Consider the following 226460-nt stretch of genomic DNA (forward strand, 5'->3'; position numbering starts at 1 on the left):
AACGCGAAGATGATCTTCGGCAACTGAACGTGCAGCTCGCCCAGCAGCGGCAGCGACAGGCGCCAGCCTTCGTCGACCAGCGCATATGCCCAGCCTTGCGCGCCGAAGATCAAGACATAGATCAGGCCGGCCACCACGGGCGATACCGCGAACGGCAGATCGATCAGCGTCACCAGCCATCGCTTGCCGCGGAACTCATGCTTGCTGACGGCCCACGCCGCCGCCACACCGAATACGAGGTTGAGCGGCACCACGATCGAGGTCACCAGCAGCGTCAACTTCACGGCCGCCAGGGCGTCGGCTTCGCTCACGGCGGCGAGGAACGCCGCGGCACCGCCGCGCAGCGCCTCCACGAAGACCAGAATCAGCGGCAGCACGAGGAACGACAGCAGGAAACCCAGCGCGCCGAGCACGAGCAGCACCTGCACCCAGATGGGTTCGCTGGTCGCGCTGCGTGGGCGCGGCGAAGCGGTGGCACGAGGCTCCACGGATACGGACTCCGGCGGCAAGGCGATGACGGCCGAGATGGTGTCGCCCATGTTAGCCCCCCGCCCGCTTGCCGGTACGCTGCAGGCGCGCCTGCAACGTATTGATCACCAGCAGAAGCGCGAAGGACAGCAGCAGCATCGCCGCCGCGATGGCGGTGGCGCCTTCATAGTCGAATTCCTCCAGCTTGATCGTGATCAGCAGCGGTGCGATCTCGGACACGCCCGGCAGGTTGCCGGCGATGAAGATGACCGAACCGTACTCGCCCACGCCACGCGCGAACGCGAGCGCGAATCCCGCCAGCACTGCCGGCCACAACGTCGGCAGCACCACGCGCCGCACGGTCTGCCAGCGGCTGGCGCCGAGCGTCGCGGCAGCCTCCTCCAGCTCCAGCTCCACCTCCGCCAACACGGGTTGCACCACGCGCACCACGAACGGCAACCCGATGAAGATCAGCGCCACCGTGATGCCCAGCGGCGTGTAGGCCACCTTGACGCCCGCGGCCTCCAGCCATTGGCCGATCCAGCCCGTCGGGCCATAGAGCGCGGTCAGCGCGATGCCAGCGACGGCTGTCGGCAGTGCGAACGGCAGATCGATCATGGCGTCGAACAGGCGCTTGCCCGGGAACCGGTAGCGCACGAACACCCACGCGACCAGCGTGCCCATCACCGCGTTGAACGCAGCCGCCGCGAGCGCCGTGCCGAAGCTGATGCGCAATGCGGCCAACACACGCGGCTCGGTCCAGACCGCCCACAGTCCCGCCAGTCCCAGGCCGCTCGCCTTGGCGAACACGCCTACCAGCGGAATCAACACGATCAGCCCCAGCCACAACAACGTGTAGCCGAGGCTGAGGCCGAAGCCGGGAATGACGCGTCGCGTGCGCGTCCTTCCCGGCAATGCGGGCGCCACTACCGCCACGCCTATTTCGCCTGGATCTGGTCGAACACGCCGCCGTCGGCGAAATGCGTGGCCTGTGCCTTAGCCCAGGAACCGAACACGCCGTCGATGGTGACCAGTTCAAGCTTCGGGAAGCGCGCCACGTCTTCCGGCGCCGCGTACTGCGGATAGCGTGGGCGGTAGTAGTGCTTGGCCGCGAGCCGCTGGCCGGTCGGCGAATACAGGTACTTCAGGTAGGCTTGCGCGACGTCGCGCGTGCCGTGCTTGTCCACGTTGCGGTCCACCAACGCCACCGGCGGCTCGGCCAGGATCGAGAGCGAAGGCACGACGATGTCGAACTTGTCGGGCCCCAGCTCTTCGATCGACAGGAAGGCTTCGTTCTCCCAGGCCAGCAGCACATCGCCGATCCCACGCTGCACGAACGTGGTGGTGGCGCCGCGCGCGCCGGTGTCGAGTACGGGCACATTGCGGAACAGCGCGCGCACGAAGTTGCGCGTCTTGGCCTCGTCGCCCTTGAAGATCTTCAGCCCGTAAGCCCACGCGGCGAGGTAGTTCCAGCGCGCGCCACCGGATGTCTTCGGGTTGGGCGTGATCACCGATACGCCGGGCTTCAGCAGGTCGTGCCAGTCGCGGATCTTCTTCGGATTGCCCTTGCGTACCAGGAACACGATGGTCGAGGTATACGGCGCGCTGTTCTCGGGCAGGCGCGACTGCCAGTTCGCGGGAAACAGCTTGGCGCGTTGCGAAATGGAATCCACGTCGTACGCCAATGCGAGCGTGACCACGTCGGCCTCCAGGCCATCGATCACCGAACGCGCCTGCTTGCCCGAACCGCCGTGCGAGGTCTCGATGCTGACCTTCTGCTGTTTGGTCTTCTGCCACTCGGCGGCGAAGGCGGTGTTGAACTCGCGGTAGAACTCGCGCGTGGGATCGTAGGAAACGTTGAGCAGCTCGACGTCCTTGGCACTGGCGGCGACCGCGAGCGTGAGGCCGAATGCCAGCAGTGCGCTGCGGGCGTGGCGGCGGAGGAAGGAATGCGTCATGGCGTCATCTCCGGGCATCAGAATGCGACCTGCAGTCGCGAGAACACGGCCTTCTCGTCCTCACGGTCGGCGCCAGCGGCGGCTCCGCCTTCGAACTGCGTGTCGAGATAGTTGAGGACCAGCTTCAGGTTGCTGGTGAGGTACCAGTTGACGCCCAGCGTCCAGGACTTCGCTTGGCGCGCCGACACGGCGGGATCGGCGAACACCGGGAACGCGCGATCATCGATTTCCAGAACGCCGTAGCGGCCGACCAACTCCCAGGCACCCCACCCGCCCTTGCCGGGACTGAAGGGATGCGACGGCTTCACCACGCCGCGATAGCTCGCGTCCTCGCCGGTGAGCACATAGCTGGCCGTGGCTTGCCAGGCCGTGTTCTCCAGTTCGGCCGCCGTCGCGCCGACCTGCAGTTCCTGCTTGGAGGCGATGTACTCGGCCAGCAGGCCGAAGCGGTTGCGGTAGAAGTAGCCCTGCGGCGACCAGCGCGTCCGGCGTCCGTCCGCGGCGACGGCGCTGCGATAGTTGAAGAACTGCACCTGCCCCGGCGTGCGATAGCGCGGCAGAATGTTGTTGCCGGTACCCACCGTGTCGCCGACGCTGCCACCGATACCGAAGCCCAGCCCCGACCAGAAGCCGGCGCCGTCTTTGAAAGGTTCGAAGAACAGTCGCCCGGCATACTCGAATTCATCATCGGGGTTGGTCGTCACCGCATCGCGGCCATCGACCGTGCCGTTGAACACGCCGATCGCGTAGCTGACCTTGCTACCCGCCAGTTCGCCCTGCAGCTGCACGCCGATGTCGCGGTTCGGCGCGAGTTCGCTGGGCAGCGCGCGCTCGATGTCGGACAGCGCCGACGACGACTGCAGTCGCTCGAGGCCGACCGGCGAAGTGAACTTGCCCAGACGCACGCTGGCCGCCGGCGAGAACTTCAGGTCGGCATACGCATCGACGATGCTCGCGCTGTCGCCGGCGAATTCCGGGGTGAAGCGGAAGCCGATCCACTTGCCCAGCGTGCCTTCGATGGTCGGTCGCGCCGTGCGCAGCAGGAAGGTGTCGTAGGTGCCCGACGGCACGCCACTGCTGAAGAAGCGTCCATCGCCCTGCAGCAGGCCACGGATCTTGATCTCGTAGTCGCCGTTGGCCGACTTCAGCGAGGCGCCCTTGTCGTTGACGGCGACCACGGGAGCCTCCTTCGCCTTGGTGGCCGCTTCCTCCTGCTGCAGCTCCAGCCGGCGCTCCAGCACCCGCAGGCGCTGGTCCAGATCGCCCAGCGTGGAAGGCGCACCCTCACCCTGCTCGTCCGCAACCGCAGGCGGTGCTTCGCCCACGCGGCGCTCCAGAGCTTCCAGGCGTTGCAGCAGTTGTTCCACGGTGGGCTGGCTCTGTGCGGACACGGGCAAGGCGAGGCAACAGGCCAGCGCGGCCAGGAGGGTGCTGCCCTTGCCTGCATGCTTGCCTGAGCCCGAGTGTGTCCGCATGACCGCTTTTCCCCGCGTGAAGGCCGCGAATGGCCGGAAACGCGATGCTGCGTGTGCACATGCCGGCAGGGAAATGACGAAAGGCCGTCCGCTTATGCCGTAACCGCATGACGTGGCTGGGGCGATCAGGAGGCGCGGGTAGAATGTCGGCCTGCCCATTCCGCACCCGCCCTATGTCCAACCCGCTGACCGCCCACTACGCCGCCACCCTGGACGACATCCGCGCCCAGGGCCTGTTCAAGGCCGAACGCATCATCACCGGACCGCAGTCCGCCGAGATCACCCTGGAAGACGGGCGCACGGTGCTGAATTTCTGCGCCAACAACTACCTGGGCCTGGCCGATCACCCCGACATCATCCAGGCCGCGAAGGATGCGCTGGACACGCACGGGTTCGGCATGGCGTCGGTGCGGTTCATCTGCGGCACACAGGACCTGCACAAGCAGTTGGAGAAGACGATCGCCGACTTCTTCGGCACCGAGGACACCATCCTCTACGCCGCCTGCTTCGATGCCAACGGCGGGTTGTTCGAGCCGCTGCTGGGCGAGGACGACGCGATCATCTCCGACGCACTGAACCACGCTTCGATCATCGACGGCGTGCGCCTGTGCAAGGCCAAGCGCTTCCGCTACGCCAACTGCGACATGGCGGACCTCGAGGCGCAGTTGCAGGCCGCCGACGCGGCTGGTTGCAAGACCAAGCTGATCACCACCGACGGCGTGTTTTCGATGGACGGCTTCATCGCACCACTGGACGAGATCACGGCGCTCGCGAAGAAATACGGCGCGCTGGTCCATATCGACGAATGCCACGCCACCGGTTTCCTCGGCGCGACGGGTCGCGGCTCGGCGGAAGTGAAAGGGGTAATGGACCGTATCGACATCTTCACCGGCACCCTGGGCAAAGCGATGGGCGGCGCGCTGGGCGGCTTCACCACGGCGCGCAAAGAGGTGATCGAGCTGTTGCGCCAGCGCTCGCGTCCCTATCTGTTCTCCAATTCACTGCCGCCGCACGTCGTCTCGGCCGGTATCAAGGCGTTCGAGATGCTGTCCTCGGCCGGAGAGCTGCGTGAGCAGTTGCGCGAGAACACCGCCTACTTCCGCGAGCGCATGACGGCCGCCGGCTTCGACATCAAGCCTGGCGTGCACCCGATCAGTCCGGTGATGCTGTACGACGCGCCGCTCGCGCAGCGTTTCGCTGCAAGGCTGCTGGAAGAAGGGATCTACGCGATCGGCTTTTTCTTCCCGGTCGTCCCGAAGGGCCAGGCGCGCATCCGCACGCAGATGAGCGCGGCGCACACGCGCGAGCACCTGGATCGCGCCATCGACGCGTTCATCCGCATCGGCCGCGAACTGGGCGTGGTGCCGGCGTAACCGGCACCACGTTCCCACCACGCTCAGCGGGCGCGCTTGGTCGAGGCGGTCGAGCTCTTCGGCTTGGCCGGCGCGCCCTTCGCCACGCGGATGCCGCGCGCCTTCATCCAGGCGTCGAACTCTTCGGCCGTCATGCTGCGGCCGTTCTGCTGCATGTCGAAGCGATGGCCGTGCGGCCCCGGTGCGACGGTCACCACGTCCTCCTTGGATGCCCCCTTACTGGCGCTGCGCGGCGTGTGGCTGGCGCACCCCGCCAGCACGCCGATGGCAAGCAGCAGGGCGCAGCGCGCCGACAGGCGCGCGGTTAGGTTCAACATGTCTTTTCCCCATTGGTCAGGCGAGAGCGAGTGTAGGCAGGCGCTACGCGCGGAACCCGGACGGTGGTCGCGCAATCAGCGTCCGCCCGTCGGCGCGAGCGCATCACGCTCACCGGCATCCAGGGGACGCCATGCGCCTTTCGCTAGCGTCCCCAGCGCCAGCGGACCGATAGCCACCCGCACCAGCCGCAGCACGCCGATGTCGAATGCTTCAAGGAGCCGGCGTATCTGCCGGTTGCGGCCTTCGTCGAGCACGATCTCCAGCCACGCGTTGCGCTCGCCCGCCCGTAGCAGCCGCGCATGGCGCGCGGAAAGACGCTCACCTTCGACGTGCGCGCCGGCCTGCAGAGCCTCGAACAAGGCGGGGTCAGGCACGCAATCGACCTGTACGTGGTAGGTCTTGTCCGGGCCATGCGCAGGATCGGTGATGCGCGCCGCCCACTCCGGATCGTTGGTAAACAGCAGCAACCCTTCGCTCGCCTTGTCCAGTCGCCCCACGGGCGCGAGCCACGGCAAATCCGCGCCTTCGAAGCAGCGATACACCGTGTCGCGGCCCTGTTCGTCGCGGGCGGTGGTGACCAGGCCGCGCGGCTTGTTGAGCATCAGGTAGTGACGCGGCGTCGAAGCTGGTGCCTGGCCATCCACACGCACTACGTGACGGCCAGCGACGATGGGGAATTCGGGATCACGGACGACGCGCCCATCTACGGAAACGCGCCCTTCCATGATCCAACGCGCCGCGTCGCTGCGCGAGCACACGCCCTGCTTGGATAACACGCGCGCCAGTCCATGGCGGACGCCCTGAGCGCGCTCCGCACGCGTATGAACGCGCGCGCGCGGATCACGAGGAGGTCGTGGCACGGAATCGCGTGGAGACATGAAGAAACGGCCGGGAGACCGGCCGTGGGGATCAGTTTTTCTTGGCCGGTTCGGCCGGCGCCGGCGCGGCTGCCGGCGTACCCGGCGCCTTGACCACGCGCACGCCACGCGACTTCATCCAGGCATCGAATTCATCGGCCGTCATGCGCTTGCCGTTCTGGCTCATGTCGAAGCGCCACGGCGTGTTGTCGTGCGCAGTCTTCGGCTGGTAGGCCGCAGGACTGTTGGCGACGGCCGCCGCTGGCGCGCCGGTCGGCGCCGGCAGCGCCTTGGCGACGTTGCGGCAACCTTCGATGCGTAGGCGCAGCAGGACACGGTCGACCGACTGGGCTTCATCGAACGCATGCGATGCCAATACACCCGAGGGAGCGCCGAGCTGGGTGGCGGTGGCGGCGAACTCCGGGGCGACGGGCGCGATGACCGTGGCAGGCGTCTTCAGCGGGGCCGGTGCGAGGCCATTCGCGCAATCCGGGGCGGCGTATGCGGCGGGGGCGACAGCGATGCACAGCAGACTGGCGAGAACATGACGGCGCATCGGGCGACTCCTGAGTCTTTTCTACGTGCCGCGAGTGTAGGCAGCGCATCCGGGCATGGCAAGAAAATGCACGGAAGCATGCGCGACGATGCGAAAAGACGGCGCTGGGTCACGCAAGCCGCGCGAACGACGCCGAAAAAAGAAGCCCGGCACTAAGCCGGGCTTCGGTACTGCGGGAAGAGCGTCCGATCAGTTCTGGACGTTCAGTTCCGTACGACGGTTACGCTCGCTCTTGCAGCCCGGCAGGGTCTGCGCGGTCGGCTCCAGCGGACGGCTCTCGCCGTAACCCACCGGGCCCACCAGACGCGAGGCGTCGACGCCGTTGCTGGTCAGGTAGTCGTACACGGTCTGCGAACGACGCTGCGACAGCGACTGGTTGTAAGCGTCCTTGCCGCACAGGTCGGTGTGGCCGGCCACTTCGACGCGCAGGTCGGGGTAGCGCTTCAGGATCTCGGCGGCTTCGCTCAGGATCGCGATCGCGTCCGGACGCAGCGTCGACTTGTCGAAGTCGAAGTTCACGCCCTTCAGGTCGATCGAGACCTGCACCGGGCAGCCGTCCGGACCGATGGTCTGGCCAGCCTGCGAACCGGGGCACTTGTCGTCGCAGTTGTTGACGCCGTCGCCGTCGTCATCCAGGTCCGCACAGGTGGTGGTCGGAGCCGGGGCCGGGGCCGGGGCGGCTTCCGCCTTCGGGCCCAGCGGAATCACGACGCCGACCGAAGCCAGCACGTCGCCGAACCAGCTCTCTTCCTGCTGGTGGATGCCGCCTTCGGCGGTGTAGCTCTGATCGTCGAAGTCGGCGCGGTAGGCCACTTCGGCACGCACGGCAATGCGCTTGTCGAAGGTGGTCTGCAGGCCCACGCCCAGCTTGGCGGCCAGGTTGTTGTCACGACGCTGCGCCGGCGAGTTCGGGGCGTTGATCACGTACTCTTCTTCCGAGCGCTGCATGCCCAGACCCGTCACGATGTACGGGTTCCAGCCGCGACCGTCCTGGATGAAGTGGCGACGCAGGTCCAGCGAAACGCCGTACTGGCTCCAGTTCAAATCGCTGTTGAAGTTGAAGTTCGGGTTCTGGTAGTTCAGCTCACCGTCGAGCGACCAGTTCGGGCTGATGAACTTGCCCAGGCCCAGGGTCAGGAACTGGGTGTCTTCGGTACGACGATCGGTATCCTGCTGGTTCCAGCCAGCGGAACCGGTCAGGTACCAACGATCATCGAATTCCTGCGCCATCGCGGTGTTTGCGAGGCTCAGGCCGCCCAGCAGCGCGGCGCAGAGAATCTTCTTGTTCATTTGCAGCTCCTTGGAAAGTTCAGTTGTAGAGAAACCGAAAGACTTTGTTCGTTGGTTCCGGCGATTCTTTTTGTTATTCGAGGCGACAGACTCCCGTCGCCTTGCTGAACAGATTATGCGTGGGTACGTGAAGACTGTGTTAACGGTACCATAACAAGTTGGGCAAGGTTAACACTCTTCCCGAGAACTGGCACCTGGATGGGCCGTCCACCGCCGCCCGTCGGCTCGACACAGCTTCAAGCGCTGCCGCAGCAACACATTGATGCAGCAGGGCGACTTGGTCATCACCGCCCCAGCCACGATGCTGTTGCGATGGACATCTCAACCGCGCCCAGTCTCCCCAGTCTCTTCCTGTCGCATGGTTCGCCGATGCTGGCCGTCGAGGACTCTCCGACCGGCCGTTTCCTGGACCAGCTCGGCGGACGACTGCCGCGCCCTCTGGCGATCGTCGTGGCGTCAGCCCATTTCATCCACGCAAGCCCCACGGTCACCGCCACGCCCGCGCCGGACACGATCCACGATTTCGGCGGCTTCCCCGAGGCGCTGTATCGGATCCGATACCCGGCCGCAGGTGCACCGGCGCTTGCGGATGAGGTCGCCGCGCACTTGCGGGATGCAGGCTTTCAGGCACAGGTGGATGGCCACCATGGGCTGGACCATGGCGTTTGGGTGCCGTTGCGGCGGATGTATCCCGATGCCGACATTCCGGTCGTCGCGCTGTCGGTGAATCCGGCGCAGACGGCCGAATGGCACCACCGCATGGGCTTGGCGCTCGCGCCTCTGCGTAGCCAGGGCGTCCTGGTGGTCGGCTCCGGCGGGTTCTCGCACAACCTGCGTGCGCTCGACTGGCAGCATGGGCATGCCGCGCCTTACGACTGGGTCGCCCACTTCACCGATGCGTTGCGCGAGCGGCTTCTGGCCGGAGACGTCGCGGGCGCGCTCGACTGGACGGCACTGCCCGAGGCCCATCGCAACCATCCGACGACCGAACACCTCTTCCCGCTTTATGTAGCGCTAGGCGCCGGTGGCATTGGCGCCAAGGGGCGCTTGCTCCATCGCGACGTGGAAATGGGCGGCCTGGCGCTGGATGCGTTCGCCTTCGACACCGCCTGACCCGCCCTAAAGATCGCGCTCCCATGGCGGGTGGTCACCGAACTGCTCGATCAGGAAGTCGGTGAAGGCCCGCACGCGCGGCGGTACGAGGCGACGCTGTGGCATCACCGCACTGATCGCGGTCGTGGCCAGCGGGTAGTCCGGCAACACCACCTCCAGCCGGCCGGCGCGCAGGTCGTCGGCGACGTGCCACAACGAATGGATGACGATGCCCTCACCCGCCAGCGAGGCATCGCGCAGGACTTCACCGAAGTTACTTTCGAAGCGTCCCTGCACGCGCACGGCGACCTCACCCCCCGTCGGTGTGCTCAGCCGCCACACGTCCTGGCGGCCACCGCTGCCGAACAGCAGCAGGCAGTCATGCCGGGCCAAGTCTTCGGGCGTGCGCGGTCGCTCGCGTCGGCGCAGGTAATCGGGCGAGGCGCAAAGCACGCGACGGTTGGGCGCTATCCGTCGCGCCACCAAGCGCGAGTCGTCGAGTGCGCCGATGCGGATCGCGAGGTCGAAGCCCTCGCTGACCAGATCCACCACGTTATCGCTGAGATGGATGCTGAGCCGCAGCTTCGGGTGCCGTGCGAGGAACGCCGGCAACAGCGGCGAGACGTACTGGCGCCCGAACGAAGCAGAGGTCGTGACCCGCAGCGTGCCGGCGACTTCGCGCGCGGCCTCGCGCAGGCCGGTGCCCAGCGTTTCGAGTTCCTCCACCAGCACCCGCCCCTGCTCGGCCAGCGCGGCGCCCTCCGGCGTCGGGTGCAGGCGGCGGGTGGTCCGGTGCAGCAGCCGCACCCCCAACTCCTTCTCCAGCCGCTTCAGGCGCTGGCTGGCCACCGCCACGGACAGGTCCAGGCTGTGGGCGGCCGCGGTAATCGACCCGAGATCGAGCACGCGGAGGAACAGGGCCAGGTCACCGATACGATCCATTATCAGTATTCCATTGATAGTGATTCGACATATTCACCGTTTCCCATCAGGAAGGGAAGGCGCAAGCTGCGCGCCTTGTTCCTTCCGGGCTCCCACCATGCCTTCCGCTCCCACGTCCTCCCGGCTTCCGCTGGGCCTATATGCGCTCACCGCCGGCGCCTTCGGCATCGGCACCACCGAATTCGTCATCATGGGCCTGCTGATGCAGGTCGCCGCCGACCTGCAGGTCTCCATCGCCGCCGCGGGCCTGCTGATCTCCGGCTACGCGCTGGGCGTGTTCGTCGGTGCGCCCCTGCTGACGGCCGCCACCAACCGCATGCCGCGCAAGGCGGTGCTGGTCGCGCTGATGATCGTGTTCACGCTCGGCAACCTGGCCTGCGCGCTCGCGCCGAACTACGAACTGTTGATGGCCGCGCGCGTGATCACCTCGTTGGCGCACGGCACCTTCTTCGGTGTAGGCGCGGTGGTCGCTACCGGCCTGGTCAGTGAAGACCGCAAGGCCTCGGCGATTTCCATCATGTTCACCGGTCTCACCGTCGCCACGTTGCTCGGCGTGCCGGCCGGCGCCTGGCTGGGCCTGGAATACGGCTGGCGCGCCACCTTCTGGGCCGTAACCGCCATCGGCGTGTTCGCCACCGTCATCATCGCCACGCTGGTGCCGGCCGATCGCAGCGCGTCCGCGCCTCTGTCGTTCCGCGACGAACTGCGCGTGGTCGGCCGCCCGCAGGTACTGCTGGGCCTGTTGATGACGGTCCTGGGCTTTGGCGGCATGTTCACCGTCTACACCTACATCCAGCCGCTGCTGACGCAGGTAACCGGCTTCGCTGATGCGGCCGTGTCGCCGATCCTGCTCGTGTTCGGCGTCGGCATGATCATCGGCAACCTGCTGGGCGGGCGCTTCGCCGATCGCCGTCTCGCCACCGCGCTGCTCGGCACGCTCGCGGCGCTCGCATTGGTGATGGGTGTGATGAGCTTCGCCCTGCACAGCCGCTGGGCGATGATCCTGTTCACCGGCCTGTTGGGCGCTGCGGCGTTCGCGACGGTGTCGCCGCTGCAGCTGTGGGTGCTGCAGAAGGCCAGCGATGCGCAGAGCCTGGCGTCCAGTCTGAACATCGGCGCCTTCAACCTCGGCAACGCGCTCGGCGCGTGGCTGGGCGGCGTGGTGATCTCGCAAGGGCTTGGCCTTTCCGCATTGCCGTGGGTCGCCGCACTGGTCCCCGCCTCCGCATTCGCCGTCGCGTTGTGGGCGCTCGCGCTGGAGCGCCGCCAGCGCTTCGCGCTCGCCGCCGATTGCGCCTGATCCTCCCTTCGTCGCATCGCCTCTTTGTTCCGCGCGCCGCATCATCGCGGTACGTGTCCCGACTCCCCACGAGGAACCGCCATGAAAGCCATCGCACTCACCCGCTACCTACCCATCGACGATCCGCAATCGCTGCTGGACGTCGAACTCGATACCCCCTCCGCCTCCGGCCACGACATCCTCGTGCGCGTGCAGGCCGTGTCGGTGAACCCGGTCGACACCAAGGTGCGCTCGCCCAAGCCGCAGATCGAAGCGCAACCCAAGGTGCTGGGCTACGACGCCGCGGGCGTGGTCGAAGCGGTTGGCGAAGCCGTGACCCGCTTCAAGCCTGGCGACGCGGTCTACTATGCCGGCGATATCACGCGCCCCGGCAGCAACGCGCAGTTCCAACTCGTCGACGAACGCATCGTCGGCCGCAAACCCGCATCGCTCGACTTCGCCCAGGCGGCCGCACTGCCGCTGACCACGATCACCGCGTGGGAACTGCTGTTCGACCGCATGCCGTACGCCATCGACGGTGGCGGTGAAGGCAAGTCGCTGCTCGTCATCGCCGGTGCCGGCGGCGTGGGGTCGATCGCGATCCAGTTGGCGAAGCGCGCCGGCTTCACCGTCATCGCGACGGCATCGCGCCAGGATACTATCGACTGGTGCAAGGCGCTGGGCGCCGACCACGTGATCAATCACCGCGAAACGTTGGGCCCGCAGCTGAAGGCGTTGGGCTTCGACACGATCGACGCCGCACTGAACCTGGCCGACACCGACCGCTACTGGACCGAGCTGGGCGAACTGCTGGCGCCGCTCGGCCATGTCGGACTGATCGTCGAACCCAAGGGCGAACTGCGCATCGGCGACCCCTACAAGGCCAAGAGCATCGGCATCCATTGGGAGATGATGTTCGCCCGTCCGCGCTTCCGTACCGCCGACATGGGCGAACAGGGCGCCCTGCTGGACCGCGTCGCCGACCTGATCGACGCCGGCCAGTTGCGCGGCACGCTGACCGATACGCTGTCGCCGATCAATGCGGAAAACCTGCGCGAAGCGCATCGCCGGCTGGAGTCCGGCACGACGATCGGCAAACTGGTGCTCGCCGGCTGGTAGTCGCCGACGAGACGCGGCGGCCTCAGGCCGCCGCTGCATCTCCGCTGCGGTCGCGCTTCAACACCGCCACCGGCTCCGCCCACGTGCTGCCGGCGCGACGCTTGCTGGTCGCCAGCACCAGGTCGGACGGCTCGAACACGTTCACGTTGTGCGTGATCGGCGTGGTCAGGATGTACTGCGCATCGGTCGAGCGCAGGAAGCGACCTACCTTCTCGATGTTGGCCACGTCCAGGTGCGCGAACGGTTCGTCGATGAAGACGAAGCCGCCCGGCTGCTCCTCGTCGCGCAGCAGCGCGACCAGCAACAGCAGCGACTTCATCACCTGCTGGCCGCCCGACGCTTCGCCGTCGTCCAGGCCGATCCAGCCCTTGCGATCGAAATCGAAGCGCACCGTCAGGCCGGCCTGCGCCAGCGCCGTGTCTTCGTTCACCAGTTCGGGCAGTTCCGCATCCACGCCGATGCCGGCCAGTTCGCCGAGCGAGGCCAGGTTGCGCTTGTAGCGACGCACGGTGGCACGCAGCACGTTGATGTAGGCGCCGCGTGCTTCTTCGGTCAGGCGGCGCGCACGATGCAAGTGGGTTTCACGCTTGCCGATGGCGGCTTCCAGTCCTGCGTGGTCGGCCGCGAACTTGTCGCGCAACGCGACGCACCCCTCGTCCTCGACATAACCGCCGCGCGCGATGCGCTCGTCGATGCGTTCGAGTTCACGCCGCACCGCACTGGCGCTTTCGTACTCCTCGCGCGCCGAACGTAGTGCCGCTGCGCTGCGCCACGCGACGGGCATCTGCGCACGGCGCTTGCGGAAGTCGACGATCCGCTGCGCGAGCGCCAGGCGTTCCTGGCCAATCTGCTGGCCACGCTCGTGCAGCTCGCCCGAGAGCGCCCTGATCTCGCCGGCGCGACTCGCTGCGGCGATGCCTTCGGCCTTGTCCTGCGCCTCCAGCGCGTCGAGCTGCTGGCGGGCGTCGGCCAACATCGCAGCGGCCCGTGCCGCAGCGTCCGCCAGCGCCGGGAGGCGTTCCGAGGCGTCGGCGAACTCCGCCGCACGCGTCACCAGCTCCTGGCCAGCGTCCAGGCCCAGCAGGCGCGACTGCGCGGCGTCCAATTGCTTGCGCAAGGTCGCCAAGGCGTCTTCGCGCTGCTGCGCCCGGTCCTGCAGCATCGCCTGCTCGGAGCGCAACGACACCAGGTTCGCCTGGCGGGCACCCGCGCCGAAATGATGCGCGCCACCGCCGACGTGGCGACCGCCACGCTGTTCGCGCAGGTAACCCTTGGCCGTGATCCAATCCTGGCCCTTCGGCAGCCGATGGCCCGCTTCCACGTCGGCCACGCGCTGGATGCGATCGAGGTGGCGCGGCAGCCAGGCGGGCGGATCGTCGGAGAACCGCACCACCTCCAGCAGCGAACCCTTGGTGGCTTTCTCCACCGGCGCGCGGTCGGCGACGACGAAATGACGGTACTGCAGTTGCTCGCCGAGGCGCCAGGCCTCACGCGCATCCTTCGGGTGCTCCAGCAGCACCAGGTGGCGATACGGCGCGAGCACGGCTTCCACCGCTGTCGCCCAGTCAGGATCGACGACATCGACCAGTTCGGTCAGCACCCGATGGCCGATGTTCTGGCGATCCAGTGCAGCGCGGAAATCGCGCTCGAACGACTCCACCACGCGACCGCCGCCGCTGAGAGCAGCAACCTGCGCCGTAATCTCGCCGGTACGCTGGCGATCGCGCTCAGCCTCGAGCTTCAGCTCGGCCTGGCGCCTGCGGCCGTCTTCCAGTTCCCGGCTCAGCACATCCACATCGGCAACGCCGCGCTCGGCCTGCAGCTTCGCAAGTTCGTCGTGACGGCGCACCAGCGAGTCGGCGTCGCGTGCATGGTCGCGCGCCTGCGTGAAGGCAGCCTCCGCCTGCTTGAGCTGCGCACGTGTATCGATCAAGTCCGTACCAGCGCGGTCGCGTTGCAGCTGCGCAGCCACTTCCTGCGCCAGCAGGTTCGCATGCGCACGCTGGCGCTCACGCAGCGCGCGACGCAGGCCGGTCAGGCGCGGGCGCGCACCTTCGATGGTGGCGCGCTGGTCCGCAAGTTCCACCTTCGGTGCGATCTCGGTCTGCAACCGGTTGCGTTGCGAGCGCAACGACAGGCCATCCTCGAACGAACGTACATCGGCGCGCGACGACTCCAGCCTGACATGCAGCTCGGCCAGGCCCTGCTGGAGCTGCGTGATCTCCTTCTCGACGTCGAACTGCTCGTTGCGGGCGCGCTGGTAGTCGTCCAGCACCGCCTTGTCTTCGAACACGTCGAACACCAGTTGCAGCAGTTCGCGCGGCGACAGCTGGCACAGCTTGTCGGTGGCGCCCTGCTCCAGCGTCAGTACGCGGCAGATCGCGCGGCTCAGGCCCGCGCCCGCCAGGCGCACGCGGTAGTCGCGCACGCCCAGCCAGTCGCCGCCCTGGTCGAGCGTTTCCACCGGCACGTCGCCGGCGACGATCTGGTAGTCGCGCGACCAATCGCCGCCGCGCTTGCGGATCCGGCACGCGATGGTCACCTGCTCGTCCATGTGCGGGAAGAACGCGCGCTTGCCTCGCCGGTCGACCGGATTGCTGACCACCGCGCGCAGCCAGGCGTACGGCTTGCCGTTGTGGCGCAGGTAGGTCTTGTAGTCGCGGGCCATGTCGCGGTCGTCGATGGCCAGCAGCGTGCGCAGCGCATCGAGCAACGTGGTCTTGCCCGAGCCGTTGGGGCCCACGACGGTGATGATCGAGGCATCCAGCGGCAACGTGTAGCGCTGCCAGTAGTCCCAGTGGACGACTTCGAGGCTGCGGAACTCAAACATCGGCCTGCTCCTCGTTCGCTTCGTCCATGCTGTCGTCCACCGGCATCTCGGGCGCGTTCGCCTGCGAGGCGCGCGCTTCTTCGATCACGTGCGCGAGCGCGCCATCCATCACGCGGCTGGCGATCCGCTCGTAGTCGAACGCCAGGTCGAGCAGCGGGCCTTCCTGGATCCGCTCGCGACGCCGCACGATGAAGCCGTGCCGCTGCAAGGTGCCCAGGCTCATCTGCACGCGCCCCTTGCCGCCCAGGCGGTCGGCGAAGTCCGCCAGCAGCGTGCGTTCGTTGAGCGGCTCGACCATGTCGCTACCCACCGGCACCGGCTTCAGTTCGGCGAACATCTGTTCCTGTTCGTGCTGGCGCTCGCCTTCCTGGCGCGCGATCTGTCGCTGGCGCTTGGGCAGCACCAGCAGGGCCCACAGCACCACCAGCAACGCGATGGCGTCGCGCCCCAGCGAGAGGTTGCTGGCCGCCCACGCGTCGCCGTGGCCGAACACCTCGCTCTCCTGCTGGCGCGCGATGCCGACCGCGACATGCGCGGCGTAAGGATGTTCAAGCAGGCGCAGGCCGGCGGCGGCGAGGCGGCGGTCCAGGTCGTCACGCAGGTCGGCGTCGACGAGCACCTGGCGCACGGCGCGGTCCTCGCGCGGCAGCCAGCGCTCGGCCAGCAACCGGGCGATCAGGGAAGCGATGGGGTCATTCATGCGGTACGGGCTTTCTTCTTGCGGGAAGGCGCAGGTTCGGCCTGCGCCTGGGGTGCCTGCGGCAGCAGGCGGCCGCGGCTCATGTAGGCCACACCGGCGCGCTGCACGGATTCGAATTCGGCATCGACATGCCACTGCATCGGTAGCTGCGCGAGCGATGCCGCCACGCCGTTGCGATTTTCCGCACCGGCGTCGCCGATCAGGCCCAGCAGCGACAACCGGTATGCGCTGACGGCGAAACCGTCCTGCGGCACCCAGTCCGACAGCGGCGCTTCGGCGTCGAGCGCGGCGAGTTGGTCGAACCACTGCTCGGCATGGCCGTAGTCGTTCTGCACGACCGGCGCCTGGGTGTCCACGGGCGCGGCCTGCGCCGGCGGCAACGAGGCGTCGTCCTGTGCCGCGCGCTCGCGTTCGACCAGTTCGTATTCGGCCACGTCCAGCGCGATCGGTCCCAGTGCGAACGCCGGTTGCGGCATCCGCGCGAGCACATCGTCCGCCAGGTCCGCGAGTGCGGCGACATCGAGCGCGCGCAGGTAGCGGTTCACATCGGACGACGACAGGCCGCTGGCGCCGAGGTGTACGCGGTGGCGGTCGAGCTGGTTGAGTGCACGCTGGAACACCGATGCCTGCCGCAGCAACGCGCTTTGCGCGCGACCGATCTGCTGGGCGACGCGGTGGGTGGCGGTGTCGAGCTCGCCGTCGGCGGCGATATCGCGGATCAGCGCCGTGCCCTTCTCCACCCACTGCCAGACCGACTGCAAGGTATCGGCGGCGCGCTGGATGCGGTGCTCGGAACCGCTGAGTACGGCCTGGTCGAAGTCCTCGCGCAATTCATTGAGACGCGACAGCAGGTGTTGCAGATCGTCGGCACCGACACGCCCCATCGCCTGGCCCGCGGCGAGCTGCGCGGTGACATAGGCCAGCTCGTCGCCTTCGCGGTTGAACTGCAGCAACAGGCCGATCGAGGCCAGCGCCTGGCGGCCCACCGGGCTGATGCGGTAGCGCTGGCTGGCGGCCTCCCACAGCAGCAGGCCGTTCTCGCGCAAGCGGCCGAGCACGGTGTCGAACTTGACCGGGTCCAGGTAGGCGAATTGGTCGCGCAGTTCCTGCGGCGACCAGTCAGGCGCCTGCCCGCGCTCGCCGATGGTGCGCAGGACCAGCAGGCGCACCATGACGCTCTCCTCGCCGCCGTGGAAGAGCGTCGAGAAGGCCCGCAGCAGGTCGCGGGCGTTGAGCAGGGGGTGGAGGTCCGGCAGGTCCGCGGCGGCAATGCCGGCGCGCAGGTAGTCGTGCAGGGGCGGTGAGGCGATATCCATGAAGGGCCGGGAACCTGGGTGGCCCATGGTCCCCGAGCCGCCGGCGCCGGACAACTCTTGCAAGCCGGCCGGGTCTGTGCCCTGCTTCGCGCCGCGGATGCCGCTTGCGTCGGACGCCCCGGCGCGGCATCGTTCGCCCTTTCCATACGCACGCGTATCCATCGCCCGCATGACGTCGACCGCCACCGCCAACGACTCCACGCCCTACCCCCACCTGTTCACCCCGCTGGACCTGGGGTTCACCACGGTCCGCAACCGGGTGCTGATGGGCTCGATGCACACGGGCCTGGAGGACCGGGCGAAGGATTTCCCGCGCCTGGCGGCGTATTTCGCCGAGCGCGCGGCGGGCGGCGTGGGCCTGATCGTCACCGGTGGCTTCTCCCCCAACCTGGTGGGCTGGCTGAAGCCGTTCGGCGGCAAGCTGTCATGGCCCTGGGAGGCGCGCCCGCACAAGTTCGTGACCAAGGCGGTCCACGAGCATGGGGCGAAGATCTGCGCCCAGTTGCTCCACGCCGGCCGCTACGGCTACCACCCACTGACCGTCGCGCCGTCGAAGCTCAAGGCCCCGATCAATCCATTTACTCCGCGCGCGCTGTCGGCCCGCGGAATCGAACGCCAGATCAGCGCGTATGCCAATGCGGCGAAGCTGGCGCGCGACGCCGGCTACGACGGCGTCGAGATCATGGGTTCGGAGGGCTATTTCATCAACGAATTCACCGCGCCGCGCACCAACAAGCGCGACGACGCCTGGGGCGGAACCCCGGAGAAGCGCATGCGTTTCGCGGTGGAGATCGTGCGGCGCGTGCGCGAGGCGGTGGGCCCGGACTTCATCATCATCTACCGGCTGTCGCTGCTGGACCTGGTCGAAGACGGCAACCAGTGGGACGAGATCGTCCAGCAGGCCAAGGCCGTGGAAGCCGCCGGCGCGACGATCATCAACTCCGGCATCGGTTGGCACGAAGCGCGCGTGCCCACGATCGTCACCTCGGTCCCGCGCGCGGCGTTCGTGGACGTGACCGCCAAGCTCAAGCCGCACGTGCGCGTGCCGCTGGTGGCGACCAACCGGATCAACATGCCCGAGGTCGCCGAAGGCATCCTCGCCGCCGGCAAGGCCGACATGGTGTCGCTAGCGCGCCCGCTGCTGGCCGACCCGCAGTGGACGGCCAAGGCGCGCGCCGGCACGCCGCAGGCCATCAACACCTGCATCGCCTGCAATCAGGCCTGCCTGGATCACGTGTTCGAGAACAAGCTCGCCAGCTGCCTGGTCAATCCGCGCGCCTGCCACGAGACCGACCTCACCTATAAGAAGACGTTCGCGCCGAAGACCATCGCGGTGGTCGGCGCCGGCCCTGCCGGACTGGCCTGCGCGACGGTCGCCGCCGAGCGCGGCCACCGCGTCACCCTGTTCGACGCGGCCGACGAGATCGGCGGGCAGTTCAACTACGCCAAACGGATCCCGGGCAAGGAGGAGTTCCACGAAACGCTGCGCTACTTCCGCCACCGGCTGGAAGAGACCCGTGTAGAGGTGAAACTGTCGACGGTGGCGACGGTGGCCGACCTGGCCGGCTTCGACGAGGTCGTGCTGGCGACGGGTATCACCCCGCGCCGGGTCGCCTTCCCGGGCGTCGACCACGCCAAGGTCGTCAGCTACGTGGACGTGCTGTCAGGCCGGGTGAAGGTGGGCGCGCGTGCCGCGCTGATCGGCGCCGGCGGCATCGGCTTCGATGTCGCCGAATACCTGACCCACGAAGGTCATTCGCCCTCGCTGGACCCGGCCCGCTGGATGGCCGAATGGGGCGTGGACCCGACCTTCGAGGCCCGCGGCAGCCTGGCGCGCCCGCGGCCGGAGCCCCCGGCGCGCGAGGTCTGGCTGCTGCAGCGCAGCCCGGGCAAGCCGGGCGCCCGCCTGGGCAAGACCAGCGGCTGGGTCCACCGGGCCACGCTGAAGGCCAAGCAGGTGAAGATGCTGGGCGGCGTGGAATACGTGGGCGTGGACGACGCCGGCCTGCGCATCAAGGTGGACGCCACCGAACAGCTGCTTCCGGTCGACCACGTGGTGGTCTGCGCCGGCCAGGAGCCGCGACGCGAGCTGCAGGCCGCCCTGGTGGCCGCCGGTCGGACACCGCACCTGATCGGCGGCGCCGACGTCGCCGCCGAACTGGACGCCAAGCGCGCCATCGACCAGGGCAGCCGGCTGGCGGCACGCCTCTAATCGCGTCGAGAAGCGCCGGGAGCAGGGTCGGAAACCCGGTTTCCGCTCCCTCGGCCTGCGACGCACCTCACAATTTCCAGCCAGACCCGAGGGGGCCGAGTCAAGCCGGCCCGTTCAGGCCAAGTTGGGCCGCCCCCCCCTACCTTGCGCCCACTTTCCGGCCCGCCGCCCAGTTCAGGCGGGCTGAGCCCGGCGCTCGGATCCCTTCTTGATCCGGCCTTGCCGGTCCCCCGGGCAGCCCGTGTGACGGCTGCCTCCCCATAACGCCCTGCCGCGTCCCATCGATGTCCTTCCCTGCGTAACGGGAGAGGCAGGGGCGCGGGAAAGACGGAGCAAGGAGTTCCCATGAAACTGGCCTGGATCCTATGGCTGTCGCAGATGTTGCCGCAGCCGGCCGCCGATTCGCTTTGCCTCAGCACCACCGTTTACCTGGAAGCCCGCGACCAGACCCTCCGCGGCCAGCAGGCCGTCGCCGAAGTGGCCCTGCGCCGCCGCGACAGCGGCCTGTGGGGCGACTCCGTCTGCTCCGTGGTGACCGCCCGCAAGCAGTTCGCCCCGACCATCGTCGGCCCCAACACCCGCCTCAAGAACGCGGATGCCTGGGCCAAGTCGGTCAGCGTCGCCCTGAACGCCGAACGCAACTGGGCCCTGCCGCCCGGCCAGCGCAAGGAGATCGTGCCCGGTGCCAGCCACTTCATGGCGCACCAGATCGCCAGCCCGAGCTGGCGCAATGCCTATCACGTGGCGACGATCGGCGACCACACGTTCCTGCGCGTGCAGAAGCTCAAGCCGCGCTCGTAAGACAGCAAGCCGTCGTGGCGCGACGATCCGTTGCACCGCGCATCACGCTGGAAACATTCGAGGCCCGCGATAATCGCGGGCCTTTCTTTTTGCCAGGGGACACCATGAAGCTCTACACCAAGCCCGGCGCGTGCTCGACCGCCGACCACATCGCACTGCAGTGGACGGGCCAGCCGTTCGACGTACAGGTGATGACGGCCGCCGAGATGAAGGAGCCGGCGTACCTGGCGATCAATCCCACCGGCGCGGTGCCGGCGATCGTCGATGGCGATTTCGTGCTGACCCAGAACGCCGCGATCATGGGCTACATCGCCGACACGTATCCGCAGGCGCACCTAGCGGGCGACGGTTCGCCGCAGCAGCGCGCGCTGGCGGCGAAGTGGTTGTCCTTCGTGAACTCCGACGTGCACCCGGCGTTCCATCCGCTGTTCGGACCGGCCCGCTTCATCGGCGACGACACGCAGTTCGATGCGGTGAAGGACGCGGCGCGCAAGCGCCTGCGCGGGTTGTTCGAGCAGGCGGACAGGCAGTTGCAGGGCCGCGATTGGCTGGCCGGCTTCCGCAGCTTCGCTGATCCCTATTTCTACATCACGCTGCGCTGGGCCGACCGCACGGGCGTGGATCTGTCGGGCTTGCAGAATGTCGCCACGTTCAAGCAGCGCATGGAGGCCGATGGCGGCGTGCAGGCCGCGTTGAACGCCGAAGGCCTGGCCTGATCCTGCGTGGCGCGCGTCAGCCCAACGACGCGCGCACGTCCTCCAGCCACCGCGTGGCGAAGGTATGGTCGCGCGCCTTCGTCATCGCGGTGGCGACATCGGGAAGCAGCGCTTCCAGATCATCGGCGTTCGCGCAACGCTCGACCTTGAGCTGCAGGAAGTAGCCCTTCAGGCCGATGTGCGAACGGATGTCGTCGGTGATGCGCGCATACAGCAGGTTGTAACGTTCGGCGGAGGTCATCACCACCGCGGGTATGCCGTCGTTCGATTTCGTTGCGGCCACGGCAGCCAGCATCGAGGCGGCGCCGGAGCGGCGTTCGATCAGTCCGTCCGTCGCCAGTTGGCCGAGCGCATCGTCGGGCGCATGCAGGCCGCTCATCATCGCCTGCAGCTCGTCGTCGCTGCGCTGGCCATCGACCAGCAGCAGGATCGAACGCAGCCCCGCCGGCAGCTTGCGCGTGCGTTGCTGGATCTCGTTGCGCCCGGCCTCGGTCTTGCACCATCTGGTCTGCATGGCATCCCCCCCCCACGACGCGCGGCGGGACCCTCCCGCGGCTACGACGTTCCCCTGTCCGCCAGTAGTACCCCGGCGCGTCCATGTGCGGCTGCCACGCGGGTCACACAAACGACACGGGGCCGCCCGACCTTCGTCGAAACGGCCCCGCGGGACGGCGGCGCTGGCGTCAGCGCTGGTCGATCGGCACGAAGGCCAGATCTTCCGGGCCGGTGTAGTTCGCGCTCGGGCGGATGATCTTGCCGTCGATGCGCTGCTCGATCACGTGCGCGCTCCAGCCGCTGGTGCGGGCGATCACGAACAGCGGGGTGAACATCGCCGTCGGCACGCCCATCATGTGGTAGCTGACCGCGCTGAACCAGTCGAGGTTCGGGAACATCTTCTTGATGTCCCACATCACCGATTCCAGGCGCTCGGCGATGTCGTACATCTTCATGCTCGACTGCTCGGCGGAAAGATCCTTCGCCACGTTCTTGATGACGTCGTTGCGCGGGTCGCCGGTGGTGTACACCGGATGGCCGAAGCCGATCACGACTTCCTTGCGCTCCACGCGCGCCTTGATGTCGGCTTCCGCTTCGTCGGGCGTCTCATAGCGCTTCTGCACTTCGAAGGCCACTTCATTCGCGCCGCCGTGCTTCGGGCCGCGCAGCGCACCGATGCCGCCGGCGATGGCCGAATGCATGTCGCTGCCGGTGCCGGCGATGACGCGGCAGGTGAAGGTGGAGGCGTTGAACTCGTGCTCGGCGTACAGGATCAGCGAGGTGTGCATCGCGCGCACCCAGGACTCGCGCGGCTTCTCGCCGTGCAGCAGGTGCAGGAAGTGGCCACCGATGGAGTCGTCGTCGGTCTCCACGTCGATCGCGCGACCGTTGTGGCTCCAGTGGTACCAGTACAGCAGCATCGACCCCAGCGAAGCCATCAGCTTGTCGGCGATGTCGCGCGCGCCGGGATGGTTATGGTCGTCCTTCTCCGGCGATACGCAGCCGAGGATCGACACGCCGGTACGCATCACGTCCATCGGGTGCGCGGATGGCGGCAGCTCTTCCAGCGCGGCCTTCACCGCGGCCGGGATGCCGCGCAGCGACTTCAGCTTGGCCTTGTAGGCGGCCAGCTCGGCGCGATTGGGCAGCTTGCCGTGCACCAGCAGGTAGGCGACTTCCTCGAACTCGCTGGTCGTCGCGATATCGAGGATGTCGTAACCGCGGTAATGCAGGTCGTTGCCGCTACGGCCGACGGTGCACAGCGCAGTGTTGCCGGCGGCGGTGCCGGACAGGGCGACGGATTTCTTCGGCTTGAAGCCGGGTACGGGTGTGGTTTCGCTCATGGTGGACTCCCTACGTCACTTCTTTGCGGAAAACAGGGTATCGAGCTTCTGCTCGAAGGCGTGGTAACCGATGCGGTCGTACAGTTCCTCGCGCGTCTGCATGCTGTCGACCACGTTCTTCTGGTGGCCGTCGCGGCGGATCGCTTCGTACACGTTCTCCGCGGCCTTGTTCATCGCGCGGAACGCCGACAGCGGATACAGCTGGATCGCCACGCCGACCGAGGCCAGTTCGTCGCGGGTGAACAGCGGCGTCTTGCCGAACTCGGTGATGTTGGCCAATACCGGCACCTTCACCGCATCGACGAAGCGCTGGTAGGTGGGCAGGTCGTAGGCGGCTTCGGCGAAGATGCCATCCGCGCCGGCCTCCACGCAGGCGATGGCGCGCTCGATGGCGGCGTCCACGCCTTCGACCTGGATGGCGTCGGTGCGCGCGATCAGGAAGAAGTCCGGATCGGTCTTCGCATCGGCGGCCGCCTTCACGCGATCGACCATCTCGCCGGCGGACACGATTTCCTTGCCCGGACGATGGCCGCAACGCTTGGCGCCCACCTGGTCCTCGATGTGGCATGCGGCGGCGCCGGCCTTGATCAGCGACTTCACCGTGCGCTCGATGTTGAACGCGCTGGGGCCGAAGCCTGTATCGATGTCGACCATCAGCGGCAGGTCGCAGACATCGGTGATGCGGCGCACGTCGATCAACACGTCTTCCAGCGTGTTGATGCCCAGGTCGGGCAGGCCCAGCGACCCTGCGGCGACGCCGCCGCCGGACAGGTAGATCGCCTTGTAGCCGGCGCGCTTGGCGAGCAGGGCGTGGTTGGCGTTGATCGCGCCGATCACCTGCAGGGGCGATTCGGCGGCGAGCGCGGCGCGGAACTGCGCGCCTGCGGACGGGGTGCTCATGCGACGTGACTCCTCATCGGTCAGCGAGCGGCCTCGGCCTGGGGCCGGTGCCGGAGGTGCGTGAAGGGTACGCCCCTCTTCGGGACGCAAATCTGGCACCATCCTCAGGGTTGATCAATCTTGATCGAACGAATCAATATTTCTCGATGGCCTCCGCGACCGACCTCCTGTCCGCCCGCGACACCTGCCGCCTGCTCGGCATCAGCCAGGCCACGCTGTACGCCTACGTCAGCCGTGGCCTGCTGGAATCCCGCCCGGGCAAGGACCACCGCAGCCGCCTCTACCTGCGCCAGGACGTGGAGCGCCTAGCCCAGCGCAAACAGGTGGGGCGCGGCGCGGCGCGCGGTGCCGCGCAGAGCCTGGACCGGGGCCTGCCCGTGCTGGAAACGCAGATCTCCCTGATCCGTCCGGACGGCCCTTACTACCGCGGTCGTTCGGCGATCGGCATGGTCCACGACGGCGCCTCGCTGGAAGACGTCGCGCGGCAACTCTGGGACTGCGGCGAGGAGGACCCGTTCGCCGCGCCTTCGTCGCCGCCGTGGCCGCCGGTCGTCGCGCCGCTCGCCTCCGATGCCTCGCTACCGCCGCTGGAGCGCGCGATGGCGGCGATCCCGTTGCTGGCGCTGGACGTGCGCCACTCCTTCAATTCGGCGCCCCGCGTGCGCCACGAGATCGCCGCGGGACTGCTGCGCCACAACGCGGCGCTGCTGGTCGCACAGCCGCCTTCCGGCGCGCCGGTGCATCGCGTGCTCGCGCAGGCCTGGCATCCGGGCGACGACGGATTCGCCGACCTCGTGCGTGCCGCGCTGGTCGTTTGCGCGGACCACGAATTGAATGTCTCCGCCTTCGCGGCGCGCGTGGTCGCCTCCACCGGCGCACACCTGCACGCCACCGTCTGCAGCGGCCTTGCCGCGCTATCCGGGCCGCGTCATGGTGGCGCGACGGCACGTGCGTATGCACTCATCGCCGATGCCCGCGAAGCCGGCCACGCGCGCCGCTTCATCAGCGAGCGCTGGCAGCGTGGCGATGATCTTCCTGGCTTCGGCCATGCGCTGTATCCGCAGGGCGATCCGCGCGGTGCCGAGCTGCTGGCGCGCGCACGCGAACGCCACGCAGGCGAGCGCGAAATGGCCGCACTGGAAACGCTGATCGCCGCCACCGAAGACATCAGCGGCCTGCGCCCCAACATCGACTTCATGCTTGCGGCGATCTGCCACCTCAATCGCCTGCCGGCGACGCCCGCGCTGGTGATGTTCGCCGCGGGCCGCCTCGCCGGCTGGCTGGCGCACGCGCTGGAACAGCAGGCGCAGGGCCGTCTGATCCGTCCTCGCGCCAGCTACACCGGCATCACGCCACCGGCGTGACGCTTGCGCGCGGGTTTGACATCGCGGACGCGTGCAGGGACCCTGCAGACGTCCGTCCACCGTATCGCTCGCAATGCGCCCTGCCCTCGTCCTGTGCCTGCTGCTGACGATGATGACCCCGACCACCATCGCCCGGAACGCTTCCAACCCGCACCCATCGACTGCGGTCTCCACGCCAGTGCCGCCTCCGCCCGTGTGGTTGGCGGCGCTCGATGCGCGCTACGACGGCGACCTGCGCGCGGCCGGGCTGGACGACCGCGTGTTCACGGCAGAGCACTGGTGGACCGTCGCCGCGCCGCTGCTGGAACGCTCGCGTGGCTTCCATGTGGAGGACATCGGCCGCAGCGTGGAAAACCGTCCGCTGCGCCACGTGCGCTGGGGCGAAGGCAAGACGCAGGTGCTGCTGTGGTCGCAGATGCATGGCGACGAGAGCACGGCTTCGATGGTGCTGGCGGATCTGTTCCGCTACCTCGGCGAACACCCGGACGATCCGCAGGTGAAGGCGTTGCGGGCGAGCACCACGCTGCACGTCCTGCCCATCCTCAATCCCGACGGTGCCGCGCGGTTCCAGCGCCGCAACGTGCAGGGCATCGACATCAACCGCGATGCACGCATGCTGGCGACGCCGGAAGCACGCACGCTGAAAGCGCTGTACGACCGGGTGAAACCGAAATACGGCTTCAACCTGCACGACCAGCGTGTCGGCTATCGCGCCGGCGATTCCGATCGCGGTACCGCCATCGCGTTGCTGTCGCCGCCCTACAACCACGCCGCCGACGTCAACGATGTGCGCACGCGCGCCATCGAAGTGGCCGGCGTGATCCGCACGGCATTGGAACCCTATCTGGCCGGCCACATTGCACGCTGGGACGAAACCTTCGACCCGCGCGCGTTCGGCGACCTCACCACGCAATGGGGCGCCAGCACGGTACTGATCGAAGCGGGCGGCATCGAGGGCGACGTGCAGAAGCAGCGCCTGCGCAAGCTCTACTTCCTCGGCCTGGTGGCCGCGCTGGACAGCATCGCGACCGGCAGCCACGCCGGCGTGCCGCATGGGCTCTACCGCGAACTGCCGGAAAACGGCGATGTGTGGCCCGATCTGCTGGTGCGTGGCGGCACGCTGTCGGTGCCGGGGCACCCGCCGACAAAGGCCGACCTGCTGGTCAACTTCCGCAACCCGTTGGCGGAAACCGACGGCGCGATCGCCGGCGTGGGCGACCTGGGCAACACGAGGGCACGGCGTCGCATCGACGCACAAGGACTGTTCATCGTGCCGCTGCCGGGGCATGCGGGCGAACGCACGCTGATCGAAGCCAACGACGACGGCGACAACGACGAGCCGCCCTCGCCGCTGCCGCTGACACCCGGCGCCAGCGCGCATTTCGTGCTCAGCCGCGATCCGCAGGGCCGCGACGTGGTGTGGACGCTGGATGGCAGCGTGGACCCGGCGACGCCGTCGCCGCCGAAGCCCTGATCAGCTGCCGACGTCCGGGCCGCGCTGCAGTGCGCGCTTCACTTCCTCCAGCGCATTGGGATCGTCCAGCGTCGACAGGTCGCCGGGATCGGCGCCCTGCGCCAGCGCCTGCAGCGAGCGCCGCAGCAGTTTGCCCGAGCGCGTTTTCGGCAACGCGTTGACGATGTAAACGCGCGCCGGCCGCGCGACCGCGCCCAGACTTTGCTCCACCGTGCGTCGCATGCCATCGGCGGCCTGCACGCGTTCGTGCGGTTCGTCGGTGGCTTGGCGCAGCGTCGCGAACACCACAGGCACCTGACCCTTCAGTTCGTCAGCCACCCCGATCACGGCGGCCTCCGCCACGGCAGGAAACCCGGAGACGGATTCCTCGATCTCGCGCGTGCCCAGGCGATGGCCGGCCACGTTGATGACGTCGTCGGTGCGGCCGAGGATGAAGGTGTAGCCGTCCTCGTCGCGGATCGCCCAGTCCAGCGAGCTGTACAGCAATTCCTTGAAGTGGCTGAAGTAGTTGGAGAGAAAGCGCGCGTCGTCGTTCCAGATCGTCGTCATGCACCCGGGCGGCAACGGCGGCTGCATGACCAGCACGCCCTTCTGACCGGGTCCGACCTCCGCGCCGGTGCTTTCGTCGATCACCTTCATCTTGTAGCCGAGGTTCGGGAACCCGGGCGAACCGAACCGCACGGGCTTCATGTCCAGGCCCGGCAGTAGCGTCAGCGCCGGCCAACCGGTCTCGGTCTGCCAGTAGTTGTCGATCACTGGCTTGCCGATCGCATCGGTGATCCAGTGCGCCGTCGGCTCGTCCAGCGGCTCGCCCGCGAGGAACAGGTATTTCAGCTCCGACAAGTCGTGGCGCTTGATGAAATCAATGTCGTGCTTTTTCAGCACGCGTACCGCCGTCGGCGAAGAGAACATCGTGCGCACGCCGTATTGTTCGCACAGCGCCCACCAGATGCCGGCATCGGGCGTGATCGGCAGGCCTTCGTAGAGCACCGAAGTCGCACCGACGATCAGCGGGCCGTACACGTTGTAGGAATGCCCCACCGCCCAACCGACATCGGACGTGGAAAACATCACCTGCCCCGGCCCCACGTCGAACACCGTGCGCATGGACAGCGCGAGCGCGACCGCATACCCGCCGACATCGCGCTGCACGCCCTTCGGCTTGCCGGTGGTGCCGGAGGTGTAGAGCAGGTAGCTGGGCTCGTTCGACTCCAGCCATTCGACCGGCACCTCGGCATCGCCGACGGCGGCGCGCAACGTCGCATAGTCCTCATCGCGACCGGCGACCTTCGGCTCCGCCGCATCCAGGCCGCGCGACACGATCAGCACCTTGGCCGGAGGCGTGCTCGCCTTCGCGCATGCCTCGTCGACCAGCGCCTTGTACGGAATGACTTTGCCGCCACGGCTGCCCGCATCGGCGGCGATCAACAGCTTCGGTTGCGCGTCGTCGATGCGCAGCGCCAGGTTGTGCGCAGCGAAGCCGCCGAACACCACCGAATGCACGGCACCGATGCGCGCGCAGGCCAGCATCGCGAACACGGCTTCGGCCATGTTTGGCATGTAGATGACCACGCGATCGCCACGGCCCACGTCCAGCCGCTTGAGCACGGCCGCGAAAGCGTTCACTTCGCGATGCAGCTCGCGATAGCTGATTTCGCGGGTGACATCGGTTTCGGTGGACACCGCCACCAGCGCCAGTTGGTCGCCGCGCTCGGCGACATGGCGATCCACCGCGTTGTAGCAGAGGTTGGTCTGGCCGCCGACGAACCAGCGACGAAACGGCGGCTGCGAGTACTCCAGCACCTGCCGCGGCGGCACGTGCCAATGGATGGCCTTCGCCTCGTCACCCCAGAAGGCCTCGGGCTGCTCGATCGAGCGCCGATAGACGTCTTCGTATGCCATGCGAACCTCCCAGATCCGACATCGGGACCAGCATAGACCCGCCCCGCCGCCGCAACCTTCCTACCTTGGTCGCATGGGACATTCCGTCGCACCCAAAAGAAAAACGCCGGGCATGGGCCCGGCGTTTCCTTGAAACCGTAGCAGTGGAGCGTCACTTCCGCGTGGCGGGCTCAGGCTTCACGTAGCGGTCGAACCAGGCCAGCATCTCGGCGATGAAATGCTCGTTCGATTCCTGCGCCGTGTACCAGTGAGGCTCGAACGGCAGCATCACCAGCCGTGTCGTGCCGCCCGTGCCGCGGATGGCCTGGAACAACCGCGGCGACTGCAGCGACTCGGTGCCCGGGTTGGCGTCGTCGCTGCCATGTACGATCAGCAGCGGTTCGTTGACCTTGTCGGCGTGGAAGAACGTCGAGGCCTGGTCGTACACCTTCGGTGCCGCCCAGAACGAGCGGCGCTCATTCTGGAAGCCGAACGGGGTCAGCGTCTTGTTGTAACCGCCGCTGGACGCCACGCCGGCGCGGAACATGTCCGAGTGCGCCAGCAGGTTGGCCGCCATCAGTGCACCGTGGCTGTGCCCGGTGACGCCGATGCGGTCGCGATCGACCACGCCGAGTTCGACGGCCTTGTCGACCGCGGCCTCTGCGTTCGCCACCAATTGCTCCAGATAAGTGTCGTAAGCCGTCTTCGGATCGCCCACGATCGGGAACGATGCGTTGTCGATGATGGCGTAGCCGGCGAGCAACAGCAGGCGATAGTTCGACAGGCGCGTGAAGGTCTGCTCCGAACCGCTCACCTGCCCGGCCTTCGAAGGATCGGCGTAGTCCATCGGATAGGCGTACAGGATCGCGGGGACGCGTTCGCCTTCCTTGTAGCCCGGCGGCGTGTACAGGGTGAAGGAAAGCTCCACGCCGTCCTTGCGCTTGTAAGTCACCAGGCGCTTCTTGATGTCGCGCACCTGCGGCGTGGGGTCCGGGAAGCGGGTCAGCGGCGCGATCTCCGAGCGCACCGTCGCTTCGGCCGGGTTGGCGGTCTCGATGGCATCACCGAGCGTGCGCCGCTGCAGGTTGGGTGGATCCTTCGGCGACTGATGCCACGTAAGCAGGCGCCGAGTGTCGTCCCCCTCGAATCCGACGAAGACCTCATACGCGGCTGCGTCGCTGCGGAACAGGCGGCGCGTGCTGCCGTCCTTGAGCAGGTAGCGATCGAGGAACGGCCGGTTGCCCTGTGGCGTGGCGCCCATGCCGCTCAGGAACAACGCGCCATCTTCCTCGCGCAACACCCATGCGCCGTTGGGGAGTCGGTCGTACTCCGGGTTGCCGGGGTCGGCGTACAGCTCATCGCTGGACAGGTCCCATAGCACGCGCGCCGGCGTGCCGCGCTTGTCCACATCGACGAGCGTCGTGGTCTGCCAGTTGCGGTTCGCATCGTACTCATGCGTCAGCGCGCGGCCGCCATCGCGGAACCACGCGACGCCGGCGTAGCGCTGCTTCAGGCGGGCGATCTCTTTCGGCTTGCCGGTGAATGGCGCCGCCAGCATCAGCAGGCGGTCGCGGGCCGGCACCTCGTTCTTCCAGTCGCCGCCGTCCAGCGCTTCGGCCCATACGAGGGTCGCCGGCTGGTTGGCGCGCCACGCGTGGCTGCGCGGACCGGTGGGAACGCCGCGCACGGGCACGCGATCGGCGACAGGCAGCTTCGCCAGCGGCGTCACACGACCATTGCTCACATCGAGGACACCCAGGTCCTTGGCGAAGCGCTGCCAGGTGGTCACGTAGGAGTACGGGCGCGCCAGCACTTCCACCAACACGTGGCGACCGTCCGGCGCCGCGTCGACGGCGCCGTACACGGCTTTGGCGCCCACCGGCGTCACTGTGCCACTGTCGGCATCGACCACCGCCAACTGCGACGTGGCGTAGTAGTCGAACAGGGTCTCGTCTTCGGGACCGGACAACGTGTCGCGCGCTTCATACGTACTGCTCTCGCCCTTCCCGGCGATGGCCTCCTTGATCTCCGGGCCCGGCGGCACGGCCGAACGCGCCGGCGCCGCACCGAGGTCGGCAGGCACCTGCTTCACCAGCAGCGCGGGCTTGTCGCCCAGCCACTGCACGGCCCCGCCGAGGATGGTGTTGAGCTTCACGCCCTCAACGCGACGCACCTGGCCGTCAGCAGCGCGGCCGACCCACAACTCCACGCCTGCGTCGGTGGTGTTGTCGAAGGAGAACCGGGTGCCGTCCGGCGACCACGACGGGTTGCCCGGGCAGGCGCCCGCAGGCAGCGCGACGGCAGTTTCCTTGCCACTGGCCAGCTCCAGCACGCTGAAGCTCTCCAGGCAGGTCCGGATGCCGTAGCCATTGGAACGATCGTGGCGGCTGTGGTTGCGCGGCTCCACACGGACGCCGGCGAGCTTGAGATAGGGTTCGGCGACACGGGCGATCGGCGGATACTGCGACTGCCTGATCAGGATCGCGCGCGTACCCGTGGGGTCCAGCGACGGCGACGGATTGAGCGGTGCACGGAACACCTGCAGCAGCGGCTCGGGAGGCTGCAGGTATCGCGCCTCCTGCGCCACTGCTAGCGTGGGCATCGCCAAGGCCAACCCCATGGCCCACAACATCTTTCCCTTCCGCATCCTGCACCCCCTGTGTGGAAAACCCGAAAGTAACACGACAAAAAAAGGGGTGGCTCGCGCCACCCCTTTCTTCATCGCCTGCGACATGCCCGCGATCAGAGCAGGTGGGCCACGCCGCTGCGCTCTTCTTCCAGCTCGGCCAGGGTCTTGTCGATGGCCTTCTGGCTGAAATCGTCGACCGGCAGGTCCTTGATCATCGTGTACTCGCCGTTCTCGGTGGTGACGGCGAAACCGAACATCACGCCTTCCGGGATGCCGTAGCTGCCGTCGGACGGAATGCCCATCGTCACCCACTTGCCATTGCTGCCCAGCACCCAGTCGCGCACGTGGTCGATGGCGGCGTTGGCGGCCGAAGCGGCCGACGACAGGCCGCGCGCTTCGATGATCGCGGCGCCGCGCTTGCCGACCTGCGGGATGAAGGTGTTCGCGTTCCAGTCGGCGTCGTTGATCTTGTCCTTCAGCGACTGGCCATTGACCGTGGCGAAGCGGTAGTCGGGGTACATGGTCGGGCTGTGGTTGCCCCACACGACCAGCTTGTCGATATCGCCCACGGCCACGCCGGCCTTGTTCGCGAGCTGCGACAGCGCGCGGTTGTGGTCCAGGCGCAGCATGGCGGTGAAGTTCTTCGACGGCAGGTCCGGCGCGGACTTCATCGCGATGTAGGCGTTGGTGTTGGCCGGGTTGCCGACCACCAGCACCTTGACGTTGCGGCTGGCGACCTTGTTCAGCGCGGCGCCCTGGGCGGTGAAGATCTTGGCGTTCTCCAGCAGCAGGTCCTTGCGCTCCATGCCGGGGCCGCGCGGACGCGCACCGACCAGCAGGGCCACGTCGACGTCCTTGAACGCGACTTCCGGATCATCGGTGCCGACGACGCCGGCCAGCAGCGGGAACGCGCAGTCTTCGAGCTCCATGATCACGCCCTTCAGCGCGGCCTGGGCCTTCTCCAGCGGCAGCTCCAGCAGCTGCAGGATGACCGGCTGGTCCTTGCCCAGCATTTCGCCGGAAGCGATGCGGAACAGCAGCGCGTAGCCGATCTGGCCAGCAGCGCCGGTGACGGCAACACGGACGGGGGTTTTCATGGTGCGGTTCCTCGGGGTTTCGTAGGGTGGGCGTCGGCCCACCGCGTGGGGAAAGAGTGGGCCTGCGCCCACGCAACGGTTACTTCAGTTCGGCAAAGAATTCCTGGAAGCGCTGCAGGCCCGGCGCGAGTTGCGGCGTCGGACAGGTGTAGCTGATGCGCAGCGCGCGCGGCTCGCCGAACGCCGAGCCCGGCACGCAGGCCACGCCCTTCGCTTCGAGCAGCGCATTGCAGAAGTCGACGTCGTTCTCGATCTTCACGCCCTCATGCGACTTGCCGAAGGCGCAGCTGATGTCGGGGAACACGTAGAACGCTCCCTGCGGACGCGGACACACCACGCCCGGGATGGCTTCCATCGCGGCCAGCACCTGGTCGCGCTTGGCCTGGAATTCGGCATTCTTCGCGACGGGCACGTCCTGCGGGCCGGTCAGCGCGGCGATGGCCGCGGCGGTGACGACTTCCGGCACGTTGGTGATGTGGTTGGAGTTCATCGTGGTCAGCGCCTTGGCGACCACCTCGGGACCGGCCATGAAGCCCACGCGCCAGCCCGGCATGCCATAGGTCTTGGACAGCGAATCGACGAAGACCGTGCGATCGCGCAGTTCCGGCCGCGCCTGCACGAAGTTCGTGTAGGCCAACCCGTCGAACAGCATGCGGTTGTAGATGTCGTCGGTGACGATCCAGGTCTCCGGATGCTTCACCAGCACGTCGGCCAGCGCGGCGACTTCCTCGCGCGTGTAGACCATGCCCGTCGGATTGGACGGGTTGTTGAACAGGAACACCTTGGGCGTGTGGATCGTCAGCGCTTCGTCGAGCTGCGCGGGCGTCAGCTTGTAGTCCTGGCTGGCCGGGCACGGCAGCGGCACCGCCTTCGCGTTGACGATGTCGGCGATGTCGGCGTAGGTCGTCCAGTACGGCGACGGATAGACGATGGTGTCGCCCTCGTCGAGCAGCGACTCGGCCAGGTTGTAGAGGATGTGCTTGGCGCCGATGCCGGTGGACACGTTGGCGCGCGTGTAGCCGGTCAGGCCCAGCGCTTCGATGTGCTGCAGGAACGCATCCAGCAGCGCGTCGGTGCCGCGGTTGCTGCCGTACTGGCCGGAGTCCTTCGCCAGCGCGTCGCGCGCGGCCTGGTAGACGTGGTCGCCGGGCAGGAAATTGGGAACGCCGATCGAAAAGCTGATGATGTCGCGGCCTTCGGCCTTCAGCTTCTTGGCCTTTTCGGCCACCGCCATGATCGCACTTGGCTTGGCGCGACCGATGCGCCGGGCAAGCAGGGGCATTGCACAACCTCGCGTGGAAACGGTTAGGGAGCGTCGCCGCCGTCTTTTTTTGCGGCGCAAAATGGTATCACGCCACCCCGCCGCGACCGACTAGCCCATGGTCTACCCCGGGCCGCACAGCAGGGCGCGGCTACTGGTAATCCACCACGTCGCCCAGGTCGTAGTTCTCGTCGAAATACGCTTGCCACTGCGCGTACGCCGCGCGCAGGCAGGCAGGGGTATCGCAAGCGTCCAACTGGCGGGTGGCGGCCTGGACCGTGCGGTCGCCGTCGGGATAGCGATCCGCCAGTTCCTTGAACTGCTTTCGCATCCCGGCATCCAGCGCGCCGAACTCCTCATGCCCGCAGACCAGGGTGGCGCGGACGCTGCCCGCCGGGGCATCGGTTTCGCATTCCGCTGCGGGATCCGGTGCCTGCGCCGCGGCCACGGCAGCGGCAAGCTCGCTGCGGTCGCGTTCGGTCAGCCGGCGCACGAAGCCCAGGTCGTCGGTCTGGCCGGCACCCCAGGTGATACGCAGGGTGAAGCCGTTTCCGCTCTGGTCCTGCAGCTTGCGCAACGTCACCGTCTCGCTGGGCCCGGTGTCGGAGGCCAGGTGCAGGGCCAGCGTGCCATTGTCGAGGTCGACGTCCTCCACCTTGCCATCCAGCCAGGCGCCGTCACGCACGACCTGCAGACCGGCGTCGGGCTGCCAGGCAATGGCGTACAGGGTCTCGGCGTCGTCGCCTTCGCTGTGATTCGTACTCCACAGGCCTTCCAGGCTCTGCTGGAAGTGCTCCGCCGACGCCTCCACGGCGGTCGTTGCGACGGGATCCGGCGGAGTGTCCGTGCCCTTGTTGCACGCGCCCAGCGCCAGGACAGCGGCCAGCAGCAGGGCCGCGCGCAGCGCGCGCCGGCAATGGTCCTTCATGATCGTGCTCCCCAAAAAGAAAGGGCCGGTACGCTGACCGGCCCTTTCATTCGATTACGCCGACAGGAAGCGGTTCCACTCGGCCACGCGCTCGGCCTTGGCGGCCAGCACGGCCTCGGCGTCGCCTTCGATGGTGACCTTGGTGATCAGGTCGCCCTGCTTCACCGCATCGACCACGTCCAGGCCTTCGGTGACCTTGCCGAATACCGTGTGCTTGCCGTCCAGCCACGGGGTGGGCACGTGGGTGATGAAGAACTGGCTGCCATTGGTGCTGGGGCCGGCATTGGCCATGGACAGCACGCCGCGCTCATGGCGCACGCCGTTGGTGGTTTCGTCCTCGAAGCGGTAGCCCGGGCCGCCGCGGCCGGAGCCTTCCGGGCAGCCGCCCTGGATCATGAAGTCCGGGATCACGCGGTGGAAGTTCAGGCCGTCGTAGAAACCGCGCTTGGCCAGGTTCACGAAATTGGCCACCGTCAGCGGGGCCTTGTCGGGGTACAGCTCGATCGTGATCGGGCCGCGCGAGGTGTCGAAAGTGGCGGTCAGCTGGCTCATCGGGTGGTTCTCCAGGGGTAGAAAGGGGGCGGGCCGCGGGGATCGCCAAGGAAGGCAGACGCCCGTTCAGGCGCCGTCTGAATCCCAGATCACGACGATCCGGGGCGATTTCAAGGGCGCTCCTTCCCGGTTGACGGCATCCATTCTGGCGTTATTCGGAAAATCAGGTGCTTAGCACCCGATAGCCCGCTATAATACGCCGCCTTCTTTCCTCCCCGTCCTCGCGCCCTGCCCCTTCGAAGGGGGTACCCGGGTGCGTTTTTCCGATCCCAGAATCCATGTCCATCGAAAACCTCCGCAATATCGCGATCGTCGCGCACGTCGACCATGGCAAGACCACCCTCGTCGACCAGCTGCTGAAGCAGTCCGGCACCCTCTCCGAGCGCACCGTGCTGGCTGAGCGCGTGATGGACAGCAACGATCAGGAAAAGGAACGTGGCATCACGATCCTGGCGAAGAACACCGCCATCACCTGGAATGGCAACCGCATCAACATCGTCGACACCCCCGGCCACGCCGACTTCGGCGGTGAAGTCGAGCGCGTGCTGTCGATGGTCGACACCGTCCTGATCCTGGTCGACGCGATGGACGGCCCCATGCCGCAGACGCGCTTCGTCACCCAGAAAGCGTTCGCGATGGGCTTCAAGCCGATCGTGGTGATCAATAAGGTCGACCGCCCCGGCTCGCGTCCGGAGTGGGTCGTGGAGCAGGTGTGGGACCTGTTCGACCGCCTGGGCGCCACGCCCGAGCAGATGGATTTCCCGATCGTCTACGCGTCGGCCCTGAACGGTTATGCCGGTCTGGAAGACAGCGTGCGCGGCGGCGACATGACCCCGCTGTACGAAGCGATCATGAAGCACGCGCCGAAGCCGGAAGTCGATCCGGAAGGCGCATTCCAGATGCGCATCAGCCAGCTGGACTACAACAACTTCGTCGGCGTGATCGGCATCGGCCGCATCCAGCGCGGCACGTTGAAGAAGAACATGCCGGTCGCCGTGATCGACCGTGAAGGCAAGAAGCGCCAGGGCAAGGTGCTGCAGGTGCTGGGCTTCCTGGGCCTGGAGCGCATCGAGCAGGACAGCGCCGAAGCCGGCGACATCGTCGCCATCTCCGGCATCCAGGACCTGACGATCTCCGACACCGTCTGCGCGCTGGACACCCCGGAAGCGCTGCCGGCGCTGACGGTCGATGAACCGACGATCTCGATGACCTTCCAGGTCAACAACTCGCCGTTCGCCGGCAACAAGGATCTGTCGGGCGGCAAGTTCCTGACCAGCCGCCAGCTGAAGGAGCGCCTGGAGCGCGAGACCGTGCACAACGTCGCGCTGAAGGTCGAGCAGCTGGAAGACGCCGACAAGTTCCTGGTCTCCGGCCGCGGCGAACTCCACCTGTCGGTGCTGATCGAGAACATGCGCCGCGAAGGCTATGAGCTGGCCGTGTCGCGCCCGGAAGTGATCATCAAGGAAATCGACGGCCAGCAGATGGAGCCGATCGAGCAGCTTGTCGTCGACGTGGAAGAGAACCACCAGGGCGGCGTGATGGAAAAGCTGGGCGTCCGCAAGGGCCAGCTGAAGAACATGGAGCCGGACGGCAAGGGCCGCGTGCGCCTGGACTACCAGATCCCGGCGCGTGGCCTGATCGGCTTCCAGAACGAGTTCAAGACGCTGACCCAGGGCTCGGGCCTGCTGTTCCACGTGTTCGACCACTACGGTCCGAAGGAACAGGGCGCCATCGCCAAGCGCCTCAACGGCGTGATGATCGCCAATGCGCCGGGCGCCACGCCGGCCTACTCGCTCGGCCCGCTGCAGGAGCGCGGCAAGCTGTTCGCCGCCGAGGGCGACAACGTGTACGAAGGCCAGCTGATCGGCATCCACTCCAAGGACAACGATCTGACCGTCAACGCGATCAAGACCAAGCCGCTGACCAACATGCGCGCCTCGGGCAAGGACGATGCGATCCAGCTGACCCCGGCGATCAAGTTCTCGCTGGAGCAGGCGCTGGACTTCATCGACGACGACGAGCTGGTGGAAATCACGCCGAAGGAAATCCGCCTGCGCAAGAAGTTCCTCACCGAGAGCGACCGCAAGCGCGCCTCCCGCGCGGCCTGATTGCCGCGCCGCGCCTTGGACGAGACCGCCTACAACCCGGACCCCAAGGCGCATCCCGGCCTGCACGCCATCGCCCTGTTCGAGGGCGCCAAGGGCGTGCTGGCCCTCGCCTTTGCCGGCGGACTGCTGGCGTTCGGCCCGGATCGCCTGCGCGAGAGCGTGCAGGCGATCGTCACCCGCTTCATCCCCGACGCCGGTCCCGGCGTGATGAGCCAGTGGCTGGACCGCATCAACCCCGAGTCGGTCCACGTGGCCGTGCTGATCATCGCCGTGTACGCCGGCATGCGCCTGCTGGAAGCCTGGGGCCTGTGGCGCGCCCGCGCGTGGGCCTCGTGGCTGGGCTGCATCGGCTCGGCGGCCTACCTCCCGCTGGATGTCTACGCGCTTTACCACCACCCCGGCTGGCATACGTGGGCGCTGCTCATCGTCAACCTGGTGATCGTGTGGGTGCTCTGGCGCGACATCCGCCGGCGCAAGCGGATTTGACGCGCAGGGCGACGGCTGCGTAGCCTGCGGCAACTTCGCGAAGGTGTCCGCATGCGTCGATCCCTGCTGCCGTTCGGCCTGATGCTCGCCCTGGCGGCCTGCCAGCCGGCGCCGCCGCAGGCGGCCGCTCCGCCGGCCCCCACCGACTTCATCTACGCCGAACTCGACATCGCCGACCTGCAGTCGCGCATGCAATCGGGCGAGTTGGACAGCCGCCGGCTGACGCAGGCTTACCTGGACCGCATCGCGGCCGTCGACAAGGCCGGCCCGCAACTCAACGCCGTCATCGAACTGAACCCCGATGCGCTCAAAGAAGCCGCGCTGCGCGACGTGGAGCGACGCGCCAACGCCGTGCGCGGGCCGCTGCACGGCATTCCGGTGCTGCTGAAGGACAACATCGACGCCGTCCCGATGGCGACCTCCGCCGGCTCGCTGGCGCTGAAGGACTTCCGCCCGGGTCAGGATGCCTTCCTGGTGCGCCGCCTGCGCGAAGCCGGCGCGGTGATCCTGGGCAAGGCCAACCTGAGCGAGTGGGCGAACTTCCGTTCGATGCATTCCACCTCGGGCTGGAGCGGTCGTGGCGGCCAGACCCGCAACCCGTACGCGCTGGACCGCAATCCCTGCGGCTCGAGCTCGGGCAGCGCCGTCGCCGTCTCGGCCAATCTGGCCGCGATCAGTGTCGGCACCGAAACCGATGGCAGCATCCTGTGCCCGGCGGCGGTCAACGGCGTGGTCGGCCTGAAGCCCACGGTAGGGCTGGTGAGCCGGCAAGGCATCCTGCCGATCTCCCACAGCCAGGACACGGCCGGACCCATCGCCCGCAGCGTGTCGGATGCGGCCCTGCTGCTGGGCGTGCTGGCGGGACGGGACCCGGGCGACGCCGCGACGATCAACGCCGCCTGGAACACCACTCTGGACTACAGCGCCCGCTTGAAGCCTGGCGCGCTCCAGGGCGCGCGCATCGGCGTGCTGCGGAGCAAGGCGGATATCCACCCCGACGCCGCCGCCGCGCTGGAGGAGGCGCTCCAGGTGCTGCGTGAGGCCGGCGCCGTCATCGTCGATGCGGAAATTCCCACCGACGGGCAATGGAGTACGGACGAACTCAACCTGATGCTCTACGAGTTCAAGCACGGCCTGGAGCGCTACCTGGCCGAACGCAAGGCGCCGCTGACGACGCTGACGCAGCTGATCGGCTACAACGAGCAGTACCGGCTGTCGGAGATGCCGTACTTCGGTCAGGACCTGTTCGAGCGCGCCAACGACAAGGGCGGCCTGGGCGAGGCGGACTACATCACCGCACGCAGCCGGGCGCGGCGGCTGGCAGGACCGGAAGGCATCGATGCGGCGCTCAAGGCGCAGCAACTGGATGCGCTGATCGCGCCCACCACCGGCCCGGCGTGGCTGACCGACCACAAGGCCGGCGACCATTTCCCCGGCGCCGGTTACGGCGCTGCGGCGGTCGCGGGCTACCCCAGCCTGACCGTTCCGATGGGCCACAGCGACGGCCTGCCGCTGGGCCTGACGTTCATGGGGCCCGCCTGGAGCGAGGCACGCCTGATCGCGCTGGGCTACGACTATGAACAGCGCACACGGGCGCGCAAGCCGCCCGAATACTGGCCCACCCTGCCCGCACGCGCCGAAGGGCGCTGACAGCGCCTCTCAAGGTGAGTCGTCCGGCGCAAGGGAACGCTTGCAGGCGCCACGGGTTCGTGGCGTCATAGCCGTAACCAGCAGGCGGGGAAGACACGCGTGGAGTCTGGCGCGGACCGGGGGGCGGAGCGGCGGGCGTTCGGTGGATCCGGATCCACGGCGCGTCGTAGAGAGCGCAACCTCAACTCGCTGGCTTGGGGCGTGCTGGTCGTGGCCTGCCTCCTCTCCCTGTGGACCGGCCTGATCACCTGGCGACAGGCGCGCGACCACGCGCGTGCGCAGTTCGACGCACGTGCGGATGCCGTGGCCACCGCGGTCGCCACCCACATGAATGCCTACGAAGACACCGTGCGCGCCGCCGCCGCAGTGCTGGAGGGGCGCCAGGATATCGACCAGGACAGCTTCTACGCCTTCGTCGAGAAACTGCAGGTGCCCACGCGCCAGTCCGGCGTGCACGGGCTCGGGTTCGCCCGCTACGTGCGTGCCGCCGAACGGGACGCCTATGTCGCCGCGCGCCGCGCGCACTACGGAGATGCGTTCGCGATCCATCCCGCAGGTGATCGCAGCGAATACGTGGTGATCGACCTGCTGTACCCCGACGCACCCGGCATGCGTCCGCTGCTGGGCAAGGACGTGATGGCGGAAACCGTGCGACGTGGCGCGATCGAATCCGCGCGCGATACAGGCGAACTCGCGGCCGCACCGCTGGTGGCGCTGGGCGACGCTTCCCGCGGCAGCACCGGCCTACCCGGCTTTCTACTGTATTCCCCTGTGTACGCCGACTCCGTGGCGGCACGCGAAAGCGTGGAGGCGCGGCGCTCGTCGCTACGCGGCTTCGCGACGGCCGGCTTCGGCTGGCAGCAGGTGATGGACGATGCCATCGGGCGTACCGACGGCGGCGAGTTCGACCTGCAACTCATCGCGCGCGATCACGGTGGCGAACCGATCTACCAGACCCGCGCGCTGCGCGACCGGCACGGCGAGGACTGGAAGCCTGCCTTCACCTCGCAGCGTGATCTGCGCCTGCTGGGCAGCCAATGGCAATTGGTGCTGCATTCCCCGCCGATTCGCGAAGCCCTGCCGGGACAGCTGCCTATCCTGATGCTTTCCCTGTGCGGCATCGGCCTAGGCGTACTCCTGTTCCTGCTGCTGCGCAGCCTGGCGCGTACGGAGCGCCGAAGTCGCGCCCTGCTGGATGCGGTCGCTGACCATCTCCCGGCGCTGATCGCCTACATCGACGCAGAGGGGCGTTACGGATTCGCGAACCGTGCCAGCCGCACGTGGTCCGGTGCGCGTGACGGCTGGAACGAACGGCACGTCGAGGACGTACACGCGGACGATCCGGCATTCCTTGCCTCGCTCAAGCGTGCGATGCACGATTGCACGGCCGAACATTGGATCGCCTGGGATGCGGAGATCGGCAAGCCCGCGCGCCCGGTGCACCTCTATCTCGTGCCCGATGTGGAGCGCAACCAGCGGATCGCCGGCTGGTACCTGATGGGCAACGACGTCAGCGAACAGCGTCAGGCCCATCGCGAACTGGCCATGGCGCGCGATCATCTCAAGCGCGTCACCGAGCGCCTGCCCGCCCTGATCGCGCAGTTCGACGCGAAGCACAGGCTCGTGTTCAACAACCGAGCTTGCGCAGAGCAGATCCGTTGGCATGCTCCGCTCCGCGTCGGCGCACACATGCGCGACCTGTTCGGCGAAGAAGCCTACACGCGCCGCCTGCCGCATATCGAGGCCGCACTCGCCGGGCGCGATGGCGATTTCGAAAGCAGCTTCAGCATGGTCGACGGCGTGCGTCGACTACACAGCTTCTACACGCCGGACGTCGACGAAGATGGCACGGTGTGCGGATTCTTCGTGATGGCGATCGATATCACCGAGAAGGCCCGCCTGGAACATGCGCTGCACACCGCGAACGAACTGGCCGAAGTGACACTGACCTCGATCAGCGAAGCCGTCATCACCGTGGATGTCGAAAGTCGTGTCACCTACATGAACCCCGCTGCTGAAGCGCTGAGTGGCTGGGGATTGGAGCAGGCGCTCGGCCAGCCGTTGGACCACATTGCGCCACTGGTCCGCGCGGAAGCCCCCGACGACGCAGATGCCGCCCACCCGCTCGCGCAGACCGGCGACCTGCAATTGGCGCGCCGCGATGGCTCCCGGATCCTCGTGGAGCGGTCGCTGTCGTCCATCCATGACCGCGACGAGCGTCTTGTCGGCAGCGTCATGGTCTTGCGCGACATTACCGAACCGCGCGCGCTCAGCTCGCGCATGACCTACCTGGCGCACCACGACGCGTTGACAGGTCTGCCGAACCGCCTGCAGCTCAACGAACGGCTGGGCCAGGCGATCACCCATGCCACCAACCACGGCAACGGCATCGCGGTGCTGTTCCTGGATTTGGATCTGTTCAAGCACGTCAACGATGCGCTCGGCCACCACACCGGCGACGAGCTACTGCAGCAGGTCGCGCGTCGCATCCAGCGCAACATCGGCAACCTCGGCACGATCTATCGTACGGGTGGCGACGAATTCGTCGTGTTGCTGCCGAACGTGGTGACGCGCGAGAACGTGCTGCAGGTCGCTGATCGCTTGCTGTCGCTCGGCGGCACGCCCTACACGGTCGCCTCGCATGAGCTGCATCAGGCTTTTAGCATCGGCATCAGCCTGTTCCCGGAAGACGGTTATGACGCCGCCACGCTGATGATGCGTGCCGATGCCGCGATGTACCTCGCCAAGCGCAACGGCCGCAACGCCACGCGTTTCTATACCCGCGAACTCGCCTCCAGCGTCGATGCGCGCATCGAGCTGGAGAACAGCCTGCGCCGCAGCCTGCGCAACGGGGACCTCTTCCTGCACTACCAGCCGCAGATCGACTGCCTTACCGGCCGCATCGTCGGCGTCGAAGGCCTCGCCCGCTGGCAGCGTGGCGATCGCCTGGTCATGCCGGGCGAGTTCCTGCCGATCGCGGAGGAGACGAACCTCATCGTCGACATCGACCAGTGGGCGATCCGCGCCGCCTGCCGGCAGAACCGCATCTGGCAACAGGCCGGTCTTCCGCCCATCCGGGTATCGGTGAATATCGCCGCGGCGAACTTCGATACCGACGACTTGGTCGACACGGTCGTTGGCGCACTGGAAGACAGCGGGCTCGCGGCCGAGTTCCTCGAACTTGAAGTGACCGAAACGACGCTGATGCGCGACGTGCAACGCACGGACCGTACGCTCCGCGCGCTGAAGGCGCTGGGCGTGCGCATCGCGATCGACGACTTCGGTACGGGCTTTTCCAGCCTGAGCTACCTGGGCAACTATGGCTTCAACGTACTGAAGATCGACCAGTCCTTCGTTCGCGATGTCTCGGAACCGAATCAGGCCGCGATCACGCGCGCGATCATCGGACTCGCGGACCAGTTGCAGTGCCGCACCATCGCGGAAGGCGTCGAGACTGCCGCGCAGGCGGCCTGGCTGGTCGCCAACGGCTGCGACGAACTGCAGGGAAATTACTTCAGTACGCCGGTTCCAGCGGCCGAGTTCGCGCGCATGTACGCGCGCGCCAAGACATGGAGTATCCCGCCGGCGCCGCATGCCGTGCCCACGCTCGGCGCGTGAACGAACGACTCAGCGCGTCGCCGGCGCAGCCACCTGGTTCTGCTTGCGCACGATGCACATCGCGATTTCCAGCGACTGCTCGTAGTTGAGGCGCGGATCGACCGTCGAGCGGTACGCGCGCTCCAGGTCAGCATCGGTCAGTTCGCGCGCACCGCCGGTGCACTCGGTGACGTCTTCACCGGTCAATTCCAGATGGACGCCGCCCAGCCGGGTGCCGGCTGCCGCATGCAGGTCGAAGGACTGCTCCACCTCGCTGCGCACGTTGTCGAAGCGCCGCGTCTTGAACCCGTTGCTCGTGCTTTCCGTGTTGCCGTGCATCGGATCGCAGACCCAGAGTACGCGACGGCCATCGCGACGCACCGCATCCAGCAGCGACGGCAGCTTCTCCGCGATCTGCGCGGCGCCCATCCGATGGATGAAGGTCAGGCGCCCCGCTTCGTCTTCCGGGTTCAACACGTCGATGAGACGCAGCAGCTGGTCCGGCGTGACCGACGGCCCCACCTTGATGGCGATGGGGTTGCGTACGCCACGCAGGTACTCCACATGCGCGCCATCCACCGCTGCCGTGCGCATGCCGATCCACGGGTAATGCGTACTGAGGTTGAACCAGCCCCACTGTCGCGGGACTTCGCGCGTCAGGGCTTCCTCATAAGGCAGCAGCAGCGCCTCGTGCGAGGTGTAGAAATCGATCCGGTTGAGGTTATGCACCTCGGAGCCCGACAGGGTCTCCATGAACCTCACTGCGTCACCGATCGAGGCGACCATGTGCTGGTACTCGTTCGCCAACGGCGAATAGCCTACCCAGTTGAGGTTCCAGTACTCGGGATGATGCAGGTCGGCGAAACCGCCGTCGATCAGCGCACGAACGAAGTTCATCGTCATCGCCGAGCGCGCATGCGCCTTGATCATGCGTCGCGGATCGGGCACGCGCGCTTCGGCCGTGAATTCGGGCGCGTTGACGACGTCGCCACGGTAGCTGGGCAGGGCTACGCCATCGCGCGTTTCCAGGTCGGCCGACCGTGGCTTCGCATACTGGCCGGCGAACCGACCCACCCGCACCACGGGTAGGCGCAGGCCGTGCACCAGCACCAGGCTCATCTGCAGCAGCACCTTGAGCCGGTTGGAGATGAGGCCGGATTCGCAATCGGAAAAGTTCTCCGCACAATCGCCGCCCTGCAGCAGGAAGCGCTTGCCTTCCTGCGCTTCGGCCAGCTGCTTCTTCAGTGCGAAGATCTCCCACGACGTCACCAACGGCGGCAACTGGCGCAGCTCGCCCAGCGCGGATTCCAACGCCCCGGCATCCGGGTAGGTCGGCATCTGCATCGCGGGACGCGCGCGCCAGCTGTCGGGCGCCCAGTTCGGGGGCAGGCTGACAGCGCGCAGCGGTCGCTCGGTAGGGTTCATGGCGGGACTCCTTGCGGCCCACCATCCTGACAGATTGGTGCGCCGCGTCAAATCAGCGGAAGGTCGAGATCTTGCGGGCGCGGGAACCGATCCACAGGGCCCAGATGGCGAGCAACACGAACCACACCAGGCTCCACATGGGCATGGTCAGGCCGAGGAAACTCCAGTCGACGGTGCTGCAGTCGCCCTTCGCGGACAGCACCTTCTGCACGACGCCCAGCCAGGTGTTCGTCTCGATCATGTAGTCCCAGCCTGGGCCACAGCTCGGCATCAGCGGCGGGAATACCTGCACCCAGACATGTCGTCCCGCGATGCCGATCCCTGTCGCTGCAGCGAGGAAGGCGAGCACGCCATACATCCTCCTGCCGCCGGAACGACGCGGCCCGTGCAGGGCGCCAAGCAGGAACATCACACCCGTCGCCGCGAAGGCCAGACGCTGGAAGATGCAGAACGGACACGGTTCCAGGTGCTGCACGAACTGCACATACAGCGCATACCCGAGCAGGCCCGCACAGATCGCAAAGCCGAGGAAGCACTGCGCGCGGAAACTCCAGCGGAGAGGATTCATCGTCACCGGTCGGATGGGGGTTGCCGCATTATCCACATGCGGACGCTCCCGCGTCACCTGCGACCGTTTGCCACGGCAGGCGAGACGGACCCCTGAAACGCAAAAACCCCGGCAAGGCCGGGGTCTTCGCGTGATGCAGGAGGCGGACCTTACTCGGTTGCCGCTTCCGGACGGTCCACCAGCTCGACGTACGCCATCGGGGCGTTGTCGCCGGCGCGGAAACCGCACTTCAGGATGCGCAGGTAGCCACCCGGACGCGACTGGTAGCGCGGGCCGAGGGTGGTGAACAGCGTACCGACGGCTTCCTTGTCGCGCAGGCGCGAGAAGGCGAGACGACGATTGGCGACGCCATCGATCTTGCCGAGGGTGATCAGCGGCTCTGCGACGCGACGCAGTTCCTTGGCCTTCGGCAGGGTGGTCTTGATCAGGCCGTGCTTGATGAGCGAGGCGGCCATGTTGCGGAACATCGCTTCGCGATGGGCGCTGGTGCGGCTGAACTTGCGGCCGGCTTTCTGGTGGCGCATGGGTTGGATTCCTAAAGAAGAGTGGGACGTTGGACTTCGCTGTCGCCATCCAGGCGGTGGAACAGTGGACTGCGGGTGGTCCGAACCGGCCATCCTTGACCGGAGCGTCGCGGGCCTTCAGGTCCGTCGACGAGGGTGTTGCAGCGAAGCTCCCGCGCGAGCGCGGGAGCTTCGTGTTGCTTCATCAGCCGAGCATGCCGTGCTGGGCGACACCGGCCGGCGGCCAGTTCTCCAGCTTCATACCCAGGGACAGGCCGCGCTGCGCCAGGACTTCCTTGATCTCGGTCAGCGACTTCTTGCCGAGGTTCGGGGTCTTGAGCAGTTCGACTTCCGTCTTCTGGATCAGGTCGCCGATGTAGTAGATGCTCTCGGCCTTCAGGCAGTTGGCCGAACGCACGGTCAGCTCCAGGTCGTCGATCGGGCGCAGCAGCACCGGATCCACGCCGCTGGCAGCCTGCTTCGGCGCGCCGCGGTCGCGGTGCGTGAAGTCACCGAACACCGACAGCTGGTCGCTGAGGATATCGGCGGCGGTGCGCACGGCTTCCTCGGCATCGATCGTGCCGTTGGTTTCGATGTCCAGGACCAGCTTGTCCAGGTCGGTACGCTGCTCGACGCGCGCGGCTTCCACCGCGTACGCGACGCGACGGACCGGCGAGAACGAAGCGTCCAGCACCAGGCGACCGATCGCACGGGTTTCTTCATCCGGACGACGACGGGCAGCGGCCGGCTGGTAGCCGAAACCACGCTCGATCTTCAAGCGCATGTTCAGCGCCGTGTCCTTGGTCAGGTTGCAGATGACCAGTTCCGGATTCAGGATCTCGACGTTGTGGTCGGTCTTGATATCGCCGGCGGTCACCACGCCCGGGCCCTGCTTGGCCAGGCTCAGGGTGGACGAATCGCCGGAGTGGATGCGGATGGCCACATCCTTCAGGTTCAACAGCACTTCCAGCACGTCTTCCTGCATGCCTTCGATGGTGCTGTATTCGTGCAGCACGCCATCGATCTCGACTTCGGTGATCGCGAAGCCGGGGATCGACGACAGCAGCACGCGGCGCAACGCATTGCCGAGCGTATGGCCGTAACCACGCTCCAGCGGTTCGATGACCACCTTCGCACGGTTGCCGGTCAGGCGCTCGATCTGCGGGCCGCGGGGGCGCAGCACTTGCTGAGTAATACCCGTCATGTTGCTTTGTCTCCTGCGGTCCCCCGGTCGCCCGGGGGTGCGTGAATGAATTACTTCGAGTACAACTCGACGATCAGCGCTTCGTTGATGTCGGCGGGCAGATCCGAACGCGCCGGAACCGCCTTGAACACGCCGCTGAACTTCTTCGCATCGACTTCGACCCACGACGGGTTCAGGTCGAGCTGCTCGGCGACCGTCAGCGACTCCTGCACGCGGAGCTGCTTCTGTGCCTTCTCCGACAGCGCAATCGCGTCACCGGCCTTGATCTGGTACGAAGGCAGGTTGACCGGCTTGCCGTTGACCAGCACGCCACGGTGCGAGACCAACTGGCGAGCGGCCGGACGGGTCACGGCGAAGCCCATGCGGTAGATGACGTTGTCGAGGCGGGTTTCCAGCAACTGCAGCAGGTTCTCGCCGGTGTTGCCCTTCTTGGTCGAGGCCTTCTTGTAGTAGTTGCGGAACTGGCGCTCCAGCAGACCGTAGATACGCTTGACCTTCTGCTTCTCGCGCAGCTGGGTGGCGTAGTCGGACAGCTTGCCCTTGCGGGCGGTGGCGCCGTGCTGGCCGGGCTTCTGCTCCAGCTTGCACTTCGAGTCCAGCGCACGGGCCGGGCTCTTGAGCGACAGGTCGGCGCCTTCGCGGCGCGCGAGCTTACAGGTAGGACCGATATAACGAGCCATTTCTTATCGCCCCCTTAGACGCGACGCTTTTTCGGCGGACGGCACCCGTTGTGCGGGATCGGCGTCACGTCGATGATGTTGGTGATCTTGTAGCCCACGTTGTTCAGCGAACGCACGGCCGACTCACGACCCGGACCCGGGCCCTTGATGCGGACTTCCAGCGACTTCACGCCGTAGTCCAGAGCTGCACGGCCGGCCTTTTCGGCAGCGACCTGCGCCGCGAACGGCGTGGACTTGCGGGAACCGCGGAAACCGGCACCACCCGAGGTCGCCCAGGAAAGCGCATTGCCCTGGCGGTCGGTGATGGTGACGATGGTGTTGTTGAAAGAAGCGTGGACGTGGGCGACGCCATCGGTGATGACGCGCTTGATCTTCTTCTTGACTTTGGCAGCAGCTGGCTTGGCCATGATGGTCGCCCCTTACTTCTTGATGGCTTTGCGCGGACCCTTGCGGGTACGGGCGTTGGTACGGGTGCGCTGGCCACGCAGCGGCAGGCCGCGACGGTGGCGCAGGCCGCGGTAGCATCCCAGGTCCATCAGGCGCTTGATGGCGATGCCGACTTCACGGCGCAGGTCGCCTTCGACCACGTACTTGCCGACTTCGGCGCGCAGGCGCTCGACTTCCGGCTCCGACAGGTCGCGGATCTTGGTGGTCGAGACGACGCCAGCGGCTTCGCAGACCTTCTTGGAACGGGTACGGCCAATGCCGTAGATGCTTTGCAAACCGACCCAGACATGCTTCTGGGCAGGCAGGTTGACACCTGCAATACGCGCCATGACGCGGTTCTCCAACTGTGAGTATTGGCCCGTGTACGGTCATCCCGGGCGGGATTCGCGCAGACAGGCGGAGTGAACTGGAAAGTGTAGCAAGATCCGGGGTTCCTTGGAAGTCCGTGCCGGCAAAGCCGGCCGCAGACCCGGCATGGGGAGTGTGCCCATGCTCCGGCGCCGGAACCGGCCTGGTGCGGGACGGGGGTTGCCCCTCGCCCTGCCCCGCCCGCGCTACTCTGGCGCAGGGACTGGCTGGTTCTCACCCCCGCGCCGGATCGCCGCGGAGGCCGCCCATCTAAGTCAGCCGGCCGCGAAGGGCCGGACTGGTGCGGGAAGACCCGCGATTATACGTCAGCCACGGGGGGCAAGACCGCCCCGCGAACCACCCTTCAAATTGGCCTTCTTCAGCAGGCTCTCGTACTGGTGGGACATCAGGTGCGCCTGGATCTGCGCAATGAAATCCATCACCACCACCACCACGATCAGCAACGAGGTGCCGCCGAAGTAGAACGAGGTGCCCAACTGCGTGCGCATCACTTCCGGCAGCAGGCAGACCGCGACCAGGTACAGCGAACCGATCGCTGTCAGTCGGGTCAGCACGCCGTCGACATAGTCGGCGGTGGCCTTGCCCGGACGGATACCCGGGATGAGCGCACCGGACTTCTTCAGGTTCTCCGCGGTTTCCTGGGAGTTGAATACCAGGGCCGTGTAGAAGAACGCGAAGCCGATGATCATCGCCGCGAACACGATCATGTGAAGCGGCTCGCCCGGGGCCAGCGCGTTGGAAATACGCTGCAACCACGTGGCGGCACCGGTGCCCTGGCCGGACCACATCGCCAGCGTGGCCGGGAAGGCCAGGATGCTGGAGGCGAAGATCGGCGGGATCACGCCGGCCATGTTGAGCTTCAGCGGCAGGAACGACGTCTGGTTCATGTACGCGTTGCGGCCACCCTGGCGGCGCGCGTAGTTCACCGTGATGCGCCGCTGTCCGCGCTCGACGAACACGACCAGGAACGTAAAGCCGAGCACCACCAACGCGATCACCAGCAGCGAGATGAAGCTCAGCGTGCCGTCGCGGAACGCGCCGACGGTCTGGATGACCGCGCCGGGCAGGCCCGCCACGATACCGGCAAAGATGATCAGCGAAACACCGTTGCCGATGCCGCGCTCGGTCACCTGCTCGCCCAGCCACATCAGGAAGATGGTCCCTGCGGTCAGCGCGACGACAGCGGTCAGCACGAAGCCCATGCCAGGCGCGTACACCACCGGCATGCCGCCCGGGGCGACCTGGTTCTGCAGCGCGGTGGCGATGCTGCCGCCCTGCACGACCGCCAGCAGCACGGCGCCGATGCGCGAGTACTGGGTGATCTTGCGGCGACCGGACTCGCCTTCCTTCTGCAGCGCCTTCAGGCTCGGGAAGATGTGCACGCCCAACTGCATCACGATCGACGCCGAGATGTAGGGCATGACGTTGAGCGCGAAGATGCTGAAACGGTGCAGGGCGCCGCCCGAGAACATGTTGAACATGTCCACGATGCCGCCGCCCTGCGCCTGCATCATCGCAAGCATGGCATCGGGATTGACGCCCGGCACCGGCACGAAACAGCCGATCCGGTAGACGATCAGCGCGCCCAGCACGAACAGCAGGCGCTGGCGGAGTTCGGTGAACTTGCCTGCGCCTGCCAGCGCACTGGCGGCATTACCCTGCGCCATGCGTCCGTTACTCCTGCACGCTGCCGCCGGCAGCCTCAATGGCGGCCTTGGCGCCGGCCGTGGCGGCCACGCCCTTCAGCACGAACTTCTTGGTGAGTTCGCCCTTCTTGACGATCTTGGCGCGCTTGGCGGTGCTGGGCACCAGCTTGGCGGCACGCAGCGCGGCGAAGTCGATCTCGCCGGCTTCCAGCTTGTCCAGCTGGTACGACAGCACTTCGGCGCAATCCAGCTTCAGCTTGGAGCGGAAGCCGACCTTCGGCAGGCGCTTGATCAGCGGCATCTGGCCGCCTTCGAACTTCGCCTTGATCTTGCCCTTGCCGGCGCGCGCGAACGAACCCTTGTGGCCACGACCAGCGGTCTTGCCCAGGCCGGAACCGATACCGCGACCGACGCGCGTGCGTTCGGTGCGGGCGCCCTCGGCGGGCTTCAGTGTGTTGAGACGCATGTTGATTACTCCTCGACCTTGACGAGGTAGTGGACCTTGGCGATCAGACCGCGCACCTGCGGGCTGTCCTTCAGTTCACGCACATCGTTGAGCTTGTTCAGGCCCAGCGCCTTCACCGACAGGCGGTGACGCGACTGGGAACCACGCAGGCCGCGCACCAGGCGCACCTTGACGGTCTTGTTGGACTCGTTAGCCATTGAGGAGTTCCTCCACCTTCTTGCCGCGCTTGGCCGCGATGCGGGTCGGCGACTGCATGTCGCTCAGGCCCTTCAGCGTGGCGCGGACCAGGTTGATCGGGTTACGCGAACCAACGGCCTTGGCCAGCACGTTCTTCACGCCGACCGCTTCCAGCACAGCGCGCATGGCGCCGCCGGCGATGACGCCCGTACCTTCCGAGGCGGGCTGCATGAACACGCGCGCCGCGCCGTGGCCGGCCTTGACCGGGTGCCACAAGGTGCCGTTGTTCAGATCGACGTTCAGCATGCCCTTCCGGGCATATTCCATCGACTTCTGGATGGCGACCGGCACTTCGCGCGCCTTGCCGTAGCCGAAACCGATCTTTCCGTTGCCGTCACCCACCACCGTCAGTGCGGTGAAGGTGAACTGGCGACCGCCCTTGACGGTCTTGCTGACGCGGTTGACCGCGACCAGCTTCTCGATCATGCCGTCGTCGACTTTCTCTTCGCGGTTGCGGTCGCGATCGCGACCCCGCGGCTGACGTTCTTCTGCCATTGCTTGAATTCCTTGGTTGATGAGGTATGTACGGCTTGGCCGCTTATGGTTGTGGTGTGGAGCGGTGGAGCCACGGTCGCCACAGAAGGGCGACCGCGCCCGGCGCTACCTGCGCCGGCAGGGCAAGGCATGGGGTCGCCCCCATGCCTTTCAAGCTTAGAACTGCAGGCCGCCTTCGCGGGCTGCGTCGGCCAGCGCCTTGATGCGACCGTGGTAGCGGTAGCCCGAGCGGTCGAACGCGACCTTCTCGATGCCCGCAGCCTTGGCGCGCTCGGCGATGATCGAACCGACGCGGGCGGCCGCGTCGCTGTTCTTGCCGTTCTTCAGGCCATCCTTCACGTCGGCCTGCAGCGTGTTCGCCGACGCGATCACCTTGGCGCCGTCGGCGGTGAACAGCTGGGCGTAGATGTGCTGACCGGTGCGCAGCACCGACAGGCGCGGCACGCCGAGCTCTCGGATGTGCGCGCGGGTCGACTTGGCGCGGCGCAGGCGGGCGGTGTTCTTGATGCTCATGATCTGGTTCCTCGAAGCCGAAAGCCCTGTTAGGCCTTCTTCGCTTCCTTGCGGATGATGGTTTCGTCGGAGTACTTCACGCCCTTGCCCTTGTAGGGTTCCGGCGGACGGAAACCGCGGATCTTGGCGGCGACTTCACCAACGCGCTGCTTGTCGGCGCCCTGGACCAGGATTTCGGTCTGGGTCGGGGTGACGATGGTGATGCCTTCCGGGGTCTTGAACAGCACCGGATGCGAGAAACCCAGCGACAGGTTCAGGTCCTTGCCCTGCATCGCGGCGCGGTAACCCACGCCGACCAGCTCGAGCTTGCGCTCGAAGCCTTCCGACACGCCCTTGACCATGTTGGCCAGGATCGCGCGGATGGTGCCGGTGAGGGCGTCGTCGGCCGGGGTCACCGGCGACAGGTTCGCCACACCATTGTCGATGTTGAGATCGACGCCGGCCGGCTTGGCGATGGACAGGGTGCCCTTCGGGCCCTTGACGTTGAGGGTCTCGCCCTGGACGGTCAGTTCGACGCCCTTCGGGAGATTGATCGGCTTCTTGGCTACGCGGGACATGTGTGGGCTCCTTCGCTTAGGCCACGAAGCACAGGACTTCGCCACCGACGCCGGCCGCACGGGCCTGCGCATCGGTCATGATGCCCTTCGAGGTGGAGATGATGGCGACGCCCAGGCCACCGAGGACCTTCGGCAGTTCAGCCTTGCCACGGTACTGGCGCAGGCCCGAACGGGACACGCGGCTCAGCTTCTCGATGACCGGCTTGCCTTCGAAATACTTCAGGACGATCTCGAGCTCGGCCTTGTTGTTCTCGGTCTTCGTCACGCGGACGTCGCCGATATAGCCTTCCGCCTTCAGGACGTTGGCGATCGAGGTCTTGATCTTGGAGGACGGCATCTTCACCGTCTGCTTGCCAACAGCGGCGGCATTGCGAATGCGCACCAGCATGTCGGCGATGGGATCAGTCATGCTCATTAGAGTCTGCCTTATGAGTAGCACCGATATCCGCTTTCGCGAAAATCTAGGTTGTGCCTGGACACCCCCAGGTAGGGTGGCGGGTCGACCGCCCTCCCCGGCCAAAGCCATGGGAGCCGAATATTGTACAGCAACAAGTCCGGCATGTGCCGGACTTGTCCTCCACCTCCGTGCGACCCCTTGAAGGTGTCGCCAGGAGCTGCTGTTACCAGCTGGCCTTGCGCAGGCCCGGCACGTCGCCGTTCATCGTCGCCTTGCGCAGCATGTTGCGGCCGAGGCCGAACTTGCGGTACACGCCACGCGAACGACCGGACAGCTCGCAGCGGTTGCGCTGGCGGCTCGGCGACGAGTCGCGCGGCAGCTTCTGCAGCTTGGTCACCGCGTCGATCTTGTCTTCGTACGACGCGTCCTGGCTGGAGATGATCTTCTTCAGCGCTTCACGCTTGGCGGCGTACTGCTTGGCCAGCTTTTCCCGCTTGATGTCGCGGTTGACCATCGAGGTCTTTGCCATGATGTCTTTTTCCTAGCGAATCAGTTGCGGAACGGGAACTTGAACGCTTCGAGCAGCGCCTTTGCTTCGGCGTCGTTCTTGGCGGTGGTCGTGATGGCGATATCCATGCCGCGGATCGCGTCGACGGCGTCGAAATCGATTTCCGGGAAGATGATCTGTTCCTTCACGCCCATGTTGTAGTTGCCGCGGCCGTCGAACGAACGGCCGGACACGCCACGGAAGTCGCGGACGCGCGGCAGCGAGATGCTGATCAGGCGATCCAGGAATTCGTACATCTTGGCGCGACGCAGGGTGACCTTGCAGCCGATCGGCCAACCATCGCGGATCTTGAACGAAGCCACCGACACGCGGGACTTGGTCGTGATCGGCTTCTGGCCGGTGATCTTGGCCAGGTCGGCCACGGCGTTTTCCAGGATCTTCTTGTTGGTCGCCGCTTCACCCACACCCATGTTGATGGTGATCTTGGTGATCTTCGGCACTTCCATCGGATTGGTGTAGCCGAACTTCTTCATCAGAGCCGGCGCCACTTCTTCCTTGTAGATTTTTTCGAGACGGGTGGTCATGTCCTCATTCCTCAGGCGTCGAGCGCCTCACCGCTGGAGCGGAACACACGCAGTTTGCGTCCATCCTCCAGCACCTTGAAACCGATACGCTCGCCCTTGCCCGTCGCCGGGTTGAACAGCGCGACATTGGAGATGTGGATCGAGCGCTCGCTCTCCACCACGCCACCCGCGACACCGGCTTGCGGGTTCGGCTTGGTGTGGCGCTTGACGACATTGACGTTGGAGACGACCACGCGGTCGCCATCAACGCGCACCACGTCGCCCTTCTTGCCCTTGTCCTTGCCGGTGATAACGACGACCTGGTCGCCCTTCTTGATACGGTTAGCCATTTCTATGTCCTCCGCTCAGAGCACTTCAGGCGCGAGCGAAACGATCTTCATGAACTTCTCGGAACGCAGCTCGCGGGTCACGGGCCCGAAGATGCGGGTACCGATCGGCTCCTGCTTGTTGTTGAGCAGCACGGCAGCGTTGCCATCGAAGCGGATCAGCGAACCGTCGGGACGGCGAACGCCCTTGCGGGTACGCACGACCACGGCGTCGTAGACTTCGCCCTTCTTGACCTTGCCGCGCGGGATGGCGTCCTTGACGGTCACCTTGATGATGTCGCCGATGCCGGCGTAACGGCGCTTCGAGCCGCCCAGCACCTTGATGCACATCAGTTCCTTGGCGCCGGAGTTGTCGGCCGCGTCAAGGTAGCTCTGCATCTGGATCATGATTCAGATCTCCTTTTATTCAGCCGCGCGGGTGATGATTTCCACCACACGCCAGTTCTTGGTCTTGGACATCGGGGCGATCTCGGTCACGCGCACCACGTCGCCTTCCTTACAGCTGTTGTCCGCGTCGTGCGCGTGCAGCTTCGTGGAACGCTTGATGTACTTGCCGTACAGGGCGTGCTTGACCTGACGCTCCACCAGGACGGTGACCGTCTTGTCCATCTTGTTGCTGACGACGCGGCCTTCGATGGTGCGTTGCGCTTTGTCTTTGTTATCGCTCATCTTGGTCGCTCCTTACTTCTGGCTGCCCAGCAGGGTCTTGACGCGAGCGATCTCGCGGCGGACCCGACGGGTTTCATGCGTCTTCGGCAGCTGGCCGGTCACCTTCTGCATGCGCAGGGAGAATTGCTCCTTGCGCAGCTCGGTCAGGTGGGCCTTCAGCTCGTCAGCCGATTTCTCGCGGAGTTGCTTGAGTTCCATTAGCGCACCGTCCGGGTCACGAAAGTGGTGGTGACCGACAGCTTGGCAGCGGCCAGGCGGAACGCCTCGCGCGCGATGTCCTCACTGACGCCTTCGATTTCATAGATCATGCGGCCCGGCTGGATCTGGGCGACCCAGTATTCGACGTTGCCCTTACCCGAACCCATTCGGACTTCGATGGGCTTCTTGGTGATCGGCTTGTCGGGGAACACACGGATCCACATCTTGCCGCCGCGCTTGACGTAGCGGCTGATCGAGCGGCGGGCCGCTTCGATCTGGCGCGCGGTCAGCTGACCGTGCGCCGTGGCCTTCAGGCCGTACTCGCCGAAACTGACGAGGTTACCGTTCCAGCTCAGGCCTTCGTTCCGGCCCTTGTGCATCTTGCGGTATTTGGTTCGCTTGGGTTGCAACATGATTGATTACCTCGCGTCGCGGTCACGAGCCGGGCGCGACGGACGTTCGCTGCGCTCGGGGCGCGCGTCGTCCTGCTTCTCCTGACCCACCTGGCTGAAATCGAAGATTTCGCCCTTGTAGACCCACACCTTGATGCCGATGATGCCGTAGGTGGTCTTCGCCTCGGCAAAACCGTAATCGATGTCGGCACGCAGCGTGTGCAGCGGCACGCGGCCTTCGCGGTACCACTCCGAACGGGCGATTTCCGCACCGTTGAGGCGGCCAGCCACGTTGACCTTGATGCCCAGGGCGCCGAGGCGCATCGCATTGCCCACGGCGCGCTTCATCGCGCGACGGAACATGATGCGGCGCTCCAGCTGCTGCGCGATCGACTCGGCCACCAGCTGGGCGTCCAGCTCGGGCTTGCGCACTTCGGTGACGTTGATGTGCGCCGGGACGCCCATCAGGTCGCTCACTTCCTTGCGCAGCTTCTCGATGTCCTCACCGCGCTTGCCGATCACCACGCCCGGACGGGCGGTGTGGATGGTCACGCGCGCTGTCTTGGCCGGACGCTCGATCAGGATCTTGGAGATACCGGCCTGGGCCAGCTTCTTGCGAAGCATCTCGCGCACCTTGAGGTCCGCGGCCAGGTAGTCGGCGTAGTCGCGCTTGTTGGCGAACCACTTGGAATTCCAGTCCTTGGCGATGCCCAGGCGGATGCCGGTCGGATGAACTTTGTGACCCATACTTATTTGCCCTCGCCCACGACCACAGTGATGTGGCTGGTGCGCTTAAGAATGCGGGTACCACGACCCTTGGCACGGGCCATGAAACGCTTCAGCACCGGACCTTCGTCGACCATGATGGTCTTGACCTTCAGCTCGTCGACGTCGGCGCCCTGGTTGTTCTCGGCGTTGGCGATGGCGGACTCCACGACCTTCTTGATCAGGTGGGCAGCCTTCTTGTCCGAGAACTTCAGCAGGTTGACGGCGCGTTCGGCCGGCAGGCCGCGCACCTGGTCAGCGACCAGGCGGGCTTTCTGGGGGGAGATGCGCGCGGTGCGCAGGATGGCTTTCGCTTCCATGGTCATCTCTCCTTACTTCTTGCCGCCGGCTTTCTTGTCGCCACCGTGACCCTTGAAGGTACGGGTGACGGCAAACTCGCCGAGCTTGTGGCCGACCATGTTCTCGTTAACCAGCACGGGAACGTGGTTCTTGCCATTGTGGATGGCGATCGTGAAGCCCACCATTTCCGGCAGGATCATCGAACGGCGCGACCAGGTCTTGATCGGCTTCTTGCTGCCGCCCGCGGCCTCCACCTTCTTGACGAGGTGGTGATCGACGAACGGGCCCTTCTTGAGTGAACGTGCCATGGTCGATTAGCCCCTACGATCGCGGACGATGAATTGCTGCGTGCGCTTGTTCTTGCGCGTCTTGTAACCCTTGGTCGGCACACCCCACGGGGTGACCGGATGCGGGTTGCCCTGGCCGGCCTTCGCCTCACCACCACCGTGCGGGTGGTCGACGGGGTTCATGGCCGCACCGCGGACGGTCGGCTTGACACCGCGCCAGCGCTTGGCGCCAGCCTTGCCGAGCTTCTCCAGGCTGTGCTCGTCGTTGCCGACTTCGCCCACCGTGGCGCGGCACTCGACCTGCACCTTGCGCATTTCGCCGGAGCGAAGACGCAGCGTGGCGAAACCCTGCTCGCGAGCGACCAGCTGCACGGCGGCGCCAGCGGCGCGGGCGATCTGCGCGCCCTTGCCGGGCTTCAGTTCGATGCCGTGGACGGTCGTACCGACCGGGATGTTGCGCAGCGGCAGCGTGTTGCCGGCCTTGATCGGCGCATCGCTACCGGCGATGACCTGGTCACCGGCCTTCAGGCCCTTGGGGGCGATGATGTAACGACGCTCACCATCGACGTAGCACAGCAGCGCGATGTGCGCGGTGCGGTTGGGATCGTATTCGATCCGCTCCACGCGCGCCGGAATGCCTTCCTTGTCGCGCTTGAAGTCGATGATGCGGTAATGCTGCTTGTGACCACCGCCGATGTGGCGGGTGGTGATGCGACCGTGATGGTTGCGACCGCCGGTCTTGCTCTGCTTTTCCAGCAGCGCAGCATGCGGAGCACCCTTGTGCAGGTCGGGCGTCACCACGCGGACCGCCGAACGGCGACCGGGGGAGGTGGGCTTGAATTTCATCAATGGCATGTGGGTCTACCTCAGGCCTTGGCCGACACGTCGATGGCCTGACCATCGGCCAGACGCACGTACGCCTTGCGCCAGTCGCCGCGGCGGCCGGCGCGGTTACGGAAGGACTTGTTCTTGCCCTTCACGTTGACCACGTTGACCGTCTCGACCTTGACGTCGAACAGCTGCTCGACCGCGGCCTTGACATCGGCCTTGGTGGCATCGTTCGAGACTTCGAAGACGTATTGGTTGGAGAGTTCCTGCAGGCGCACGGTCTTTTCGGAGACGCGCGGAGCACGCAGCACGGCAAAAATCTTTTCGTTGCTGATCATGCCAGCCACTCCTCGATCTTCTTGACGGCGTCGGCCGTGATCAGCACGGAGTCGGCACCGACCAGCGCTGCCGGATCCAGGCCCTGCACGTCGCGCACTTCCACGTAGGGAAGGTTGCGGGCGGACAGGTACAGGTGCTCGGAGGCATCCTCGGTGACGATCAGCGGACGCTGACCCAGGTCCAGGCCCTTCAGCTTCTCGATCAGGGCGCTGGTCTTGGTGGCGTCCACGTCGAACGCTTCCACGACCTTCAGGCGGTTCTGGCGGTTCAGCTCGGACAGGATGGAGCTGATGGCCGCACGGTACATCTTGCGGTTGACCTTCTGCGCGAAGCTGCGCGGCTTCGCCGCGAAGGTCACGCCGCCGCCGACGAAGATCGGCGCGGTCAGGGCACCGTGACGAGCACCGCCACCCTTCTGCTTCTTGGACTTCTTGGTGGTGCCGTTGACTTCGGCGCGCGTCTTCTGCGCCTTGGTGCCGGCACGACCGGCGTTGCGGTAGGCAACGACGACCTGGTGGACCAGATCCTCGCTGAACTCTCGGCCGAACACGTCGTCGGAGACCGACAGCTTGTTGGCGCTACCTGTAATGGCTAGTTCCATGGTCGTTCTCCTCAACCCTTGCTCGCCGGACGCACGATCACGTCGCCACCCGGTGCACCCGGCACGGCGCCACGCACGGCGATGAGGCCGCGCTCAGCGTCCACGCGGACGACTTCCAGGTTCTGCGTGCTCTGCTGCACGGCACCCATGTGGCCGGACATCTTCTTGCCCGGGAACACGCGACCCGGCGTCTGGCGCTGACCGAGCGAACCCGGCGAGCGATGCGACAGCGAGTTACCGTGGGTGGCGTCACCCATGGTGAAGTTCCAGCGCTTGATGGTGCCCTGGAAGCCCTTACCCTTGGTCACGCCTTGGACGTCGACCTTCTGGCCGACTTCGAAGATGTCAGCCTTGATCTCGCCGCCAATGGCGAAATCGCCCAGCTTGTCGGCTTCGACGCGCAGCTCCCACAGGCCACGACCGGCTTCGACCTTGGCCTTGGCCAGGTGACCGGCGACCGGCTTGGTGATCAGCGAGGCGCGACGCGAACCCACGGCAACCTGCACGGCGCTGTAGCCGTCGGCTTCCGGGGTCTTGATCTGGGTGATGCGGTTCGGGGTGGCTTCGATCAGCGTCACCGGAATGGACTTGCCGTCCTCGGTGAACACTCGGGTCATGCCGGCCTTGCGACCGACGAGACCCAACGAATATTTCTTCGCGGTCATGGTCGTGGGCCTCAGGTCAGCTTGATCTGAACGTCGACGCCAGCAGCCAGTTCGAGCTTCATCAGCGCGTCCACGGTCTTGTCGTTGGGGTCGACGATGTCGAGCACGCGCTTGTGCGTGCGGGTCTCGTACTGGTCGCGCGCGTCCTTGTCGACGTGCGGGGAAACCAGGATGGTGTAGCGCTCGATCTTGGTCGGCAGCGGGATCGGGCCGCGCACTTGCGCGCCGGTCCGCTTGGCCGTCTCGACGATCTCGCTGGCCGAGCGGTCGATCAAACGATGATCGTACGCCTTGAGCCGGATTCGGATCTTTTGGTCCGCCATGACGGAAATTTCCTTCGTTAAAGAGCGACGGGCGCGGCCTCTGGGATGCCTTGCCCCGGTTAGTCCAAGCTGATCCAGCTCCCCACCACCCGCGAGTGCTCCACGGACGGAAAGCGCCTGAATCGGCTGGGGATTCTTCCTGAAAAACAAGGCAGGCCGGTAAACCGGCCCGCCCAGACATGAAAGTATAGGACGCGTGACATATCCCGTCAACCACCGGGACGCCCTGCCCGGCCCAAGGCCTGCAGGATGGCACGCGACACTCCGTGTCTGGCGAACACGAGGCGCTTCCTGCACCTCTTTTCGCGGTAGGCCGGCCTCCTCCCAGGGGGCGCCGGCGGGTATTGCGATCCTGAATAGCGGGTCGCTATTCGGGGGCCGGCATTGTAGCCGTACGGCGCGCACGCCGCAAGCGGTTGATGCCGGCGGCCTGCGCCTCAGCGCAGGCCTATCTACGTCGTTGCGTGCCGCGCGCAGAGGCGCGACACGCTAGGCCGCAGGGGCTTACTTGATGATCTTGGCCACCACGCCGGCGCCGACCGTACGGCCGCCTTCGCGGATCGCGAAACGCAGGCCTTCGTCCATCGCCACCGGGTTGATCAGGGTGACCACCATCTTGATGTTGTCGCCCGGCATCACCATCTCCACGCCTTCCGGCAGGGTCACGGCGCCCGTGATGTCGGTCGTGCGGAAGTAGAACTGCGGACGGTAGCCCTTGAAGAACGGGGTGTGACGGCCGCCTTCGTCCTTGCTCAGCACATAGACTTCGGACTCGAACTCGGTGTGCGGGGTGATCGAACCCGGCTTGGCCAGCACCTGGCCACGCTCCACGTCGTCACGCTTGGTGCCGCGCAGCAGTAGACCGGCGTTGTCGCCCGCCTGGCCCTGATCCAGCAGCTTGCGGAACATTTCCACGCCCGTGACCGTGGTCTTCTGGGTCGGACGGATACCGACGATTTCGATTTCCTCGCCCACCTTGATCACGCCGCGCTCGATACGGCCGGTCACCACGGTGCCGCGGCCCGAGATCGAGAACACGTCTTCCACCGGCATCAGGAACGGCTTGTCGACGTCACGCTCCGGGGTCGGGATCCAGGTGTCCAGCGCATCGACCAGCTTCAGGATCGCCGGCACGCCGATCTCGCTCTGGTCGCCTTCCAGCGCCAGACGGGCCGAGCCCGAGATGATCGGGGTGTCGTCGCCCGGGAACTCGTACTTGCTCAGCAGTTCACGGACTTCCATCTCCACCAGCTCCAGCAGCTCGGCGTCGTCCACCATGTCGGCCTTGTTCAGGAACACGACGATGTACGGCACGCCGACCTGGCGCGACAGCAGGATGTGCTCGCGCGTCTGCGGCATCGGGCCGTCAGCGGCCGAGCACACCAGGATCGCGCCGTCCATCTGGGCAGCACCGGTGATCATGTTCTTCACGTAGTCGGCGTGGCCCGGGCAATCCACGTGCGCGTAGTGGCGCGAAGCAGATTCATATTCCACGTGCGCCGTCGAAATCGTGATGCCGCGCGCCTTCTCTTCCGGCGCCGCGTCGATCGCGTCGTATGCCTTGAACTCGCCACCGAAACGCTCCGCGCCGATCTTCGTCAGCGCCGCCGTCAGCGTCGTCTTGCCGTGGTCAACGTGACCAATCGTGCCCACGTTCACGTGCGGCTTGGTGCGTTCGAATTTACCCTTTGCCATTGTCTTCTACCTTTTTATCTGTGATTCGTGACGGGAACGCCGGGAGGCACTACAGGCCTCCCGACCCCACTCAGTTCTTCTTGATGACCGCGTCCGCGATGTTCGCCGGCGCTTCCGCGTAGTGGTCGAACTCCATCGAGAACGTGGCGCGACCCTGCGACATCGAACGCAGCGTGGTGGCGTAGCCGAACATTTCGCCCAGCGGCACCATCGCGGCGATCACCTTGCCGGACGGACTGTCGTCCTGACCCTGCAGGATGCCGCGACGACGGCTCACGTCGCCCATCACGTCGCCCAGGTAGTCTTCCGGGGTGACGATCTCGACCTTCATCATCGGCTCCAGCAGGACCGGCTGGGCCTTGCTGAAAGCTTCCTTGAACGCCATCGAGCCAGCGACCTTGAACGCCATTTCGTTGGAGTCGACGTCATGGAACGAACCGTCGACCGCCTTGATGGCGATATCGACCACCGGGAAGCCGGCCAGCGGGCCGCTCTTCATGGCGTCTTCGATGCCCTTGCCCGCAGCAGCGACGTATTCCTTCGGCACCACGCCACCGACGATGGCGCTCTCGTACGAGAAGCCCACCCCGCGCTCGACCGGCGACATTTCGATGACGATGTGGCCGTACTGGCCGCGACCGCCCGACTGACGCACGAACTTGCCGTCCTGCTTGACCGACTTGCGGATCGTCTCGCGGTACGCCACCTGCGGCTTGCCGACATTGGCTTCCACGTTGAACTCGCGCTTCATGCGGTCCACCAGGATTTCCAGGTGCAGCTCGCCCATGCCCGAGATGATCGTCTGGCCGGATTCTTCGTCCGTCTTGACGCGGAACGAGGGATCTTCCTGCGCCAGGCGGCCGAGGGCCAGACCCATCTTCTCCTGGTCGGACTTGGTCTTCGGCTCCACCGCCATCGAGATGACGGGCTCCGGGAACACCATGCGCTCCAGGGTGATGATGTGGTCGAGCGAGCACAGCGTATCGCCGGTGGTGACGTCCTTCAGACCCACCGCCGCAGCGATGTCGCCCGCGCGCACTTCCTTGATCTCGTCGCGCTGGTTGGAGTGCATCTGCAGGATGCGGCCCACGCGCTCCTTCTTCGACTTGACCGGGTTGTACACCGCGTCGCCGGAGTTCAGCACGCCCGAATAGACGCGGAAGAACGTCAGCGAACCCACGAACGGATCCGTCATGATCTTGAACGCCAGCGCCGAGAACGGCTCGTTGTCGCCCGCCTTGCGGCTGTCTTCCTTCTCGTTCTCGTCGATGCCCTGCACCGGCGGACGATCGGTCGGCGACGGCAGCAGCTGGATCACGCCGTCCAGCATGGCCTGCACGCCCTTGTTCTTGAACGCGGAGCCACAGTAGACCGGAATCACTTCCACCTTCAGCGTGCGCTCGCGCAGGCCGGCGATGATCTCGGCTTCGGACAGGTCGCCCTCGTTGAGGTACTTGTCCATCAGCTCTTCGCTGGCTTCGGCAGCCGCTTCGACCATGAAGGCACGATCCGTTGCCGCCTTGTCGGCCAGCTCGGCGGGAATGTCGCGGTACTCGAACTTGGTGCCCTGAGAAGCGACATCCCAATGGATGTACTTCATCTTCAGCAGGTCGATGACGCCTTCAAAGCCGTCTTCGGCGCCAACCGGCACCTGCATCGGCACCGGGTACGCGCCCAGGCGGGTCTTCAGCTGGTCGACGACCTTGAAGAAGTCGGCACCGGTACGGTCCATCTTGTTGACGAACGCAAGACGCGGCACCGCGTACTTGTTGGCCTGGCGCCACACGGTCTCGGACTGCGGCTGCACGCCGCCCACGGCGCACAGCACGAACACCGCGCCATCGAGCACGCGCAGCGAACGCTCGACTTCGATGGTGAAGTCGACGTGGCCGGGGGTATCGATGATGTTGAAGCGGTGCTGCGGCAGCGACTTGTCCATGCCGGTCCAGAACGCCGTGGTGGCGGCGGACGTGATGGTGATGCCGCGCTCCTGCTCCTGCTCCATCCAGTCCATGGTCGCGGCACCGTCGTGCACTTCACCGATCTTATGGCTGACGCCGGTGTAGAACAGGATGCGCTCGGACGTGGTGGTCTTGCCGGCGTCGATGTGCGCCATGATGCCGAAATTGCGGTAACGCTCGATGGGAGTGGTGCGAGCCACGACAGTCTCTCTTTTCTGATGGAGGGCCGGCGGGATGCCAGGGCCTTCCGTGGAGGGCGGATCTTCAGATGGCCGAATGCCGCCTTTCGGCGGCCTTCGGGGTCGGAACGCGGAAGCGCGTCCCAGGGGCACCTAGATGGTGCCGAAGGCCCTTGCTCGCAAGGGCCCGCAGGCCGTTACCAGCGGTAGTGCGCGAACGCCTTGTTCGCTTCCGCCATGCGGTGGGTTTCTTCACGCTTCTTGATGGCGCCGCCGCGGTTCTCGGAGGCATCCATCAGCTCAGCGGCCAGCTTGCGCGGCATGGAGTTCTCGCCGCGCTTGCGGGCGGACTCGATCAGCCAGCGCATCGCCAGCGCCATGCGGCGCGACGAACGCACTTCGACCGGCACCTGGTAGGTGGCGCCGCCGACACGGCGGGACTTCACCTCGACAGCCGGGGAGACGTTGTCCAGTGCCTTCTCGACCAGCTCGAGGGCATTGGGGTTCTTCTCGCCGATGACGTCCATGGCACCGTAGACGATCTTCTCGGCGACGGACTTCTTGCCGCTCAGCATCACCATGTTGATGAAGCGGGCAATCGTCTGGCTGCCGTGCTTGGGGTCCGGCAGGATTTCACGTTGGGGGGCAGAGCCTTTGCGCGACATGTTCGTTTATTCCTTAAGCCTTGGGACGCTTGGCGCCGTACTTGGAACGGCCCTGGCGACGCTTGGCGACGCCCGAGGCGTCCAGCGAGCCACGCACGGTGTGGTAACGCACGCCCGGCAGGTCCTTCACGCGGCCGCCGCGCACGAGCACCACGGAGTGCTCCTGCAGGTTGTGACCTTCACCGCCGATGTAGCTGATGATCTCTTCCTGGTTGGTCAGGCGCACCTTGGCGACCTTGCGCAGAGCCGAGTTCGGCTTCTTCGGGGTCGTCGTGTAGACGCGGGTGCACACGCCGCGACGCTGCGGGCAGTTGTCCAGCGCGGGCGACTGGCTCTTGTACGTGGGGGCCTGCCGCGGCTTGCGGACCAGCTGATTGACGGTTGCCATAGTGGATTCTTCGTGTGAAGGCCGGAGCCTTGTTTGACATGAAAACGAAGGCAGGCCGTATGACGGCCCACCTAGACGGAAAAGTATAGCCGGCAACCCGCCCGACCGTCAACGCGACGGAGGTGGATGCCTGCCAACTGACTGCGATCCCGCCCTTCCTGGGCCGAAAACGAGGCGCGTCCTGCGCCTCTTTTCGTGGTCTGGGGCGGCCCGGAGGCCGCCGGATGGTGCGTTTTAGCTGGCGCTGGACTCCTCGCCGGCTTCGTCGGCGGCGACCACCGGGGCCGCCGGGGCGGCCTCGCTGCTGCCGCCCGACAGGGCGTCCACCTCGGCCTCGGTCAGACCGGAGGCGTTGCGGCGGCGCTGGTTGTGGTACGCCAGGCCGGTACCGGCCGGGATCAGACGACCGACGATGACGTTCTCCTTCAGGCCGCGCAGGCTGTCGCGGGTACCGCGGACGGCAGCCTCGGTCAGCACGCGGGTGGTTTCCTGGAAGGACGCCGCGGAGATGAACGACTCGGTGGCCAGCGAGGCCTTGGTGATGCCCAGCAGCACCGGGTCGTACTTCGCCAGGATCTCATTGCGGGCCGCCAGCTTGGCGTTCTCTTCAATGAAGCGCTGCTTCTCGATCTGCTCGCCCGCCAGGAACTTGCTGTTGCCGGCGTCGGTGATTTCCACCTTGCGCAGCATCTGGCGGGTGATGACCTCGATGTGCTTGTCGTTGATCTTCACGCCCTGCAGGCGGTAGACGTCCTGGATTTCCTTGACCAGGTAGGCCGCCAGCGGCTCGACACCCAGCAGGCGCAGGATGTCCTGCGGGCTCGGCTCGCCGTCCACGATGGTTTCGCCCTTCGCCACGTGCTCGCCTTCGAACACGATGATCTGGCGGAACTTCGGGATCAGCTCTTCATGCTCGGAACCGTCGGTGTCCTTAATGATCAGGCGCTGCTTGCCCTTGGTGTCCTTGCCGAAGCTGATGACGCCGGAGCGCTCGGCCAGGATGGCCGGGTCCTTCGGCTTGCGGGCTTCGAACAGGTCGGCAACACGCGGCAGACCACCGGTGATGTCGCGGGTCTTGGAGGCTTCCTGCGGCACCTTGGTGACCACGTCGCCCACGCCAACGGGCGCGCCGTCCTGCAGGTTGACGATCGAGCGCGGCGGCAGCAGGTACTGCGCCGGCAGGTCGGTACCGGGGATGCTCAGGTCCTTGCCGTCCTTGTCCACGATACGGACGATCGGACGCAGGTCCTTGCCCTGCGAGCCGCGACGCTTCGGATCGGTGATCTCGCGCGAAGCGAGGCCGGTCAGATCGTCGGTCTTCTCGATGACGGTGACGCCGTCGACGAAGTCGACGAAGCGCACGAAACCGGCGACTTCCGACACGATCGGGTGGTTATGCGGATCCCAGTTCGCCACGGCCTGGCCGGCGGTGATCTGGTCGCCGTCCTTGACGGTGATCGTCGCGCCGTAGGGCAGCTTGTAGCGCTCACGCTCGCGGCCATGGCCATCGAGCACCGACAGTTCGCCCGAACGCGAAACCGCGACCAGGCTGCCGTTGGCGTGCTCGACGAACTTGAGGTTGTTGAACTTGATCGAACCGGTCGTCTTGACGGTGATGTTATCGACCGCCGCCGCACGCGATGCCGCACCACCGATGTGGAACGTACGCATGGTCAGCTGCGTGCCGGGCTCACCGATCGACTGCGCGGCGATGACGCCGACCGCTTCGCCGATGTTGACGATGTGGCCACGGGCCAGGTCGCGACCGTAGCAGTGCGCGCAGACGCCGAATTCGGATTCGCAGGTGATGGTGGAGCGCACCTTCAGGGACTGCACGCCGGCATCTTCCAGCTTCTGCACCCAGGCTTCGTCCAGCAGCGTGTTGCGGGTGACGATCGGATCTTCGTCGTTGCCCGGCAGGAACACGTCCTCGGCCACGATGCGGCCCAGCACGCGGTCACGCAGCGGCTCGACCACGTCGCCGCCTTCCACGATCGGGGTCATGGTCAGGCCTTCAACGGTGCCGCAGTCGACTTCCGTGATCACCACGTCCTGCGCCACGTCGACCAGGCGACGGGTCAGGTAACCGGAGTTCGCGGTCTTCAGCGCGGTATCGGCCAGGCCCTTACGGGCACCGTGCGTGGAGTTGAAGTACTCCTGCACGTTCAGGCCTTCGCGGAAGTTCGCCTTGATGGGCGTCTCGATGATCGAACCGTCGGGGCGGGCCATCAGGCCGCGCATGCCGGCCAGCTGGCGGATCTGCGCCTGGCTACCACGGGCGCCGGAGTCGGCCATGATGTACAGCGAGTTCATCGACTTCTCGTTGATGGTCTCGCCCTTGGCGTTCTTCACCTTGTCGGTACCGATGGTGTCCATCATCGCCTTGGCGATGCGCTCGTTGGTGCGCGACCAGATGTCGACCACCTTGTTGTAGCGCTCGCCGGCGGTGACCAGACCGCTCTGGTACTGCTCCTGGATTTCCAGCACTTCCTGCTCGGCTTCGCCCAGGATGCCCTTCTTCTCGGCCGGGATCAGCATGTCGTCGATGCCGATCGAGACGCCGGCGCGCGTGGCGTACGCGAAGCCGGTGTACATCAGCTTGTCGGCGAACACGACCGTGTCCTTCAGGCCCAGCATGCGGTAGCTGGAGTTGATCAGGCGGCTGATGGCCTTCTTGTTCAACTCGGTGTTGGCCAGCGCGAACGGCAGGCCTTCCGGCAGGATTTCGGCCAGCAGCGCACGGCCGATCGTGGTGTCCACGATGCTGGTCTGCTTGCTGCGGTTGCCGTCCTCGTCGATCACGGTGCCGCTGATGCGGACCTTGACCTTCGCGTGCAGCTCGACCGCGCGGTTGTCGTAGGCGCGCTTGACTTCGGCGATGTTGGCGAACGCCATGCCCTCGCCCTTCTTGTTCTCCAGCGCGCGGGTCATGTAGTACAGGCCCAACACGACGTCCTGCGACGGCACGATGATCGGCTCGCCGTTGGCCGGCGACAGGATGTTGTTGGAAGACATCATCAGCGCGCGCGCTTCCAGCTGGGCTTCCAGCGAAAGCGGCACGTGGACGGCCATCTGGTCACCGTCGAAGTCGGCGTTGAACGCGGTGCAGACCAGCGGGTGCAGCTGGATGGCCTTGCCTTCGATCAGCACCGGCTCGAACGCCTGGATGCCCAGGCGGTGCAGCGTCGGCGCGCGGTTCAACAGAACCGGATGCTCGCGGATGACTTCTTCCAGGATGTCCCAGACTTCCGCTTCTTCGCGCTCGACCAGCTTCTTGGCGGCCTTGATCGTGGTGGCCAGGCCGCGACGCTGCAGCTTGGCGAACACGAACGGCTTGAACAGCTCCAGCGCCATCTTCTTCGGCAGGCCGCACTCGTGCAGACGCAGGGTCGGGCCGACCACGATGACCGAACGGCCGGAGTAGTCGACGCGCTTGCCGAGCAGGTTCTGGCGGAAGCGGCCCTGCTTGCCCTTGATCATGTCGGCCAGCGACTTGAGCGGGCGCTTGTTGGTGCCGGTGATGGCGCGGCCGCGACGGCCGTTGTCCATCAGGGCGTCAACCGATTCCTGCAGCATGCGCTTTTCGTTGCGCACGATGATGTCCGGAGCGTTGAGCTCCAGCAGGCGGCGCAGGCGGTTGTTGCGGTTGATGACGCGACGGTACAGGTCGTTCAGGTCGGAGGTCGCGAAGCGGCCACCATCCAGCGGCACCAGCGGACGCAGGTCCGGCGGCAGCACGGGCAGCACGGTCATGACCATCCATTCCGGACGGTTGCCCGACTCCAGGAACGCTTCCATCAGCTTGATGCGCTTGGTGAGGCGCTTCAGCTTGGTCTCGGAACCGGTGCTGGCAATTTCCTCGCGCAGGTTCACCATCTCGGCCTGCAGGTCGATCGTGCGCAGCAGGTCGTAGACGGCCTCGGCTCCCATGGCGGCGTCGAAATCATCGCCGTGCTCCTGGCGCGCCTGCATGAACTGTTCTTCGGTCAGCAACTGGCGGCGCTCAAGCGAGGTCAGGCCCGGCTCGGTGACGACGTAGGCTTCGAAGTACAGCACGCGCTCGATGTCGCGCAGGGTCATGTCCAGCATCAGGCCGATGCGCGACGGCAGCGACTTCAGGAACCAGATGTGCGCGACCGGGCTGGCCAGGTCGATGTGGCCCATGCGCTCGCGGCGCACCTTGGCCAGCGTCACTTCCGTGCCGCACTTCTCGCAGACGACGCCGCGGTGCTTCATGCGCTTGTACTTGCCGCACAGGCACTCGTAGTCCTTGATCGGGCCGAAGATGGCCGAGCAGAACAGGCCGTCGCGTTCGGGCTTGAACGTGCGGTAGTTGATGGTTTCCGGCTTCTTCACTTCGCCGAAGGACCACGAACGGATCAGGTCCGGCGAGGCCAGCGCGATCTTGATCGCGTCGAAGTCCAGCGTCTGGCGCTGCTGGTTGAAGAGGTTGAGCAGGTCTTTCATTTTGTTTCTCCGTCAGGAGGAATCTTTGTCGAGGGCGGGTTGACCGTGTTCGGAAGGCGCGGGAGCGGCAGGCCGCTCCGCGCCGTTGCGATCAGTCTTCCAGTTCCATGTTGATGGCGAGCGAGCGGATTTCCTTCACGAGCACGTTGAAGGATTCCGGCATGCCCGCGACCATCTCGTGGGCACCATCGACGATGTTCTTGTACATCTGGTTGCGGCCCTGCACGTCGTCCGACTTGACCGTCAGCATTTCCTGCAGGGTGTGCGCCGCGCCGTAGGCTTCCAGCGCCCAGACTTCCATTTCACCGAAGCGCTGGCCACCGAATTGCGCCTTGCCGCCCAGCGGCTGCTGGGTGACGAGCGAGTACGGACCGGTGGAACGCGCGTGCATCTTGTCGTCCACCAGATGGTTCAGCTTCAGCATGTGCATGTAGCCGACCGTGGTGTGGCGATCGAACGCTTCGCCGGTGCGGCCGTCGAACAGCTGGGTCTGGCCGCTGATCGGCAGGTCCGCGAGTTCGAGCATGTGCTTGATCTCGGTTTCCGCCGCGCCGTCGAACACCGGGGTAGCCATCGGCACGCCGTCGGTGAGGTTCTTGGCCAGCGCAATCAGTTCGGCATCGCTGAACTGGTCCAGGTCCACGCGGTCCTCGCCCAGCTTCTGGTCGTGGTTGTAGATCTGGGTCAGGAACTTGCGCAGGTCGGCCACCTTGGCCTGGGCTTCCAGCATGTCCTGGATCTTCTTGCCCAGCCCCTTCGCGGCCCAGCCGAGGTGCACTTCCAGCACCTGGCCGATGTTCATACGCGACGGCACGCCCAGCGGGTTTAGCACGATGTCCACGGTCTCGCCGGTGGCCATGTACGGCATGTCCTCGACCGGCACGATGGTCGACACGACACCCTTGTTGCCGTGGCGGCCGGCCATCTTGTCGCCCGGCTGGATGCGGCGCTTCACGGCCAGGTAGACCTTGACCATCTTCAGCACGCCCGGGGCGAGGTCGTCGCCGGCGGTGATCTTGCCGCGCTTGTCGGCGAAGCGACGCTCGAACTCCTTCTCGTGCGCCTGGATCTGCATCTGGGCGCGCTCGATGGCGTCGGACGCGTCATCGTCCTTCATGCGCAGGGTGAACCACTCCGACTTCTTCAAGCCATCGAGGTAGGCGTCGGAGATCGCGTCGCCCTTCTTCAGCGTACCCGGGCCACCGTTGGCGACCTTGCCGACCAGCTGCGAGCGCAGGCGGGCGTAGATGGCGCCTTCCAGGATGCGGAACTGGTCGTCGAAGTCCTTCTTGACGCGCTTGATCTCGTTTTCCTCGATCTGGCGCGCACGCTTGTCCTTCTCGATGCCGTCGCGGGTGAAGACCTGCACGTCGATGACGGTGCCGTCCATGCCCGGGGGCACGCGCAGCGAGCTGTCCTTCACGTCAGAGGCCTTCTCGCCGAAGATCGCGCGCAGCAGCTTCTCTTCCGGAGTCAGCTGGCTTTCGCCCTTCGGCGTCACCTTGCCGACCATGATGTCGCCGGCACGCACTTCTGCACCGATGTACACCACGCCGCTCTCGTCGAGGCGGTTCAGCGCCTGCTCGGAGACGTTCGGGATGTCGGCGGAGATTTCCTCCGGCCCCAGCTTGGTGTCGCGCGCGACGCAAGTCAGCTCTTCGATGTGGATCGTGGTGTAGCGATCCTCTTCCACCACGCGCTCGGAGAGCAGGATGGAGTCTTCGAAGTTGTAGCCGTTCCACGGCATGAACGCGATCAGCATGTTCTGGCCCAGCGCCAGCTCGCCGATGTCGGTCGAGGGACCGTCGGCCAGCACGTCGCCGCGCGCGACCACATCACCCACGTTCACCAGCGGACGCTGGTTGATGCAGGTGTTCTGATTGGAGCGCGTGTACTTGATCAGCGAGTAAATGTCGACGCCGGCATCGGTTTCACCGGAGATTTCGACTTCGTTGACCTTGACCACGATGCGGCCGGCATCGATCTGCTCGACCACGCCGCCACGACGGGCATTCACGGTCACGCCCGAGTCGCGCGCCACGGCGCGCTCGATGCCGGTACCGACCAGCGGCTTCTGCGCACGCAGCGTCGGCACGGCCTGGCGCTGCATGTTGGCGCCCATCAGTGCGCGGTTGGCGTCGTCGTGCTCCAGGAACGGCACCAGCGCCGCAGCGACCGACACGGTCTGCATCGGCGAGACGTCCATGTAGTCCACTTCGCTCGGCGGCTTCAGCAGCGATTCGCCCTGGTGGCGGCACGGCACGAACTGCTCGGTCAGGCGGCTCTTGGCATCGTGCAGCGCGTTGGCCTGCGCGATGACGTACTCGTTCTCTTCGATCGCCGACAGGTATTCGATCTCGTCGGTGATGGTGCCGTCCACGACCTTGCGGTACGGCGTCTCGAGGAAACCGTAGCTGTTGGTGCGCGCGTACACGGCCAGCGAGTTGATCAGGCCGATGTTCGGACCTTCCGGCGTCTCGATGGTGCAGACGCGGCCGTAATGGGTCGGGTGCACGTCGCGCACTTCGAAGCCGGCGCGCTCGCGGGTCAGGCCGCCCGGGCCGAGGGCCGACACGCGACGCTTGTGCGTGACTTCCGACAGCGGGTTGTTCTGGTCCATGAACTGCGACAGCTGCGAGGAGCCGAAGAACTCCTTGATCGCGGCGGCCACCGGCTTGGCGTTGATCAGTTCCTGCGGGGTCAGGCCCTCGGACTCGGCCATCGACAGGCGCTCCTTCACGGCGCGCTCGACGCGGACCAGGCCCACGCGGAAGACGTTCTCGGCCATTTCGCCGACCGAACGCACGCGACGGTTGCCCAGGTGGTCGATGTCGTCCACGGTGCCGCGGCCGTTGCGGATCTCGGTCAGGACCTTGATGACGTCCAGGATGTCCGAGGTCTCGCCCAGGCTGGCGACCAGACGCTTGGCTTCTTCATCGTTGCGCGCGCCGAAGTACTTCTTGTCGTACAGCACGGCTTCGCCGGTGGTTTCCTTGCGGCCCACGCGACGGTTGAACTTCATGCGACCGACGTTGGACAGGTCGTAGCGCTCGAAGGTGAAGAACAGGTTGTGGAACAGGTTCTGCGCGGCATCCTTGGTCGGCGGCTCGCCGGGACGCATCATGCGATAGATCTCGACCAGCGCTTCGAGCTGCGTCTTGGTGGGGTCGATGCGCAGGGTATTGGACAGGTACGGACCGCGATCCAGGTCGTTGACCCACAGCGTACCCACGGCATCCACGCCGGCCTTGCGGAACTTGGTCAGCTGGTCGTCGGTGATTTCATCGTTGGCGGCGGCCAGCAGCTCACCGGTGTTGGCGTCGATCACGTCGTGCGACAGGATGCGGCCGACCAGATATTCGTCCGGCACGGCCAGAGCGGCGATGCCCGACTGTTCCAGCTGCTTCACGTGGCGCGCGGTGATGCGCTTGCCGGCTTCCACGATGACCTTGTCACCGTCGGCCAGGTCGAAGTTCAGCGTCTCGCCGCGCAGGCGCTCGGCGACGAGCTCGAGCTGCACGCCTTCCGGCAGGATGTGGAAGGTGTTGACGTCGAAGAACTCGTTGAGCATTTCTTCGTTGTTGTAGCCCAGCGCGCGCAGCAGGATCGAAACCGGCAGCTTGCGGCGACGGTCGATACGCGTGAACAGCGCGTCCTTCGGGTCGAACTCGAAGTCCAGCCAGGAGCCGCGGTAAGGGATGATGCGGGCGCTGTACAGCAGCTTGCCCGAGCTGTGCGTCTTGCCACGGTCGTGGTCGAAGAACACGCCCGGCGAACGGTGCAGCTGCGACACGATCACGCGCTCGGTGCCGTTGACGATGAAGGTGCCGTTGTCGGTCATGAGCGGAATCTCGCCCAGATAGACCTCCTGCTCCTTCACGTACTTGATCGCCTTGGTGGACGACTCACGGTCGTAGATCACCAGGCGCACGGTCACGCGCAACGGAGCACCGTAGGACAGGCCACGGTTGCGGCACTCGCGCTCGTCGAACACCGGCTCGCCGAGCTTGTAGCCGACGTATTCCAATGCGGCATTGCCGCTGTAGCTGGCGATCGGGAAGACCGACTTCAGCGCTGCGTGCAGGCCCTTGTCGTCGCGCTTGGCGGGATCGGCGTGTTCCTGCAGGAATTCGCGGTAGGAATCGACCTGGATGGCCAGCAGGAACGGGACCTCGAGGATCGACCGCTGCTTGCCGAAATCCTTGCGGATGCGCTTCTTTTCGGTGAACGAATATGTCGTCATGTGACTGTGCCTTTGGCAGCGTGGGGCGCGCGTCCGCGACCTCACGGGGGGACATTCTTTCGAACGGGTGAATTTTCAGTTGGAAGTCGCTGGTATTGCCGGCACCAGCACGCCTTCTGCCGCTACTTCCAACTACAAACTCGCATTTACATCACTGCATCTTGAAACGACCGAAGGCCAGGGGCTTTCGCCCCCGGCCTCGGGTTGTCGCCTGAGCAATCCGGCGACGGATACGACTTACTTGACTTCGACGCTCGCACCAGCGGCTTCGAGTTCCTTCTTGAACTTGTCGGCGTCTTCCTTCGACACGGCTTCCTTCAGGACGCCACCGGCCTCGGTGAGGTCCTTGGCTTCCTTCAGGCCCAAGCCGGTGATGGCGCGAACGGCCTTGATCACGTCGACCTTCTTGGCGCCGGCATCCTTCAGGACGACGGTGAATTCGGTCTGCTCTTCGACCGGGGCGGCGGCGGCGGCCGGACCGGCAGCGGCGACGACCGGGGCGGCGGCGGAGACGCCGAACTTCTCTTCGATGGCCTTGACCAGCTCCATCACTTCCATCAGGGTCTTGCCGGCAATGGCGTCGACGATCTGTTCGTTGGAAAGGGACATTGTGTTTACCTTTGGAAATTATCTGGGATTAGGGTTCGTAGAACCGTAGAAGACGTCGAATCAGGCTTCGGCCGGGGCTTCGGCAGCGGCTTCCGCCGGTGCTTCGCCACCACCCTGCTTGTCGGCCACGGCCTTGACGGCACGGGCGAACATCGAGGCCGGCTCGGCCAGGACGCGGGCCAGCATGGCCAGGGCCTGATCGCGGGTCGGCAGCGACGCCAGGACTTCCACATGGCTGGCCGGATACAGCTGACCACCCACGGAGACGACCTTCGGCTGAAGCTTGTCGTTACCCTTGGCGAATTCCTTGATCAGGCGACCGGCAGCGCCGGGCTCCTCGGTCGAGAACGCATACAGCAGCGGACCGACGAGCTTGTCCTGGACAACCTCGAACTCGGTACCGGCCACGGCACGCACGGCCAACGTGTTCTTGACAACTTTCAAGTACACGCCGGTCTCGCGAGCCTTCTTGCGCATCGCGGTCATCTGACTGACCGTGGTGCCTGCGTATTCGGCGGCGACCAGGGAGTGCGCCTTGGCGGCGACGTCTGCCAGTTCGGCGACTACTTCTTGCTTCTGGGACAGATTGAGAGCCATACACTCCTCACTTATTGACTCCGCTCGCGGCTCCTGCCGTTCGCGGTCCTGGACGGCACCCCTCCGTGGGTACCGGGGACGCAGAGGTCCCGGCGGTGGCCTGTCTGACTGGCGACCTGGCGGTCGTGCTCCAGAAAACTTCCAGAAGGCGGCACCATCTACGCAGGCGCATCCCCCGAGGGGAATGGATTAAGCGATCCCGCTAGCCACGACGGCGATTCCCTGCCAGCACGAGCTTCCCTGCCCGTCGTCGTTGCGCGCTGACCGCACCTGCGGTCTTTGACGGCTGTCGCTCGCACCGGTCTCCCGGCCTGGGCGACTGCCCTCAAAATTCGTTGCGCCCTGCCCCGCGTCGCGAGGCAGGGGTGATGCGATTACTTCAGGGACAGCGAGGACTGGTCCACGGTCACGCCGGGACCCATGGTCGAGCTGACCGAGATCTTCTGCAGGTACTGGCCCTTCGAGGTGGCCGGCTTGGCCTTCACCAGGTCGATCAGCAGCGCCTGCAGGTTCGACTTCAGCGCTTCGTCGTCGAAGCTCGCCTTGCCGATCGTGCAATGGATGATGCCGGCCTTGTCGGTGCGGTAGCGCACCTGGCCCGACTTGGCGTTCTTCACCGCCTCGGCAGGGTTCGGCGACACGGTGCCGACCTTCGGGTTCGGCATCAGGCCGCGCGGGCCCAGGACCGTACCCAGCTTGCCGACCACGCGCATCGCGTCCGGCGTGGCGATGACCACGTCGTAGTTGATGTCGCCGGCGAGCATCTTCTCGGCCAGGTCGTCCATGCCGACGGCTTCGGCGCCAGCGGCGGCGGCTTCGTCAGCCTTCGCGCCGGCCGGGGCGAACACCGCCACGCGGACCGACTTGCCGGTACCGGCGGGCAGCACGGTGGAGCCGCGCACCTGCTGGTCGGACTTCTTGGCGTCCACGCCCAGGCGCACGGCGACGTCCACGGACTCGACGAACTTGGACTTGACCGCGGTCTTGATGATCTTCAGGGCCTCGTCAATGGCGTATGCCTTGCCGGGGGTCACGGCGGCCAGGATGGCCTTCTGTCGCTTGTTCTGTGCCATCTCTTAACCCTCTACCGTCAGGCCCATGGAGCGGGCGGAACCCGCGATCGTGCGCACCGCTGCGTCCAGGTCGGCCGCGGTCAGGTCGGGTTCCTTCGCCTTGGCGATGTCCTCGAGCTGCTTGCGGGTGACCTTGCCCACCTTCTCGGTGTTCGGGCGCTTGGAGCCGGACGTGATGCCGACGGCCTTCTTCAGCAGGATCGACGCCGGGGGCGTCTTCGTGATGAAGGTGAAGGTACGGTCGGAATAGGCCGTGATGACCACCGGAATCGGCAGACCCGGCTCCAGCTTCTGCGTGGCGGCATTGAACGCCTTGCAGAATTCCATGATGTTCAGGCCGCGCTGACCCAGCGCAGGACCGACCGGCGGCGAGGGGTTGGCCTGACCGGCCTTCACCTGCAGCTTGATGTAACCGACAACTTTCTTTGCCATGTGAGTACTCTCCGGGTGCTAGCGCCTGTGAAGGCTCCCCATCGGACCGGGAAAATCACGCGTCCCGGCATCGCGTATCTCGAACGCGCCAACGGCCGCCCAAAGGCGGCCACGGCTCCTGCCCGGCCAGCCGTTCAGGGAGCCGCGCAGTATAACAGGGTTTTGGCGGGCCCGCTCGAGCGGGCCCGGCCACCGGATCAGGCCTTCTCGACCTGTCCGAATTCCAGCTCCACCGGGGTGGAGCGGCCGAAGATCAGCACTGCGACGCGCAGGCGGCTCTTCTCGTAATTGACTTCCTCGACCACGCCGTTGAAGTCGTTGAACGGGCCATCGGTGACGCGCACCATCTCGCCCGGCTCGAACAGGACCTTCGGCTTCGGCTTTTCGACGCCTTCCTGGACGCGGTCGAGGATGGCCGCAGCTTCCTCGTCGCGGATCGGCAGGGGGCGGTCGGCGGTGCCGCCGATGAAACCCAACACCTTGGAGGTGTCCTTCACAAGGTGCCAGCTCTCGCTGTCCATGCGCGGGATGCCGCCTTCGTCGTGGGTCTCGATCTGCACCAGCACGTAGCCGGGGAAGAACTTGCGCTCGGAACGACGCTTCTGGCCGGAGCGCATTTCCACGACCTCTTCGGTCGGGACCAGTACGTCGCCGAACTTCTCCTGCATGCTGTCGCGGACGATGCGGTCACGCAGGGCCTGGGCTACCGACTTCTCGAAGCCCGAATAAGCATGGACGACATACCAACGCTTCACTGAGGCGCTCTCCTTAACGGCCAAAATTCAAGAACAGCTCGATCGCCTTCTGGATGGCGAAATCGAAGCCGGCCAGGATCAGGCTGAGCAGGATGACCACCACGATGACCACCCACGTCGTGCGGGTCGCCTCTTCGCGGGTCGGCCACACGACTTTGCGCAGCTCGAAGCGGGACTCAGCCAGGAACTCGCGCGTATCGCGGCCCTTAGCGGTACCCAGGAACACCAGGGCGCCCAGCACGAGGCCCGCAACCACAGCGAGCGAACGCAGCGGCGTGGCCCATTGGCCATTAAAGAACCACCAGGCCACCAGGCCCGCCACGACCAGCGCAAGCGCCAGCACGTACTTGGCGATATCGCCCGCGGAGGTGGCGGTCGCTTTGGATTGTTCGACCTTGCTGTTCAAGTCAGTGTCGCTCTTTTGCTCTGGAGGGAGTGGCGGGAATCCCGCACTCCGCGGGGAAGGAAGTGGCACGCCAGGAGGGACTCGAACCCCCAACCTGCGGTTTTGGAGACCGCTGCTCTGCCAATTGAGCTACTGGCGTATCGATACAGCTACAACCTTCCCTTAGACGGCGAAGGCGGACCGAGGTTCCGGCCCGCCCTTCGCGCTATCCGGCGAACCCGTCGCCGGGACCGCAGGGGCTTACTTGATGATCTTGGCCACCACGCCGGCGCCGACCGTACGGCCGCCTTCGCGGATCGCGAAACGCAGGCCTTCGTCCATCGCTACCGGGTTGATCAGGGTGACCACCATCTTGATGTTGTCGCCCGGCATCACCATCTCCACGCCTTCCGGCAGGGTCACGGCGCCCGTGATGTCGGTCGTGCGGAAGTAGAACTGCGGACGGTAGCCCTTGAAGAACGGGGTGTGACGGCCGCCTTCGTCCTTGCTCAGCACATAGACTTCGGACTCGAACTCGGTGTGCGGGGTGATCGAACCCGGCTTGGCCAGCACCTGGCCACGCTCCACGTCGTCACGCTTGGTGCCGCGCAGCAGTAGACCGGCGTTGTCGCCCGCCTGGCCCTGATCCAGCAGCTTGCGGAACATTTCCACGCCCGTGACCGTGGTCTTCTGGGTCGGACGGATACCGACGATTTCGATTTCCTCGCCCACCTTGATCACGCCGCGCTCGATACGGCCGGTCACCACGGTGCCGCGGCCCGAGATCGAGAACACGTCTTCCACCGGCATCAGGAACGGCTTGTCGACGTCACGCTCCGGGGTCGGGATCCAGGTGTCCAGCGCATCGACCAGCTTCAGGATCGCCGGCACGCCGATCTCGCTCTGGTCGCCTTCCAGCGCCAGACGGGCCGAGCCCGAGATGATCGGGGTGTCGTCGCCCGGGAACTCGTACTTGCTCAGCAGTTCACGGACTTCCATCTCCACCAGCTCCAGCAGCTCGGCGTCGTCCACCATGTCGGCCTTGTTCAGGAACACGACGATGTACGGCACGCCGACCTGGCGCGACAGCAGGATGTGCTCGCGCGTCTGCGGCATCGGGCCGTCAGCGGCCGAGCACACCAGGATCGCGCCGTCCATCTGGGCAGCACCGGTGATCATGTTCTTCACGTAGTCGGCGTGGCCCGGGCAATCCACGTGCGCGTAGTGGCGCGAAGCAGATTCATATTCCACGTGCGCCGTCGAAATCGTGATGCCGCGCGCCTTCTCTTCCGGCGCCGCGTCGATCGCGTCGTATGCCTTGAACTCGCCACCGAAACGCTCCGCGCCGATCTTCGTCAGCGCCGCCGTCAGCGTCGTCTTGCCGTGGTCAACGTGACCAATCGTGCCCACGTTCACGTGCGGCTTGGTGCGTTCGAATTTACCCTTTGCCATGGCTGCTAGTTCTCGAGTGAATCGTCAATGGGAAGTGGTGCTCACGAAAGGAATCGAACCTTCGACCTCCTCCTTACCAAGGAGGTGCTCTACCGACTGAGCTACGTGAGCGTGAAACCGTTTGGTGTTGCCTGGACTTGCTGCAGACCCTGTACTGGCGTTCAGTGGAGCGGGAGACGGGAATCGAACCCGCACTAGTAGCTTGGAAGGCTACAGTTCTACCATTGAACTACTCCCGCACCGGGAGACCACTACAACTCAAAACAACAACGAAAAACTGGTGGAGGGAGGTGGATTCGAACCACCGAAGGCGTAAGCCAGCAGATTTACAGTCTGCCCCCGTTGGCCGCTTGGGTATCCCTCCGGGATCACCGGACTGACCGGCCAGGCGGCCAAATCAAACCAGGGTGAAACAGCCCGAGATTTTGGCGTGTGCGGACCCGTCTGTCAACGCGCCCGACGCACTTTTTTCTCAGACGTTGAATCGGAAATGGAGGACGTCGCCTTCCTGCACGCGGTACTCCTTGCCTTCCAGCCGCAGCCGGCCGGCGTCGCGTGCACCCGCCTCGCCCCGATACTTCAGGAAGTCGTCGAACGCGATGGTCTCGGCGCGGATGAAGCCCTTCTCGAAGTCCGTATGGATGACGGCCGCCGCCTGGGGGGCCGTGGAGCCGGCCTTCACCGTCCAGGCGCGCACTTCCTTCACGCCGGCCGTGAAGTAGGTCTGCAGGCCCAATAGCGTGTACGCGGCCCGGATCACCCGGTTCAAGCCCGGCTCGTCGAGTCCGAGGTCGGTCAGGAACGCATCGCGGTCGGCATCGTCGAGCTGGGAGAGCTCTTCCTCGATGGCGGCCGACACCGGCACCACCTGGGCACCCTCGGTCACGGCACGGGCACGCACCGCCTCGAGGTGCGGGTTGTTCTCGAACCCGTCCTCCAGCACGTTGGCCACGTACATCACCGGCTTCAGGGTCAGCAGGAACAGGTCGCGAACCAGCGCCTTCTCTTCGTCGTCCAGGCCCAGCGCACGGCCGGGCTTGCCGTCGTTGAGGCCGGCCTGCAACTTCTGCAGCACGGGCTTGCGTGCGATCGCGTCCTTCTCGCCCGCCTTCGCGGAACGCTCGGCGCGGTTCAACGCCTTTTCCACGCTTTCCAGATCCGCCAGCGCCAGCTCGGTATCGATCGTCTCGATGTCCGAGATCGGATCGATCCGGTTGTTGACGTGGATGACGTCGTCGTTCTCGAAGCAGCGCACCACGTGGGTGATCGCGTCCACTTCACGGATATGCGCGAGGAACTTGTTGCCCAGGCCTTCGCCACTGGCCGCGCCGGCCACCAAACCTGCGATATCGACGAATTCCACGGCGGTCGGGATGACCTTCTGCGGCTTGACGATGTCAGCGAGCTGATTGAGGCGCAGGTCCGGCACCGGCACCACGCCTACGTTCGGCTCGATGGTGCAGAACGGGAAGTTGGCCGCGGCGATACCCGCCTTGGTCAGCGCATTGAACAGGGTGGACTTGCCGACGTTCGGCAGGCCGACGATGCCGCATTTGATGCCCATATCGTGAATCCGTCTTGATGATTCGGGATTCGGCACTCGCGGCAAAGCCGGAATCCCGAATCCCCAATCAACCCTCAGGCCTTGGAGGTGTGCAACCGCTTCATCGCTTCGTTGAAATCGCCCTGCACCGCCAGCGGCAATGCATCCATCGCATCGTCGATGGCGCGCGCGATCAGGATTTCGTCGTCCTTGCCCGGCTTGCCGAGCACCCACCCGGTGACGCGATCCTTGTGCCCGGGATGGCCGATGCCGATCCGCAGGCGATGAAACTTGCCATGCCCCAGGTGCTGCATGGTGTCGCGCAATCCGTTCTGGCCGCCATGGCCGCCGTCGAACTTCAAGCGTGCGGCGCCCGGCGCCAGATCGAGCTCGTCGTGCGCCAGCAATGCCTCTTCCGGCGCGATCTTCCAGAAGCGCAGCGCGGCGGCGACCGACTTGCCGCTCAGATTCATGTACGTGGCAGGCTTGAGCAGCCAGACCGGCTGCCCCGCCACGATGATCTTGGCCGTTTCGCCGAACAGCTTGCTGTCCAGGCCGAACCGCTCACCCTGCCGCTCCGCCAGGGCGTCGACAAAATGGAACCCGGCGTTGTGCCGGGTTCGGGCATGTTCGGCACCGGGATTGCCCAGTCCGACGATGAGGCGCAAGCCTGCCATGGGGGACGCACCGCGCACCTGCGCCCGCCGAAGCGGGCGCAGGATCACGCGATTACTTGTCGTCCTTCTTGGCGACCTTGGAAGCCGGCACGTCGGCCGATTCCGCCGGGGCTTCTTCGGCTTCTTCCTTGCCGTGCTTGGCGATCACGACGGCGACGTCGTGTTCCTTGCCCAGCTTCAGCTCGGGAATGGTGACGCCGGCCGGCAGCTTCACTTCCGACAGATGGACCACCGCGCCGATGGCCAGGTCGACCAGGTCGATCTCGATGAATTCCGGCAGGTCCTTCGGCAGGCACTCGACGACGACTTCGTTCAGTTCGTGGGTGACCACGACTTCGGCGGACTTGCCGGCCGGCGACTTGTCTTCGTTGAGGAAGTGCAGCGGCACCGCAGTGCGCAGCGTCTCGTTCTCGTTCACGCGCTGGAAGTCCAGGTGCATGATCTGCTGCTTGAACGGGTGGCGCTGCATGTCACGCAACAGGACCTTCTGGATGTCGCCGTTGAGGCTCAGGTCCAGGATCGACGCGTAGAACCAGTCGTGCTGGGAGGCCAGCCAGACTTCGTTGTGGTTCAGCTGGATGCTGACCGGCTTCAGTTCGCCACCGTAGACGATGGCAGGCACGGTGCCCGCGTGACGGAGGCGGCGGCTCGCACCCTTACCCTCGTCTTCGCGGCGCTCGACCTTGATTTCATGTGTCTTAGCCATTTGCTTCACTACCTAGGTTGTTGGACCGCCTTTCGGCGATCTGATGAAGGCTCATCCGCGACCAGATGAACCCGAAAAGCCACACCCCGGTGAACCGGCGCGCGGCGGAGACTCAATCCACGTACAACGAGCTGACCGATTCGCCGAAGGCGATGCGGCGGATCGTTTCCGCCAGCAGTTCCGCCACCGACAGCTGGCGGATCTTGCTGCAGCCCTGCGCCTGCGGCGAGAGCGGGATGGTGTCGGTGACGACGAGTTCGTCGAGCACCGAGTTGTTCAGATTGTCCACTGCCGGGCCCGAGAGCACGGGGTGGGTGCAGTACGCCGCCACCTTGTTGGCGCCGTGCTGCTTCAGCGCCGCAGCCGCGGCGCAGAGTGTGCCGGCAGTGTCGACGATGTCGTCCACCAGCACGCAGTCCTTGCCTTCCACGTCGCCGATGATGTTCATCACCGTGGCCACGTTGGCGCGCGGACGGCGCTTGTCGATGATCGCCAGGTCGGCGTCGTCCAGGCGCTTGGCGACCGCGCGGGCGCGGACCACGCCACCCACGTCGGGCGACACGACCAGCAGGTTTTCCGTGCCGTAGGCGCGCCAGATGTCGGCCAGCAGCAGCGGCGACGCATACACGTTGTCGACCGGAATATCGAAGAAGCCCTGGATCTGGTCGGCGTGCAGATCGACCGTCAGCACGCGATCCGCGCTGACCGCACCGAACATCTTCGCCGCCACCTTCGCCGTGATCGGCACGCGCGAAGAGCGCATGCGGCGATCCTGGCGCGCGTAGCCGAAATACGGCACCACCGCGGTGACGCTGCTGGCCGATGCGCGCTTCAGCGCGTCGATCAGGACCAGCAGCTCCACCAGGTTCTCGGCGCTCGGCGCACAGGTCGGCTGCACGACGAACACTTCCTGCCGGCGCACGTTTTCCTGGATCTCCACCTGCACTTCGCCGTCGGAGAACCGGGACACCAGCGCCTTGCCGGGACGCACGCCCAGCTCGCGGCAGATGCTGTTCGCCAACGGCTTGTTGGCGTTGCCGGAGAACACAAGCAGGTTACGTTCGTCTTGCATGGTCGTCTCGGCGGATGCGGCTGGACTATGGATTGGCAGGGGCGGAAGGATTCGAACCTACGAATGCCGGGATCAAAACCCGGTGCCTTAACCACTTGGCGACGCCCCTAGGCGTTTTTCTCCGTCCCGCGAACCTGCGCCAGCGCATCCAGCAGCGGCGAGCGCGCCGCGCCCTCCGCCACCCAGGCACGAAGCCCGGCAGGCAGGGACACCAGCGCATCCTCGGCGGCGGCCCGGTTGGCGAACTCCACAAAGCAGCCGCCGCCGGAGCCGGTCAGACGCGGGCGGCCGACGTGCGAAAGGGCCGAAAACACTGCCTCGATGGCAGATTCACGGCGACGCACGACCGGCTCGAACGCATTGCCGAGCAATGATCCCGAAACGAAGTCCGATATTTTCGCGGGTGCAGCATCACGCGTCAAATCCGGAGACTGGAACAGCCCTGCCGTGGGGACATGGACCCCCGGATCAGCGACCAGATACCAGGCCGGCGGCAGGTCCAGAGGGGCCAGCACCTCGCCTACCCCTTCCGCCCAGGCGTTCTCACCGCGGACGAAGACCGGAACATCGGCCCCCAGGAGCAGGCCAAGGCCCGCAAGCCGCTCCATGCCCAGATGGGTGCCCCAAAGCCGGTCCAGCGCGACCAGGACAGTCGCAGCGTCCGACGACCCGCCGCCGAATCCCCCACCCGCAGGAATCCGCTTTTCGATGCCGATATCGACACCTTTGGCGACATTGGCTTCAGATTGAAGCAGTTTCGCCGCCCGAACCAACAGGTCGTCGGCTTCGGTCACGCCCGGGACCGAGTCGCCGACACGGCGCACCTGATCGTCGTTGCGCAGCCTGAGGTACACGGTGTCACCCCACGCCAGGATCCGGAACACGGTCTGCAGCAGGTGGTAGCCGTCGGCTCGCCGCCCCGTGATCTGGAGGAACAGGTTCAGTTTCGCGGGGGCCGGCCAGGCCGACCAGCCCTGGTCCGCGGGGAAGCGGGTCACGGCGACGCCAGCTGCCACTGGTCGATGGCGAGCTTCACCGTGGCGCCCTCGCGCCGCGCCTCGATCCGGCGCGGCATCGCTGGCTGGCCGGCCTCGGCGGGACTCCACTCCATATAGTCCACCCGCCAGCCGCGCTGGCGGAGCGTGCGCAGACGGCCATCGGCGCCGTAATCGGCTGCCCCGGTCGCTACCGCCGGATCTTCCAGCCCCCGCGCCCACTGCGCCATCGAGGCCACCGGAATGTCCCAGCCGGTCGCCTCCCGGAGCAAGCCCTCGGCGTCGGCGCCCTCACGGGTGCCGCCTTCGAGTCCTTCTAGACGCCCGCCGCCCGAGCCTGTATCGCCACTCAGGCGCCAGCTCTGCCGCGTCACCGGCGCACTCAGCGCGACCTCGTAGGCCGACGCGCCCTGCTGCCAATCGATCCGGCCGCTGCCGCCTTTCCCGTTGGCGTTCACGGCCACGCGGCCGGAGAACGACCATGCCGTGTGTTTCTCCAGCCAGGCCTGGCGTTCGGCCTGCGCGCTGCGCGCGGCGGCCAAGGCTGCGGGATCGCGCAACACCGGCGCATCGGACGCCGGCCCGCGCGTGGCGCAGCCGGCTATCAACAGGGCGAACAGCCCTGCCACGAGGATTCGAGAAACACTCATGCGCCCGTCTTCTCCAGCGCCCGTTGCAGCGAGCGGTTGTCGGGATCGATCTTGCGCGCCTCTTCGAAGAACCGGCGCGCCTCATCCTTCTGCCCCATCACCCACAACACCTCGGCGACGTGGGCGGCGATTTCGGCATCCTTCTGCATCGTGAAGGCACGGCGCAGCTCAACCAGCGCTTCGGCATTGCGGCCCAACCGGTAGAGCACCCAGCCATAGCTGTCGATGATCGCGGCATCGTCTGGCGCCGCAGTGCGTGCGCGATCGATGAGTTCCAACGCTTCCTGGTAACGCGTCGTGCGGTCGGCCAGTGTGTATCCCAACGCATTCAGAGCGGCCACGTTGTCCGGCTCGATCACCAGGATGCGGCGGAAGTCGGCTTCGGCGTGCTCGATGCTGTCGCGCCGCTCCCACGCCAGGCCACGCGAATAGAGCAGCGCGAGATCGTCCGGATACGCCGCCAACCCGCGCGCGAACACGTCGAGTTCTCCCTCGACCTGCCCGTCCTTCTGGCGCAGCTCGGCTTCCATCAGATAGGCGTCGCGGCGCGCGCCATCCTCGACGCTCGCATCGGCCTGCAGCTTGCGCGCTTCGGCGAAAGCTTCCTCTTTGCGATCAAGGTCGAAGAGCGCCGAGATCGCGCGCAACCGGGCCTCGGACCGCTGTTCGCCCGCCGGCACGCTGCGGTACCAGGCGAGCGCCTCGTCGTGCCGCTTGAGGAATTCGGCCATCTGGCCCAGCAACAACCGACGGTCCGGGCTGAACTCGGTCGGCTGGTTCGTGCCGTTCGCGGTCTTCTTCACTTCTTCATACAGCGCGGCGAGCGCTTCCGAGTCCTCAGCCTTCGCCAGCAGCCGCGCGCGCAGACCGTAGGTCAGCGTGTCCTGCGGTCCCTGGCCCAGCGCACGCGAAGCGGCCGCCGAATCGCCCAAACGGTCGTACTCTTCGGCCAGCTTGAGGCGCAGCCCGCTGTCGTCCGCCGCCTTGGGCAACAGGCCGTCCAACACCTTGCGCGCTTCGTCCTTGCGGTCGGCCTGGATGAACTGGCTGGCCTGCAGCAACGCGACCTGGGGCTCGCCCGAGAAGCGCTTTACCACGTCGGCCACCATGCGCTCGGCCAGCGCCGGCTGGTCCAGCTGCTGGGCCAGGCCGGTGAAGGCCAGCCACGCCTGCAACGTGCCGGGGATCGCGCCATCGTCGACGAGTTCGCGCAGGAGGCGCGCCGCCAGTTGAGGATCCTTGCCGCCACTGGCCAGCGCCGTCAGCGCATGGCGCCAGCCCAGTTCGTCGGGCTCCTTCATCAGCGAGGCCAGTTCGCGCCGCGCCACCCTGGCCTGCCCCTGGCGAAGGGCGAGCGTCGCCTCCGCACCGCGAAGCGCCAGCGTGCGGGGCGAGCGGGCGCGCCACAACTTGATGGCCTCGGCGGCGCGCGCGTCGTCCTTGGCCAGCAAGGCGATGCGGGTGGCGCGCTCGGCCAGGCCGGCATCGTCGTCCTGGCGGGCCGCTTCGAGGTACCAGCGGGAAGCATCCGGCAGTTGGCCGGCCTGCAGGGCGAATTCACCGGCCATGACCGTGGTCAGCGCGTCATCCTTCTCGGCGCGCGCGGCGGAAGGCGCCGCCATTGCCATCGGGGCCAACGCCCCCAGGACCAGCACGGCCAGCGTGGTGCGAATCATTTCGGGCATGAAGGTCATGTCGGCCGTAAAATGGCGGCCCTGATGAGCCAGCAGCTTACTGCAAGCACCTGAACGATGACGTTGTGGGTCCTCGGATTGAACCACCAGACCGCGCCGGTCGACCTGCGCGAACGGGTGGCGTTCGACGCCGGCACGGTGGCGCATGCGCTGTCGTCGCTGCGTGCGCTGCCGAACGTGGCCGAGGCCGCCCTGCTCTCCACGTGCAACCGGACCGAGCTCTATGCGGTGGCCGAGGATGGCGACGTGCTGGCCAGCTGGCTGGCGACGCACGCCGACGGCCTCGACGGCTACCTGTACCGCCACCGTGATGCCGATGCCGTACGCCATCTGTTCCGGGTGGCGACGGGGCTGGACTCGATGGTGTTGGGCGAGCCGCAGATCCTGGGCCAGGTGAAGGACGCGTGGTCCACCGCGCGCGAACACGGCGCGCTGGGCAATCGCTTGGACCGCCTGTTCCAGCAGACCTTCGCCGTCGCCAAGCGCGCGCGCACCGATACCCGCGTCGGCGCGAATCCCGTGTCGGTCGCCTCCGCCGCCGTTCGTCTGGCGCAGAACGCGTTCGCCCGGCTCAGCGAATCCACCGTGCTGCTGGTCGGTGCCGGCGAAACCATCGAACTGGCCGCCAAGCACCTCAGCGAAGGGCGCGTGCGCCGCCTGTTGGTGGCCAACCGCACGCTGGCGCATGCGCAGGAACTGGCCACGCGCCACGGCGGTTACGCACTGCCGCTGACCGAACTGGACCGCCACCTGGCCGAAGCCGACGTGGTGTTCTCCGCCACCGCCGCGCGCGAACCGGTGGTGTTGCAGGCGCAGGTGTCCGCCGCGCTGGCCAAGCGCAAGCACAAGCCGATGCTGCTGTTCGACCTGGCCGTGCCGCGCGACATCGAAGCCTCCGTGGCGGACCTGCGCGACGCCTACCTCTACACCGTGGACGACCTGGAGCGCGCGGTCGAAGACAACCGCCGCGGCCGGCGCGAAGCCGCCGACGCCGCCGAGGCGATCATCGACGTGCAGGTCGGCCGCTTCATGGAAACGCTGCAGGCCGGCACCCGCACCGAGCCGCTCAAGCGCCTGCGCGCGCTGGGCGAATCCACGCGCGAGGACGTGCTGGCCAAGGCGCGCCAGCAACTGGCCAACGGCCGCGAGCCGGAGCAGGTGCTGGAATTCCTCGCCCATACGCTGACCAACCGCCTGCTGCACCCGCCCACCGCCGCGCTGCGCGAAGCGGCGCTGAGCGGCGACGCCGAGCTGACCCGCGCCGCCGACCGGTTGTTCCCGGTGCACGCCCCGTATTCGCACCTGAAGAAAGACGATGACGCCGACGCTGCGCCGTAAGCTCGAAGCGTTGGCCGAACGCCGCGAAGAACTCGAACGCCTCCTTGCCGATCCCGGCGTGATCGGCGACGTCGAGCGCTTCCGCAACTTCTCGCGCGAATTCGCCCAACTGGAACCGGTGGCCGTCGCCCTGGCCGACGAGCAGCGCGCGCGCGCCGACCTCGTCGCCGCACAGGCGATGCGCAACGACCCGGAACTGGCCGACCTCGCCGAGGAAGAGATCGCCGCCGCGCAAGCGCGCCTGAGCGAACTGGATGGCGAACTGATGCTGTTGCTGGTGCCGCGCGACAGTCGCGACGAAGGCAACCTGTTCCTCGAAGTGCGTGCCGGCACCGGCGGCGACGAAGCGGCGATCTTCGCCGGCGACCTGTTCCGCATGTACGCCCGCTACGCCGAACGCCAGGGCTGGAAGGTCGACGTCGAATCCGACAATCCCGGCGAGCATGGCGGCTACAAGGAAGTCGTCGCCCGCGTGGTCGGCCGCGGCGCGTATTCCAAACTCAAGTTCGAATCCGGCACCCACCGCGTCCAGCGCGTGCCGGAAACCGAATCGCAGGGCCGCATCCATACCTCCGCGGCGACGGTGGCGATCATTCCGGATGTCGAGGAAGTGGACGACATCACGATCAACCCCGCCGACCTGAAGGTCGACACCTTCCGCTCCTCCGGCGCGGGCGGCCAGCACGTCAACAAGACCGAATCGGCGATCCGCATCACCCACGTGCCCACCGGCGTGGTGGTGGAGTGCCAGACCGAGCGCAGCCAGCACGCCAACCGCGACAAGGCGATGAAGCGGCTGAAGGCGCAGTTGCTGGATGCCGAGCGCAGCAAGCAACAGGCCGCGCAGGCCGAATCGCGCCGCCTGCAGGTCGGCAGCGGCGACCGCAGCCAGCGCATCCGCACCTACAACTTCCCGCAGGGTCGCATCACTGATCACCGCGTCGAAGGCCTCACGCTCTACGATCTGCCCAACATCATCCAGGGCGACCTGGACGACCTGATCGACCGCCTCGGCCGCGAGCACCTGGCCGACGAACTGGCCCGCCTGTCGGAGGCACCATGACCCTCGATATCCGCCGCGCGACCTCGGCCGACCTGGATCTCGTGGCGCCGTTGTTCGATACCTATCGCGTGTTCTACGGCAAGCCGTCGGAGCCCGCACTCGCGCGCGATTTCATCCAGGCGCGGATCGCGCGCGCGCAGTCGGTGATCCTGCTTGCCCTCGATGACGGCAAGGCCGTCGGCTTCGTCCAGTTGTACCCCGCGTTCTCGTCCGTCAGCGCCACCCACGTGTGGATCCTCAACGACCTGCTGGTGCTGCCCGAGGCACGTCGCGGTGGCGTGGCGCGCGCCCTGCTGACGGCCGCCGCCGACTTCGCGCGCGCGGACGGCGCCTTGCGGCTGGAGCTGGAAACCGACCACGACAACCGCACGGCGCAGGCCCTGTACCACGCGATGGGCTGGACGCTGTACGACGGCACACTGCGTTATCGCCTGCCGCTCCGCTGACGCGCGATTGCGTTACCCTGCGCGGCATGAGCCATGCCGATGAACTGATTCCCTTGCAGTTGTGCGTGCTGACCGTGTCGGACAGCCGCAGCCTGGCCGAGGATCGCTCCGGCGATTACCTGGTCGATGCGCTCGCGAACGAAGGCCATCACCTGCATGCCCGTGCGCTGCTGCCCGACGACCGTTACCGCCTGCGCGCGCAGGTGTCGCAGTGGATCGCCGATCCCGCCGTCGACGGCATCCTGGTCACCGGTGGCACCGGCTTCACCGGCCGCGACTCCACGCCCGAAGCGCTGCTGCCGCTGCTGGACAAGGAGATGCCGGGCTTCGGCGAACTGTTCCGGCAGATCAGCTTCGAAGAGATCGGCACCTCGTCGTTGCAATCGCGCGCGTTCGCCGGGCTCGCCAACCAGACCTTCCTGTTCTGCCTGCCGGGTTCGACGTCCGCCTGCCGCACCGCGTGGGAAGGGATCATCCGCGCGCAGCTGGATGCGCGCACCAAGCCCTGCAACCTCGCCACGCTGCGTCCCCGCCTGAAGGAATGAGCCAGGAGATCCGCGATGTCGCTTGATACCACCTTGCGCCTGCTCGCCAAGGCGAGCGGCCTCACCGCCGCGGACCTCGCCGCCGCCATCCCGCGCGCCGGCGTGGCGACGGTGAAGTCCTGGATGGCCGGCGACAAGCTGCCCGGCCGCGACCAGCTCAATGCCCTCGCCCGCGCGCTCGGCGTGCCGGCCGGCGCGCTGCTGTCGGAACTCGCTTCCACGTTCGACCCCGCACGCACGCAAGGCGAGCACGACCTGCTCGCCGCCTATCGCGCACTCAACACGCGCCAGCAGGGCGCGCTGCTGGAAGTCGCACGCGGCATGGCCGGACACGCCTCACGCCGCAAACGCTGACCTTCCCCCCGCCGCACAGGACGATGCGATGAAGCCGTTGAAGCGCAAGGATTACGAAGCCCGCCTCAAGCCCCTGCAACTGGAACTGGCGGCGATGGCCCGCTGGGCCTCGCACTGCGGGGCACGCATCGTGGTGGTGATGGAAGGCCGCGACACCGCCGGCAAGGGCGGCGCCATCGGCGCGATCACCGAGCACCTCAATCCACGCCAGTGCCGCGTCGTGGCACTGCCCAAGCCGAGCGAACGCGAGGCATCGCAGTGGTATTTCCAGCGCTACATCTCCCACCTGCCGGCGGCGGGCGAGATCGTGTTGTTCGATCGCAGCTGGTACAACCGCGCGGGCGTCGAGAAGGTCATGGGCTACTGCACCGACGACCAATACGAACGTTTCCTGCAGCAGGCGCCCGTGTTCGAGCGTGGCATCACCGACGACGGCATCCTGTTGTTCAAGTACTGGCTCTGCGTGGACCAGGCGCAGCAGGAAGAACGTTTCGCCGAACGTGCCGAAGAGCCGCTGAAGAGCTGGAAGCTGTCGCCCATCGACCTGAAGGCGCGCGAGAAGTACGCCGACTACACCGCCGCGCGCGAAGCGATGCTCAAGGCCACGCACACGGCCAATGCCCCGTGGACGCTGGTGGATTTCAACGACCAGCGCGTGGGCCGCCTGACCCTGATCCGCGACCTGCTCGACCGCCTGCCCGATACCCAGGTGCCGGTCGAACCGCTGGGCCTGCCACCGCTGCGGGGCAAGCTGCACAAGGAACGCTACGGCGTCCTCAAGCCGATCAAACCGCAGCGCGGCGGCTGAGCGTGCGCCTGCCCTTCATGGCCGCGCTGTGGCTGGCGGCATCGCGTGCGGTGGCCCAGGACGCCGCGGGCGCGGACGACACACCGAAAGACGACGCCTCGGCGACCACGCTGGAAACCATGGTCGTCCGGCCGGACCCGGAAGAAGTGGTGGATCTCTATCGCTTCCGGAACCCCATAGAAGTGGAAACCGGCGGCCTCGGCGACGCCTGGCGCGAACCGCCCAGCCTGGAAGAACTCGGAAAGAACGGCGGCATCGTGCCGGTGCTGGCGGGCATGGCGGCGCAGCAGATACAGAAGGGCGCGCGCAAGATTCCGGGTTGGAAGGAGCCCGTGCAGGCGGCCGTCGCGCGACCGCCGCCGTTGAGTGAAGAACAGGCGGCCCGCGCGTTGAGATTGCAGGAAGCGGGCGAACCCTGAGCCTACTCAGCCGGTGACGAAGCCTTCGTTCACCGCATCGTGCCAGGGCGTCCGCACCACCGCATCGACACGTGCCGCAGGCGGTCCCACACGCAACCAGGCCTCGAGCGCATCGAGTGCCTCGGTCGATCCTTCCGCCACGACGTCCACGCGCCCGTCGGGCAGATTGGTCGCGCGTCCGTTCACGCCCAGATCGAGCGCGCGTTCGCGGGTGGAGGCGCGGAAGAACACGCCCTGCACCTTGCCACTGACGAGGAAGCTCGCGGCCGGCATCACGCCTTGACCTTCGGCCCACCTGCCGCGGTGATCGCCGCTTCGATCTCCTTGCCCGTCACCGGGCCCAGGAACTGTTTGGCCACCTTGCCGTCCGGCGCGATCAGGTAGGTCAGCGGCAGGCCACGCGGCGTGGCGAAATCCGCCGGTGGGTTGTACACGTCGAGGATCGCGATCGGATAGACGACGGGCCGCTCTTCCAGGAACGCCTTCAGCTCGTCCGCCTCGATTTCCTCGTAGGCCAGGCCGATCACTTCGATGTGCTCGTTGTCCTTGTCCAGCGCGGACAGATCCGGCATTTCCTTCAGGCATGGCGCGCACCACGTGGCCCAGAAGTTCACCACCACCCACTTGCCGCGATGCGCGGCCAGCGCGTAGTCGGCGCCATCCAGGGTCTTCACCTGCAGTGTCGGCATCTCGGCCGTGCGGTCCGCCGCGCGGGTGGTGGCTGGATCGACCGCCTGCACATGCGCTTCGATCGCGGGCGTCGCCGCTTCGGTGGGCGCGGAGCCGGCATTGCAGGCCGCCAGCGACAGCACCATCGCCAGCGGAAGGGAAAGGAACGACTTCATGCAGACTCCTGAGGGGGTTCGACGTACAGATCGCTGACGCGTTTCTTCAACAGCTCGCGCAGCGGCACGCGCAGATCGTCCAGCGCGGTGCGCGCGGCCCGGCCGAGCGCATCGTCATGGAAAGGCAGGTGCGCCTCGGCGACCGGCACGCGCAGCTGGCAGGCTTCGTAAAGGTCGCACAGGGTCAGGTCTTCCAGGTCGCGGGCCAGCAGCCATTCGCCTTCCTCGTCGCGACGCAGCAGGTTGATTTCCGACAGTTGGCCGAGCATCTGCTGGATCAGCGAATCGGTCAGCATCGGCTCCATCGCGAGGATCTGGTCGCTGTGCAGCCCCTTGCCCTTTTCGCGCGCCTGCGAGAACCGCCCCAGCATGCGCAACAGGCCATACAACTCGTAGCCCAGCGGCAGGCGCAGCGCGACCGGCTGGTAGCGGAACGCCGCCATGCCCGAGGCGAGCGACGCGCCCAGCAGCACGGCCACCCAGCACAGGAAGATCCACAGCAGCAGGATCGGCGCCGCCGCGACCGCGCCGTAGATCTTTTCGTATGCGTTGAAGCTGCTCAGGTAGAGGCCCAGGCCCCATTTCGCCAGTTCCAGCAACACGGTGGCCAGCAGCGCACCCGCCACCGCGTAGCGCCACTTGATGGTCCGGTGCGGCACCACGCGGTAGATCACCACGATGGCCAGCAGCTCGATCAGCACCGGCGCCAGGCTCAGCGACAGCGTCTGCAACCACTTGCCCCCGCTGGTTGCGAATACCGGCAGAGCGTAGAAGCGCGCCGACAGGGCGAGCGACGCGGCCGCCATCAGCGCGCCGAGCGTCAGCACGGTCCAGTAGACCAGGAAGCGCGACAACTTGGGCCGTGCGCTGCGCACGCGCCAGATGCGGTTGAACGTGGCCTCGATGCTGTTGAGCGTGATCAGCAGCGACGCCACCAGCGCGATCACGCCCACGGCCGTCAGCTTGCCGGTGTTGGCGAGGAAGCCATCAAGCTTCGCCTTCAGGCTGACCGCTGCGCCCGGCAGGAAGTTGGCGAAGATGTAATCGCGCAGCTGCGCGCTCCATTCCTGGAACACGGGGAACGCCGACAACACGCCGAACACCACCATCGCCAGCGGCACCAATGCGAACAGGGTGGTGTAAGCCAGCGAACCCGCGGCCTGGAACAGGCGGTCGTCGAGGAAGCGCTTGGCCAGGAAACGGAAGAACGTGCCCATGCGCGCGCGGTCGCGCACGCGTTCGGTCCAGCGGTTCAACGAGTCCAGTGGCTCCATGGGCGGAAGGGTAACCGATAGGCCAAGGGCACGACATCGCCGATACTAGGCGCTCCCCGAACGACGAAGACGGCCCATGCCCGAGATCCTGGTGCTCTACTACAGCCGCGGCGGTTCCGTAGCGAAGCTGGCCCGGCAGATCGCGCGTGGCGTGGGCGAGGTCGACGGCATGACGGCCCGCCTCCGCAGCGTGCCGCCGGTGGCTGCGGTGACGCAGCAAGCGTCCCCGCCAGTGCCCGAGGACGGCGCGCCCTACGTGGACCGCCAGGACCTGGCCGAGTGCGCGGGCCTGGTGCTGGGCAGCCCCACCCGTTTCGGCAACATGGCCGCGCCGGTCAAGCATTTCATCGATGGGCTCGGCGCCGAATGGGCCAGCGGCACGCTGGTCGGCAAGCCGGCGGCGGTGTTCACCTCCACCGCCACCCAGCACGGCGGGCAGGAATCCACGCTGCTCTCGATGCAGGTGCCGCTGCTGCACCACGGCTGCGTGATCGTCGGCATTCCCTTCACCGAACCGCAGCTCAGCACCACCCGCACGGGCGGCACGCCCTACGGCGCCAGCCATGTGGCCGGCGGCGAAGACGATCCGCATCCCAGCGAAGAGGAAGCCGCGCTCGCGCGCGCGCTCGGCCGCCGCGTCGCCGATATCGCCCGTCGGCTGGAGGTGCGCTGATGGAGCGTTCGCGCCTGGTCCTGGCCGGCCTGCTGCAGTTGCTGGCCATCCTCTACGCCGCGTGGTTCTTCGGCGATCGCCAGTACACGCTGGCGCTGCTGGTGTTCTCGCTGCCGCCGCTGTTGCTGATGATCGGCGTGATGACGCGCCGGCGCACGGCCGCGTTCTGGGCGGGCGTCGCCGCGCTGTTCTGGTTCTCGCACGCGGTGATGGTCGCGTGGGCCGATCAGGTGAAGGCACCCTTCGCCTGGGGCGGCATCGTGCTGTCGATCGCGATCGTGATCGCCACCAGCTGGCCGGCCTTCGCCAAGCGGTTCGGCAAGAAGGCGTGATGCGCCTCGCCGCTGCGCTGCTGTTCTGCCTGTGGGCGCCGGTCGCCTGGGCACAGGACGCGGTGTGCGAGCCGGCCGATCCCGTCCGCGCCGAGAATCGCGACGGCAGCGTGCTGACGGTGCAGACCGAATGCGCGTCACCGGAACTGCGCCGTTACGTCGCCACGCTCACCTGCGACGACGGACGGACCTGCGACCGGCAGGCGTATACGCAGGAGGTCGTCTACAACAGCATGGGCCACGCCGATCTGATCGACCTGGACCAGGACGGCATGCACGAGGTCGAAGTCCGCGGCATGTGCGGTGCGGGGCCGAACTGCGAAGGCAACGTCTACCGGATCGATCCCGCCACGCGCACGCTGCAGCCGTTCTTCAGCGGCGGCTACTACGAGCTGCAGGTCATCGATGGCTGGCTGGTGGAAGCCGGCCGCAGCAGTTGCTGCAGCTGGGAGTTCCACCTATGGAAGCTCGACCTGCCCCGTCCGCTGCCCCTCGAGTACGACAACATGGACCTGATGGTGCAGGTGGGCGCCAGCGGCGACGACGACGGCAACGTCACCGGGGTGGAATGCACGTTCACCCGGCAAAGCGGCGATAATTCCCATGTGGTGGCCCCGCCCTCGCGCGCGCTGGAAAAGATCTGCGAGCACTACGGCGAGCCCTACGACCTGACACCCCCGGACACAACGCCAGGCGCGCCGTGAGCGCCGGCAGGAGCACTGAGATGGAAGAACTGCTGATCGTCACCACCGGTGGCACGATCGACAAGATCTACTTCGACGACAAGTCGGATTACCAGATCGGCGACCCGCAGATCGGCATGATCCTGCGCGAGCTGGGGGTGACGTTCCGTTTCACGGTCATCCCGATCCTGCGCAAGGATTCGCTGCACATCAGCGATGAGGACCGCGAGCTGATCCGCGCGACCATCGCCGCGCAGCCGACCAGGCACGTGCTGGTCACCCACGGCACCGACAGCATGGTGCAGACCGGCCACGTGCTCGCCTCCATCCCGGACAAGACCATCGTGATGACCGGCGCGCTCAGCCCTGCCCGCTTCCGCGGCTCGGATGCGGAGTTCAACATCGGCTGCGCCATCGGCGCCGTGCAGTCGCTGCCGTCCGGCGTCTATATCGCCATGAACGGCCGCATCTGGGACCCGGCGAAGGTCAGGAAGAACGTGGCAGCGAATCGCTTCGAGGCGGTTTGAGGCGAGCTGCTTCGGCCCGGCAACGAAAAGGCCCGCGGATGCGGGCCTTTTGCTCTGCGGAAGAAGGCATGTTCTCCCACCCCCATGACCTACGGCGGTGAAATGGCGAACGCGCAGAGGCTTGCCGACAGCGGGATGGCCTTTGCACCCAGGGCCTCATAGAGCGAGATGGCCCTGTGGTTGCTGGAACGCACATTGTTGATCACAAGCTCGCGGCACCCCTCGTCACGCGCCTTCTGGCGCAGCCGCTCGATCACCGTACTTCCGTAGCCGCGAGAGCGCTGTCTCGAATCGATCTCGATCTTCTCCAGCACAAAACGCTCGCCGGACTCGAACCAGCCATGGGCACGACCTACCCGGCGGCCATCGAGCCAGGGCTCAATGACATAGTGCCGCCGCTGCTGGCTCTCCTCGAAGCGCCAGTCTGTTTTCCATTGGAGGGGGGTTGCTTTCAATGAGGGTCCACGTGGGTGCGATGGCCGCACACCCGAGTCAAGCCAGGCCATGTCGCGGCCTGGGCGAAGGAAGACAGGCCGGAAGCGGGAGGCAGGATACCTTCTCCGAGCTGAATCTCCGCTCGGCGCAGGACAGTCGCTGCCGTCCGGCGTCTACATCACCATGAATCTCCGCATCCGGGGCCCGCGCAGGGCAGGAAGAACGTGGAAGCGAATCGCTTCGAGGCGGTTTGACCCGACCTGCTTCCGTTCGGCAACGAAAAGGCCCGCTGATGCGGGCCTTTCTTATGCTGCGTCAGGCAGCAGCGTAAGTCAGGGAAGACGCCCCCCACCGCGAAGCGCCAGCAAGAGCAGCGTGGTGATCAGCACAGACAGCAGCGCCGCCTGTATCGGGATTCCCCCGATAGCAAACACGCTCCCGAGGTCGCCCAAGTACGGGAACAGGAGGTGGACAGGGGAAAGCCAGAAGGCCCATGCGAGCACGACCCCAAGAACAAGGGACCCGCTCACCCAAGCCACGCGCCAACGCCGGCCGCGGAGCAGCTGCCAGTGCAGCAGGGCGGCGACGCCGAAGATGGGCAGCCACAGGACGGTAAGCAGCCCGATCAGTTCACTCACCGTGATGTAGTTGTCCACCCTGCCTCCTGACGAGCGGATTCAGGCGCGCCACAAAGCGGGATCGGATCCAACGCGTTGCTGACGGGCTAGTCCCACGACAGCCACCACCAACGCTGGCCCTCTGCCGCTTGTGGGTACACGCGAGGCGCTCCATAGGGCCATCCCTCTCCTGCACCATCGGAACGCAGTTCTACAGCCCAGTTCTGGACCACGTCCTCCGCTGCCGAGGTAAGGATGTGGACGTTCTCCACGTACGGCCAGCCGCCATAGACGACGGGGTCCATGTCGTAGATGTTCACCAGCACCGCCGCTACGTCAGGCTTGGCTGCAATGTCCGCCAGCCTGGTACGGAAGAAGCCGACGCCGGGGTGATTGTCGAGATTGGCGGCGATGCATTCGTTGTCATCGTTGTCGGCGAAGAACATCTCGGCCGGCACCACAGGAGGTGGCTCTTTGTGCCGCCAATCCGGTGTACGAAAGCCCTGCGCGAAGATCTCGCGGAGGAGTGCTGCGCGACGCTTGGATTCTTCCATGGTTTCTTGCCCCTCAGCTAGGCCGACCCGCGAAGCGGGTTCGTCTTGAATGAACCGTCAGCTCTGCAGCCCGAAGTACGTCGCGCACTGACCGCCGAAGGTAAGCAACCCCGAGGTTATCAGCGCGCCGAACAATGCGAGCGTCGCGAGCGCGCCACGCTTGAAGCCCCGGGAGCGGAAGAAGTAGTAAGGGAGCGCCAGCGCCGCGATGGCGATCACGGCCACATTCAACCAAGGCGTCCGCTTGTAGCCTTGCTGGGCCGTGTCCAGGCGATACCACCAGAAGATCAGCAACGCAAAGACGGGAATGACCCAGATATCCACCGGCGAGACCTCATGACCGGGATAGAAATACTGGCCCGCGGCACCCACCAGGAAAGACACAGCCGCGATCGCGACAAGAATCTTCTGCTTCGTTTGCACGTACGCATCCCCTGAGAACTAACGCCTGATTCGAGCCAGGCCGCGACGCAGTGTCGGCGCGGAGGCGCCCTTACCCCAAACTGCGGTAGATATAGACACCCGGAGCGATGACATCATAGCTGGGATCCCCGGCGAGGCTTGGCACGAACGACGACGCCGGATCAAGGATGAAGACGCCGTACTCTTCCACGAAGAACGCGTAGGTGCAGATGTAGACACCTTGATCGTTCCGGTAGACCCGCTTCGGCTCGAGCTCGACGACGGACGCTGGCCAGCGGGATTCGGGAATGTCGCCCTCCGGATAGGCAAGGAGAGCGGCGCTTGACGAGACCAGCCCCTTGGCGTGGTCGCGCGAGACGGAAGGGGCGCAGCCAACCATGACCGTCATGAGCGCGAAGATGCATAGCCGATGCAGTCGTGTCATGGCAAGAGAACAATCCAGTCCCGCTCGACACCGAACAGCGGCAACAAGAAAAAAAGCAGCAGACCGCCGACGATCTCCAGCAGCAGGACGCAGGCCGCCCGACGGAGATTCGCCTCAAGGTTTGCAAAGATCCTGTCCATGACGCTGCCTTACCCCTCCCCGGCCGCACACACCAGCCACACGCCATCACCGTAATCGGTGGTCGGGGTGAGGGTCTCCGGCGGCACGGCACCATCAGAGTCCTGCACGTCCACGACGGCGCCCTTGCCTGCGGCCCAGCCCACGAACACTGCGACCAGGTGGCCGCGCGCGTCGAAGAGGGTGCGCTGGTACAGAGACTTGGATGCCACGGCATCGAACTCGGGAGCGACGGCGACACCGTACCGGCCAGGCAGATCAGGCGGCGTGTCCGGCCTCACCAGCGTGTTGACCTCGCCGAGTTCACCCGCATCGAACTGCCGCTGCACGGCGTCTTTCAATTGGGTGCGATACGCCGCATCGGAGAGCGCCTTGCCAGCGGCCACGCAGTCGGGGTCTTCCCGCGTGCAACCGGTGAAAGCAGTGGCCAGCAGGACGATGCAGCCCAGGTGGGCAATTCGGTTTCGCATTGAGTGCCTTGTGAACGGGTCAGGATGAAAATGGCGGCGTCCCGCGTGCAGCCAGTTGCTTCGACGGTGATGCGATGCATTAAGCGTGCAGCGATCGTCCCAGCTTGGGCACTGTCCGCTGGTCAACCTAAACCCAATGCCCAGAGCTGAAGTAATGACGGATCTGATCGTCACTGTGGAGGGAGTCATGGACCGATTGAAGGTGCTCATCGAAGCCGGCTGCGTAGACCACATCCGCAAACTTCTTCTGCACCCCAGGAGTCGCTGGAAACTGTGCAGGCAGGAAATGCAGGAAGGCTCGCGGCTTGCGTAGGGAAAATCCCGGGACTAGCGCCTTCTTGAGACTCCGCAAGCACTGCTTGACTTCGCGAATGTCGGCGGCATTCAAATCGCGCCCCAGAGCCGCGCACTCGCGTCTGATCGAGCCGGACTGACCCACGACGCGACCCACGACGTGGTCGGGAGAGATCTGGATATGGAGGATGGGGCTACTGAATATCTTCACTGCAATCCCTTGCGCCTGACCTGAATTTCGCCTCTAACGGCGTTCCACCGAGCTTCTGCAAAACAGCCGATGTGCGAACCCCCTGAGCCGTCCGCGACTTCCCTCGCCCACGACCGTGAGCGCCCCTTCATTGATACGACCCGATCTTAGGGCGGCCCGATTCAGCTCACAAGACGGGAACTGGGGGGTAAGTCCCCTCACCCGCTTCCTAGCCCCCTCGCTTGGCCTTGTGATACGCCACCAGGGCATTGGCATGACCATGGCCCATCTTGTGCTCGCTCTTCAGCAGGGCCACCTGCTCCATGTGCTTCCGGTCGCGGACGGCGTCCAGGACCTTGAACCAGTGCTCCACCGGCTTGCCGTACTGCTTCTCTATCGAGGGAAAGTAGGAAGCCGGGCCTTTCACCTTCTCGTTCGTCGTCATGCATCGCTCCTTGGGGTGGTGTGGCGGCGGCCGCAGAACTGGATGGACTGCCCGGCCCTTGCCCATTCGACGAAGCAGCAGGTGGCGGATCGACATGCCGGCGGCGTCAGGCACCACATAGGGCGGGGTGAGCGCAGCGGCCCCCAACAGCCTCGACCCTGATCGTCGACGCGCTCGGCAACTAGGCTGCCGGAACGTTCAGCAAATCTCACCGTGAAGAAGTAGGTGCCGCCATCTCAACGGGTACGCCGATAGTCCATGCCCCGTCATCTCCCGCATGTTGGGGTTCGCAAGCTCACCCCAACCTATGGCCCTGTACCAGGTGCTGCGCCACTCCCGGCAGATCCAGACGTTTCGCTCTCCGCATAGCCCACCCTCCATGTCCTGGAGGGCACTGTGCGAGATAGCGCAGGACATGGAAAACCGCACGAGGCGTGATTCACCGTCAGAGGCACCCACCATGTCCTGTCGAAAAACGTACTCTGACCCCTATTCCTTTCGTTGGCGGAACATCCTGGGAATAGCACTCGCAATCCTGAAGCTGGAAGACATAAGCCTGCCTGTCATTCCCTCGTTGCACCAGGTGCTGCGCCACTCCGGGCAGATCCAGACGTTTCGCTCTCGGCATAGCCCCACCCTCCATGTCCTGGAGGGCACTGTGCGAGATAGCGCGGGACACATAAAGCCGCACGAGGCGTGATTCACGGTCAGAAGCACCCACCACGTCCTGTCGGAAAATGCACTCTGACCCCTATTTTCCGATGGTTTGGCCTGGCGGACGTGTCATCGGAGTCGGGCCCATCCTCGTCTCGGCCTGCTGGCGTTTGCAAGCTCACCCCAACCTATGGTCCAGCCTCGTCAATCACGCCCGAGATCCTCAAGAATCGCATCCAACCCTTTCTCAGCGCAGATAGCCCTAGCCCTTTCTCTTGCTTCCAGCTCGCCAATTCGCCCGGACTCTCGCATCACTTCCTGCGAGTATCCTGACAATACAATGCTATTCACTACTTCTTCTTGAATCCGACGATGCAGTTCTATTGCGATCCATCGACGAGCTCGATCTTCATACTCTCGCGCACTTGAGGCTTCATGACCATCGAATGCTTCGAAGTAAAAAAAATTGTCATACTCAGAAATGAATTCTTGAGCCGATAGCTCACCACTAATAAATCTCCGCACCACCTGAGTGGACCGGGCAAGGGCAGTAGCTAATTCGCCAGACGACATGAAGTGGGCCTCACTTGTTCTATTTTAGTGGGAGCCACGGCGTTCCATCCTCATTCTTGACACCTGGGACATGGCCATGGGGCTGCTGCGCCCTTGGATCGGGATGCGTAGAGGGCCTATGTCCGCCATCAATTCGTACCCCTGTAGGTTGGCCGTTCGCATCCCTTGCCTGAATAAAGCGACCGTCAGGCGATCCCTCAATCTTACCCCCAGGCGGTGTAACTATCGCGTTTCCCTTCGAATCCACAAAGATTGTGCCACGAGTGCCATCTACCGCTCTGCCAGCATCTAAGAGCTTGTCCCCAGTCTTTATCCCTTTTGCGACTACGTCGCCGACCACGGGCACCAGCCCCACGCCAGCAGAAGCAATATTTGGAACAGTCGGATCCCGCACCGCCTCACCAATAGCCTTGATGTCCGAAACCACTGGCGTCAAATCCGCAGTAGTCTCCAGGAGCAATATTCCTCCCTCGCGCTCCAGCTTCGGCGGCGTCATGCTATAGACTTGCCGTCCATCCGGATCCGTGAACTTGTAGGGATTGCCGTTTGCGTAGCGGTAGCGATGGAATTGCCCAATTGGAGCGCCAAGCGCCGTCACCGGATCAACGGACAGGAACGTCCCAATCCCCGGATCGTAATACCGCTGCTGCATATACGTCAGCCCGGTAACCCCGTCCTGCACATGCCCCGTGTAGCCGATGCCCTGATAGGTCGGCTTGCCGATCATGGTGCCGTAGGGCTCGTAGTCGTGCCGCTCGGTGACGGCGCCAGCCAGGTTCGTCACCGCGACCGGGCTGCCCAGTGCATCGGTGTGCTGGAATTTTAGATCGTAGGTCGAACCCGAGTACGCCCGCTCCCGCAGTGCGATGACGCTGCCGGCGAAGTAAATGTTCTCGCTCGCGATCGCCTTACGATCATCCTGCTCATACAGAATCTGACCCGCCAGGCTGTACTGAGAAAGAATCCCACCCAACGTGGGACTCCAGGCCAGCACGCGGCGACCCTGACCATCGTACCGATAGCCCTCTTTCGTGGTGACGCCGCTACTGACCGATCTTAGACGGTTGCCGTAGTCGAATAGATGAGTGAGGTTATTCTTGTTGGCCAGATTCCCCTGCGCGTCATAATCCAGACCCACAATGCTCGCCCCTGAGCCATTCTTGATATTGCTCAGCCGGTTCTGCGCGCTATACACATACTCTGCGTAGTCCTTCACGCCGGCCAACTTCCAGGACTTCAAGTTGTCCAGCGCATCGTAGGTGAAGCGATGCCAGCAGTCGCCGCCGAACATGCATGAGCCCGCATCGGTGAGGCGATCCAAGCCGTCGTAATGCAGCCAACGGCTATAGACGCCCGTATTCCTGCCCGGCGTTTCATCGCCGATCACCGTGACGTTACCGTTCTGATCGTAGTCGTATCGCAGATCTGCGACACCAGGGCTAAGCACCCGTTGAGGCAGTTGGCGCGCGTTCTGCGACATCGAATGCACGATGCCATTGCCGTAGGTGAACTGCTTCAATGCGCCATTTGGATAGTAGGTAGCGGCGGACGCGTAGGCATAGCCCGATTGGTCGCGGGCCTCTGTCGCCTGACCCAACGCATTCGGCGCATAACTGATGGCGAGGTTCGTAGGGTACGTTTGGGTGGCTAGGCTGGCGTTGCGGTCATACGTGTAGACGATAGGCCAGGTGTACCAGCCCGGCTGTTCGCTGTGCTCGGTCGTCAGCAGGCGTCGCTGGTTGTAGTAATAGCGATTGATGACCTGATCGCCACCACTGACGTTGTTCGTCGTAATGGACTGCGGAAGGCCGTCGGTGTGGTAGGCCCACGTCTGGCTACCCTTCCCATCCGGGAAGCTAAGCGTCTGCAGGCGATTCCGGTTGTTGTAGACGCGATCGCTCCGCCTGGCCGCCACCGCTGGCGTCGTTCCGTTTGGCTCACAGGCTTGACCCGCGGGGAGACCGGAGGAAGACCACTTCAGGTTGCCCGCTGTGTCGTACCCCATCAGCGTGGTGCCGGTCTCGGGCTCCTCGGAACGACACAGCTCCTGGTAGTCGTTGTAGCCGTAGTAACGCCAGACCTGAAGGCTGGCGTCGGCATTCCTGCGACGCAGCGCCGTTACCTTGCCGAACACGTCGCGATAAATCTCGGTCGACGCGCCTTCCGGGTGATCGATTCCAGCAGGCGCATCAAAGCTCGGCTCGTCGAACACCTGGTAGATCGTGAGCGACTGATGGCCGCGCGGATTGGTGACCCGCGTTTTGAAGCCCGCCAAGTACTCCGTGGTCGTGGTCAGGAAGGTCGGAGAGAGCTCGCTGTCCTGGCTCGATGCCGTCACTCGGCCCAGCGCGTCGTAGGTCGTCCAGGTTCCCGTGGTCAGCGCATCGGTCGTGCCGGGATACGAAGCGAACGTCACCCGCCCATCATGGTCGTACGTGAACCGCTGGAAGCGCTTGGTGAGGGTTTCGGAGGTTGCGTCGGTCGCATCCAGCTCCTTGGTCACCAGCGGACGCCACTGCGCGTCGAAGTAGCTGATCTTCTGCGCATTACCGGTGGTGACGGTCTGTCGCCAATGTCCTGCGGGAATCCCGTATTCGGCCACCCCGACCTTGACGAAACTCAATACGGTCGCGTTCCACGCGGAGGTATCGCAGACGCCGGCCGTCGTCTCAGACGACTGCGTCACCAGATTCACCCGCCCCATGGCGTCATAGCCGTAGCACGTCTTGCTGCCGACCGCATTCGTCACCGAGGTGATCCACCCCTGGGGATTGGCGCCAGCAGTCTCCACCGCGCCGTCGGCATACTGGATATTACGGGGAATGCCGCGGTACCAGTCCGTCAGCGTGGTGACGTTGTTGTTGCCGTCCTTCACCGTGGCGACCGTGCCGTCGGCGTGATACGTCAGCGTCTGGACCAACTTGCCAAAGCTGGAGTACGTGAGTGGCAGACTCCAGGTGGGATCGAACGTCACGGAGGACACCACGTCGTTGCCATCGCACACCGTGCTGGCAGGCACTGACGCGGCACAGGTGAGGCTTGCCGTCTGCCCCATCACCCATTTGCTCGGGTTGTCCTGGTAAGCGATGACCTCCGTGCGCGAGTAACTGACCTGCGCCCAGGCCGGCGCCGCTACCAGCAGCAAGAGACAGACCCCGAATACAGCGCGGCGTGCAGACACAGGTCGCTGCAGTTCAATCATCTTGAGTGTCCCCGAACGATCCGTGTTGGACATCAATACGCGGCTCATGGCTGCGCCCCCCCGCCGCCGGGACCACCACCGCCGGTGATGGTCACGGTTTTGTAGGCGGAACTCGCGCTGCAGACCGTGTTGTTGCAGGCCTTGATCCGGAAACTCGGCGTGCCGCGTCCCTGGGTGGAATAGCTGTTTCCTGCCCCGGTATAGACCACCCAGGGCGTGCCTCCCGCACTTCGCTCAAGCACGTAGTGCGTGGCATTGGCGACCGACGTCCAGGTCAACGTGAAGATCGCACCGCTTGCCGCACTCGAGGGCCCGGACAGAACGGGTACGGCGGGCACCACCGGGGGCACGGCTGAAGGGTCCGGCGGTGGGTCGGCAGGCGCGACGCTGCTGGCACGGGTCACCCGGGTGGGGCGATGGAGCGCATCCAACGCATCGACCTGGTAAGCGAAACGGACGCCTTGCCTGTCCCGCGTCGTCTTCGTCAGCGGTCGTGGGAACGTTGCGCTGAAACCGTCGCCGTCCATGCGATGGCTCACGCCAAAGGACGCGGGAGGGCTCGTCCTGCCCAGGTCATACGTATGGGTCACCCGCTCGAGGATGTTGCTCGCCGAGGTGCCGGACTCCACTTTCAGCAGTTTGCCTTCGTTGTACAGATACGTATTGCCATGGAAGTAGCGCGACCATTCGCCGTTCGGACCCGACACCTCGGTGACGCTCGATCGTGCACAGGCTTCCGATGTACAAGGCGGTTGGGAACAGTCGTAGTTGGCCTGATCGCAGACGGGATAGTTCCGGGTCGTCCCCGGATAGAAATAGACGCTGGTATTGGGAATGTAGGCGTAGTTCCACACATCGGTCGCAATACCGGTCCCTGAGATGCTCTTCTGTTTCAGGGTCAGGCTGTAGGCAGACGTCGCATAGAGATTGACGTCGTCATTGGGGTCGTTGTCCAACCCCCCTAGATTCGGGTTCTGTACGACGACATTGCGACAGGCAACGGGCACATAGCTCCTGCCATGCTCCCGGATATCGAGGGTGAAGGTCGCCAGCGCGCCCGCAGGATGACGTATCGAACCGACGAACGTCGCGTCGTAGTTGATCGGCTGCTCGTTCACGAGGCAGGTGCGCAGGATCTCGCCCGTGGGTGGATACTCGTTGTACTTGATCTCCGCATCCGTCAGGGCCGACAGCGACAGCGTCCAGGCGCTACCGTCCGGCAAGGCCACGCCGGTGAGTGTCTTTCGCCCCGACGCGCCGGTCGCATACGAGTACGTCCACGTCCGCGACCCATCGCTGACGGACGAGACCGTGTCGCCGTTGTAGTTCAACGTGATCGTCCGACCATCGCTCGCCTGGATCTGCGTCAGCTTTCCAGGGGCATCCCACGCGTTGGTGTATGTGTAAGTTACGTAGTTGCCCAGCTTGTCTTCCACGCGTGTGGCGTACAGGAAGTTCTTCTTTCTGTTCAACGTCTGCTGGAGAATGCTGACCGTGCCATCGACGTTGATGACACGCAGGTACGCGGAACGGCTTGGCGGCTCTGGCGTCTGCCCCATCCAGTCGAACCAGTACTTCGTACCGGCGGAGTCGACCGCCAAGAACCCTTCACCCGCCCCATTCTTGATCGACGAGAGACAGGACACATGCACCTGGCTATTCGTCATCCAGTGATACGTCAATCCATTGGCCGGCCTTGACGAGGAGGCCGCGGTGCGGATCAGCTCGTCGCTCTCAATACCGGGGATGCTGATCTGTACGCCTTGCCAGAAATCGGCGAGCCTGAACCTGCTGCCGGCGGGCAACGCGGGGAAATCCGAACTAGAGCAGCGATTGGTCGCCTCTGTTGGGCCCAGTACCCAGTTCGGGGCAGCGGCGGCATTGATGCTGGGAACATCCACCGTCCAATCCGCGAGCATTCCGAGATTGCCGAAATCCTTGCGATTGACCGCCGAATAGCTTCGGGAAAAGGCAACCGGCAAACCGCTGTTGCCCGGCAGGCTGACATCTGTCGCTGAGAACGAGAGCGCGCCATTGGACAGGCTCACTTGCTCGCCGGCCACGTTGGGGCCCAGCGGCGATATGGCCTGACTTACCTTGATACGCGCCGAGAACTCTTCCCATGTGTATTTGCCCGGCGAGGCGCTTTGGGCATTCGCCAGTGATACGGCCATCAGCAAGCACAGGCCGGCAAAGATCCTTTTCATACTTCCCCTGTCGTGTAGCGCGCCGATGCGTCGGTGCCGACCTGATCACCCCCGTGCCAGGCGACTACCAGTATCCACAGCGCACTTGAGGACCCGCAAGCGCTTACCCAAGGTAAACGCATGTACATGTCATGGCGTACTGCGCAGATCGATCGAAGGTGATCGGTGCTGGACCGAAAACCTGGCTCCGCTATCCGTCTCAGCGAAAGAAACGGCCTCGCATCGGGGGGCCGTTTGTTTCCTACCGAGCACCTGTAAACCGCCGCTAGGGCAGCCCCGTTGCGGGGGTGGACCTTGGCCACACCTTTGCCCTTGGCCGCCACCTTCAGCACACCGTCGACCTCACACGTCGCGATGGATGCCATCGTGTCTCCATCACACCGAACGCATCGTGCGACACCTCTGAGCACCCAGCGTTGGACCTTAGTGAGAGAAGAGGCCGTCACAGGATGACGATGGCTTAGGCACCCTCGCCTTCAAGGCAAAAAAGAACCCCGGCCTTGGCCGGGGTTCTTCCTGCACCTCCCTATGCTCCCCTCGAGGGGAATCCTCAGAAGGTGATGCTCCAGCTGTTGATGTAGCCGGTGTCCACGCTGGCGCGGTCGCGGGCGCGCAGGCGCCAGCTGCCGTTGAGCGCTTCACTCGACAGGTTGACCGTGTAGGTCTGGTTGATGTTGTCGGCGCTGCCGCCGGTGCGGTTGTGCAGCACGTACACCGAACCATCGGGCGCGATCAGGTCCACGATCAGGTCGCCGATGTAGGTGTGCACGATGTTGACCGCCACCTGCGCATTGCTGGGCGCGTTGCCGGTGCGGCCGGACACGGCGATGGTGCTGCTGATACCCGTGGTGTTGTTGTCCGGGATCGAGTAGTCCGTCGCGTTGCTGTAGGTCGTCGTGCCGCCGCCCGGCGGCGTGCCGCCCTGCGCGGCCACGACCGCGCCGTCCGCATTGGCGATGCCCGCGCCGCAGCCGCCGGAGCACGTGCCCGGCAACGGGCGTGCGGTGCTCTTCAGGAGGCTTTCCACCTGGGCCGGGGTCAGCGGCGACGGTGCGGCCGCCTGCATCAGCGCGACCACGCCGGCCACGTGCGGCGCCGCCATCGACGTGCCGTTGTACGACGCGTAGCTGGCGCTGCCCGCCGTGGTGGTACCGGAGTTCAGCGTGGACAGGATGCTCTGGCCCGGCGCGGAGATGTCGATGCCCGTGCCGTAGTTGGAGAAGCTGGCACGCGAACCCGCCGAGGTGGTGGCGGCGACGGCCACGACGTTCGGGCAGTTCGCCGGCACGGCGCTGGACACGTTGGTGTTGCTGTTGCCCGCCGCGACCACGACCGTGGTGCCGCGACCGACCGCACCGTTGATCGCGTTCTGGTAGGTGGCCGAGCAGGTGCCGCCGCCGCCGAGCGACATGTTGATCACTTCGGCCGGGTTCGCATTGGCGGGCACGCCGCTGACGGTGCCGCCGGACGCCCAGGTGATCGCGTCGGCGATGTCCGAGGTCAGGCCACCGCAACGGCCCAGCACGCGCACCGGCACTACCTTGGCGCCGAACGCGGTACCGGCCACGCCGGTGGCGTTGTTGGTCACCGCGGCGACCGTACCGGCCACGTGGGTGCCATGCCAGCTGGAGTTGGTGACCGGCGAACCGCTGTAGCACTCGCCCGCGACCGGGTTCCAGTCGCCTTCGTCGTTCGGGTTCGAGTCGCGGCCGTTGCCGTCGCGCGAGACGAAGGTGTCGCTGATGAAGTCGTAGCCCGGCAGGATGTTCGCGTTGAGGTCGGCATGGTTGGTGATGCCGGTGTCGATGACCGCGACCACCACGCCCGCGCCGGTGGACTTGTCCCACGCCGGCTGCACGTTGATGCCCGACGCGGTGGTGCCGAAGCCCCATTGCTCGGAGAAGCGGGTGTCGTTCGGCGTCAGCACGGCGTACATGCGCTGATCGACTTCCACGTATTCCACGTTCGGATCGGCGGCCAGCTGGCGCATCAGCGATTCGGCTTCGATGCGGTCCAGCTTGCGGTCGGCGCGCACGACCTCGGCGCCGCCGGCGGCGAGCCGACGCAGCTTCTGCAGGCCCAGCGCGCGGCCGCCGCGCTTGGCGACACCCGTGCTGGCCGCGGTGGTCAGCGAGCGCTGCAGCTGCGTTGCGTTGGTGCTTTCGGTACTGCCGTCGCGGTACTTGACGATGAAGCGGTCGTAGCCACCCGGTTCTTCCACCTGCAGGCCACTCATGTCGACGCGCCCGGCCATGGCGGGCAATGCGTACAACGACGCCAGCACGGCCGAAGACAGGCACAGCAGGCGGACACGCGAACCACGCTTTGCAAATCCAGACATCAGACTCTCCCTCAAAGTTGTCGAAAGCCGAATAACGGCAAGAGCCCGGTCGAGGGCGCAGGGGCTGGCACGGGAGGGGGTGGACGGGCTGTTGCGTTCGACCGGGTGCGCACCATGCAATGCACGGCGCATGTCGACGCTAGCGGTTAGCGACAACGTGAATCAGCGATGAAAGACACACTTCATGCCATCACGTTACAAACGTAATCATCGGAATACATGCATGAAGTCGAAGTCACCGGTGGACATCGTCGCGTAGATTCATTTACGTGCGCTGCGTGTGATGAGTGCGAATTTTTTATTCGCGCAACGCACGCCGCGCGAAGAAAAAAAGAAAGCCCGCCATGCGGCGGGCTCCCGTTGCGCGGCGATGCGGCGACGGTCAGTCGCGCAGCTTCACCAGCCAACCGTGGCGATCCGGCAGTCGGCCGTACTGGATGTCGGTGAGTTCCTTGCGGATGCCCATCGTGACATCGCCGGCCGGTGCGTTGAGGTCGCCGACGGCGAAGTCCTTGCCCTTGAGCTGGCCGATCGGCGTGATCACCGCGGCGGTGCCGCAGGCGAAGACTTCGACGATGTCGCCCGAGGTGACGCCCTGCTTCCACTCGTCGATCGACACCTTGCGCTCTTCGACCGCATGGCCGCGATCGCGAGCGATCTGGATGATGCTGTCGCGGGTGATGCCTTCCAGGATGCTGCCGGAGAGTTCCGGGGTGACGATGTGGCCGTCCTTGTAGACGAGGAACACGTTCATGCCGCCCAGCTCTTCCAGGTACTTGCCTTCCACCGGATCGAGGAACAGCACCTGCGAGCAGCCCTGCGCCTGCGCTTCCTGCTGCGGCAGCAGCGAGGCGGCGTAGTTGCCGCCGCACTTGGCGGCACCGGTGCCGCCCTTGGCGGCGCGGGCATAGTCTTCCGAGAGCCAGATCGACACCGGCGCCACGCCCTTGGCGAAGTACGCGCCGGCGGGGCTGGCGATGACGTAGTAGCCGGCCTGGTGCGCGGCGCGCACGCCGAGGAAGGCTTCGGTGGCGATCATGAAGGGACGGAAGTACAGGCTGGTTTCCGGCGCCGACGGCACCCAGTCGCCATCGATGGCGACCAGCTGGCGCAGCGATTCGACGAACTCGTTCACCGGCAGCTGCGGCAATGCGAGGCGTGCGGCCGAGCGCTGCAGGCGCGCGCCATTGGCGTCGGGACGGAAGGTCCAGATGGAGCCGTCGGCATGGCGGTAAGCCTTGATGCCTTCGAAGATCTCCTGGCCGTAATGCAGCACCGAGGCGGCCGGGTCGAGCGACAGCGGACCGTAGGCGCGCACTTCGGCGCTGTGCCAGCCCTGCGCCTTGTCCCAGGTGATGGCGACCATGTGGTCGGTGAAGTGAAGGCCGAATCCGGGGCTGGCGAGGATGGCGTCGCGCTCGGCCGGGGTGCGGGCCTTGTCGGAGCGGTTCACGCGGTAGGTCAACGGGGCGGCGTTCATCACGTTCATCTCTTCCTTCCTGACGGGTTCTGCATCGGGTGAGCCGGCGGCTCAGAGCATGCCGGTTTCCAGCTTGGCGGCTTCGGACATCATGTGGCGGCCCCACGGCGGATCGAACACCAGCTCGACATCGGCTTCGGCGACGGTGGGGATCATCTCCAGCTTGCTGCGCACGTCGTCGACCAGGATCTCGCCCATGCCGCAGCCGGGCGCGGTCAGCGTCATCTTCACTTCGACGCCGCGCTGGCCGTCGTCGCGGGTGCTGAGGTTGGCTTCGTAGACCAGGCCGAGGTCGACGATGTTGAAGGGGATTTCCGGATCGAAGCAGGTGCGCAGCTGGTTCCACACCAGGGCTTCGACTTCTTCGTCGCTGGCGTTGTCGGGCAGCGACAGCGGTTCGGTCGGCTCCTTGCCGATGGCGTCGCCATCCTTGCCGGCGATGCGGAAGAGATTGCCTTCCACGAACACGGTGTAGCTGCCACCCAGCGCCTGGGTGATGTAGCCGTAACTGCCGGCCGGCAAGGTCACGAGCTCACCCTGGGGGACGAGGACGGCCGCACAGTCGCGGGAGAATTGGACGGGTTCGCTGCTGCGGGAATACATGCCGGATCAGATGGGGGCGCGCGTGGGGCGCTGCAAGGCGACCTATTGTAGCCCCACCCCCCGGGACAGGGCCGAGGCCTTATCCTTGGCGGCCCCTGCCGGAGTCCCCATGTCCCTCGCTGCACGTCGCCCCTTCCATTGGCTGGTCCCCGTGATGTTGCTGCTCGGCGGCGCCTGCCTGGTCCTGATCTGGGTGACGGCCGCCCTCTACCTGCAACGACAGGCGGGCTGGATGGCGCTGGTGGCGGCGCTGGACGTGATCGTGGTGCTGCGCCTGGCCGGCATGCCCGCGGGCATGCCGCGCGCCGTGCTGGCGCTGGTGGCGACGGCGGTGATCTGCGGGGTGTCCCTCTGGGGCATCGTGGCGACGCAGCTGGGCTTCGCGATGGGGCTTACGCCGTGGGATTCGGCGCTGAAGCTGGGCCTGCACCACGGGTGGACGCTGCTGACCCTGGCGATGACGCCGCTGGACTGGATCGCGGTGGCCGCCGCGCCGGTGCTGGCGGCCTGGTGGTCGCGCTGACGAGGTGAGCGGCGGGCTCAGTGCCCGCCGTCGAGCGCCTTCAGTTCGCTGACCAGCGCGTTGGCCATTTCGCTACCGTCGCCGTACAGCATGCGGGTGTTGTCGGCGTAGAACAGCGCGTTCTCGATGCCGGCGAAACCGGTGCCCTTGCCGCGCTTGATGACGATGGTGTTCTTCGAGTTCACCACGTCGAGGATGGGCATGCCGTAGATCGGGCTGGCCGGGTCGGTCTTCGCCACCGGGTTCACCACGTCGTTCGCGCCGATCACCAGCGAGACATCGGTGTTGGCGAACTCGGGGTTGATGTCGTCCATGTCGGCGATCAGGTCGTAGGGCACGCCGGCTTCGGCGAGCAGTACGTTCATGTGGCCGGGCATGCGGCCGGCGACCGGGTGGATGGCGAACTTCACCTTCACCCCCCGATCGATCAGCTTCTGGCTGAGTTCCCAGATCTTGTGTTGCGCCTGCGCCACCGCCAGGCCGTAACCGGGCACGATCACCACGCGTTCGGCGTAGGCCATCATCGCGGCGACGTCGGCGGCCTCGATCGGCTTCATCGACCCACCGATTTCCTGCATCGCCGCGCTGCCGCCACCGAAGTTGGAGAACAGCACGCTGGTGATCTTGCGGTTCATCGCCTTGGCCATCAGCCGCGTCAGCAGCATGCCGGCCGCGCCGACCATGGTGCCGGCGATGATGAGCGCTTCGTTGCCGAGCACGTAGCCTTCGAAGGCGACCGCCAGGCCGGTGAAGGCGTTGTAGAGCGAGATCACCACCGGCATGTCGGCGCCGCCGATGGGCAGTGTCATCAGCACGCCGAGCGCCAGCGACAGCACGAAGAACGCGATGATCCACGGCATCGCCAGGGTGGTCAGCGCCATCACGCCGCTGGCGATGGCGGCCAGCGCTACCAATGCGTTGAACCACTGCTGGCCCGGGAAGGTGTAGCGCTTGTCCATGCGCCCGTCGAGCTTGGCCCAGGCGATCACCGAGCCGGTCAGCGAGACCGCACCGATCAGCGCGCCGATGACGGCCAGCGACAGCGTGAACGTCGACGGCGCCGGTTCACCGGCGGAATAGCGCACCAGTTCCACCGCACCGATCGCCGCGGCCGAACCGCCGCCCATGCCGTTGAACAGCGCGACCATCTGCGGCATGTCGGTGATGGCGACCTTCTTGCCCCAGATCCAGTTAAGGCCGACGCCGATCACGATGGCCGCGATCATCAGGCCGATGTTGTGCAGCCCCGGCAGGAAGAACGTAGCGATCGTGGCGATCAGCATGCCCACGCCGGCCCACTGGATGCCGCTGCGCGCCGTCTTGGGACTGGCCATGCGCTGCAGGCCCAGCAGGAACAGGGTGGCGGCCACGAAGTAACTCAGCTTCACCAGCGTCAACGCACTCATGCACGGCTCCCTTCAGACGACGACGCGGGTTGCTTGTCCAACCGATGGTGTTCACGCATTTCGATGGCGGTCTTGAGCAGGCCGACCATGCCCAGGCCGAAGGCCACCAGACCGAGCGACAACTGGTTCACCACCGTGGTGTCGGCGAGATAGGCGCCGACCAGCCCGGCCACCATCGCGCCCAAGGTATAGAAGGAGATCAGCAGCAGCAGCCAGCGGCCCTTGCGCGGGTCCTGCCAGACGCGCCTGGACACTTCGTTCTGCGTCTTGGTGGGGTCCTGCAGCGACGACAGGCCGATGCCGATGCCGGCGTAGAGCAGCACGTAGTTCCAGTCGTCGTAGACCGTCGCCCAGCCGCCGTCGCCCGCGGTCGCGAGCGTCCAGCCGGATCTGGCTCCGTACCCCAGCGCCACCAGCAACGCGGGGTACTGCAGGTAGCTCAACCACTGGAAGATGTCGCGCGCCGTGGCGCGCCCGCGTGCCGGCATGGCCGTAGCGCCGTGGCTCACTTGCCACCTGCGGGCTTGCTGCTCTTGAACATGTCCAGCATGCGCTCGGTGACCACGTAACCGCCGGCCGCGTTGCCCGCGCCCAGCAGGACGGCGATGAAGCCGATGGCTTTTTCCAGCGTGGTATCGGCGTGGCCCAGCACGACCATCGCGCCGATCAGCACGATGCCGTGGATGAAGTTGGAGCCGGACATCAACGGCGTGTGCAAGATCACCGGCACCCGCGAAATGATCACGTGGCCGGCGATGGCCGCCAGCATGAAGATGTACAGCGCCACGAACCCGTCGCTCATCCGCTCCCCCATCCTGTCCACGTTGTCGGCGCCGTCGCCGCGTGGCGGGGCGTGTTCCGCATCATAACCGTACCTGAACCCGCAGGGACCCCGGCCGTGGGCTGTCAACCGCACGCCACGTGGCGCGTTTCCCTCGGCGACCCTCAGGGAGATCCGTCCATGCCGTGCCCGTCCGAACCGTCCTCGCCGGCTGTTCACGCCGTCCGACCGGCGCGTCGCGGCTGATTCACGGCACTGGTCGCTAAGATATGTTGGTGAGCGCCACCCCGAACCCGTTGCCGGACACGATCGCCTCGCCCGCGCCTGCGGCGACGCTGGAGCTGTTCCTGGCCGACATCGGGCCGCGCGCATTCCGTTTCGCCGAGGCCGGGCTGCGCCATCGCGACGATGCGCTGGACGTGGTGCAGGACGCGATGATGAAAATGCTGGTGTATCGCGACCGGCCCGCCGACGAATGGACCCCGTTGTTCTGGAGCATCCTGCGCCGGCGGATCGTCGACGTGCAGCGCCGCGCCGGTTTCCGCCTGCGCTGGCTGCTGCCCACCGGCGACCGCGGCGAGGAAAGCCCGGTGGACTGGGCACCCGACACGGGCGTGGGCCCGTCGCAGGCGCATGACCAGCGCGAGGCCTACGCTCGCCTTGTGCAGGCCTTGCGCGCATTGCCGGCACGCCAGCGCGAAGCGTTCACGCTGCGCGTGCTGGAAGAACTGGACGTGGCGGACACCGCACGCGTCATGGGCTGCTCGGAGGGATCGGTGAAGACGCACCTGTCCCGCGCGCGCGATGCCCTACAGAAGCAACTGGAGGAATTCCGATGAACCCCGTCCATCCCCACGACGACACCGGTTTCGATGCGCAGGCCCGCGGCCTGCATCGCGCATCGCTGGCGCAGGTGTCCCCGCAGACCCTGATGCGCCTGCGCACGGCACGTCACGAAGCGCAGCGCGCGGCACCCGCCGGGAGCGCGCGCGCGTGGCGCTGGCTGACCGCGACCGCATTCAGCGCGGTGCTCGCGGTGGGCGTCGGATTGCAATTCCTGCCGCGCACGTCGACCGCACCGGCGCCCGGCGCGGCGACGCCCGTCGCCGTGACCGATGGCGAAGCCTCACTGGACGAAGCCACGACCGGCACGCTGGAAGAAGACCCCGACCTGTACCTGTGGCTGGCGTCGGCCGATGCGCAGCCTCTTGCGATGGAGTGACCCATGACATCCCGTACTGCCCGCCTGCTCGCCCTCTGCCTGCTGGTCTTCGCGTCCGCGCAGGCATTCGCGCAGTCCGCGCCGCCCGCCCCCCTGCCCACGTGGGAGCAGCTGACCCCGCAGCAGCGCGAAGCGCTGATCGCGCCACTGCGCGACCGCTGGAACCGTGAGCCGGACGAACGCCCCCGCATGCTGGAGCGCGCACAGCGCTGGCAGTCCATGTCGCCCGAGCAGCGTGCGCAGGCGCGCCACGGCATGAAACGCTTCGAAGGGATGAATCCCGAACAGCGCCGCCAGGCCCGCGCGCTCTATGGCCGCATGAAGGAGCTCACGCCGGAACAGCGCACCGCGCTCCGCGACGAGTGGAAGAAGATGACGCCCGAACAACGCGACGCCTGGATGAAAGACAACGCGCCGCGGCGCCGGCCGCAGCGCGAAGAGCGCTGATCGCGTTCTGCTTTCGCGTCAGGCCGCCTGTGCGGGCGCGCCAGGCCGTTCGGGCCACACGGTCTTCGCCAGCAGTTCGTCGTCCCAGTCGAACTGCAACGCACCGTCCTTGATGAACAAGGACACGAAGTTCAGCACGTTGCGTGCATACATCTCGCTGGCGTGCACCGCGCCGAGGCTGGCGAGGTTCAGCGGTCCGGCCACCGTCACGCCCTGCTGGTCGTAGGTATCGCCCGGCCGGGTGAGTTCGCAGTTTCCGCCGGTTTCCGCGGCCAGGTCCACGATGACACTGCCGGGCTTCATGCCCGCGACCATCGCGGCGGTGATGATCTTCGGCGCTGGACGCCCCGGCACCGCGGCCGTGCAGACGACCACGTCGATGCCCTTGAGGTGGTCGGCCAGGCGTTGCTGCTGCAGGGCGCGTTCTTCTTCGGTGAGCTGGCGCGCATAACCGCCCTCGCCTGCCGCGCTGACGCCCAAGTCGAGGAACTTGCCGCCGAGCGATTCGATCTGCTCGCGCGTCTCCGGACGCACGTCGAAGCCTTCCACCTGCGCGCCCAGCCGCTTGGCGGTCGCGATGGCCTGCAGGCCGGCCACGCCGGCACCGACGATCAGCACCTTCGACGGGCGAATCGTGCCGGCAGCGGTCGTGAGCATCGGAAAGAAGCGCGGCGCCAGTTGCGCGGCGATCAGCACGGCCTTGTAGCCCGCCATGCCGGCCTGCGAACTGAGTACGTCCATCGCCTGCGCGCGCGTGGTGCGCGGCAGCCGTTCGAGTGGGAAATTCTGCAGGCCGCGTGCCTGCAGCGCGTCGGCGCGCGCGGGATCGGCGGTGGGCTGGAGCACGCCGACCAGGCTGGCGCCCGGCTTGAACGCGGCGATCGCATCGGCAGGCGGCGCCTGCACGCAGAGCAGGACGTCGGCGTGCGCCCGCCCCTCGCCACCGTCCAGGGTGGCGCCGGCGTCCGTGTAAGCCTGATCGATGAAACCGGCACCCGCACCTGCGCCGCGCTCGACGACGACCTGCGCGCCGGCGGCGATCAGCTTCTTCACTGTTTCCGGCGTGGCGGCCACGCGACGCTCACCGGCCGCGGACTCCTTCAGTACCTGCACTTCGACCGCCATGCGCCCCTCGTCGTTAGGCCAACCGTACGACGATGCTAGCAGAGCGCGGCAGAGCCGCGCAGGCTCAGGTCAGCGGGGTCGGCGGGACCGGCTCGAGGCGTTCGATCACGCCCTGCATGGCGCTGTCGAACGCATCCTCGCTCTGGTGCGTGCGCAGGCGGCCCAGCCGGACCATCGCGGCCAGTTCTTCGGGCGAGGCGACGCAGAAGCGCACGCCGCGGCGATTGACGAACAGCAGGCGCGAGGAGATCGGGCTGACCCACGACAGCTTGCCCGGCTGCACCTTGTTGTCCTTGTCGATGAAGTCCAGCCAGGTGCCGATGGCGAGATTGCGGAAGTGGTCGGCGTCGCTGTGGTCGAAGTCGAGCGTGTCCGCGCCGGCCACCAACTGGATCGGCGTGGTGTCTTCTTCCACAGCGGGCTTGGGCAGCACCACCTGCGGCAACTCCGGCAAGGCGCGCTCGAGATCCGGGCGTGCCGCGGCCACGGCCTGCAGCGTGTCGTGCAGCGCATCGACCGCACCGGCGGCGGCGTCGAGGTTCATGCCGACACTGGAAAACACTTTCACCAACGCCGGACGCCACGCCTGCAGCCACGGCTTGCCGATGACATGGCGCTGGGCTTCGGTGAGTTCTTCCAGCACGCCGTCGGCGAGCGCCAGCGATTCACGCAGGCCGTCGCCTTCCTCGCCCTCGCGCAGCACGGTCATGGTGACGTGGTGGGCCCAGGGCTGGCGCAGGAAATCCTCGATGGCCTGCGGCACGGTGCGCTCGGACAAACGCTCGTCCAACTCGGTGTTCATCCGCGCGCGCGCGGCTTCCAGGCGTTCCTGGCCGCGCTGGATCTCGGCGGCACGGCGCTCGGCGATCTCGATGCGGCGGCGGTGCTGCTCCAGGAAGGAGCGGAATTCTTCTTCCAGGGTCAGGAAGATCGCCAGGTTCTCGTTGAACTCGGCGGTGAGACGATCGACGACCTCTTCGACCTTGGTCAGCAGCGTGCGCTCGGCGGCACTCTCGCCGTTGTTGCCCTCGCAGGCCTCGGCCAGCACGTTGAGCAGGCGGCGCGCAGGATGCGTCTTCTGGACGAACATCCTGCGGTCCAGCAGGGCGACCTTGACGAACGGGACGACGAGGCGCCCGATCAGTTCGCGCGGACGGCCGTCCAGGTCGCGCTCGTCGAGCATCACGTCGAACAGCATGCCGACCAGGTCGATGGCGTCCTCGTCGACCGGCGCCAGGCGCGCGGTGGACGGATCCACGCCCAGCTGCATGGCGCTGCTGAGTACTTCGTTCTTCAGCCGCTGCGACAGCGACTCGCCGGTGTCGCCGATGGCGGCACGCAGCGTGGCGCTCGGCGTGGCCTGCAGCAGCGACAACACGGACAACATCTCGCGCTGGGACAGATCGCGCTGAGGATGGGAGGGTCGCGGCTGGTCCTGCGGCACGTCCCGGCCCCGGCGCGACTCCTGCAGCAGGTGATGCAGGGCTTCCAGCAGGACGCCCTGGGTACCGGGCGCCGCGGAGTAGCCCGGCGGCACGTCGCCGAATCCTGCCGGTGATGCGGGCGCCGCATGGGACGCCTGCAGGCCGCGGTTCATGCCGGCCATGCGGTTGAGGAAGCGGGCGGCCCAGGCGGGTGCGCCGGGTTCGTCGCCGGACATCAGGTCCTCGATGTCCTGCGCGACTTCCGACTTCGGTGCGCGACGCTCCGGCATATCCGGCGCCACGCCCATCTGGGCAAGGCGCTGGTCCAGCGCGGCGTAGATGCGGGCGATCGCCGGCACCAGGTCGCGCTCGCACAGCTTGATGACGACCAGGCGCACTTCGGCGGTCAGGTCGCAGGCGGCGAAGCCCTGGTGCACCGCGACGCCGATGTGCTCAGCGCCCACAGGATTGAATTCGGCCTCCAGCGCCGCCTGCCCGGCCAGCCAACCGAGGCGGCGGTCCAGGCGCGTCAGCACCGGCTTGCAGTCGCGCAGGATCACGCTGGCCAGGTTGCGCACGGCCAGGCGGGATTCCAGCTCCTGGTCGGTCACCAGGGTCAGCGCGTCGTCCGGAGAGTGCGCGAAGGCGCTTTCCATCGACAGCGGGCGACCTTCCTGCAATGCCTTCCAGGCGAATTGCAGGTGGGCGCGGAAGCGCACGATGATGTCTTCGCGCCGGCGGCGCAGCTCGCGCATGGCATCCAGGAACGCCATCTGCGACGGACCCGCACGCTCGGCACGGTCGAACAGCGCATCGTCGAAACGGCCGAGCGCCACCGCGAAGGCATCCACCAACGGCGGAATGGCCGCGTCTCGCGCTTGATCAAGCATGCGCGTTTCCCGGCCGGGACGATCGGCGATATTGAGGACGTTCGACATGCACAAGGTTCCCCGCCTTGGCAGGCGAAAGGAGTTCGGGGGAGGCGGACCGGAATCCGCAGCGCCATCGTAGGAAATCCGCGGGACGGGCAACCGTGATGGCCTCGGCATTTTAGTGCCATGCAACAAGATGTGACACGCTAAACTTGACGCATGTCGCTTCCCTCCCCCCTGCAGTTCCTCGACGCCCGTCGTTCGGTGCCCTCCAAGCAACTCGGCGAGCCCGGCCCCGACGACGCCACCCTCCTTCGCATGCTGACGTCCGCGGTCCGCGTGCCGGACCACGGCAAGCTGGTGCCGTTCCGCTTCATCCGCATCCAGGGCAACGCCCGCCATGCACTGGGCGAACAGCTTGCGGCACGCACCTTGCATCTCGACCCCGGCGCTGCCTCTGCAGTGGTGGAGAAGGATCGCGCACGCTTCTCGCATGCGCCGACCATCATCACCGTGGTCGCCCGACTCACCGCCGGCCACAAGGTGCCGGAGCAGGAGCAGCTGCTGACCGCCGGCAGTGTGTGCTTCGCGCTGCTGCAGGCCGCACTGGCGTTGGGCTTCGGCGCGCAGTGGTTGACCGGATGGATGGCCTACGACGAAGCCGTCGCCGCGACGCTCGGTCTCGCGCCGAACGAACGCGTCGCCGGCTTCATCCACATCGGCACGCCACAGGTGGAAGCGCCCGAACGCGATCGCCCGAATCCGGCCGCGCTGCTGACCGACTGGACGCCCTGAGGCCGCCGGCGTGCGCGCGCTCTACCTGGTCGACGCCAGCCTGTACGTGTTCCGCGCCTGGCATTCGATGCCGGACGAATTCCAGGACGCCGATGGCTGGCCCACCAACGCGGTGCATGGCTTCGCGCGTTTCCTGCTGGAGCTGCTGGAGAAGGAGCGCCCGGCGCATATCGCGATCGCCTTCGACGAAGCGCTCGACAGCTGCTTCCGCAACCGTCTGTACCCAGCCTACAAAGCCAACCGCGACCCCGCGCCGGAGGAGTTGCGCCGGCAGTTCACCCACTGCAAGGCACTCTGCGCCGCGCTCGGCCTGAGCGTGCTGTCGCATGGCGAATACGAAGCCGACGACCTGATCGGCAGCGCGCTACATGCTGCGCGGCCGCTGGACTTCCGTGGCGTCATCGTGTCGGCCGACAAGGACCTCTCCCAGTTGCTGACCGAACACGACGAGCAATGGGACTTCGCGCGCGGCCAGCGCTGGGGCATGGCGGGCGTGAAGGCGCGCCATGGCGTGGAGGCGCGGCAGATCGCCGACTACCTCGCGCTCACCGGCGATGCGGTGGACAACATTCCGGGCGTCAGCGGCATCGGCGCGAAGTCGGCCGCCATCCTGCTCGCGCACTTCGGCGATCTCGACACGCTGCTGGCGCGCGTGGACGAAGTGGCGTTCCTGCGCCTGCGCGGCGCCGCGACCATGGCGACGCGTTTGCGCGAGCAGCGGGAACACGCACTGCTGTGGCGCCAGCTCACCACCATCGCGCTGGATGCCCCACTCGGTGACATCGCCACCGGTCACGCACGCGGGCAGGCCGACGGCGACATGCTCGCCGGGCTGTCGGACGCCCTGCGCTTCGGCCCGATGACACGGCGCCGACTGCGCGTGGCCGCCGGGCTGGAGGATGGCGGCTACGCCCGCCTGTAAATCGTCATCGCCAGCGGCTAGCATCGGGCCATGGACGAACACGACAAGCGCAAGGCGCCGCCGCAGGTGGTGTGGGAAGGCAAATACCAGCGGATGATGGTCCGCGGCACCTGGGAATACGTGGAGCGCGCGCACGCCGGTGGGCTGGCGGCCATCATCATCGCGGTCACACCCGAAGACGAGGTGCTGTTCGTCGAGCAGTTCCGCGTGCCGTTGCAGGCGCTGACCATCGAAATGCCCGCCGGCCTGGTCGGCGATATCCATGCCGACGAATCCATCGAAGTTTCCGCGATCCGGGAACTCGAGGAAGAAACCGGCTGGACCGCCGCGCATGCCGAGGTGCTGATGATCGGCCCCACCTCGTCGGGCAGCAGCAGCGAGAAGATCGCCTTCGTCCGCGCGACCGGACTGCGAAAGGTCGGCGATGGCGGCGGCGATGGCGATGAGGACATCACCGTGCATGCCATCCCGCGTGTACGCGCCGCCGCGTGGCTGGCGCAGAAGATGGCCGAAGGCTACGAACTGGATGCGAAGCTCTGGGCGGGCCTGTGGATGATCGACCACACGCTCGACGGCGCGCCGCGGCAATAGCGGATCAGGATGCCCTGACCGCGTAACCGGCCAGGCGCCAGACGCCCTCGTCTTCTCGCCGCAGGGTCACCGTTTCGCGATGCGGCGCCGCGGTTGCGCCAAACGCGACAGAGAACTCCAGCACCGCATACGTGCCCGGCTGCCATTGCGGACGCTGGCCCGGCTGATCGACCCGCACTGCTGCCCAGCGCCGGTCCAGGCCGGGCCCGAGCGCGCCGTGGCGTTGCGCTAGCAGTGCGATGAAGGCTTCACGGCCCATTGCGCGCCGGATGGTGTCCGAAGCGGCTTCCCACAGGACCTCGTGCTGGCCGCGCTCGATCGCTTTGATGAAGCGCATGGCCGACATGCCCAGGCGGGGAATATCGACGTCCTCCAGTCCGATCCGGGTTTCGTGCACCGGCTCGGTTTGCGCGATCGTCATGGCTTTCTCCGGGAGCGGCTGGGCCGTGTCGCCGCCCCTAGCAGAAAGGTGCCGGCACACATGCGGGAGGTTCGCGTCCGCGCTCGGCCACCGGACACGCGCGGTCTCCGACGACTGAATGCCCGCCAACGTGTCGGGATCCAAGGTCATCCCACGTCGCTGACAGGCGTTCCGCGCTCGTCCCCCACGAGCCGATGACGTGCGCCTGACTATTGCCTCCTCGCCGCCCTGCTGGCCACCTCCCCTTCCGCACTGGCCCATGCGTCCTCGCACGACCCCTCGGGCGAATGGCAGCCCGATGTGGAGACGAATACGCATCTCCTGCAGGAAGCCGAGCGCGCCATGCCTGCGGGTGCGCGCCCTGAGCGCGGCGCTCCTCCGGGCCGCGGCGGCGGACCTGGCGGCCGGCGGGGAGGTGCGGGAGGGCCTCCGCCCGGCAACGACGGGGATGGATCGATGGGTCCACCGCCAGGGCGCGGCGGCCCGATGGGACCACCCTCAAGCGGCAGCCGGCCTGCTGGCGGACGTCCGAGCCTGAAGGGCCTGCTGCCGGCGCAGGGCGCGTTCGCCGCGCCCGACGATGCGGTGCTGGTGCTGCAACGGATGCGCGAATCGGTGGTATTCGGCACCTCGGACGGTCGCGACGTGGTGGTGATACCCCTGTCCGGCACGCTGGATCTCGCCGACGGCACGCGCGCCACGCTGCGCGATGAAGGCGGCCATTTGGCGCTGCAACTGGAGGTTCCCGATGGACGTCGCGCGACATATCGCTACACCCTTCCCGACGCGGCCTCCGGCGCGCTTCGCATCGACATCACCGTCGAGGGCGACCGCCTGCCCGGCGGCAGCGTGCGGCTGCAGCGCGCGTATCGGCGCATGAAGGTCGACGTCGCCAGCCCGGCGCGCGCGTCGCCGTGAGTGCGATCAGCGCAGGTGCTGGCCGAAGAAGGCGAGCGTGCGCTGCCAGGACAATGCCGCAGCGGCGGCGTCGTAGCGTGGCGTGGTGTCGTTGTGGAAGCCGTGGTTCGCGTCGGGATAGAGGTAGGCCGTGTAAGGCACGCCCGCGGCCTTCAACTGTTGCTCGTAGGCGGGCCATCCTGCGTTGACGCGCGTATCCAGCGCGGCGAATTGCAGCAGCAACGGCGCCTTGATGCGCGCCGCCTCTTCCGCGGTCGGCTGGCCGCCGTAGTACGGCACGCCGGCGTCGACGACCTCCGGCAGGCGCGAGGCCAGCACGTTGGTCACCAGCCCGCCGAAGCAGAAACCGACCACGCCGAGCTTGCCGTTGCCGCGCGGTAGCGCATGCGCGAAGCGCGCGGCGGCTTCGAGATCGGCCATCACCTTCGCGCGATCCAGCGTGGCCTGCATCTCCCGCCCGGTGTCGTCGTTGCCGGGATACCCGCCCAGCGGATACAGCGCGTCCGGCGCGAACGCGATGAAGCCGGCCACGGCAAGGCGACGCGCGACATCCTCGATGTACGGATTCAGTCCGCGGTTCTCGTGCACCACCAACACCACCGGATGCGGTCCCGGCTCGCGCGGCATCGCCAGCAAGCCGCGTCCTTCACCATGGCCCTGCGGCGCGGGGAACGTGCGATAGACCGTAGTGATGCGCGCATCGTCTACGGCCACCTGCGCAGCGAACGCGTACTGCGGCGCCAACGCCGCGAGCAACGCGGCCGCCGTCGTACCGCCGACGGCGAACTGCGCCGCGCCCGACAGGAAGCCGCGGCGGTCGACCCGGCCATGGACGTAGTCGTCGTACAGGTCCAGCACGCGCTGGTCGAACGCGGAAGCGGTGGCGCGCGACGAATCCATGAGCTTATCTCCGGTGCGGCGGTGTGCCGTCAGGCGAAGGCGTCCGTCGCGCGCACCAGCGCGTCGACGTTCTCGGCTTCGAACGCTGAATGGCCCGAGGCGGGCGTGATCTCCAGCTTCGCCTTCGGCCAGGCCTTGTGCAGCTCCCACGCGTTGGCGACCGGGCAGACCACGTCATAGCGGCCATGCACGATCACGCCCGGGATGTCGGCGATGCGCGGGGCGTCGCGCAGCAGCTGGTCTTCGACCTCGAAGAAGCCGCCGTTGACGAAGTAGTGATTCTCGATGCGCGCAAACGCGAGCGCGAATTCCGGCTCTTCGTGGCCACTGACGAAATCCGCATCGACGTGCAGGAAGCTGGTCGCGCCCTCCCACACGCTCCACGCCTTCGCCGCCGCCAGGCGCGTGGCCTTGTCGTCGGAGGTCAGGCGGCGATGGAACGCCGAGATCAGGTCGTGGCGTTCGACGGACGGAATCGCGGTGACGTAATGCTCCCACGCATCGGGGAACAGGCGGCTCGCGCCTTCCTGGTAGAACCATTCCAGCTCCCAGCGGCGCAGCATGAAGATGCCGCGCAGCACCAGCTCGGTCACGCGCTGCGGATGCGCTTCGGCGTACGCCAGCGCCAGCGTCGAACCCCAGCTGCCGCCGAACACCTGCCAGCGCTCGATGCCGAGCTTTTCGCGCAGTTTCTCGATGTCGGCCACGAGGTCCCAAGTGGTGTTGCCTACCAGGTCCGCATGCGGCGTGGAGCGGCCGGAGCCGCGCTGGTCGAACAGCACGATGCGGTACTTCGCGGGATCGTGGAAGCGGCGCATCTTCGGGCTGCAGCCCGCGCCCGGGCCACCGTGCAGCAGCACCACGGGCTTGCCCTGCGGGTTGCCGCATTGCTCGTAGTACAGCTCATGGCGGTCATCGACCTTCAGCGTGCCGGTGTCGAAGGGTTCGATATCGGGGTACAGCGTGCGCATGGGCGGCCCGTCCTGGAGGAAAGCGACAGTCTAGCGGCTCGCGTCTTGCCCTTCCGTGACGCGCCCAAGGGTCACGCGGTCCCGCTGCTCCAGGTCCGTCTCCGTGGCCACGTCGACGAAGCCGGCGGCGGTCATGAGCGCGCGGATCGCCGCGCCCTGGTCCCAGCCATGCTCCAGCAGCAACCAGCCGCCGGGCATGAGGTGCGTCGATGCGTCGCCCACGATCTCGCGGATCGCCTCCAGCCCGTCCGCCCCGGAGGACAACGCCGTCGGCGGCTCGAAGCGCAGGTCGCCCTGCGTCAGATGCGCGTCGCCGTCGGCGATGTAGGGCGGGTTGCTCGCGACCAGGTGGAAGTGTTCGCCCTGCAGCGGTGCAAACCAACTACCGTGGCGAAATTCGACGTTGGCGATGGCGTTCGACACGCCGTTTGCGCGTGCGACGGCAAGCGCGTCTGCGCTGAAATCGGTCGCCACCACCTGCGCCTGCGGCCGCTCGCTCGCCAGCGACAGCGCGATCGCACCGGTGCCGGTGCCGAGGTCGGCGATGCGCAACGGCCTGTCCGCCGGCAGCCGCTCCAGCGCCAGCTCGACCAGGCGCTCGGTTTCCGGGCGCGGGATCAAGGTGGCAGGCGACACCAGCAGGTCGAGCGTCCAGAAACCACGATGCCCGATCAGGTAGGCCACCGGCTCGCCGGCGATCCGGCGCGCCAGCAGCGCCTCGAACGCCGACGCGTCCGTGCCTGCCAGCGCGGCATCGCCATGCGCGAACAGCCAGGCGCGGTCGCGACCGATCACGTGCAGCAGCAGTTGCTCGGCTTCATGCCGGGCGTCCAGGCCGGCCAGTCGGCTCGCGGCGGCGCGCAGGGCGTGGTCGAGACGCAGGGAGGCGGGATCGGACATGGCATGCATGGTACCGGGCGGCGGTGCCCCACACGCCCGCGCATCGCCGCGACGCACCATCATGGTGCTCAATGGCGTATGGAGCCCAGGAGGCTTCATAACGTGCTGGCGATAGCCTCGTTTAGACGTGGGCCGGCAAGAAAGCCTTGGGGACGTCTTGCTTCAGTCAGATTGCGGCTTATGTAAGTAACTGAAACATATTATTTTTTACTTAACCCTTGTCGGCAGTGTGTTCCGACCCCGTCTATCGATAGTCAAAGACTATCTATCCAATTCCATCAATCGATTTGAGGAATCAATAGCCGTTGCCTACCATCGCCTCATCACTTCACCACACCCACTCCATCCACGAGGATCTTCCATGTCCCTGATCAACACCGCGGTCCAGCCGTTCAAGACCACCGCCTTCCACAACGGCGAATTCGTCGAAGTCACCGACGGCACCCTGAAGGGCAAGTGGTCGGTCCTGATCTTCATGCCGGCCGCCTTCACCTTCAATTGCCCGACCGAAGTGGAAGACGCCGCCGCCAATTACGCCGAGTTCCAGAAGGCCGGCGCCGAGGTCTACATCGTCACCACCGACACGCACTTCTCGCACAAGGTGTGGCACGAAACCTCCCCGGCGGTGGGCAAGGCCCAGTTTCCGCTGGTTGGCGACCCGACCCACCAGCTGACCCGCGCGTTCGGCGTGCACATCGAGGAAGAAGGCCTGGCCCTGCGTGGCACCTTCGTCATCAACCCGGAAGGCGTCATCAAGACCGCCGAAGTCCACAGCAACGAGATCGCCCGTGACGTGTCGGAAACCCTGCGCAAGCTGAAGGCCGCGCAGTTCACCGCCGCCAACCCCGGCCAAGTCTGCCCGGCCAAGTGGAAGGAAGGCGCACAGACGATCGCCCCGTCGCTGGACCTGGTCGGCAAGATCTAAGCGTCACCGCAGCACCGGCGCATCCCCGCGCGGATGCGCCATCGCGACACCGCATCACGCCACCTCCGGGCCACGGGCCCGGAGGCTGGTCCGGACGTTTGCAGCAGCGGCATGCGCCGCTTGCCGGTTCCCTCCTCCCTGACCGGCGTCCCTCTCCCCGGCACATGCCGCTTCTGCAAACGCCTGACTTCCTCTTCCCCCGGTTCTCTTCCCAGAATCCCTCCACGGAGACGTTCGCCATGCTGGACGCCAATCTGAAGACGCAGCTCACCGCCTACATGGAAAAGGCCGTGCGCCCGATCCACATCATTGCGCAGCTGGACGACAGCGCCGGCTCCGCCGAGCTGCAGGCGCTGTTGAAGGACCTGCAGGACGTCTCCGACAAGATCACCGTCACCGAGCAGCGTGGCGGCGAACGCACGCCGTCGTTCGCGCTGACCTCGCCCGGCCATGACATCCACCTGGCCTTCGCCGGCTTGCCGATGGGGCATGAGTTCACCTCGTTGGTGCTGGCGTTGCTGCAGGTCGGCGGCCATCCGTCGAAACTCGCGCAGGACGTGATCGAACAGATTCGTTCGCTCGACGGCGAGTACCGCTTCGAAACCTATTTCTCGCTGTCGTGCCAGAACTGCCCGGACGTCGTGCAGGCGCTGAACCTGATGGCGGTGCTGAATCCGAAGATCCAGCACGTCGCCATCGACGGCGCGCTGTTCCAGCAGGAAGTCGAGCAGCGCGAGGTGATGTCGGTGCCGACGATCTTCCTCAACGGCGAGGTATTCGGCGCCGGCCGCATGGGCGTGGAAGAAATCGTCGCCAAGCTCGATACCAACGCCGGCAAGCGCGATGCCGAGAAGATCAAGGCCAAGGCGCCCTACGACGTGCTCGTCGTCGGTGGTGGCCCGGCCGGCGCCGCCGCCGCCATTTACGCTGCGCGCAAGGGCATCCGCACCGGCGTGGCGGCCGAACGCTTCGGCGGCCAGGTGTTGGACACGATGGCGATCGAGAACTTCATTTCCGTGCCGTATACCGAAGGCCCGAAGCTCGCCGCCGCGCTGGAGCAGCACGTCAAGGACTACCAGGTCGACGTGATGAACCTGCAGCGCGCGGAGAAGCTGGTGCCTGCCGGTGCCGATGGCCTGGTCGGGATCCAGCTCGCCAACGGCGCCTCGCTGAAGTCGAAGACAGTGATCCTCTCCACCGGTGCCCGCTGGCGGCAGATGAACGTGCCCGGCGAGAACGAGTACCGCAACAAGGGCGTGGCCTACTGCCCGCACTGCGACGGTCCGCTCTTCAAGGGCAAGCGCGTGGCGGTGATCGGCGGCGGCAACTCCGGCGTCGAGGCCGCGATAGACCTGGCCGGCATCGTCGCCCACGTGACCCTGATCGAGTTCGACAGCCAGCTGCGTGCCGACGATGTGCTGCAGCGCAAGCTCCGCAGCCTGCCGAACGTGCGCATCGTCACCAGCGCACAGACGACGGAAGTCCTGGGCGACGGCAGCAAGGTCAACGGCCTGGTCTACAAGGACCGCACCGGTGGCGATACGCACCGCGTCGAACTGGAAGGCATCTTCGTGCAGATCGGCCTGCTGCCGAACACCGAGTGGCTGAAGGGCGTGGTGGCGCTGAGTCCGCGCGGCGAGATCATCGTCGACGACCGCGGCCAGACCAGCGTGCCAGGCGTGTTCGCGGCTGGCGACGCCACCACCGTGCCGTACAAGCAGATCGTCATCGCCATGGGCGAAGGTTCGAAGGCCGCGTTGAGCGCCTTCGACCACCTGATCCGCACCTCGGCCCCGGTGGAAGCGGCAGACGCAGTCGCGGCATGATGTGCCGAGCGGGCGGCCCGGCCGCCCGCCCTGCGGTTCCTTGAGGGAGGGTTCCGATGAATCTGCGCGACCTGAAGTACCTGGTGGCCCTGGCCGACCACAAGCATTTCGGCCGGGCCGCTGCTGCGTGCTACGTCAGCCAGCCCACGCTCTCCACGCAGATCAAGAAGCTGGAGGACGAACTGGGCGTGCCGCTGGTGGAGCGCGCGCCGCGCAAGGTCATGCTGACGCCAGCCGGGCGCGATGCCGCGGACCGCGCGCGCCGCATCGTGGCCGAGGTCGAGCAGATGAAGGAGGCCGCGCGCCGCAGCCAGGATCCCGAGGCCGGCACCGTGCGGCTCGGCATCTTCCCCACCCTCGGCCCCTACCTGCTGCCCCACGTCGTGCCGCGCATCCGCACGCGCTTCCCGGACCTGGAACTGCTGCTGGTCGAGGAGAAGAGCGACGTGCTCCTCTCGCGCCTGCGCGAAGGCAAGCTCGATGCCGGCCTGCTGGCGTTGCCGGTGGCCGACGACCAGTTGCACACCGAATTCCTGTTCGAAGAGCCGTTCGTGCTCGCCGTGCCCGAATCGCATGCGCTCGCTCGCCGCGACTCGCTGGCCTTGGCGGAGCTCGCCGACCAACGCCTGCTGCTACTTGAGGACGGGCACTGCCTGCGCGAACAGGCGCTCGATGTGTGCCGCCTTTCGGGCGCGAACGAGAAGTCCGAGTTCCGCGCCACCAGCCTGGAAACCCTGCGCCAGATGGTCGCCGCCGATGTCGGCATCACCCTGCTGCCGACGCTGGCGGTGAAGCCGCCCGTGGCGCGATCGGAGAACATCCACTTGCTGGGCTTCAGCGATTCGCACCCGAGCCGGCAGATCGCGATGGTGTGGCGGAAGAGTTCGGCGATGAGCGATTTCCTGCTGCAATTGGCGTGCGTGTTCCGCGAACTGCCTCCCAGCCTCTTCGAACCCGATACAGGCGGTGCGCAACCGCCGGCTGGACGCCCCACGCCGCGCGCGCGCGCGGCTTGAACCGAGCCGCCTTCCGGGCTACGGTAAGGCGGCAAACAGGACTCCGATGGGCGGCGCGGCGACGCGTCGCCCGTTTCCTTTTGCGCGACCCCAAAATCCACAGAGGACCCCCGATGAACAACACCCGCACCAGCGGCCTGCCGCCCTCGCTTCCCCCGCTCGTCGTGTCCAGCCGCGATTTGTCGCGCCTGGAGGCCTTGCTCGATACGCCCGTGCTGCGCCGGCACCCGGCTGCGCTCGCGCTGATGGACGAACTGAACCGCGCCGACGTGCGCACGCCGGACCGGATGCCGGACAACGTGGTGACGATGCACTCGCGCGTGGAGTGCGACGACGAACTCACCGGCGAACACCATCGCCTGACCCTGGTGTATCCCCACGAAGCGAAGGTCGAGACCGGACGCGTGTCCGTGCTGGCGCCCGTCGGCAGCGCCCTGCTCGGTGTCGCCATCGGCCAGACGATCGACTGGCATGCGCCCGGCAACCGCCCGCTGCGCCTGCGGGTCACCGCCATCGACTACCAACCCGAAGCCAGCGGCGACCTGCACCGCTGAGCGCGCAACCCGCGCTATCGCGTCAATCCACGAAAAGTACGCTCCCGCGGCCGGGCCTGCCCCCGCGGGACAGGGCATACTTGTCGCCCGATTCCCCCGCCTCGCCGACCCCATGTCCGATACGTCCCCCTCCAAGCTGCAGCAGCTCCGCGAACTCTCCGTCGTCGTCGCCGATACCGGTGACTACGACGCCATCAAGCGCCTCAAGCCGGTGGACTGCACCACCAATCCCACGCTGGTGAAGAAGGCGCTGGACCTGCCGGTGTACGCCGAGCTGATCGAAGAACACCTCGCCTGGGCGCGCGCGCAGGGTGGCGGTGATGCGCTGGTGGACGAGGTGGTCGATCGCCTGACCGTCGGCGTTGGCGCGAAGCTCGCCGGCCTGATCCCCGGCCGCGTCTCCACCGAAGTCGACGCCGACCAGGCCTACGACACCGCTGCGACGGTAGCCAAGGCGCGCAAGTTCGTGCAGATGTACGCCGACCAGGGCATCGGCCGCGATCGCATCCTGATCAAGGTCGCCTCCACCTGGGAGGGCGTGGAAGCCGCACGCGTGCTGCAGGCCGAAGGCATCGACTGCAACCTCACCCTGATCTTCAACCCCACCCAGGCGATCGCCTGCGCGGAAGCCGGCGCGTTCCTGATCTCTCCGTTCGTGGGCCGCATCCTCGACTGGTACGTGGCCAACGGCCAGGCGCCGGCGACCATCGACGAAGACCCGGGCGTAGTGTTCGTGCGCGGCGTCTACGCTGAATTCAAGCGCCGCGGCTCGCCCACCGTGGTGATGGGCGCGTCGTTCCGCTCCACCGCGCAGATCGAGGCATTGGCCGGCTGCGACCGGCTGACCATTTCGCCCGACCTGCTGGAGAAGCTGGACCAGGACCATGGCGAGCTGCCGCGCAAGCTGTCGCCCGCCGCTGCTGAAGCGGTCACTGCGGCACCGGTGACGGCCGACAGCTTCGCCGCCGCGATCGACGCCGATCCGATGGCGAAGGAAAAGCTCGCGACCGGCATCGAGATCTTCGCCAAGGACCTGGCCGCCCTGCGCACGACCATCCGCGAGAAGCTCACCGCGTGAGCCTGCGCACCCTGCTGGTGATCGGCATCCTCGTCTGCATGGCGGGGTGGTGGTTCTCCGACAAGCGCCACGGCCCGAAGGCACCCGCGTCCGCCGGCGACCTGACGCTGGCCTGCCCGTTGCCGCCCCGCGTGGCATCGGGCGAACCGCCATTGCAGACGGATGTGCCGGGCGGCGTGGCGCCGTTCGCGCTGGATGCCGCCACGCTGACCCCTCTCGCGGGCTTCAGCGTGGAAGCCCGCGTGCTGTCGCGCGAGGACTACAGCAGCGGCCGCGAGTCGGATCTGTCGCCGACCGACCTCGCGCTGGGTTGGGCCCGCATGACCGAGGACGCGGTGATCGATGCGCTGGACATCAGCCAGTCATCGCGCTGGTACCACTACCGCTGGAGCGACCAGCCGCCGCTGCCGCCGAACGAGATCGCCAGCAGCAGCGCCAACATGCACATGATCCCCGGCAACGACAGCGTCGCGCAGGCGCTCGCCGGCGTACGCAAGGGCGAGCGCGTGCGGATCGATGGCTGGCTGGTGGAAGCCAATGCACGCGACGGCTGGCGCTGGCGCAGCTCCACCAGCCGCACCGATACCGGTGGCGGCGCCTGCGAAGTGGTCTACGTCTGCGGCGTCACCCGGCTGTAAGGCCGGGCAACGTCCTGGGCCTCACGCATCCAGCCCGATCGGGCAACTGACGCCGGTCCCGCCAAGCCCGCAGTAGCCGTTCGGGTTCTTCGCCAGGTATTGCTGGTGATAGTCCTCGGCGTAGTAGAACGGCGGCGCGGGATACACGACTTCCGTCGTGATATCGCCGTAGCCCGCCGCGCGCAGCGTCTGCTGGTAGGCCTCCAGGCTGGCCTCCGCGGCCGCCTGTTGTTCCGGTGTATGGCAATGGATGCCCGAGCGGTACTGCGTGCCGACGTCGTTGCCCTGGCGCATGCCCTGGGTGGGATCGTGGCTCTCCCAGAACACCTGCAGCAGACGCTCGAACGACACCTGTGCCGGGTCGTAGACCACTCTCACCACTTCGTTGTGGCCGGTCTGGCCGGAGCAGACTTCCTCGTAGGTCGCATTCGGCGTACCGCCGCCGGCGTACCCCACCGACGTGCTGTACACGCCGGGCACGTTCCAGAACTTGCGCTCCGCGCCCCAGAAACAGCCCAGGCCGAATTCGACCTGCTGCAGGTCGTCGAACGCATCACGCAGCGGGTGTCCGTTGACGAAATGGGTGTTGTGCAGCGGTAGCGGCGTGCCGCGTCCGGGCAGCATGTCTTCCGCGCGCGGCATGCGCTGTTTGTAGGCACCGATACCCAGCATGGCGAACCTCGTGTGTCGGGAGAAAGCGGATCAGGCCGGCAGGATGCCCAGGCCTTCGTCGTCGCCTTCCAAGATGGGGCCGTTGTCGCCCGAATCCAGTCCCAGGCCCTTCACGACCCCTTCCGCCTCGGGGAACGCTGCGTCCGGCACACAGACCCGCAGCACGCCAAACAGCGGCAGTTCGCCCATGCCGCCCAGCAGCGATTCGCCGAACACAAACGCGGGAATCTCTACCTCCTCCAGTGCGTGCTTCACCAGATGGGCATCGAACAGGTTGTCGGCCAGGTAGACCACGCGCATGGATACGTCCTCCGCGGCCAGCCTACACCCGCTCAGGCGGGCAACGGCTTGCGCAAGGCTTCCGTGGCCGGCACCGATTCAGGCTCGACCGCGGCTGCGGCCCGCCAAGCCTGCATCGCCGGCAACGCGAACAAAGCCTGCATATAGCGACGCGCGGTGTCGTCCACCTCCACGCCATAGCCATCGAAACGCACCGCCACCGGCGCGTACATCGCATCGACGATGCCGAACTCGCCGAACAGGAAGTCGCCGTTGCCGCCATGCGCCGCACGCAGCGCGCGCCACAGCGCCTGGATGCGATCGATGTCGCGCTGGGCCGCGGCGTCCCAGCGGTAGGCATCCGGCGTGCGCCGGCTGTTCATCGGCAACTGCGTGCGCAGCGCCGTGAAGCCGGAATGCATCTCGGCCGCCGCGGCGCGTGCGACCGCGCGCGCCGCGCGGTCGCGCGGCCAGCCCTGGCCGTCCAGCCAGCGCTCGTTGGCGTATTCGCAGATCGCCAGCGAATCCCAGACGTGTACCCCACCATCGTGCAGCGCGGGCACCTTGCCGGTCGGGGAATGGCGCCCGACCTCGGCGGCGAACGCGGGCGTGTCGAGGGGCAAGCGGATCTCCTCGATCTCCACGCCGAAGTGCCGCAGCAGCAGCCACGGGCGCAGCGACCACGATGAGTAGTTCTTGTTGCCGATGACGAGCGTCGGGAGGCTCATGCGGGGACCGGGTGCGCGATGGCTGTTCAGGATAGACCAGCCCGGGCGCCAGACCGGCTAAACTGGCGTTTTTCCACGCCTCCCGCCCCGATGTCCGATACCGCTGCCCCCTCCGCCCCCCTGTCTGACGATGCCGCCCCGGAAAAGCGGGACTTCATCCGCCAGATCGTGCGCGAGGACCTGGCAGCCGGTCGCCATGCCTCGGTGAAGACGCGCTTCCCGCCCGAGCCCAACGGCTACCTGCACATCGGCCACGCCAAGGCGATCTGCCTGGACTTCGGCATTGCCGGCGAGTTCGGTGGCGTCTGCAACCTGCGCCTGGACGACACCAACCCGGCCAAGGAAGACCCCGAGTACGTCCGCGCCATCCAGGACGACGTGCGCTGGCTGGGCTTCGATTGGCACGACCTGCGCCACGCTTCCGACTATTTCGAAGTGTTGTACCTCGCCGGCGAGAAGCTGATCCGCCAGGGCGACGCCTTCGTCTGCGACCTGAGCGCGGACGAAGTGCGCGCGTACCGCGGCACGCTGACCGAACCGGGCCGCAACTCGCCCTACCGCGACCGCAGCGTCGAAGAGAACCTGGACCTGTTCCGCCGCATGCGCGCGGGCGAGTTCCCGGACGGCGCACGTACGCTGCGCGCGAAGATCGACATGGGCAGCGGCAACATCAACCTGCGCGACCCGGCGCTGTACCGCATCAAGCACGTCGAGCACCAGAACACAGGCAACGACTGGCCGATCTATCCGATGTACGACTACGCGCACTCGCTGAGCGACGCGGTGGAAGGCATCACCCATTCGCTGTGCACGCTGGAGTTCGAAGACCACCGTCCGCTGTACGACTGGTGCGTGGACAAGGTGGACCTGGCCGGCTCGCCGGACCTGATCGCGCCGCTGCTGGCCAAGGGTCTGCCGAAGGAAGCGAGCAAGCCGCGTCAGATCGAGTTCTCGCGCCTGAACTTCAACTACCTGGTGATGAGCAAGCGCAAGCTGCTCGCGATGGTGGAAGACAAGCTGGTGGATGGCTGGGACGACCCGCGCATGCCCACGCTGCAGGGCATCCGTCGACGCGGCTACACGCCGGCGGCGCTGCGCCTGATGGTGGACCGCGTGGGCATCAGCAAGCAGAACTCGCTGCTGGACATCTCCATCCTCGAGGGCGCGTTGCGCGAGGACCTGGATGCCGCCGCGGCACGCCGCATGGCGGTCATCGATCCGGTGAAACTGGTGCTGACGAACCTGCCGGAGGGCCACGAGGAAGCGCTGACGTTCTCCAACCATCCGAAGGACGAGTCGTTCGGCCAGCGCAGCGTGCCGTTCTCGCGCGAACTGTGGATCGAGCGCGAGGATTTCGAGGAAGTGCCGCCGAAGGGCTTCAAGCGCCTCATCACGGGTGGCGAAGTGCGCCTGCGTGGCGCCGGCATCGTGCGTTGCGATGAAGTGATCAAGAACGACGCCGGCGAGATCGTCGAGCTGCGCGGCTGGCTGGACCCGGAATCCCGCCCGGGCATGGCCGGCGCCGAACGCAAGATCAAGGGCACCATCCACTGGGTCAGCGCGAAGCATGCGGTCGAAGCGGAGGTGCGCCTGTACGACCGCCTCTTCACCGTGCCGAATCCCGACGACGATGCCGAAGGCAAGACCTACCGCGATTACCTGAACCCCGACTCGCGCCGCACGACCACCGGCTACGTGGAGCCGGCCGCGGCCGATGCCGCGCCCGAGCAGTCGTTCCAGTTCGAGCGGATCGGCTACTTCGTCACCGACCGCTACGACCATACGGCTGCGCGCCCGGTGTTCAACCGCAGCGTCACCCTGCGCGACACCTGGGCGACGAAGGCCTGAGCCCCCGCTTTCACCGGCCGTTGAGGCGGCCGGCCTCAGGCTGGCGTTTCATCCATCCCGGAAAGGAGTTCGCCATGCCCCGCACTGTCCTGCGCCTGCCGTTCGCCCTGATGTTGATGTTGGCTGCCGTCCTCTCGATGGCTGGCTGTGCGGCGCCTGCGTCATCCGGAGATGGCGCCGAACCGCCAACCACCTCCACGCCCACCCCGAGGCCGACCGGTGGCACGCTGCCGCCGCGCCAGGCCGGCGCGATCACCGTCGACTATGCGTGCAGCAGCAACGCCGACTGCGCCGTGAAGGACGTGGGCAACTGCTGCGGCAGCATGCCGGCGTGCGTCAACAAGAACAGCCCGACCGATCCGCAGGGCGTACGTGCGCAGTGCGCCGCCAGCGGCATGGCTGGCGTCTGCGGCTTCGCCGACGTCACCGCCTGTCAGTGCGTCAGCGGTCGCTGCGAAGCAGATTCCCCCTCCTCCTCGACCTTGCCTGCCCAGTAATGCTCTACCAACAGATCCATCTGACCCTGCCTGCCTGGACCCACGACCTGGTCGACCCCGCCGCGACGTTCGCAAGCGACGAAGACAAGGTCGCGCTGGCCATCGACCTGTCGCGCCGCAACGTGGACGCCAACACCGGCGGTCCGTTCGGCGCCGTCGTGTTCGGCCCGGACCATCGCGTGATCGCACTCGGCGTGAACCGGGTGATGCCGCACACCTGCTCGCTGGCGCATGCGGAGAACATGGCCTACATGCTGGCGCAACAGCGCCTGCAGACCCCGCGGCTCAACGACCGCATCGCACCGGTGACGCTGGCCACCTCGTCGCAGCCCTGCTGCCAGTGTTACGGCGCCACCGTATGGGCCGGCATCGATCGTCTGCTGATCGGCGCGCGCGCGGAAGACGTGATGGAGCTGACCGAGTTCGACGAAGGCCCACTACCCACCGACTGGGTGGGCGAACTGAACAAGCGCGGCATCGAGGTCGTGCGCGACCTACGTCGCGACGACGCGCGCGCCGTACTGAAGCATTACGGCGAGAGCGGCGGCGACCGTTACTGATCCGACGGCTGCGCCGCGCATCGCGTCGCGGCTACACTGTCCCCATGTCATCGACAACCGGCCTGCTGGGCTACTGCCGCCAGGGATTCGAACCCGAACTCGCCGCCGAGCTGAGCGAACGCGCGGCGCACGCGGGTTTTGCGGGCTATGCGCGCGCGCAACGCAACGACGGGCACGTGCTGTTCGTCTGCGAAGACGCGGCCGGTCTGGATCGCGCCCTGCCCTGGCGCGACCTGATCTTCGCGCGGCAAAAGCTGCGCGTGCTTGCCGAGCTGCGCGGCATCGACCCGAAGGACCGCATCACCCCGCTACTCGCGGCGCTAGCGGGCGCTGGACGCTTTGGCGACCTGTGGGTGGAACACCCCGATTCGGATACCGCCAAGCCGCTGGCCGGATTGGCGCGCAGTTTCGGCAACGCCCTGCGCCCGGTGCTGCGCAAGCAGGGCTTCCTCAGCGAGAAAGAGGACGCGCGGCTGCCGCGGCTGCATGTGGTGTTCGTGCAGGGCGACCATTTGTTCCTGTGCGTCGCCGATACGCGCGACAGCGCGCCCTGGGCGCTCGGCATTCCGCGGCTCAAGCTGCTGCCCGATGCCCCCTCGCGTTCCGCGCTGAAGCTGGAGGAAGCCTTCCTCTCGCTGCTCGACGACCAACAGCGCGAGGCCCTGCTGAAGCCCGCCATGACGGCCGCCGATCTGGGCGCGGCACCCGGCGGTTGGACGTGGGTGCTCACCCGACACCACCTGCGCGTGACCAGCGTGGACAACGGCCCGCTGCGCGAGCACGTGCTGGCCACCGGACTGGTCGAGCACCTGCGTGCCGATGGTTTCCACTGGAAGCCGCCGCAGGCGCTGGACTGGATGGTCTGCGACATGGTGGAACAGCCGCGCCGCGTGGCTGAGCGCATGGCGCAGTGGTTCCGCGAAGGCTGGTGCAAGCACGCGGTGTTCAACCTCAAGCTGCCGATGAAGAAGCGCTGGGACGAAACCCGGCTTTGCCTGGACCTGTTCGCCGAACAGGCCGGCCGGCCACTCGAGATCCGCGCACGGCAGCTGTACCACGATCGCGAAGAGATCACCGTGTTCGCCACGCCGGGCTGACCCGGCGATACCGTACGCACGCCACCAGGGGAAACGAATGACGGCTACACGCTTCATGCAGCTGGCCATCTGCATCGTGCTCCTGCTTGCAGGCTGCGCGCATACGACCACCAACGCGCCACTTCCCAAGGATGCCTTGTACGTGGCGCGCGATGTCGTGGGCGACGGCGTCTTCAGTGCCGGCATCGAAGGTCCAGCGTGGGGCCCGGATGGTGCGCTGTATGCGGTCAGCTTCGCCCGCGACGGCACCATCGGGCGGGTGACGTTCGATACCGACGGGAGCGGCAACGCGGCACTGTTCGCCGCCCTGCCGCCAGGCAGCACGGGCAACGGCATTCGCTTCGCGGCCGACGGCAGCATGTTGATTGCCGATTACAGCGGACACCATGTGCTGCGCATCGCGGTAGGAACGCGAGAAGCGAAAGTCTTCGCATCCTTGCCGCAAGCGAACCAGCCCAACGACATCGCGCTCGCGCCGGACGGCACGCTTTACGCCAGCGACCCCAAGTGGGCCGACAACACCGGCCAGTTGTGGCGGATCGATCGCACGGGCACGCCGCATCTCCTCGAAACGGGCATGGGCACCACCAACGGCGTGGAGGTCAGCCCGGATGGCAAGCACCTGTACGTCAACGAGAGCGTGCAGCGCACCGTGTGGGTCTACGACCTCCTCGCCGATGGCGGCGTGGCGAACAAGCGCCGGCTGATCGCCTTCGTCGATCACGGCCTGGACGGCATGCGCACCGACGTGAAGGGCAACCTGTACATCGCGCGCTACGGTGCCGGGGTGGTCGCGATCGTCTCGCCCGAGGGCAACGTGCTGCGCGAGGTGGCGCTGAAGGGACGGAAGCCCACCAACGTCGCGTTCGGCGGACCGGACGGCCGCACGGTGTACGTCACTCTGCAGGACCGCGGGGCCATCGAGGCCTTCAGGGCGGAAACTCCGGGCCGCGAAGCCGGCCTGTGATGCGGGACACGACGGGTCTCAGGCGCTGACACCCCCGCGTGGCAAGATGCCTCCCTGACAAGGAGACCGCCATGCTGCCGATCGAACTCAAGGACCCTGCCGGCTTCGGCACCGAGTTCATGCGCCTGACCCTGCTGCAGGGCTTCCAGTCGCTGACCAAGCGCGACCTGGAGCTGCTGATGTTCGTGCTGCTGGAGCGCGACGGCGCCATCGGCCGCGATGAATCCAACTTCACCGTCGCGGGCAAACTGCGGGTCACGCCCGCCAAGATCAAGGCGCTGCGTCGCGACGGCTACGCTCGCTGGCGCGCATTGGTGCCCGAGGAGCGCGACGCGGCGTTGCAGCGCATCGTCGCGACCGTGCTCACCGAAACCAACCTGAAGTCCGGCGCGAAGCACGTCAGCGAGCGCAGCCGAAAGGATGGCTTCCTCGCCATCCGCATCGAGCACCCGGACGATCACCAGCAGTTCGAGCAGGCCATCCTCGACGTAGGTGCGCTGCCGGTCTACGAGCGCAACCGCGAAGTCGTCGCGGTGCGCTTCGACACACTGCTGGCGATCGCTGAGCGCTGGGGCTACCTGCAACCGGATCCGGCGGCGGTCGTGGCGGAGTTGAAGAAACTGACGCCTACAGCCGAAGAGGTCGCCGATCTGCTGAAGAAGGATGTCGGCAAGCTGCGCTGGCAGGACGCACGCAATGCGTTGAACAGCTTGGGCGCCAAGGCCATCGCCAGCACCGCAGAAGGCGGGCTGAAGGGGTTGCTGAAGATCGTGTTCCCCTTCATCCCTGGCTGAAACCGTTTACGCCGTCGCGATCTCGACGCGCGTTCCGCCGCCACGCGCGGAGGCGAAGATCGCATCCAGCGCGCGCATGTCGCGCAAGCCCTCTTCGCCGGGCACGCGCGGCGGTCGTCGTTCGAGGATCGCCAACGCGTCGTCGTCCATCTGCCGCACTTGCTGCGCGGGTGTGGCGCCCGTGGCTGCGTCGAAGCGGCGACCGTCGCTCGCTTCGCCGCGAACGCCTTCATAGGCCTGGAACGGCGACAGTTCGTACCAGCCCTTTTCGCACTCGGCGCGCAGTGCGTTCATGTTGCGGCCAAAACTGGTAGCGCAATCTGCGACGACGCCTTCGGGGAACTCCAGGCGGAAGCGCATCGATTCGTCGACGCCACGGAAGATCGCCGGCCGCTGGATCTCCTGCGTGGCCGTGACCGCGAGGGGCTCCGTGCCCGTGGTGTAGCGCGCCGCATTGAGCGCGTAGACGCCCATGTCGTACATCGCGCCCCCGCCCCGCTTCGGATCGAGGCGCCAGTTGTCGCCACTCGCGCCGTCGAATCCGTGGAAACCGGCCTCGGCACGGATGCGTTGCAGGCGCCCGAACGGCCGCGTTTTCGCCAGCGCCATCACCGCTTGCGTATTGGGTTCGTGCTGCATGCGGTAGCCGATGGCGAGCTGTACCCGGTGATGGCGGCAGGCGTCGATCATCGCTTGCGCTTCCGCGGCATCCATCGCCATCGGTTTCTCGCACCACACGTGTTTGCCTGCCGCCGCGGCACGCAGGGTGAACGGCTTGTGCAGATGGTTGGGCAGGACGACGTAGACCACGTCGATGTCCGGGTTGTCGGCGATACGGTCGAAGCCGTCGTAGTCGTACACGTTGCGATCGGGTATGTCGTACCGCCGTTGCCACTCGGCCGCCTTCGCCGGCGTGCCGGTGACGATGCCGGCCAAGCGGCAATGCTTCGTGGCCCGCAAGGCGGGCGCCAGCAGATCGCGGCTGTAGTAGCCCAGGCCGACCAGGGCAACGCCGAGCGGACGCGAACCCTTGGCATGCACCCGTGGCAACACACCGGCCAGACCAGCTGCACCGAGCGCGCCGAGCAGGCGCCGGCGCGCGGGATCGTGCACGGAAGAAGCGTCGTCGTTCATCGCGGCAACCTCGTCGGAGAACCGCGAGGCTACCGCATGCCTGCGGAGGACGTCGTCAGCGCGCCCGCTGGCCGGCCGCATGGCGCCAGAAGAAATCCACCAGCGGCGGCAGCTTGCCGGCAAGACCAAGCAAGGGCCCGCGCAGCAGGGTCAGGTGCATTTCGTCGTTGGAGAACAGACGGTTGATGCCGTCGAAGGCGTGCGCGGCGGTGGCGTTCTCGCTGTGGCGCTGGCGCGCCCAACGCTCCAGGCGGTGCGACGCATCCCAGTCCGCGCGCTTGGCGCTAGCGGCGCGGATGCCGTCGCGCAACGCCGCGACATCGCGAAGACCGAGGTTGACGCCCTGCCCCGCCAGCGGATGCACCACGTGCGCGGCATCGCCGACAACGATCACGCGGCCGGCGACATAATCCTTCGCCAACTGCCGCTTCAGCGGGAACGCGGCGCGTGGAGAGGCCAACGTGACCTCGCCGAGCTGCCCCCCCATCGCCAACGTGAGTTCGCGGTTGAATTCGCTTTCATCGAGGGCCAGCAGGCGCGCTGCCTCGCCGTCGGGCAACGTCCAGACGATGGAACTGAGGCCCTGCTCGAACGGCAGGAAGGCCAGGGGTCCGGTGGGCAGGAAGCGCTGCCATGCAGTGTCTTCGTGCGGCCGCTCGGTGCGCACGAACGCAACCAGGCCACGCTGCGCATAGTCGCGCCCGCTGACCTCCAGGCCCGCCAATCGACGCAAGGTGGAATCGGCGCCATCGGCCGCCACCGCCAGGCGCGCATCCAGGCGCGTGCCGTCGTCCAGCCGGAGCACGACACCGTCCGCGTCCTGCTCCATCGCTTCCACCCGCGCCGGGCAGCGGACGTCGACGTCGGCCGCAGGCAAGGCCGCCCACAGGCGGTCCACCAGCAGCGCGTTCTCGATGATCCAGCCCAGCTGGGTGCGACCCAACGCGTCCGCATCGAAACGGAGTTCATCGCCGCCTGCGGCATCCCAGACGCGCATGCGGCGGTAGGGATGCGCACGCGCCTCACGTACGGACGACCACGCGCCAGCGTCTTCGAGCAGCGCGGCGTTGTCGGGCGCGAAGGCGTACACGCGCAGGTCGGGCTGTTCGCGCGACCAGCGGACGGGTTCGCGGCCTTCGACCAGCACCACCTGCAGGCCTTCGCGCGCAAGCACCAGGCCGCAGGCCGCACCCACCACGCCGCCACCGACCACGGCGACATCGATCTGTCCGCGACGTTTCATGCCGCTTCTCCCCGGCAGAGGGCCGGCACGTCCCCACGGAGCCCCATCGCGCCGCCCACCAGGAACGCCTGCAGCGAAGCATTGGCATCCACGGCGGCGAGGCCCAGGCTGCGCAACGGACGCAGCAGGGGCGAAGGATTGGACGTCAATCGCGCCAGACCGTCGGAGAACGACAGCGTGCGCTCGCGATCCTCCTGCCGGCGCGCGGCGTACTGCGCGAGCGCGGCCGGATCGCCGGGGTCCCCCGCGCGTGCGATTTCCTCGGCGAGCGTCAACGCATCGCGCAAGCCAAGGTTGAAGCCTTGTGCGCCGATCGGATGGATCGTCTGCGCGGCATTGCCCAACAGGACCGCGCGTTCGCCGACCAGGCGCTGCGCAACCACGCGCGTCATCGGGTAGGCACTGCGCTCACCGCTTTCCAGCAACCGGCCGATACGCCAGCCTACGTGCTGCTGCAGGCGCTGCAACCATGCGGCTTCGTCGAGCGCGGCGATCGCTTCGGCCTGCGCACGCGGCACGCCGTGCACGATGCCCCAGTGGCGGTCCCCGCGCGGCAGCAAGGCTGTCGGCCCGTCTTCGCGGAAGCGCTCGTAGGCGGTGCCGTCCGGTGCGCGCTCGGCGCGCACGCGGGCGACGAACAGGGTCTGTCCGTAGTCGTGCGTGTCGGCCGCGATGCCCAGTGCCTCGCGCACGCTGCTGTGCGTGCCGTCGGCGGCGACCACCAGGCGGGCGCGAAGCGCGCGCTCCTGGTCGCCCGTGGCGATGCGGACGATGCGATGGCCGTCCTCGGTCTCGCCCAGGCCGGTGAAGCGCGCGGGCCGGTAGCGGGTCAGCCTGCGGAGATCCTGCAGCCCCGCCTCCAGGGCCTCGCCGAAGTCGCGCGCCACGACGACCTGGCCGAAGGCTTCGCGTGCGTAGTCGGCGGCGTCGAGCCTTACGCGTCCGAAGTCGCCTTGCCGACTGATGTGAATGCGACGGATGGGGCCGGTCGGCGCGCGCAGGCGTGCCATGATGCCGAGCGCGCCGAGCGCATTGACGGTGGCGGCGGCGAAGCTGAGGTTGCGCTGGTCGAACACGACCGGCATCTGCCCCGCCGGCGCGGCTTCGACCAGCCCCACGTCCAGGCCCTGCCGGTCCAGGGCGATCGCGAGGCTGGCGCCCACCAGGCCTCCACCCACGATTACTACGTCATGCCGATCTGTCATCCCGTCATGATAGCGCCCCGCCCCGTGGCGCCGACCCGGCGGCCCGGTGCGCGCCGGCTCCGGTAGAATGCGGGGCTGAGTCTCCGGAACCGTGCCTGATGAACACCACTTCGCAACGCGCCATCGTCCTGGCGCTGGTCGCCGCCCTGCTGGTCCTCACCCGTCTCCATCTGCCCACCACGTTCGGTCACATCGGGCCTTTGCCCGACGCCAGTTGGGCGGCATTCTTCATCGGCGGCTACTACCTGCGCAGCTGGTCGCGCTGGGCCTTCCCGCTGTTCATGGCGGCGGCGGTCGCGGTCGACTACGTGGTCATCAGCGGCCAGGGCATCAATTTCTGGACGCACTACTGCGTGTCCGCGGCGTATTGGTTCCTCGTCCCCGCCTATCTGGCGATGTGGGCCGGCGGTGCGCTGGTGCGTCGCTACCAGACCGCGCGCCACGGCCGCACGCTCGCCCTGCTCATCGGCAGCCTGCTGGTCTCGGCCACCGCCTGCCACCTGCTGAGCCAGGGCAGCTTCTACTGGCTGAGCCCGGTGGTCAGCGAACCGACCTTCGCCGGTTGGTGGAAGAACTTCAGCGACTGGTACCTGCCCTACCTGCGCGTGGCCGCCATCTACGTGGGCCTGGCCGTCATCCTGCACGTGATGGTCGAGCAGGTCGTACGCCTGGCCAAGCCGCACGGCCGCACGGCGGACTGACCGGTCCTCGCGCCGACGATGGGCAACCGCCTCTCGAAGATCTACACCCGCACCGGCGACGACGGCAGCACCGGTCTGGGCGATGGCACGCGCGTGGGCAAGGACTCGGCGCGCGTCACCGCCTACGGCACGGTGGACGAAGCCAATTCGGCGATCGGCGTGTTGCTGGCCGTCCCCAGCGTGGCGGAAGACATCCGCGCGCTGCTGACCACGGTGCAGCACCAGTTGTTCGACCTGGGAGGCGAGCTGTGCATCCCCGGCCATGCCGCCATCACCGGCGAGGACGTGGACGCGCTCGAGCGCCAGCTGGACCACTACAACGACGACCTGCCGCCGCTGAAGGATTTCATCCTGCCGGCCGGCGGTGAAGCTGCCTCCCGCTGCCACCTGGCGCGCACCATCGTGCGTCGCGCCGAGCGCGAGACGGTGACCCTGGCCCGCCACGACGCGGTGCGGCCGGAGGCCATCCGCTACCTCAACCGTCTGTCCGACCTGCTGTTCGTGCTGGCCCGCGTGCTGGCCCGCGCCGACGGCCATGGCGAGGTGCTCTGGAAACACGAGCGGCGGCACGCCCCGCGCTGACCTCGTGATCATCTTCACCCACCCCGCCTGCCTGGCCCACGATCCCGGACCCGAACATCCGGAGCGCCCGGCGCGGCTCGAGGTGGTGCTGGACGTGCTTCGCCGCGAACACGGCGACGTCGAGTGGCGCGAGGCGCCCATCGCCAAGCTGGGCGACCTCCGCCGCGTGCACGACGAAACCCTCGTCAACGAGGTACTGGAGACCGACGTCGCGGGCTACCGGATGCTGGACCCCGATACGGTCATGTGCGCGGCCTCGCCCGCTGCCGCACTGCGTGCCGCCGGTGCCGGCGTCGCGGCCGTCGATGCGGTGATGAATGGCGACACGTCCACGGCCTTCTGTGCGGTGCGCCCTCCGGGCCACCACGCCACCAGCGGCACGGCGATGGGCTTCTGCCTGTTCAACAACATCGCCGTGGCGGCCGCCTATGCCTGCGACCGCCATGGGTTGGAACGCGTGGCCGTCGTGGATTTCGACGTCCACCACGGCAACGGCACCCAGGCGATCTTCTACAACGACCCGCGCGTGGCCTATTTCAGCAGCCACGAGTCGGGCATCTACCCGCACAGTGGTGCCCCTTATGAGCGCGGCGCCGGCAACGTATTCAACGCACTGCTGCCGCCGGGCAGCGGCGGGTTCCGTTTCCAGAATACCTGGGCGGACGAGTTGCTGCCTGCGCTGGACGACTTCAAGCCGCAACTGCTGCTGATCTCCGCCGGCTTCGACGCGCACATGCGCGACCCGCTGGCCGACCTGATGCTGGAGACCGAGGACTTCGGTTGGCTGACCCGCCAGCTGCGCACCCTGGCGCAGCGACATGCCGGCGGCCGCGTGGTCTCCATGCTGGAGGGCGGCTACGATCTGGACGCCCTTCGGGACTCCGTGGCTGCCCACGTCGACGAACTCCGCTGAGCCCACGGACGCCGTACCTTCGAGCTCGCTGAACCCTGACCGACACCACTCCGCCTGCCTTCATTGCCCGCATGCAGGGGATGGGGCAAGCTAACGACCGTTTTTAACCTGCCAGCGAGCCCAGCACCGCGTGCGTCCTGTCCTCCGCCTGCTCCCGTTGCCCTTCAGCATCGCCCTGTGCCTGCCGGCGCTGGCTGACGATGAGAAGCCCGAAAGCTGGGCCCTGTGCCCGGTCCAGGACGTGATCCCGGTTTTCAGCGAGGCGCCGCAGCCCGCAGCGGGCAGCAGCGCCCAGGCGAAGCGCGAGCAGCGGGCGGAACAGCCCACCTCGATCGAGGGCGACCAGCTGTCCGGCACCGAGGCGAACCCCGAGTACAGTGGCGCCGTGCAGCTCACCCGGGGCGACCAGTTCCTGGGGGCCGACAACCTGAAGTACGACCAGGAAAAGGACACCTACGTCGCCGACGGGCACATCCGCTACCAGGATGCCGGCATCCGCCTGGTGGCAGACAGCGCGCGTGGCGACCAGGGCGCCGATTCGCACCAGATCGACAACGTGCGCTATCAGTTGGTCTCGCGGCGCGGCAACGGTGGCGCGGACCGCATCGACATGAAGGGTGCCGAAGGCAGCCTGCAGCATTCCACCTATTCCACCTGCGATCCCCAGGACCGCCGGTGGGAGTTGCGCTCGCGCCGCATCGACATCAACACCGACGACGGCTGGGGCGTGGCACGTGGCGCAACGATCCGGCTCGGCAAGGTGCCTGTGCTGTACGTGCCCTACCTGAAGTTCCCGATCGACGACCAGCGCCACACCGGCCTGCTGTATCCGGCGGTCGGCCTGTCGGGACGGAATGGTTTCGACTGGAAGCAGCCGATCTACCTCAACCTGGCACCGAACTACGACGCGACGCTGGAACCGCGTTACATGAGCGAGCGCGGGTTCCAGATGGGCGCGGAGTTCCGCTACCTCTACGAGAAGGGTCGTGGTGAGATCCAGGGCACCTGGATGACCAAGGACGACCTGGTCCGTGACCGCATGAACGATGCGGACTACGACGAGGACAATCCGAACAACCCTGATCCCGACGACGGCCGCGGCTTCTTTGCGTTCGAAGGCGAGCACCGTTTCAATCGGAACTGGCAGGCCCGTGCCAACCTCATCTGGCTGAGCGACGCGCGCTACCAGGAGGACTTCGGCAATTCGCTGTACGGGCAGGCGTACTCCTCGGTGACGAGTACCGCGGGCGTCTACGGCGCGGGCGAATTCTGGAGCGCCGGCCTGATGGCCGACCACTGGCAGCTCTCGGACTACCTGAGCAGCGAAGCCTCGCTGCCCTACAACCGGCTGCCCCGCGTCTACCTCAACTGGAACCAGCCGCTGAGCCGCTGGATCAGCGTGGGTGGACATGCCGAAGCCGTGAAGTTCCAGCACGATGAGCATCCCGGCGGCAGCCGCCTGGACATCAAACCCACCATCTCCTTCCCGTTGCAGGGCGCAGCCTGGTACGTCACGCCCACTCTGGCCTATCGGCATACCGAGTATCGGCTCGACCCCGAATTGGCCCAGACCACGGCAATAGATCGTGCGCGCGCCGCTTACGGCATTCCGGCAAATCAGCCCGTGAGCGCGGCGCAGATCGCCGAGTTCTACGACCGTTCGCCCAGCCGCAGCCTGCCGATCGGTTCGCTGGACGCAGGCGTGTATTTCGACCGCGAGACCGAGATCAAGGGCGACCGTTTCCTGCAGACGCTGGAACCGCGGCTCTTCTACCTCAACGCGCCGTACCGCGAGCAGGATGGGCTGCCGATCTTCGATACACGGCCCTTCAACTTCAGTTACGGCCAATTGTTCCGCGACAACCGCTACACCGGCCCCGATCGCCAGACCGATGCGAACCAGCTGACCTTGGCACTGACCACCCGCCTGCTGCGGCAGAAGGATGGCTTCGAGCGCTTGTCGGCCAGCATCGGTCAGATCCGATACTTCGACGACAGCCGCGTGGTCCTGCCAGGTGAAGTGCCGCTGGAACAGGGCAAGTCGGCCTGGGTCGTGGACGCCAACTACGCACCCACGGACCGCTGGACTATCGGTGCCTCCTACCAGTGGGACCCGAAGTTCCGTCGCGAAGATCTGGCCAGCGTCCGTGCCCGCTACCTGCTGCCGGACGACGGCGTGGTCAACATCACCTATAGGCGCCGCCGCGACCTGCTGGAACAGGCCGATTTCTCGTTCCTGTACCCGGTCACGCCCTCCTGGAGCGTCGTGGGCCGCTACTACCACTCGTTCTATCGCGATGCGGCCACCGACCAGGAACCCGGCCTGCTGGAAGGCGTCGCCGGCGTCCAGTGGGACAGCTGCTGCCTCGCCGTCCGCGCCCTCGTGCGCCGTTACGTGCGCAATCGCGAGGGTGAAATGAACACGGGCTTCCAGGTCGAGTTCGTCCTGAAGGGCCTGGGCTCGGCCGGCCAGGACACGGAGCGCACCTTGCGCCGTGCTATCCTCGGCTATTACCGAGACGATCTCTATCTCGTCCCGCCTAGCAATATCGCGCAGCGACCGGACGACACCTCTTACGCTCCGGATCCGATTCCATGAACAAGCCGATTTCCCGCCTTCTGGTCGCCAGTCTGCTGGCCTTTTCAACGGCCATCACCCCAGCGTTGGCGCAGAACCTGCAGCCGCTGGATCGCATTGCAGCGGTCGTCAACGAAGATGTGGTGCTGCAGAGCGAACTTGATCGCGCGGTGCAGAACGTGATGTCCCAGTACGCCGATCAGCCCGGCCAGTTGCCGCCCCGTGCGGTGCTGGAGCGACAGGTGCTCGAGCGACTCGTGCTGGTGAAGCTGCAGGTCGCACGTGCTGCCGAAAGCGGCATTCGCATCGGCGATGCCGACCTCAACAACGCCGTCAACGCAGTCGCCCAGCAGAACGGCACCACACCGGATGGCCTGCGCCAGCGTCTGGAAGCCGATGGCATGTCGTTTGCCGAATTCCGCAGCTCGCTGCGCGACGAGATCACGATCCAGCGTCTGCGCCAGAGCTATGCGCAGAGCCGCGTGCAGGTGAGCGAGGGTGAAGTCGATGCGGCGATCGCGGCCCAGACCGCCACCGGCGCGCAGTACCATCTGGCGCACATCCTGGTGGCGCTGCCCGATGGCGCCAATGCCGAGCAGATCAGCACCGGCAAGGGCAAGGTCGATGGCATCAAGGCGTTGATCGACAAAGGCGAGCTGGATTTCTCCGCTGCCGCTGTCCGTTATTCCGACAGCCCGAACGCCCTGGAAGGTGGTGACTTGGGCTGGCGCAGCGTGGACGAGATCCCGACGGTCTTCGTTGAGCTTCTGAAAGGCATGAGCCCAGGCCAGGTGGTCGGCCCGATGCGCGGCCCCAGCGGCTTCCAGCTGCTCAAGCTGGTGGAAGTACGTGATGCCGCCCAGGCTGAGAAGCGCAACGTCACCGAATACCATGCTCGCCACATCCTCGTCCGCATCACGCCTACACAGGACGTCGCTGCGGCGAAGGCCAAGATCGACACCCTGCGCGCGCGCATCGCCGGTGGCGCCGAGTTCGCCGCGGTGGCGAAGGAATCCACCGAGGACGCGAACAGCCGTGATGACGGCGGCGACCTGGGCTGGTTCCCCGTTGACGCCTTCGGTCCCGCATTCGGCCAGGAAGTGACCGGCCTGCAGGATGGACAGGTCAGCGCGCCCTTCCGCACCGATGCCGGCTGGCACATCGTGCAACGCATGGAAACGCGCCAGACCGACGTGACAGACCAGAACCGCCGCGCACAGGTCCGCGAGACCATTGGTCGCCGCAAGGCCGAGGACGAGTACAACCGTTACCTGCAGGAATTGCGCGGCGAAGCCTACGTCAGCTTCCGCACCGGTGACCGCGCCGGGACCACGCCGGGCAGCTGACATGCTGCCTCGGCTCGCGCTGGTGCCGGGCGAGCCGGCAGGCATCGGCCCTGAGCTTTGCATCAGGCTGGCCCAGCAGCCGCGCACCGACTGCACCCTGCTCGCGTTCGCGGACGCGGCCACGCTGACCTCGGCCGCTGAGGCCCTGGGGCTACCCCTGCAGCTGATCGAAGCGGACGCCGTCGCTACGCGTCCTGGCGACTTGCGATTGCGGCCCGTTCCAAACGCTGCGTCGAGTACCTTCGGCCTCACCGATCCACGCAATGCGCGCGCGGTCATCGACGCGCTGACGCGCGCAGCCAGCGCCTGCCTAGGCGGCGAACTCGATGGCCTGGTCACTGGCCCCGTGCACAAGGCCGCCATCAACGCCGGCGGCATCGCCTACAGCGGCACGACCGAGCTGCTTGCCGAACAGGCCGGCCTGCCGGTGGTCATGATGCTGGCGAACGAGATCGTCCGCGTGGCGTTGGCCACCACCCACCTTCCGCTCCGCGATGTGCCGGATGCCATCACGGCTAGCGCGCTGGAAGAAGTGCTGCGCATCACCGACCGCGCACTGCGCACCGACTTCGGTATCGTCCAGCCGACACTCGCCGTGCTTGGGCTCAACCCGCACGCCGGCGAGGCGGGGCATCTGGGACGCGAGGAGATCGAGGTCATCGAGCCCGTCCTGCATGCGCTGCGGGCGGATGGCCTGGATCTCATCGGCCCCTTGCCGGCCGATACCGCCTTCCTCCCGCAAAAACTGAGCGGCTTCGATGCCGTGGTGGCGATGTATCACGACCAAGGGCTGCCCGTGCTCAAGTACAGCGGCTTCGAGCAGGCCGTGAACCTGACGCTCGGCCTGCCCTATCCACGCGTGGCCGTTGACCACGGCACGGCACTCGATCTCGCCGGCAAGGGCATCGCCGACCCGTCCAGCCTGTTCGCTGCCGTGGCCACCTGCGCGCGCATCGCGGCGACCCGCCGCGCGCGCTGACGCACGCCAATGCCGCGCGGCCTGCGGCGTTCCCGCATAATCCGCGCATGTCGCATTTCAAGGCTCCCCCCAAGAAGGCCCTCGGCCAGCACTTCCTGACCGATCGCGCCTACATCGAAAAGATCGTCATGGCCGTGAACCCGCAGCCGGGCGATCGCCTCGTCGAGATCGGCCCGGGCCAGGGCGCGATCACTTTCCCGCTGCTGCGCAGGCACGGCGAGCTGACGGCCATCGAGTTCGACCGCGACCTCATCACACCGCTGATGGAAGCCTCGGAAGGCGTAGGCCGCCTGACCATCATCCACAAAGACGTGCTGGACGTGGATTTCGGCAAACTCGCGGGCGACGAGGCGCTGCGTCTTGTCGGCAACCTGCCCTACAACCTGTCTTCGCCGATCCTCTTCCATGCGATCGAACACGCGGCCTCCATCCGCGACATGGTCTTCATGCTGCAGAAGGAAGTCGTGGACCGCATGGCCGCCGAACCCGGCAGCAAGGTGTATGGGCGCCTCAGCGTGATGCTGCAGGCCTATTGCCGCGTCGACAGCCTGTTCGTGGTGCCGCCGGGCGCGTTCCGGCCGCCGCCGAAAGTGGATTCCGCCGTAGCGCGGTTGGTACTGCGCGCGCCGGACCAGGTCGGCATTCACGACCACCGCCGCTTCGCCGATGTGGTGCGTGCGGCGTTCGGCCAGCGCCGCAAGACGCTACGCAATGCGTTGTCCGGCACCTGCACCACCGAGCAGATCGAAGCGGCCGGACTGCGCCCCGACCTGCGGGCCGAACAGGTGCCGGTCACTGATTTCATCCGTTTGGCGAACCAACCCGAAGCGCCGTGATCGCACGCAAACCGGCGTTGTTTCCGCTTTGACGTGGCATTGCATACACTGAACGCATGGATTCCCCCGACTACGCCATCGACGTCGACGTCGCCACGCGTTTCCTGGACGACCAGTCCGCGCCCGAGGACGGGCGCTATGTGTTCGCGTACACCATCCGCATCCGAAACCGCGGCCGCGTGCCGGCGCAGCTGCTGCGTCGGCACTGGGTCATCACCGACGCCAACGGCAAGGTCCAGGAAGTGCACGGCGAAGGTGTGGTGGGCGAACAACCCTGGCTGAGGCCGGGCGAGGATTTCCGCTACACGTCTGGCGCGGTCCTGGAGACCGCGCTGGGCACCATGCAGGGACGCTACGACATGCTCGCCGACGACGGCACTCGCTTCGACGCCCCCATCGCCACCTTCACCCTGTCCGTCCCGCGGACGCTGCACTGAGGCCCGGGCGCGATGAGTGTCTGGGCCATCGGCGACCTGCAAGGCTGCTACGACGCAACGCAGCGATTGCTGGAAAAGATCCGCTTCGATCCGGCGCAGGACCGGCTGTGGTTCTGCGGCGACCTGGTGAACCGGGGCGGGCAGTCGCTGGAAACCCTGCGCCTCGTGCACTCGCTGCGCGAGCACAGCATTGTCGTGCTCGGCAACCACGACCTGTCCCTGCTCGCGATCGGCGAACGTTCGCCTGACGAGCAGCGCAAGGTCAATGCCGATCTGCAGCGCGTGGTGCTGGCCGACGATGCGCGCATGCTGCTGGACTGGTTACGCCTGCAGAAACTGCTGCACGTGGACCGCGACCTGGGCTGGATGATGGTGCACGCCGGGCTGGCGCCCAAGTGGACCACCACGCTGGCCGAGAAGCACGCGCGCGAGGTCGAGGTGCAGCTGCATGGCAACGGCTACCGCAAGCTGTTCCGCAACATGTACGGCGACAAGCCGAACTGGGCCCCGCACCTATCGGGCCACGACCGTTCACGCGCCATCATCAACGTCCTCACCCGCATGCGCTATTGCACACCGCGTGGACGTATGGCGATCGAGGAGAAGGGCGCACCGGGCCGGCAGGCCCAGGGCCTGTATCCGTGGTACGAGGTCCCGGGTCGCGCCGAGCGCGACCTGAAGATCGTCTGCGGCCATTGGTCGACGCTGGGCTTGATGATCGGCCATGGCGTGCATGCGATCGATACCGGCGCGGTGTGGGGCGGGAAGCTCACGGCATTGCAGTTGGACACCGATGATGTCCGCCTCGTCCAGGTCGCTGGCCGTGATGTACCGCCACCGCCCAAGGGCGAATTGCCGAAGGATTGAGCATGCGACCGGCACGGCTGTCCACGCTGTGCCTGATGCTGCTGACGCTCGCGGCGTGCCGCGACGAGGCGCCTGTGGAGACAGAGCCAGAGGCGCCTCCGGCGGCCGCGGCACACACGCCATCCGCCATCTCGCCGCCGCTGGTAGCTGCAGCGCGCATGCAGATCGGCGTGGTCCGCCTCTACGACCCGGCTTACTTCAGCCTGCCCTATCCTGGCGGCGATGTGCCTGCCGACCGCGGCGTGTGCACCGATGTGGTGATCCGCGCGCTGCGCACGCAGGGCCTGGACCTGCAGCAAGCGATCCATGAGGACATGCGGGCGCACTTCGACAAGTATCCGCGGCAATGGGGATTGAGTCGCACCGACCGCAACATCGACCACCGCCGGGTACCGAATCAGATGCGCTGGTTCGAACGGCATGGGTGGAAGCAATCGGCCGGCCAATCGGCGAGCGACTTCGCGGCAGGCGACATCGTCGCGTGGCGGCTGAGCGGCAGCGGGCTGCTGCACATCGGCATCGTGTCCGACAGGCGAAGCCACGAGGGTACGCCGTTGATCCTGCACAACATTAATGCTGGCACGCGGGAAGACGACATCCTCTTCCATCACGCGATCATCGGCCATTACCGCCAGCCGACGGACCTGGCATCCGGCGCATCCCGATAACGTCGAATGGCACGGCGACGCGCTGGGATTGCGCTTCGCTTCATCCCGGCCTACGGGTGGGCGGCTCAGCGGTGCCGGTACTCGACGAAGTCGAATGCCAGCGCGTGCTTCGCATCGACGGGATGCGGCTCACGTGCGACTTCCCGCCATTCCGTCGGATCGAAGGCCGGGAAGAACGCATGCGCATCCTCCACCGCCGTATCGACCTCGGTCAGGTACAGCACGTCGGCGCGCGCCAGCATGAGCGCGTAGACCTCGCCGCCACCGATCACGCTCAGCTCTTCGGCGCCGTGCGTCTCGGCGATCGCGAGCGCTTCATCGACCGACGCGACGGCCTGCATGCCCTCGAAGGGCACGGTACCGCGACGCGTCAGCACCAGATTCAGCCGACCCGGCAACGCGCGGCCCAGCGATTCGGCGGTCTTGCGCCCCATCAACACCGGCTTGCCCAACGTCAGCGCCTTGAAGCGCTTCAGGTCGTCCGGCAAGCGCCACGGCAAGTCGTTATCGCGGCCAATGGCGCGATGGCGATCGAGGGCAGCAACCAGCGAAATGCGCATCGGGTCAGACCGCCACCGGCGCCTTGATCGCCGGGTGCGGATCGTAGCCATGGATCTCGATGTCGTCGAAGGTGAAGCCGAACAGATCGCTGACCTCGGGATTGAGGTGCAGCTTCGGCAGTGCGCGCGGTTCGCGCGCCAACTGCTCGCGTGCCTGGTCGTAGTGGTTCGAGTACAGGTGCGCATCGCCCAGCGTATGTACGAAGTCGCCCACGCCCAGCCCGCAGGCCTGCGCCACCATGTGCGTCAGCAACGCATAGCTGGCGATGTTGAACGGCACGCCGAGGAAGATGTCGCCGCTGCGCTGGTAGAGCTGGCAACTGAGTTTGCCGTCGACGACGTAGAACTGGAACAGCGAGTGACAGGGCATCAGCGCCATCTTCGGCAGTTCGGCCACGTTCCAGGCGCTGATCACCAGGCGGCGCGAGTCGGGGTTGCGCTTGATCTCGTCCACCAGCCACTGCATCTGGTCGATGGTCTTGCCGTCGGCGCCTTCCCAGCTGCGCCACTGCTTGCCGTACACCGGGCCGAGTTCGCCGTGCTCGTCGGCCCACTCGTCCCAGATGCTCACCTTGTTGTCCTTCAGGTAGGCGATATTGGTTTCGCCTTTCAGGAACCACAGCAGCTCGTGGATGATCGAGCGCAGGTGCAGCTTCTTGGTGGTGACCAGCGGGAAGCCGTCGTTGAGGTCGAAGCGCATCTGCCAGCCGAACACGCTGCGCGTGCCGGTGCCGGTGCGGTCGGATTTCTCGGCACCCTGCTCCAGCACATGGCGCAACAGGTCGAGGTATTGCTTCATGCCTGGTCTCCGGCGAAAGGCTTCACGGTTTACTTGCCGGCGACCGGCGCGGGAACAACGGGTTGCAGCGTTGGCGCACGACGCGACAGCCACAGCAGGTACAGGCCCAGCAGCACCAGCGGCACGCTGAGCACCTGGCCCTTGGTCAGCCAGCCCCAGGCGACATAATGGCCCTCGTCCGGCACGCGAACGAACTCCATCAGGAAGCGGAATACGCCGTACATCAGCGCGAACAATCCCGACACGAGGTAGCGCGGCCGTGGCTTGCGCGAAACCGTCCACAGCACGACGAACATCACCAACCCTTCGAGGAAGGCCTGATAGAGCTGCGACGGGTGACGGGCGAACTGGTTCAATGCGCCGGCGGCGTACTGCGCCTTGAGCTGCAGCGCATCGAAATTGCGCAGCTCAGGGTCCGTCGGGAAGATCACGCCCCAGTTGGCGTGCGTGTATTTGCCCCACAACTCGGCGCCGATGAAATTGCCCAGTCGGCCGAAGCCCAACCCGGGTGCGGCCAGCGGCGCGACGAAATCCATCGTGTCGAAGAAGTGCAAACGGTGCTTGCGCGACCACCACAGCGCCGCGGCCATCACGCCGAGCAGGCCGCCATGGAAGCTCATGCCGCCTTCCCACACCTTGAAGATCGCCAGCGGGTTCTCGAGGAAGGTGCCGAAGCCGTAGAACAGCACGTAGCCGATGCGTCCGCCCAGCACCACGCCGAGCATCGCGTAGAACATCAGGTCGGAGAACGCGTCGGCATTGACCCCCGGCAGGCGACCCTGCGACGCGCGCATGCGGCCAAGCCACCAGGCGACGACGAAGGCCAGCAGGTACATCAGGCCGTACCAGTGCAGCTTGACCGGCCCCAGCGAGAAGATGATCGGATCGATCTGGTGGAGGTAGATCATGCGCCTCGGCGTGGCCGGTGGAGATGGGCTATTTTGCCCCACCCCGCCCGCGCGTGGATGACTGCGCGCGCGCCGGAGCGTTCCGGCTCAGTCCAGCAGATGCGGACGGTTCGGTAGTTCATCCTCGTCGACATCGCCGGCCTGCTGCGGGAAATGCCGCGCCAGGAGGGCCGATGCCGCCGCGATGCCATCCAGCACGGCCTGTTCGGCCCGGCCTTCGCCCATGCCTGTCTCGATCAGCTGGCAGACTTCGCGCCACTGCGCATCGCTGACCCGTCCGGCCAGGCCGCGATCGGCCACGATCTCGATGCGGTGGTCCGCCAGCAGCAGGTAGACCAGCACACCGTTGTTGGCTTCCGTATCCCAGGTGCGCAGGCGGACGAATACGTCATGCGCGCGCTCCCGGGGCTCCACGCCCGCGATCACGGCGCTCGGCGGCAGGTTGGACTCCACCGCAAACATCACCTCACCGCGATGCAGGCGCTCGCCTGCCGCGATGGCATCGGTGATGCGGTGCAGGCTGTCCTCGGGGAACAGCCGCCGGGCGGAACGTGCGAACAGATGGCGAAGCAGGCGCATCACCAGCTCCCCGAGGCGCCACCGCCTCCGGACATGCCGCCACCTCCGCCCCAGCCACCGCCGCCGAAGCCACCCCCGCCTCCACCAAAGCCACCCCCTCCCCAGCCGCCTCCACCGCCACCCCAGCCGCCCCAATCGCGGTGCCGGGCATAACCACCGCGCGTCGACACCGAGGCCAGGCCGTACAGCAGGCCGAACACGCCCGCGATGCCGGCGGGAATGAGCGAAGACAGCAGCAGCGCCACCCCGGCGGCGGCCCCGCCGGTGAACAGGCCACGCAACCCCGCGGGTGCGCGGCCGAACATGCCGCGCACGATGGTCGCCACGATGAAGGCCGCGAAGAGGGCGAAGAACCAGTCGCCACCCCGACCACCGCGCGGACTGGCGCGATGCGTGCTGACCGGGGCCGGCAGGGACTCGCCGTCGATCAGCTTCACCATCACGCCGGTGGCGTCGGTGATGCCGCCTGCGTAATCGCCGGTGCGGAACTTCGGCACCAGATACTCCTGGATGATGCGGTTCGCGATGGCATCGGGGATCGCACCCTCCAGGCCATAGCCGGTGTGGATACGCACGCGCCGGTCATCCTTGGCGACCACCAGGATCGCCGCGTCGTCCACGCCCTTGCGCCCCAGCTTCCACTGGTCGAATGCGCGCTGGGTGTAGTCGAAGATGTCTTCCGGTTGCGTGCTGGGCACGATCAGCACCTGCAGCTGGCTGCCCTTGCGTTGCTGCAACGCCAGCGCCTGCTGTTCGAGCTGCTGCTTCTGCGCGGCATCCAGCGTGCCGGTGGTGTCGACCACCGGCGAATCCAACGCAGGAATGGCCGCCAGCGACTGCGCCCATGCGGGCGCTGCAATCAGCAGCAGGCAGAACGCCAGCGCGCGCAGCATGGGGCGACGGGGCGCGGATCAGTTGCCGGGCGACGGCGGCGGCGGCGGTGTGGGCGCCTGCGGTGCGGCCGGTGGCGGTGTGCCGAAATCGACGGCCGGCGCCTCGGAAATCGCGGCCTCGTTCTCGACGGTGAAGTTCGGCTTCTCCTTGGCGCCGGTGATCTTGGCGGTAATCACCTGCGGGAACTGGCGGATGTAGGTGTTGTAGTCCTGCACCGTCTGGATGTAGCGGCCGCGTGCAACGGTGATGCGGTTTTCCGTGCCTTCGAGTTGCGCCTGCAGATCGCGGAAGGACTGATCGGATTTCAGGTTCGGGTAATTCTCGGTCACCATCAGCAGGCGCGACAGTGCGCTACCCAATTCCGTTTGCGCCTGCTGGAATTGCGCCAGCGAGGCCGCATCATCGGCGTTCACCTGGATCTGTCCCACCCGCGCGCGCGCGTTGGTCACGTCGGTGAGTACCTGGCGCTCCTGCTGCGCGTAGCCCTGCACGGTCTTGACCAGGTTGGGGATCAGGTCGGCGCGGCGCTTGTACTGGTTCAGGACTTCCGACCAGCCGGCTTTCACCGCCTCGTCCTTCTGCTGGATGGCGTTGTAACCGCAGCCCGACAACAGCGCGGTCAGTACGACGAGCAACCAAAGACGCGACACCTGGCGCATGGCACGACACTCCCTAGGGCGGACGCTCCGATTGCAGCACCTTGCCCATGACGGCGCAAGCAGGCACCCCGGTTACACATAAGGCGCTTCGTTAGGCTTCCGTGAAAAACAAAGGGCTCCCGAGGGAGCCCTTCGCAACAAGACGGGGAAACGCGGCGTTATTCGCGCAGCATGCGCTGGTTGGCGCGCTTCTTCGCCCACAGGTTGAGGCACTCGACGAGCGCCGAGAAACCCATTGCACCGTACAGATAGCCCTTCTCGATGTGCAGTTCGAAGCCATCCAGCAACAGGTAGGCACCGACCGCCACGATGAAAGCCAGCGCCAGCATCTTGATGGTCGGGTTGTTGTCGATGAACTGGCCCAGCGGACGCGCCGCCAGCAGCATCACCGCCACCGCCAGCAGGATGGCGGCGACCATCACCGGGGTGTGGTTGGCCATGCCCACGGCCGCGATCACCGAATCCAGCGAGAACACGATGTCGATCACCGCGATTTGTGCGATCACGCCGGCGAACGACACGGCCGGACGCGTATGCACGTCTTCCGAGTCGGGCTCGCCCTTCACCAGCTCCAGGATTTCCTTGGTGCCCTTCACCAGCAGGAACACGCCACCCAGGATCAGCACCAGGTCGCGCACCGAGATGCCCTGGCCGAACAACGTGAAGAGGTCGGCGGTCAGGCCGGCCAGCCAGGCCAGGGTCAACAGCAGCAGGATGCGGGTGATGCACGCCACGGCGATACCGAACTTGCGCGCCACTTCGCGCTGGTGCGGCGGCAGCTTGCTGACCGCGATGGAGATGAAGACCAGGTTGTCGATGCCCAGCACGATCTCGATCGCACTCAGCGTGACCAGCGTGATCCACACCTGCGGATCGGTAAGCAATTCCATCATCGGGGGGCACCTAGGTTCAGATCAGGAGTTCAGAGGTAGCGCGGCGCGAGGATCAGCGCCCAGCACAGCAGCACATTCATCATCAGCACGAACACGGCGGCGGAGCCCATGTCCTTGGCACGACCGGCGAGTTCGTGGTGTTCGGGACCGTAGCGCTCGATCACCGCTTCCACCGCCGAGTTCAGCAGCTCGGCCGCCAGCACCAGCAGGCAGCTGCCGATCATCACCGCGCGTTCCAGGCCGGTTTGGCCCAGCCAGAGGGCCAGGGGCGTCATGACCACCAGCAGGTAGACCTCGAGGCGGAACGAGGATTCATGCATCCACGCCGCGCGCAGTCCCTGCAGGGACCAGACGGTGGCTTTCAGGATGCGGCCGGGGCCGCGTGGGAAATGTCCGGTTTCGTCTGCCATGGGGCGGGTAGAGGCGGAAAGGGGTCCCGCATCGGCCCTTGCCGGTCGGGCCGAAGCCGGATCCATGCAAAGGGACGTGTCGGGTGGAACCGGCGCATTCACCGCGCCCAAGGAGCCAATTTTGCCACAAGGCGCTCCCCGGCCGCCTCGCCACGGGTTTGCATCCCCTGGAACGGGCTGGTCCACTAGGGTCCGCCCGCGTCCAAGGAGCCCTCCCCTCGTGCCATTCCTGAATTCCGTCCGCCTGCCTCTGATTGCCGCCGCGCTGATCGCCCTGCTGGCCGCCTGTGCCGGCGCCCCCCCTACGACGCTCGATGCGGCGACACCCAAGGCAGCCAAGGCGCCGCCGCGCATCCCGGAGCAGGTCTCGAACCCGGCCTGGGAAGCCGACATGCAGCGCTTCGAGGCCGCCGACGCGCAGTCGCCGCCGCCTCGCGGGGGCGTGCTGTTCATCGGCAGTTCGTCGATCCGCTTCTGGGACACGCTGGCGCAGGATTTCCCGGGCGTGCCGGTGATCAACCGCGGCTTCGGCGGTTCCGAACTGCGCGACAGCACGTGGTATGCCGACCGCATCGTCGTGCCGTACGCACCGCGGCAGATCCTGATCTATGCCGGCGACAACGACCTCAATTCGGGGCGCACGCCACAACAACTGCATGCGGACTTCATCGCGTTCGTCGAGCGCGTGCGCCGCGACCTGCCCAAGGCGAAGATCGCGTACATCAGCAACAAGCCCAGCCCGTCGCGCGCACAACTGCTGTCCGTACAGCGTGAGGCGAACGCGTTGATCGCGGCGGAAGCCAAGCGCCTGGGTGTGGACTACATCGACATCTTCACGCCCATGCTCGACGCCAGCGGTCAGCCGGACGAATCCTTGTTCATCGAGGATCGCCTGCACATGAACCGTGCCGGCTACGTTATCTGGCAGCGCGTGATCGCACCCTATTTGAAGTAATCCCGTACGCAAAAAAAGAAGCCCGGCGATGCCGGGCTTCTTCATTACGTGAAGCTCTTCCGTCAGAAACCGCTGACGTTGAGGCGTCCACCGGTCACCGTCTTGCCCTGCAGCGACGGCGTCGGCACCGTGGAGCCGAGAATCGCCGCCTTGATCTGGGCCGCGGTCGAACCCGGACGCGTGGACGCATACAACGCGGCCGCGCCGGTGACATGAGGCGTCGCCATCGAGGTGCCGCTGTAGCTGGCGTAGCCGGACACGAGCTTGCCCTTCGACGAGGTCGGCACCGTCGACCAGATGCCGTAGCCGGGCGCACCCAGATCCACGGTGGTCGCGCCATAGTTGTAGACCAGCGCACCGGTGGAGCGCAGCGCCGCCACCGAGATGATGCTCGCGTTGGGGTACGACGCCGGATAGCACGCACCCGATGTGTTGCCTTCGCAATTGACGCTGTCGTTGCCGGCGGCCACGATCGTCAGGATCTCCGCCTGGCCGGCGCGATCGATCGCATCGCTAAGCGCCTGCGAGTAGCCGCCACCGCCCCACGAGTTGTTGGTCGCGACCAGGTTCAGGCCATGACGCGTCTTGAGGTCGGTGAAGTAGTCCAGCGCCTTGACGGCGTTCGCGGTGCTGCCGCCACGACGGCCGAGGAACTTGCCGCTGATCAGCTTCACGCCGCTCCAGCAGACGCCGGCCACGCCCTTACCGTTGCCGCCCACGCCGGCGATCGTGCCGGACACGTGCGTGCCGTGGTCATCGTTGGCGCCACCGGAGTTGATGTCGTTGGTATTGCCGTCGAAATCCCAGCCGCGCACGTCGTCGACGTAGCCGTTACCGTCATTGTCGACGCCATCGGCCGGGTCGTAGGGGTTGGTCCAGATGTTGGCGGCAAGGTCTTCGTGGGTGTAATAGATACCTTCGTCGATCACGCCGACGACGACATTGCCGCAGCTGGTGTGGCCCGCGGCCCACGCTTCGGATGCCTGCGAACCATAGACGTTCGCGGGGGCGCCCGCATCGCCATACATGCCCCACAGCGAGCCGTTGGTGGAATACGTGTCGTTGGATACCGCGTTGTGCTGGTAGGTCCAGTTCGGCTCGGCGTATTCCACCGCCGGATCGGCACTCAACGCCTGCACGGCGGCAGACAGGTCGACGTTGCCCGGCAGCTTCAGCAGCGCGATCTCGCCATTGCGGCCGTTGCCACGACGCACCGTCTCCAGCTTCTGCGCACCCAGGCCATGGACCACTGCATCGCGATCGGCCGCCACCGCGCCATCGCGATACTTCACGAGCAATTCGCCACTGGCGTGGGGCTTGCCTTCCTTCAGGCCCTTGACCACCAGGTCGGGCCTGCCGCCCGCGCTGGCCGCCTGCGCCGCCCCCATGGCCACCAGCGCCAATCCCACCCATACCGCCATGCGATTCTTCTTCATAAACCGATTCGACTCCGAGTGTTGTGGTTGCCGCGCCTAGTGGCGCAGTGGGTCGAATCTAGCTTGTAATTTTGGTTCTAGATATCGAATTTGACTCACACTTTCGCCCTGCAAAAGGACGGCTGCGATGTCACCGGTAGCCATGAGAATGACTCGCATCGCAGCAGGTTCTTGCGCTGCAATGCGGCACGGATTGCAAGGAGACTCGACGCCTGCGCGGCGCCGCTTCCAGCACGATCGACCACACCCTCGGCTCACCCGCAGCGGCGCAACGCCTGGACCCGCTGGCGGCGATACACGGACAGCATCGGCTCCACCAGGTTGATGCCGACACTCAGTCGTCCCGATGGATGGCCGTGCCGCGGCTGCCGTCGGGGCGGATCCAACCGCGGTACATCCCGCGCGTACTGAGGACCAGCACCACGTTGCCGTCACGGTCCAGTGCGATCACGCCGCCGTCGCCGCCATGCGCGGGGACTTCGCCCAGCACTACGTCCTCGGCAGCATCGCGCAAGCGGTCGCCTCGGTAACGAACGCGCGCGGCGATGTCATGGGCGACGACGTTGCGGATGTAGTACTCGCCCCATCCGGTGCAGGATACGGCGCAATGCGCATCGGCCCAGGTACCCGCACCGATCAGCGGCGAATCCCCGACGCGCCCCCAGCGCTTGTTCGTCATGCCGCCGGTAGACGTGGCCGCGGCGAGATGACCGCGGCTGTCAAGCGCGACTGCGCCCACCGTGCCGAAATAGCGTCCGCGCAAGTCCTGGTTGGCCTGCCAACTCTGCTGTTCCTGCCGCTGCGCCTCCAGCAACTGCAACCGACGCGGCTCGGTCGAGAACCAGTCATTCGGCACGCGCTCGATTTCCGGGTGTAGATCGGCGAACTGTTCGGCGCCGTCCCCCACCAGAAAGACATGTGGAGAGTCCTCCAGCACACGCCGTGCGAGCCGCACCGGATTGCGCACGCTGGACACGCCCGCCACCGCGCCGGCGCGCCGATGGTGGCCATCCATGATCGACGCATCGAGTTCGTGGCGACCGTCGGCGGTGAATACCGCACCATGCCCCGCGTTGAAATAGGGCGCATCTTCCAGCGCGCAGACGGTCGCCTCCACGGCGTCCAACGCACTTCCGCCGGAGGTCAGTACCGCATGGCCCGCATCGAGCGCGCGCTCCAGGTCCGCATGGATGCGTTGCGCGGTCGCTTCGCCCAGCGTCGCCATGTCGATCACGCCCGCCCCGCCATGGATGGCCAGCGCGAGTGGCCTGCGCGGGGATTGCGTACTCATGGCGCCCTCCGGTCTGCGGGACCCGATGGCGCCAGCATACTCCGCGTTACTGCGAACGGAGCGCCTCGATCGGGTCCAGCTGCGAGGCTTTGCGCGCCGGGTAGTAGCCGAAGAACAAGCCCGTCGCGATCGAGAACCCGGCGGCTAGGCCGATGACCTGTCCATTCAACGCCACCGGCAACTCGCTGAACTTGCCGACCAGCAACGCACCGACGATGCCGATGACGATGCCCAGCACGCCGCCGCCCAGCGACAGCAGCATGGCTTCGGCGAGGAATTGCCTCCGCACGTCGCTCGGCCCTGCACCTACCGCCATCCGCAACCCGATCTCGCGGATGCGCTCGGTCACCGACACCAGCATGATGTTCATGATGCCGATGCCGCCGACGATCAGCGAAATGGTCGCCACCGCGCCCAGCAGCAACGACATCAGCTTGGTCGTCGCGGTGCGCGTGGCCACGATCTCCGAGATATTGCGGACATTGAAGTCGTCCTCTTCACCCGGATTGATCTTGTGCCGCTGGCGCAGCAGCGCCTCCACTTCGCCCTGCACGTAGCTCAGGTCCTTCGCGTCCGAAACGGTCAGCGCCACCTGCATCACCGCACCCGGCGGCAGACCCATCGAGCCCATCAGTCGACGGCGCGCGGTTTCCAGCGGCACCATGATCACGTCGTCCTGATCCTGGCCGAAGCCTCCCTGGCCCTTGGGCGCCAACGTGGCGACCACGGTGAACGGCACACGCCCGAGGCGCACGGTCTGGCCCACGCCGCTGTCTTCGCCAAACAGCGTGCGGCGCACAGTTTCGCCGAGGATCACGACCTTGCCGGCGCTGGAATAGTCCTGCGCGTCGAAGCCCTCGCCGTTGGCGATCACCCAACTGTTGATGTCGAAGAAGTCCGCCTGCACGCCCTGCCAGCTGGTCGAGGCGTTGTTTTCGGCGAACACCACTTGGGTATTGCCCCGCAGTGCGCCGGCGACGTACTGCACTTCCGGAATCTCGTTGCGGATCGCATCGACGTCGCCCTCCTTGAGGGTGAAGAAGCTGCTGGAGCTCATGCGCACGCCACCACCGCCGGGGCCACGGCCCGCACCGGGGCTGATATCCAAGCGCTGGGAGCCGAGGCCGGAGACCAACTTGTCGATCTCGGCCTGCGTACCCTGCCCCACCGATACCATCACGATCACCGCCGCGATGCCGATGATCACGCCGAGCGAGGTCAGTGCACTGCGCATCCAGTTGCCGCGCAGCGCGCGCAGCGCGGTGCGCAGGATGTCGGAGAACTTCATGGACGGCCTCCTGCGTGTTCGAGGTCTTCGTGCAGTTCGCCGTCGCGCATCACCAGGATGCGGTCGGCGTGCGCGGCGACCTCGGCGTCGTGGGTGATCAGGATGACCGTGTGGCCGTCATCGCGCAGGCGCTTGAACAGCGCGAGGATCTCTTCGCCGGTCTTGCTGTCGAGCGCGCCGGTGGGTTCGTCGGCCAACAGGATCGGCGGCTGGTTGATCAGCGCGCGCGCGATCGCCACGCGCTGCTGCTGGCCGCCCGACAGCTCGTTCGGCCGATGGCCCGCACGTTCGGCCAGGCCGACCGCGGCCAGCGCCTGGCGGGCGCGTTCGGTGCGCTCGCCCGGCGGGATCTGCGCGTAGCCCAACGGCATGGCCACGTTCTCCAGCGCGGTCATCCGCGGCAGCAGGTGGAAGCCCTGGAACACGAAGCCGATCTTCTCGCGACGCAGGATCGCCAGTTGTTCGGCATCAAGCGTGGCCACGTCGATGCCGTCGCACAGGTAGCGGCCGTCGGTGGGCGTGTCCAGGCAGCCGATCAGGTTCATCAGCGTCGACTTGCCGGAGCCCGACGGGCCCATGATCGCGACGAAGTCGCCGCGGTCCACGCGCATGTCCACGCCCCTGAGCGCGACCACTTCCGCCTCGGTACCTGCGGAATAGACCTTGCCCAGCGTGTGCGTCTGGATGACCGGTACGCGCTCGCCGGTGGTCGGGGACGGCGTGCTCATTCCTTCGCGCGCTCGCCCACGACGACGACATCGCCTTCCTTCACGCCGCCGGACACTTCGGTGCTGGTGCCGTCGCTGGCGCCGATGCGGACCTGCACCATCTCCGGTTTGCCATCGACCAGCTTGTAGATCGGCGCGCGCTTGGCGCCGAGCAACGTGCGCAGTTCGCCGTCCCAGCGCTGCTTCTGCGCGTCGTCGAGCGTGGCGCGGAACGGAGCGAAGTCCTGCTGCATGCGGTCGGCCATGCGCTGGCGGATCTGCGCCTGCATGGCACCGCCACCACCGGCGTTGCCGCCCGCGCGCGGACCGCCACCTGGACCGCCGCCGAACATGCTCGCGCCGCCGCGCTGTTGCGCCTGCGCCATGCGTGCGGCCTGGCGTTCGCGAAGTGCCGTCAGTGCACTATCGAAGGCGGCCTGCTGTTCGGGCTTGAGCTGCAGGCTGCCGGCCACGCGCACCAGGTCATCGCTGACGCCGCTTCCGCGGTTCTGTCCGCCCTGTGGCGTCTGCGTGGCCGCGGCGGCGGTGTTCGCCTCCTCGCCGGTCGGCTTGTAGCGCAGCGCGGCGTTTGAGATCTTCAGGATGTTGTCGCGCTTGCTGACCTCGATCTCGGCGTTGACGGTCAAGCCGGGCAACAACGTGCCGTCGGTATTGTCCACACTGACGACGACCGGATACGTCACCACGTTGTTGGTGGTGGTCGCCGACAGGCGCACTTGCTGCACTTCGCCGCGGAATTGGCGGTCGGCGAAGGCGTCGACGGTGAAGGACACGCTCTGGCCCACCTTGACCTGGCCGATGTCGGCTTCGTCGACGGCCAGCTCGATCTTCATCTTCGAAAGGTCTTCGGCGATGGTGAACAGCTCCGGCGCCTGCAGGCTCGCGGCGACGGTCTGGCCGGGCTCGATGGAGCGTGTCAGCACCACGCCGTCCACCGGCGAGCGGATCACCGTGCGGTCCAGGTTGACGCGGGTCGTCTGGGTCGAGGCGGTCTGCTGGCGGATCGAGGCCTGCGCCGCATTGACCTGCGCGCGGGCCTGGTCGCGCGCGGCGCGGGCCAGGTCAACGTCGCTCTGCGCAACCAGCTTCTGTTTGCCCAGGTCGGCCTTGCGGGTGTAGTCGAGTTCGGCGTTGGCCAGGGTGGCCTGCGACTGCTTGAGGTTGGCCTGCGCGTTGGCGATCTGCGCATTGCCCTGCGCGATCTGCGCCTCGTAGGTGCTGGGATCGATGCGCGCGAGCACCTCGCCCTTCTTCACCTCGCTGTTGTAGTCGACCAGCACGTCGGTCACCTGGCCGGAGATCTGGCTGCCGACGGTGACGGTGGAGATGGCGCTCAGGGTGCCGGTGGCCGAGATGGCCACGCGGATGTCGCCGCGCTCGACGGTGGCGGTGCGGTAGGCGCTCTCCGCGGTATCGCCCTTGCGGCTCGTCCACCACCAGGCGCCGCCGCCGAGCAGGGCGAGCACGGCGATACCGAACAGGACGTTGGGGAGGATGGACTTCTTGCGAAGGGAGGAACGTGCAGGCTGGCTCATGCAGTGAGTCGGCTCGGAAGGTGGGGAATCGGGAAAAGGAACGCGCCAGGGGCCGCGGCGTTGACAGCCCCGGGCGCCAGTCAGTTCCCGTATAGATTACGGAACGAAGCGAATCGTCGCTGTAGTTCCGCGTCCCAGCTCGCTGTCGAGCTCGATCTTCCAGCCGAACCGGTCGCACAGGCGGCTGACGATGGACAGGCCGAGCCCGCTGCCGTGCGGACGGTTGGGGTCGGCACGGTAGAAGGGCTCGAAGACCCGGACCATCGACTCGGCCGACATGCCGATGCCGGTATCGCGCACGATCACCCGGTCGGGCTCGAGGATCACGTCGATCCGGCCCCGGTCGGTGTAGGCACAGGCGTTGCGCAGCAGGTTGCTGACCACCACCTGGAACACCCGCGGCGGCGCGTGCAGGCGCGGGCGGGCGTGCAGGGTCACTTCCAGATCCACCGGCTTGTTGAGCAGCAGCGCGCGTGCGTTCTCGGCCTCGTCCATGACGATGTCCGCCACGTCGAAGTCCTCGCTCTGCGGTTCGACCTCGGCTTCACGGGCCAGGATCAGGAAGGCGTCGATCACCGCCTCCATGTCGCGGCCGGCGCGCTGGATGCGTTGCAGCGCGCGCGCGACGCGCGGCGGGGAGTCCTCGGCCATGCCCATGTCGGTGGCCACGCGGATCACCGTCAACGGGGTGCGCAGCTCATGGCTGGCGTCACGGGTGAAGTCCCGCTCGCGTGCGATGTGCGCGGTGACGCGCTGGGCCAGGCCATGCAAAGCGGACGCCAGCTGACGGGCCTCGCCCTGTACATCGTTGGGCAGGCGGTCCGGGGCCAGGCCGCTGACATCGGGACGGCGCGGATCCCATTCGGCGACCTGGCGCGCCAGCCAGCTGACCGGCGAGACCAGCCGTTTGGACGCCCGATACGTCAGCCACGAGACCAGGTAGATGGCCACCAGCGTCATGATGATCGGGACGGTGCCGAAGTAGAACGCCAACCGCTCGGCCTGCGAGCGCAGGAACACCAGGTAGAGGCGCCCGGCGGGCTGCTCGTCCACCAGCACCAGCAGGTCGTCGGCCTTGAGCTCGTGGAAACCGGGCTTCAGCTCGCGCAGGTTCTCCGGCAGCACCAGGTTGGAGTGACCCTTGAGGACCAGGTAGCCGCGGAGATTGTGGGTGTTCGGCGGCGGCTGCGCGGTGGACGCGCTGTACAGCTCCCAGAAATGGGTGGCCTCTTCCTGCAGCGCGGTGTTCATCAGGCTGTGCTTGATCACCGCCGAGATCAGGTACACGCCCAGCACGATGGCCAGGCTGACCATGACGGCCTGCAGGATGAAGGCGATCCTGAGCTTGCGGGGCAGTCCGTGGCGCATCGGCATGTCGTCGGGCGAAGGGCGGAGTATGCCGCGCGCCGACGCCCGGGGTCAGCCGATGTCGGCGATGCGATAGCCCGCGCTCTGCACGGTGTGCAGCAGCGGTTTGTCGAACGGCTTGTCGATGACCTTGCGCAGGTTGTACAGGTGGCTGCGCAGCGTGTCCGAATCCGGCAGCCCATTGCCCCAGATCTCGCGCTCGATTTCCTGGCGGGTCACCACGCGCGGCGACTCCCGCATCAGGATCGTCAGCAGGCGCAGGCCGATGGGCGACAGCATCAGTTCTGTGCCGCCGCGGGTGGCGCGCATGCTGACCGGGTCCAGCACCAGGTCGGCGACCTTCAGCACCTCGGCACCGACTTGGCGGCGCTCGCGGCGGATCAGGGCCCGCAGGCGGGCTTCCAGTTCCTGGATCGCGAACGGTTTGGTCAGGTAGTCGTCGGCGCCAGAGCTGAGGCCGGTGAGCTTGTCGTCGAGCGTGTCGCGCGCGGTCAGCATCAGCACCGGCGTGGACTTGCGCGCTTCGTTGCGAAGTCGCTTGCAGACTTCCATGCCGTCCAGGCGCGGCAGCATGAGGTCCAGGACGAGCACGTCGTAGCTGTTCTCCACGGCCAGGCGGTAACCGTCCAGTCCGTCGGTGGCGTAGTCGACCTCGAATCCGCGCCCTTCCAGGTACTCCCCGATCATCTCGGAGATGTTGCGGTTGTCTTCCACCACCAGCACGAGACCTGCGGTTTCCTGACTGTGTCGCATGACGGCTCCTTCTAAAAGCTTCAGGTTTGTGAAACTACCCGGGCGCGGGTAGACGTCATGTGAAGATGGCCGCTGCATTCAGCCGGCAGTTGGGATTAGGCTTCGCCATCCTTCCCCAGACCGCCCCGCCATGATCGAACGCGTCCTGCCCCTCTTCCTACTGCTGGCCTCCAACGTCTTCATGACGTTTGCCTGGTACGGGCACCTGAAGTACAAGTCGTCGCCGCTGTTCGTGGTGATCCTGGCCAGCTGGGGCATCGCCTTCTTCGAGTACACCCTGATGGTGCCGGCCAACCGGATGGGCAGCGCGGTCTACTCGGTGGTCCAGCTGAAGACCATCCAGGAGATCCTGACCCTGCTGGTCTTCGCCGGCTTCAGCACCTGGTACCTGGGCCAGCCCCTGAAGTGGAACCACTACGCCGCCTTCGCCCTGATCGTGGGCGCGGCATTCCTGATGTTCTACGAGTGAGGCTGGACGGCATTGCTCACCGGACGTACCCGGCTCGGGCTATCAGCCTCTCGGCGTGCGTCTCCAGCCGCTGTCTGTCCCTCAGCATGTAAGAAGGCCCCTTGAGAATGGCAACGGTGCGCGCCGCCTCGATGGGCGACAGCGCATCAAGGGGCTTGCCGTGCTCGCGTCGCGCAAGACGATCCAGGCCTGTGTCGACACCGTTGTAAGCCTGGGACGCATAGAGCCCGTACATTTCTTCGTCGCTGAAATGCAGGGGAAGCAGGAGCCGCCAAAGCGCGGTTCTGGCATGCCAGCTCATCGCCGACTGCGGAGCATGGAATCGGTGGACCGCCATCCGGGCCACTGATGGCGCCGGCGACCCCACGCTGGCGTCGATCAGATCGCGGATCAACGGCGGCGGCGATGCATCCTGACCGTCGGCATGCACCAGGAGCGCCTTTACTTCGGCCACGTGCGGCCTGACCGCCACCAGGTCGTACGCGAACAGTCCGGCCAACGGCAAGCCGACCAGCAACGCGGCGGCGTGGACGGTGTACCGCACCACGCGGCTCATGAGCCGCTCAGAACCGGATTTTGCCGATGAGGATGTCCTTGAACATCACCCAGTCGCCAGCGAAGGAATAGAACGGATGCTTGAAGGTCGCGGGCCGGTTCTTCTCGAAGAAGAAGTGGCCGACCCAGGCGAAGCCGTAGCCGCAGAACAACGCGGCGAGCAGCCACCACGCATTGCGTTCGACGACGGCCCACGTCAGCAGCGCCAGCACGCCGCAGCTGCCGATGAAATGCAGCCGCCGCGAGGTACGGTTGCTGTGCTCGTTGAGATAGAACGGATAGAACTCGCGAAAGCTGGCGAAGCGGCTCATGTCCCCTCCCACAGGGTCAGGCGGCGCGTGGCGAGAACATGATCACCGCCATGCCGGCCAGGCACAAGCCGGCGCCCAGCAGGTCCCAACGCGTGGGTTTCACCGCATCCACGGCCCATAGCCAGAAGATCGCCATCGTGATGTAGACGCCGCCATAGGCGGCATAGACGCGGCCCGAGGCCGTGGGGTGCAGCGTCAACAGCCAGGCGAACAGCGCCAGGCTCGCCGCGGCCGGCACCAGCAACCAGGCGCTGCCGCCCTTGCGCAGCCACAGGTACGGCAGATAGCAGCCGACGATCTCGGCCAGCGCGGTAAGGAGGAACAGCAGCAGCGTCTTCATGCGGCAAGCCTACCGCAGGCGCGGGTCACGCCGGGTTCCGCTCCGTTGCCTTCACCCGCGTCCACAACGCTTCCTGCGCATCCAGGTCCAGCGCGGACATGCTGGTGCCTTCCGCGGCGGCGATCGCTTCCATGGCGCGGAAGCGGCGCTCGAATTTCAGGTTGGCCCGGCGCAATGCGCCGCCCACGTCCACCTTCGCGTGGCGCGCCAGGTTCGCGGCGACGAACAGCAGGTCGCCGATCTCGTCCTCCAGCCGCGCATCGCGTTCCGGCGACGGCGCGGCGGCGAGCTCGACACGGACTTCGTCGATCTCTTCGTGCAGCTTGTCGATCACCGGCGCGGTGCCCGGCCAGTCGAAGCCCACCCGCGCCGCGCGCGACTGCAGCTTCACCGCGCGCTGCCATTCCGGCAGCCCGCGCGACACGCCGGCCAATGCAGAGGCATCTTCTTCGCCAGCAGCCTTGCGTTCGGCGGCCTTGATGGCTTCCCAGTTGACGGTCTGCGCTTCGGCATCGGCGAACGAGGCGTCGCCGAACACGTGCGGGTGCCGGCGCACCATCTTGTCGCAGATGGCGGTGACGACGTCGTCGAACGCGAAGGCGCCCTGCTCCTGTGCCATCTGCGCATGGAAGACGACCTGCAGCAGCAGGTCGCCCAGCTCATCCTTCAGCGCGGACAGGTCGCCACGGTCGATCGCATCGGCGACTTCGTAGGCCTCTTCGACCGTGTACGGCGCGATCGTCGAGAAATCCTGCTCCAGGTCCCACGGGCATCCCCCGTCGGGATCGCGCAGGCGGGCCATGATGGCCAGTAGCCTCGCGATGCCCGGTTCAGGCGCTGAGAACATGTCCATGCTCGTCCCCGAGCGCGCTCGCCAGCCATGTGCGCCACGGCAGCGTCATGTCGCCCATCGCGACGAAGTCGCCGTTGAGCAGCGTCTCGCGGCGGTTGTAGCGGAACGCACGGCCGTCCGGCGCCAACAGCGCGCCGCCCGCGGCTTCCAGCACGCATTGTGCGGCAGCGGTATCCCATTCGCTGGTCGGGCCGAAACGCGGATAGACATCGAGCGTGCCTTCGGCGATGCGGCAGAACTTCAGCGACGAACCCAGCGACATCTCTTCGATGCCGCCCATGGCGTCGAGGAAGGCCTGCGTGCGCACATCGCGATGCGAGCGGCTGGCCGCGACCTTCAACGGCGCGGTGGCGGGCGAACGCGTGCGGATCTGCGTGTCCACATCGCCGACGCGGCGATAGGCGTTGCGGCCCTGGCGCGCATGCCAGGTCTCACCGGTCACCGGCGCGTGCACCACGCCGAAGATCGGTTCGTTCTGTTCGATCAGCGCGATGTTGACGGTGAACTCGCCATTGCGCTTGATGAACTCACGCGTGCCGTCCAGCGGATCCACCAGCCAGTACGTCGGCCATTGGCTACGCTCGGCCCACGGGATGTCCGCGGCTTCTTCCGACAGCACCGGCCACTGCGGCGTCAGCCGGCGCAGGCCATCGGTGATGACGCGATGCGCGGCCATGTCGGCGGCGGTCAGCGGGCTGTCGTCGTTCTTGTGCTGCACGTCGAAGGCGCCTTCGTACACGGCCATGATGGCCTGGCCCGCTTCGCGGGCGATGACGATGACGGCTTCGTGCAGGTCTGCGGTCATGCGGCTCATGTCCGCTCTTTCAACCATTCGCGGGCGATGAACAGAGCCGCCAGCGAACGACCTTCCGAAAAATCCTCGCGCAGCATCAGCTGGTCGAGGTCTTGCAACTTCCAGGGCACTACTTCCAACTCCTCGGGTTCATCCCCCGGCAGGCGCTCGGGGTACAGGTCTCTTGCCACCACCAGCCAGGACTGGTGGCTCATGTAGGTGGGCGCCAGGGTCAGGCTGCGCAGCACGTCGAGACGTCGCGCGCCGAAGCCGGCTTCTTCCTTCAGTTCACGGTCGGCCGCCTGCTCCGGCGTTTCGCCCGCGTCGATGCGGCCCTTCACCAGGCCGAGTTCGTAGCGGTGCATGCCGGCGGCGTACTCGCGCACGAGCAGCACCGTGTCGTCGTCGCGCATCGGCACCACGACCACAGCGCCGTAGCCCTGCGAACGCAACCGGTGGTAGCGACGGCGTTCGCCATTGCTGAACTCCAGGTCCAGCTCTTCGACATGGCGGTCCGGCCCGTCGGTGCGCTGGGTGATCCCGTGGATGATCGGCAGGCGGCTCATGCGGAGAAACGGCATCCACGCCAGGCGCGCAGGGCGCGGCGACGGCAGGGGGCGGGGGCCGATATCATGGGGGGATGCGACAAACGGATCATCAAGCCAGCATGCTAACAGAGCCCGACGACTGGCGTGCCCGCGACCTGTCGGTGGTGTGGCACCCCTGCACCCAGATGCGTGAGCATCCGCACACCTTGCCGCTGGTGCCGATCGCAAGCGGCGAAGGGGCCTGGCTGGTCGGCCACGACGGCACGCGCTACCTGGACGCGGTCAGCAGTTGGTGGACGAACCTGTTCGGTCATGCCGAGCCGCGCATCGGGGCCGCTATCGCCGCCCAGGCGGGCGCATTGGAACAGGTGATGCTGGCCGGCTTCACCCATGCGCCGGCGGTGGAGCTGGCCGAACGCTTGCTGGCCCTCGCCCCGCGCCAGCCGGGCCGCGCACCGCTGACGAAGGTGTTCTACGCCGACAACGGGTCGGCCGGCGTCGAAGTAGCGCTGAAGATGGCCTTCCACTGGTTCCACAACCGGGGCGACCACCGGCGCACCAAGTTCATCGCACTGGAGAACGGCTACCACGGCGAAACCCTAGGCGCGCTCGCGGTAGGCGATATCCCGCTGTACCGCCGCGTCTACGCACCGCTGCTCACCGAGGCCGTGTTCGCACCCTCGCCCGACGCCTACCTGGCCCGGGACGGTGAATCACCCGCAGACTGCGCCGCGCGTGCCGCCGACGCCTTGGCGGCGTTGCTGGATCAGCACGCGGGCGAGATCTGCGCGGTCATCGTGGAGCCGCGCGTGCAATGCGCGGGCGGCATGCGCATGCACCATCCCGACTACCTGGCGCGGGTACGCGAACTCTGCGATGCGAGCGGTGCGTTCCTGATCGCCGACGAGATCGCGGTCGGCTTCGGCCGTACGGGCACGTTGTTCGCCAGCGAGCAGAGCGGCGTGATGCCCGACCTGATGTGCCTGTCGAAGGGTCTGACCGGGGGTTTCATGCCGCTGGCGGCGGTGCTGGCGACGCAGGCAATCTACGACGGCTTCCTGGACGACTCGCGCGAACGCGCGTTTCTCCACTCGCACAGCTACACCGGCAATCCGTTGGCATGCGCGGCCGCGCTTGCCTCATTGGACATCTTCCGCGACGACGACATCCTCGTGCGCAACCGCGCGACGGCGCGCGCGATGACCGCGCTCGCCGAGCCGCTGGCACGGCACCCCCACGTCGCGGACGTGCGACAGGCCGGGATGATGCTGGCCTTCGAGCTCACTCGCGACGGCGACAAGGCCGCGCCCTTCCCCACGGCCGCGCGCGTGGGCCTGAAGGCTTACCGCGCCGCACTCGAACGTGGCGTGGTGCTGCGCCCGCTGGGTGACGTGCTGTACTGGATGCCGCCTTATTGCGTGGAACCCGACGACCTGCAGCTGCTCGCCGACGTTACCCGCCATGCCATCGACGAGGCCACCGCATGCGCCTGACCCGCTGTTACGTCGACCTTCCGCTGCACCCCGGTGAGCGCATCGCCCTGCCGGAGGCGAATGCCAATCACCTCGCCCGCGTGCTGCGCCTGCGCGAAGGCGATGCCTGCGTACTGTTCAATGGCGACGGCAACGACTACGACGCCCGCATCGAAGCGATCAGCAAGCGCGAGGTCGTCGTCGAACTCCAGGGATCGCGCGCGGTGGACACCGAATCCCCTCTGCACGTCACGCTGCTGCAGGGCATCGCGCGCGGCGAGAAGATGGACCTGATCCTGCAGAAGGCGACCGAGCTAGGCGTCGCCGCGGTCATCCCCGTCGTCGCCGAACGCACCGAAGTGAAGCTGGATGCCGAACGCGCCGAGAAGCGCGTGGCCCACTGGCGCAGCGTCATCGCGTCCGCGTGCGAACAAAGCGGACGCGCACGGCTACCTGCGTTGGCAGCACCGACGGCACTCAACGACGCGGCACGCGGCCTCGAAGGCGACGCGGTGCGCTTGACACTGGACCCCACGGGCGAGGTGTCGCTGGCGACGGTGCAGATCGCAACGGGCGCGGTGGTGGTGGCGATCGGTCCGGAGGGTGGCTGGTCGCCTCGCGACCGCGAGATCCTGTCGGCGGCCGGCTTCATCGGATTGCGATTGGGGCCCCGCATCCTGCGCACCGAAACCGCCGGACTGGCGGCTATCGCGGCATTGCAATCCCGTTTCGGCGACCTGTAATGGGCAGTGCGTCAGGCCGCGTTTGCCAGTGCGTCGCCGATCATCGTTTCCACGATTTCCAGATCCGGCAGCACGGCGGCTTCGTCACCGAGTAGCACACGGACCTTGACGCCGACCGGCAGATCTTCTTCCGTCGCGTCGGCCAGCAGGCCATCGCGCGGCACGGACACCAAGCGCGGGAACGACGGTGTCAGCAGGGCGAAATAGGGGCGATCCTTGTCGCCGCTCAACGCCTTCAGCACCACGATCTTGCTGTTGAGTGCGACCGGGTCGTTCGGATTGCCACTCAGGCGGCCGAAGGCCACCAGCGGCACGGACCAACCGTGCCAGTCGATCCTGCCAGGCAACCAGTCCGGCATGCCCTCGATCGGTTCGACCGGCGCGCGCGTCAGCACTTCGGCGACGGTCGCGTTGGGCAACAGCAAGCGGTACTCGCCCGCCTGGATCAGGACGCCGCGGATTTCGTCGTTGGAATGGGCCATCGTGTGTTCCTCAGAACCAGCGGTCGGTCAGGCGCTGCGCGAGTTGCGCGGGCGAGCCCAGTTCGGCGCCATGGGCGGCCAGCGCGCGCGGCGCAGCCGGGTCGTAGCAGCCATCCTGTGATTGACCCAGCACCAGCGCGCCCTGCACGCCGAGCGCGGCGACCGGTTCAACCAGCGCGGTGTCGCTGCCACTGAGCAGCAGCACAGCGCTGTCGGTGGGCGGGAGTTGCGGAATCATGGTGTGGATGACGGCGCCGGGACGGAAACCGACCACGCCTCCGTCGACCAGCGGCACCACATCGCCGGGCATCACGTAGATGTGACCAGGCTCCGCGGCGGTGCCTGCTTCCGCCAGCGCCACCGGCATGTGCGCCACGCGCTCCATCTGCCGCACGAGATTGTCGTAGCGACCGCCATCGAGGCGCAGATGCACGAGCACCGGCTTGGGAAAGCCGTCGGGCAGTTCTGCCAGCAACTTGCGCACGGCGTCGGGGCCGCCGATGCCGGCGAACACCAGCACGGCACCTTGCACGCGCTCGGCGGTCTTGCCGCCCGCAGCGTCCAGCGGCTCCAGCGAGAGCGAGGACAGGTCGAACTTGGGGCTCGGCAGCGGAGGCGGCGTCGCCGCTGACGGCTCGGGCAGCGGCGGTGGAAGCGCTGGAGGCGTCTCGACTGCGGGGTTCGACGTCTGCGCGGTGTTGCGCAACCAGTCATCCGCATCGATCACATTGTCGCCGCCTTGTCGCGCCAGCCCGCCGGTATAGGCGAAATCGTCGCGCGGCAATTCCTGGGCGATGTCGGCCGCTTCTTCCAGATGCAGTGAGATCTCCGCATCCTGGTGCAGCTGCGCTGGCGTCACCGGCAAGCCCGGCTCCAGCTGCAGGCTGACTTCTTCCTCGCGGCCGGGCGGCAGCACGTCCTGGTGCCCGTGCAGCTTGGCCGCCAGGTGGCGCGCCCATCGCTGGGCTTCCCAGCCTTGGCGACGCGCGGCAAGCTCTGCTTCATCGAAGATCACCGAAACCGCAGGGTCGTGCAGCACGCCATCGAAGCGTTCGAGGCTGTCCTCGATCGCCGGCTCGAGTGCGACCAGCACCACCTGCGGCGCGCTGTTGCCCAGCGCATCGGCATCGAGTGTGTTCGGATCGTCTTCCAGCACGATCTCCGCGCCGGCTTCGTGCAGGGCCACCCGCAGGCGCTCGCGCGCCTCACCCGGGCGGGCCAACAGGGCAACGCGCTTGGCTTCACTCACGGACACGGGCGATTCCCAGCAGATCGTAGACGTTACGCAGCAGGTCGAGTTCCTGGTACGGCTTGCCGAGGTAGCGCTGCACGCCGATGTCGAACGCGCGCTGGCGATGCTTGTCGCCGGTACGCGAGGTGATCATCACGATCGGCACGTCCTTGAAGCGCGGGTCGGCCTTCATCGCGGTGGCCAGCTCGTAGCCGTCCATGCGCGGCATCTCGATGTCCAGCAGCATCAGGTCGGGAACGCGCTCCTCCAGCTTCTCCAGCGCTTCGACGCCATCGCGTGCGGCGGCGACTTCGAAGTTGTGGCGTTCCAGCACGCGGCTGGTCACCTTGCGCATGGTCAGCGAGTCGTCCACCACCATCACCAGCGGCACGCGCCGCTGTTCGACGGCCGTGGCCGGCTGCGCCGGCTGTGCCGGCTGTGCCAGATGGCGACGCACCAGCGGCGCGGCGTCCAGGATCACCACGACGCTGCCGTCGCCGGTGATGGTCGCGCCGTAGATGCCCTGGATAGAGGCGATCTGCGGGCCCACCGGCTTGACGACGATTTCGCGGTTGCCCAGCACTTGGTCCACGGCGACGGCGGCACGCAGGTCGCCCGCGCGCACCAGCAACAGCGGCACCTGCGCCTGGCCCTCTGCCTTCGCGGGACTGTGGCCCACGAGATGGCCGAGGTTGTACAGCGGGTAGTCTTCGCCCGCGTAGTGGTAGCTGCCGGCACCGGCGTTGAAGCGCGCGTGACTGATGCGGCCGATGCCGCTGACCGCCGCGACCGGCACGGCGAACTGTGCCTCGCCGATCTGCACGAACACCGCCTGCGTGACCGCCAGCGTTTGCGGCAGACGCAGGGTGAAGATCGCACCCTTGCCCGGCGTGGACGCGATATCCAGCGAACCGCCGAGCTGGCGGACCTCGTTGTGGACCACGTCCATGCCCACGCCACGGCCTGCCAGCTGGCTGACCTTGTCGTACGTGCTGAAGCCGGACTCCAGGATCAGACGGTCGAGGTCGGCGTCTGCCAGCGTAGCGCCTGGCTGGATCAGGCCGCGCTGCTCGGCGCGACGACGAATCGCATCGCGGTTGAGGCCAGCACCGTCGTCGGAGACGACCAGCACCATTTCCGAACCTTCCCGCCGCAGCGCAACCTGCACGGTGCCTTCTTCCGGCTTGCCGGCCTTGCGGCGGTCCTTCGGCGATTCCAGGCCGTGGGCCACGGAGTTGCGCAGCAAGTGCTCCAGCGGCGCAGTCATGCGCTCCAGCACGTTGCGGTCCATTTCGCCGTGCGTACCCGACAGCTGCAGGTTGACCTGCTTGTGAGTATCGGTACCGGCCTGGCGCAGCACGCGGCGGAGGCGCGGCACGATGCCTTCGAACGGCACCATGCGCGCGCGCATCAGGCCGTCCTGCAGCTCCGAGCTGACGCGCGACTGCTGTTGCAGCAGGCTGTCGTACTGGCGCGACAAGTCGTCCAGTACGCCCTGCAAGCCGCTGATGTCGGCGGCCGATTCGGCCAGCGCGCGGCTGAGCTGCTGCAGCGTGGAGAAGCGGTCCAGCTCGAGCGGATCGAACGTCGGGTCCTGCTTCTCGTGCTCGCGCTGGTAGCGGGCGACGATCTGCGCTTCCGTTTCGAGGTCGAGGCGACGCAACTGGTCGTGCAGGCGGATGTTGGTGCGGTCGAGTTCGGCCATCGCGCCGCGGAACGCGCCAAGCTGCTGTTCCAGACGTGCACGGTAGATGGCGACTTCGCCGGCGTGGTTGACCAACCTGTCCAACAGGTCCGCGCGGACGCGCACCTGCTCCTGCTGGCCCATCGGGAAGAACTCTTCCTCCGCATGCGCCGTCAGGTCCGTCTCGATCGGCGCCGACAACGGCGCCAATTCCACCGGCGCGGCCGGCGCCTCGCTTGCCACCGGCGCATCCGGCAATTCGATGCCGCGGGCGCGCGCGTTGAACTCGGCGATCATCCCATCAGGGATGGTCACGGCGCGGCGCGCCGTGACGCGCGCCAACTGGCCGTGCAGCGTATCGAAGCCGCGCTCCAGCAGCTGGATCGCACGACGGTCCAGTTCGGTACGCTGCCCGACGATGGACTCCAGCATCGATTCGATCGCGTGGCCCAGGTCGCCGACGGCATGGATGCCGGCCATGCGCGCGCCGCCCTTCAGCGTGTGAAGGTCGCGCTGCAGGCTGATGAGCAGCGTGCGGTCTTCGGGCGTTTCGCGCAGCTTGGCCAGCAGGTCGTCGGAGTGATCGAGCAGGTCGTTGCCTTCCTCGATGAAGATCTCCACCAGGTCCAGGTCCAGACCGGTCAGGTCGAGGGCCTCTTCCGGCTCCGGCATGTCGGCGGGCGCACTGGTCACGGCAGACTCCTCGGCTTCGGCGGAGGCGACGACTTCAAGCTCGGCGGGTTCGCTGGTTTCCAGCACATCGGCTGGCGCTTCGGACGCGGCAATGTCGTCGACGACGGCTTCCTCGACGGCAGCTTCGTCTTCGACAGGCACCGCTTCGACCGCGGCCTCCTCGACGAAGGCTTCTTCCACTGGCGTCGTTTCGGCAACGACGTCCTCGACGGCATCGTCTTCGGCAGGGGTCGCGTCCGCGACCACCTCCTCGACAGGCTCGGCGACGTCGGTGGCGTCCTCAAGCACGATCTCCTCGATCGCGATCTCTTCAGCCACCGCAGGCTCGATGACGGCCTCGTCGGTGGCGGCCTCGATCGCCATCTCTTCGACCGCGATCGAATCGTTGGCCCCTTCGGCCACGCGTTCCTCCACGACGACGTCTTCCGCCGGCGTGGCTTCGACAGCGACGTCTTCGGTAGGTGCGGCCACATCGTTGGCCGGCTCGATCGTATCGGACAGGAAGGCGGGGAGGTCGCCATCGACCACAAGCGCGTCGTCGATGGCGGCCCCTTCGGACGCCCCTTCGACAGATGTTTCGCCTGCATCGGCCTGCACGCGTTCACCATCGACCGTGTCGGTCGCGGTGCCCGTCGCTTCCACATGGGTGCGCGGCAGGATGCGGTAGTCGATGTCGTAGAACGTCACTTCCGGCGACTGCGGGGTCAGCGTTTCGGTGCCTGCAGCCACGCTCTGTTCGGTGCTTTCGGCGGAGGCGACGTCTGGCATCAGGTCGCCGCCGGCACCGTGCGCCGTGTCGTCCAGGTAAGCCGACAGGTCCAGCGCGGCGAGTTCGATATCGCTGGGCGCGACCGGCGGCGCGATCGTCGGCATCTGCTCGGTGTAGGTGCCCTGGCGCGCGTCGTCGACGATCTGTGCACCTTGGCGCTGTTCCGGCAGGCTGTCGCGCAGCGCAACCAGTTGGCCGGCGAGCGAGGCAAACACGGGGATGCGCGGCGAAGGCGCCTGCAACGCGGCCACGCTGCGGCGGATCGCCTGCGCGGTGTCCGCGATGGCGGATACGCCTTCCGGCGTCGGCGTCTCGCCCGCCGCCAGCAAGCGCTTGACGTACTGTTCGGCCGCCGAGGTGACTTCGGTGATTTCCGGCACGTCGGCCATCGCCAGCGCACCGTTCATCGTATGCACGGCGCGCAGCAGTTCTTCGTTCACCGGTACCGCATTGACCTGTGCTTTTAGGAGCCAGGTGTCGACGGTGTCGAGGTGGTTGTCGACCTCCGCTTCCAGGATCTCGCGCAGCACCGCGTCGACGGACGCCGGCGTGCCTTCGGTTTCCGGTTCGAACACCGCAGGCACGTCCTCGATCGCCGGCGTGGCGATCGCGGCGGGCGCGGGCTCCACAAACCCGGCGCCTTCGTCTTCGTCCATCACGGTCGGCTGGGCGCTGTAGTACGCCTCTTCGCCGGCGGCCAGGCGATCCGCAACATCCTGAATGCCCGTCAGGTCGGCCGTGACGCCGCCCTGGCCGCGCAGTGCGGCGTTGAGCTGCGGGAGGACATCGCACGCCAGTTCAAGCAGGGCCTCGACGGCATGGCTCGGCTCACGCGTGCGATCCAGCACGCGATTGAGCATGTTTTCGATTTTCCAGCTGAACTCGCCCAGCGTCTTGGCGCCGACCAGGCGACCGCTGCCCTTCAGCGTGTGGAACACGCGACGGATCGGCCGCAGGCGCTCCAGGTCTTCGGGGTTGCTGCGCCATGCGGGCAGCAACTGGCGCAGGTTGACGATCTCTTCGTCGAACTCCTCGAGGAATACCTCACGGATCTCATCGTCGATGTCGGTGGCGTCGCTGTCGAAGCCACCGATCACCGTCGCAGCCGGCAGCGCGGCGGCCGCCGCGGCGATCTCGTGCCGCAGGTCGGGCAGCGCTTCCTCTTCGGGTTCGATCGGAGTGAAGGGCGCGACGTCCTCGCCTGTCACCTCGATCTCTGCCGGCGCATCGATCGATGCCGGAGCAGCTTCTTGGTCCTCGAGTTCGACGACAAAGTCCGTGGCCTCGACGCCCGTGCCGGCCTCTTCGAAGCCGACCGGATCAAAGGCGCTCGCATCGGCCAACACCGGCGCGGCGTCGATGGGTTCCAGCGTCAGCGCGCCGAATGCGGGAGCACCCGCATCTGCGGCCACCGTTTCGACAGGCGCCGGTTCTGCGACAGCCTGCGCAGGCTCCGGTTCGACCACGCTCGGTACGGCCGCAACGGCCGCGATCGCGGGCTCGACAGCCGCCGGCGCTTCGGGCGGCAGCGGCCAGTAGCGCAACGCCTCGAGGCTGCCGCGCGTGATCTCTAGGATGTCTTCGCGGTTGGGCCGGCGCTCGCGCAGCGCTTCCAGGTAGTACTCGAGGCTGGCCATCGCATCGGCCAGGGTGTCCAGCTGCTGGCCACCGGGCACGCGCTTCTTGCCGATCAGTTCGCCGCTGACGTAACGGCGCACACCGACCACGTAGTCGCCGGCCTGGCCCAGTTCGAGCATGCGCAAGGCACCTGCCACCTCGTCGAGGAGGCGCGGCACGTCGGACAGTTCGGCGTGATCCCAGTTGGTTTCAATGAACGCGACGAAGCGTTCGCGTGCACCGGCGAAGTTGATGATGGCCTCCTGGGCCAGCACTTCGACGGTCCGCTGCGACTCCGCGGCGCTGGGGTCGGGGCCGGCATCGCCGGCGCTGCCCAGCCGGGCGACCTGGTCGTCCAGCGAAGCATCCACGTACAGCAACGCTCCCGCGACGTCGAGCAACGTCCCCTCGTCCGCGGGGCGGCTGCCCGAGACGACTTCGCGCAGGGTGTCGCGCTGCTGCATGACCACGTCGCGTGCCACGCCCAGGCCCATCATGCCGAGCGTATCGGCGACGTTACCGAGTTCGGCGACCTGCGGCTCGAGTTCGTCGGCCGCATTGCCGGTACGCAGATGCAGGTCGAGCGCATCCTTCACCCGCAGCAGCTCTTCCTTCACTGCATTGCCGACGGTATCGAGCAACTCGCGGTTGCGACCGCTCAGGCTGCTGCGCGCGTGATCAATCTCGGCTTCACTGGGCGTCGCCTCCTCGCTGGCACCGCCCGGGAACAGCATGCTTTCGTTGAGGCCCGACGCGCCACGCGCGGCACGGATCTCGTTGAGCAGCGGCAACAGCACGATCGGAATGTCGCGATGGCCTTCCTGCAACCGCTCCAAATAGTCGGGCAGCAGTACGGCGCCGCGCATCAGCGTGGCACAGGCGTCGTCGCGATCGCCCACGCCACCTTCCTGCAGTGCCTTTGCGAGCAGCTCGAGCTCCTCGGCCACCATCGCGGGCGCATACAGTTCCACCATGCGCAGCGTGCCCTGCACCTGGTGCAGGTAGCCGGCGCAGAATCGCATGCGACTGGTATCGGCGGGCGCCTCGACGAAGGATTCGATCTCCTGCCGCACCAGGCGCAGGGTTTCGTCCAGCTCGGGCTTCACCCAGCCGAGTACGGCATGGCTCATGGCCTCGCGCAGCGCACTCATCGGCGGATCCCCGCGGCAACGGCGGAACCGTCAGCCTCGCGCTGCAGGCGGGCGGGATGGCGTAGGAAGTTCATGCGGTACGTCCCGTCCTCAGCCCGGCAGCTTGAAGTCGGCGACCGAGCGGCGCAGGTCCGACGCGAGTTGCGCCAGGTGGCCGATCGATTCGGCGGTCTGGCCCGCACCCAGCGAGGTCTGCGAGGTGATCTGCCGGATCACACCCATGGTCTGGGTGATGTCCAGTGCCGCCGTGGACTGCTGCTGCGCAGCGGAGGAGATGTTCTTGATGAGGTTGTTGAGGTCGTTCGACACGCGCTCGATCTCGCCCAGGGCGGTACCCGCGTCTTCGGCCAGGCGCGCACCGGAGACCACTTCGGCGGTGGTCTGCTCCATCGAGCTGACCGCTTCGTTGGTATCGGCCTGAATGGTCTGTACCAGCGATTCGATGCGGCGCGTCGCGCCCGAGGTGCGTTCGGCGAGGCGCTGCACTTCGTCGGCCACGACCGCGAAACCGCGGCCCGCTTCACCGGCCGAAGCCGCCTGCACAGCGGCGTTCAACGCCAGGATGTTGGTTTGCTCGGAAATGTCGTTGATCAGTTCCACGACCGAGCCGATTTCCTGCGAGGACTCGCCCAGGCGCTTGATGCGCTTTGAGGTTTCCTGGATCTGGTCGCGGATCTGGTCCATGCCGCGGATCGTCTCGCGCACTACGCCGGCACCTTCGGTGGCGATCTGCACCGAGCGCTGCGCCACTTCGGCGGACTCGGTGGAGTTCTTCGACACCTGGTCGATGCTGGTCGCGATCTCGCTGATGCGGTCGGACGCGGTGGTGATCTGGTCGGCCTGGTGACCGGCGGCCTCGGCCAACTGCAACGCCGTGGCCTGCGTTTCCTGCGTCGACGCCGCCACCTGCACCGAGGTGTCGTTGATCGTCGTCACCAGGTTGCGCAGTTCGTCCACGGCGTAGTTGATGGCGTCCGCGATGGCGCCGGTCATGTCCTCGGTCACGGAGGCTTTCACCGTCAGGTCGCCCTCACCCAGCGAGCTGATTTCGTCCAGCAGTCGCATGATCGCCTGCTGATTGCGGCTGTTGTATTCCACCTGCGTCTGGTACCGGACTTCCTGCTCGCGCTGGCGGGTGCGGTACAGCGAATACAACAGGCCGATGATGGAGATCAGCGCCGCGGCACCGGAGGCGATGCCCAGCCAGAAATTCGGAAACAGGCGCGTGTCGCGCACCGAACCGAAGGCCGAGAATGCCTGGAACAGGTTGGTGCTGTCCTGAAGCATCTGGCCGGAGCCGTTGGTCAGCGCAGCCGCCGCGCCCTGCGCGGCGAACAGGTTGCGGGAGCTGGCGAGGATCGCGTCCAGATCCTTCTTCATCGTCGCCCACAACGTCTGCGAGTTCTGCAGCGCGGCCAGCGCCGCGCCGTTGCGGACGGCAGCGATGCCGAGTTCGTTGTTGCCGTTGCGCAGGCCTTCCAGCACCTGGCCGAACAGCACGGCGTCGCGGCCCAGCGCGTCACCGGCGGTGGAGGCACCGGCGCCACCGGCGCGGATTTCCGTCACGCGGCGGGCCATGGTGCCCGCCAACACGACCTGCTGCAGGGCGCTATAGATCTGCGAGGACGGCGCACCGCCTGCCGACATCGCGCGCACCACTTCGTTGAGCTGCGCCTGCAGGCTAGGCACCTGGGCGGCGAAGCGGTCGGCGTTGCCGGCCAGCGCCAGCACGGCCGCTTCGGACGCGATGATCTGGTCGGCGTTCTTGCCCAGCGGTGCCCACGTGGCGGCCAGCTTCTCCAGCGGGTCTGCCACGGCGCCTTCGTTGCTGAAGCGTGCCTGCAGGTCGGAGACCGTGGACTCGACCGACTGCTTGGTTTCCTTGAAGGCCTTGAACGCGGCCGCGTTGCCGGCGACCGCCTCCCGGCCTTGGTTGGTCAGCTGTTGCGAGAGCACGCGCATGTCCGATGCGCCCGTGCTGGCGCCCGACAGGCGACTGCCCTGGTAGGTGGCCACGCCGGTGTTTGCACCGAACACGATCACCGAGATCGCCAGCAACGCCAGCCAGAAGCTGTTGCTGAAGCTGCCGATCTTGCTGGCGCTAGGAGAATCCGACGCAGTGCTCATTTTTCAACCCCTGGAAAATAGCGTGTCGTCCGCGCTCAGAGCGCGGCTTGGCGGAACTCGGGCGTACGCGCGAGCAATCCCAGCGCGAATACACCCCATTGCTGATCGTCGCTGGCGAAAGCCCGCTCGATGAAATGCGCGTAGCGGCCGTCCGCCAGATCCCCCGGCTCGACCTGCTGCGATTCGTGGAAGCTGCGCTGGCCGTACAGCTCGTCGATGGTCAGCGCGACGTCGCCGCCGGACTGCCGCATGACCAGCACGCGCTGACCCTCGTGCAGCACGGTGCGCTCGCCTTCGAGGAACTGCTTCAGGTCCACGACGGGGAACAGGTTGCCGCGCAGGTTGCCGATCCCCAACAACCACGGCTGCGCCCCCGGCACCGGCGTCACCGGCGGCATCGGCACGATTTCCACCACTTCCCCGAAGTTGGAAATGAGCCGGCGCTTGCCCACCCGGTAACCGACCCCGCGGTACTGGTCTTGCGCAATCTCGCGCGCAGGCTGCACCACGGCATGCGCCAGACTGCGGCGCTCGTATTCGGCAAGCGTATCGAACGGTGTGCGGATCATCGCCCGCCCCCTGTGCACTCAGTACGATGGGTCCCCATGGCGTCAGCCCCTCAGGTGCTGACGTGGGCGCGGATGGCGTCGAGGAGTTCCTCGCGCGTGAACGGCTTGGTCAGGTATTGCTCCGAGCCGACGATGCGTCCGCGCGCCTTGTCGAACAGGCTGTCCTTGGACGAGAGCATGATGACCGGCGTGGACTTGAAGACCTGGTTGTTCTTGATGAGCGCGCAGGTCTGATAGCCGTCCAGCCGCGGCATCATGATGTCCACAAAGATGATCTGCGGCTGCTGGTCGGCGATCTTGGCAAGCGCCTCGAACCCGTCCGTCGCCGTCACCACCTCGCAACCCTCGCGTTTCAGCAGGGTTTCCGCGGTGCGGCGGATGGTTTTCGAGTCATCGATCACCATGACCCGTAGGCCGTTGAGTCCGCCGGCCTGGCCTTCATTCTGCGTCATTACCTGATTTCCCCATGCGCGCGCGGCTTCATTGACGAACTGGCCGCGCTGCGTTGCCTGCTTATATCCCCTATCCCGGCGCGGACTGTCAAGCCGCGTCTCTGCGGGCCATTCGGCTGAACGACACGATGCGAACTGCGTCTCAATTTCCGGCCATCCACGGAATGCCTCGTTCCGCGGGCGCCGGGAGGGCCGCACGGTGCCGCCTGATACCATCACGCGGTCATCCGCAGAACCGCCCCCATGCCGCTGGACATCGTCGTCGTCATGGACCCGATCGGGTCCATCAAGATCGCCAAGGACACCACCTTCGCCATGCTGCTGGAGGCCCAACGGCGCGGGCACCGGCTGCATTACGTCACCCCCGGCCGGCTGGCCCTGCGCGACGGCCGTGCCTTCGCTGACGTCGCTCCGCTGACCGTGAAGGACGACAAGGCCGGCTGGTTCACCCTGGGCGAGCCGCACGAGCTCGCCCTCGGCCCCGGCCAGGTCGTGCTGATGCGCAAGGACCCGCCGGTCGACGACCAGTACCTTTACGACACCCACGTGCTCGGCATCGCCCAGCAGGCCGGTGCGCTGATCGTCAACGACCCCCAGGGCCTGCGCGACTACAACGAGAAGCTGGCCGCCCTGCTCTTCCCGCAATGCTGCCCACCGACCTTGGTCAGCCGCGACCCCGCCGCATTGAAGGCGTTCGTCGCCGAACACGGCGAAGCGGTGTTGAAGCCCTTGGACGGCATGGGCGGACGCTCGATCTTCCGGGTGAAGGCCGGCGACCCCAATACCAATGTCATCCTGGAAACCCTGGTCGGCCCCGGCCACCTGACCCTCGCGCAGCGCTTCATCCCCGGCATCAAGGACGGCGACAAGCGCGTGCTGCTCATCGATGGCGAACCCGTGGACTACGCCCTGGCGCGCATTCCGCAGGGCGACGAGTTCCGTGGCAACCTGGCCGCCGGCGGACGCGGCGAAGGCCGCCCACTGAGCGACCGCGACCGCTGGATCGCCGCGCAGGTGGGCCCGGAGATGAAGCGCCGCGGCATGCTGTTCGTCGGCCTGGACGTGATCGGCGACTACCTGACCGAGGTCAACGTCACCAGCCCGACCTGCGTGCGCGAACTGGACGCGCAGTTCGGCCTGAACATCGCCGGCCTGCTGTTCGACGTCATCGAGAAGAAGCTGGCCTGAGATGTCGGCCGTTCCGGTGACCCCGCCGAAGATCGGCGCGAACGAACGTCTCGGCGCCACCCTGGCGCTGTCGCTGATCGTGCACGGCCTGCTGGTGCTGGGCGTCGGCTTCGCGCTCGACGACGCAGCGCCGGTGATGCCCACGCTGGACGTGATCCTCAGCCAGACCAGCACCCCGCTGACGCCGAAGGAGGCGGACTTCCTCGCCGCCGCCAACCAGGAGGGCGGCGGAGAGAGCGAGCAGGCCAAGCGGCCGCGCGACAGCCAGGCGGGCTGGATCCCGCAACCCGATACCGGCCTGGCACCGCAACCGCTGCGCGCGCAGACCACGGCACCGGTGCCGCCACCCGAAAGCCGCGTGATCACCACGCGCGAGGCCGAGGCGCGCACGCCCACCCCGGAAGCCCGCCCGCAACCGGACCAGCCGGACCTGCCGCAGGGCGAGCAGAAGGTGCAGCGCGACGCGGAGATGGCGCGCCTGGCGGCCGAGTACCACCTGCGCTCGGAGTTGTACGCCAAGCGACCGAAGCGCAAGTTCGTCTCGGCGAGCACCAGGGAATACGTCTACGCGAACTACCTGCGCGCGTGGGTGGACCGCGCGGAGCGCGTCGGCAACCTCAACTATCCCGACGAGGCGCGCCGCAAGCGCCTGGCCGGCACGCTGGTGATCAGCGTGGCGGTACGTCGCGACGGCAGCGTGGAGCAGACGCGCATCATCCAGTCCAGTGGCGTCCCGCTGCTGGATTCCACGGCGAAGCGGATCGTGCAGCTCGCTGCGCCCTTCCCGCCGTTGCCCGAGACCAGTGAGAACGTGGACATCCTGCACGTCACCCGCACTTGGCGCTTCCTGCCGGGTGGCGAGGTCCGCGACGACTGAGCGGGTCAGGGCGGCGCCAGTCCGCCCGGCAATCGCAGGTTCCGCCGCAGATAGGTGCGCACGTCGGCAGACGGGGCTACCGGTGCCGCGCCACCCAGCGAGCGGTGCAGCATCGTTTCGATCAGGTAAGCGCGCGCTTCGCGCGCCAGCGGCGAGCCGCCGTCGTGGCCGGCCTGCTCGTCGACCAGCAAGGCCACGTCCTTGTCCGCCAGCTTCAACCGCGCCGCGTACTCAATGACACCCGCCAGGCCCACGCGCCGGTCTTCGCCGCCGGCCACCAGCAGGACCGGCCGGCGCAGACGTGCAACGTTGGCCAGCGGCGACTGCGCGTGCAAGCGCGCCATGGTCGCCTTGTCGGCGACGTCGATGCCTTGGCCGAGCAACCAGGTCTCCATCGGCACCACACGACCGATCTCCAGCGCCTCCGGATTGCGCAGCACCCAGCGCAACACCCAGCCGAAGTCCGGCGGTGGCACGGTGGCCACGGCCACCTTGAACAGGTCGGGATCGAAGGTCGCACCCAGCAGCGCGGAGTAACCGCCGAACGAAGCGCCGACGATGCCTACGCGTTCGCGATCGCCGACGCCCTGGTCCAGCAGCCAGCGCGTGCCTTCGACGATGTCGGCCTGGACGCGGCCGTAGCCGAAGTCGCCGCGAGCCGCCAGCACGTAGTCGCGACCATGTCCCGTGGAGCCACGGAAGTTCGGCTCGAACACGGCGTAGCCACGATTGGCGAACAACTGGCTGAGCGCGCGGTACTCGGGCTTCCAGTGATTCCAAGGCCCGCCGTGCGGCACCACCAGCAGCGGCACGCGCGCGGCATCGCGGCCCGGCGGCAGCCAGAGGAATCCGTGCACGCGGCGACCATCGGACGCGCTCCATGTCACCGCGGTCGGTCGCGCCAACGCGGTGGCGTCCAACGCGGTGCCCTGCTCGCCCGAACGCCGGTCCAGCGGCACGTCGTCCAGCAGGGGCGAAACCGCGCGCGTCGCGGGGTCGTACAGGTGCCAGCGGCGCAGCGGAGCCTGCGGCGATGCGGCTTCCACCAGCCAGCGCGCGCCGATGCCGACGCCCGGCTGCAGATCGAGGTCGCGGCCCGGCAGCGCCGCGCGCAGCGCCGCCAGATGCGCGTCATCGTGGGGGGTAAGTGCGTACAGCTGAGAGGTCGTACTGCGGTAAGCGACGAAGCGCGGCTGGCGTTCGACGGGATCCTCGATGATCTCGTCCACGTCCGCCGTGCGCTGCGGATCCGTGTGCACCTCGACGATGCGTCCGTCCACCTGCAGCCGCACCAACCGCGACAGGTCGCCCTGCACGTCGGTGCGCAGCCAGGCGCCACCGCCGGGCGCGAGCCCACGCAGTGCGCAGCGCCGGCTGGGATCGCAGCGCAGGACGGGCTGCGGCGCGCCGCGCACCATCCGATGGATCACCAGTTCGCCGCCTTCCACGCGCTGCAGCCAAGCCAACCGGCCTTGCGCATCGATCACGGCATCGACGATGCGCTGGCGGTCCTGCCACAGCGTCGTGCGCCGACCACGCATGTCCACGCGCAGCAATCGCCAACTGCGGGGCGCCGCGGCGGGTCCCTCGCGCTCCACCAGCAGCACGGCGGACGGTTGGCTGGGGTCGATGTCCAGCATGGCGGGCGACGCCGTGCCGCCCAGCGTCGCGACCCTTCCGGATCCAGCCTGTCCGTTCACGGCCAGTGCCTGCAGATCGCGCGACGAACGCAGCAGCAGCCACGCGCCATCGCGGGTCCAGTCCAGCGCGTCCGCCCGGGTATCGCCCAGGATGCGCCACGGCGCGCCGCCGGCCGTCGCACGCAGCCACACTTCGCGCCGATCGCCGCGATCGCGCAGCCACGCTACGTGTTTGCCGTCGGGCGACAGCCGGATCGCGACGACCGCCCCACGCTGCAGGAAGGCGCTGCGCGGCAGCACAGGCGCGACCGGCCGTGCGCGCTCGGCGGCGACGTAGTCCTGCAAGTCGGGGGCGGCCACCGCGCACGGAATGGCGGACAACAGGGCGCATGCGGCCACGGCCATGCGCGCGCCGGCACGCAGCGGGAACAGATTCATGATCCTCTCCTCGGCGCTATTCGCGCGGTCAGGCCGCGGCGGGTTGTGGTAATGGCATGCGGACGTCCTCGCGGCGCGGCACCAGCAACCACAAGCTCGCCAAGGCGGGCAGGCCGATCACCGCACACGCGGCGACCCAGGCCCAGCGGCCCGTCGTCGACAGTTGCGCACGCGCCGTCAGCCACACCGCGCCGGCCAGCGACAGCAGCGACAACGCCGCTGCAAGCCACAGCATCGAAGCGGGAATCGCAGCAGGCCGGGTGACGTCGAGCGGCAACGGCGGCGCGAACAGGTTGCGCGCGGCTTCCGTGATGGCGTGCAACGCCGGCGACGGCCATACGCTGCGGTAGCGGTACACCGGCGGATAGTCGAAGGCCATCGCGCGACGGTGCACGGTTTCGATGCGGCCGTCGTCGTGCGTGCGCAGCGTGACCTGTGTCGGCGCAGCGCCATCGCTGGCGTGCGAGCGCGCCGAGAATGCGATCGAGATCAGGTAGCCATCGACCAGTTCCACCAGGTCCAGGTTGCGCAGGTCGCCCATCTCGCCGGGCAGCGGTACGCGCAAGCGCGGCACCAGCAGTGCCTGGCCTTCCACCAGCGGTCGGGCATCGTAGAAATACAGGGCGCGATCGCTGAGCATGCCGATGCCCTGGCCCAGGGGACCGCCCCCCATCAGGGTTTCGCCCGCGGCGACGCGCACGCGCGGCAGCACGCGATGCTCGGCGCTCATGTACTGATAGAGGGTGTCGCCACCGACCAGCACCGCATCGCCCGGCTCCATGCCCGGAAGCGCGTCGCCCGGCAACACCACCGCGGGGAACGCAGCCTGTTCCGCCCCGATACCGAGGGCACCCACCGCGCGGTTGTCGGCCAGCCGGTAACCATGCAAGCGCATGTCGTCGTGGCTGAACACCCAGCGCTCGCGACGTTCGCCATCGTCGAACTCCATCGGCCGGAAATTGCCCAACTCCTGGTACTGCGGCAGCTTCGGCACCTGCACGCCGAGTCCGTCAGGTTCGGACAGGCGGATCTGCTCGCGCAACAACGGCGCATCCGGATGCCGGCTATCGCGCAGGCCGGCGATCATACGTTCGCGCGGATCCATCTTCTCCACTTCGTTGTGCCCCCCCACGGGCGGCACCGGGGTGTTGTTCGGATGGCTGCCCTGCGCGATCCACAGCATCTCCAGGCCGAACAGCAGCACGAGCGCCATCACGTGGACCGCCACCTGCAGCGGCAGGGCGACGGCAGCCGTGGCGAACAGTCCGCGCGGCGGCGAGTCCAGGTCGGCGACGAACGCCACGCGCAGCAGCACCGCCAGCCAGGCCATCACGATCAGCTCGATCGCGATCATCCCGAAACCGTAGGCACGGCTGACCAGCAACCAGACCAGCAGCACCAGCGCTGCGCCGGCCCACCGCCATCCGCGCAAGCTGCAGAACGCACCCGCGAGATACGCGGACGTCGCGATTAGCGCACCCGACACCGGCAGCAGCCAATGGCGCAAGTCGACCACGCGCGGCGTCAGCGCGTGTTGCCAGAGCGCGACCAGCAGCAGCGGCAGCGCCACGGCGACGGTGAGCAGTACCGCCGCGGCCGCGGCGAGGGCGAACGCCACGCGCGCCGGTGCCATCGGCCGGTGCAGCAGGCTCAACCACTGACTGGGCTTGCGATAGCTGCCCATCTGGTACAGCCCGAGCAGCAGCCCGCACAGCGCATACACGCCGCCGATCACCCGGTGCACCACCAGCGGTTGCTGGGCCAGGTCCACCACCCGTGCCATGAAGGCCAGTGCGAGCAGGTGCACGATGGCCGCCAGCAAGGCCCAGCCGCGGAAGCGGATCAGTTCGCTCTTGAAGAAGTCGTACATGGGGTCGTTCCTCAGGCGGCGGCCGGCGCGGCGTGGTTCTTGGCCAGGAAGCCGTTGACCGCGCGGTCCAGGCTCACCGGCATGCTGCGGATGGAGCGCGCACCCTGCGCGCGCAGGTAGTCGGCAAAGCTTTCGTCCTGGTCGAGCACCAGGTAGTGGTGCAGTCCGTCCAGGCGCTGCACTTCCAGCAGACCGGGCACGCTCTGCGGATCGGGTCCCTTGAAGGGGATGTCGGCCACCCACAACGCCACGCGCGAGGTGAAGTCTTCCGGCGCGGACATGTTCTTCAGCTGCCCACGCTCGAGGATGATGAGGTTATCCGCGACGCGCTCGATCTCTTCCATCTGGTGCGAGCAGTAGACGACCGTGCACTGCTCCGCCGCGTTGCTGTACATCAGCGATTCGAGGAAGGCGCGCTTGGCGACCACATCCAGCCCGAGCGTCGGTTCATCGAGCACCAGCAGCTCCGGCGTCTGTGCGAGCGCCAGCGCGAGATTGAGTCCGGCACGCTCGCCGCGTGATAGCTGCGAAACCTTCTGCTGCGGCAGCACGTGGTAGTGGCCGATCACGTCCTCGTAGGCGCGCGCGTTCCAACGCGGGTACTGGTGCTGCTGCATCGCACGCACCTGCTCCACGCGCATCCAACCCGGCAGCGTGTGTTCTTCGTTGACGAAGCCGACGCGCGCGCGATCGGCGGGCAATAGTCGCTGGCTGTCGCGGCCCAGGATGTTTGCCGTGCCGGACGTCGGCGGCAGGAATCCCAGCAGGATGCGGAACAGCGTCGACTTGCCTGCGCCGTTCGCGCCCACGATCGCGTGGATGCGCCCGCGCGGAATCGCCAGGTCCAGGTGGTCCAGCGCCAGCTTCGCGCCATAGCGTCGGGTCAGAGCCCGGGTTTCGATCACATAGTCATCGGACATGTCGGGCTCCCGGCTCAGGCGATGCGGCGCGGCGCCAGACGGCGCAGGGCGTGCGATACGCGCGACTCCACCTCGTCGGCGGCGAAGTCGAGCGGGATCACGTCGTTGACGAAGCGGCCGACGGCGTCGTCGAGCCGGCGCTCGCGCTCGGCATCGGACAGCCGCTGGCGCGGCGCGGCCACATACAGGCCCATGCCCTGGCGCGATTCCAACCACCCTTCCGTGGTGAGCTCGGCATAGGCCTTGGCCACCGTGTTGGGATTGATGGCCAACTGCTGGGCCAGCCCGCGCACGCTGGGCAACTGGTCGCCCGCCCGCAACCCGCCGGTGGCGATCTGCATGCGCACGCCATCGACGATCTGGCGAACGATGGGCCGCGGATCGCCGGTGGCGATCTGCAACATCAGCGGGGTGGTGCGGGCCATGGCAGTCTCCAGGCAGCTGTACTAACACACATAGTACAGTTGGAACAGAAGCCGTCAACCCTGACCGACGACACCCCTCCGGGACGCCGCCTCAGCTGCGGGCGCGCAGGGCTTTCTGTTCTTCCAGGGTCAGGGCGACGTTGTTACGCAGGTACGCCGGTTCGACGCGCTCGGGCGCGATGGCTTCCCCGCGATGCCAGGCGTCCACGGCCAGGTGCGCCAGGTCGGCGGCGTGCGGCAGTGCGTGCGCATCGATACGGGCGAAGCGCGCCTGCAGTGATGTCGCCAGCACGCCTTCGCCCGCGGCGAAGCCGGTGCCCACACCGATCCAGCCCACGGCGTCGCCGGGCAAGCGGTACTCGGCCGGCGCGATGACGGTTTCATCGGTCGTCGCCTGCAGGCCATCGCCCTGCCGGACGAAGGTGCCGGTGTAAATCTCGCCCATGCGCGCATCGATGGCCGCGAGGATGGCGTGAGGCGCGCCCACGTCGCAACCGCCCTCGCCCGCCAGCACCGCGGGCGGCGGTACCTGCGCCGCCAGCACGGCAAGCGTGGAAACCGGCAGCAGCGGCCGATCGAGTGCCAACGCGATGCCTTGCGCGATCGCGATCGCCAAGCGCACGCCGGTGAAAGCGCCAGGACCGCGACTGAGCGCGACCCCATCGAGTTGCGAACGCGCGAGGCCGGCCTCGGCCAACAACTGCTCGGCCCACGGCAACGCAAGTTCCGCGTGGCGGCGCGGCGCGATCTCGAAGCGCTCGCGCACCTCGCCATCGACGTAGACGGCGACGGAGCAGGCTTCGGTAGCGGTTTCGAAAGCGAGCAGTTTCATGCGGGGCGGCCGGTGTTCATGGGACAAGGATACCCGCGCGGCTCAGAACCGGGCGTCGGCGAACCAGTCGTCGGCCGCCGGCGCCGCCGTGGCCACCTCGTCCTCGCTGATCGTGGCGCCGAAGAATCCCTGCACGTCCTGCACCCGCTGCGTGCGTGCGAACGGCGGCAGCGAATCCAGGAAGATGCGGCCATAGGGCTTGCCGGTCAGGCGCGGATCGCACAGCACCAGCACGCCGCGGTCGGTCTCGCTGCGGATCAGGCGGCCGACCGCCTGCTTGAGCGCGATGACGGCCTGCGGCAGTTGTTCGTCGCGGAACGGATTGCCACCGGCGCGACGCACTGCTTCCAGGCGGGCTTCGAACACCGGATCGTCCGGCGCGGCGAACGGCAGCTTGTCCACGACGACGACGCTCAACGTATCGCCGACCACGTCGACGCCCTCGCGGAAGCTCGCCGCACCCAGCAGCACGCCGTTGCCGGACTCCCGGAACCGCTGCAGCAGCGTGCCGCGCGGCGCTTCACCCTGCACGAACAGCGGCCAAGGCCCACCGCGCAACGCGTCGGCGGCCTCACGCAGCGCGCGGTGCGAGGCGAACAGCAGGAAGGCACGTCCTTGCGATGCTTCCAGCACCGGCCGCAACGTCGCGATCAACGCCTTGCCGAATGCGGGCGCATTCGGGTCGGGCAAGCCCGTCGGGAGGTAGCACAACGCCTGGTGCGGCCAGTCGAACGGGCTGGGTTGCAACAGCGTCGGCGGATCTTCCAGCCCGAGGCGCAATGCCAGGTGATCGAAGCGACCACCGACGGCGAGCGTCGCCGAGGTGAACACCCAGGCCGCCCGCGACTGCTCGCGATGCTGGCGCAGCGGGCCGGACACATCCAGCGGCGTGCGCTGGCAGCGAAACGCGCGCGGAGTGAGTTCGTACCAGAGCACGTCGCCGTCGTCGGCGTGCGATGCAGCCTCCGTGTCGTCGAACGCCCCGGTACCGGTCGGCGCGGCATGCCAGCGCGACAGCCGCTTGGCGAACTCGGTCGCGCGCGCAGCGCAGGCTTCGAGCCCCAAGGATGCCGGGGCCAGCGGCGCCAGCGCAGCGGACAGCTCGGCGAGCGCGTGCTCGATGGCGTCGAATCCGGCCGCCACCTCCGGCTTGGCCAGCAAACGCTCGCGCGTACCGCGCGCGGGCATGCCCTCCATCGCCACGCGTGCCTCGCGCAATGCCTGTTCCAAGGCACGCACGGGCGGTTGCAGGGCGGACAACGCACCGGCGACGTCCTTGCACTCGGCCAGACAGTCGCGCGCCAGCTCCTGCAGCGGACGCATGCTAAAGCCCTCGCCGAAGAAGTTCGCCGCCAGTTCGGGCAGCTGGTGCGCTTCGTCGATCACGAAGGCCTGCGCACCCGGCAGAATTTCACCGAAGCCCTCCTGCTTGAGCGCCAGATCGGCCAGCAGCAGATGGTGGTTCACCACCACGATGTCCGCCGCCTGCGCGCGCTGGCGCGCCTGCACGACGAAGCAGTCGTCCCAGAACGGACACTCGCTGCCCAGGCAGTTGTCGATGGTCGATGTGACCAACGGCAGCAACGGCGAATCGTCCGGCAATGCGGCGAGTTCGGCCATGTCGCCGAACTGCGTGCGGCCGCCCCACGCGACGATGCGCTGGAACTGGTCCACCTGCTCACGGCTGGTGAAGGTGGTGCGCAGGGTCTGCGGATCGCCCTTGGCCTGGTTCAGGCGATAGCGGCACAGATAGTTGCTGCGCCCCTTCAGCAGCGCCGACTTCAGCCCCGACACGCCCAATGCATCGCGCACGCGCGGCAGGTCGCGGTGGTACAGCTGGTCCTGCAGGGCACGCGTGCCGGTGGAGATGATCGTCTTCAACCCCGACAGCAGCGCAGGCACGAGGTACGCGAAGGTCTTGCCCGTCCCGGTACCGGCCTCGGCCAGCAGCACATCGCGCGCATCGAAGGCGTCGGCGATCGCCGCCGTCAGGCGCTGCTGGGCGTCGCGGGGTACGAAGGCGTCAAGGCGGTCCGCCAGTGCGCCACCCTCGCTGAGGGCGTCGCGGCTGGCCTGGGCGAGCTGGGACATCGGGGAAACATCGGGCGGTTGCGACGGCAAGGGTACCGCGTCGCGACCGACCCGTGCCTTACATGCGCTCGATCACCGGCACCGTGCAGGCATCGCGCTGGCGCTCGGCGTCACCAACGGACGCATCCTGGGTAGCGGCGCGCGCCGCGTATTGCGCCGCATCCTCCGGTGTATGCCGGACCGGGAGCGGGGGTAGCACCGCTCGCTGGTGCTGGCGTACCTGACGCACGGTCTCCCAGTGCTGGCGACATAGCGGACCGACCCGCGACCCCAGTTCGAAGGCATGCTGCGCCAACGTGTCGGCGCGGGCGTAGTCGCCTTGCAGCAGGGCCAGCTCGGCACGCTCCTGCAGGATGGCAGGATCTTCCGGCACGATCGCGACCGCGCGGTCGAGCGCAGTCGCCGCGGCGGCCAGGTCGCGCGCGGCGATCGCGCGCTGCGCGTCTTCGCGGAGGTCGTCGACTTCCGGATCGCGCAGCGGCTGCACGGCCAGCTCGCGGTCGTCGGCGCCGGCAGCGGCACGGACGGCGGCCACGCGTTGCTCGGGCGTGACCGGATCGTTCGCGGCGGGGGGTTCGGGTGCTGGTGCGGAGGCGCAACCGGCGAGGACGAGCAGGAACAGGGGAACGGCGTACTTCATCATCATGGCTGTTGCGGGGGAGGATCCTGGGGCGGTGGGGCTTCTTCTTTGCGGTCCAGGCCGAACCAGCTGCGCCAGCCGCCACCGCTGTCGGCCTCTTCGCCTTCGAGCGGCGGCTGTTCGACCACGCAGGCCGCGTAGGCCGGCGCGAAGCCGGACACGAACGGCAGCTGGCGCGCACCCGGGCAACCCGGGTCGGTGCTGTTCGATGACACCACCCACTGCCAGTCCAGGCCCTTGCCCGAGGCCTTGAGCGGTGCGCTCGGCAGGCGTGCGAACAGGCCCGACCACACGCGCATCGCGCCGGTCGCGCCGTACAGACCTGTCTGCTCGTTCTTGTCGTTGCCCATCCACACCACGGCCAGGTGATCGCCGGTGTAGCCGGCGTACCAGCTGTCGCGACCATCGTTGCTGGTGCCGGTCTTGCCCGCTGACTGCAGGCGGCCAAGGCCGTCGCCGAGCAACTGCCGGCCGGTCCCGTTGGACACCACCTGCTGCAGCGCGACGGTAATCAGGTTCGCGGCAATGGAATCGCCTTCCTGCGCCGGCGCGGGCGTCTTGTCGTAGCGCTTGAGCAGCTTGCCGTTCGGATCGAGCACGCCACGCACCGCGTGCAGCGGCTGGATCTCGCCGCCGGACGCCAGGAACTGGTACAGCTGCGCCATCGCATACGGGCTCTGGTCGGTGGACCCGAGGATCAGCGCCGGATTCGGCTCGGCCTGGATGCCCGCCAGCACGCGGATCAACTGCGCCAAGCGGTCCGGTTCGACCTTCATGCCCACGCGGACGGTGGCCTGGTTGTACGACTGCGCCAGCGCATCGACCAGGCGCACGGTGCCGTGGCTGCGCCGGTCCGAATTGGCCGGCGTCCAGCGCTTGTTCTTGCCGAGCTGCACGGTCACGGGTGAATCGTCGACCCAACTGGCGAGCGAGTATTCGTCGGGCTGCGCGAGTGCGAGCAGGTAGACGAACGGCTTCAGCAACGAGCCCACCGGACGCTGCGCTTCCACCGCGCGGTTGAAGCCCTGTTCGGACACATTGCGGCTGCCGACCACGGCAAGGACATCGCCGTCGTGCACGTCGGTGACCACCATGCCGGCCTGCAACGGCGGACGGCGCTTGTTCTCCAGCGCTTTCACCGTGCGCGTCACCGACGCTTCGGCATAGGCCTGCGCGGACGGGGACATGCCGGTCAGCACGCTCAGGCCCGCGCCCTGCAGCGCGCTCTCGGGATAGTCGCGCGCCAGCTGCCGTCGTACCAGATCCACATAGGCAGGGAAGCGGTTTGCCGCTGCCATCCCCGGCGTCTTCGTCACGCCCAGCGGTGCGGCCAGCGCGCGCTTGTATTCGGCATCGTCGATCAGTCCGGTCTCGTGCAGCTTCAGCAGCGCGTAATCACGACGCTCCTTCGCACGCTCCGGATTGCGGCGCGGGTCGTAGTACGACGGCCCCTTCACCATGCCGATCAGCAACGCCACCTGCTCGGTGGTCAGGCTGTCGAGGTCGCGACCGAACCAGAACTCCGCACCCGCCGCGACGCCATGGATGGCCTGGCTGCCGCGCTGCCCCAGGTACACCTGGTTGAAGTACGCCTCCAGGATCGTGCGCTTGTCGTAGCGCGCTTCCAGGATCAACGCATAGAGGATCTCGTTGAACTTGCGGGTCGGCGTCTGTTCCTTGCCGATGCCCAGCAGGCCGCTGCGTGCCAACTGCTGGGTCAGCGTGCTGGCGCCCTGGCGGGTGTCGCCGCCCGACTTCACCAGCAACCATGCCGCGCGCACCATGCCCGACAGGTCGATACCGTGGTGGTCCTTGAAGTCCCGATCCTCGACCGCCTGCAGGCCGGTCACCAGCAGGTCCGGCACTTCCTCCAGCCGTACCAGGCGTCGCTCTTCCTGCTTCTGTCCGTACAGCGTCGCGATGCGGGCGGGATCCAATCGTGCCGCCTTCAACGACTGCTTGCGCGTGATGTCGCGCACGGCGGCCACGCGACCACCCGACAAGCTCACCTGGAGGCGACGCGGTGCCACGCGACCATCGACATCGACGTAACCGCGGCTGGAAATCGTGAATCGCCCACCTTCGCGCATGTACGTGCCCGGACTCTGTCCGGCGCCATCGTCGCGATAAGACGCGGCATCCAGTTCGGTCTTCAGCGTCTGCGCATCCATCGCCAGCCCAGGCGCCAACTGCAGCGGACGTGCGTAAACACGTGTCGGGATCTGCCATTGCAGTTCGCCGAAACGCTGGGTGACCTGATGGTTCAGGTAGAGCGTATAAGGGATCAGGAAACCGAGACCCAACCCCGCCGCCGCCAGTCCCCAGCTCAGCAGGCGCTGCCGCCAGACCGGCGGGATGCCGTCACCGTCGTCGATGTCGTCTTCGTCCAGCGCTTCGTCGTCGTAGTCGTTGCGGGCCACAGGGGATGCGACAATGGGAATTCGGGCGAGTCTAGCGCAGCCGCCAAGGGCGCGCCCGGCCCACAGGCCCCCTCACTCAGCTGGAGTTGCAACGGAATGTCGATGTCGTGGGCGGACCTGCGCTTCATGCTGGAACGCACCCGCGGCTTGTTCCGGCGCGGGCTGGCCAGCCTGCGCACGCGGGGCCTGTCGGCGACCTGGGCACGGGTAAGACGCCAGTTCGCGCAGCACCCGAGGCTTCCGCCCGGCGCGCTCTACCGCCCCGCCGAGGCGGCGTTCGCACCGTTCACGGTTCCGTCCAGCGACGCACCACGCGTCAGTATCGTGATCCCGGTCTACAACCAGGCCCTGCATACGCTGGGCTGCCTGCGCGCATTGGCCGAGCATCCGCCGGCGGCCGCCTGCGAGGTCATCGTCGTCGACGATGGGTCGCAGGACGAAACCCGTGCGTGGATGCAAGCGATCGGCGGGCTACGCTACCATCTGCGCGCCACCAACGGCGGCTTCATCGCGGCGTGCAACGACGGGGCCGCGCTGGCGCAGGGCACCTACCTCGTCTTCCTCAACAACGACACCTTCCCGCAACCGGGCTGGCTGGATGCGCTGCTCGACACGTTCGGCGCCTGGCCCGAAGCAGGCCTTGTCGGTGCGCAGCTGGTCTACCCGGATGGTCGCTTGCAGGAAGCGGGCGGCGTGGTCTTCGACGACGGATCGGCATGGAACTACGGGCGCTTCGAGTCGCCCGACGACCCGTGCTACACCAGTGTGCGCGATGCGGATTACTGCTCCGGCGCAGCCATCATGCTGCCCACCGCGCTGTTCCGCGAGATCGGCGGCTTCGACACACGCTATGCGCCGGCCTACTACGAAGACACGGATCTCGCGTTCGCCGTGCGCGCTCGCGGCTATCGCGTGCTCTACCAGCCAGCCTCGCGCGTGGTGCACCTGGAAGGCATCACCGCCGGTACGGACACTGGCAGCGGCGCGAAGGCCTATCAGGTCCGCAACCGCGGCGTATTCGCGCAGAAGTGGGCCGACGCGCTCACCCGGCAAGCGGCGGCGGGCACGCTGCCCTCGCCGGCCGTGCTGGCTCGCGGGCGAAGGCAAGTGCTCATCGTGGATTCCGAAACGCCCCGCCCCCGGCATGATTCCGCATCGCTGCGCATGGCCAACCTCATGCGCATGCTGGTTGGCGAAGGCGCGCATGTGGTCTTCCTGCCGGCGGATCTGCGCCATGCCGGCACCGATACCGCAGCACTCCGCCAGCACGGCGTCGAAACCTGGCACGCACCGTTCGTCGGTAGCGTGGCGTCCTGGCTGCGCGAGCACGGTCCACGCTTCGACGTGGTGATGCTGTCCCGCCACTACGTCGCCGCCGAGTTCCTGCCGCTCGTGCGCCGGTTCGCACCGCAGGCACGGATCGTGTTCGACACGGTGGACCTGCACTTCCTTCGCGAAACCCGCGGTGCGGATGTGGCCGGCGATGAGACGCTTCGCCGCAGTGCGCAGAAGACGCGCGAACGCGAACTCGCGCTGATGCGCCAGGCGGATACGACGCTGGTCGTCAGTCCTGCGGAGCGCGACATGTTGTCCGCGCTGCTGCCCACGGCGCAGGTCGACGTGCTGTCGAACCTGCACGAACTCGCGGACGATGGCGCACCCTTCGCGCAGCGCCACGACATCGTGTTCGTCGGCGGTTTCCGCCATCCACCGAATGTCGACGCCGTGTTGTGGTTCGGCCGCGACATCTTCCCCGATATCCGCACCGGGCTGCCCGGCGTCCGCTTCCACTGCATCGGCGCCGAGCCTCCGGCGGAGGTCCTCGCGCTGCAGGAACAGCCCGGCATCGTCGTGCACGGGCACGTGCCGGATATCGCGCCCTACATGGAGGGCGCCCGCGTCGCCGTCGCGCCGCTGCGCTTCGGCGCCGGGGTGAAGGGAAAAGTGAACCTGAGCATGGCGCATGGCCAACCCGTGGTGGCGACGCCCTGCGCGGTCGAAGGCATGCATCTCGTGGACGGACATGACGTACTCGTCGCAGAGTCCGCCGATGCCTTCGTCGGCGCGGTGGTTCGCCTCTACGAAGACGCTCCGCTGTGGGAGCGCCTATCGGTGAACGGGCGCGAGAACATACGCCGACACTTTTCGCTTGACGCAGCGCGCGAGGTGGTGCGGCGCGTTTTCTTGGACTGAGTGCATTTCCCGGGCGCCCTGCGCCTTTGCCCATGTCAGGGCTCGCGGGGGCGGACCGGCCTGTATTGCTGTTCGCTCCCCACGCCCCTCGCCGACACATCGACATTGGCGCACAACGCGCCATCGCACAGCGTGACGTCTGCCGCGTCGTAGGCGCGCAGCAGGTCCGCGGAAATCTGGTTACGTCGAATCTCATCGTAGTAGTGGCTCGACAACCATGCGCCAGCACCGGCCGCCATCACCATCAGCACGATGGAACATGCGGTCGATAGCCACAGGGCACGGCTGACACGGTCCAGCTGCCCGGTGGCGTGACGGAATTGATCACTACTGCGCGATAACTGTTGGCCTGCTTCTCGCATTGCGTGCTGTACACCATCGACCGTCTGGTCTAACCCTCTCCCGACCTCCTGCCGAATCTGCGCGACCAGTGTGGAGAAGCTGCCGTCGGCCGCATTGCGGAGAATAGTAGGCACGGTATCCGTCAGCTGTTCCAACTGCTGTGTACTCTGATGATGCCGCTGGCTGGCCTGCTCGCTCTGCCGACGAAACTGCTCTAGCACTTCGGCCGTTTGCAGCAGCAAGGTTTGAAGCTTTTCCATATCCATATACCGGTTCGTCCTTCCTTCAATGACTGCGGGGCGCAACCTGGTTAGCGCGCTGTTGCTCCTGTTGTTGCTCTGCGCATTGCTGGGCAGCATGTTGCTCCTGCCGATCGACACGTGCATTGATGTCGGCACGGAACTCACGACCGAGGTCCGTCGCTGCAATGCTGGAAAGCCCCCGATCGATGGTGATCGGGTCGCCGCTCCTGAGACTCGCGTGCAGGTACTGGAACAACTCGCCGGGCTTGGCATCGGCGGGTGGCGCGCGCAGGACGCCTATCGACTGGTCGGCGCTGTTGCCCGCTTTCATCTGCCTGGGCAGATCGGCCCACTGCTCCCTGAGGCTCTCCGCGCGAGCAGCCGCTTCGCTTTCCGGGACCGGCACCGTACGCCGCGCCATCTCCATTGAAGCGTCGCCCACCGTGCTCATGCCGCCTCGCATCAGGCGTACGTCATTGCGGTAAGCGCTGAATGTCGCGACGTGGTCCTGGGCGAGCTGCCGGCTGGCGGGATCGCTCAATACGGACCGATCCGGCTTCTGCTTGCTGTCGATATCGAGGAAGTTGTCCATGTTGTGCGATCCGGTCGCCCCCATGGTCAGGGCGGTGGCGGTCAGAGGGCTGTCGGGAATCGGATTGAAGCGGCCATACCCCGCCGCCGTCACGGCGGCCACTTCGCCCAGCTTGGCGTACATGCGGATCTGTCCGTACTGCGGGCTGGCCGCACTCACGGTATCGCCGGCCATCACATGATTGATGAAACGGTCCCCGCCCTCGGGCACCCCGTATTTCAGGCTGACGGCGCCATAAGGGTTGAAGGCCTCACCGCGCAGGTGGAAGCGATGCGCGGTGATCTGCGCCAGCGTGCCACCGAGGGAGTGGCCGGTGACGGTGACTTCGGGCGGCGGGGCTCGATTCTCCTCGCCATATCTATTTGCATAGTTTTGAGCCCGCTGAGTCAGCGCGATGGCCTCACTGGCTTGCGCATTGACGCGACCCAACACCATGCCACCATCCGCTATCAAGCCATCCTGCTTGGCTTCGCGATCAAATTCGGTACCGCGGTGAGCGACGACAAACTCTCCGGTGTCTGTACGCTGATAGATCGTTCCCTGATAGCCGGTCTTAGGGTTGTCGTAGTGCTCCTTAATTTCGAATCTTAGGCCATCAACGAAGATGTGTTCCTTTCCTTGCGATCGAATGCCAGGACGGCGGTGACTGTATGAATCTTGAGAGAGCCCTGCATACACGCGTGACGGAATCGTCATTGTCTAAGTTCCTTCGCGTCAAACGTAATGACGAATAGCTCGTCACGACCACGATTGATTCTCGTCGGATCTGTTTGCCCGGAGCTCGTATAGCTTCCAAACTCAGGATTGGCATACGTACCCTTCCAAAAGTAAACAACTTCCGAACCATCGGCCCTTATCCGATCAGAAAAAATGCTAGGTGAAAATCGAACTCCATCACTACCCGAATCCACTCCGGTAAACGTCGCCGTAACTGCCGTGAGTTCCCATACACAAGCACCGTTTCCGTAGTAGTCTCCATCAAGAATTTGATCGAAATACACAACACCTTCGTAATTCGCACCATCCACCTGAGTGATCACGAATGGTTCACCACTCGTCATGCGATAAACACCGCCGTAAGGCGAAGCCTCACCGCACTGGATCTCATTGACGACGTCGTACTGTGCAGTGGCGCCCACTAGCACCAGTGGCCCAGGCGCATCCTGAATCGTCAACCTGATGCGGTATCCCTGCTTCGGCGCAGGATTGAGCCGGCGTAGCGGCCCGGTCGACGCGCGCGAAGCAGAGGCATCCATTTCGCTTCTTGGCTCACATGCCGTAAGCAAAAGCGAAAGAGGAACAACAGCCACGAGCAGCGATACGCGCATAAGGGCTCCATGCCGAGGGCGTATGGCGATGCTAGGTCATTCATCGACGCAGATGTGTGCTTTTGCAGTCACACTTGTCGAGTATTCACAACATGTCCGTCACGGCGCCCCGTGTTGCGCGTTACGGCGTCTGCCCAACCTTTGCGGTTTTGACGCGTTCTGCGAACGCATCCAATCCCGATGCCTGCGTATCGAGACGCTGCGCCTCGCTCAGGGCCTGCACCGCGAACGCGACATCGCCGGCACCCAGTCGCTCGCTCCCCACGGCGATCCATTTCTCCGCCAATCGCCGCTTTGCGTCGGGCAAACCCGCATCGCGCGGCTGGAGCGTTTGCCACGCCTGCTGGCAGGCTTGCGCGCGACGGATGCGATTGGCGCGCAACTCGTCTTCATAGCAGCTGCGCACGGCGGGCAACAGCCGAGCCGATGCTTGCCGCACTACCGGCGCATCCGGCGCGAGCGCTTGTGCGGCGCGTAGCTTGTCGTAGGCGCTTTCGCCGGGTGGCGTGAGCCATTGGCCCTTGGCCTCGGCATCTGCCATCGCGGTCAGCAGTGCCTCTACACGGCGGTCGCGCTCCCGTGTAGGTAGAGCGCTACCCAACCGACCACGCACCTGTTCCGCGCGGGTAACGGCTTGCTCCGCCTGGGCCACGCGCGGAGATTGCGGCGCGAGCGCGCGTGCTTCCGACAGTTCGCGCCTAGCTTGCTCAAAATGGAAATCCGCAGCCTGCCGCTCTGCGAGCGCGGCATGGGCCACGCCCACCTGCTCAAGGCCCTGGCGTGCCGCCGCATCGTCCGGCATCGCGGCCAGGACCGCCTCATAACCTGCGCGCGCGGGAACCAGTCTCCCCTTGGCGACATCGCGCGCGGCCGCTCGACGACGCGACTCGAGTGCCGTCGCGAGCGCGGCCTGCGCCTGGGGCAGGTCGACGTGCCCTGGATCGAACACCTGCGCCTGACTGATCAGCGCGGAAGCTTCTCCCAGCTCATGGCGCGCCAAGCGCCGCCCTGCCTCCTGCAACAAATCCGACAGTGCATCTTCACGGCCTTCCAGTGCCTCCAAACGCGTCGGCTGCAGCGTCAGGATCCGCTGGTAGAGCGGAAGTGCGGCATCTTCGCCGCCGACCAGATGGCCGGCCGCGTGCGCTTGCGTTGCCGCCTGCAGGACGCCATCGAGGCCGGCGTGTTCAGCCTCACGGGCGCGCACTCGCGCCGCGAACGCATCCGCCTGCGCGCGCGGCACCTGCAGCTCCCGCGCAAGGTCCAGACGCGCCCGGGCCTCCTCGAAGCGGTTCTGTTCAAGTGCCGTCGATGCCTGTTGCAAGGCCGCCGATGCCACACGCCGCAGGCCGACGGCCGCCTCGTTGCGGTCGGTGTCGAGCGCTTGCGCGGCTTCGTACAGCTGCCGTGCGCCGGTGCCATCATCGGCATCAAGACGCCCGTCGGCCAGCGCGCGACCGGCTTGGTCTAGCAATGCCTGCACGCGTGTTTCGGGCCACAGCATGTCCGCCAATGGCCCCCTGAAAGCCATGAGCAGCGCGGCGAGCAGCAGCGCGATCGCGGCGCCCCAACGCCAATGCCGTCGATCACGCAAGGCGGGCGCGTGATCTTCGTGCTGCGTACGGGCCGCCGCGATCGCGCGCGCCCAGTCGATGCGCGGTTCGATGCGGCGATCGCGGCCGTCGTCGGGGCGGTCTTCGCGGGTCACCCCCGCAGGATAGCGGCTCAGCCTGAACGCCGTGCGTCTTCCACACCCGGCAGCGCATCGAGCTTGCCCAACAGTGTGGAGAGCTGGCCGAAATCGGCCACCTTCAAGCGCAGGCGCAGATGGACGCGACCGCTGGCACGGTTGCCCTGGCTATTGATCTCCAGCACGTTGGCCTCTTCCTGCGCGATCAGGGTGGTGATGTCCTTGAGCAGCCACTTGCGGTCGATCGCCGTGACCTGCACATCGACTTCGTAACCGCCCCCCGCCTGGCCCCACTCCACAGGCAGCACGCGCTGAGGGCTGGTGGCCGCAAGCCGCACGAACGATGGGCAATCCGTGCGATGCACGGTGACGCCGCGCCCGCGGGTGAGGTAGCCGGCGATCGCCTCGCCAGGAACAGGCTGACAGCAACGGGCCAGCTGTACCAACAGGTTGCCGACGCCTTCGACCGTGAATTTCGACTTGCCCGGCGCGGCCACCTTGCGCGGCGGCCTGCGGACCGGCAACGCGGCGACATCGGGCTCGGCGGCGGCGCGCTGCTCTTCGTGCAACGCTCGACCCACCTGGTGCGGTCCCACGTCCCCCAGCGCGACCTGGAGGTACAGATCGTCGATGCTCTCGGCATGGAATTTCTTCGCTACGCCCGCAAGGTCGGCCTGGTGTAGGCCCAGCCGTTTGAGTTCTTTATCCAGCAACTCTCGACCGGCGTGCAGGTTGCGCGCGCGATCCAGCTTGTGGAACCACGCGCGCACCTTGTCGCGGGAACGTCCACTGGCGAGGAATCCATTGGCCGGCAGCAACCAGTCGCGGCGCGGTTCGGGTTCCTTCGAGGTCATGATCTCGACCCGGTCCCCGCTGACCAGCACATGGTTCAACGGGACGATGCGGCCGTTGACCTTCGCACCGCGTGTGCGATGGCCCACCATCGTGTGCACGTGGTACGCGAAATCGAGCACGGTGCCGCCCTGTGGCAGGTCCACTACCTCGCCCTTCGGCGTGAGTGCGTAGACGCGGTCCTCGACCAGTTCCGCATCTAGGTCGCCAGCCAGAGAACTCTCGCCCTGTGCGTCGCCGGCGCTGTCGAGCAGCCTGCGCATCCATGCGATCTTGCGGTCGAAGGCATCGCCGCCTGCCTTCCCTTCCTTGTACTTCCAGTGCGCGGCCACACCCAGTTCGGCCTGCGCGTGCATCTCGTGCGTACGGATCTGCACTTCCAGCGTGCGTCCCTCCGGGCCGACCACAGCGGTATGCAGCGACCGGTAATCGTTGGCCTTCGGGCGCGCGATGTAGTCGTCGAACTCGCTGGGGATCGGCGCCCATAGCGCGTGCACGATACCCAGCGCGGCATAGCACGAGGCCACGTCGCCGACCGCGATGCGCACCGCGCGCAGGTCATAAAGCTCGTCGAACGAAACCTGCTTGCGCTGCATCTTCCGCCAGATGCTGTAGATGTGCTTCGGCCTGCCGCTGATCTCGGCATGGATGCCGTGCTCGGCCAACGCCGCCTGCAGGCTGCCGATCACCACCGCGATGTAGCGCTCGCGGCCGGTGCGCTTCTCGTCGAGCTGGGAGGCGATCTGCTTGTAGGTCTGCGGCTGCAGATAACGGAACGCGAGGTCTTCGAGTTCCCACTTGAGCTGCCAGATGCCCAGGCGGTTGGCCAGCGGCGCATGGATATCGCGTGTCAGTCGCGCCAGGGCCTGACGCTGTTCTTCGGGCAGGCTGCCCGCCGCCCGCATCCGGGCCAGTTGGCGCGCCAGCAGGATCGGCACCACGCGGAGATCGCGCACGATCGCCAGCAGGAGCCGTCGCAGCCCTTCGGTGTTCGCGCCGCGCGCCTGTTCCGCGTGCAGCGCCCAGACTTGAGCCGCAGCCGCCTGCCCTTCCAGGAGATCGGCCAGGCCCGGGATAGGCTTGCCGGCCGGGACCGCCTTCTGCAGCGCAGGAACCGCATACAGGAGCGCTGCCAGCAGGACATCACCGTCCGCGGACAACGCGGCAAGCGTATCCAGCGTGTCGGCCGCCACGCTCGGCGCATCGGGCATGCCGGCGTCCGCGCCTTCGTGCGTCGCCGCTTCGGCGAGCGCGTCCCGCAGCGTGGCCGGCAGCACCTGCAGCGCCGGCCTTCGCAGCAACGTGGCGATGTCGTGAACGGGGGACACCATGGCAAGGGAGCGAGGCGGTCAGGCGCCGCCGGAATGACTACACTACCGGGCACTCGCCCGAAGGAACAACCATGAAGATGAGCCGCTTGTTTCTATCCATCGCGTTGCTGGCCACCCCGATGTTCGCTTTCGCGCAGGACGCCGCCTCTGATGCGCGGTTCGCCGACCTGCGTGGGTCGATGACGGCGGAAGAGTTCAAGGCCGCCGGCCTGGACAAGCTCAGCGACGCCGAGCTGACGGCACTGAGCGCATGGCTGACCCGGAAGGTCGGCACCGAGACTGCCCGCGCCGTCGAGCAGGCACGACAGGAAGTGCGGCAGGAAACCCAGACCGCCGTCGCGCAGGCGCAGGCCGATACGCGCAAGCAGCTCGAACAGGAGAACCGTGGTTTCTTCGATTTCGGCTCCGATGAAGCGATCACCAGCACGCTGGCCGGTGAGTTCAAGGGCTTCGCCAAGGGCAACCGTTACACGCTGGCCAACGGCCAGGTGTGGGAACAGGTCGAACCGGCCAGTCTCAATGGCGTGCGGAAAACCAACCCCGAAGTGACCATCAAGCCGGGCATCTTCAACACCTGGTTCCTGCGCATCAAAGGCTACAACACGCCTGCGAAGGTCCGCCGCGTCAAGTAAGTCCGTTCAACCGCGCAGCGCCTGCAGGCGCTGCGCGAGTTTCTTCGGCGAAATGCCGGCGCGTGCTCCCAGTTCCTGGGCGAACATCGACACGCGCAGTTCCTCCAGGTCCCAACGCAGGGCCTGCCAGTCCGCCGATCCGGCGACGCCCTCCTCCACCGCCTGCGCCAGCGCGTCGGCGAACGGCTTGATCTCCAGCATGCGGACCTGGTCGCGGGTCGGGTCGCGCACCGCGCGTTCGGCGCGCAGGCGCATCGCCTTAACGTAGCGCGGCAATTGCGCAAGGGCGTCGGCAGGTGTTTCGCGCAGGAAGCCCGGATGCACCAGGGCTGCAAGTTGCGCGCGCAGGTCGTCGAGGTTTCCGCGCGCCCAGCCCATCAATGGCGCTTCCAACTGCGGCTTGAGTTCGGCCACCGCGGACAGGATGGCCTCGGCCAGCTTCAACCGCTCCATCGCTTCGCCGAACAACCGTTTGCCGGCGTCGTCGCGGCGCTGCTCGAACGCGGCACGGTCCCGGATCGCCTCCAGCCCCTCGGCAAGCACGGCATTCATCGCCGCATCGACGATGTCGCCACGCAGGCGTTCCTGCGATTCGATGGCTGCATACAGCAGGCCGGTCTTGGGCGACACCGGCAGCTGCTTACGCGCTTGCTTCACCTTGTCGGTCAGCGCGATCTCCAGCAGGCGGCGCACGCCACCGGGATGCGCCGTATTCGCCTCGGCGCGATCAGCGAACACCTGCAAAGCGACCGTATCGCCGTCATCCCGCAGCGCCGGATAGGCAGGTACGCCGGCTTCGCCGGGAACCTCGCGCGGGATGGCCTGCGCTGGGAAGTCGCGCAGGCCGGTGGCCGCCATCTCGCGACCAGCCCGTGCCGCGAAGGCCTGTCCCGCCTTCGCGCCGAAGCGCGCGCGCAGCGCATCCAGGTCGCGCGATTCCGCCAGCACCCTCCCCTCGCCGCCGCCACGCGGGTCCTCACGCAAGCGCAGGTTCATGCGCAGGTGCGGCTCCAGTGCGGCCTCATCGAAATCGAGCGCGGCTACCGTCACCCCGGTCGCCCGGGACAGGAAGCGCGCCAGTTCACCACGGATGTCGTCGGCACTCGGCTTCGGGAAGGCTTCGAAGAATGCGCGACCGAAATCCGGTGCCGGCACGTAATTGCGTCGCACCGCCTTGGGCAGGCTGCGGATCAGGCCCGAGGCCTTGTCCGCGACGAAGCCGGGCGCCAACCATGACAGGCGCGCGGGATCGAGGGCGTTGAGCAGGTGCAGCGGCACGTCGAGCGTCACACCGTCGTCGGTCGCACCCGGCTCGAACCTGTAGTGCAGCGGCAGCCGCGCATCGCCGAGGGCGAAGTACTTCGGATACCTGTCTTCCTCACTGCCCTCGCCCGGCAGCAGGTCCACCAGCGACCAGTGCAGCGCGCGGCGCTTGTCGGCCGGCAGCGTCTTCCACCATGCATCCAGTGCGGCCGCCGAATGGATCTCCGGCGGCACGCGATCCAGATACCAGCGCGCCTGCCAGTCGTCGTCGGCGACCAGGCCGGCGCGGCGCAGCTTGGCTTCTTCTTCGCGCGCCTGTTCGAGCGCCTTCAGGTTGTCGGCGACGAAGCCGGCGCGCGTGTTGATCTCGCCGGTCACCAGGCCCTGCCGGACGAAGATGTCGTGCGCCTCGGCCGGTGCGATGCGGCCGTAGTGCACGGGTTTCTTCGGCGCGAGCACCAGCCCGAACAGGCTGATCTGCTCGGACGCCAGCACCTGCCCCTGCGCGCGCGACCAATGCGGATCGAAATGCTTGCGCAGCAGCAGGTGCGGCAGTTCGGCGATCACCCAGTCCGGTTCGATCGCGGCCAGCGTCATGCCCCACACCTTCTGGGTGTCCAGCAGATTGGCCACCAACAGCCAGGGCGGCGGGCGCTTGGACAGCGCCGAGCCGGGAAACGGCAGGAAACGGCGTTGGCGCGGCGCCTGGTAGTCGCCCTTCTCGGTGCGATGGCCGATCTGCGTCGGCAGTCCGGCGACCAGCGCGCGATGCAGGGCCTGGTAAGCGTTGGCGCGCTGCCGCTCGCTGTAGCCGCTGTTCAGCGCCTGCTCGTTCTGGGCGCGCGCAGCCACCGGCGCCGGTGCGGCTTCGGTTTTTCCTTCGCGGGCCAATCGTGCCGCGCGATGCAACTGGCCGCGGGTCGCTTTCACCGCTTCAGCGTCGTCGCGCACGGCAACCGGTGCGCGGCTGCCCGCCAGCAGCGGCGACAGGGAGGCGTCAGTGTCTTCTTCCTTCCAGCCCAGCTCCTCGCACAGCAGGCGCAGCTGCCGATGCAGTTCGCGCCACTCGCGCATGCGCAGGAAGCCGAGGAAATGGCGGCCGCACCAGTCGCGCAGCTTGGATTGGGTCAGGTCTTCATGGGCCTGCCGGTACGCGTCCCACAGGCGCAGGACGCCGACGAACTCGGAGCGCCCATCGGCAAACTGGGCGTGCGCCGCGTCCGCCGCGCCACGCGCATCCGCCGGACGCTCGCGCGGATCCTGGATACCCAGGAACGAGGCGATCACCAGCATCGGGCGCAAGCAACCGGCGGCCTGCGCGGCGACCAGCATGCGCGCCAGTTTCACGTCCACCGGCAACCGCGCCATCTGCCTGCCGATGGCGCTCAGGCGGCGATCACCGTCGATTGCGCCCAGTTCGGCCAGCTGCTGCCAGCCGTCGGCGACGGCGCGTTCGTCGGGCGCTTCCAGAAACGGAAAATCCTCGATCCGGCCCAATCCCAGCTGCAGCATGCGCAGGATCACACCGGCCAGGCTCGAGCGCCGGATTTCGGGATCGGTGAACTCTGCGCGCGCCTGGAAATCCGATTCCGCATACAGGCGATAGCAGATGCCCTCGGCGATACGACCGCAGCGGCCCTTGCGCTGGTTGGCGCTGGCTTGCGAGATCGGCTCGATGTGCAGGCGATCCAGCTTGTTGCGCGGGCTGTAGCGCTTGACGCGCGCGAAGCCGGGATCGACTACGTAGCGGATGCGCGGCACCGTCAGCGATGTCTCGGCCACGTTGGTCGCCAGCACGATGCGCCGGTTCGGACCGGGGTTGAACACGCGGTCCTGGTCCTGGTTCGACAGGCGCGCGTACAGCGGCAGCACCTCGGTCTGGCGATACTTGCGGCGCTCCAGCGCCTGGTGCGCATCGCGGATCTCGCGCTCGCCCGGCAGGAACACCAGCACGTCGCCGCGTGGATCCTGCCGGGTGATCTCGTCGATGGCGCCGACGATGGCGTCGTTGACGGAGCGGTCGCCAGCGCGGCCTTCCTCGTCGCCGCCACCCTCGCCCTCCAAAGGCCGGTAACGCACGCCGACCGGATACGTCCGGCCCTCCACGCTGATCACCGGCGCATCGTCGAAGTGTTTCGCGAAGCGCTCGGTGTCGATGGTGGCCGAAGTGACGATGACTTTGAGGTCGCGGCGCTTGCGCAGCAGCTGCTTCAGGTAGCCGAGCAGGAAGTCGATGTTGAGGCTGCGTTCGTGCGCCTCGTCGACGATGATCGTGTCGTAGGCCGACAACCAGCGGTCGCTGGCGATCTCCGCCAGCAGGATGCCGTCGGTCATGAACTTGATGTGGGTGTCGTCGCACACCTGGTCGTTGAAGCGCACCTGGAAGCCGACGCCCCGGCCGAGCTCCGTCTTCAACTCCTCGGCCACGCGTCGCGCCACCGCGCGCGCGGCGATCCGGCGCGGCTGCGTGCAGCCGATCATCCCGGCCACGCCGCGCCCGGCCGCCAGGCAAAGCTTGGGCAACTGGGTGGTCTTGCCCGAGCCCGTCTCGCCGGCGATCACCACCACCTGGTGGTGGCGGATCAGTTCGACGATGCGCTCGCCTTCGCGTGCGATCGGCAGGGACGCATCCAGCGTCACCGCCGGCACGGTCGATTGACGGCGCTCGCGGGTGGCGATCGACGCAGTCAATGCCTGCTCGAAAGCTTGTCGCGCGCTCGCATCCGCCGGCTTGCCCTGCCAGCGCGACCACAGGCCGTGCAGGCGGCCGCGGTCGCGGCTCAGCGCGCGGTCGAGCGCGCGCCGGCCCTGCTCGAGGGCAGTGCGGTCGGGGGAGGCGGGGGATGGGTCACGAGAGGTATTCATTCTTCAGCAAGCGGTTGAAACTTTTTGCTCACGCCACATGTTCTAGTGTGTCTATTGTGCCGCCTCAACCCACCCTCAGGAGAATCCGCATGGCCAAGACGAAGTCCAAGCCGGCCAAGGCCCCGGCTGTCACCGCGCCCATCCCGTCGGCACCGACCGCGCCCAACATCGATATCGGGATCAGCACGGGCGACCGCAAGAAGATCGCCGACGGCCTGTCGCGCTACCTGGCCGATGCGTACACGCTGTACCTGAAGACCCACAACTTCCATTGGAACGTCACCGGCGCGATGTTCAACTCGCTGCACAACATGTTCGAGACCCAGTACACCGAGCAGTGGACGGCGCTGGACGAGGTGGCCGAGCGCATCCGCGCCCTGGGCTACAACGCGCCCGGCTCGTACCGCGAGTTCGTCAGCCTGACCTCGATCCCCGAAGAGCCCGGCCTGACCGACAGCGCCGACTGGCGCGAAATGGTCCGCCAGCTGACCGTTGGCAACGAAGCGGTCTGCCGCACGGCCCGCAAGGTGCTGAAGGTGGCCGACGACGCCGGCGACGACCCGTCGGTGGACCTGCTGACCCAGCGCCTGCAGACCCACGAGAAGTACGCCTGGATGCTGCGTTCGCTGCTCCAGTAATTCCGCCCTGTGGTGGCCTGGACGCCCGGCTTCGGCCGGGCGTCTGCGTTCATGGCCGGAGAATTCCGACCCCGCGGCGCGTCCATCACGCAGGGCCGCCGGGGCCCGTCGCGGTATCCTGTACCCATGTCGTCCCCCGCACTTGAAACGCTGCAGCGCGTCTTCGGCTACAGCGCCTTCCGTGGCCACCAGCAGGCCATCGTCGAACACCTCGCCGCCGGCCACGATGCCCTGGTGCTGATGCCCACGGGCGCCGGCAAGTCGTTGTGCTACCAGGTACCCGCGCTGTTGCGCGACGGCACCGGCATCGTCGTCTCGCCGCTGATCGCCCTGATGCAGGACCAGGTGGACGCGCTCCGCCAGTTGGGCGTGCGCGCGGCGTTCCTGAACTCCTCACTGGCCGCCGACGAAGCCGCCCAGGTCGAGCAGGCCCTGCTGCGCAGCGAGCTGGACCTGCTGTACGTGGCGCCGGAACGGCTGCTGACAGGGCGCTTCCTGTCGCTGCTGGACCGCAGCCGGATCGCGCTGTTCGCCATCGACGAAGCCCACTGCGTGTCGGCCTGGGGCCACGACTTCCGCCGCGAGTATTTGGAACTGACCCTGCTGCACGAGCGCTGGCCCGATGTGCCGCGCATCGCGCTCACCGCCACCGCGGACCCGCCCACCCAACGCGAGATCGCCGAGCGGCTGAACTTGGTCGAGGCCGAGAAATTCGTCAGCTCGTTCGACCGCCCCAATATCCGCTACACCGTGGTGCAGAAGGACAACGCCCGCCACCAGCTGAGGGACTTCCTTCGCAAGCACCGTGGCGAAGCCGGCATCGTCTATTGCCTGTCGCGCAAGCGGGTCGAGCAGTTCGCCGACTACCTGACCGAACAGGGCTTCAATGCCCTGCCCTACCACGCTGGCCTGGATGCGGAGATCCGCGCGCACAACCAGCGGCGCTTCCTGCGCGAGGACGGCATCGTCATGGTGGCGACGATCGCCTTCGGCATGGGCATCGACAAGCCCGACGTGCGCTTCGTGGCCCACATGGATCTGCCCAAGTCGATGGAAGGCTACTACCAGGAAACCGGCCGCGCCGGCCGCGACGGCGAGGCCGCCGAAGCCTGGCTCTGCTATGGGTTGGGCGACGTGGTGCTGCTGAAGCAGATGATCGAGCAGGGCGAAGCCGGCGAGGAGCGCAAGCGCCTGGAGCGACGCAAGCTGGATCAGCTGCTGGGCTACTGCGAATCCACGCAATGCCGTCGACAGGTGCTGCTGGCCGGGTTCGGCGAGGTGTATCCGCACGACTGCGGCAACTGCGACAACTGCCTGAGCCCGGCCGAAACCTGGGACGCCACGGAGTCTGCGCAGAAGGCGCTGAGCTGCGTGTACCGCAGCGGCCAGCGCTTCGGCGTGAATCACGTGATCGACGTGCTGCGCGGCAGCGAGAGCGAGCGCATCCGCCAGTGCGGGCACGACCACCTGACCACCTACGGGATCGGCAAGGACCTGGATGCCACCGCCTGGCGCAGCGTATTCCGCCAGCTCGTCGCCTGCGGCTTGCTGGAGGTGGAGGCCGAGTTCGGCAGCCTGCGCCTGACCGAGGGCAGCCGTGCGGTGCTGCGGGGCGAGCGCCGCCTGCAGCTGCGCAAGGAGCAGCGCGAACGGCGCGAACGCGACCGCAGCCCTCGCAGCGGCGTGGCCGTGGAGGCCGTCGACCTGCCCCGCTTCCAGGCCCTGCGGGATTTGCGTGCTCAGCTGGCACGCGAACAGAACGTACCGGCCTACGTCATCTTCCACGACAGCACGCTGCGCAACATCGCCGAACAGCAGCCGGCCACGCTCGACGATCTGGCGCGGGTCGGTGGCATCGGCGGCGCCAAGCTGGCGCGTTACGGCGAGCGCGTGCTGGAAGCCCTGGGCGCCGCGGGCTGAAGTTCCTGCGGCCACCGGCCACGCATCAGCCGGCGTTCAATCCGCGGCTGCTAGCGTGCGGTGCAGGTGCCCCCACCGACACGCCCTCACCAGGAGCTTCCATGAAGACCTTGCCGTTCGCCTTGCTGGCCCTGATGACCGCGCCGGCGTGGGCGCAGCAGAGCGCCGAGGCACTGGATCTCGCCCTGCCCAACGCCAGCGCCTATGCGAACGACGCGCCGGGCACCTGGTACGGCGATCGCCAGGTCGCCAAGCCGAAGGGACAGCAAGCCGAGGCACCGGTCGATCCTTGCGCCTGGTACGGCGATGACGACGGCGATGGCGTCTCCGGCAGCGTCACCACCGGCATCGGCTACAGCAAGGGCCATGGCCGCAGCACCTACAACGCGGCCAACCTCAACCTGTGCAAGACCACGTACAACGACGAAGGCAAGCCGCGCACTTTCAACCTCGACATCAACGTCAGCCGCTCCGATGGACCCGGCTACTACTACGGCCCCGGTTATGGTCCGGGACCGATGATGCGGGGCGCGCCGCGCCCCTGATCCGCCCTCAGTCGCGCGTCGCCTGGCGCCCGGCGCCGGCCACGCAAAGCAGCAACCCGACCAGCAGGCCGAACGCCATCGGCAGCGAGGTCGCCTTGGCGACAAAGCCCAGCGCCGCCGGCCCCAGCAACACGCCCGCATAGCCCATCGTCGTCACCGCAGCCACCGCCAGGTGGGTAGGCATGTCCCGCTGGCGTCCGGCGGCCGAGAACATCACCGGCACCACGTTCGCCGCGCCGGCGCCGACCAGCGCGAATCCCGCCAGGCCCGCCATCGGCGACGTGGACAGGATGGCCAGGGTGAATCCCGCCGCGGCGACCAGCGCGCCGCAGACCACCACGCGGAACGCGCCCAACGCCTGCACGATGCGGTCGCCGGTCAGGCGGCCGAGCGTCATCGTCACCGCGAAGGCGACATAGCCGAAGCCAGCGGTGGCCGGATCCGCCTGGCGCACCGTGCTGAGGAAGACCGCGCTCCAGTCCAGCACCGCGCCTTCGGACAGGAACATCGCGAAGCAGACCGCGCCCACCAGCAGTACGCGGCCGCGCGGCAACACGAACGCCGGTTGATCGCCTTCGCCGCCTTGCGCCAGCAGGCCACTGCGCGCCATCGCCAGCAGTAGTGCGGCCAGCACGGCGGTGCACGCGATGGCGACGAGCGGCGTCGCGCCCAATGCCAAGGCAGCCGCCACGCCGCCGGCACCGGCGATGCCGCCGACGCTGTACATGCCATGGAAGCCGGACATCATCGCCCGCCCACTCGCGCGTTCGACGATCACCGCCTGCACGTTCATCACCACGTCCAGCACGCCCACGCTGGCGCCGAACACGGCCAGCGTCACCGCGAGCACCGGAATCGAGGGCGCCAGCATCAGCGCCGGCATGCATAGGCAGATCATTGCGCCAGCCGCGAGGATCGCGCGCCGGCAGCCGAAGCGTGCCGCCAGGCTACCGGCGAGCGGCATCATCATCACGGAGCCGACGCCGAGGCAGAGCAGCATCAGGCCGAGTTGGGCATCGTCGAGTGCGAGGCGCCGCTTGGCGAAGGGAATCAGCGGCGCCCACGCCGATACCGCGAAGCCACCGATGAAGAACGCGATGCGCGTGGCGATGCGCTCGCGCACGCCGGGCGCGTCCGCGGTCATGCCGCCATCGGCGGCGGCGTCATCGGGGATCGACATGCCGGATCAGGGAGCGAGCAGTTCGAACTGCACCGCATCGCCCGCGGTTGCGGACGGCGAGACCCACACGTCGAACAGGCCGGGCTCGGCCACGAGCTGGTTGTCGACGCCGTGGAAAGCGAAATCCGCTCGGGTCAGGGTGAACACGACATCCTGCGACTGCCCGGCACCCAGCGCGATCTTCTGGAACCGCTTCAGCTCGCGCACCGGCCGCACGCGGCTGGCGGTGCGGTCCCGCAGGTAAAGCTGCACGACTTCCTCGCCCTCACGCGCGCCGCTGTTGGCGATGCGCGCACGGATCGTCAACGTGTCGTCCCAGCCGAGTTGCGCGGTGTCGAGCTGCGGCACGCCATAGTCGAAACGCGTGTACGACAGGCCATGGCCGAACGGATACAACGCGGCATGGCTGACTTCGCGCCAGCGAGTCTGGAAGAAACGCGGGGTGCCCGGCACGTTGGGACGGCCGGTGGCGGGATGGTTGTAGAAATACGGCTGTTGGCCGGCATCCTGCGGAAAGCTCACCGGCAGTCGCGCCGATGGGTTGTAGTCGCCGAACACCACATCGGCCACCGCCGGGCCGGTCTGCGTACCGAGGAACCAGCCGACCAGCACCGCCTGCGCATCGCGCACGGCGCCTTCCAGCGCCAACGCACGACCATTGCGCAGCACGACGACGATGGGCGTGCCAGTCGCCGCAACTGCCTCGGCCAACGCCTGCTGCACGGCGGGAATGACGATCTGCGTGCGCGATTGCGCTTCGCCGGAGAATTCGTGCGGCTCGCCCAGGGCCAGCAACACGACATCGGCGTGGCGCGCGGCCGCGACGGCGGCGTCGATGCCGCCTTCGAGCGCGTCTTCGATGCCGCTGCCCGGCACGACGACGAGCGCGGATGGGTCATCCAGCGCCGCACGCAGGCCGGTTTCCAGATCGACCATGCGCGAGGCATCGCCGAAGATGTTCCAGCAGCCGCCGAGGTTGGCGGTGTCCTGCGCGAACGGACCGATCAATGCGATGCGCTGGCCGGCCTTCTTCAAGGGGAGCACGTCGCCTTCGTTCTTCAGCAGGACGATCGAACGACGCGCGCACTCACGCGCGAGGTCATCGTGCGCCGGGATATGCGACTGGTCCGCTTCGCGCGCGGCATCCAGGCAGCGATAAGGATCGTCGAACAGGCCAGCAGCGGCCTTGACGTGCAGCACGCGGCGCACGGCTTCATCGACCTCGGCCAGCGAAAGCCTGCCCTGCTCGACCAGCGCAGCCACGTGGTTGGCGTAGACGCCGCTCTGCAGGCTCATGTCCAACCCGGCCGACAGCGCCTTCTGCGCGGCATCGGCCTCGTCGGCCGCATAGCCGTGCGCGATTAGTTCCAGGTCCGAGGTGTAGTCGGACACGACGAACCCTTCGAATTTCCACTCGCCGCGCAGGATGTCGGTCAGCAGTTCGCGGTTGGCCGATGCTGGTACGCCGTTGATGTCGTTGAACGAACTCATCAACGTCAGCGCGCCGGCATCGAGGGCGGCCTTGAACGGCGGCAGGTGCACATCGCGCAGCGTCTGCGGCGCCATGTCGACGAAGTTGTAGTCCAGGCCGGCGGAGATCGCGCCGTAGGCGGCGAAATGCTTCGGCGTGGTGAGCAGCGAATCGGGCGCGGTCAGGTCCTCGCCCTGGAAACCGCGCACACGGGCCGCAGCGAATTCGCACGACAGGTGCACATCCTCGCCCGAGGTTTCCGCCACCCGGCCCCAACGCTGGTCGCGCGCGATGTCCACCATCGGCGCAAACGTCCAGTGGATGCCGGTCGCGGTGGCTTCCTTCGCGGTGGCGCGCGCCGTGCGCTCGGCCAGGTCGGGTTCGAAGCTGGCCGCTTCGCCCAACGGAATCGGAAACACCGTGCGCATGCCATGGATGACGTCGGCACCGAACAACAATGGGATGCCGAGTCGGCTTTCTTCCACCGCGATGCGTTGCGCCTCGCGGCCTTCCGCCGCACCCACGCCGTTGAACAGGGCGCCGACGCGACCGGCACGGATCTGCTGGCGGACATGCTCGGCATCGCGCGCGAACGTCTCCGGGTTGACCTCGAAGGCGAACGGCCGCAGCGCATCGGCGAACGCGCCCAGCTGGCCGATCTTCTCGTCCAGCGTCATCTCGGCGATCAGTCCTTCGATCCTGCGCTGATGCGGCATGTAAGCGGTCCTCCCGGGAACGCGGGTGTTACGGGGGAGTCATTATGAAAACGTTTACAGTCACGGTCAAACCCGCTTCGGGAGCCCGGATTGGCCGTCCCGGACCCGCCGCAAGGGGCTCAACCCGCCATGCCGGCGTGGCGCAGGAGGGCGTCGATCCGCGGCGCGCGGCCCCGGAACGCCTTGAAATTCTCCGCGGCACCGCGGCTGCCACCGCGGGCCAGGATTTCATGGCGGAAGCGCGCACCCGTCTCGGCCACCTTGTCGGGTGCCTCCTCGAACGCCTCGTAGGCGTCCGCACTCAGCACTTCGGCCCACTTATAGCTGTAGTAGCCCGCCCCGTAGCCGCCCGCGAAGATGTGGCTGAACTGGTGGGGGAAGCGGTTCCATTCCGGCGGCAGGTTCACGGCGACCTCGGCACGTACGCGATCGAGCAGCGCCAATACCGTATCGCCGGCGGCGTCGAAGCCGCTATGCAGCTGCATGTCGAACAGGCCGAACTCCAACTGCCGGACCGTGGCCATGCCGCTCTGGTAGTTCTTCGCCGCGACCATCTTGTCGAACAACGCACGCGGCAAGGGCTCACCGCTGTCCACGTGCGCGGTCATCGCCTGCACGCGCGCCCACTCCCAGCAGAAGTTCTCCATGAACTGGCTGGGCAGCTCCACGGCATCCCACTCCACGCCGTTGATGCCGGCCACGCCGAGCTCGCCGACCTGGGTGAGCAGTTGGTGCAGCCCATGCCCCATTTCGTGGAACAGGGTGGTCACGTCGTTGTGGCTGAAGGTCGCCGGCTTGCCGTCCACGCCCTTGCCGAAATTGCAGACCAGATAGACCAGGGGCGTCTGCTCGCCGCGCACCGTCGTACGACGGTTGCGGCAATCGTCCATCCACGCACCGCCGCGCTTGCCCTCGCGCGCGTACAGATCCAGGTAGAACTGTCCCACCAGCGCGCCCGCGCCGTCCACCAAGCGGTAGAAGCGCACGTCGGGGTGCCAGGTCGGCGCCGTGTCCTGTTCCACCCGCAGGTCGTAGAGGTCGCCGATCACGCCGAACAGGCCCTTCAGTACGGCCGGTTCGGTGAAGTACTGCTTCACTTCCTGCGCGGAGAAGCTGTAGCGGGCCTGCTTGAGTTTTTCGCTGGCGTACGCCAGGTCCCAGGCTTCGACGGTTTCCAGTCCGAGGTGTTCGCCTGCGAAGGCTTCCAGCTCGGCGCGGTCGCGCTGCGCATGCGGCTTCGCGCGAGCGGCCAGGTCGCGCAAGAAATGCAGCACCTCGTCCGGCGTGTCGGCCATCTTGGTGGCCAGCGAATACGCCGCGTAGCTGGGGAAGCCCAGCAGCGATGCCAGTTCGGCGCGCAGCGCCAGGATGCGGTCGATCAGCGCGGAGTTGTCGAGCGCTTCGTTGTCGGCCAGTTCCGAGGCGCGCACCGCGTTGGCGTGGTACAGCGTCTCGCGCAGCGCGCGGTCGTCGGCGTATGTCTGCACCGGCAGGTAGCACGGCATCTGCAGGGTGAATTTCCAGCCGGGCTCGTCGTCGGCCTTGGCGGCAGCGCGCGCCGCGGAGACCACGTCGGATGGCAGGCCGCCGAGGTGCTGCTTGTCCTTGATCCAGAACTCGTACTCGTCGGTGGCGTCGAGCACGTTCTGCGAGAACTTGGCCGACAGACCGGCGAGTTCTTCCTTCACCTCGCCGAAGCGCGCCTTCTGCGCCTCGGGCAACTCCGCGCCACCCAGGCGGAAATCGCGCAGCGCGTTCTCCAGCACCTTACGCCGCGCATCGTCGTGCTGCGCGGCCTCGGGCGCATCGCCCAGGGCGCGGTACTGGCGGTACAGCGCCAGGTTCTGCCCCAGCGCGCTCCAGAAACGCGTCACCTTGGGCAGCAGCGCGTTGTACGCACTGCGCAGCGCCGGCGTGTTCACCACCGCCTCCAGATGGGTCACCTGGTTCCAGGCACGCGCGAGGCGCTCGGTCGCATCGTCGAGCGGCACGACGAAGGTCTCCCACGTCACCGGTGCGACGGCTTCGGCCGTGGCGACCGCGGCTTCCGCCTCGGCCAGCCACTGGTCGATGGCGGGCGCGATGTGCTCGGCGCGGATCTCGTCGAAACGCGGCAGGCCGGAGAAGTCGAGCAACGGATTGGTCATGGAAACACCTGGGGAAAGTCGATCGTGTGAGGGCGTGGGGGACGGAGAACGTCGCGGCTTCGGCCAGCCCACCCTTGACGTCGATATGGGGGCGCCGGAAGCACCCGCAAAGGTTGGCGCCGCATTTTACCGGGCGGTAGTGCCTCAGGGGCGGCCGGCGCCCAGCCGGGCGGTCGACCCATCGCTCGCTCGATGTGGCATACAAGCCACTCCCGGCATCCTGCCGCCAGGCCATCCGACGTCATGGAGATCACGCGCGCGACGCCTGCCGATCTGGTCCAGACCGTGGATCGGCTGACCCATGCCTTCGCCAACGATCCGATCACGGGCTTCCTGCTGCAGACAGGAACCGCGTACCGGGAACGCCTCACGCGTTTTTTCTCGCTGTTGATGCGCGCGCGCATCGCGCTCGACATGCCGGTCCTCGTCGCACGCGACAGCGCCGACATCCACGGCATGGTGATGGGCTACACCACGGCCCCTCCCGCCTGGCCTGCCGGCCTCGCAGAGGACTGGCAGGACTTCGAGAGGTCCGTCCCCGGACTGACCGATCGGATGGCGATCTACGAAGGCATTGCCTCGGCGCACGCCCCCGCCGTGCCGCACTACTACCTGGGCGTCATCGGCGTCGATCCGGCCCTGCATGGCCATGGCATCGGCATGCGCCTGCTGTCGTCGTTCCGCGATCTGTCCGCCGCCGATGGACTTTCCCATGGCGTGTACCTCGAGACGGCAGAGCCGTCGAACGTCAGGTTCTATGAGCGCGCGCGCTTCGTCGAAGCCGGTCGTGGGACGATGGGAGCCGCGACGCTGTGGTGCATGTACCTGCCCCACGAACGCGATCAAGACTGATCGCCGAAGGACACGGTTCGCAGGCAGCGAATGTTTGGTGGGCCGTGAAGGATTCGAACCTTCGACCAAAAGATTAAAAGTCTTCTGCTCTACCGACTGAGCTAACGGCCCTGAAACGCATCCCGGCCTTGCACCGGGACGCGCATTCTAGCGCATCGCCCGCGAGGGACGAAATCCGCCCGATTCACACGTAATGCGTGGGATCCGGTACGCCCGCGTCGGCGAAGCCCGCGGCACGCAGGCGACAGGCATCGCAGTGCCCGCAGGCGCGGCCTTCCGCGTCGGCCTGATAGCACGACACGGTCTGGGAGAAATCCACGCCGAGGCGCAGACCCTCGCGCACGATGTCGGCCTTGCTCAGGCGCAGCAGCGGTGCGTGGATCCGCAGGCCGGCGCCTTCCACGCCTGCCTTGGTGGCGAGGTTGGCGAGCTTCTCGAAGGCGTCGATGAACTCGGGGCGACAATCCGGGTAGCCGGAATAGTCCACGGCGTTGACGCCGCAGAAGATGTCGCTGGCGCCCAGCACTTCGGCCCAGCCCAGCGCGACGGACAGCATGATCGTGTTGCGTGCCGGCACATAGGTGACGGGAATGCCGGGGCCGCCAGCCTCGGGCACGTCGATATCGTCGGTCAGTGCCGAACCGCCGATGCTGCGCAGGTCCACATGCACGGTCTTGTGCGCGACCGCGCCGAGCGACTGCGCCACGCGCGCGGCCGCGTCGAGCTCGGAGGTGTGCCGCTGGCCGTAGCGCACGCTGAGCGCGTGCACGGCGAAGCCTTGTTCGCGAGCGATCGCGACGACGGCGGCGGAGTCCATCCCTCCGGACAACAGGACGACGGCATTCTTCATGGAGTGGTGCTTCGTGGGGTAATGGGTAGGCTACCGCAGGCGCTGCGTCAGCGCCCCGGTTCGTCGTTCCACAACAGCTTGTGCAGCTGCATCTGGAAGCGCACGGGCAGGCGATCGGCAACGATCCAGTCGGCCAGGTCGCGCGGATCGAGCTCGCTCTTGCTGGGCGAGAACAGCACGTCGCAGCGTTCGGCCAAGCGATGCTCCGCCAGCATGTCGCGCGCCCACTCGTAGTCCTGGCGTCCGCACAGCACGAACTTCACCTGGTCGCGCGCGGTCAGCAACGGCAGGTTCTCCAGCCGGTTGCGCACCATTTCCTTCGAGCCCGGCGTCTTCAGATCGACCACGCGCGACACCCGCGGGTCCACGCCGGCGATGTCGATCGCGCCGGACGTTTCCAGCGAAACGTCGTAGCCGGCATCGCAGAGTTTCTGCAGCAGCAGCAAGCAGCGCTTCTGCGACAGCGGCTCGCCGCCGGTCACACAGACGTGCCGCACGCCCTGGCGCGCGACCTCGGCGACGATATCGTCGATCTCCCACCATTGCCCGCCGTGGAAGGCGTAGGCGGTGTCGCAGTACTGGCAGCGCAGCGGGCAGCCCGTCAGGCGCACGAACACCGTCGGCCAGCCGACCGCATTCGCCTCGCCCTGGAGCGAGAGGAAGATTTCGGTGATCTTGAGACGTTCCAGCGGCGACTGGACGATCTCGCTGGGGCGGGCGGCGTCGTTCATGGGGTGCGCATGATACGCCCTGTCGACCCGGTCGCCCCTACGGGCGCCGGACACAGCGGGTCAGCGCAGGCGGCCGAGCTGGATGGCGCGCAGGCGATCGTCGGCCGTGCGGGCGACGTCGGTGCCCGGGTACTTGGCCATGACCTCGCCCAGCGTGCGCTCGGCTTCGGGCAGCTTGCCCAGCCCGTAGTCGCACAGGCCCAGCTTCAGCAGTGCGCCGGGGGCCTTGTCGTGGGTCGGGTACTGCGCCAGCAGCGCGCGGAACTGGTCCGCGGCCAGCGCGTAATTCTGGGTGACGTAGTAGCTCTCGCCCAGCCAATACAGCGCGTTGGGCGCATAGACACCGGACGGATAGAGCTGCAGGAAGCTAGTGAACAGCTGCGCGGCGTCGGCGTAGTCGCCGGCCTTCAGCTTGTCGAACGCGACGTTGTACGCGGTGCGCTCGTCGCCGGTCGCGGACATCGCGCCCATGTCGCCATGCACGCTCGGCGGACGTTCGGACATGGCGGCGGTAGGCGCCGGCGCGGTGGCCGGCTTCGGGGCGGTACTTAGCGACGGAGTCGTCGTGGCAGGCGCGGGGGCTGCGGGTGCAGCACCGCCCTCCAAGCGGTTCAAACGGCCGTCGAGATCCAGGTACTGGTCGCGGTTGCGCTGCTTGAGCTGCTCGTTCTCGTTCTGCAGCTGCTCCAGCTGCGCCCGCAGTTCGCGCAGCTCGGATTCCTGCTGCGTGACCTTGTTGAGCAGATCGAGGTTCTGCTGCGGGTTGTTGGCCTTCGCTTCCAGCGCCGCGACGCGGTCGGCCAGGCTCACGCGCTGCGCGTGGGCGGGTGCGGCGGCCACGAGGGCCGCCGCGAGGACCAGCATGTACTTCTTCGCGATCATCGTGGTGACGACGGCTTACTTCGCCGTGTACACGATCTCGACGCGACGGTTCTGCGACCAGCAGGACTCGCTGGAGTCGGTGCAGACCGGACGCTCTTCGCCGTAGCTGACCACGGTCAGCTGGCTGGCCGAACCGCCGGCCGCCTGCAGGGCCGAGTTCACGGCGTTGCCGCGGCGCTCGCCCAGGCCCAGGTTGTACTCGCGGCTGCCGCGCTCATCGGCGTGGCCTTCCAGCGAAATGCGCGAGGACGGACGGTCGCGCAGGTACTTGGCGTGGCAACCCATGATGGCCTGGAATTCCGGCTTCAGGGCGTCCTGGTCGAGGTCGAAGTACACCACGCGCTGGCGCAGGCAGGCGTCGGTGTCGAGGTCGCCGGGGCCGTACACGCCCGAGGTGGTCGGGGTGGTCGGGGTGGTCGGCGTCGTGGTGGTGGTATCGGCCGGCGGAGTCGGCTTGACGTCCTTCTTACAGCCGGCCAGCACAGCGACCGACATCAGGGACAGCATCAGAACACGGGTGGTGTTGTTCATGGTCATTCCTTGCGTCGTTGGAACAGGGGGATCAGGGGTTCGATATTGTAGACACAAACTTAACGCGCAGTGCGATAGGGCGACCACGCCGGCTCGCGGACATCGGCGTTGGCCACGACCAGACGCTGGCGTACGCGCGCATCGGCCGAGACGGCGTACAGCACACCACGCCCGCCTTCGCGCGCCGCATAGAGCACCATGCTGGCGTTCGGGGCGAAGCTCGGCGATTCGTCCAGCGAGCCCGGCGACAACGACGACCAACGGGCGCCGCCCAGGCTGCTGTCCATCAGGGAGATGCGGTAGTTGTTGCCCGAGCCTTGCACCACGGCGATCTTCTTGCCGTCGTAGGAGACGCTCGCGGTCGCGTTGTAGGTGCCTTCGAAGGTCACGCGGCTGGCGCTGCCGCCGGCGGCAGCGACGCGGTAGATCTGCGGGCGGCCACCACGGTCGGAAGTGAAGTAGATCGTGCCGCCGTCCGCGCTCCACACCGGCTCGGTGTCGATGGCGGAGGTGTTGGTCAACTGGCGCAGCGAGCGGCTGCCCAGGTCCATCACGTAGATTTCGGGGTTGCCGCTGCGCGACAGGGTGAGCGCCAACTGGCGGCCATCCGGCGAGAACGACGGCGCGCCGTTAATGCCGCGGAAGCTGGCTACCTTTTCGCGCGCACCGGTGGAGATGTCCTGGATGTAGATCGCCGAGTTGCCGCCTTCGAAGCTGACGTAAGCCAGCCGGCGGCCATCCGGGCTCCACGACGGCGACAGCAGCGGCTCGGCCGAGCGCACCACGGTCTGCGGGTTGTAGCCGTCCGAATCGGCCACCATCAGGGCATAGCGCGTCGCCTTGCCGGTGCCCGCGGCGGTCACGTAGGCGATACGGGTCCAGAACGCGCCGCGCACGCCGAGGATCTTCTCGTAGATGGCATCGGCCATCTGGTGGGCGACGTCGCGCATGGCGTTGGCGCGGGCGGTCATCGCCAGGCCCAGCATGCGTTCCTGCTTGGCCACGTCGAACAGCTCGTACTCCACGCGGTAGCTGCCATCGCCGGCATCCGCCACACGGCCGACCACGATGTAGTCCTGGCGCAGTGCGCGCCACGTCGGATACTGGATTTCTCCGCCACGGGTCGGACGTTCGGTGACGCTCGCTTCCGGCAAGGTGCGGAAGGCGCCGGAACGCTCAAGGTCGGAGCGGACCACATCGGCGACGTCCGTCGGCGGCGCAGCGGCGGAGCCCTGATAGGGCATCGGCACGACCGTGATCGGGAGCGCCGAGGCGTTGCCGCCGATGATGTCGATCTCCAGACCCTGCTGTTGGGCAGCGGCCAGGGCCGGGGCGAGCGTGAAGAGAACGAGGGCGAACCAGCGCAGCGACTTCATCATGGGCACGGCAACTCTGCGGTTGGGCGGGGCTGGAAAGGGATACCAGTCTCCGCGTGAACGTTTTAACAATTGTGAACGAGGGGCGCCGAAACGCCGCGTGAAGTCAGCGGTCCCGGGCCTCGAAGTTCAAGGTCAGGGTGCGGGCGAACACGGATTCGTAGCCACGATAGGGCAGCGGCTGGGCTTTCAGCACCGCGCGCTCGACCGAATCCTGGCCCGCCGCATCCATCGCGCAGCCCGGCTGGACCTCGGCACTGACGACTTCTCCGCCAGGCAACTGGCGGATCACCACTTTGCAACGGGTCCCGACGGGCACGGATTCGGGCCGGGTCCATTGCCGGAGCACCGCCTCCTGGATCGCGGCGGCGTAGCGACCGCGAAGATCCTCGTCCGTACCGCCATTCCCGGCCGGCGCGGCGGGCTGGCTGTACTGGGACTGGTTGGCGCTTGCCGCCTGCCGCGCACGCGCATCGGCCAACTGACGCAGCTTCTGCTCGGCCAGTTGGGCTTCGCGCGACGCCTGGGCGCGCTGGCGGCGGATTTCCTCCAGCCGCTTCTTGTCGGCCTCCGCCTTCTGCTGCGCCTCGGCGGCAATGCGCTTCTGCCGGTCCTCTTCCTGCTGCGCAGCGAGGCGGCGTTGCTGCTCGGCCTGCTCCTGGCGCTTGCGTTCGGTCAGGTCGATCTGTTCCTGGCGGCGCTTGGCTTCCTGCTCCTGGCGCGCCTTTTCCTGCGAGATCGCGTCCAGCCGCGCCTCATCCTGCTCGGTCGTATCGGGAACGGGCACACGTTCCTGTGCCTCGGCCTGGCGTTCGACCGGCGCATCCTGCGGGGCGGGCTCGGGAATCGGCTGCGGCGGCGGCACGGTGTCTTCCGGTGCCGGCTCTTCCACGGGCTCGGGCATCGGCGCAGGCGTGAAGTCCAACGCACGTTCGACCGCGCGCTGGTCGGCGGCGGAAGCATCCAGCGTGGCTTCCATCGTCGGTGCACCGGCCGCGTTGAGGCGGTCCCGGTCCCACGTCAGCAACGGCGACACGATCAGCAGCACGGCCAGCAATAGATGCAGGCCGACCGCCCAGGCGACCGCCCTGCCCAGCCCTTCGTCGCGTTGGGCCGGATGGCGCGGGGCAACGTCAGCGTGCATTGCCACCCGCGTTGGTCATCAGGCTGACGTTGCTGACCTTGGCGCGGCGGAGCACGTCCATCGCATCCAGCACCTTCTGGTACGGCGCAGATCCTTCGGCAGCCACCATGATGCGCAGCTCGTTGCCCTGCTCGCCCCGGATCGCGGCGACCTTGGCCTCGAGCCCGGCCGCGTCCAGCACTTCCGGCTGCTTGGCTTCCGGCAGCTTCAGGCCGAAGCGGCCGTCGGGATAGGCGATGACGATGATCGGTTCGTTGCGCGTCTCGACCGCCTTGGCGTTCGAAGACGGCAGCTTGACGTCGACGCTGAGCGTCAGCAGCGGCGCGGTGACCATGAAGATGATCAGCAGTACGAGCATCACGTCGATGTACGGGACGACGTTGATCTCGGACTTCAGCTTGCGGCGCTTGCGATGGAAGATGCTTCCGGCCATGGGGCGCTCCGCTTACTCGCCCGAGCTCTGGCGCTGCAGGATCGAGCTGAATTCCTCGGCGAAGCTTTCGTAACGCACCGACAGGCGCTCGACGCGCGTGGTGAAGCGGTTGTAGGCCCACACCGCGGGAATCGCCACGAACAGGCCGATCGCGGTCGCGAACAGTGCTTCCGAAATGCCCGGCGCCACCGCCGCGATGCCGGCCTGCTCACCACTGTTGAGCATGTCGTGCATGGTGACCATGATGCCGAACACGGTACCCACCAGGCCCACGTAGGGCGCGGTGGAGCCGATGTTGGCGAGCAGTTCCAGGTTGCGTTCCAGCTGGTCGACCTCGCGCGTATAGGTCACGCGCATCGCCCGCTGCGCGCCTTCCAGCTGCGCACGCCCATCCAGACCGCGCTTGTCGCGTAGGCGGGTGAACTCGCGGAAGCCGGCTTCGAAGATCGCCTCGAGCCCGGTGACGACGCGATTGCGGTCGGCGGCGCCCGCATAAAGCTTGTGCAGTTCGGCACCGGACCAGAACCGGCCTTCGAATTCGTCGGCGTCGCGGTTGGCGGTCTTGAACACCCGCGCCTTGCGGAAAATGATGATCCAGCTGATCAGCGAACCGGCCAGCAGCAACAGCACGATCAGCTTGACCGGCAGGCTGGCCTTGAGCATCAGGTCGATGTAGTTGATCCCGCTGTGCACGGTCTCGGCGGTCGCCTGGGCGGCCGCGGCGGCGGTCTCCGGCGGCAGCGCCTCCACCACGGTGTCCTGGAAGGCCAGCAGCGTTGCGATCATCCGTCGTTCCTCGATTCTCGTGTTGTCTTGCGTGTCGGTTTAAAGCGGTAGGCCCGGTGTCTCGAGCCGGCGGAACTCTTCGTACAACGTATCGGGGAGCGCAACGGGTCTGAACCCGGATGCGCTCAGCGCCGCGACCTTGACCTCGGCGGTGAGCAGCCGCTCGCCGTCGCGCTCGATCGTCTGGGCGAACACCACGCTGGCCCGCTTGCACTGGTGGATGCGCGCGGTCACCTGCAGCAGGTCGTCCAGCCGCGCGGGGCGCAGGAAATCCAGGCGCATCGCGCGGACAGCGAACACCAGGTCGTGGGTCTGGCGCAGTTGCTCCTGATGATGTCCGCGGGCCCGCAACCATTCGGTGCGGGTGCGCTCCAGGAAGGCGACGTACTGCGCGTGGTAGACCACGCCACCGGCGTCGGTATCTTCCCAATAGACGCGTGTCGGAAAGATGAACGGGGCCGCATCCGCGGCGATCATCGTTGAATCCGTCATCAAAACATGCGCTCCCGCACGGAATCGTGCATACCAACCT

219 protein-coding genes, 6 tRNA genes and 2 pseudogenes (1 of these 227 running past the window's edge) are annotated in these 226460 nt (G+C 66.9%); 66 read left to right on the forward strand and 161 right to left on the reverse strand.

What is annotated here, in order from left to right; genetic code table 11:
- The 4 genes in view from cysW to BM365_RS05425 are tightly spaced (at most 17 nt apart) and all read right to left on the reverse strand, a layout consistent with a single transcriptional unit that may run on beyond the window.
- On the reverse strand, positions 1 to 539 hold the 5' portion of the coding sequence (gene cysW / locus BM365_RS05410; RefSeq protein ID WP_093487288.1) for a sulfate ABC transporter permease subunit CysW. 424 nt of this gene lie to the left of the window's left edge; the window shows 539 of its 963 coding nt (coding positions 1-539); its start codon is at positions 537 to 539; its stop codon lies off the left edge, out of view.
- Position 540: 1 nt separating this feature from the next.
- Positions 541 to 1404, reverse strand: a complete 864-nt coding sequence (cysT, locus tag BM365_RS05415; protein ID WP_093487290.1) for a sulfate ABC transporter permease subunit CysT — start codon at positions 1402 to 1404, stop codon at positions 541 to 543.
- Between the two features lie 2 nt (positions 1405 to 1406).
- Complete coding sequence (locus BM365_RS05420) at positions 1407 to 2426, reverse strand: sulfate ABC transporter substrate-binding protein (RefSeq protein ID WP_093487292.1); 1020 nt, start codon at positions 2424 to 2426, stop codon at positions 1407 to 1409.
- Between the two features lie 17 nt (positions 2427 to 2443).
- Entirely contained in the window at positions 2444 to 3901 is a 1458-nt protein-coding gene (locus BM365_RS05425; RefSeq protein WP_093487294.1) for an OprO/OprP family phosphate-selective porin, read from the reverse strand.
- Between the two features lie 173 nt (positions 3902 to 4074).
- On the opposite strand from BM365_RS05425, the gene kbl reads away from it, so the two are divergent.
- Positions 4075 to 5274, forward strand: coding sequence for a glycine C-acetyltransferase (gene kbl, locus BM365_RS05430; RefSeq protein WP_093487296.1), 1200 nt, complete (start codon positions 4075 to 4077; stop codon positions 5272 to 5274).
- On the opposite strand, the pseudogene BM365_RS18305 reads toward kbl, so the two are convergent.
- From BM365_RS18305 to BM365_RS05450, 4 genes and pseudogenes are all read right to left on the reverse strand, one after another.
- A pseudogene (locus BM365_RS18305) lies at positions 5234 to 5438 on the reverse strand (hypothetical protein); the annotation flags it as partial. The gene kbl and the pseudogene BM365_RS18305 sit on opposite strands and share 41 nt — an antisense overlap.
- Before the next feature lie 228 nt (positions 5439 to 5666).
- Positions 5667 to 6377: a pseudouridine synthase gene (locus tag BM365_RS05440; RefSeq protein WP_233210851.1), complete on the reverse strand. Its 711-nt coding sequence runs from the start codon at positions 6375 to 6377 to the stop codon at positions 5667 to 5669.
- Positions 6378 to 6501: 124 nt separating this feature from the next.
- Positions 6502 to 7005: a hypothetical protein gene (locus tag BM365_RS05445; protein WP_093487302.1), complete on the reverse strand. Its 504-nt coding sequence runs from the start codon at positions 7003 to 7005 to the stop codon at positions 6502 to 6504.
- Between the two features lie 189 nt (positions 7006 to 7194).
- Complete coding sequence (locus tag BM365_RS05450; RefSeq protein WP_093487304.1) at positions 7195 to 8295, reverse strand: OmpA family protein; 1101 nt, start codon at positions 8293 to 8295, stop codon at positions 7195 to 7197.
- Positions 8296 to 8607: 312 nt separating this feature from the next.
- On the opposite strand from BM365_RS05450, the gene BM365_RS05455 reads away from it, so the two are divergent.
- Positions 8608 to 9408, forward strand: a complete 801-nt coding sequence (locus BM365_RS05455) for a dioxygenase family protein (RefSeq protein ID WP_093487306.1) — start codon at positions 8608 to 8610, stop codon at positions 9406 to 9408.
- Between the two features lie 6 nt (positions 9409 to 9414).
- On the opposite strand, the gene BM365_RS05460 is transcribed toward BM365_RS05455, so the two are convergent.
- Positions 9415 to 10329 carry a LysR family transcriptional regulator gene (locus BM365_RS05460; RefSeq protein WP_093487308.1) on the reverse strand — a complete coding sequence of 305 codons (915 nt, stop codon included), beginning with the start codon at positions 10327 to 10329 and terminating at the stop codon, positions 9415 to 9417.
- Between the two features lie 97 nt (positions 10330 to 10426).
- Here BM365_RS05460 and BM365_RS05465 point away from each other — a divergent pair, with 97 nt between their 5' ends.
- Together BM365_RS05465 and BM365_RS05470 are read left to right on the forward strand one after the other, a co-directional pair.
- Positions 10427 to 11629, forward strand: coding sequence for an MFS transporter (locus BM365_RS05465; protein ID WP_093487310.1), 1203 nt, complete (start codon positions 10427 to 10429; stop codon positions 11627 to 11629).
- A gap of 81 nt (positions 11630 to 11710) precedes the next feature.
- Positions 11711 to 12727, forward strand: a complete 1017-nt coding sequence (locus BM365_RS05470; protein ID WP_093487312.1) for a zinc-binding alcohol dehydrogenase family protein — start codon at positions 11711 to 11713, stop codon at positions 12725 to 12727.
- Positions 12728 to 12749: 22 nt separating this feature from the next.
- Here BM365_RS05470 and BM365_RS05475 read toward each other — a convergent pair whose 3' ends face one another.
- The 3 genes from BM365_RS05475 to BM365_RS05485 are packed head-to-tail and all read right to left on the reverse strand — an operon-like array spanning position 12750 to position 17573.
- On the reverse strand, positions 12750 to 15557 hold the full coding sequence (locus tag BM365_RS05475) for an AAA family ATPase (RefSeq protein WP_093487314.1): 2808 nt from the start codon (positions 15555 to 15557) through the stop codon (positions 12750 to 12752).
- Positions 15550 to 16257, reverse strand: coding sequence for a hypothetical protein (locus BM365_RS05480; RefSeq protein WP_093487316.1), 708 nt, complete (start codon positions 16255 to 16257; stop codon positions 15550 to 15552). Before BM365_RS05480 ends, BM365_RS05475 begins: the two co-directional genes overlap by 8 nt.
- Positions 16254 to 17573 (reverse strand): hypothetical protein, encoded by a 1320-nt coding sequence (locus BM365_RS05485; RefSeq protein WP_093487318.1) that lies wholly within the window; start codon positions 17571 to 17573, stop codon positions 16254 to 16256. Before BM365_RS05485 ends, BM365_RS05480 begins: the two co-directional genes overlap by 4 nt.
- Before the next feature lie 169 nt (positions 17574 to 17742).
- Here BM365_RS05485 and BM365_RS05490 point away from each other — a divergent pair, with 169 nt between their 5' ends.
- The 3 genes from BM365_RS05490 (at position 17743) to BM365_RS05500 (ending at position 21302) form a co-directional block, all read left to right on the forward strand.
- Complete coding sequence (locus tag BM365_RS05490) at positions 17743 to 19785, forward strand: NADPH-dependent 2,4-dienoyl-CoA reductase (protein WP_093487320.1); 2043 nt, start codon at positions 17743 to 17745, stop codon at positions 19783 to 19785.
- 345 nt (positions 19786 to 20130) lie between these two features.
- Complete coding sequence (locus BM365_RS05495) at positions 20131 to 20586, forward strand: cell wall hydrolase (protein ID WP_056878852.1); 456 nt, start codon at positions 20131 to 20133, stop codon at positions 20584 to 20586.
- Positions 20587 to 20690: 104 nt separating this feature from the next.
- Entirely contained in the window at positions 20691 to 21302 is a 612-nt protein-coding gene (locus BM365_RS05500) for a glutathione S-transferase family protein (RefSeq protein ID WP_093487322.1), read from the forward strand.
- A 16-nt stretch (positions 21303 to 21318) separates the two neighbouring features.
- Here the strand turns inward: BM365_RS05500 and BM365_RS05505 are convergent, their stop codons facing one another.
- The 3 genes from BM365_RS05505 to prpB form a co-directional block, all read right to left on the reverse strand.
- Positions 21319 to 21816, reverse strand: coding sequence for a hypothetical protein (locus BM365_RS05505; RefSeq protein WP_093487324.1), 498 nt, complete (start codon positions 21814 to 21816; stop codon positions 21319 to 21321).
- A gap of 169 nt (positions 21817 to 21985) precedes the next feature.
- Complete coding sequence (gene prpC / locus BM365_RS05510) at positions 21986 to 23140, reverse strand: bifunctional 2-methylcitrate synthase/citrate synthase (protein ID WP_093487326.1); 1155 nt, start codon at positions 23138 to 23140, stop codon at positions 21986 to 21988.
- Between the two features lie 15 nt (positions 23141 to 23155).
- On the reverse strand, positions 23156 to 24040 hold the full coding sequence (prpB, locus tag BM365_RS05515; protein WP_093487328.1) for a methylisocitrate lyase: 885 nt from the start codon (positions 24038 to 24040) through the stop codon (positions 23156 to 23158).
- 146 nt (positions 24041 to 24186) lie between these two features.
- Between prpB and BM365_RS05520 the strand changes: the two genes are divergently transcribed.
- Positions 24187 to 25404 carry a citrate synthase family protein gene (locus BM365_RS05520; RefSeq protein WP_093487330.1) on the forward strand — a complete coding sequence of 406 codons (1218 nt, stop codon included), beginning with the start codon at positions 24187 to 24189 and terminating at the stop codon, positions 25402 to 25404.
- A gap of 73 nt (positions 25405 to 25477) precedes the next feature.
- A complete protein-coding gene (locus BM365_RS05525; RefSeq protein WP_093487332.1) occupies positions 25478 to 26878 on the forward strand; it encodes a M14 family zinc carboxypeptidase in 1401 nt (466 codons plus the stop codon).
- Here BM365_RS05525 and prpE read toward each other — a convergent pair whose 3' ends face one another.
- The 6 genes from prpE to BM365_RS05555 all read right to left on the reverse strand — a co-directional run bounded on the left by prpE (position 26879) and on the right by BM365_RS05555 (position 35226).
- Positions 26879 to 28780 (reverse strand): propionate--CoA ligase, encoded by a 1902-nt coding sequence (prpE, locus tag BM365_RS05530; RefSeq protein ID WP_093487334.1) that lies wholly within the window; start codon positions 28778 to 28780, stop codon positions 26879 to 26881.
- Positions 28781 to 28931: 151 nt separating this feature from the next.
- On the reverse strand, positions 28932 to 31379 hold the full coding sequence (locus BM365_RS05535; RefSeq protein ID WP_233210850.1) for a S9 family peptidase: 2448 nt from the start codon (positions 31377 to 31379) through the stop codon (positions 28932 to 28934).
- A 122-nt stretch (positions 31380 to 31501) separates the two neighbouring features.
- Positions 31502 to 32485, reverse strand: a complete 984-nt coding sequence (locus BM365_RS05540; protein ID WP_093487338.1) for a malate dehydrogenase — start codon at positions 32483 to 32485, stop codon at positions 31502 to 31504.
- Positions 32486 to 32564: 79 nt separating this feature from the next.
- On the reverse strand, positions 32565 to 33767 hold the full coding sequence (locus BM365_RS05545) for a pyridoxal phosphate-dependent aminotransferase (RefSeq protein WP_093487340.1): 1203 nt from the start codon (positions 33765 to 33767) through the stop codon (positions 32565 to 32567).
- A gap of 130 nt (positions 33768 to 33897) precedes the next feature.
- Positions 33898 to 34674, reverse strand: a complete 777-nt coding sequence (locus BM365_RS05550) for a lysozyme inhibitor LprI family protein (protein ID WP_093487342.1) — start codon at positions 34672 to 34674, stop codon at positions 33898 to 33900.
- A gap of 54 nt (positions 34675 to 34728) precedes the next feature.
- Positions 34729 to 35226 carry a peptidylprolyl isomerase gene (locus BM365_RS05555; protein WP_093487344.1) on the reverse strand — a complete coding sequence of 166 codons (498 nt, stop codon included), beginning with the start codon at positions 35224 to 35226 and terminating at the stop codon, positions 34729 to 34731.
- Between the two features lie 278 nt (positions 35227 to 35504).
- Between BM365_RS05555 and typA the strand changes: the two genes are divergently transcribed.
- The 4 genes from typA to BM365_RS05575 all read left to right on the forward strand — a co-directional run bounded on the left by typA (position 35505) and on the right by BM365_RS05575 (position 43088).
- Positions 35505 to 37334, forward strand: coding sequence for a translational GTPase TypA (typA, locus tag BM365_RS05560; protein WP_093487346.1), 1830 nt, complete (start codon positions 35505 to 35507; stop codon positions 37332 to 37334).
- 15 nt (positions 37335 to 37349) lie between these two features.
- Positions 37350 to 37820: a DUF2127 domain-containing protein gene (locus tag BM365_RS05565; protein ID WP_093489515.1), complete on the forward strand. Its 471-nt coding sequence runs from the start codon at positions 37350 to 37352 to the stop codon at positions 37818 to 37820.
- 51 nt (positions 37821 to 37871) lie between these two features.
- Entirely contained in the window at positions 37872 to 39470 is a 1599-nt protein-coding gene (locus tag BM365_RS05570) for an amidase (protein WP_093487348.1), read from the forward strand.
- A 210-nt stretch (positions 39471 to 39680) separates the two neighbouring features.
- Entirely contained in the window at positions 39681 to 43088 is a 3408-nt protein-coding gene (locus tag BM365_RS05575) for a bifunctional diguanylate cyclase/phosphodiesterase (protein WP_139227338.1), read from the forward strand.
- A gap of 9 nt (positions 43089 to 43097) precedes the next feature.
- Here the strand turns inward: BM365_RS05575 and BM365_RS05580 are convergent, their stop codons facing one another.
- The 54 genes from BM365_RS05580 to BM365_RS05845 all read right to left on the reverse strand — a co-directional run bounded on the left by BM365_RS05580 (position 43098) and on the right by BM365_RS05845 (position 85588).
- A complete protein-coding gene (locus BM365_RS05580; protein ID WP_093487352.1) occupies positions 43098 to 44492 on the reverse strand; it encodes a class II 3-deoxy-7-phosphoheptulonate synthase in 1395 nt (464 codons plus the stop codon).
- Positions 44493 to 44544: 52 nt separating this feature from the next.
- Complete coding sequence (locus tag BM365_RS05585; RefSeq protein WP_093487354.1) at positions 44545 to 45060, reverse strand: disulfide bond formation protein B; 516 nt, start codon at positions 45058 to 45060, stop codon at positions 44545 to 44547.
- 149 nt (positions 45061 to 45209) lie between these two features.
- On the reverse strand, positions 45210 to 45584 hold the full coding sequence (gene rplQ / locus BM365_RS05590) for a 50S ribosomal protein L17 (RefSeq protein ID WP_093296373.1): 375 nt from the start codon (positions 45582 to 45584) through the stop codon (positions 45210 to 45212).
- 184 nt (positions 45585 to 45768) lie between these two features.
- Positions 45769 to 46767: a DNA-directed RNA polymerase subunit alpha gene (gene rpoA / locus BM365_RS05595; RefSeq protein ID WP_056878832.1), complete on the reverse strand. Its 999-nt coding sequence runs from the start codon at positions 46765 to 46767 to the stop codon at positions 45769 to 45771.
- A 50-nt stretch (positions 46768 to 46817) separates the two neighbouring features.
- Positions 46818 to 47447: a 30S ribosomal protein S4 gene (rpsD, locus tag BM365_RS05600; RefSeq protein WP_056878831.1), complete on the reverse strand. Its 630-nt coding sequence runs from the start codon at positions 47445 to 47447 to the stop codon at positions 46818 to 46820.
- A gap of 14 nt (positions 47448 to 47461) precedes the next feature.
- The gene (gene rpsK / locus BM365_RS05605) at positions 47462 to 47854 is read right to left on the reverse strand and encodes a 30S ribosomal protein S11 (RefSeq protein WP_055941307.1); all 393 of its coding nucleotides are present in this window, start codon (positions 47852 to 47854) and stop codon (positions 47462 to 47464) included.
- 12 nt (positions 47855 to 47866) lie between these two features.
- On the reverse strand, positions 47867 to 48223 hold the full coding sequence (rpsM, locus tag BM365_RS05610) for a 30S ribosomal protein S13 (RefSeq protein ID WP_056878872.1): 357 nt from the start codon (positions 48221 to 48223) through the stop codon (positions 47867 to 47869).
- Positions 48224 to 48568: 345 nt separating this feature from the next.
- Positions 48569 to 49930, reverse strand: coding sequence for a preprotein translocase subunit SecY (gene secY, locus BM365_RS05615; protein ID WP_093487356.1), 1362 nt, complete (start codon positions 49928 to 49930; stop codon positions 48569 to 48571).
- Positions 49931 to 49937: 7 nt separating this feature from the next.
- A complete protein-coding gene (gene rplO / locus BM365_RS05620; RefSeq protein ID WP_175502078.1) occupies positions 49938 to 50381 on the reverse strand; it encodes a 50S ribosomal protein L15 in 444 nt (147 codons plus the stop codon).
- Entirely contained in the window at positions 50381 to 50572 is a 192-nt protein-coding gene (gene rpmD / locus BM365_RS05625) for a 50S ribosomal protein L30 (protein ID WP_055941302.1), read from the reverse strand. The genes rplO and rpmD overlap by 1 nt, the downstream gene beginning before the upstream one ends.
- Positions 50565 to 51107, reverse strand: coding sequence for a 30S ribosomal protein S5 (rpsE, locus tag BM365_RS05630; RefSeq protein WP_055941300.1), 543 nt, complete (start codon positions 51105 to 51107; stop codon positions 50565 to 50567). The genes rpmD and rpsE overlap by 8 nt, the downstream gene beginning before the upstream one ends.
- 156 nt (positions 51108 to 51263) lie before the next feature.
- Complete coding sequence (gene rplR / locus BM365_RS05635) at positions 51264 to 51620, reverse strand: 50S ribosomal protein L18 (protein ID WP_093487360.1); 357 nt, start codon at positions 51618 to 51620, stop codon at positions 51264 to 51266.
- 29 nt (positions 51621 to 51649) lie between these two features.
- On the reverse strand, positions 51650 to 52177 hold the full coding sequence (rplF, locus tag BM365_RS05640; protein ID WP_093487361.1) for a 50S ribosomal protein L6: 528 nt from the start codon (positions 52175 to 52177) through the stop codon (positions 51650 to 51652).
- Positions 52178 to 52193: 16 nt separating this feature from the next.
- Positions 52194 to 52592 (reverse strand): 30S ribosomal protein S8, encoded by a 399-nt coding sequence (gene rpsH, locus BM365_RS05645; RefSeq protein ID WP_056878826.1) that lies wholly within the window; start codon positions 52590 to 52592, stop codon positions 52194 to 52196.
- A gap of 205 nt (positions 52593 to 52797) precedes the next feature.
- Complete coding sequence (gene rpsN, locus BM365_RS05650; RefSeq protein WP_093487363.1) at positions 52798 to 53103, reverse strand: 30S ribosomal protein S14; 306 nt, start codon at positions 53101 to 53103, stop codon at positions 52798 to 52800.
- A 20-nt stretch (positions 53104 to 53123) separates the two neighbouring features.
- Complete coding sequence (gene rplE, locus BM365_RS05655; protein ID WP_055941290.1) at positions 53124 to 53666, reverse strand: 50S ribosomal protein L5; 543 nt, start codon at positions 53664 to 53666, stop codon at positions 53124 to 53126.
- An 11-nt stretch (positions 53667 to 53677) separates the two neighbouring features.
- Positions 53678 to 53995, reverse strand: a complete 318-nt coding sequence (rplX, locus tag BM365_RS05660; protein ID WP_056878824.1) for a 50S ribosomal protein L24 — start codon at positions 53993 to 53995, stop codon at positions 53678 to 53680.
- 15 nt (positions 53996 to 54010) lie between these two features.
- The gene (gene rplN / locus BM365_RS05665; protein WP_013535986.1) at positions 54011 to 54379 is read right to left on the reverse strand and encodes a 50S ribosomal protein L14; all 369 of its coding nucleotides are present in this window, start codon (positions 54377 to 54379) and stop codon (positions 54011 to 54013) included.
- A 15-nt stretch (positions 54380 to 54394) separates the two neighbouring features.
- A complete protein-coding gene (gene rpsQ / locus BM365_RS05670) occupies positions 54395 to 54661 on the reverse strand; it encodes a 30S ribosomal protein S17 (protein WP_056878823.1) in 267 nt (88 codons plus the stop codon).
- A gap of 12 nt (positions 54662 to 54673) precedes the next feature.
- On the reverse strand, positions 54674 to 54859 hold the full coding sequence (gene rpmC / locus BM365_RS05675; RefSeq protein WP_055941284.1) for a 50S ribosomal protein L29: 186 nt from the start codon (positions 54857 to 54859) through the stop codon (positions 54674 to 54676).
- On the reverse strand, positions 54859 to 55272 hold the full coding sequence (gene rplP / locus BM365_RS05680) for a 50S ribosomal protein L16 (RefSeq protein WP_056878822.1): 414 nt from the start codon (positions 55270 to 55272) through the stop codon (positions 54859 to 54861). Before rplP ends, rpmC begins: the two co-directional genes overlap by 1 nt.
- A gap of 6 nt (positions 55273 to 55278) precedes the next feature.
- Positions 55279 to 55998, reverse strand: coding sequence for a 30S ribosomal protein S3 (rpsC, locus tag BM365_RS05685; RefSeq protein WP_056878821.1), 720 nt, complete (start codon positions 55996 to 55998; stop codon positions 55279 to 55281).
- Positions 55999 to 56000: 2 nt separating this feature from the next.
- Positions 56001 to 56336, reverse strand: a complete 336-nt coding sequence (rplV, locus tag BM365_RS05690) for a 50S ribosomal protein L22 (protein WP_056878871.1) — start codon at positions 56334 to 56336, stop codon at positions 56001 to 56003.
- A 12-nt stretch (positions 56337 to 56348) separates the two neighbouring features.
- Positions 56349 to 56624 carry a 30S ribosomal protein S19 gene (rpsS, locus tag BM365_RS05695; RefSeq protein ID WP_055941277.1) on the reverse strand — a complete coding sequence of 92 codons (276 nt, stop codon included), beginning with the start codon at positions 56622 to 56624 and terminating at the stop codon, positions 56349 to 56351.
- A gap of 6 nt (positions 56625 to 56630) precedes the next feature.
- Complete coding sequence (rplB, locus tag BM365_RS05700; RefSeq protein ID WP_093487365.1) at positions 56631 to 57458, reverse strand: 50S ribosomal protein L2; 828 nt, start codon at positions 57456 to 57458, stop codon at positions 56631 to 56633.
- 11 nt (positions 57459 to 57469) lie between these two features.
- On the reverse strand, positions 57470 to 57769 hold the full coding sequence (gene rplW / locus BM365_RS05705; protein WP_055941273.1) for a 50S ribosomal protein L23: 300 nt from the start codon (positions 57767 to 57769) through the stop codon (positions 57470 to 57472).
- Positions 57766 to 58371 (reverse strand): 50S ribosomal protein L4, encoded by a 606-nt coding sequence (gene rplD, locus BM365_RS05710; protein ID WP_093296344.1) that lies wholly within the window; start codon positions 58369 to 58371, stop codon positions 57766 to 57768. The genes rplW and rplD overlap by 4 nt, the downstream gene beginning before the upstream one ends.
- A gap of 11 nt (positions 58372 to 58382) precedes the next feature.
- Entirely contained in the window at positions 58383 to 59036 is a 654-nt protein-coding gene (gene rplC, locus BM365_RS05715) for a 50S ribosomal protein L3 (RefSeq protein ID WP_093487367.1), read from the reverse strand.
- Positions 59037 to 59047: 11 nt separating this feature from the next.
- A complete protein-coding gene (gene rpsJ / locus BM365_RS05720) occupies positions 59048 to 59359 on the reverse strand; it encodes a 30S ribosomal protein S10 (protein ID WP_027070119.1) in 312 nt (103 codons plus the stop codon).
- A gap of 504 nt (positions 59360 to 59863) precedes the next feature.
- Positions 59864 to 61054, reverse strand: coding sequence for an elongation factor Tu (tuf, locus tag BM365_RS05725; RefSeq protein WP_093487369.1), 1191 nt, complete (start codon positions 61052 to 61054; stop codon positions 59864 to 59866).
- 70 nt (positions 61055 to 61124) lie between these two features.
- Positions 61125 to 63215 (reverse strand): elongation factor G, encoded by a 2091-nt coding sequence (gene fusA / locus BM365_RS05730; protein ID WP_093487371.1) that lies wholly within the window; start codon positions 63213 to 63215, stop codon positions 61125 to 61127.
- Positions 63216 to 63391: 176 nt separating this feature from the next.
- Positions 63392 to 63859, reverse strand: coding sequence for a 30S ribosomal protein S7 (gene rpsG / locus BM365_RS05735; protein ID WP_093487373.1), 468 nt, complete (start codon positions 63857 to 63859; stop codon positions 63392 to 63394).
- A 13-nt stretch (positions 63860 to 63872) separates the two neighbouring features.
- The gene (gene rpsL / locus BM365_RS05740; protein WP_055945224.1) at positions 63873 to 64247 is read right to left on the reverse strand and encodes a 30S ribosomal protein S12; all 375 of its coding nucleotides are present in this window, start codon (positions 64245 to 64247) and stop codon (positions 63873 to 63875) included.
- Positions 64248 to 64481: 234 nt separating this feature from the next.
- Positions 64482 to 68714, reverse strand: a complete 4233-nt coding sequence (rpoC, locus tag BM365_RS05745; protein ID WP_093487375.1) for a DNA-directed RNA polymerase subunit beta' — start codon at positions 68712 to 68714, stop codon at positions 64482 to 64484.
- Between the two features lie 91 nt (positions 68715 to 68805).
- Positions 68806 to 72957, reverse strand: a complete 4152-nt coding sequence (gene rpoB, locus BM365_RS05750) for a DNA-directed RNA polymerase subunit beta (protein ID WP_093487377.1) — start codon at positions 72955 to 72957, stop codon at positions 68806 to 68808.
- A gap of 237 nt (positions 72958 to 73194) precedes the next feature.
- Positions 73195 to 73566: a 50S ribosomal protein L7/L12 gene (gene rplL, locus BM365_RS05755; protein ID WP_056879077.1), complete on the reverse strand. Its 372-nt coding sequence runs from the start codon at positions 73564 to 73566 to the stop codon at positions 73195 to 73197.
- A 60-nt stretch (positions 73567 to 73626) separates the two neighbouring features.
- Positions 73627 to 74163, reverse strand: a complete 537-nt coding sequence (gene rplJ / locus BM365_RS05760; RefSeq protein WP_093487379.1) for a 50S ribosomal protein L10 — start codon at positions 74161 to 74163, stop codon at positions 73627 to 73629.
- Positions 74164 to 74537: 374 nt separating this feature from the next.
- A complete protein-coding gene (gene rplA / locus BM365_RS05765; RefSeq protein WP_093296322.1) occupies positions 74538 to 75236 on the reverse strand; it encodes a 50S ribosomal protein L1 in 699 nt (232 codons plus the stop codon).
- A 3-nt stretch (positions 75237 to 75239) separates the two neighbouring features.
- Positions 75240 to 75668: a 50S ribosomal protein L11 gene (gene rplK / locus BM365_RS05770; RefSeq protein WP_055945202.1), complete on the reverse strand. Its 429-nt coding sequence runs from the start codon at positions 75666 to 75668 to the stop codon at positions 75240 to 75242.
- 197 nt (positions 75669 to 75865) lie between these two features.
- Complete coding sequence (gene nusG, locus BM365_RS05775) at positions 75866 to 76423, reverse strand: transcription termination/antitermination protein NusG (RefSeq protein ID WP_056879080.1); 558 nt, start codon at positions 76421 to 76423, stop codon at positions 75866 to 75868.
- Between the two features lie 13 nt (positions 76424 to 76436).
- Positions 76437 to 76829 (reverse strand): preprotein translocase subunit SecE, encoded by a 393-nt coding sequence (secE, locus tag BM365_RS05780; protein WP_093487381.1) that lies wholly within the window; start codon positions 76827 to 76829, stop codon positions 76437 to 76439.
- A gap of 63 nt (positions 76830 to 76892) precedes the next feature.
- Positions 76893 to 76968: transfer RNA gene (locus tag BM365_RS05785), tRNA-Trp, on the reverse strand.
- A gap of 101 nt (positions 76969 to 77069) precedes the next feature.
- The gene (tuf, locus tag BM365_RS05790; RefSeq protein WP_093487369.1) at positions 77070 to 78260 is read right to left on the reverse strand and encodes an elongation factor Tu; all 1191 of its coding nucleotides are present in this window, start codon (positions 78258 to 78260) and stop codon (positions 77070 to 77072) included.
- 35 nt (positions 78261 to 78295) lie between these two features.
- A tRNA-Thr gene (locus BM365_RS05795) sits at positions 78296 to 78371 on the reverse strand.
- 54 nt (positions 78372 to 78425) lie between these two features.
- A tRNA-Gly gene (locus BM365_RS05800) sits at positions 78426 to 78499 on the reverse strand.
- Positions 78500 to 78538: 39 nt separating this feature from the next.
- Positions 78539 to 78624: transfer RNA gene (locus BM365_RS05805), tRNA-Tyr, on the reverse strand.
- A 108-nt stretch (positions 78625 to 78732) separates the two neighbouring features.
- A complete protein-coding gene (gene ychF, locus BM365_RS05810; RefSeq protein ID WP_093487383.1) occupies positions 78733 to 79824 on the reverse strand; it encodes a redox-regulated ATPase YchF in 1092 nt (363 codons plus the stop codon).
- A gap of 74 nt (positions 79825 to 79898) precedes the next feature.
- Entirely contained in the window at positions 79899 to 80480 is a 582-nt protein-coding gene (gene pth, locus BM365_RS05815) for an aminoacyl-tRNA hydrolase (protein ID WP_093487385.1), read from the reverse strand.
- Positions 80481 to 80532: 52 nt separating this feature from the next.
- Positions 80533 to 81186 carry a 50S ribosomal protein L25/general stress protein Ctc gene (locus BM365_RS05820; RefSeq protein ID WP_093487387.1) on the reverse strand — a complete coding sequence of 218 codons (654 nt, stop codon included), beginning with the start codon at positions 81184 to 81186 and terminating at the stop codon, positions 80533 to 80535.
- 112 nt (positions 81187 to 81298) lie between these two features.
- Positions 81299 to 82258 (reverse strand): ribose-phosphate diphosphokinase, encoded by a 960-nt coding sequence (locus BM365_RS05825; RefSeq protein ID WP_055940747.1) that lies wholly within the window; start codon positions 82256 to 82258, stop codon positions 81299 to 81301.
- Positions 82259 to 82291: 33 nt separating this feature from the next.
- Positions 82292 to 82367, reverse strand: a tRNA-Gln gene (locus tag BM365_RS05830).
- Entirely contained in the window at positions 82366 to 83256 is an 891-nt protein-coding gene (gene ispE / locus BM365_RS05835; protein WP_093489517.1) for a 4-(cytidine 5'-diphospho)-2-C-methyl-D-erythritol kinase, read from the reverse strand. The genes BM365_RS05830 and ispE overlap by 2 nt, the downstream gene beginning before the upstream one ends.
- Entirely contained in the window at positions 83253 to 83903 is a 651-nt protein-coding gene (gene lolB, locus BM365_RS05840; RefSeq protein ID WP_093487389.1) for a lipoprotein insertase outer membrane protein LolB, read from the reverse strand. The genes ispE and lolB overlap by 4 nt, the downstream gene beginning before the upstream one ends.
- Positions 83900 to 85588 carry a tetratricopeptide repeat protein gene (locus BM365_RS05845; protein WP_093489519.1) on the reverse strand — a complete coding sequence of 563 codons (1689 nt, stop codon included), beginning with the start codon at positions 85586 to 85588 and terminating at the stop codon, positions 83900 to 83902. The genes lolB and BM365_RS05845 overlap by 4 nt, the downstream gene beginning before the upstream one ends.
- 66 nt (positions 85589 to 85654) lie before the next feature.
- Here BM365_RS05845 and hemA point away from each other — a divergent pair, with 66 nt between their 5' ends.
- Genes hemA through BM365_RS05880 form a run of 7 tightly spaced genes read left to right on the forward strand, consistent with a single transcriptional unit; the run spans position 85655 to position 90570 of the window.
- Positions 85655 to 86935, forward strand: a complete 1281-nt coding sequence (hemA, locus tag BM365_RS05850) for a glutamyl-tRNA reductase (RefSeq protein ID WP_093487392.1) — start codon at positions 85655 to 85657, stop codon at positions 86933 to 86935.
- On the forward strand, positions 86913 to 87998 hold the full coding sequence (gene prfA, locus BM365_RS05855) for a peptide chain release factor 1 (RefSeq protein ID WP_093487394.1): 1086 nt from the start codon (positions 86913 to 86915) through the stop codon (positions 87996 to 87998). The genes hemA and prfA overlap by 23 nt, the downstream gene beginning before the upstream one ends.
- A complete protein-coding gene (locus BM365_RS05860; RefSeq protein WP_093487396.1) occupies positions 87995 to 88444 on the forward strand; it encodes a GNAT family N-acetyltransferase in 450 nt (149 codons plus the stop codon). Before prfA ends, BM365_RS05860 begins: the two co-directional genes overlap by 4 nt.
- Positions 88445 to 88470: 26 nt before the next feature.
- Positions 88471 to 88989: a molybdenum cofactor biosynthesis protein B gene (gene moaB / locus BM365_RS05865; protein ID WP_093487398.1), complete on the forward strand. Its 519-nt coding sequence runs from the start codon at positions 88471 to 88473 to the stop codon at positions 88987 to 88989.
- Between the two features lie 15 nt (positions 88990 to 89004).
- Complete coding sequence (locus tag BM365_RS05870) at positions 89005 to 89343, forward strand: helix-turn-helix domain-containing protein (protein ID WP_093487400.1); 339 nt, start codon at positions 89005 to 89007, stop codon at positions 89341 to 89343.
- Between the two features lie 28 nt (positions 89344 to 89371).
- Entirely contained in the window at positions 89372 to 90151 is a 780-nt protein-coding gene (gene ppk2 / locus BM365_RS05875; RefSeq protein WP_093487402.1) for a polyphosphate kinase 2, read from the forward strand.
- A gap of 2 nt (positions 90152 to 90153) precedes the next feature.
- A complete protein-coding gene (locus tag BM365_RS05880) occupies positions 90154 to 90570 on the forward strand; it encodes a hypothetical protein (RefSeq protein WP_093487405.1) in 417 nt (138 codons plus the stop codon).
- Positions 90571 to 90576: 6 nt separating this feature from the next.
- Here the strand turns inward: BM365_RS05880 and BM365_RS05885 are convergent, their stop codons facing one another.
- From BM365_RS05885 to BM365_RS05895, 3 genes are read right to left on the reverse strand one after another with little or no spacing between them, the layout of a single operon-like run.
- Positions 90577 to 90843: an acylphosphatase gene (locus BM365_RS05885; RefSeq protein ID WP_093487407.1), complete on the reverse strand. Its 267-nt coding sequence runs from the start codon at positions 90841 to 90843 to the stop codon at positions 90577 to 90579.
- On the reverse strand, positions 90843 to 91415 hold the full coding sequence (locus BM365_RS05890; RefSeq protein WP_093487410.1) for a TlpA family protein disulfide reductase: 573 nt from the start codon (positions 91413 to 91415) through the stop codon (positions 90843 to 90845). Before BM365_RS05890 ends, BM365_RS05885 begins: the two co-directional genes overlap by 1 nt.
- Positions 91412 to 92689 carry a YihY family inner membrane protein gene (locus tag BM365_RS05895; RefSeq protein WP_093487412.1) on the reverse strand — a complete coding sequence of 426 codons (1278 nt, stop codon included), beginning with the start codon at positions 92687 to 92689 and terminating at the stop codon, positions 91412 to 91414. Before BM365_RS05895 ends, BM365_RS05890 begins: the two co-directional genes overlap by 4 nt.
- Before the next feature lie 76 nt (positions 92690 to 92765).
- Between BM365_RS05895 and wrbA the strand changes: the two genes are divergently transcribed.
- Genes wrbA through BM365_RS05915 form a run of 4 tightly spaced genes read left to right on the forward strand, consistent with a single transcriptional unit; the run spans position 92766 to position 94904 of the window.
- The gene (wrbA, locus tag BM365_RS05900) at positions 92766 to 93362 is read left to right on the forward strand and encodes an NAD(P)H:quinone oxidoreductase (RefSeq protein WP_093487414.1); all 597 of its coding nucleotides are present in this window, start codon (positions 92766 to 92768) and stop codon (positions 93360 to 93362) included.
- Positions 93362 to 93694: a DUF2069 domain-containing protein gene (locus BM365_RS05905; RefSeq protein ID WP_093487416.1), complete on the forward strand. Its 333-nt coding sequence runs from the start codon at positions 93362 to 93364 to the stop codon at positions 93692 to 93694. Before wrbA ends, BM365_RS05905 begins: the two co-directional genes overlap by 1 nt.
- Complete coding sequence (locus tag BM365_RS05910) at positions 93694 to 94398, forward strand: hypothetical protein (RefSeq protein WP_093487418.1); 705 nt, start codon at positions 93694 to 93696, stop codon at positions 94396 to 94398. Before BM365_RS05905 ends, BM365_RS05910 begins: the two co-directional genes overlap by 1 nt.
- Positions 94399 to 94418: 20 nt before the next feature.
- Positions 94419 to 94904 carry an asparaginase domain-containing protein gene (locus BM365_RS05915; protein ID WP_093487420.1) on the forward strand — a complete coding sequence of 162 codons (486 nt, stop codon included), beginning with the start codon at positions 94419 to 94421 and terminating at the stop codon, positions 94902 to 94904.
- A gap of 89 nt (positions 94905 to 94993) precedes the next feature.
- On the opposite strand, the gene BM365_RS05920 is transcribed toward BM365_RS05915, so the two are convergent.
- The 14 genes from BM365_RS05920 to sufT all read right to left on the reverse strand — a co-directional run bounded on the left by BM365_RS05920 (position 94994) and on the right by sufT (position 109954).
- On the reverse strand, positions 94994 to 95359 hold the full coding sequence (locus BM365_RS05920) for a GNAT family N-acetyltransferase (protein WP_158253445.1): 366 nt from the start codon (positions 95357 to 95359) through the stop codon (positions 94994 to 94996).
- Between the two features lie 312 nt (positions 95360 to 95671).
- Positions 95672 to 95995: a hypothetical protein gene (locus tag BM365_RS05925; protein WP_093487424.1), complete on the reverse strand. Its 324-nt coding sequence runs from the start codon at positions 95993 to 95995 to the stop codon at positions 95672 to 95674.
- A gap of 68 nt (positions 95996 to 96063) precedes the next feature.
- Entirely contained in the window at positions 96064 to 96510 is a 447-nt protein-coding gene (locus BM365_RS05930) for a hypothetical protein (protein ID WP_093487426.1), read from the reverse strand.
- A gap of 57 nt (positions 96511 to 96567) precedes the next feature.
- On the reverse strand, positions 96568 to 96933 hold the full coding sequence (locus tag BM365_RS05935; protein ID WP_093487428.1) for a hypothetical protein: 366 nt from the start codon (positions 96931 to 96933) through the stop codon (positions 96568 to 96570).
- Between the two features lie 70 nt (positions 96934 to 97003).
- Positions 97004 to 97357: a hypothetical protein gene (locus BM365_RS05940; RefSeq protein ID WP_139227340.1), complete on the reverse strand. Its 354-nt coding sequence runs from the start codon at positions 97355 to 97357 to the stop codon at positions 97004 to 97006.
- Positions 97354 to 97497 carry a hypothetical protein gene (locus BM365_RS17960; RefSeq protein WP_158253444.1) on the reverse strand — a complete coding sequence of 48 codons (144 nt, stop codon included), beginning with the start codon at positions 97495 to 97497 and terminating at the stop codon, positions 97354 to 97356. The genes BM365_RS05940 and BM365_RS17960 overlap by 4 nt, the downstream gene beginning before the upstream one ends.
- A gap of 9 nt (positions 97498 to 97506) precedes the next feature.
- Positions 97507 to 97965, reverse strand: a complete 459-nt coding sequence (locus BM365_RS05945; protein WP_093487432.1) for a hypothetical protein — start codon at positions 97963 to 97965, stop codon at positions 97507 to 97509.
- Between the two features lie 713 nt (positions 97966 to 98678).
- A complete protein-coding gene (locus BM365_RS05955; RefSeq protein ID WP_093487436.1) occupies positions 98679 to 98894 on the reverse strand; it encodes a DUF4287 domain-containing protein in 216 nt (71 codons plus the stop codon).
- Positions 98895 to 99752: 858 nt separating this feature from the next.
- Positions 99753 to 100121: a hypothetical protein gene (locus BM365_RS17750; protein WP_139227342.1), complete on the reverse strand. Its 369-nt coding sequence runs from the start codon at positions 100119 to 100121 to the stop codon at positions 99753 to 99755.
- 19 nt (positions 100122 to 100140) lie between these two features.
- On the reverse strand, positions 100141 to 103371 hold the full coding sequence (locus BM365_RS18285; RefSeq protein ID WP_093487440.1) for an RHS repeat-associated core domain-containing protein: 3231 nt from the start codon (positions 103369 to 103371) through the stop codon (positions 100141 to 100143).
- Positions 103368 to 105530, reverse strand: coding sequence for a hypothetical protein (locus tag BM365_RS05970; RefSeq protein WP_093487442.1), 2163 nt, complete (start codon positions 105528 to 105530; stop codon positions 103368 to 103370). The genes BM365_RS18285 and BM365_RS05970 overlap by 4 nt, the downstream gene beginning before the upstream one ends.
- Before the next feature lie 550 nt (positions 105531 to 106080).
- The gene (locus BM365_RS05975) at positions 106081 to 107871 is read right to left on the reverse strand and encodes a S8 family peptidase (RefSeq protein ID WP_093487444.1); all 1791 of its coding nucleotides are present in this window, start codon (positions 107869 to 107871) and stop codon (positions 106081 to 106083) included.
- Positions 107872 to 108253: 382 nt separating this feature from the next.
- Positions 108254 to 109351, reverse strand: a complete 1098-nt coding sequence (locus tag BM365_RS05980; protein WP_093489521.1) for a branched-chain amino acid aminotransferase — start codon at positions 109349 to 109351, stop codon at positions 108254 to 108256.
- Positions 109352 to 109402: 51 nt separating this feature from the next.
- Positions 109403 to 109954, reverse strand: a complete 552-nt coding sequence (gene sufT / locus BM365_RS05985; RefSeq protein ID WP_093487446.1) for a putative Fe-S cluster assembly protein SufT — start codon at positions 109952 to 109954, stop codon at positions 109403 to 109405.
- 109 nt (positions 109955 to 110063) lie between these two features.
- On the opposite strand from sufT, the gene BM365_RS05990 reads away from it, so the two are divergent.
- Complete coding sequence (locus BM365_RS05990; protein WP_139227344.1) at positions 110064 to 110477, forward strand: hypothetical protein; 414 nt, start codon at positions 110064 to 110066, stop codon at positions 110475 to 110477.
- Positions 110478 to 110494: 17 nt separating this feature from the next.
- Here the strand turns inward: BM365_RS05990 and BM365_RS05995 are convergent, their stop codons facing one another.
- The 3 genes from BM365_RS05995 to BM365_RS06005 are packed head-to-tail and all read right to left on the reverse strand — an operon-like array spanning position 110495 to position 112685.
- Positions 110495 to 111883: an NAD(P)(+) transhydrogenase (Re/Si-specific) subunit beta gene (locus BM365_RS05995; RefSeq protein ID WP_093487450.1), complete on the reverse strand. Its 1389-nt coding sequence runs from the start codon at positions 111881 to 111883 to the stop codon at positions 110495 to 110497.
- Entirely contained in the window at positions 111880 to 112371 is a 492-nt protein-coding gene (locus tag BM365_RS06000) for a hypothetical protein (protein WP_093487452.1), read from the reverse strand. Before BM365_RS06000 ends, BM365_RS05995 begins: the two co-directional genes overlap by 4 nt.
- Positions 112372 to 112388: 17 nt before the next feature.
- A complete protein-coding gene (locus tag BM365_RS06005) occupies positions 112389 to 112685 on the reverse strand; it encodes an NAD(P) transhydrogenase subunit alpha part 2 (protein ID WP_056879767.1) in 297 nt (98 codons plus the stop codon).
- Positions 112686 to 112933: 248 nt separating this feature from the next.
- Here BM365_RS06005 and BM365_RS06010 point away from each other — a divergent pair, with 248 nt between their 5' ends.
- Genes BM365_RS06010 through BM365_RS06020 form a run of 3 tightly spaced genes read left to right on the forward strand, consistent with a single transcriptional unit; the run spans position 112934 to position 114333 of the window.
- Complete coding sequence (locus BM365_RS06010; RefSeq protein ID WP_093487454.1) at positions 112934 to 113503, forward strand: RNA polymerase sigma factor; 570 nt, start codon at positions 112934 to 112936, stop codon at positions 113501 to 113503.
- Positions 113500 to 113886: a hypothetical protein gene (locus tag BM365_RS06015; RefSeq protein WP_093487456.1), complete on the forward strand. Its 387-nt coding sequence runs from the start codon at positions 113500 to 113502 to the stop codon at positions 113884 to 113886. Before BM365_RS06010 ends, BM365_RS06015 begins: the two co-directional genes overlap by 4 nt.
- Positions 113887 to 113889: 3 nt before the next feature.
- A complete protein-coding gene (locus BM365_RS06020) occupies positions 113890 to 114333 on the forward strand; it encodes a DUF3106 domain-containing protein (RefSeq protein WP_093487458.1) in 444 nt (147 codons plus the stop codon).
- An 18-nt stretch (positions 114334 to 114351) separates the two neighbouring features.
- On the opposite strand, the gene BM365_RS06025 is transcribed toward BM365_RS06020, so the two are convergent.
- Positions 114352 to 115458: an NAD(P) transhydrogenase subunit alpha gene (locus BM365_RS06025; protein WP_093487460.1), complete on the reverse strand. Its 1107-nt coding sequence runs from the start codon at positions 115456 to 115458 to the stop codon at positions 114352 to 114354.
- A gap of 64 nt (positions 115459 to 115522) precedes the next feature.
- Positions 115523 to 117820 carry a DUF1631 domain-containing protein gene (locus tag BM365_RS06030; protein WP_093487462.1) on the reverse strand — a complete coding sequence of 766 codons (2298 nt, stop codon included), beginning with the start codon at positions 117818 to 117820 and terminating at the stop codon, positions 115523 to 115525.
- Between the two features lie 153 nt (positions 117821 to 117973).
- Between BM365_RS06030 and BM365_RS06035 the strand changes: the two genes are divergently transcribed.
- From BM365_RS06035 to BM365_RS06045, 3 genes are all read left to right on the forward strand, one after another.
- Positions 117974 to 118549: a nitroreductase family protein gene (locus BM365_RS06035; protein WP_093487464.1), complete on the forward strand. Its 576-nt coding sequence runs from the start codon at positions 117974 to 117976 to the stop codon at positions 118547 to 118549.
- A 67-nt stretch (positions 118550 to 118616) separates the two neighbouring features.
- On the forward strand, positions 118617 to 119471 hold the full coding sequence (locus BM365_RS06040; protein ID WP_233210849.1) for a 5'-3' exonuclease: 855 nt from the start codon (positions 118617 to 118619) through the stop codon (positions 119469 to 119471).
- A gap of 30 nt (positions 119472 to 119501) precedes the next feature.
- A complete protein-coding gene (locus BM365_RS06045) occupies positions 119502 to 120062 on the forward strand; it encodes an NUDIX hydrolase (protein WP_093487468.1) in 561 nt (186 codons plus the stop codon).
- Between the two features lie 4 nt (positions 120063 to 120066).
- Here the strand turns inward: BM365_RS06045 and BM365_RS17965 are convergent, their stop codons facing one another.
- Positions 120067 to 120483, reverse strand: coding sequence for a DUF4019 domain-containing protein (locus BM365_RS17965; protein WP_158253443.1), 417 nt, complete (start codon positions 120481 to 120483; stop codon positions 120067 to 120069).
- 486 nt (positions 120484 to 120969) lie between these two features.
- Here BM365_RS17965 and BM365_RS06055 point away from each other — a divergent pair, with 486 nt between their 5' ends.
- Positions 120970 to 121401 (forward strand): hypothetical protein, encoded by a 432-nt coding sequence (locus tag BM365_RS06055; RefSeq protein WP_093487472.1) that lies wholly within the window; start codon positions 120970 to 120972, stop codon positions 121399 to 121401.
- Positions 121402 to 121407: 6 nt separating this feature from the next.
- Here BM365_RS06055 and BM365_RS06060 read toward each other — a convergent pair whose 3' ends face one another.
- From BM365_RS06060 to prmC, 3 genes are read right to left on the reverse strand one after another with little or no spacing between them, the layout of a single operon-like run.
- Positions 121408 to 122301 carry a dienelactone hydrolase family protein gene (locus BM365_RS06060; RefSeq protein ID WP_093487474.1) on the reverse strand — a complete coding sequence of 298 codons (894 nt, stop codon included), beginning with the start codon at positions 122299 to 122301 and terminating at the stop codon, positions 121408 to 121410.
- 29 nt (positions 122302 to 122330) lie between these two features.
- Entirely contained in the window at positions 122331 to 123272 is a 942-nt protein-coding gene (gene pip, locus BM365_RS06065; protein ID WP_093487476.1) for a prolyl aminopeptidase, read from the reverse strand.
- Between the two features lie 30 nt (positions 123273 to 123302).
- Positions 123303 to 124172 carry a peptide chain release factor N(5)-glutamine methyltransferase gene (gene prmC / locus BM365_RS06070; RefSeq protein ID WP_093489523.1) on the reverse strand — a complete coding sequence of 290 codons (870 nt, stop codon included), beginning with the start codon at positions 124170 to 124172 and terminating at the stop codon, positions 123303 to 123305.
- Positions 124173 to 124533: 361 nt separating this feature from the next.
- Between prmC and ahpC the strand changes: the two genes are divergently transcribed.
- The 6 genes from ahpC to BM365_RS06100 all read left to right on the forward strand — a co-directional run bounded on the left by ahpC (position 124534) and on the right by BM365_RS06100 (position 130209).
- The gene (gene ahpC, locus BM365_RS06075) at positions 124534 to 125097 is read left to right on the forward strand and encodes an alkyl hydroperoxide reductase subunit C (protein WP_062352637.1); all 564 of its coding nucleotides are present in this window, start codon (positions 124534 to 124536) and stop codon (positions 125095 to 125097) included.
- 239 nt (positions 125098 to 125336) lie between these two features.
- Positions 125337 to 126923: an alkyl hydroperoxide reductase subunit F gene (gene ahpF / locus BM365_RS06080; protein WP_093487478.1), complete on the forward strand. Its 1587-nt coding sequence runs from the start codon at positions 125337 to 125339 to the stop codon at positions 126921 to 126923.
- Between the two features lie 56 nt (positions 126924 to 126979).
- Positions 126980 to 127939, forward strand: a complete 960-nt coding sequence (oxyR, locus tag BM365_RS06085; protein ID WP_093487480.1) for a DNA-binding transcriptional regulator OxyR — start codon at positions 126980 to 126982, stop codon at positions 127937 to 127939.
- Between the two features lie 113 nt (positions 127940 to 128052).
- The gene (rnk, locus tag BM365_RS06090; protein ID WP_093487482.1) at positions 128053 to 128493 is read left to right on the forward strand and encodes a nucleoside diphosphate kinase regulator; all 441 of its coding nucleotides are present in this window, start codon (positions 128053 to 128055) and stop codon (positions 128491 to 128493) included.
- A 112-nt stretch (positions 128494 to 128605) separates the two neighbouring features.
- On the forward strand, positions 128606 to 129571 hold the full coding sequence (locus BM365_RS06095; protein WP_093487484.1) for a transaldolase: 966 nt from the start codon (positions 128606 to 128608) through the stop codon (positions 129569 to 129571).
- Positions 129568 to 130209 (forward strand): hypothetical protein, encoded by a 642-nt coding sequence (locus BM365_RS06100; RefSeq protein WP_093487486.1) that lies wholly within the window; start codon positions 129568 to 129570, stop codon positions 130207 to 130209. The genes BM365_RS06095 and BM365_RS06100 overlap by 4 nt, the downstream gene beginning before the upstream one ends.
- A gap of 21 nt (positions 130210 to 130230) precedes the next feature.
- Here BM365_RS06100 and msrA read toward each other — a convergent pair whose 3' ends face one another.
- Genes msrA through BM365_RS06115 form a run of 3 tightly spaced genes read right to left on the reverse strand, consistent with a single transcriptional unit; the run spans position 130231 to position 131888 of the window.
- A complete protein-coding gene (gene msrA, locus BM365_RS06105) occupies positions 130231 to 130881 on the reverse strand; it encodes a peptide-methionine (S)-S-oxide reductase MsrA (RefSeq protein WP_093487488.1) in 651 nt (216 codons plus the stop codon).
- A 30-nt stretch (positions 130882 to 130911) separates the two neighbouring features.
- Complete coding sequence (locus BM365_RS06110) at positions 130912 to 131181, reverse strand: putative signal transducing protein (RefSeq protein WP_093487490.1); 270 nt, start codon at positions 131179 to 131181, stop codon at positions 130912 to 130914.
- A 32-nt stretch (positions 131182 to 131213) separates the two neighbouring features.
- A complete protein-coding gene (locus tag BM365_RS06115) occupies positions 131214 to 131888 on the reverse strand; it encodes a glutathione S-transferase family protein (protein ID WP_093487492.1) in 675 nt (224 codons plus the stop codon).
- Positions 131889 to 131978: 90 nt separating this feature from the next.
- On the opposite strand from BM365_RS06115, the gene BM365_RS06120 reads away from it, so the two are divergent.
- The 6 genes from BM365_RS06120 (at position 131979) to BM365_RS06145 (ending at position 137651) form a co-directional block, all read left to right on the forward strand.
- A complete protein-coding gene (locus BM365_RS06120; protein ID WP_093487494.1) occupies positions 131979 to 133736 on the forward strand; it encodes a glutamine--tRNA ligase/YqeY domain fusion protein in 1758 nt (585 codons plus the stop codon).
- Between the two features lie 74 nt (positions 133737 to 133810).
- Positions 133811 to 134233 (forward strand): hypothetical protein, encoded by a 423-nt coding sequence (locus BM365_RS06125; RefSeq protein WP_093487496.1) that lies wholly within the window; start codon positions 133811 to 133813, stop codon positions 134231 to 134233.
- Positions 134233 to 134793, forward strand: a complete 561-nt coding sequence (locus BM365_RS06130) for a nucleoside deaminase (protein ID WP_093487498.1) — start codon at positions 134233 to 134235, stop codon at positions 134791 to 134793. Before BM365_RS06125 ends, BM365_RS06130 begins: the two co-directional genes overlap by 1 nt.
- Positions 134794 to 134837: 44 nt before the next feature.
- Positions 134838 to 135890, forward strand: a complete 1053-nt coding sequence (gene rlmM, locus BM365_RS06135) for a 23S rRNA (cytidine(2498)-2'-O)-methyltransferase RlmM (protein WP_093487500.1) — start codon at positions 134838 to 134840, stop codon at positions 135888 to 135890.
- 55 nt (positions 135891 to 135945) lie between these two features.
- A complete protein-coding gene (locus BM365_RS06140) occupies positions 135946 to 136857 on the forward strand; it encodes an SMP-30/gluconolactonase/LRE family protein (RefSeq protein WP_093487502.1) in 912 nt (303 codons plus the stop codon).
- A gap of 71 nt (positions 136858 to 136928) precedes the next feature.
- A complete protein-coding gene (locus BM365_RS06145; RefSeq protein ID WP_093487504.1) occupies positions 136929 to 137651 on the forward strand; it encodes a hypothetical protein in 723 nt (240 codons plus the stop codon).
- Positions 137652 to 137657: 6 nt separating this feature from the next.
- On the opposite strand, the gene BM365_RS06150 is transcribed toward BM365_RS06145, so the two are convergent.
- From BM365_RS06150 to ubiH, 3 genes are read right to left on the reverse strand one after another with little or no spacing between them, the layout of a single operon-like run.
- A complete protein-coding gene (locus tag BM365_RS06150; RefSeq protein ID WP_093489525.1) occupies positions 137658 to 138785 on the reverse strand; it encodes a Gfo/Idh/MocA family protein in 1128 nt (375 codons plus the stop codon).
- 55 nt (positions 138786 to 138840) lie between these two features.
- Entirely contained in the window at positions 138841 to 140028 is a 1188-nt protein-coding gene (locus BM365_RS06155; protein WP_093487506.1) for a UbiH/UbiF family hydroxylase, read from the reverse strand.
- The gene (ubiH, locus tag BM365_RS06160; protein ID WP_093487508.1) at positions 140025 to 141233 is read right to left on the reverse strand and encodes a 2-octaprenyl-6-methoxyphenyl hydroxylase; all 1209 of its coding nucleotides are present in this window, start codon (positions 141231 to 141233) and stop codon (positions 140025 to 140027) included. Before ubiH ends, BM365_RS06155 begins: the two co-directional genes overlap by 4 nt.
- Before the next feature lie 98 nt (positions 141234 to 141331).
- On the opposite strand from ubiH, the gene BM365_RS06165 reads away from it, so the two are divergent.
- The 10 genes and pseudogenes from BM365_RS06165 to BM365_RS06210 all read left to right on the forward strand — a co-directional run bounded on the left by BM365_RS06165 (position 141332) and on the right by BM365_RS06210 (position 151140).
- Entirely contained in the window at positions 141332 to 141934 is a 603-nt protein-coding gene (locus BM365_RS06165; protein ID WP_093487511.1) for a hypothetical protein, read from the forward strand.
- Positions 141935 to 141952: 18 nt separating this feature from the next.
- On the forward strand, positions 141953 to 142516 hold the full coding sequence (locus tag BM365_RS06170; protein WP_093487513.1) for a cob(I)yrinic acid a,c-diamide adenosyltransferase: 564 nt from the start codon (positions 141953 to 141955) through the stop codon (positions 142514 to 142516).
- Between the two features lie 4 nt (positions 142517 to 142520).
- The gene (locus tag BM365_RS06175; protein ID WP_093487515.1) at positions 142521 to 143429 is read left to right on the forward strand and encodes a histone deacetylase family protein; all 909 of its coding nucleotides are present in this window, start codon (positions 142521 to 142523) and stop codon (positions 143427 to 143429) included.
- 130 nt (positions 143430 to 143559) lie between these two features.
- Complete coding sequence (gene lptD, locus BM365_RS06180; protein WP_093487517.1) at positions 143560 to 146028, forward strand: LPS assembly protein LptD; 2469 nt, start codon at positions 143560 to 143562, stop codon at positions 146026 to 146028.
- Positions 146025 to 147332: pseudogene (locus tag BM365_RS06185) on the forward strand (peptidylprolyl isomerase); the annotation flags it as partial. The gene lptD and the pseudogene BM365_RS06185, both read left to right, overlap by 4 nt.
- Positions 147333 to 147354: 22 nt before the next feature.
- The gene (gene pdxA, locus BM365_RS06190) at positions 147355 to 148332 is read left to right on the forward strand and encodes a 4-hydroxythreonine-4-phosphate dehydrogenase PdxA (protein WP_093487521.1); all 978 of its coding nucleotides are present in this window, start codon (positions 147355 to 147357) and stop codon (positions 148330 to 148332) included.
- Positions 148333 to 148379: 47 nt separating this feature from the next.
- Positions 148380 to 149168 (forward strand): 16S rRNA (adenine(1518)-N(6)/adenine(1519)-N(6))-dimethyltransferase RsmA, encoded by a 789-nt coding sequence (gene rsmA / locus BM365_RS06195; RefSeq protein WP_093487523.1) that lies wholly within the window; start codon positions 148380 to 148382, stop codon positions 149166 to 149168.
- A 56-nt stretch (positions 149169 to 149224) separates the two neighbouring features.
- On the forward strand, positions 149225 to 149605 hold the full coding sequence (apaG, locus tag BM365_RS06200) for a Co2+/Mg2+ efflux protein ApaG (RefSeq protein WP_093487525.1): 381 nt from the start codon (positions 149225 to 149227) through the stop codon (positions 149603 to 149605).
- Between the two features lie 12 nt (positions 149606 to 149617).
- A complete protein-coding gene (locus BM365_RS06205) occupies positions 149618 to 150472 on the forward strand; it encodes a symmetrical bis(5'-nucleosyl)-tetraphosphatase (RefSeq protein WP_093487527.1) in 855 nt (284 codons plus the stop codon).
- A gap of 35 nt (positions 150473 to 150507) precedes the next feature.
- Positions 150508 to 151140, forward strand: coding sequence for a DUF1287 domain-containing protein (locus BM365_RS06210; protein ID WP_093489527.1), 633 nt, complete (start codon positions 150508 to 150510; stop codon positions 151138 to 151140).
- Between the two features lie 65 nt (positions 151141 to 151205).
- Here the strand turns inward: BM365_RS06210 and BM365_RS06215 are convergent, their stop codons facing one another.
- The 8 genes from BM365_RS06215 to BM365_RS06250 form a co-directional block, all read right to left on the reverse strand.
- Positions 151206 to 151700 carry a dihydrofolate reductase gene (locus tag BM365_RS06215; RefSeq protein ID WP_093487529.1) on the reverse strand — a complete coding sequence of 165 codons (495 nt, stop codon included), beginning with the start codon at positions 151698 to 151700 and terminating at the stop codon, positions 151206 to 151208.
- Between the two features lie 4 nt (positions 151701 to 151704).
- Complete coding sequence (locus BM365_RS06220; RefSeq protein WP_093487531.1) at positions 151705 to 152499, reverse strand: thymidylate synthase; 795 nt, start codon at positions 152497 to 152499, stop codon at positions 151705 to 151707.
- A 29-nt stretch (positions 152500 to 152528) separates the two neighbouring features.
- Positions 152529 to 153407 carry a prolipoprotein diacylglyceryl transferase gene (gene lgt, locus BM365_RS06225; RefSeq protein ID WP_093487533.1) on the reverse strand — a complete coding sequence of 293 codons (879 nt, stop codon included), beginning with the start codon at positions 153405 to 153407 and terminating at the stop codon, positions 152529 to 152531.
- Between the two features lie 87 nt (positions 153408 to 153494).
- Complete coding sequence (locus BM365_RS06230; RefSeq protein ID WP_093487535.1) at positions 153495 to 153986, reverse strand: TPM domain-containing protein; 492 nt, start codon at positions 153984 to 153986, stop codon at positions 153495 to 153497.
- A complete protein-coding gene (locus BM365_RS06235; protein WP_093487537.1) occupies positions 153986 to 154879 on the reverse strand; it encodes a TPM domain-containing protein in 894 nt (297 codons plus the stop codon). The genes BM365_RS06230 and BM365_RS06235 overlap by 1 nt, the downstream gene beginning before the upstream one ends.
- Before the next feature lie 18 nt (positions 154880 to 154897).
- A complete protein-coding gene (locus BM365_RS06240) occupies positions 154898 to 155539 on the reverse strand; it encodes a LemA family protein (RefSeq protein ID WP_093487539.1) in 642 nt (213 codons plus the stop codon).
- Positions 155540 to 155697: 158 nt separating this feature from the next.
- The gene (locus tag BM365_RS06245; RefSeq protein WP_093296099.1) at positions 155698 to 156432 is read right to left on the reverse strand and encodes a TerC family protein; all 735 of its coding nucleotides are present in this window, start codon (positions 156430 to 156432) and stop codon (positions 155698 to 155700) included.
- A gap of 29 nt (positions 156433 to 156461) precedes the next feature.
- A complete protein-coding gene (locus BM365_RS06250; protein WP_093487541.1) occupies positions 156462 to 156842 on the reverse strand; it encodes a diacylglycerol kinase in 381 nt (126 codons plus the stop codon).
- Between the two features lie 220 nt (positions 156843 to 157062).
- Here BM365_RS06250 and BM365_RS06255 point away from each other — a divergent pair, with 220 nt between their 5' ends.
- The gene (locus BM365_RS06255) at positions 157063 to 157797 is read left to right on the forward strand and encodes an SGNH/GDSL hydrolase family protein (protein ID WP_233210760.1); all 735 of its coding nucleotides are present in this window, start codon (positions 157063 to 157065) and stop codon (positions 157795 to 157797) included.
- Positions 157798 to 157859: 62 nt separating this feature from the next.
- Here the strand turns inward: BM365_RS06255 and BM365_RS06260 are convergent, their stop codons facing one another.
- The 7 genes from BM365_RS06260 to BM365_RS06290 all read right to left on the reverse strand — a co-directional run bounded on the left by BM365_RS06260 (position 157860) and on the right by BM365_RS06290 (position 166196).
- Positions 157860 to 159233: a S8 family serine peptidase gene (locus tag BM365_RS06260; protein ID WP_199186218.1), complete on the reverse strand. Its 1374-nt coding sequence runs from the start codon at positions 159231 to 159233 to the stop codon at positions 157860 to 157862.
- Positions 159234 to 159567: 334 nt separating this feature from the next.
- Positions 159568 to 160524 (reverse strand): isoaspartyl peptidase/L-asparaginase family protein, encoded by a 957-nt coding sequence (locus tag BM365_RS06265; RefSeq protein ID WP_093487545.1) that lies wholly within the window; start codon positions 160522 to 160524, stop codon positions 159568 to 159570.
- Positions 160525 to 160570: 46 nt separating this feature from the next.
- The gene (locus BM365_RS06270) at positions 160571 to 161812 is read right to left on the reverse strand and encodes an ABC transporter permease (protein WP_093487547.1); all 1242 of its coding nucleotides are present in this window, start codon (positions 161810 to 161812) and stop codon (positions 160571 to 160573) included.
- Positions 161809 to 162540: an ABC transporter ATP-binding protein gene (locus tag BM365_RS06275; RefSeq protein ID WP_093487549.1), complete on the reverse strand. Its 732-nt coding sequence runs from the start codon at positions 162538 to 162540 to the stop codon at positions 161809 to 161811. The genes BM365_RS06270 and BM365_RS06275 overlap by 4 nt, the downstream gene beginning before the upstream one ends.
- Entirely contained in the window at positions 162537 to 164075 is a 1539-nt protein-coding gene (locus tag BM365_RS06280) for an efflux RND transporter periplasmic adaptor subunit (RefSeq protein ID WP_093487551.1), read from the reverse strand. The genes BM365_RS06275 and BM365_RS06280 overlap by 4 nt, the downstream gene beginning before the upstream one ends.
- A 96-nt stretch (positions 164076 to 164171) precedes the next feature.
- Positions 164172 to 165443: a sensor histidine kinase gene (locus BM365_RS06285; RefSeq protein WP_056879703.1), complete on the reverse strand. Its 1272-nt coding sequence runs from the start codon at positions 165441 to 165443 to the stop codon at positions 164172 to 164174.
- A gap of 51 nt (positions 165444 to 165494) precedes the next feature.
- A complete protein-coding gene (locus BM365_RS06290) occupies positions 165495 to 166196 on the reverse strand; it encodes a response regulator transcription factor (protein ID WP_056879702.1) in 702 nt (233 codons plus the stop codon).
- Between the two features lie 130 nt (positions 166197 to 166326).
- Between BM365_RS06290 and BM365_RS06295 the strand changes: the two genes are divergently transcribed.
- Positions 166327 to 166665 (forward strand): DMT family protein, encoded by a 339-nt coding sequence (locus BM365_RS06295; RefSeq protein ID WP_056879701.1) that lies wholly within the window; start codon positions 166327 to 166329, stop codon positions 166663 to 166665.
- Positions 166666 to 166681: 16 nt separating this feature from the next.
- Here BM365_RS06295 and BM365_RS06300 read toward each other — a convergent pair whose 3' ends face one another.
- The 6 genes from BM365_RS06300 to nudE are packed head-to-tail and all read right to left on the reverse strand — an operon-like array spanning position 166682 to position 170083.
- A complete protein-coding gene (locus BM365_RS06300) occupies positions 166682 to 167221 on the reverse strand; it encodes a hypothetical protein (protein WP_093487553.1) in 540 nt (179 codons plus the stop codon).
- A 7-nt stretch (positions 167222 to 167228) separates the two neighbouring features.
- Positions 167229 to 167531, reverse strand: coding sequence for an Mpo1-like protein (locus tag BM365_RS06305; protein ID WP_093487555.1), 303 nt, complete (start codon positions 167529 to 167531; stop codon positions 167229 to 167231).
- Between the two features lie 16 nt (positions 167532 to 167547).
- Positions 167548 to 167871: a YnfA family protein gene (locus BM365_RS06310; RefSeq protein WP_093487557.1), complete on the reverse strand. Its 324-nt coding sequence runs from the start codon at positions 167869 to 167871 to the stop codon at positions 167548 to 167550.
- A 25-nt stretch (positions 167872 to 167896) separates the two neighbouring features.
- On the reverse strand, positions 167897 to 168718 hold the full coding sequence (gene mazG / locus BM365_RS06315) for a nucleoside triphosphate pyrophosphohydrolase (RefSeq protein ID WP_093489531.1): 822 nt from the start codon (positions 168716 to 168718) through the stop codon (positions 167897 to 167899).
- Positions 168702 to 169538, reverse strand: a complete 837-nt coding sequence (cysQ, locus tag BM365_RS06320; RefSeq protein WP_093487559.1) for a 3'(2'),5'-bisphosphate nucleotidase CysQ — start codon at positions 169536 to 169538, stop codon at positions 168702 to 168704. The genes mazG and cysQ overlap by 17 nt, the downstream gene beginning before the upstream one ends.
- Positions 169535 to 170083, reverse strand: coding sequence for an ADP compounds hydrolase NudE (gene nudE / locus BM365_RS06325; protein ID WP_175502043.1), 549 nt, complete (start codon positions 170081 to 170083; stop codon positions 169535 to 169537). Before nudE ends, cysQ begins: the two co-directional genes overlap by 4 nt.
- Before the next feature lie 74 nt (positions 170084 to 170157).
- Between nudE and bioA the strand changes: the two genes are divergently transcribed.
- Complete coding sequence (gene bioA / locus BM365_RS06330; protein WP_093487563.1) at positions 170158 to 171558, forward strand: adenosylmethionine--8-amino-7-oxononanoate transaminase; 1401 nt, start codon at positions 170158 to 170160, stop codon at positions 171556 to 171558.
- Complete coding sequence (locus BM365_RS06335; protein WP_093487565.1) at positions 171549 to 172280, forward strand: 16S rRNA (uracil(1498)-N(3))-methyltransferase; 732 nt, start codon at positions 171549 to 171551, stop codon at positions 172278 to 172280. Before bioA ends, BM365_RS06335 begins: the two co-directional genes overlap by 10 nt.
- Positions 172281 to 172291: 11 nt before the next feature.
- Here BM365_RS06335 and BM365_RS06340 read toward each other — a convergent pair whose 3' ends face one another.
- From BM365_RS06340 to BM365_RS06365, 6 genes are all read right to left on the reverse strand, one after another.
- On the reverse strand, positions 172292 to 172762 hold the full coding sequence (locus tag BM365_RS06340; RefSeq protein WP_093487567.1) for a chemotaxis protein CheW: 471 nt from the start codon (positions 172760 to 172762) through the stop codon (positions 172292 to 172294).
- A gap of 10 nt (positions 172763 to 172772) precedes the next feature.
- Positions 172773 to 174017, reverse strand: coding sequence for a chemotaxis protein CheB (locus BM365_RS06345; RefSeq protein WP_093487569.1), 1245 nt, complete (start codon positions 174015 to 174017; stop codon positions 172773 to 172775).
- Positions 174004 to 179907, reverse strand: a complete 5904-nt coding sequence (locus BM365_RS06350; RefSeq protein WP_093487571.1) for an Hpt domain-containing protein — start codon at positions 179905 to 179907, stop codon at positions 174004 to 174006. Before BM365_RS06350 ends, BM365_RS06345 begins: the two co-directional genes overlap by 14 nt.
- Positions 179908 to 179997: 90 nt before the next feature.
- Positions 179998 to 182034, reverse strand: a complete 2037-nt coding sequence (locus BM365_RS06355; RefSeq protein WP_093487573.1) for a methyl-accepting chemotaxis protein — start codon at positions 182032 to 182034, stop codon at positions 179998 to 180000.
- Between the two features lie 35 nt (positions 182035 to 182069).
- The gene (locus BM365_RS06360; protein ID WP_175502079.1) at positions 182070 to 182600 is read right to left on the reverse strand and encodes a chemotaxis protein CheW; all 531 of its coding nucleotides are present in this window, start codon (positions 182598 to 182600) and stop codon (positions 182070 to 182072) included.
- A gap of 53 nt (positions 182601 to 182653) precedes the next feature.
- A complete protein-coding gene (locus BM365_RS06365) occupies positions 182654 to 183055 on the reverse strand; it encodes a response regulator (RefSeq protein WP_056879689.1) in 402 nt (133 codons plus the stop codon).
- 243 nt (positions 183056 to 183298) lie between these two features.
- Here BM365_RS06365 and gshB point away from each other — a divergent pair, with 243 nt between their 5' ends.
- Both gshB and BM365_RS06375 read left to right on the forward strand, forming a co-directional pair.
- On the forward strand, positions 183299 to 184243 hold the full coding sequence (gene gshB / locus BM365_RS06370; RefSeq protein ID WP_093487577.1) for a glutathione synthase: 945 nt from the start codon (positions 183299 to 183301) through the stop codon (positions 184241 to 184243).
- Position 184244: 1 nt separating this feature from the next.
- Positions 184245 to 185120: an energy transducer TonB gene (locus BM365_RS06375; RefSeq protein ID WP_093487579.1), complete on the forward strand. Its 876-nt coding sequence runs from the start codon at positions 184245 to 184247 to the stop codon at positions 185118 to 185120.
- Positions 185121 to 185125: 5 nt separating this feature from the next.
- On the opposite strand, the gene BM365_RS06380 is transcribed toward BM365_RS06375, so the two are convergent.
- The 8 genes from BM365_RS06380 to mrcB all read right to left on the reverse strand — a co-directional run bounded on the left by BM365_RS06380 (position 185126) and on the right by mrcB (position 196366).
- Complete coding sequence (locus BM365_RS06380) at positions 185126 to 187198, reverse strand: prolyl oligopeptidase family serine peptidase (protein WP_093487581.1); 2073 nt, start codon at positions 187196 to 187198, stop codon at positions 185126 to 185128.
- A 28-nt stretch (positions 187199 to 187226) separates the two neighbouring features.
- A complete protein-coding gene (locus BM365_RS06385) occupies positions 187227 to 189068 on the reverse strand; it encodes a hypothetical protein (protein WP_093487583.1) in 1842 nt (613 codons plus the stop codon).
- 11 nt (positions 189069 to 189079) lie between these two features.
- Positions 189080 to 189988: an ABC transporter ATP-binding protein gene (locus BM365_RS06390; RefSeq protein ID WP_093487585.1), complete on the reverse strand. Its 909-nt coding sequence runs from the start codon at positions 189986 to 189988 to the stop codon at positions 189080 to 189082.
- A 14-nt stretch (positions 189989 to 190002) separates the two neighbouring features.
- On the reverse strand, positions 190003 to 190413 hold the full coding sequence (locus BM365_RS06395; protein ID WP_056879683.1) for a GntR family transcriptional regulator: 411 nt from the start codon (positions 190411 to 190413) through the stop codon (positions 190003 to 190005).
- Between the two features lie 91 nt (positions 190414 to 190504).
- Positions 190505 to 191245, reverse strand: coding sequence for a tRNA (adenosine(37)-N6)-threonylcarbamoyltransferase complex dimerization subunit type 1 TsaB (gene tsaB, locus BM365_RS06400; RefSeq protein ID WP_093487587.1), 741 nt, complete (start codon positions 191243 to 191245; stop codon positions 190505 to 190507).
- A 42-nt stretch (positions 191246 to 191287) separates the two neighbouring features.
- A complete protein-coding gene (locus tag BM365_RS06405; protein WP_093487589.1) occupies positions 191288 to 193336 on the reverse strand; it encodes a DNA repair helicase YoaA in 2049 nt (682 codons plus the stop codon).
- 58 nt (positions 193337 to 193394) lie between these two features.
- Positions 193395 to 193982, reverse strand: a complete 588-nt coding sequence (locus BM365_RS06410) for a hypothetical protein (protein WP_093487591.1) — start codon at positions 193980 to 193982, stop codon at positions 193395 to 193397.
- Positions 193979 to 196366 (reverse strand): penicillin-binding protein 1B, encoded by a 2388-nt coding sequence (mrcB, locus tag BM365_RS06415; protein ID WP_093489533.1) that lies wholly within the window; start codon positions 196364 to 196366, stop codon positions 193979 to 193981. Before mrcB ends, BM365_RS06410 begins: the two co-directional genes overlap by 4 nt.
- Before the next feature lie 126 nt (positions 196367 to 196492).
- Here mrcB and BM365_RS06420 point away from each other — a divergent pair, with 126 nt between their 5' ends.
- Complete coding sequence (locus tag BM365_RS06420; protein ID WP_093487593.1) at positions 196493 to 198589, forward strand: glycosyltransferase; 2097 nt, start codon at positions 196493 to 196495, stop codon at positions 198587 to 198589.
- Between the two features lie 35 nt (positions 198590 to 198624).
- Here BM365_RS06420 and BM365_RS06425 read toward each other — a convergent pair whose 3' ends face one another.
- The 5 genes from BM365_RS06425 to BM365_RS06440 form a co-directional block, all read right to left on the reverse strand.
- Entirely contained in the window at positions 198625 to 199197 is a 573-nt protein-coding gene (locus tag BM365_RS06425; protein WP_093487595.1) for a hypothetical protein, read from the reverse strand.
- Between the two features lie 19 nt (positions 199198 to 199216).
- A complete protein-coding gene (locus tag BM365_RS06430; RefSeq protein WP_093487597.1) occupies positions 199217 to 200461 on the reverse strand; it encodes a Tle-like phospholipase domain-containing protein in 1245 nt (414 codons plus the stop codon).
- The gene (locus BM365_RS17755) at positions 200458 to 201093 is read right to left on the reverse strand and encodes a hypothetical protein (RefSeq protein ID WP_139227346.1); all 636 of its coding nucleotides are present in this window, start codon (positions 201091 to 201093) and stop codon (positions 200458 to 200460) included. The genes BM365_RS06430 and BM365_RS17755 overlap by 4 nt, the downstream gene beginning before the upstream one ends.
- Before the next feature lie 121 nt (positions 201094 to 201214).
- Entirely contained in the window at positions 201215 to 202801 is a 1587-nt protein-coding gene (locus BM365_RS06435) for a hypothetical protein (RefSeq protein WP_093487599.1), read from the reverse strand.
- A 17-nt stretch (positions 202802 to 202818) separates the two neighbouring features.
- Entirely contained in the window at positions 202819 to 204966 is a 2148-nt protein-coding gene (locus BM365_RS06440) for a RelA/SpoT family protein (RefSeq protein ID WP_093487601.1), read from the reverse strand.
- A gap of 71 nt (positions 204967 to 205037) precedes the next feature.
- On the opposite strand from BM365_RS06440, the gene BM365_RS06445 reads away from it, so the two are divergent.
- Positions 205038 to 205598 carry a hypothetical protein gene (locus BM365_RS06445; RefSeq protein ID WP_093487603.1) on the forward strand — a complete coding sequence of 187 codons (561 nt, stop codon included), beginning with the start codon at positions 205038 to 205040 and terminating at the stop codon, positions 205596 to 205598.
- Between the two features lie 6 nt (positions 205599 to 205604).
- Here the strand turns inward: BM365_RS06445 and hrpA are convergent, their stop codons facing one another.
- Positions 205605 to 209726, reverse strand: coding sequence for an ATP-dependent RNA helicase HrpA (gene hrpA, locus BM365_RS06450; protein ID WP_093487605.1), 4122 nt, complete (start codon positions 209724 to 209726; stop codon positions 205605 to 205607).
- A gap of 89 nt (positions 209727 to 209815) precedes the next feature.
- On the opposite strand from hrpA, the gene BM365_RS06455 reads away from it, so the two are divergent.
- From BM365_RS06455 to BM365_RS06465, 3 genes are all read left to right on the forward strand, one after another.
- Positions 209816 to 210364, forward strand: a complete 549-nt coding sequence (locus tag BM365_RS06455; RefSeq protein ID WP_093487607.1) for a Dps family protein — start codon at positions 209816 to 209818, stop codon at positions 210362 to 210364.
- Between the two features lie 126 nt (positions 210365 to 210490).
- A complete protein-coding gene (gene recQ, locus BM365_RS06460; protein ID WP_093487609.1) occupies positions 210491 to 212284 on the forward strand; it encodes a DNA helicase RecQ in 1794 nt (597 codons plus the stop codon).
- 101 nt (positions 212285 to 212385) lie between these two features.
- Positions 212386 to 212829 carry a hypothetical protein gene (locus BM365_RS06465; protein ID WP_093487611.1) on the forward strand — a complete coding sequence of 148 codons (444 nt, stop codon included), beginning with the start codon at positions 212386 to 212388 and terminating at the stop codon, positions 212827 to 212829.
- A 7-nt stretch (positions 212830 to 212836) separates the two neighbouring features.
- Here BM365_RS06465 and BM365_RS06470 read toward each other — a convergent pair whose 3' ends face one another.
- The 3 genes from BM365_RS06470 to BM365_RS06480 all read right to left on the reverse strand — a co-directional run bounded on the left by BM365_RS06470 (position 212837) and on the right by BM365_RS06480 (position 218343).
- Positions 212837 to 213973, reverse strand: a complete 1137-nt coding sequence (locus BM365_RS06470) for an MFS transporter (RefSeq protein WP_175502080.1) — start codon at positions 213971 to 213973, stop codon at positions 212837 to 212839.
- Positions 213974 to 214015: 42 nt separating this feature from the next.
- Positions 214016 to 216196: a glycoside hydrolase family 3 N-terminal domain-containing protein gene (locus BM365_RS06475; protein WP_093487615.1), complete on the reverse strand. Its 2181-nt coding sequence runs from the start codon at positions 216194 to 216196 to the stop codon at positions 214016 to 214018.
- Between the two features lie 119 nt (positions 216197 to 216315).
- On the reverse strand, positions 216316 to 218343 hold the full coding sequence (locus BM365_RS06480; RefSeq protein ID WP_093487617.1) for a M3 family metallopeptidase: 2028 nt from the start codon (positions 218341 to 218343) through the stop codon (positions 216316 to 216318).
- Between the two features lie 243 nt (positions 218344 to 218586).
- Between BM365_RS06480 and BM365_RS06485 the strand changes: the two genes are divergently transcribed.
- Positions 218587 to 219195: a GNAT family N-acetyltransferase gene (locus BM365_RS06485; RefSeq protein ID WP_158253442.1), complete on the forward strand. Its 609-nt coding sequence runs from the start codon at positions 218587 to 218589 to the stop codon at positions 219193 to 219195.
- 35 nt (positions 219196 to 219230) lie between these two features.
- Here BM365_RS06485 and BM365_RS06490 read toward each other — a convergent pair.
- The 10 genes from BM365_RS06490 to ybgC form a co-directional block, all read right to left on the reverse strand.
- A tRNA-Lys gene (locus BM365_RS06490) sits at positions 219231 to 219306 on the reverse strand.
- Between the two features lie 73 nt (positions 219307 to 219379).
- Positions 219380 to 220045, reverse strand: coding sequence for a 7-cyano-7-deazaguanine synthase QueC (queC, locus tag BM365_RS06495; RefSeq protein WP_093487622.1), 666 nt, complete (start codon positions 220043 to 220045; stop codon positions 219380 to 219382).
- A gap of 47 nt (positions 220046 to 220092) precedes the next feature.
- A complete protein-coding gene (gene queE / locus BM365_RS06500; RefSeq protein ID WP_093487624.1) occupies positions 220093 to 220776 on the reverse strand; it encodes a 7-carboxy-7-deazaguanine synthase QueE in 684 nt (227 codons plus the stop codon).
- A 60-nt stretch (positions 220777 to 220836) separates the two neighbouring features.
- Positions 220837 to 221658 (reverse strand): tol-pal system protein YbgF, encoded by an 822-nt coding sequence (gene ybgF, locus BM365_RS06505; protein WP_093487626.1) that lies wholly within the window; start codon positions 221656 to 221658, stop codon positions 220837 to 220839.
- A gap of 15 nt (positions 221659 to 221673) precedes the next feature.
- Positions 221674 to 222189, reverse strand: a complete 516-nt coding sequence (gene pal / locus BM365_RS06510) for a peptidoglycan-associated lipoprotein Pal (protein WP_093489535.1) — start codon at positions 222187 to 222189, stop codon at positions 221674 to 221676.
- A gap of 59 nt (positions 222190 to 222248) precedes the next feature.
- Positions 222249 to 223568 (reverse strand): Tol-Pal system beta propeller repeat protein TolB, encoded by a 1320-nt coding sequence (gene tolB, locus BM365_RS06515; protein WP_093487628.1) that lies wholly within the window; start codon positions 223566 to 223568, stop codon positions 222249 to 222251.
- A 103-nt stretch (positions 223569 to 223671) separates the two neighbouring features.
- Positions 223672 to 224709, reverse strand: coding sequence for a cell envelope integrity protein TolA (gene tolA / locus BM365_RS06520; protein WP_093487630.1), 1038 nt, complete (start codon positions 224707 to 224709; stop codon positions 223672 to 223674).
- Positions 224699 to 225142 carry an ExbD/TolR family protein gene (locus BM365_RS06525; protein WP_093295958.1) on the reverse strand — a complete coding sequence of 148 codons (444 nt, stop codon included), beginning with the start codon at positions 225140 to 225142 and terminating at the stop codon, positions 224699 to 224701. The genes tolA and BM365_RS06525 overlap by 11 nt, the downstream gene beginning before the upstream one ends.
- A 12-nt stretch (positions 225143 to 225154) precedes the next feature.
- A complete protein-coding gene (gene tolQ, locus BM365_RS06530) occupies positions 225155 to 225928 on the reverse strand; it encodes a protein TolQ (RefSeq protein ID WP_093487632.1) in 774 nt (257 codons plus the stop codon).
- A gap of 39 nt (positions 225929 to 225967) precedes the next feature.
- Positions 225968 to 226420 carry a tol-pal system-associated acyl-CoA thioesterase gene (gene ybgC, locus BM365_RS06535; protein WP_093487634.1) on the reverse strand — a complete coding sequence of 151 codons (453 nt, stop codon included), beginning with the start codon at positions 226418 to 226420 and terminating at the stop codon, positions 225968 to 225970.
- Positions 226421 to 226460 lie beyond the last annotated feature (40 nt).

Origin of the sequence: Pseudoxanthomonas sp. YR558, assembly GCF_900116385.1 — a bacterium.
In the GTDB taxonomy this organism is placed as follows: domain Bacteria; phylum Pseudomonadota; class Gammaproteobacteria; order Xanthomonadales; family Xanthomonadaceae; genus Pseudoxanthomonas_A.

Coding starts and splice junctions, on each gene's coding strand:
- BM365_RS06170 (WP_093487513.1), top strand. CDS start 141,953: ATGGGCAACCGCCTCTCGAAGATCTACACCCGCACCGGCGACGACGGC.
- BM365_RS05460 (WP_093487308.1), bottom strand. CDS start 10,329: ATGGATCGTATCGGTGACCTGGCCCTGTTCCTCCGCGTGCTCGATCTC.
- BM365_RS05555 (WP_093487344.1), bottom strand. CDS start 35,226: ATGAGCCAGCTGACCGCCACTTTCGACACCTCGCGCGGCCCGATCACG.
- BM365_RS05485 (WP_093487318.1), bottom strand. CDS start 17,573: ATGGATATCGCCTCACCGCCCCTGCACGACTACCTGCGCGCCGGCATT.
- queC (WP_093487622.1), bottom strand. CDS start 220,045: ATGAAGAATGCCGTCGTCCTGTTGTCCGGAGGGATGGACTCCGCCGCC.
- BM365_RS05915 (WP_093487420.1), top strand. CDS start 94,419: ATGGAAGAACTGCTGATCGTCACCACCGGTGGCACGATCGACAAGATC.
- rplV (WP_056878871.1), bottom strand. CDS start 56,336: ATGGAAGCGAAAGCCATCCTGCGCACCGCGCGCATCTCCCCCCAGAAA.
- recQ (WP_093487609.1), top strand. CDS start 210,491: ATGTCGTCCCCCGCACTTGAAACGCTGCAGCGCGTCTTCGGCTACAGC.
- BM365_RS06475 (WP_093487615.1), bottom strand. CDS start 216,196: ATGCCGCATCAGCGCAGGATCGAAGGACTGATCGCCGAGATGACGCTG.
- BM365_RS06430 (WP_093487597.1), bottom strand. CDS start 200,461: ATGACGATTCCGTCACGCGTGTATGCAGGGCTCTCTCAAGATTCATAC.
- BM365_RS05905 (WP_093487416.1), top strand. CDS start 93,362: ATGGAGCGTTCGCGCCTGGTCCTGGCCGGCCTGCTGCAGTTGCTGGCC.
- BM365_RS06260 (WP_199186218.1), bottom strand. CDS start 159,233: ATGAAGAAGAATCGCATGGCGGTATGGGTGGGATTGGCGCTGGTGGCC.
- BM365_RS06440 (WP_093487601.1), bottom strand. CDS start 204,966: ATGGTGTCCCCCGTTCACGACATCGCCACGTTGCTGCGAAGGCCGGCG.
- BM365_RS05955 (WP_093487436.1), bottom strand. CDS start 98,894: ATGACGACGAACGAGAAGGTGAAAGGCCCGGCTTCCTACTTTCCCTCG.
- BM365_RS06420 (WP_093487593.1), top strand. CDS start 196,493: ATGTCGATGTCGTGGGCGGACCTGCGCTTCATGCTGGAACGCACCCGC.
- BM365_RS06425 (WP_093487595.1), bottom strand. CDS start 199,197: ATGGATATGGAAAAGCTTCAAACCTTGCTGCTGCAAACGGCCGAAGTG.
- rplE (WP_055941290.1), bottom strand. CDS start 53,666: ATGACCACCCGTCTCGAAAAAATCTACAAGGAAGAAGTGGCGCCGGCT.
- BM365_RS05870 (WP_093487400.1), top strand. CDS start 89,005: ATGTCGCTTGATACCACCTTGCGCCTGCTCGCCAAGGCGAGCGGCCTC.
- BM365_RS06340 (WP_093487567.1), bottom strand. CDS start 172,762: ATGGCCCATTCCAACGACGAAATCCGCGGCGTCCTGATCCAGGCGGGC.
- tuf (WP_093487369.1), bottom strand. CDS start 78,260: ATGGCAAAGGGTAAATTCGAACGCACCAAGCCGCACGTGAACGTGGGC.
- rplB (WP_093487365.1), bottom strand. CDS start 57,458: ATGCCATTGATGAAATTCAAGCCCACCTCCCCCGGTCGCCGTTCGGCG.
- rpoA (WP_056878832.1), bottom strand. CDS start 46,767: ATGACGGGTATTACTCAGCAAGTGCTGCGCCCCCGCGGCCCGCAGATC.
- BM365_RS06380 (WP_093487581.1), bottom strand. CDS start 187,198: ATGAATCTGTTCCCGCTGCGTGCCGGCGCGCGCATGGCCGTGGCCGCA.
- rplL (WP_056879077.1), bottom strand. CDS start 73,566: ATGTCCCTTTCCAACGAACAGATCGTCGACGCCATTGCCGGCAAGACC.
- rpoC (WP_093487375.1), bottom strand. CDS start 68,714: ATGAAAGACCTGCTCAACCTCTTCAACCAGCAGCGCCAGACGCTGGAC.
- BM365_RS05995 (WP_093487450.1), bottom strand. CDS start 111,883: ATGAGTGCGTTGACGCTGGTGAAGCTGAGTTACTTCGTGGCCGCCACC.
- BM365_RS06290 (WP_056879702.1), bottom strand. CDS start 166,196: ATGCGACACAGTCAGGAAACCGCAGGTCTCGTGCTGGTGGTGGAAGAC.
- pdxA (WP_093487521.1), top strand. CDS start 147,355: ATGCTGCCTCGGCTCGCGCTGGTGCCGGGCGAGCCGGCAGGCATCGGC.
- BM365_RS06375 (WP_093487579.1), top strand. CDS start 184,245: ATGTCGGCCGTTCCGGTGACCCCGCCGAAGATCGGCGCGAACGAACGT.
- BM365_RS06215 (WP_093487529.1), bottom strand. CDS start 151,700: ATGCGCATTTCGCTGGTTGCTGCCCTCGATCGCCATCGCGCCATTGGC.
- BM365_RS06270 (WP_093487547.1), bottom strand. CDS start 161,812: ATGAAGTTCTCCGACATCCTGCGCACCGCGCTGCGCGCGCTGCGCGGC.
- rpsG (WP_093487373.1), bottom strand. CDS start 63,859: ATGTCGCGCAAAGGCTCTGCCCCCCAACGTGAAATCCTGCCGGACCCC.
- kbl (WP_093487296.1), top strand. CDS start 4,075: ATGTCCAACCCGCTGACCGCCCACTACGCCGCCACCCTGGACGACATC.
- BM365_RS06230 (WP_093487535.1), bottom strand. CDS start 153,986: ATGCGCCTGCTTCGCCATCTGTTCGCACGTTCCGCCCGGCGGCTGTTC.
- rnk (WP_093487482.1), top strand. CDS start 128,053: ATGAACAACACCCGCACCAGCGGCCTGCCGCCCTCGCTTCCCCCGCTC.
- BM365_RS06240 (WP_093487539.1), bottom strand. CDS start 155,539: ATGCGCCAGGTGTCGCGTCTTTGGTTGCTCGTCGTACTGACCGCGCTG.
- rplA (WP_093296322.1), bottom strand. CDS start 75,236: ATGGCACAGAACAAGCGACAGAAGGCCATCCTGGCCGCCGTGACCCCC.
- rpsS (WP_055941277.1), bottom strand. CDS start 56,624: ATGGCACGTTCACTCAAGAAGGGCCCGTTCGTCGATCACCACCTCGTC.
- rpmD (WP_055941302.1), bottom strand. CDS start 50,572: ATGGCTAACGAGTCCAACAAGACCGTCAAGGTGCGCCTGGTGCGCGGC.
- BM365_RS05470 (WP_093487312.1), top strand. CDS start 11,711: ATGAAAGCCATCGCACTCACCCGCTACCTACCCATCGACGATCCGCAA.
- BM365_RS06015 (WP_093487456.1), top strand. CDS start 113,500: ATGAACCCCGTCCATCCCCACGACGACACCGGTTTCGATGCGCAGGCC.
- BM365_RS17965 (WP_158253443.1), bottom strand. CDS start 120,483: ATGACGATCGCGCAAACCGAGCCGGTGCACGAAACCCGGATCGGACTG.
- BM365_RS05490 (WP_093487320.1), top strand. CDS start 17,743: ATGACGTCGACCGCCACCGCCAACGACTCCACGCCCTACCCCCACCTG.
- ahpF (WP_093487478.1), top strand. CDS start 125,337: ATGCTGGACGCCAATCTGAAGACGCAGCTCACCGCCTACATGGAAAAG.
- BM365_RS06010 (WP_093487454.1), top strand. CDS start 112,934: ATGTTGGTGAGCGCCACCCCGAACCCGTTGCCGGACACGATCGCCTCG.
- rpsQ (WP_056878823.1), bottom strand. CDS start 54,661: ATGAGCGATAACAAAGACAAAGCGCAACGCACCATCGAAGGCCGCGTC.
- cysQ (WP_093487559.1), bottom strand. CDS start 169,538: ATGAGCCGCATGACCGCAGACCTGCACGAAGCCGTCATCGTCATCGCC.
- BM365_RS05545 (WP_093487340.1), bottom strand. CDS start 33,767: ATGCCCCTGCTTGCCCGGCGCATCGGTCGCGCCAAGCCAAGTGCGATC.
- BM365_RS17750 (WP_139227342.1), bottom strand. CDS start 100,121: ATGTCGTCTGGCGAATTAGCTACTGCCCTTGCCCGGTCCACTCAGGTG.
- nudE (WP_175502043.1), bottom strand. CDS start 170,083: ATGAGCCGCCTGCCGATCATCCACGGGATCACCCAGCGCACCGACGGG.
- BM365_RS05425 (WP_093487294.1), bottom strand. CDS start 3,901: ATGCGGACACACTCGGGCTCAGGCAAGCATGCAGGCAAGGGCAGCACC.
- BM365_RS06165 (WP_093487511.1), top strand. CDS start 141,332: ATGAACACCACTTCGCAACGCGCCATCGTCCTGGCGCTGGTCGCCGCC.
- tolA (WP_093487630.1), bottom strand. CDS start 224,709: ATGCACGCTGACGTTGCCCCGCGCCATCCGGCCCAACGCGACGAAGGG.
- lolB (WP_093487389.1), bottom strand. CDS start 83,903: ATGAGTGTTTCTCGAATCCTCGTGGCAGGGCTGTTCGCCCTGTTGATA.
- BM365_RS06265 (WP_093487545.1), bottom strand. CDS start 160,524: ATGAGTACGCAATCCCCGCGCAGGCCACTCGCGCTGGCCATCCATGGC.
- rpoB (WP_093487377.1), bottom strand. CDS start 72,957: ATGACGACATATTCGTTCACCGAAAAGAAGCGCATCCGCAAGGATTTC.
- secY (WP_093487356.1), bottom strand. CDS start 49,930: ATGGCGCAGGGTAATGCCGCCAGTGCGCTGGCAGGCGCAGGCAAGTTC.
- rpsK (WP_055941307.1), bottom strand. CDS start 47,854: ATGGCCAAGCCAGCTGCTGCCAAAGTCAAGAAGAAGATCAAGCGCGTC.
- hemA (WP_093487392.1), top strand. CDS start 85,655: ATGACGTTGTGGGTCCTCGGATTGAACCACCAGACCGCGCCGGTCGAC.
- mazG (WP_093489531.1), bottom strand. CDS start 168,718: ATGTTCTCAGCGCCTGAACCGGGCATCGCGAGGCTACTGGCCATCATG.
- sufT (WP_093487446.1), bottom strand. CDS start 109,954: ATGTATTCCCGCAGCAGCGAACCCGTCCAATTCTCCCGCGACTGTGCG.
- BM365_RS05910 (WP_093487418.1), top strand. CDS start 93,694: ATGCGCCTCGCCGCTGCGCTGCTGTTCTGCCTGTGGGCGCCGGTCGCC.
- BM365_RS06130 (WP_093487498.1), top strand. CDS start 134,233: ATGCTCTACCAACAGATCCATCTGACCCTGCCTGCCTGGACCCACGAC.
- rplF (WP_093487361.1), bottom strand. CDS start 52,177: ATGTCCCGCGTAGCCAAGAAGCCGATCAATCTCCCGAAGGGCGTCGAA.
- rpmC (WP_055941284.1), bottom strand. CDS start 54,859: ATGGAACTCAAGCAACTCCGCGAGAAATCGGCTGACGAGCTGAAGGCC.
- BM365_RS05825 (WP_055940747.1), bottom strand. CDS start 82,258: ATGCAAGACGAACGTAACCTGCTTGTGTTCTCCGGCAACGCCAACAAG.
- BM365_RS05570 (WP_093487348.1), top strand. CDS start 37,872: ATGCGTCGATCCCTGCTGCCGTTCGGCCTGATGCTCGCCCTGGCGGCC.
- BM365_RS05895 (WP_093487412.1), bottom strand. CDS start 92,689: ATGGAGCCACTGGACTCGTTGAACCGCTGGACCGAACGCGTGCGCGAC.
- BM365_RS06155 (WP_093487506.1), bottom strand. CDS start 140,028: ATGAAACGTCGCGGACAGATCGATGTCGCCGTGGTCGGTGGCGGCGTG.
- BM365_RS06295 (WP_056879701.1), top strand. CDS start 166,327: ATGATCGAACGCGTCCTGCCCCTCTTCCTACTGCTGGCCTCCAACGTC.
- prpE (WP_093487334.1), bottom strand. CDS start 28,780: ATGGCATACGAAGACGTCTATCGGCGCTCGATCGAGCAGCCCGAGGCC.
- BM365_RS06245 (WP_093296099.1), bottom strand. CDS start 156,432: ATGATGGAATTGCTTACCGATCCGCAGGTGTGGATCACGCTGGTCACG.
- BM365_RS06205 (WP_093487527.1), top strand. CDS start 149,618: ATGAGTGTCTGGGCCATCGGCGACCTGCAAGGCTGCTACGACGCAACG.
- BM365_RS06445 (WP_093487603.1), top strand. CDS start 205,038: ATGAAGATGAGCCGCTTGTTTCTATCCATCGCGTTGCTGGCCACCCCG.
- rpsD (WP_056878831.1), bottom strand. CDS start 47,447: ATGGCTCGTTATATCGGTCCTACCTGTAAGCTCGCGCGCCGCGAAGGC.
- BM365_RS05520 (WP_093487330.1), top strand. CDS start 24,187: ATGGCCTCCGCGACCGACCTCCTGTCCGCCCGCGACACCTGCCGCCTG.
- BM365_RS06305 (WP_093487555.1), bottom strand. CDS start 167,531: ATGAGCCGCTTCGCCAGCTTTCGCGAGTTCTATCCGTTCTATCTCAAC.
- BM365_RS06140 (WP_093487502.1), top strand. CDS start 135,946: ATGCAGCTGGCCATCTGCATCGTGCTCCTGCTTGCAGGCTGCGCGCAT.
- msrA (WP_093487488.1), bottom strand. CDS start 130,881: ATGCTGGGTATCGGTGCCTACAAACAGCGCATGCCGCGCGCGGAAGAC.
- BM365_RS05445 (WP_093487302.1), bottom strand. CDS start 7,005: ATGCGCCGTCATGTTCTCGCCAGTCTGCTGTGCATCGCTGTCGCCCCC.
- BM365_RS05465 (WP_093487310.1), top strand. CDS start 10,427: ATGCCTTCCGCTCCCACGTCCTCCCGGCTTCCGCTGGGCCTATATGCG.
- pth (WP_093487385.1), bottom strand. CDS start 80,480: ATGGCAGGCTTGCGCCTCATCGTCGGACTGGGCAATCCCGGTGCCGAA.
- rplC (WP_093487367.1), bottom strand. CDS start 59,036: ATGACCGCGAAGAAATATTCGTTGGGTCTCGTCGGTCGCAAGGCCGGC.
- BM365_RS05495 (WP_056878852.1), top strand. CDS start 20,131: ATGAAACTGGCCTGGATCCTATGGCTGTCGCAGATGTTGCCGCAGCCG.
- BM365_RS06005 (WP_056879767.1), bottom strand. CDS start 112,685: ATGAGCGACGGGTTCGTGGCGCTGTACATCTTCATGCTGGCGGCCATC.
- tsaB (WP_093487587.1), bottom strand. CDS start 191,245: ATGAAACTGCTCGCTTTCGAAACCGCTACCGAAGCCTGCTCCGTCGCC.
- prmC (WP_093489523.1), bottom strand. CDS start 124,172: ATGTCCGATCCCGCCTCCCTGCGTCTCGACCACGCCCTGCGCGCCGCC.
- prfA (WP_093487394.1), top strand. CDS start 86,913: ATGACGCCGACGCTGCGCCGTAAGCTCGAAGCGTTGGCCGAACGCCGC.
- BM365_RS06395 (WP_056879683.1), bottom strand. CDS start 190,413: ATGGCCCGCACCACCCCGCTGATGTTGCAGATCGCCACCGGCGATCCG.
- tolQ (WP_093487632.1), bottom strand. CDS start 225,928: ATGATCGCAACGCTGCTGGCCTTCCAGGACACCGTGGTGGAGGCGCTG.
- BM365_RS05535 (WP_233210850.1), bottom strand. CDS start 31,379: ATGGGGTTGGCCTTGGCGATGCCCACGCTAGCAGTGGCGCAGGAGGCG.
- bioA (WP_093487563.1), top strand. CDS start 170,158: ATGCGACAAACGGATCATCAAGCCAGCATGCTAACAGAGCCCGACGAC.
- BM365_RS06045 (WP_093487468.1), top strand. CDS start 119,502: ATGGACGAACACGACAAGCGCAAGGCGCCGCCGCAGGTGGTGTGGGAA.
- BM365_RS05480 (WP_093487316.1), bottom strand. CDS start 16,257: ATGAATGACCCCATCGCTTCCCTGATCGCCCGGTTGCTGGCCGAGCGC.
- rpsM (WP_056878872.1), bottom strand. CDS start 48,223: ATGGCGCGTATTGCAGGTGTCAACCTGCCTGCCCAGAAGCATGTCTGG.
- BM365_RS06150 (WP_093489525.1), bottom strand. CDS start 138,785: ATGAACGACGACGCTTCTTCCGTGCACGATCCCGCGCGCCGGCGCCTG.
- hrpA (WP_093487605.1), bottom strand. CDS start 209,726: ATGAATACCTCTCGTGACCCATCCCCCGCCTCCCCCGACCGCACTGCC.
- BM365_RS05580 (WP_093487352.1), bottom strand. CDS start 44,492: ATGAACCCTACCGAGCGACCGCTGCGCGCTGTCAGCCTGCCCCCGAAC.
- rplP (WP_056878822.1), bottom strand. CDS start 55,272: ATGTTGCAACCCAAGCGAACCAAATACCGCAAGATGCACAAGGGCCGG.
- rplR (WP_093487360.1), bottom strand. CDS start 51,620: ATGAGCATCAAGAACACCGCCCGCCTGCGCCGCGCCAAGTCGACCCGC.
- ybgF (WP_093487626.1), bottom strand. CDS start 221,658: ATGATCGCGAAGAAGTACATGCTGGTCCTCGCGGCGGCCCTCGTGGCC.
- rpsJ (WP_027070119.1), bottom strand. CDS start 59,359: ATGGCGGACCAAAAGATCCGAATCCGGCTCAAGGCGTACGATCATCGT.
- BM365_RS06285 (WP_056879703.1), bottom strand. CDS start 165,443: ATGCGCCACGGACTGCCCCGCAAGCTCAGGATCGCCTTCATCCTGCAG.
- BM365_RS17960 (WP_158253444.1), bottom strand. CDS start 97,497: ATGGACAGGATCTTTGCAAACCTTGAGGCGAATCTCCGTCGGGCGGCC.
- BM365_RS17755 (WP_139227346.1), bottom strand. CDS start 201,093: ATGCGCGTATCGCTGCTCGTGGCTGTTGTTCCTCTTTCGCTTTTGCTT.
- rplQ (WP_093296373.1), bottom strand. CDS start 45,584: ATGCGCCACCAGAAAGCCGGCCGCAAGTTCAGCCGCACCAGCGCCCAT.
- BM365_RS05540 (WP_093487338.1), bottom strand. CDS start 32,485: ATGAAAACCCCCGTCCGTGTTGCCGTCACCGGCGCTGCTGGCCAGATC.
- BM365_RS05845 (WP_093489519.1), bottom strand. CDS start 85,588: ATGCCCGAAATGATTCGCACCACGCTGGCCGTGCTGGTCCTGGGGGCG.
- BM365_RS06055 (WP_093487472.1), top strand. CDS start 120,970: ATGGGACCACCCTCAAGCGGCAGCCGGCCTGCTGGCGGACGTCCGAGC.
- BM365_RS06220 (WP_093487531.1), bottom strand. CDS start 152,499: ATGAAGCAATACCTCGACCTGTTGCGCCATGTGCTGGAGCAGGGTGCC.
- BM365_RS06060 (WP_093487474.1), bottom strand. CDS start 122,301: ATGGATTCGTCGCGCGCCACCGCTTCCGCGTTCGACCAGCGCGTGCTG.
- BM365_RS06210 (WP_093489527.1), top strand. CDS start 150,508: ATGCTGCTGACGCTCGCGGCGTGCCGCGACGAGGCGCCTGTGGAGACA.
- BM365_RS06040 (WP_233210849.1), top strand. CDS start 118,617: ATGCCGGACGAATTCCAGGACGCCGATGGCTGGCCCACCAACGCGGTG.
- ybgC (WP_093487634.1), bottom strand. CDS start 226,420: ATGACGGATTCAACGATGATCGCCGCGGATGCGGCCCCGTTCATCTTT.
- BM365_RS05550 (WP_093487342.1), bottom strand. CDS start 34,674: ATGAAGGACCATTGCCGGCGCGCGCTGCGCGCGGCCCTGCTGCTGGCC.
- BM365_RS06470 (WP_175502080.1), bottom strand. CDS start 213,973: ATGACCGCGGACGCGCCCGGCGTGCGCGAGCGCATCGCCACGCGCATC.
- gshB (WP_093487577.1), top strand. CDS start 183,299: ATGCCGCTGGACATCGTCGTCGTCATGGACCCGATCGGGTCCATCAAG.
- lgt (WP_093487533.1), bottom strand. CDS start 153,407: ATGATCTACCTCCACCAGATCGATCCGATCATCTTCTCGCTGGGGCCG.
- BM365_RS06000 (WP_093487452.1), bottom strand. CDS start 112,371: ATGCCGGCACGCGGGCGCGCCACGGCGCGCGACATCTTCCAGTGGTTG.
- wrbA (WP_093487414.1), top strand. CDS start 92,766: ATGCCCGAGATCCTGGTGCTCTACTACAGCCGCGGCGGTTCCGTAGCG.
- ubiH (WP_093487508.1), bottom strand. CDS start 141,233: ATGACAGATCGGCATGACGTAGTAATCGTGGGTGGAGGCCTGGTGGGC.
- BM365_RS06525 (WP_093295958.1), bottom strand. CDS start 225,142: ATGGCCGGAAGCATCTTCCATCGCAAGCGCCGCAAGCTGAAGTCCGAG.
- BM365_RS05500 (WP_093487322.1), top strand. CDS start 20,691: ATGAAGCTCTACACCAAGCCCGGCGCGTGCTCGACCGCCGACCACATC.
- BM365_RS06350 (WP_093487571.1), bottom strand. CDS start 179,907: ATGAGTGCGCTGCGCGAGGCCATGAGCCATGCCGTACTCGGCTGGGTG.
- BM365_RS05505 (WP_093487324.1), bottom strand. CDS start 21,816: ATGCAGACCAGATGGTGCAAGACCGAGGCCGGGCGCAACGAGATCCAG.
- BM365_RS06365 (WP_056879689.1), bottom strand. CDS start 183,055: ATGACGCAGAATGAAGGCCAGGCCGGCGGACTCAACGGCCTACGGGTC.
- rlmM (WP_093487500.1), top strand. CDS start 134,838: ATGTCATCGACAACCGGCCTGCTGGGCTACTGCCGCCAGGGATTCGAA.
- BM365_RS05975 (WP_093487444.1), bottom strand. CDS start 107,871: ATGTCTGGATTTGCAAAGCGTGGTTCGCGTGTCCGCCTGCTGTGCCTG.
- BM365_RS06250 (WP_093487541.1), bottom strand. CDS start 156,842: ATGGCAGACGAAACCGGACATTTCCCACGCGGCCCCGGCCGCATCCTG.
- BM365_RS06310 (WP_093487557.1), bottom strand. CDS start 167,871: ATGAAGACGCTGCTGCTGTTCCTCCTTACCGCGCTGGCCGAGATCGTC.
- BM365_RS06235 (WP_093487537.1), bottom strand. CDS start 154,879: ATGCTGCGCGCGCTGGCGTTCTGCCTGCTGCTGATTGCAGCGCCCGCA.
- pip (WP_093487476.1), bottom strand. CDS start 123,272: ATGCGCACGCTGTACCCCGATATCGAACCCTTCGACACCGGCACGCTG.
- typA (WP_093487346.1), top strand. CDS start 35,505: ATGTCCATCGAAAACCTCCGCAATATCGCGATCGTCGCGCACGTCGAC.
- BM365_RS06390 (WP_093487585.1), bottom strand. CDS start 189,988: ATGTCCGATGACTATGTGATCGAAACCCGGGCTCTGACCCGACGCTAT.
- BM365_RS05455 (WP_093487306.1), top strand. CDS start 8,608: ATGGACATCTCAACCGCGCCCAGTCTCCCCAGTCTCTTCCTGTCGCAT.
- prpB (WP_093487328.1), bottom strand. CDS start 24,040: ATGAGCACCCCGTCCGCAGGCGCGCAGTTCCGCGCCGCGCTCGCCGCC.
- BM365_RS06035 (WP_093487464.1), top strand. CDS start 117,974: ATGTCGCTTCCCTCCCCCCTGCAGTTCCTCGACGCCCGTCGTTCGGTG.
- BM365_RS05525 (WP_093487332.1), top strand. CDS start 25,478: ATGCGCCCTGCCCTCGTCCTGTGCCTGCTGCTGACGATGATGACCCCG.
- BM365_RS06145 (WP_093487504.1), top strand. CDS start 136,929: ATGCTGCCGATCGAACTCAAGGACCCTGCCGGCTTCGGCACCGAGTTC.
- rpsH (WP_056878826.1), bottom strand. CDS start 52,592: ATGAGCATGACTGATCCCATCGCCGACATGCTGGTGCGCATTCGCAAT.
- BM365_RS05990 (WP_139227344.1), top strand. CDS start 110,064: ATGTCCCTCGCTGCACGTCGCCCCTTCCATTGGCTGGTCCCCGTGATG.
- tuf (WP_093487369.1), bottom strand. CDS start 61,054: ATGGCAAAGGGTAAATTCGAACGCACCAAGCCGCACGTGAACGTGGGC.
- BM365_RS06020 (WP_093487458.1), top strand. CDS start 113,890: ATGACATCCCGTACTGCCCGCCTGCTCGCCCTCTGCCTGCTGGTCTTC.
- BM365_RS06120 (WP_093487494.1), top strand. CDS start 131,979: ATGTCCGATACCGCTGCCCCCTCCGCCCCCCTGTCTGACGATGCCGCC.
- rplW (WP_055941273.1), bottom strand. CDS start 57,769: ATGATCAGCAACGAAAAGATTTTTGCCGTGCTGCGTGCTCCGCGCGTC.
- BM365_RS06480 (WP_093487617.1), bottom strand. CDS start 218,343: ATGACCAATCCGTTGCTCGACTTCTCCGGCCTGCCGCGTTTCGACGAG.
- BM365_RS05475 (WP_093487314.1), bottom strand. CDS start 15,557: ATGTTTGAGTTCCGCAGCCTCGAAGTCGTCCACTGGGACTACTGGCAG.
- BM365_RS05890 (WP_093487410.1), bottom strand. CDS start 91,415: ATGAAGTCGTTCCTTTCCCTTCCGCTGGCGATGGTGCTGTCGCTGGCG.
- oxyR (WP_093487480.1), top strand. CDS start 126,980: ATGAATCTGCGCGACCTGAAGTACCTGGTGGCCCTGGCCGACCACAAG.
- BM365_RS05420 (WP_093487292.1), bottom strand. CDS start 2,426: ATGACGCATTCCTTCCTCCGCCGCCACGCCCGCAGCGCACTGCTGGCA.
- rpsN (WP_093487363.1), bottom strand. CDS start 53,103: ATGGCAAAGACCTCGATGGTCAACCGCGACATCAAGCGGGAAAAGCTG.
- rsmA (WP_093487523.1), top strand. CDS start 148,380: ATGTCGCATTTCAAGGCTCCCCCCAAGAAGGCCCTCGGCCAGCACTTC.
- BM365_RS05450 (WP_093487304.1), bottom strand. CDS start 8,295: ATGAACAAGAAGATTCTCTGCGCCGCGCTGCTGGGCGGCCTGAGCCTC.
- BM365_RS05820 (WP_093487387.1), bottom strand. CDS start 81,186: ATGGCTAAGACACATGAAATCAAGGTCGAGCGCCGCGAAGACGAGGGT.
- rplD (WP_093296344.1), bottom strand. CDS start 58,371: ATGGAACTAGCCATTACAGGTAGCGCCAACAAGCTGTCGGTCTCCGAC.
- BM365_RS05860 (WP_093487396.1), top strand. CDS start 87,995: ATGACCCTCGATATCCGCCGCGCGACCTCGGCCGACCTGGATCTCGTG.
- ppk2 (WP_093487402.1), top strand. CDS start 89,372: ATGAAGCCGTTGAAGCGCAAGGATTACGAAGCCCGCCTCAAGCCCCTG.
- BM365_RS06110 (WP_093487490.1), bottom strand. CDS start 131,181: ATGCGCGTGGTCTACCTGGCCGACAACCTGTTCGATGCCCATCTGGTG.
- BM365_RS06030 (WP_093487462.1), bottom strand. CDS start 117,820: ATGTCGAACGTCCTCAATATCGCCGATCGTCCCGGCCGGGAAACGCGC.
- BM365_RS05945 (WP_093487432.1), bottom strand. CDS start 97,965: ATGCGAAACCGAATTGCCCACCTGGGCTGCATCGTCCTGCTGGCCACT.
- BM365_RS05585 (WP_093487354.1), bottom strand. CDS start 45,060: ATGAATCCTCTCCGCTGGAGTTTCCGCGCGCAGTGCTTCCTCGGCTTT.
- BM365_RS05940 (WP_139227340.1), bottom strand. CDS start 97,357: ATGACACGACTGCATCGGCTATGCATCTTCGCGCTCATGACGGTCATG.
- BM365_RS06095 (WP_093487484.1), top strand. CDS start 128,606: ATGTCCGATACGTCCCCCTCCAAGCTGCAGCAGCTCCGCGAACTCTCC.
- BM365_RS06025 (WP_093487460.1), bottom strand. CDS start 115,458: ATGGCGGTCGAAGTGCAGGTACTGAAGGAGTCCGCGGCCGGTGAGCGT.
- BM365_RS06355 (WP_093487573.1), bottom strand. CDS start 182,034: ATGAGCACTGCGTCGGATTCTCCTAGCGCCAGCAAGATCGGCAGCTTC.
- ahpC (WP_062352637.1), top strand. CDS start 124,534: ATGTCCCTGATCAACACCGCGGTCCAGCCGTTCAAGACCACCGCCTTC.
- BM365_RS05930 (WP_093487426.1), bottom strand. CDS start 96,510: ATGGAAGAATCCAAGCGTCGCGCAGCACTCCTCCGCGAGATCTTCGCG.
- rplK (WP_055945202.1), bottom strand. CDS start 75,668: ATGGCAAAGAAAGTTGTCGGTTACATCAAGCTGCAGGTGAAGGCCGGT.
- BM365_RS06280 (WP_093487551.1), bottom strand. CDS start 164,075: ATGAGCCAGCCTGCACGTTCCTCCCTTCGCAAGAAGTCCATCCTCCCC.
- rpsE (WP_055941300.1), bottom strand. CDS start 51,107: ATGGCAGAAGAACGTCAGCCGCGGGGTCGCGATCGCGACCGCAACCGC.
- BM365_RS05970 (WP_093487442.1), bottom strand. CDS start 105,530: ATGAAAAGGATCTTTGCCGGCCTGTGCTTGCTGATGGCCGTATCACTG.
- BM365_RS06405 (WP_093487589.1), bottom strand. CDS start 193,336: ATGTCCCAGCTCGCCCAGGCCAGCCGCGACGCCCTCAGCGAGGGTGGC.
- apaG (WP_093487525.1), top strand. CDS start 149,225: ATGGATTCCCCCGACTACGCCATCGACGTCGACGTCGCCACGCGTTTC.
- ychF (WP_093487383.1), bottom strand. CDS start 79,824: ATGGGCATCAAATGCGGCATCGTCGGCCTGCCGAACGTCGGCAAGTCC.
- BM365_RS06300 (WP_093487553.1), bottom strand. CDS start 167,221: ATGAGCCGCGTGGTGCGGTACACCGTCCACGCCGCCGCGTTGCTGGTC.
- BM365_RS06410 (WP_093487591.1), bottom strand. CDS start 193,982: ATGATGATGAAGTACGCCGTTCCCCTGTTCCTGCTCGTCCTCGCCGGT.
- pal (WP_093489535.1), bottom strand. CDS start 222,189: ATGAACAACACCACCCGTGTTCTGATGCTGTCCCTGATGTCGGTCGCT.
- rplJ (WP_093487379.1), bottom strand. CDS start 74,163: ATGGCTCTCAATCTGTCCCAGAAGCAAGAAGTAGTCGCCGAACTGGCA.
- BM365_RS05980 (WP_093489521.1), bottom strand. CDS start 109,351: ATGAACGCCGCCCCGTTGACCTACCGCGTGAACCGCTCCGACAAGGCC.
- BM365_RS06465 (WP_093487611.1), top strand. CDS start 212,386: ATGAAGACCTTGCCGTTCGCCTTGCTGGCCCTGATGACCGCGCCGGCG.
- BM365_RS06115 (WP_093487492.1), bottom strand. CDS start 131,888: ATGAGCCTCCCGACGCTCGTCATCGGCAACAAGAACTACTCATCGTGG.
- rplN (WP_013535986.1), bottom strand. CDS start 54,379: ATGATCCAGATGCAGAGCTACCTTGACGCGGCCGACAACTCCGGCGCC.
- rpsC (WP_056878821.1), bottom strand. CDS start 55,998: ATGGGTCACAAAGTTCATCCGACCGGCATCCGCCTGGGCATCGCCAAG.
- moaB (WP_093487398.1), top strand. CDS start 88,471: ATGAGCCATGCCGATGAACTGATTCCCTTGCAGTTGTGCGTGCTGACC.
- BM365_RS06275 (WP_093487549.1), bottom strand. CDS start 162,540: ATGAGCACGCCGTCCCCGACCACCGGCGAGCGCGTACCGGTCATCCAG.
- tolB (WP_093487628.1), bottom strand. CDS start 223,568: ATGATGAAGTCGCTGCGCTGGTTCGCCCTCGTTCTCTTCACGCTCGCC.
- BM365_RS06485 (WP_158253442.1), top strand. CDS start 218,587: ATGGAGATCACGCGCGCGACGCCTGCCGATCTGGTCCAGACCGTGGAT.
- BM365_RS06455 (WP_093487607.1), top strand. CDS start 209,816: ATGGCCAAGACGAAGTCCAAGCCGGCCAAGGCCCCGGCTGTCACCGCG.
- BM365_RS18285 (WP_093487440.1), bottom strand. CDS start 103,371: ATGAGCCGCGTATTGATGTCCAACACGGATCGTTCGGGGACACTCAAG.
- rpsL (WP_055945224.1), bottom strand. CDS start 64,247: ATGGCAACCGTCAATCAGCTGGTCCGCAAGCCGCGGCAGGCCCCCACG.
- BM365_RS06385 (WP_093487583.1), bottom strand. CDS start 189,068: ATGTACGACTTCTTCAAGAGCGAACTGATCCGCTTCCGCGGCTGGGCC.
- rplX (WP_056878824.1), bottom strand. CDS start 53,995: ATGGCTAACCGTATCAAGAAGGGCGACCAGGTCGTCGTTATCACCGGC.
- BM365_RS06335 (WP_093487565.1), top strand. CDS start 171,549: ATGCGCCTGACCCGCTGTTACGTCGACCTTCCGCTGCACCCCGGTGAG.
- prpC (WP_093487326.1), bottom strand. CDS start 23,140: ATGAGCGAAACCACACCCGTACCCGGCTTCAAGCCGAAGAAATCCGTC.
- BM365_RS06125 (WP_093487496.1), top strand. CDS start 133,811: ATGCCCCGCACTGTCCTGCGCCTGCCGTTCGCCCTGATGTTGATGTTG.
- BM365_RS05885 (WP_093487407.1), bottom strand. CDS start 90,843: ATGCCGGCCGCGAGCTTCCTCGTCAGTGGCAAGGTGCAGGGCGTGTTC.
- queE (WP_093487624.1), bottom strand. CDS start 220,776: ATGAACGACGCCGCCCGCCCCAGCGAGATCGTCCAGTCGCCGCTGGAA.